The organism is Kluyvera sp. STS39-E, from assembly GCF_040932435.1.
GTDB lineage: Bacteria > Pseudomonadota > Gammaproteobacteria > Enterobacterales > Enterobacteriaceae > Kluyvera.
This window is the reverse complement of sequence record NZ_JBFQGA010000003.1, coordinates 228,625-456,419: the sequence shown is the minus strand read 5'-3', so window position 1 is coordinate 456,419 and position 227,795 is coordinate 228,625. Positions and strand designations below refer to the sequence as shown.

General features: G+C 53.4%; 220 protein-coding genes, 5 tRNA genes, 4 pseudogenes and 1 other annotated feature (2 of these 230 only partly in view). Of the genes and pseudogenes, 117 read left to right on the top strand and 112 right to left on the bottom strand.

Annotated elements, in window-relative coordinates; all coding sequences use genetic code 11:
- Both AB4K05_RS08770 and AB4K05_RS08765 read left to right on the top strand, forming a co-directional pair.
- Positions 1 to 5: pseudogene (locus AB4K05_RS08770) on the top strand (SymE family type I addiction module toxin) (its annotated part extends 265 nt beyond the left edge of the window); the annotation flags it as partial.
- A gap of 152 nt (positions 6 to 157) precedes the next feature.
- Complete coding sequence (locus tag AB4K05_RS08765; protein ID WP_368479591.1) at positions 158 to 817, top strand: DUF1345 domain-containing protein; 660 nt, start codon at positions 158 to 160, stop codon at positions 815 to 817.
- Between the two features lie 50 nt (positions 818 to 867).
- Here the strand turns inward: AB4K05_RS08765 and AB4K05_RS08760 are convergent, their stop codons facing one another.
- Positions 868 to 1,623, bottom strand: a complete 756-nt coding sequence (locus AB4K05_RS08760; RefSeq protein WP_368479590.1) for a DeoR/GlpR family DNA-binding transcription regulator — start codon at positions 1,621 to 1,623, stop codon at positions 868 to 870.
- An 87-nt stretch (positions 1,624 to 1,710) separates the two neighbouring features.
- Between AB4K05_RS08760 and AB4K05_RS08755 the strand changes: the two genes are divergently transcribed.
- Together AB4K05_RS08755 and AB4K05_RS08750 are read left to right on the top strand one after the other, a co-directional pair.
- Positions 1,711 to 2,295 carry a GDP-mannose pyrophosphatase gene (locus AB4K05_RS08755; protein ID WP_368479589.1) on the top strand — a complete coding sequence of 195 codons (585 nt, stop codon included), beginning with the start codon at positions 1,711 to 1,713 and terminating at the stop codon, positions 2,293 to 2,295.
- A 7-nt stretch (positions 2,296 to 2,302) separates the two neighbouring features.
- Positions 2,303 to 2,665 (top strand): DUF4406 domain-containing protein, encoded by a 363-nt coding sequence (locus AB4K05_RS08750; RefSeq protein ID WP_368479730.1) that lies wholly within the window; start codon positions 2,303 to 2,305, stop codon positions 2,663 to 2,665.
- Between the two features lie 49 nt (positions 2,666 to 2,714).
- On the opposite strand, the gene AB4K05_RS08745 is transcribed toward AB4K05_RS08750, so the two are convergent.
- The gene (locus AB4K05_RS08745) at positions 2,715 to 4,325 is read right to left on the bottom strand and encodes a mechanosensitive ion channel family protein (RefSeq protein ID WP_368479588.1); all 1,611 of its coding nucleotides are present in this window, start codon (positions 4,323 to 4,325) and stop codon (positions 2,715 to 2,717) included.
- 470 nt (positions 4,326 to 4,795) lie between these two features.
- Between AB4K05_RS08745 and AB4K05_RS08740 the strand changes: the two genes are divergently transcribed.
- The 3 genes and pseudogenes from AB4K05_RS08740 to AB4K05_RS08730 all read left to right on the top strand — a co-directional run.
- Positions 4,796 to 6,274 carry a DUF1254 domain-containing protein gene (locus AB4K05_RS08740; RefSeq protein WP_368479587.1) on the top strand — a complete coding sequence of 493 codons (1,479 nt, stop codon included), beginning with the start codon at positions 4,796 to 4,798 and terminating at the stop codon, positions 6,272 to 6,274.
- A gap of 12 nt (positions 6,275 to 6,286) precedes the next feature.
- Complete coding sequence (locus tag AB4K05_RS08735; protein WP_368479586.1) at positions 6,287 to 7,750, top strand: DUF1254 domain-containing protein; 1,464 nt, start codon at positions 6,287 to 6,289, stop codon at positions 7,748 to 7,750.
- A gap of 50 nt (positions 7,751 to 7,800) precedes the next feature.
- A pseudogene (locus AB4K05_RS08730) lies at positions 7,801 to 7,935 on the top strand (integrase); the annotation flags it as partial.
- Positions 7,936 to 7,937: 2 nt separating this feature from the next.
- Here the strand turns inward: AB4K05_RS08730 and gcvA are convergent.
- Complete coding sequence (gene gcvA, locus AB4K05_RS08725; RefSeq protein ID WP_368479585.1) at positions 7,938 to 8,840, bottom strand: transcriptional regulator GcvA; 903 nt, start codon at positions 8,838 to 8,840, stop codon at positions 7,938 to 7,940.
- Between the two features lie 109 nt (positions 8,841 to 8,949).
- Here gcvA and AB4K05_RS08720 point away from each other — a divergent pair, with 109 nt between their 5' ends.
- The 6 genes from AB4K05_RS08720 to AB4K05_RS08695 all read left to right on the top strand — a co-directional run bounded on the left by AB4K05_RS08720 (position 8,950) and on the right by AB4K05_RS08695 (position 14,420).
- Positions 8,950 to 9,561, top strand: a complete 612-nt coding sequence (locus AB4K05_RS08720) for a LysE family translocator (RefSeq protein WP_368479584.1) — start codon at positions 8,950 to 8,952, stop codon at positions 9,559 to 9,561.
- A gap of 1 nt (position 9,562) precedes the next feature.
- Positions 9,563 to 10,345, top strand: a complete 783-nt coding sequence (locus AB4K05_RS08715) for a hypothetical protein (RefSeq protein WP_368479583.1) — start codon at positions 9,563 to 9,565, stop codon at positions 10,343 to 10,345.
- A gap of 302 nt (positions 10,346 to 10,647) precedes the next feature.
- A complete protein-coding gene (locus AB4K05_RS08710) occupies positions 10,648 to 11,190 on the top strand; it encodes a GNAT family N-acetyltransferase (RefSeq protein WP_368479729.1) in 543 nt (180 codons plus the stop codon).
- 242 nt (positions 11,191 to 11,432) lie between these two features.
- On the top strand, positions 11,433 to 12,323 hold the full coding sequence (locus tag AB4K05_RS08705) for a LysR substrate-binding domain-containing protein (protein WP_368479582.1): 891 nt from the start codon (positions 11,433 to 11,435) through the stop codon (positions 12,321 to 12,323).
- Positions 12,324 to 12,472: 149 nt separating this feature from the next.
- The gene (locus AB4K05_RS08700) at positions 12,473 to 13,465 is read left to right on the top strand and encodes a zinc-dependent alcohol dehydrogenase family protein (protein ID WP_368479581.1); all 993 of its coding nucleotides are present in this window, start codon (positions 12,473 to 12,475) and stop codon (positions 13,463 to 13,465) included.
- Positions 13,466 to 13,544: 79 nt separating this feature from the next.
- Positions 13,545 to 14,420: an MBL fold metallo-hydrolase gene (locus AB4K05_RS08695; protein WP_368479580.1), complete on the top strand. Its 876-nt coding sequence runs from the start codon at positions 13,545 to 13,547 to the stop codon at positions 14,418 to 14,420.
- 323 nt (positions 14,421 to 14,743) lie between these two features.
- Here AB4K05_RS08695 and AB4K05_RS08690 read toward each other — a convergent pair whose 3' ends face one another.
- Entirely contained in the window at positions 14,744 to 15,493 is a 750-nt protein-coding gene (locus AB4K05_RS08690) for an SDR family NAD(P)-dependent oxidoreductase (RefSeq protein WP_368479579.1), read from the bottom strand.
- Positions 15,494 to 15,642: 149 nt separating this feature from the next.
- Here AB4K05_RS08690 and AB4K05_RS08685 point away from each other — a divergent pair, with 149 nt between their 5' ends.
- Both AB4K05_RS08685 and leuA read left to right on the top strand, forming a co-directional pair.
- Positions 15,643 to 16,557, top strand: a complete 915-nt coding sequence (locus tag AB4K05_RS08685) for a LysR family transcriptional regulator (protein ID WP_368479578.1) — start codon at positions 15,643 to 15,645, stop codon at positions 16,555 to 16,557.
- A 96-nt stretch (positions 16,558 to 16,653) separates the two neighbouring features.
- A complete protein-coding gene (gene leuA, locus AB4K05_RS08680) occupies positions 16,654 to 18,312 on the top strand; it encodes a 2-isopropylmalate synthase (protein ID WP_368479577.1) in 1,659 nt (552 codons plus the stop codon).
- On the opposite strand, the gene AB4K05_RS08675 is transcribed toward leuA, so the two are convergent.
- Positions 18,309 to 19,076, bottom strand: a complete 768-nt coding sequence (locus AB4K05_RS08675; RefSeq protein ID WP_368479576.1) for a helix-turn-helix transcriptional regulator — start codon at positions 19,074 to 19,076, stop codon at positions 18,309 to 18,311. The two genes, leuA and AB4K05_RS08675, sit on opposite strands and share 4 nt — an antisense overlap.
- Positions 19,077 to 19,370: 294 nt before the next feature.
- On the opposite strand from AB4K05_RS08675, the gene tolA reads away from it, so the two are divergent.
- Together tolA and AB4K05_RS08665 are read left to right on the top strand one after the other, a co-directional pair.
- Positions 19,371 to 19,763: a cell envelope integrity protein TolA gene (tolA, locus tag AB4K05_RS08670; protein WP_368479728.1), complete on the top strand. Its 393-nt coding sequence runs from the start codon at positions 19,371 to 19,373 to the stop codon at positions 19,761 to 19,763.
- A 177-nt stretch (positions 19,764 to 19,940) separates the two neighbouring features.
- Positions 19,941 to 20,423, top strand: a complete 483-nt coding sequence (locus tag AB4K05_RS08665) for a glutathione peroxidase (protein ID WP_368479575.1) — start codon at positions 19,941 to 19,943, stop codon at positions 20,421 to 20,423.
- A gap of 203 nt (positions 20,424 to 20,626) precedes the next feature.
- Here AB4K05_RS08665 and AB4K05_RS08660 read toward each other — a convergent pair whose 3' ends face one another.
- Complete coding sequence (locus AB4K05_RS08660) at positions 20,627 to 21,037, bottom strand: ASCH domain-containing protein (protein WP_368479574.1); 411 nt, start codon at positions 21,035 to 21,037, stop codon at positions 20,627 to 20,629.
- A gap of 184 nt (positions 21,038 to 21,221) precedes the next feature.
- Entirely contained in the window at positions 21,222 to 22,721 is a 1,500-nt protein-coding gene (locus AB4K05_RS08655; protein WP_368479573.1) for an aldehyde dehydrogenase family protein, read from the bottom strand.
- Positions 22,722 to 22,954: 233 nt separating this feature from the next.
- Between AB4K05_RS08655 and feaR the strand changes: the two genes are divergently transcribed.
- Complete coding sequence (gene feaR / locus AB4K05_RS08650; RefSeq protein ID WP_368479572.1) at positions 22,955 to 23,863, top strand: transcriptional regulator FeaR; 909 nt, start codon at positions 22,955 to 22,957, stop codon at positions 23,861 to 23,863.
- Positions 23,864 to 23,875: 12 nt separating this feature from the next.
- Here feaR and AB4K05_RS08645 read toward each other — a convergent pair whose 3' ends face one another.
- Both AB4K05_RS08645 and AB4K05_RS08640 read right to left on the bottom strand, forming a co-directional pair.
- Positions 23,876 to 24,097: a YgdI/YgdR family lipoprotein gene (locus tag AB4K05_RS08645; protein ID WP_368479571.1), complete on the bottom strand. Its 222-nt coding sequence runs from the start codon at positions 24,095 to 24,097 to the stop codon at positions 23,876 to 23,878.
- Between the two features lie 199 nt (positions 24,098 to 24,296).
- Positions 24,297 to 25,361 carry a YncE family protein gene (locus tag AB4K05_RS08640; protein ID WP_368479570.1) on the bottom strand — a complete coding sequence of 355 codons (1,065 nt, stop codon included), beginning with the start codon at positions 25,359 to 25,361 and terminating at the stop codon, positions 24,297 to 24,299.
- 255 nt (positions 25,362 to 25,616) lie between these two features.
- Here AB4K05_RS08640 and pqqU point away from each other — a divergent pair, with 255 nt between their 5' ends.
- A complete protein-coding gene (gene pqqU / locus AB4K05_RS08635) occupies positions 25,617 to 27,728 on the top strand; it encodes a TonB-dependent receptor PqqU (protein WP_368479569.1) in 2,112 nt (703 codons plus the stop codon).
- A 95-nt stretch (positions 27,729 to 27,823) separates the two neighbouring features.
- Here the strand turns inward: pqqU and AB4K05_RS08630 are convergent, their stop codons facing one another.
- Positions 27,824 to 28,483 carry a GntR family transcriptional regulator gene (locus AB4K05_RS08630; protein ID WP_368479568.1) on the bottom strand — a complete coding sequence of 220 codons (660 nt, stop codon included), beginning with the start codon at positions 28,481 to 28,483 and terminating at the stop codon, positions 27,824 to 27,826.
- A 204-nt stretch (positions 28,484 to 28,687) separates the two neighbouring features.
- The gene (locus AB4K05_RS08625) at positions 28,688 to 29,260 is read right to left on the bottom strand and encodes a helix-turn-helix domain-containing protein (protein ID WP_368479567.1); all 573 of its coding nucleotides are present in this window, start codon (positions 29,258 to 29,260) and stop codon (positions 28,688 to 28,690) included.
- Between the two features lie 38 nt (positions 29,261 to 29,298).
- Here AB4K05_RS08625 and AB4K05_RS08620 point away from each other — a divergent pair, with 38 nt between their 5' ends.
- Together AB4K05_RS08620 and AB4K05_RS08615 are read left to right on the top strand one after the other, a co-directional pair.
- Positions 29,299 to 29,817 (top strand): N-acetyltransferase family protein, encoded by a 519-nt coding sequence (locus tag AB4K05_RS08620; RefSeq protein ID WP_368479566.1) that lies wholly within the window; start codon positions 29,299 to 29,301, stop codon positions 29,815 to 29,817.
- On the top strand, positions 29,814 to 30,263 hold the full coding sequence (locus tag AB4K05_RS08615; protein WP_368479565.1) for a DMT family transporter: 450 nt from the start codon (positions 29,814 to 29,816) through the stop codon (positions 30,261 to 30,263). The genes AB4K05_RS08620 and AB4K05_RS08615 overlap by 4 nt, the downstream gene beginning before the upstream one ends.
- Positions 30,264 to 30,358: 95 nt before the next feature.
- Here AB4K05_RS08615 and AB4K05_RS08610 read toward each other — a convergent pair whose 3' ends face one another.
- Both AB4K05_RS08610 and AB4K05_RS08605 read right to left on the bottom strand, forming a co-directional pair.
- Positions 30,359 to 30,592 carry a DUF2526 family protein gene (locus AB4K05_RS08610; protein WP_368479564.1) on the bottom strand — a complete coding sequence of 78 codons (234 nt, stop codon included), beginning with the start codon at positions 30,590 to 30,592 and terminating at the stop codon, positions 30,359 to 30,361.
- A gap of 9 nt (positions 30,593 to 30,601) precedes the next feature.
- Positions 30,602 to 32,197, bottom strand: a complete 1,596-nt coding sequence (locus AB4K05_RS08605) for an ABC transporter substrate-binding protein (protein ID WP_368479563.1) — start codon at positions 32,195 to 32,197, stop codon at positions 30,602 to 30,604.
- Between the two features lie 262 nt (positions 32,198 to 32,459).
- Here AB4K05_RS08605 and AB4K05_RS08600 point away from each other — a divergent pair, with 262 nt between their 5' ends.
- From AB4K05_RS08600 to AB4K05_RS08585, 4 genes are all read left to right on the top strand, one after another.
- Positions 32,460 to 33,791 (top strand): SrfA family protein, encoded by a 1,332-nt coding sequence (locus AB4K05_RS08600; RefSeq protein WP_368479562.1) that lies wholly within the window; start codon positions 32,460 to 32,462, stop codon positions 33,789 to 33,791.
- Between the two features lie 3 nt (positions 33,792 to 33,794).
- Complete coding sequence (locus AB4K05_RS08595) at positions 33,795 to 36,776, top strand: virulence factor SrfB (protein ID WP_368479561.1); 2,982 nt, start codon at positions 33,795 to 33,797, stop codon at positions 36,774 to 36,776.
- Positions 36,773 to 38,896: a virulence factor SrfC family protein gene (locus AB4K05_RS08590; protein WP_368479560.1), complete on the top strand. Its 2,124-nt coding sequence runs from the start codon at positions 36,773 to 36,775 to the stop codon at positions 38,894 to 38,896. Before AB4K05_RS08595 ends, AB4K05_RS08590 begins: the two co-directional genes overlap by 4 nt.
- A gap of 131 nt (positions 38,897 to 39,027) precedes the next feature.
- On the top strand, positions 39,028 to 40,461 hold the full coding sequence (locus AB4K05_RS08585) for an aldehyde dehydrogenase (RefSeq protein ID WP_368479559.1): 1,434 nt from the start codon (positions 39,028 to 39,030) through the stop codon (positions 40,459 to 40,461).
- Between the two features lie 12 nt (positions 40,462 to 40,473).
- Here the strand turns inward: AB4K05_RS08585 and AB4K05_RS08580 are convergent, their stop codons facing one another.
- The 7 genes from AB4K05_RS08580 to AB4K05_RS08550 form a co-directional block, all read right to left on the bottom strand.
- Positions 40,474 to 41,706 carry a putative acyl-CoA thioester hydrolase gene (locus AB4K05_RS08580; RefSeq protein WP_368479558.1) on the bottom strand — a complete coding sequence of 411 codons (1,233 nt, stop codon included), beginning with the start codon at positions 41,704 to 41,706 and terminating at the stop codon, positions 40,474 to 40,476.
- 70 nt (positions 41,707 to 41,776) lie between these two features.
- Positions 41,777 to 42,172: a 4-carboxymuconolactone decarboxylase gene (pcaC, locus tag AB4K05_RS08575; RefSeq protein ID WP_368479557.1), complete on the bottom strand. Its 396-nt coding sequence runs from the start codon at positions 42,170 to 42,172 to the stop codon at positions 41,777 to 41,779.
- Entirely contained in the window at positions 42,162 to 42,926 is a 765-nt protein-coding gene (gene pcaD, locus AB4K05_RS08570) for a 3-oxoadipate enol-lactonase (RefSeq protein WP_368479556.1), read from the bottom strand. Before pcaD ends, pcaC begins: the two co-directional genes overlap by 11 nt.
- A complete protein-coding gene (locus AB4K05_RS08565) occupies positions 42,904 to 44,268 on the bottom strand; it encodes a 3-carboxy-cis,cis-muconate cycloisomerase (RefSeq protein WP_368479555.1) in 1,365 nt (454 codons plus the stop codon). Before AB4K05_RS08565 ends, pcaD begins: the two co-directional genes overlap by 23 nt.
- 9 nt (positions 44,269 to 44,277) lie before the next feature.
- Positions 44,278 to 45,480, bottom strand: a complete 1,203-nt coding sequence (pcaF, locus tag AB4K05_RS08560) for a 3-oxoadipyl-CoA thiolase (RefSeq protein ID WP_368479554.1) — start codon at positions 45,478 to 45,480, stop codon at positions 44,278 to 44,280.
- Positions 45,481 to 45,489: 9 nt separating this feature from the next.
- The gene (locus AB4K05_RS08555; protein WP_368479553.1) at positions 45,490 to 46,146 is read right to left on the bottom strand and encodes a 3-oxoacid CoA-transferase subunit B; all 657 of its coding nucleotides are present in this window, start codon (positions 46,144 to 46,146) and stop codon (positions 45,490 to 45,492) included.
- A gap of 10 nt (positions 46,147 to 46,156) precedes the next feature.
- On the bottom strand, positions 46,157 to 46,846 hold the full coding sequence (locus AB4K05_RS08550) for a 3-oxoacid CoA-transferase subunit A (protein WP_368479552.1): 690 nt from the start codon (positions 46,844 to 46,846) through the stop codon (positions 46,157 to 46,159).
- 169 nt (positions 46,847 to 47,015) lie between these two features.
- Between AB4K05_RS08550 and AB4K05_RS08545 the strand changes: the two genes are divergently transcribed.
- On the top strand, positions 47,016 to 47,822 hold the full coding sequence (locus AB4K05_RS08545; protein WP_368479551.1) for an IclR family transcriptional regulator C-terminal domain-containing protein: 807 nt from the start codon (positions 47,016 to 47,018) through the stop codon (positions 47,820 to 47,822).
- Here AB4K05_RS08545 and smrA read toward each other — a convergent pair.
- Positions 47,819 to 48,382 (bottom strand): DNA endonuclease SmrA, encoded by a 564-nt coding sequence (gene smrA, locus AB4K05_RS08540; RefSeq protein ID WP_368479550.1) that lies wholly within the window; start codon positions 48,380 to 48,382, stop codon positions 47,819 to 47,821. The genes AB4K05_RS08545 and smrA overlap by 4 nt on opposite strands.
- A 593-nt stretch (positions 48,383 to 48,975) precedes the next feature.
- Here smrA and ogt point away from each other — a divergent pair.
- The 4 genes from ogt to uspE all read left to right on the top strand — a co-directional run bounded on the left by ogt (position 48,976) and on the right by uspE (position 53,333).
- Positions 48,976 to 49,491, top strand: a complete 516-nt coding sequence (ogt, locus tag AB4K05_RS08535) for a methylated-DNA--[protein]-cysteine S-methyltransferase (protein WP_368479549.1) — start codon at positions 48,976 to 48,978, stop codon at positions 49,489 to 49,491.
- 196 nt (positions 49,492 to 49,687) lie between these two features.
- A complete protein-coding gene (fnr, locus tag AB4K05_RS08530; protein ID WP_122983151.1) occupies positions 49,688 to 50,440 on the top strand; it encodes a fumarate/nitrate reduction transcriptional regulator Fnr in 753 nt (250 codons plus the stop codon).
- Positions 50,441 to 50,680: 240 nt separating this feature from the next.
- Positions 50,681 to 52,201: an EAL domain-containing protein gene (locus AB4K05_RS08525; RefSeq protein WP_368479548.1), complete on the top strand. Its 1,521-nt coding sequence runs from the start codon at positions 50,681 to 50,683 to the stop codon at positions 52,199 to 52,201.
- A 181-nt stretch (positions 52,202 to 52,382) separates the two neighbouring features.
- Positions 52,383 to 53,333 (top strand): universal stress protein UspE, encoded by a 951-nt coding sequence (uspE, locus tag AB4K05_RS08520; RefSeq protein ID WP_368479547.1) that lies wholly within the window; start codon positions 52,383 to 52,385, stop codon positions 53,331 to 53,333.
- A 171-nt stretch (positions 53,334 to 53,504) separates the two neighbouring features.
- Here uspE and AB4K05_RS08515 read toward each other — a convergent pair whose 3' ends face one another.
- The 3 genes from AB4K05_RS08515 to pntA form a co-directional block, all read right to left on the bottom strand.
- Positions 53,505 to 53,693, bottom strand: coding sequence for a YdiH family protein (locus tag AB4K05_RS08515; RefSeq protein ID WP_368479546.1), 189 nt, complete (start codon positions 53,691 to 53,693; stop codon positions 53,505 to 53,507).
- A 135-nt stretch (positions 53,694 to 53,828) separates the two neighbouring features.
- On the bottom strand, positions 53,829 to 55,217 hold the full coding sequence (gene pntB / locus AB4K05_RS08510; protein ID WP_368479545.1) for a Re/Si-specific NAD(P)(+) transhydrogenase subunit beta: 1,389 nt from the start codon (positions 55,215 to 55,217) through the stop codon (positions 53,829 to 53,831).
- Between the two features lie 10 nt (positions 55,218 to 55,227).
- Entirely contained in the window at positions 55,228 to 56,757 is a 1,530-nt protein-coding gene (gene pntA, locus AB4K05_RS08505; RefSeq protein ID WP_368479544.1) for a Re/Si-specific NAD(P)(+) transhydrogenase subunit alpha, read from the bottom strand.
- Between the two features lie 522 nt (positions 56,758 to 57,279).
- On the opposite strand from pntA, the gene ydgH reads away from it, so the two are divergent.
- From ydgH to folM, 3 genes are all read left to right on the top strand, one after another.
- Positions 57,280 to 58,230 carry a DUF1471 family protein YdgH gene (ydgH, locus tag AB4K05_RS08500; RefSeq protein WP_368479543.1) on the top strand — a complete coding sequence of 317 codons (951 nt, stop codon included), beginning with the start codon at positions 57,280 to 57,282 and terminating at the stop codon, positions 58,228 to 58,230.
- Positions 58,231 to 58,492: 262 nt separating this feature from the next.
- A complete protein-coding gene (locus tag AB4K05_RS08495; RefSeq protein ID WP_368479542.1) occupies positions 58,493 to 59,875 on the top strand; it encodes an amino acid permease in 1,383 nt (460 codons plus the stop codon).
- A 39-nt stretch (positions 59,876 to 59,914) separates the two neighbouring features.
- On the top strand, positions 59,915 to 60,637 hold the full coding sequence (gene folM, locus AB4K05_RS08490) for a dihydromonapterin reductase (RefSeq protein WP_368479541.1): 723 nt from the start codon (positions 59,915 to 59,917) through the stop codon (positions 60,635 to 60,637).
- Here the strand turns inward: folM and AB4K05_RS08485 are convergent.
- On the bottom strand, positions 60,634 to 60,969 hold the full coding sequence (locus tag AB4K05_RS08485; RefSeq protein WP_368479540.1) for a GlpM family protein: 336 nt from the start codon (positions 60,967 to 60,969) through the stop codon (positions 60,634 to 60,636). The genes folM and AB4K05_RS08485 overlap by 4 nt on opposite strands.
- Positions 60,970 to 61,145: 176 nt before the next feature.
- Here AB4K05_RS08485 and nikA point away from each other — a divergent pair, with 176 nt between their 5' ends.
- From nikA to rstA, 7 genes are all read left to right on the top strand, one after another.
- Positions 61,146 to 62,732, top strand: coding sequence for a nickel ABC transporter substrate-binding protein (nikA, locus tag AB4K05_RS08480; RefSeq protein ID WP_368479727.1), 1,587 nt, complete (start codon positions 61,146 to 61,148; stop codon positions 62,730 to 62,732).
- Entirely contained in the window at positions 62,732 to 63,676 is a 945-nt protein-coding gene (gene nikB / locus AB4K05_RS08475) for a nickel ABC transporter permease subunit NikB (protein WP_368479539.1), read from the top strand. The genes nikA and nikB overlap by 1 nt, the downstream gene beginning before the upstream one ends.
- Positions 63,673 to 64,506: a nickel ABC transporter permease subunit NikC gene (nikC, locus tag AB4K05_RS08470; RefSeq protein WP_368479538.1), complete on the top strand. Its 834-nt coding sequence runs from the start codon at positions 63,673 to 63,675 to the stop codon at positions 64,504 to 64,506. The genes nikB and nikC overlap by 4 nt, the downstream gene beginning before the upstream one ends.
- Complete coding sequence (gene nikD, locus AB4K05_RS08465) at positions 64,506 to 65,270, top strand: nickel import ATP-binding protein NikD (protein WP_368479537.1); 765 nt, start codon at positions 64,506 to 64,508, stop codon at positions 65,268 to 65,270. Before nikC ends, nikD begins: the two co-directional genes overlap by 1 nt.
- Positions 65,267 to 66,037, top strand: coding sequence for a nickel import ATP-binding protein NikE (gene nikE, locus AB4K05_RS08460; protein ID WP_368479536.1), 771 nt, complete (start codon positions 65,267 to 65,269; stop codon positions 66,035 to 66,037). Before nikD ends, nikE begins: the two co-directional genes overlap by 4 nt.
- Before the next feature lie 4 nt (positions 66,038 to 66,041).
- Positions 66,042 to 66,443 carry a nickel-responsive transcriptional regulator NikR gene (gene nikR, locus AB4K05_RS08455; RefSeq protein ID WP_368479535.1) on the top strand — a complete coding sequence of 134 codons (402 nt, stop codon included), beginning with the start codon at positions 66,042 to 66,044 and terminating at the stop codon, positions 66,441 to 66,443.
- 66 nt (positions 66,444 to 66,509) lie between these two features.
- Positions 66,510 to 67,229, top strand: a complete 720-nt coding sequence (rstA, locus tag AB4K05_RS08450) for a two-component system response regulator RstA (RefSeq protein ID WP_368479534.1) — start codon at positions 66,510 to 66,512, stop codon at positions 67,227 to 67,229.
- A gap of 138 nt (positions 67,230 to 67,367) precedes the next feature.
- Here the strand turns inward: rstA and AB4K05_RS08445 are convergent, their stop codons facing one another.
- From AB4K05_RS08445 to AB4K05_RS08435, 3 genes are all read right to left on the bottom strand, one after another.
- Positions 67,368 to 67,901, bottom strand: a complete 534-nt coding sequence (locus AB4K05_RS08445) for an isochorismatase family protein (protein ID WP_368479533.1) — start codon at positions 67,899 to 67,901, stop codon at positions 67,368 to 67,370.
- Between the two features lie 206 nt (positions 67,902 to 68,107).
- Positions 68,108 to 68,743, bottom strand: a complete 636-nt coding sequence (locus AB4K05_RS08440) for a hypothetical protein (protein WP_368479532.1) — start codon at positions 68,741 to 68,743, stop codon at positions 68,108 to 68,110.
- A 267-nt stretch (positions 68,744 to 69,010) separates the two neighbouring features.
- Positions 69,011 to 69,094, bottom strand: a tRNA-OTHER gene (locus AB4K05_RS08435).
- 435 nt (positions 69,095 to 69,529) lie between these two features.
- On the opposite strand from AB4K05_RS08435, the gene AB4K05_RS08430 reads away from it, so the two are divergent.
- The 3 genes from AB4K05_RS08430 (at position 69,530) to tus (ending at position 72,118) form a co-directional block, all read left to right on the top strand.
- Positions 69,530 to 69,769, top strand: a complete 240-nt coding sequence (locus tag AB4K05_RS08430; protein ID WP_368479531.1) for a tyrosine-type recombinase/integrase — start codon at positions 69,530 to 69,532, stop codon at positions 69,767 to 69,769.
- A gap of 28 nt (positions 69,770 to 69,797) precedes the next feature.
- On the top strand, positions 69,798 to 71,099 hold the full coding sequence (rstB, locus tag AB4K05_RS08425) for a two-component system sensor histidine kinase RstB (protein WP_368479530.1): 1,302 nt from the start codon (positions 69,798 to 69,800) through the stop codon (positions 71,097 to 71,099).
- Positions 71,100 to 71,185: 86 nt separating this feature from the next.
- A complete protein-coding gene (tus, locus tag AB4K05_RS08420) occupies positions 71,186 to 72,118 on the top strand; it encodes a DNA replication terminus site-binding protein (RefSeq protein ID WP_368479529.1) in 933 nt (310 codons plus the stop codon).
- On the opposite strand, the gene fumC is transcribed toward tus, so the two are convergent.
- The gene (fumC, locus tag AB4K05_RS08415; protein WP_368479528.1) at positions 72,115 to 73,518 is read right to left on the bottom strand and encodes a class II fumarate hydratase; all 1,404 of its coding nucleotides are present in this window, start codon (positions 73,516 to 73,518) and stop codon (positions 72,115 to 72,117) included. The genes tus and fumC overlap by 4 nt on opposite strands.
- 101 nt (positions 73,519 to 73,619) lie before the next feature.
- The gene (gene fumA, locus AB4K05_RS08410; RefSeq protein ID WP_368479527.1) at positions 73,620 to 75,266 is read right to left on the bottom strand and encodes a class I fumarate hydratase FumA; all 1,647 of its coding nucleotides are present in this window, start codon (positions 75,264 to 75,266) and stop codon (positions 73,620 to 73,622) included.
- Positions 75,267 to 75,465: 199 nt separating this feature from the next.
- On the opposite strand from fumA, the gene manA reads away from it, so the two are divergent.
- Together manA and AB4K05_RS08400 are read left to right on the top strand one after the other, a co-directional pair.
- Complete coding sequence (gene manA / locus AB4K05_RS08405; RefSeq protein ID WP_368479526.1) at positions 75,466 to 76,644, top strand: mannose-6-phosphate isomerase; 1,179 nt, start codon at positions 75,466 to 75,468, stop codon at positions 76,642 to 76,644.
- Between the two features lie 98 nt (positions 76,645 to 76,742).
- Positions 76,743 to 78,254, top strand: coding sequence for a YdgA family protein (locus tag AB4K05_RS08400; protein WP_368479525.1), 1,512 nt, complete (start codon positions 76,743 to 76,745; stop codon positions 78,252 to 78,254).
- A 37-nt stretch (positions 78,255 to 78,291) separates the two neighbouring features.
- Here the strand turns inward: AB4K05_RS08400 and AB4K05_RS08395 are convergent, their stop codons facing one another.
- Positions 78,292 to 79,323 (bottom strand): Mal regulon transcriptional regulator MalI, encoded by a 1,032-nt coding sequence (locus AB4K05_RS08395; protein WP_368479524.1) that lies wholly within the window; start codon positions 79,321 to 79,323, stop codon positions 78,292 to 78,294.
- Positions 79,324 to 79,498: 175 nt separating this feature from the next.
- On the opposite strand from AB4K05_RS08395, the gene malX reads away from it, so the two are divergent.
- Both malX and AB4K05_RS08385 read left to right on the top strand, forming a co-directional pair.
- Positions 79,499 to 81,091, top strand: coding sequence for a maltose/glucose-specific PTS transporter subunit IIBC (gene malX, locus AB4K05_RS08390; RefSeq protein WP_368479523.1), 1,593 nt, complete (start codon positions 79,499 to 79,501; stop codon positions 81,089 to 81,091).
- Positions 81,092 to 81,155: 64 nt separating this feature from the next.
- Entirely contained in the window at positions 81,156 to 82,328 is a 1,173-nt protein-coding gene (locus tag AB4K05_RS08385; protein ID WP_368479522.1) for a MalY/PatB family protein, read from the top strand.
- 42 nt (positions 82,329 to 82,370) lie between these two features.
- On the opposite strand, the gene AB4K05_RS08380 is transcribed toward AB4K05_RS08385, so the two are convergent.
- Positions 82,371 to 82,754 (bottom strand): VOC family protein, encoded by a 384-nt coding sequence (locus tag AB4K05_RS08380; RefSeq protein ID WP_368479726.1) that lies wholly within the window; start codon positions 82,752 to 82,754, stop codon positions 82,371 to 82,373.
- A 64-nt stretch (positions 82,755 to 82,818) separates the two neighbouring features.
- Positions 82,819 to 83,406 carry a TetR/AcrR family transcriptional regulator gene (locus tag AB4K05_RS08375; RefSeq protein WP_368479521.1) on the bottom strand — a complete coding sequence of 196 codons (588 nt, stop codon included), beginning with the start codon at positions 83,404 to 83,406 and terminating at the stop codon, positions 82,819 to 82,821.
- Positions 83,407 to 83,501: 95 nt separating this feature from the next.
- Between AB4K05_RS08375 and AB4K05_RS08370 the strand changes: the two genes are divergently transcribed.
- Together AB4K05_RS08370 and add are read left to right on the top strand one after the other, a co-directional pair.
- Positions 83,502 to 83,969, top strand: coding sequence for a DUF1348 family protein (locus AB4K05_RS08370; protein WP_368479520.1), 468 nt, complete (start codon positions 83,502 to 83,504; stop codon positions 83,967 to 83,969).
- Between the two features lie 165 nt (positions 83,970 to 84,134).
- Positions 84,135 to 85,136: an adenosine deaminase gene (gene add, locus AB4K05_RS08365; RefSeq protein ID WP_368479519.1), complete on the top strand. Its 1,002-nt coding sequence runs from the start codon at positions 84,135 to 84,137 to the stop codon at positions 85,134 to 85,136.
- 49 nt (positions 85,137 to 85,185) lie between these two features.
- Here the strand turns inward: add and AB4K05_RS08360 are convergent, their stop codons facing one another.
- The gene (locus AB4K05_RS08360; protein ID WP_368479518.1) at positions 85,186 to 86,226 is read right to left on the bottom strand and encodes an oxidoreductase; all 1,041 of its coding nucleotides are present in this window, start codon (positions 86,224 to 86,226) and stop codon (positions 85,186 to 85,188) included.
- A gap of 236 nt (positions 86,227 to 86,462) precedes the next feature.
- Here AB4K05_RS08360 and blr point away from each other — a divergent pair, with 236 nt between their 5' ends.
- From blr to gstA, 13 genes are all read left to right on the top strand, one after another.
- Positions 86,463 to 86,606, top strand: coding sequence for a division septum protein Blr (blr, locus tag AB4K05_RS08355; protein WP_368479517.1), 144 nt, complete (start codon positions 86,463 to 86,465; stop codon positions 86,604 to 86,606).
- Positions 86,607 to 86,723: 117 nt separating this feature from the next.
- On the top strand, positions 86,724 to 88,094 hold the full coding sequence (locus AB4K05_RS08350; protein WP_368479516.1) for a GH1 family beta-glucosidase: 1,371 nt from the start codon (positions 86,724 to 86,726) through the stop codon (positions 88,092 to 88,094).
- 287 nt (positions 88,095 to 88,381) lie between these two features.
- Positions 88,382 to 88,597 carry a transcription modulator YdgT gene (gene ydgT / locus AB4K05_RS08345; protein ID WP_368479515.1) on the top strand — a complete coding sequence of 72 codons (216 nt, stop codon included), beginning with the start codon at positions 88,382 to 88,384 and terminating at the stop codon, positions 88,595 to 88,597.
- Positions 88,598 to 88,679: 82 nt separating this feature from the next.
- Entirely contained in the window at positions 88,680 to 89,120 is a 441-nt protein-coding gene (locus AB4K05_RS08340) for a DUF2569 domain-containing protein (protein ID WP_368479514.1), read from the top strand.
- Positions 89,121 to 89,197: 77 nt separating this feature from the next.
- Positions 89,198 to 89,779 carry an electron transport complex subunit RsxA gene (rsxA, locus tag AB4K05_RS08335; protein WP_368479513.1) on the top strand — a complete coding sequence of 194 codons (582 nt, stop codon included), beginning with the start codon at positions 89,198 to 89,200 and terminating at the stop codon, positions 89,777 to 89,779.
- The gene (rsxB, locus tag AB4K05_RS08330; RefSeq protein WP_368479512.1) at positions 89,779 to 90,354 is read left to right on the top strand and encodes an electron transport complex subunit RsxB; all 576 of its coding nucleotides are present in this window, start codon (positions 89,779 to 89,781) and stop codon (positions 90,352 to 90,354) included. Before rsxA ends, rsxB begins: the two co-directional genes overlap by 1 nt.
- Positions 90,347 to 92,386 (top strand): electron transport complex subunit RsxC, encoded by a 2,040-nt coding sequence (gene rsxC / locus AB4K05_RS08325; protein ID WP_368479511.1) that lies wholly within the window; start codon positions 90,347 to 90,349, stop codon positions 92,384 to 92,386. Before rsxB ends, rsxC begins: the two co-directional genes overlap by 8 nt.
- Positions 92,387 to 93,439: an electron transport complex subunit RsxD gene (rsxD, locus tag AB4K05_RS08320; protein WP_368479510.1), complete on the top strand. Its 1,053-nt coding sequence runs from the start codon at positions 92,387 to 92,389 to the stop codon at positions 93,437 to 93,439.
- 9 nt (positions 93,440 to 93,448) lie between these two features.
- Complete coding sequence (gene rsxG / locus AB4K05_RS08315) at positions 93,449 to 94,069, top strand: electron transport complex subunit RsxG (RefSeq protein WP_368479509.1); 621 nt, start codon at positions 93,449 to 93,451, stop codon at positions 94,067 to 94,069.
- A gap of 3 nt (positions 94,070 to 94,072) precedes the next feature.
- Positions 94,073 to 94,768, top strand: a complete 696-nt coding sequence (locus tag AB4K05_RS08310; protein WP_368479508.1) for an electron transport complex subunit E — start codon at positions 94,073 to 94,075, stop codon at positions 94,766 to 94,768.
- Positions 94,768 to 95,403, top strand: a complete 636-nt coding sequence (gene nth / locus AB4K05_RS08305) for an endonuclease III (RefSeq protein ID WP_368479507.1) — start codon at positions 94,768 to 94,770, stop codon at positions 95,401 to 95,403. The genes AB4K05_RS08310 and nth overlap by 1 nt, the downstream gene beginning before the upstream one ends.
- Positions 95,404 to 95,995: 592 nt before the next feature.
- Entirely contained in the window at positions 95,996 to 97,501 is a 1,506-nt protein-coding gene (gene dtpA / locus AB4K05_RS08300) for a dipeptide/tripeptide permease DtpA (RefSeq protein ID WP_368479506.1), read from the top strand.
- 147 nt (positions 97,502 to 97,648) lie between these two features.
- On the top strand, positions 97,649 to 98,254 hold the full coding sequence (gstA, locus tag AB4K05_RS08295) for a glutathione transferase GstA (protein ID WP_368479505.1): 606 nt from the start codon (positions 97,649 to 97,651) through the stop codon (positions 98,252 to 98,254).
- 110 nt (positions 98,255 to 98,364) lie between these two features.
- Here the strand turns inward: gstA and pdxY are convergent, their stop codons facing one another.
- The 5 genes from pdxY to anmK form a co-directional block, all read right to left on the bottom strand.
- Positions 98,365 to 99,225 (bottom strand): pyridoxal kinase PdxY, encoded by an 861-nt coding sequence (gene pdxY, locus AB4K05_RS08290; RefSeq protein ID WP_368479504.1) that lies wholly within the window; start codon positions 99,223 to 99,225, stop codon positions 98,365 to 98,367.
- 64 nt (positions 99,226 to 99,289) lie between these two features.
- Positions 99,290 to 100,564, bottom strand: a complete 1,275-nt coding sequence (gene tyrS, locus AB4K05_RS08285; RefSeq protein ID WP_368479503.1) for a tyrosine--tRNA ligase — start codon at positions 100,562 to 100,564, stop codon at positions 99,290 to 99,292.
- A gap of 124 nt (positions 100,565 to 100,688) precedes the next feature.
- A complete protein-coding gene (gene pdxH, locus AB4K05_RS08280; protein ID WP_368479502.1) occupies positions 100,689 to 101,345 on the bottom strand; it encodes a pyridoxamine 5'-phosphate oxidase in 657 nt (218 codons plus the stop codon).
- Between the two features lie 57 nt (positions 101,346 to 101,402).
- Positions 101,403 to 101,732, bottom strand: coding sequence for a C-type lysozyme inhibitor (mliC, locus tag AB4K05_RS08275; protein ID WP_368479725.1), 330 nt, complete (start codon positions 101,730 to 101,732; stop codon positions 101,403 to 101,405).
- Between the two features lie 87 nt (positions 101,733 to 101,819).
- The gene (gene anmK, locus AB4K05_RS08270) at positions 101,820 to 102,944 is read right to left on the bottom strand and encodes an anhydro-N-acetylmuramic acid kinase (RefSeq protein WP_368479501.1); all 1,125 of its coding nucleotides are present in this window, start codon (positions 102,942 to 102,944) and stop codon (positions 101,820 to 101,822) included.
- 273 nt (positions 102,945 to 103,217) lie between these two features.
- Here anmK and slyB point away from each other — a divergent pair, with 273 nt between their 5' ends.
- Together slyB and AB4K05_RS08260 are read left to right on the top strand one after the other, a co-directional pair.
- Positions 103,218 to 103,685, top strand: coding sequence for an outer membrane lipoprotein SlyB (slyB, locus tag AB4K05_RS08265; RefSeq protein ID WP_368479500.1), 468 nt, complete (start codon positions 103,218 to 103,220; stop codon positions 103,683 to 103,685).
- A 218-nt stretch (positions 103,686 to 103,903) separates the two neighbouring features.
- Positions 103,904 to 105,262: an MASE4 domain-containing protein gene (locus AB4K05_RS08260; protein ID WP_368479499.1), complete on the top strand. Its 1,359-nt coding sequence runs from the start codon at positions 103,904 to 103,906 to the stop codon at positions 105,260 to 105,262.
- Between the two features lie 53 nt (positions 105,263 to 105,315).
- Here the strand turns inward: AB4K05_RS08260 and slyA are convergent, their stop codons facing one another.
- Entirely contained in the window at positions 105,316 to 105,756 is a 441-nt protein-coding gene (gene slyA, locus AB4K05_RS08255; protein WP_368479498.1) for a transcriptional regulator SlyA, read from the bottom strand.
- Positions 105,757 to 105,951: 195 nt separating this feature from the next.
- Here slyA and AB4K05_RS08250 point away from each other — a divergent pair, with 195 nt between their 5' ends.
- From AB4K05_RS08250 to AB4K05_RS08240, 3 genes are read left to right on the top strand one after another with little or no spacing between them, the layout of a single operon-like run.
- Entirely contained in the window at positions 105,952 to 106,188 is a 237-nt protein-coding gene (locus AB4K05_RS08250; protein WP_368479497.1) for a DUF1656 domain-containing protein, read from the top strand.
- A gap of 9 nt (positions 106,189 to 106,197) precedes the next feature.
- Positions 106,198 to 107,058, top strand: a complete 861-nt coding sequence (locus AB4K05_RS08245; protein WP_368479496.1) for an efflux RND transporter periplasmic adaptor subunit — start codon at positions 106,198 to 106,200, stop codon at positions 107,056 to 107,058.
- The gene (locus AB4K05_RS08240) at positions 107,055 to 109,079 is read left to right on the top strand and encodes an FUSC family protein (protein WP_368479495.1); all 2,025 of its coding nucleotides are present in this window, start codon (positions 107,055 to 107,057) and stop codon (positions 109,077 to 109,079) included. The genes AB4K05_RS08245 and AB4K05_RS08240 overlap by 4 nt, the downstream gene beginning before the upstream one ends.
- Positions 109,080 to 109,120: 41 nt before the next feature.
- Here the strand turns inward: AB4K05_RS08240 and AB4K05_RS08235 are convergent, their stop codons facing one another.
- On the bottom strand, positions 109,121 to 110,017 hold the full coding sequence (locus AB4K05_RS08235; RefSeq protein WP_368479494.1) for an aldo/keto reductase family oxidoreductase: 897 nt from the start codon (positions 110,015 to 110,017) through the stop codon (positions 109,121 to 109,123).
- 49 nt (positions 110,018 to 110,066) lie between these two features.
- Entirely contained in the window at positions 110,067 to 110,306 is a 240-nt protein-coding gene (locus tag AB4K05_RS08230; RefSeq protein WP_368479493.1) for a DUF1289 domain-containing protein, read from the bottom strand.
- 142 nt (positions 110,307 to 110,448) lie between these two features.
- Between AB4K05_RS08230 and AB4K05_RS08225 the strand changes: the two genes are divergently transcribed.
- The 4 genes from AB4K05_RS08225 to rnt all read left to right on the top strand — a co-directional run bounded on the left by AB4K05_RS08225 (position 110,449) and on the right by rnt (position 113,430).
- A complete protein-coding gene (locus tag AB4K05_RS08225; protein ID WP_368479492.1) occupies positions 110,449 to 111,045 on the top strand; it encodes a TetR/AcrR family transcriptional regulator in 597 nt (198 codons plus the stop codon).
- Positions 111,046 to 111,101: 56 nt separating this feature from the next.
- Positions 111,102 to 112,199 carry an alkene reductase gene (locus tag AB4K05_RS08220; RefSeq protein ID WP_368479491.1) on the top strand — a complete coding sequence of 366 codons (1,098 nt, stop codon included), beginning with the start codon at positions 111,102 to 111,104 and terminating at the stop codon, positions 112,197 to 112,199.
- 71 nt (positions 112,200 to 112,270) lie between these two features.
- Positions 112,271 to 112,678, top strand: coding sequence for a lactoylglutathione lyase (gene gloA, locus AB4K05_RS08215; protein WP_368479490.1), 408 nt, complete (start codon positions 112,271 to 112,273; stop codon positions 112,676 to 112,678).
- Positions 112,679 to 112,782: 104 nt separating this feature from the next.
- A complete protein-coding gene (rnt, locus tag AB4K05_RS08210; RefSeq protein WP_368479489.1) occupies positions 112,783 to 113,430 on the top strand; it encodes a ribonuclease T in 648 nt (215 codons plus the stop codon).
- Between the two features lie 71 nt (positions 113,431 to 113,501).
- Here rnt and AB4K05_RS08205 read toward each other — a convergent pair whose 3' ends face one another.
- Entirely contained in the window at positions 113,502 to 113,846 is a 345-nt protein-coding gene (locus AB4K05_RS08205) for a Grx4 family monothiol glutaredoxin (protein ID WP_035896299.1), read from the bottom strand.
- A 340-nt stretch (positions 113,847 to 114,186) separates the two neighbouring features.
- Between AB4K05_RS08205 and AB4K05_RS08200 the strand changes: the two genes are divergently transcribed.
- Positions 114,187 to 115,014, top strand: coding sequence for a C40 family peptidase (locus AB4K05_RS08200; RefSeq protein ID WP_368479488.1), 828 nt, complete (start codon positions 114,187 to 114,189; stop codon positions 115,012 to 115,014).
- 123 nt (positions 115,015 to 115,137) lie between these two features.
- On the top strand, positions 115,138 to 115,719 hold the full coding sequence (sodB, locus tag AB4K05_RS08195; RefSeq protein WP_368479487.1) for a superoxide dismutase [Fe]: 582 nt from the start codon (positions 115,138 to 115,140) through the stop codon (positions 115,717 to 115,719).
- Positions 115,720 to 115,787: 68 nt separating this feature from the next.
- Here sodB and AB4K05_RS08190 read toward each other — a convergent pair whose 3' ends face one another.
- Both AB4K05_RS08190 and AB4K05_RS08185 read right to left on the bottom strand, forming a co-directional pair.
- On the bottom strand, positions 115,788 to 116,954 hold the full coding sequence (locus tag AB4K05_RS08190; RefSeq protein ID WP_368479486.1) for an MFS transporter: 1,167 nt from the start codon (positions 116,952 to 116,954) through the stop codon (positions 115,788 to 115,790).
- A gap of 159 nt (positions 116,955 to 117,113) precedes the next feature.
- Positions 117,114 to 117,203: a YnhF family membrane protein gene (locus AB4K05_RS08185; protein WP_368479485.1), complete on the bottom strand. Its 90-nt coding sequence runs from the start codon at positions 117,201 to 117,203 to the stop codon at positions 117,114 to 117,116.
- A gap of 294 nt (positions 117,204 to 117,497) precedes the next feature.
- Between AB4K05_RS08185 and purR the strand changes: the two genes are divergently transcribed.
- Positions 117,498 to 118,523, top strand: coding sequence for an HTH-type transcriptional repressor PurR (gene purR, locus AB4K05_RS08180; protein WP_368479484.1), 1,026 nt, complete (start codon positions 117,498 to 117,500; stop codon positions 118,521 to 118,523).
- A gap of 17 nt (positions 118,524 to 118,540) precedes the next feature.
- Here purR and punR read toward each other — a convergent pair whose 3' ends face one another.
- The gene (gene punR / locus AB4K05_RS08175; protein ID WP_368479483.1) at positions 118,541 to 119,452 is read right to left on the bottom strand and encodes a DNA-binding transcriptional activator PunR; all 912 of its coding nucleotides are present in this window, start codon (positions 119,450 to 119,452) and stop codon (positions 118,541 to 118,543) included.
- Positions 119,453 to 119,563: 111 nt separating this feature from the next.
- Here punR and punC point away from each other — a divergent pair, with 111 nt between their 5' ends.
- Both punC and cfa read left to right on the top strand, forming a co-directional pair.
- Entirely contained in the window at positions 119,564 to 120,757 is a 1,194-nt protein-coding gene (punC, locus tag AB4K05_RS08170; RefSeq protein WP_368479482.1) for a purine nucleoside transporter PunC, read from the top strand.
- 297 nt (positions 120,758 to 121,054) lie between these two features.
- The gene (gene cfa / locus AB4K05_RS08165) at positions 121,055 to 122,203 is read left to right on the top strand and encodes a cyclopropane fatty acyl phospholipid synthase (RefSeq protein ID WP_368479481.1); all 1,149 of its coding nucleotides are present in this window, start codon (positions 121,055 to 121,057) and stop codon (positions 122,201 to 122,203) included.
- A gap of 47 nt (positions 122,204 to 122,250) precedes the next feature.
- Here cfa and AB4K05_RS08160 read toward each other — a convergent pair whose 3' ends face one another.
- On the bottom strand, positions 122,251 to 122,883 hold the full coding sequence (locus AB4K05_RS08160) for a riboflavin synthase subunit alpha (RefSeq protein WP_368479480.1): 633 nt from the start codon (positions 122,881 to 122,883) through the stop codon (positions 122,251 to 122,253).
- 309 nt (positions 122,884 to 123,192) lie between these two features.
- Here AB4K05_RS08160 and mdtK point away from each other — a divergent pair, with 309 nt between their 5' ends.
- The gene (mdtK, locus tag AB4K05_RS08155; RefSeq protein WP_368479479.1) at positions 123,193 to 124,566 is read left to right on the top strand and encodes an MdtK family multidrug efflux MATE transporter; all 1,374 of its coding nucleotides are present in this window, start codon (positions 123,193 to 123,195) and stop codon (positions 124,564 to 124,566) included.
- A 49-nt stretch (positions 124,567 to 124,615) separates the two neighbouring features.
- Here mdtK and zinT read toward each other — a convergent pair whose 3' ends face one another.
- Positions 124,616 to 125,263 carry a metal-binding protein ZinT gene (gene zinT, locus AB4K05_RS08150; protein WP_368479478.1) on the bottom strand — a complete coding sequence of 216 codons (648 nt, stop codon included), beginning with the start codon at positions 125,261 to 125,263 and terminating at the stop codon, positions 124,616 to 124,618.
- A gap of 278 nt (positions 125,264 to 125,541) precedes the next feature.
- On the opposite strand from zinT, the gene AB4K05_RS08145 reads away from it, so the two are divergent.
- The 3 genes from AB4K05_RS08145 (at position 125,542) to AB4K05_RS08135 (ending at position 125,780) form a co-directional block, all read left to right on the top strand.
- A tRNA-Val gene (locus AB4K05_RS08145) sits at positions 125,542 to 125,618 on the top strand.
- A 4-nt stretch (positions 125,619 to 125,622) separates the two neighbouring features.
- Positions 125,623 to 125,699 (top strand) — tRNA-Val (locus AB4K05_RS08140).
- A gap of 4 nt (positions 125,700 to 125,703) precedes the next feature.
- Positions 125,704 to 125,780: transfer RNA gene (locus AB4K05_RS08135), tRNA-Val, on the top strand.
- Positions 125,781 to 125,836: 56 nt separating this feature from the next.
- On the opposite strand, the gene AB4K05_RS08130 is transcribed toward AB4K05_RS08135, so the two are convergent.
- The 4 genes from AB4K05_RS08130 to AB4K05_RS08115 form a co-directional block, all read right to left on the bottom strand.
- A complete protein-coding gene (locus tag AB4K05_RS08130) occupies positions 125,837 to 126,154 on the bottom strand; it encodes a putative quinol monooxygenase (protein ID WP_368479477.1) in 318 nt (105 codons plus the stop codon).
- Between the two features lie 156 nt (positions 126,155 to 126,310).
- Positions 126,311 to 126,649: a thiosulfate sulfurtransferase PspE gene (gene pspE, locus AB4K05_RS08125; protein WP_368479476.1), complete on the bottom strand. Its 339-nt coding sequence runs from the start codon at positions 126,647 to 126,649 to the stop codon at positions 126,311 to 126,313.
- Positions 126,650 to 126,752: 103 nt separating this feature from the next.
- Complete coding sequence (locus AB4K05_RS08120) at positions 126,753 to 127,160, bottom strand: cupin domain-containing protein (protein WP_368479475.1); 408 nt, start codon at positions 127,158 to 127,160, stop codon at positions 126,753 to 126,755.
- A gap of 301 nt (positions 127,161 to 127,461) precedes the next feature.
- Positions 127,462 to 127,668 (bottom strand): glycogen synthesis protein GlgS, encoded by a 207-nt coding sequence (locus AB4K05_RS08115; RefSeq protein ID WP_368479474.1) that lies wholly within the window; start codon positions 127,666 to 127,668, stop codon positions 127,462 to 127,464.
- A gap of 250 nt (positions 127,669 to 127,918) precedes the next feature.
- Between AB4K05_RS08115 and AB4K05_RS08110 the strand changes: the two genes are divergently transcribed.
- The gene (locus AB4K05_RS08110; protein WP_368479473.1) at positions 127,919 to 128,059 is read left to right on the top strand and encodes a hypothetical protein; all 141 of its coding nucleotides are present in this window, start codon (positions 127,919 to 127,921) and stop codon (positions 128,057 to 128,059) included.
- A gap of 70 nt (positions 128,060 to 128,129) precedes the next feature.
- Here AB4K05_RS08110 and AB4K05_RS08105 read toward each other — a convergent pair whose 3' ends face one another.
- The 6 genes from AB4K05_RS08105 to AB4K05_RS08080 all read right to left on the bottom strand — a co-directional run bounded on the left by AB4K05_RS08105 (position 128,130) and on the right by AB4K05_RS08080 (position 133,870).
- On the bottom strand, positions 128,130 to 129,005 hold the full coding sequence (locus tag AB4K05_RS08105; protein WP_368479472.1) for an NAD(P)-dependent oxidoreductase: 876 nt from the start codon (positions 129,003 to 129,005) through the stop codon (positions 128,130 to 128,132).
- A gap of 113 nt (positions 129,006 to 129,118) precedes the next feature.
- Complete coding sequence (locus tag AB4K05_RS08100; RefSeq protein WP_368479471.1) at positions 129,119 to 130,018, bottom strand: MurR/RpiR family transcriptional regulator; 900 nt, start codon at positions 130,016 to 130,018, stop codon at positions 129,119 to 129,121.
- Entirely contained in the window at positions 130,015 to 130,959 is a 945-nt protein-coding gene (locus AB4K05_RS08095) for an ABC transporter substrate-binding protein (protein WP_368479724.1), read from the bottom strand. The genes AB4K05_RS08100 and AB4K05_RS08095 overlap by 4 nt, the downstream gene beginning before the upstream one ends.
- Positions 130,960 to 130,974: 15 nt before the next feature.
- The gene (locus AB4K05_RS08090; protein WP_368479470.1) at positions 130,975 to 132,027 is read right to left on the bottom strand and encodes a FecCD family ABC transporter permease; all 1,053 of its coding nucleotides are present in this window, start codon (positions 132,025 to 132,027) and stop codon (positions 130,975 to 130,977) included.
- Positions 132,024 to 133,049, bottom strand: coding sequence for a FecCD family ABC transporter permease (locus tag AB4K05_RS08085; protein WP_368479469.1), 1,026 nt, complete (start codon positions 133,047 to 133,049; stop codon positions 132,024 to 132,026). Before AB4K05_RS08085 ends, AB4K05_RS08090 begins: the two co-directional genes overlap by 4 nt.
- A complete protein-coding gene (locus AB4K05_RS08080) occupies positions 133,049 to 133,870 on the bottom strand; it encodes an ABC transporter ATP-binding protein (RefSeq protein WP_368479468.1) in 822 nt (273 codons plus the stop codon). The genes AB4K05_RS08085 and AB4K05_RS08080 overlap by 1 nt, the downstream gene beginning before the upstream one ends.
- A gap of 424 nt (positions 133,871 to 134,294) precedes the next feature.
- Between AB4K05_RS08080 and AB4K05_RS08075 the strand changes: the two genes are divergently transcribed.
- Both AB4K05_RS08075 and AB4K05_RS08070 read left to right on the top strand, forming a co-directional pair.
- Entirely contained in the window at positions 134,295 to 136,463 is a 2,169-nt protein-coding gene (locus AB4K05_RS08075; protein WP_368479467.1) for a TonB-dependent siderophore receptor, read from the top strand.
- A gap of 166 nt (positions 136,464 to 136,629) precedes the next feature.
- On the top strand, positions 136,630 to 137,556 hold the full coding sequence (locus AB4K05_RS08070; RefSeq protein ID WP_368479723.1) for a L,D-transpeptidase family protein: 927 nt from the start codon (positions 136,630 to 136,632) through the stop codon (positions 137,554 to 137,556).
- A gap of 90 nt (positions 137,557 to 137,646) precedes the next feature.
- Here AB4K05_RS08070 and bhsA read toward each other — a convergent pair whose 3' ends face one another.
- On the bottom strand, positions 137,647 to 137,904 hold the full coding sequence (bhsA, locus tag AB4K05_RS08065) for a multiple stress resistance protein BhsA (protein ID WP_318242471.1): 258 nt from the start codon (positions 137,902 to 137,904) through the stop codon (positions 137,647 to 137,649).
- Positions 137,905 to 138,147: 243 nt separating this feature from the next.
- Between bhsA and AB4K05_RS08060 the strand changes: the two genes are divergently transcribed.
- Positions 138,148 to 138,786 (top strand): TetR/AcrR family transcriptional regulator, encoded by a 639-nt coding sequence (locus tag AB4K05_RS08060; protein WP_368479466.1) that lies wholly within the window; start codon positions 138,148 to 138,150, stop codon positions 138,784 to 138,786.
- 54 nt (positions 138,787 to 138,840) lie between these two features.
- Here AB4K05_RS08060 and AB4K05_RS08055 read toward each other — a convergent pair whose 3' ends face one another.
- From AB4K05_RS08055 to AB4K05_RS08005, 11 genes are all read right to left on the bottom strand, one after another.
- Complete coding sequence (locus AB4K05_RS08055; RefSeq protein WP_368479465.1) at positions 138,841 to 139,377, bottom strand: glycine zipper 2TM domain-containing protein; 537 nt, start codon at positions 139,375 to 139,377, stop codon at positions 138,841 to 138,843.
- A gap of 265 nt (positions 139,378 to 139,642) precedes the next feature.
- Complete coding sequence (gene ndh, locus AB4K05_RS08050) at positions 139,643 to 140,947, bottom strand: NADH-quinone dehydrogenase (protein ID WP_368479464.1); 1,305 nt, start codon at positions 140,945 to 140,947, stop codon at positions 139,643 to 139,645.
- A 273-nt stretch (positions 140,948 to 141,220) separates the two neighbouring features.
- Positions 141,221 to 141,763, bottom strand: coding sequence for an alpha/beta hydrolase YcfP (ycfP, locus tag AB4K05_RS08045; RefSeq protein ID WP_368479463.1), 543 nt, complete (start codon positions 141,761 to 141,763; stop codon positions 141,221 to 141,223).
- A gap of 38 nt (positions 141,764 to 141,801) precedes the next feature.
- Positions 141,802 to 142,827, bottom strand: coding sequence for a beta-N-acetylhexosaminidase (gene nagZ / locus AB4K05_RS08040; RefSeq protein WP_368479462.1), 1,026 nt, complete (start codon positions 142,825 to 142,827; stop codon positions 141,802 to 141,804).
- Complete coding sequence (thiK, locus tag AB4K05_RS08035; protein ID WP_368479461.1) at positions 142,815 to 143,651, bottom strand: thiamine kinase; 837 nt, start codon at positions 143,649 to 143,651, stop codon at positions 142,815 to 142,817. The genes nagZ and thiK overlap by 13 nt, the downstream gene beginning before the upstream one ends.
- Positions 143,638 to 144,285, bottom strand: a complete 648-nt coding sequence (gene lpoB / locus AB4K05_RS08030) for a penicillin-binding protein activator LpoB (RefSeq protein ID WP_368479722.1) — start codon at positions 144,283 to 144,285, stop codon at positions 143,638 to 143,640. Before lpoB ends, thiK begins: the two co-directional genes overlap by 14 nt.
- A 22-nt stretch (positions 144,286 to 144,307) precedes the next feature.
- Positions 144,308 to 144,682 carry a YcfL family protein gene (locus AB4K05_RS08025; RefSeq protein ID WP_368479460.1) on the bottom strand — a complete coding sequence of 125 codons (375 nt, stop codon included), beginning with the start codon at positions 144,680 to 144,682 and terminating at the stop codon, positions 144,308 to 144,310.
- 3 nt (positions 144,683 to 144,685) lie between these two features.
- Complete coding sequence (gene hinT / locus AB4K05_RS08020; protein ID WP_368479459.1) at positions 144,686 to 145,042, bottom strand: purine nucleoside phosphoramidase; 357 nt, start codon at positions 145,040 to 145,042, stop codon at positions 144,686 to 144,688.
- A gap of 133 nt (positions 145,043 to 145,175) precedes the next feature.
- Positions 145,176 to 145,499 carry a YdbL family protein gene (locus AB4K05_RS08015; protein ID WP_368479458.1) on the bottom strand — a complete coding sequence of 108 codons (324 nt, stop codon included), beginning with the start codon at positions 145,497 to 145,499 and terminating at the stop codon, positions 145,176 to 145,178.
- A gap of 7 nt (positions 145,500 to 145,506) precedes the next feature.
- A complete protein-coding gene (locus AB4K05_RS08010) occupies positions 145,507 to 145,698 on the bottom strand; it encodes a YnbE family lipoprotein (RefSeq protein WP_368479457.1) in 192 nt (63 codons plus the stop codon).
- A complete protein-coding gene (locus AB4K05_RS08005) occupies positions 145,695 to 148,337 on the bottom strand; it encodes a YdbH family protein (RefSeq protein WP_368479721.1) in 2,643 nt (880 codons plus the stop codon). The genes AB4K05_RS08010 and AB4K05_RS08005 overlap by 4 nt, the downstream gene beginning before the upstream one ends.
- Before the next feature lie 311 nt (positions 148,338 to 148,648).
- Between AB4K05_RS08005 and AB4K05_RS08000 the strand changes: the two genes are divergently transcribed.
- Both AB4K05_RS08000 and hslJ read left to right on the top strand, forming a co-directional pair.
- Entirely contained in the window at positions 148,649 to 149,638 is a 990-nt protein-coding gene (locus AB4K05_RS08000) for a 2-hydroxyacid dehydrogenase (RefSeq protein ID WP_368479456.1), read from the top strand.
- Positions 149,639 to 149,759: 121 nt separating this feature from the next.
- Positions 149,760 to 150,200 carry a heat shock protein HslJ gene (gene hslJ, locus AB4K05_RS07995; protein ID WP_368479455.1) on the top strand — a complete coding sequence of 147 codons (441 nt, stop codon included), beginning with the start codon at positions 149,760 to 149,762 and terminating at the stop codon, positions 150,198 to 150,200.
- A gap of 3 nt (positions 150,201 to 150,203) precedes the next feature.
- Here hslJ and AB4K05_RS07990 read toward each other — a convergent pair whose 3' ends face one another.
- Entirely contained in the window at positions 150,204 to 150,470 is a 267-nt protein-coding gene (locus AB4K05_RS07990; RefSeq protein ID WP_368479454.1) for a DUF333 domain-containing protein, read from the bottom strand.
- A gap of 354 nt (positions 150,471 to 150,824) precedes the next feature.
- Here AB4K05_RS07990 and nifJ point away from each other — a divergent pair, with 354 nt between their 5' ends.
- Entirely contained in the window at positions 150,825 to 154,352 is a 3,528-nt protein-coding gene (nifJ, locus tag AB4K05_RS07985; protein ID WP_368479453.1) for a pyruvate:ferredoxin (flavodoxin) oxidoreductase, read from the top strand.
- Between the two features lie 359 nt (positions 154,353 to 154,711).
- Entirely contained in the window at positions 154,712 to 155,863 is a 1,152-nt protein-coding gene (gene ompC, locus AB4K05_RS07980) for a porin OmpC (protein WP_368479452.1), read from the top strand.
- A 118-nt stretch (positions 155,864 to 155,981) separates the two neighbouring features.
- Here the strand turns inward: ompC and AB4K05_RS07975 are convergent, their stop codons facing one another.
- The 5 genes from AB4K05_RS07975 to AB4K05_RS07955 form a co-directional block, all read right to left on the bottom strand.
- Positions 155,982 to 156,266, bottom strand: a complete 285-nt coding sequence (locus AB4K05_RS07975) for a heavy-metal-associated domain-containing protein (protein WP_368479451.1) — start codon at positions 156,264 to 156,266, stop codon at positions 155,982 to 155,984.
- Positions 156,263 to 156,619: a mercuric transporter MerT family protein gene (locus tag AB4K05_RS07970; RefSeq protein WP_368479450.1), complete on the bottom strand. Its 357-nt coding sequence runs from the start codon at positions 156,617 to 156,619 to the stop codon at positions 156,263 to 156,265. Before AB4K05_RS07970 ends, AB4K05_RS07975 begins: the two co-directional genes overlap by 4 nt.
- A complete protein-coding gene (locus tag AB4K05_RS07965; RefSeq protein ID WP_368479449.1) occupies positions 156,597 to 157,742 on the bottom strand; it encodes a transglutaminase-like domain-containing protein in 1,146 nt (381 codons plus the stop codon). Before AB4K05_RS07965 ends, AB4K05_RS07970 begins: the two co-directional genes overlap by 23 nt.
- A gap of 159 nt (positions 157,743 to 157,901) precedes the next feature.
- Positions 157,902 to 157,976 (bottom strand) — tRNA-Gly (locus AB4K05_RS07960).
- A 14-nt stretch (positions 157,977 to 157,990) separates the two neighbouring features.
- Positions 157,991 to 158,272 carry a YdgH/BhsA/McbA-like domain containing protein gene (locus AB4K05_RS07955; RefSeq protein WP_368479448.1) on the bottom strand — a complete coding sequence of 94 codons (282 nt, stop codon included), beginning with the start codon at positions 158,270 to 158,272 and terminating at the stop codon, positions 157,991 to 157,993.
- A gap of 202 nt (positions 158,273 to 158,474) precedes the next feature.
- On the opposite strand from AB4K05_RS07955, the pseudogene AB4K05_RS07950 reads away from it, so the two are divergent.
- Positions 158,475 to 158,590: pseudogene (locus AB4K05_RS07950) on the top strand (site-specific integrase); the annotation flags it as partial.
- A 120-nt stretch (positions 158,591 to 158,710) separates the two neighbouring features.
- Complete coding sequence (ttcA, locus tag AB4K05_RS07945) at positions 158,711 to 159,646, top strand: tRNA 2-thiocytidine(32) synthetase TtcA (protein ID WP_368479447.1); 936 nt, start codon at positions 158,711 to 158,713, stop codon at positions 159,644 to 159,646.
- Between the two features lie 44 nt (positions 159,647 to 159,690).
- On the opposite strand, the gene dbpA is transcribed toward ttcA, so the two are convergent.
- The 3 genes from dbpA to AB4K05_RS07930 all read right to left on the bottom strand — a co-directional run bounded on the left by dbpA (position 159,691) and on the right by AB4K05_RS07930 (position 163,723).
- Positions 159,691 to 161,064: an ATP-dependent RNA helicase DbpA gene (gene dbpA / locus AB4K05_RS07940; RefSeq protein ID WP_368479446.1), complete on the bottom strand. Its 1,374-nt coding sequence runs from the start codon at positions 161,062 to 161,064 to the stop codon at positions 159,691 to 159,693.
- 337 nt (positions 161,065 to 161,401) lie between these two features.
- A complete protein-coding gene (gene zntB / locus AB4K05_RS07935) occupies positions 161,402 to 162,385 on the bottom strand; it encodes a zinc transporter ZntB (RefSeq protein ID WP_368479445.1) in 984 nt (327 codons plus the stop codon).
- Positions 162,386 to 162,553: 168 nt separating this feature from the next.
- Positions 162,554 to 163,723, bottom strand: a complete 1,170-nt coding sequence (locus AB4K05_RS07930; protein ID WP_368479444.1) for a methyl-accepting chemotaxis protein — start codon at positions 163,721 to 163,723, stop codon at positions 162,554 to 162,556.
- A 375-nt stretch (positions 163,724 to 164,098) separates the two neighbouring features.
- Between AB4K05_RS07930 and AB4K05_RS07925 the strand changes: the two genes are divergently transcribed.
- Both AB4K05_RS07925 and bdcA read left to right on the top strand, forming a co-directional pair.
- Complete coding sequence (locus tag AB4K05_RS07925; protein WP_368479443.1) at positions 164,099 to 166,243, top strand: putative bifunctional diguanylate cyclase/phosphodiesterase; 2,145 nt, start codon at positions 164,099 to 164,101, stop codon at positions 166,241 to 166,243.
- A 104-nt stretch (positions 166,244 to 166,347) separates the two neighbouring features.
- Positions 166,348 to 167,061 (top strand): SDR family oxidoreductase, encoded by a 714-nt coding sequence (gene bdcA / locus AB4K05_RS07920; RefSeq protein WP_368479442.1) that lies wholly within the window; start codon positions 166,348 to 166,350, stop codon positions 167,059 to 167,061.
- A gap of 38 nt (positions 167,062 to 167,099) precedes the next feature.
- Here the strand turns inward: bdcA and amyA are convergent, their stop codons facing one another.
- Both amyA and AB4K05_RS07910 read right to left on the bottom strand, forming a co-directional pair.
- Positions 167,100 to 168,587 (bottom strand): alpha-amylase, encoded by a 1,488-nt coding sequence (amyA, locus tag AB4K05_RS07915; protein ID WP_368479441.1) that lies wholly within the window; start codon positions 168,585 to 168,587, stop codon positions 167,100 to 167,102.
- 139 nt (positions 168,588 to 168,726) lie between these two features.
- Positions 168,727 to 170,343, bottom strand: a complete 1,617-nt coding sequence (locus AB4K05_RS07910) for an ABC transporter substrate-binding protein (RefSeq protein ID WP_368479440.1) — start codon at positions 170,341 to 170,343, stop codon at positions 168,727 to 168,729.
- 191 nt (positions 170,344 to 170,534) lie between these two features.
- On the opposite strand from AB4K05_RS07910, the gene mpaA reads away from it, so the two are divergent.
- Entirely contained in the window at positions 170,535 to 171,254 is a 720-nt protein-coding gene (gene mpaA, locus AB4K05_RS07905) for a murein tripeptide amidase MpaA (RefSeq protein ID WP_368479439.1), read from the top strand.
- Here mpaA and ycjG read toward each other — a convergent pair.
- The gene (gene ycjG / locus AB4K05_RS07900; RefSeq protein WP_368479438.1) at positions 171,245 to 172,210 is read right to left on the bottom strand and encodes an L-Ala-D/L-Glu epimerase; all 966 of its coding nucleotides are present in this window, start codon (positions 172,208 to 172,210) and stop codon (positions 171,245 to 171,247) included. The genes mpaA and ycjG overlap by 10 nt on opposite strands.
- Before the next feature lie 156 nt (positions 172,211 to 172,366).
- On the opposite strand from ycjG, the gene tpx reads away from it, so the two are divergent.
- The gene (gene tpx / locus AB4K05_RS07895; protein ID WP_368479437.1) at positions 172,367 to 172,873 is read left to right on the top strand and encodes a thiol peroxidase; all 507 of its coding nucleotides are present in this window, start codon (positions 172,367 to 172,369) and stop codon (positions 172,871 to 172,873) included.
- A gap of 48 nt (positions 172,874 to 172,921) precedes the next feature.
- Here the strand turns inward: tpx and tyrR are convergent, their stop codons facing one another.
- From tyrR to pspA, 12 genes are all read right to left on the bottom strand, one after another.
- Positions 172,922 to 174,463, bottom strand: coding sequence for a transcriptional regulator TyrR (gene tyrR / locus AB4K05_RS07890; RefSeq protein ID WP_368479436.1), 1,542 nt, complete (start codon positions 174,461 to 174,463; stop codon positions 172,922 to 172,924).
- A 181-nt stretch (positions 174,464 to 174,644) separates the two neighbouring features.
- Entirely contained in the window at positions 174,645 to 175,349 is a 705-nt protein-coding gene (locus AB4K05_RS07885) for an ABC transporter ATP-binding protein (protein WP_368479435.1), read from the bottom strand.
- Positions 175,336 to 176,172: an ABC transporter ATP-binding protein gene (locus AB4K05_RS07880; protein ID WP_368479434.1), complete on the bottom strand. Its 837-nt coding sequence runs from the start codon at positions 176,170 to 176,172 to the stop codon at positions 175,336 to 175,338. Before AB4K05_RS07880 ends, AB4K05_RS07885 begins: the two co-directional genes overlap by 14 nt.
- A complete protein-coding gene (locus tag AB4K05_RS07875; protein ID WP_368479433.1) occupies positions 176,165 to 176,998 on the bottom strand; it encodes an ABC transporter permease in 834 nt (277 codons plus the stop codon). Before AB4K05_RS07875 ends, AB4K05_RS07880 begins: the two co-directional genes overlap by 8 nt.
- On the bottom strand, positions 176,998 to 178,047 hold the full coding sequence (locus AB4K05_RS07870) for an ABC transporter permease (protein WP_368479432.1): 1,050 nt from the start codon (positions 178,045 to 178,047) through the stop codon (positions 176,998 to 177,000). The genes AB4K05_RS07875 and AB4K05_RS07870 overlap by 1 nt, the downstream gene beginning before the upstream one ends.
- 79 nt (positions 178,048 to 178,126) lie before the next feature.
- Positions 178,127 to 179,695, bottom strand: a complete 1,569-nt coding sequence (locus AB4K05_RS07865) for an ABC transporter substrate-binding protein (protein ID WP_368479431.1) — start codon at positions 179,693 to 179,695, stop codon at positions 178,127 to 178,129.
- Positions 179,696 to 180,017: 322 nt separating this feature from the next.
- The gene (locus AB4K05_RS07860) at positions 180,018 to 181,085 is read right to left on the bottom strand and encodes a TIGR01620 family protein (protein ID WP_368479430.1); all 1,068 of its coding nucleotides are present in this window, start codon (positions 181,083 to 181,085) and stop codon (positions 180,018 to 180,020) included.
- Positions 181,082 to 182,479 carry a YcjX family protein gene (locus AB4K05_RS07855; protein WP_368479429.1) on the bottom strand — a complete coding sequence of 466 codons (1,398 nt, stop codon included), beginning with the start codon at positions 182,477 to 182,479 and terminating at the stop codon, positions 181,082 to 181,084. Before AB4K05_RS07855 ends, AB4K05_RS07860 begins: the two co-directional genes overlap by 4 nt.
- A 34-nt stretch (positions 182,480 to 182,513) precedes the next feature.
- Positions 182,514 to 182,732: a phage shock protein PspD gene (gene pspD, locus AB4K05_RS07850; protein ID WP_368479720.1), complete on the bottom strand. Its 219-nt coding sequence runs from the start codon at positions 182,730 to 182,732 to the stop codon at positions 182,514 to 182,516.
- A 14-nt stretch (positions 182,733 to 182,746) separates the two neighbouring features.
- Complete coding sequence (gene pspC / locus AB4K05_RS07845; RefSeq protein ID WP_368479428.1) at positions 182,747 to 183,106, bottom strand: envelope stress response membrane protein PspC; 360 nt, start codon at positions 183,104 to 183,106, stop codon at positions 182,747 to 182,749.
- Positions 183,106 to 183,330 carry an envelope stress response membrane protein PspB gene (gene pspB / locus AB4K05_RS07840; RefSeq protein ID WP_368479427.1) on the bottom strand — a complete coding sequence of 75 codons (225 nt, stop codon included), beginning with the start codon at positions 183,328 to 183,330 and terminating at the stop codon, positions 183,106 to 183,108. The genes pspC and pspB overlap by 1 nt, the downstream gene beginning before the upstream one ends.
- Before the next feature lie 50 nt (positions 183,331 to 183,380).
- Positions 183,381 to 184,049, bottom strand: a complete 669-nt coding sequence (pspA, locus tag AB4K05_RS07835) for a phage shock protein PspA (RefSeq protein ID WP_368479426.1) — start codon at positions 184,047 to 184,049, stop codon at positions 183,381 to 183,383.
- 177 nt (positions 184,050 to 184,226) lie between these two features.
- On the opposite strand from pspA, the gene pspF reads away from it, so the two are divergent.
- The 14 genes and pseudogenes from pspF to AB4K05_RS07765 all read left to right on the top strand — a co-directional run.
- The gene (gene pspF, locus AB4K05_RS07830; RefSeq protein ID WP_368479425.1) at positions 184,227 to 185,195 is read left to right on the top strand and encodes a phage shock protein operon transcriptional activator; all 969 of its coding nucleotides are present in this window, start codon (positions 184,227 to 184,229) and stop codon (positions 185,193 to 185,195) included.
- A 122-nt stretch (positions 185,196 to 185,317) separates the two neighbouring features.
- Positions 185,318 to 186,967, top strand: coding sequence for an ABC transporter substrate-binding protein SapA (gene sapA, locus AB4K05_RS07825; RefSeq protein WP_368479424.1), 1,650 nt, complete (start codon positions 185,318 to 185,320; stop codon positions 186,965 to 186,967).
- Positions 186,964 to 187,929 (top strand): putrescine export ABC transporter permease SapB, encoded by a 966-nt coding sequence (gene sapB, locus AB4K05_RS07820; protein ID WP_368479423.1) that lies wholly within the window; start codon positions 186,964 to 186,966, stop codon positions 187,927 to 187,929. Before sapA ends, sapB begins: the two co-directional genes overlap by 4 nt.
- Positions 187,916 to 188,806 (top strand): putrescine export ABC transporter permease SapC, encoded by an 891-nt coding sequence (gene sapC / locus AB4K05_RS07815; protein WP_368479422.1) that lies wholly within the window; start codon positions 187,916 to 187,918, stop codon positions 188,804 to 188,806. The genes sapB and sapC overlap by 14 nt, the downstream gene beginning before the upstream one ends.
- Positions 188,806 to 189,798, top strand: a complete 993-nt coding sequence (gene sapD / locus AB4K05_RS07810; protein ID WP_368479421.1) for a putrescine export ABC transporter ATP-binding protein SapD — start codon at positions 188,806 to 188,808, stop codon at positions 189,796 to 189,798. The genes sapC and sapD overlap by 1 nt, the downstream gene beginning before the upstream one ends.
- Before the next feature lies 1 nt (position 189,799).
- Positions 189,800 to 190,606 carry a putrescine export ABC transporter ATP-binding protein SapF gene (sapF, locus tag AB4K05_RS07805; protein WP_368479420.1) on the top strand — a complete coding sequence of 269 codons (807 nt, stop codon included), beginning with the start codon at positions 189,800 to 189,802 and terminating at the stop codon, positions 190,604 to 190,606.
- A gap of 57 nt (positions 190,607 to 190,663) precedes the next feature.
- Entirely contained in the window at positions 190,664 to 191,449 is a 786-nt protein-coding gene (gene fabI, locus AB4K05_RS07800; protein WP_368479419.1) for an enoyl-ACP reductase FabI, read from the top strand.
- A 247-nt stretch (positions 191,450 to 191,696) separates the two neighbouring features.
- Complete coding sequence (locus tag AB4K05_RS07795; protein ID WP_368479418.1) at positions 191,697 to 192,854, top strand: CMD domain-containing protein; 1,158 nt, start codon at positions 191,697 to 191,699, stop codon at positions 192,852 to 192,854.
- An 81-nt stretch (positions 192,855 to 192,935) separates the two neighbouring features.
- A complete protein-coding gene (locus AB4K05_RS07790) occupies positions 192,936 to 194,870 on the top strand; it encodes an exoribonuclease II (RefSeq protein WP_368479417.1) in 1,935 nt (644 codons plus the stop codon).
- 151 nt (positions 194,871 to 195,021) lie between these two features.
- A complete protein-coding gene (gene pdeR / locus AB4K05_RS07785) occupies positions 195,022 to 197,007 on the top strand; it encodes a cyclic di-GMP phosphodiesterase (protein ID WP_368479416.1) in 1,986 nt (661 codons plus the stop codon).
- An 81-nt stretch (positions 197,008 to 197,088) separates the two neighbouring features.
- A complete protein-coding gene (locus AB4K05_RS07780) occupies positions 197,089 to 197,271 on the top strand; it encodes a hypothetical protein (protein ID WP_368479415.1) in 183 nt (60 codons plus the stop codon).
- A 72-nt stretch (positions 197,272 to 197,343) separates the two neighbouring features.
- Positions 197,344 to 198,093, top strand: coding sequence for a DNA-binding transcriptional regulator YciT (locus AB4K05_RS07775; protein ID WP_368479414.1), 750 nt, complete (start codon positions 197,344 to 197,346; stop codon positions 198,091 to 198,093).
- 295 nt (positions 198,094 to 198,388) lie between these two features.
- A complete protein-coding gene (gene osmB / locus AB4K05_RS07770) occupies positions 198,389 to 198,607 on the top strand; it encodes an osmotically-inducible lipoprotein OsmB (protein ID WP_368479413.1) in 219 nt (72 codons plus the stop codon).
- A gap of 66 nt (positions 198,608 to 198,673) precedes the next feature.
- A pseudogene (locus AB4K05_RS07765) lies at positions 198,674 to 198,754 on the top strand (hypothetical protein); the annotation flags it as partial.
- Between the two features lie 10 nt (positions 198,755 to 198,764).
- Here the strand turns inward: AB4K05_RS07765 and yciH are convergent.
- The 5 genes from yciH to pgpB all read right to left on the bottom strand — a co-directional run bounded on the left by yciH (position 198,765) and on the right by pgpB (position 202,353).
- Positions 198,765 to 199,091, bottom strand: a complete 327-nt coding sequence (gene yciH / locus AB4K05_RS07760; protein WP_368479412.1) for a stress response translation initiation inhibitor YciH — start codon at positions 199,089 to 199,091, stop codon at positions 198,765 to 198,767.
- Entirely contained in the window at positions 199,091 to 199,825 is a 735-nt protein-coding gene (pyrF, locus tag AB4K05_RS07755; RefSeq protein WP_368479411.1) for an orotidine-5'-phosphate decarboxylase, read from the bottom strand. The genes yciH and pyrF overlap by 1 nt, the downstream gene beginning before the upstream one ends.
- Before the next feature lie 148 nt (positions 199,826 to 199,973).
- Positions 199,974 to 201,143, bottom strand: coding sequence for a lipopolysaccharide assembly protein LapB (gene lapB / locus AB4K05_RS07750; RefSeq protein WP_368479410.1), 1,170 nt, complete (start codon positions 201,141 to 201,143; stop codon positions 199,974 to 199,976).
- A gap of 6 nt (positions 201,144 to 201,149) precedes the next feature.
- Positions 201,150 to 201,458: a LapA family protein gene (locus tag AB4K05_RS07745; protein WP_368479409.1), complete on the bottom strand. Its 309-nt coding sequence runs from the start codon at positions 201,456 to 201,458 to the stop codon at positions 201,150 to 201,152.
- Between the two features lie 163 nt (positions 201,459 to 201,621).
- Positions 201,622 to 202,353 carry a phosphatidylglycerophosphatase B gene (gene pgpB, locus AB4K05_RS07740; RefSeq protein ID WP_368479408.1) on the bottom strand — a complete coding sequence of 244 codons (732 nt, stop codon included), beginning with the start codon at positions 202,351 to 202,353 and terminating at the stop codon, positions 201,622 to 201,624.
- Positions 202,354 to 202,521: 168 nt separating this feature from the next.
- On the opposite strand from pgpB, the gene ribA reads away from it, so the two are divergent.
- A complete protein-coding gene (gene ribA / locus AB4K05_RS07735; RefSeq protein WP_368479407.1) occupies positions 202,522 to 203,112 on the top strand; it encodes a GTP cyclohydrolase II in 591 nt (196 codons plus the stop codon).
- A gap of 41 nt (positions 203,113 to 203,153) precedes the next feature.
- On the opposite strand, the gene acnA is transcribed toward ribA, so the two are convergent.
- The 5 genes from acnA to topA form a co-directional block, all read right to left on the bottom strand.
- On the bottom strand, positions 203,154 to 205,829 hold the full coding sequence (gene acnA / locus AB4K05_RS07730) for an aconitate hydratase AcnA (protein WP_368479406.1): 2,676 nt from the start codon (positions 205,827 to 205,829) through the stop codon (positions 203,154 to 203,156).
- A gap of 206 nt (positions 205,830 to 206,035) precedes the next feature.
- Positions 206,036 to 206,203, bottom strand: a complete 168-nt coding sequence (locus AB4K05_RS07725; RefSeq protein WP_368479405.1) for a hypothetical protein — start codon at positions 206,201 to 206,203, stop codon at positions 206,036 to 206,038.
- Between the two features lie 2 nt (positions 206,204 to 206,205).
- A complete protein-coding gene (locus tag AB4K05_RS07720; protein WP_368479404.1) occupies positions 206,206 to 206,322 on the bottom strand; it encodes a YmiA family putative membrane protein in 117 nt (38 codons plus the stop codon).
- A 336-nt stretch (positions 206,323 to 206,658) separates the two neighbouring features.
- Complete coding sequence (gene cysB / locus AB4K05_RS07715; RefSeq protein ID WP_062774627.1) at positions 206,659 to 207,633, bottom strand: HTH-type transcriptional regulator CysB; 975 nt, start codon at positions 207,631 to 207,633, stop codon at positions 206,659 to 206,661.
- A 180-nt stretch (positions 207,634 to 207,813) separates the two neighbouring features.
- The gene (gene topA / locus AB4K05_RS07710; RefSeq protein ID WP_368479403.1) at positions 207,814 to 210,411 is read right to left on the bottom strand and encodes a type I DNA topoisomerase; all 2,598 of its coding nucleotides are present in this window, start codon (positions 210,409 to 210,411) and stop codon (positions 207,814 to 207,816) included.
- A gap of 394 nt (positions 210,412 to 210,805) precedes the next feature.
- Between topA and AB4K05_RS07705 the strand changes: the two genes are divergently transcribed.
- Positions 210,806 to 211,057 (top strand): YciN family protein, encoded by a 252-nt coding sequence (locus AB4K05_RS07705; RefSeq protein ID WP_368479402.1) that lies wholly within the window; start codon positions 210,806 to 210,808, stop codon positions 211,055 to 211,057.
- A 68-nt stretch (positions 211,058 to 211,125) separates the two neighbouring features.
- On the opposite strand, the gene sohB is transcribed toward AB4K05_RS07705, so the two are convergent.
- Positions 211,126 to 212,172 (bottom strand): protease SohB, encoded by a 1,047-nt coding sequence (gene sohB, locus AB4K05_RS07700; RefSeq protein WP_368479401.1) that lies wholly within the window; start codon positions 212,170 to 212,172, stop codon positions 211,126 to 211,128.
- A gap of 252 nt (positions 212,173 to 212,424) precedes the next feature.
- Here sohB and AB4K05_RS07695 point away from each other — a divergent pair, with 252 nt between their 5' ends.
- The gene (locus AB4K05_RS07695; protein WP_368479400.1) at positions 212,425 to 213,186 is read left to right on the top strand and encodes a YciK family oxidoreductase; all 762 of its coding nucleotides are present in this window, start codon (positions 212,425 to 212,427) and stop codon (positions 213,184 to 213,186) included.
- Entirely contained in the window at positions 213,183 to 213,773 is a 591-nt protein-coding gene (cobO, locus tag AB4K05_RS07690; RefSeq protein ID WP_368479399.1) for a cob(I)yrinic acid a,c-diamide adenosyltransferase, read from the top strand. The genes AB4K05_RS07695 and cobO overlap by 4 nt, the downstream gene beginning before the upstream one ends.
- Here the strand turns inward: cobO and AB4K05_RS07685 are convergent.
- From AB4K05_RS07685 to AB4K05_RS07665, 5 genes are all read right to left on the bottom strand, one after another.
- On the bottom strand, positions 213,745 to 214,719 hold the full coding sequence (locus tag AB4K05_RS07685; RefSeq protein ID WP_368479398.1) for a helix-turn-helix domain-containing protein: 975 nt from the start codon (positions 214,717 to 214,719) through the stop codon (positions 213,745 to 213,747). The two genes, cobO and AB4K05_RS07685, sit on opposite strands and share 29 nt — an antisense overlap.
- A gap of 23 nt (positions 214,720 to 214,742) precedes the next feature.
- The gene (locus AB4K05_RS07680) at positions 214,743 to 217,094 is read right to left on the bottom strand and encodes a glycoside hydrolase family 3 C-terminal domain-containing protein (RefSeq protein WP_368479397.1); all 2,352 of its coding nucleotides are present in this window, start codon (positions 217,092 to 217,094) and stop codon (positions 214,743 to 214,745) included.
- A 17-nt stretch (positions 217,095 to 217,111) separates the two neighbouring features.
- Entirely contained in the window at positions 217,112 to 218,473 is a 1,362-nt protein-coding gene (locus tag AB4K05_RS07675; protein WP_368479396.1) for an MFS transporter, read from the bottom strand.
- Between the two features lie 185 nt (positions 218,474 to 218,658).
- Entirely contained in the window at positions 218,659 to 219,564 is a 906-nt protein-coding gene (rluB, locus tag AB4K05_RS07670; RefSeq protein ID WP_368479395.1) for a 23S rRNA pseudouridine(2605) synthase RluB, read from the bottom strand.
- A 242-nt stretch (positions 219,565 to 219,806) separates the two neighbouring features.
- Positions 219,807 to 220,298: a GNAT family N-acetyltransferase gene (locus AB4K05_RS07665; RefSeq protein WP_368479394.1), complete on the bottom strand. Its 492-nt coding sequence runs from the start codon at positions 220,296 to 220,298 to the stop codon at positions 219,807 to 219,809.
- Between the two features lie 95 nt (positions 220,299 to 220,393).
- On the opposite strand from AB4K05_RS07665, the gene AB4K05_RS07660 reads away from it, so the two are divergent.
- Positions 220,394 to 221,305 carry a LysR family transcriptional regulator gene (locus AB4K05_RS07660; protein ID WP_368479393.1) on the top strand — a complete coding sequence of 304 codons (912 nt, stop codon included), beginning with the start codon at positions 220,394 to 220,396 and terminating at the stop codon, positions 221,303 to 221,305.
- Between the two features lie 33 nt (positions 221,306 to 221,338).
- On the opposite strand, the gene AB4K05_RS07655 is transcribed toward AB4K05_RS07660, so the two are convergent.
- Positions 221,339 to 221,959 (bottom strand): L-threonylcarbamoyladenylate synthase, encoded by a 621-nt coding sequence (locus tag AB4K05_RS07655; protein ID WP_368479392.1) that lies wholly within the window; start codon positions 221,957 to 221,959, stop codon positions 221,339 to 221,341.
- A complete protein-coding gene (gene rnm, locus AB4K05_RS07650; RefSeq protein WP_368479719.1) occupies positions 221,956 to 222,837 on the bottom strand; it encodes an RNase AM in 882 nt (293 codons plus the stop codon). The genes AB4K05_RS07655 and rnm overlap by 4 nt, the downstream gene beginning before the upstream one ends.
- A 166-nt stretch (positions 222,838 to 223,003) precedes the next feature.
- Positions 223,004 to 223,096 (top strand) — a sequence feature (Trp leader region).
- A gap of 36 nt (positions 223,097 to 223,132) precedes the next feature.
- Between rnm and AB4K05_RS07645 the strand changes: the two genes are divergently transcribed.
- The 4 genes in view from AB4K05_RS07645 to trpB are tightly spaced (at most 9 nt apart) and all read left to right on the top strand, a layout consistent with a single transcriptional unit that may run on beyond the window.
- Positions 223,133 to 224,695 carry an anthranilate synthase component 1 gene (locus AB4K05_RS07645; protein WP_368479391.1) on the top strand — a complete coding sequence of 521 codons (1,563 nt, stop codon included), beginning with the start codon at positions 223,133 to 223,135 and terminating at the stop codon, positions 224,693 to 224,695.
- A complete protein-coding gene (trpD, locus tag AB4K05_RS07640; RefSeq protein WP_368479390.1) occupies positions 224,695 to 226,290 on the top strand; it encodes a bifunctional anthranilate synthase glutamate amidotransferase component TrpG/anthranilate phosphoribosyltransferase TrpD in 1,596 nt (531 codons plus the stop codon). The genes AB4K05_RS07645 and trpD overlap by 1 nt, the downstream gene beginning before the upstream one ends.
- A gap of 3 nt (positions 226,291 to 226,293) precedes the next feature.
- On the top strand, positions 226,294 to 227,652 hold the full coding sequence (trpCF, locus tag AB4K05_RS07635) for a bifunctional indole-3-glycerol-phosphate synthase TrpC/phosphoribosylanthranilate isomerase TrpF (RefSeq protein WP_368479389.1): 1,359 nt from the start codon (positions 226,294 to 226,296) through the stop codon (positions 227,650 to 227,652).
- 9 nt (positions 227,653 to 227,661) lie between these two features.
- Positions 227,662 to 227,795 carry the 5' portion of a tryptophan synthase subunit beta gene (gene trpB / locus AB4K05_RS07630; RefSeq protein ID WP_368479388.1) on the top strand. Its footprint extends 1,060 nt past the window's final position, so 134 of the gene's 1,194 nt are visible here — the first part of the coding sequence; the start codon lies at positions 227,662 to 227,664; its stop codon lies off the right edge, out of view.

The following is a 227,795-nucleotide window of genomic DNA, read 5'->3' as shown; positions in this document are numbered from 1 at the left end:
AATAAATAACGAGCGCTATCCGGACGACAAATACGCAAACCGTGCAGTACACGACAGTGGAATGCGTATTTTCTCGCCGAACAACGTCGCGCGCCCCGCAAACCTATTTCTGCCGTCTACAGTTAATCCATCGTCCCTTTGTTAAGTCACGCATCTCATGACTCTTTCTTTCAAAACGTATCTTCACGCACGTCTGCGTTTGCTGATCTCTATGCTGGCCGGGACAGTCTGCTTTTTCGCGCTTCCCGCTGAACTGGGCTATCTGCAACGGTTGCTGATCGGCTGGAATGTACTGGCATGGTTGTATTTGTTCTTTATGTGGTTTCTCATGTTACGCACCAAGGTGGAGGATATCCCGCATATTGCCAGAATGCAGGATGAGAGCGCGGGGTTGGTACTGGGGATGGTGATCTTAGGCTGCCTGGTCAGCATCTTGGCGATCCTACTTGAACTGACCTCACTGAAGCACCTCTCCGGTACTGCGCGTGCGCTACATCTCCTGCTAACCGTTTCTACACTGGCGGTTTCATGGACCTTGCTGCCCACCGCCTTTGCCATGCACTACGCTCACCACCATTACCTGCACCGCAGTAAGAACGTCGCACCGATGATCTTTCCGGAAAAGCCGCAGGAACCCGGTTATTGGGACTTCCTCTATTTTTCCTTCACCATCGCCGTCGCGTCACAAACTGCTGACGTGGCGACCGGCACCACCGACATGCGACAAATTGCATTACTTCAGTCGGTTATTTCCTTTGCTTTCAATCTGGCGATTCTGGGCCTGTCGGTTAACGTCGGAGCGGGGTTACTGAGCTAAACCCAGTCGATTTTTGGCGAACCTGTGCCGCGTTCGGTTTGAACAGAGGATCACGCTTTCATAATGGTGATGCCTTTTTCTTCGATGCCCTTTAGCCAATTATCATCGGTGTCGCTATCAACCACGATGGTGTTGATGAGCCCAACCTCACCGATAACAAACGATGACGCCGCGTTGACCTTTTCCGGAGACACCAACACTACCGTTTCCGCCGCTCTGCCGGAAAATGCACGTTTGATGCACGCTTCTTCATAATCACCCGTGGTTAATCCGGCTTCAGGATGAATACCCGTCACCCCCATGAAGAAAATATCCGCATGAATATTGCTGATGCCCTCAATTGTCGCCGCCCCGACGCTGACAATGGAGTGTTTGTACAGTCGGCCACCAATCAAAATAACGTCAATAGCGGGTTTATCGACCAGTCCCAGCGCAATGCTCGGACTGTGTGTCACCACGGTGATGCGCAGGTCGTCCGGCAGGCAGGCAATAAGCTCTGATGTGGTGGTTCCCCCATCCACAATGACCACCTGGCCTTCAGAAATGAGCTCTGCGCCTTTTCTGGCGACCTTCATTTTAACGTCGGTTTTTAATGACTTACGCTCAGAAAACGTCGCCACAGCAGAAGATGCTGGCAACGCGCCGCCGTGAACCCGTTGCAAATGCCCTTCTGCGGCAAGTTCACGTAAATCCCTGCGAATAGTGTCCTCTGAGACGTCAAAGCGATCGCTCAGATTTTTCGACATCACCTGCCCTTCAAGCTGGAGCTGTTCAAGAATAAGTTGTTTACGTTGATGCGCGAGCATGTGACAGTCCTTTTCTATGCGTGTTTTTTCTTGAATATGCACGTTAATGCTGATTATGATGTCGACTCTACGTATCTAGGAGCCATCATGCAACATAAACGTGCAGAAATACGGATCGTCGATAACAGGACATTATCCGATGATTGGTATTCTTTAAAAAAATACACTTTTGATCTTCAGCGAAGCAACGGTGATTGGCAGCGCCAAAGCCGTGAAGTGTACGATCGCGGCAACGGGGCGACGATCCTGCTCTATAACCGCGATAAGAAAACCGTGATCTTAACTCGTCAATTTCGCTTCCCGGTCTTTATGAATGGCCATGATGGCTATCTCATTGAAACGGCGGCCGGTCTTCTTGACAACATGGCCCCTGAAAAACGGATTAAAGCCGAAGCTGAAGAAGAGACAGGCTTTCGTGTTTCCAGCGTCCAGAAGGTCTTCGAGGCATATATGAGCCCGGGTTCGGTCACCGAGAAGCTCTATTTTTACATCGCCGAATATGATGCTGGCGACAAGGCCGGTTCCGGTGGCGGAATAGAGGCGGAAGGAGAAGATATCGAAGTGCTTGAGTGGCCGCTTGATGCAGCTCTTGCCGCCATTGAAAGTGGTCTTATCGTCGATGGTAAAACCATTATGTTGCTCTATCACGTCGCCCTTAAAGGCATTCTCTGAGGTATCCATTGTGAAACAACTTATTCTCATCGCAGGCCCCTACCGCAGCGGTACGGATGGATTACAAGAACTTATCGACGCGAATCTCGCCCGCTTAGAAAAAGCCGCGTTAGCGGTTTACCAAAGAGGACACATTCCGGTTATTGGCGAATGGCTGGCGCTGCCGCTGGCAAAAGCCGCCGGTTCTGTCGCTATCGACGATGAAATAGGGGAATCGATGATCTACCCCGTCGCCCATCGGCTTATCACAAAATGTGACGCCATTTATCGTGTTGAGGGCGCTTCGAAGGGTGCGGATATGGATATCAAGGTGGCACATGAGCATGGACTCGCCGTTTATTTCCGTCTTGAAGACATCCCATTGGCATGATTTTATTGTGAAATTGCCTGCAAAATTGCAGGCAATTCAAATGTACCTATCATTTCCCATCTGGCGGGGCTGCGGGGACGGCATACCAGTTCTCTTTCGCCACCATCACGCTGCCTTCCGGCTGCATGACGAAGTTTGGCGACATGATCTGAACGTTAAATTCGTTGAAGACATCCTGAATATTGCTGTGCAGTTCGTTGCGCGCCACGGCCAGTGATTGTTCGGGTAACAGCCTGACCTGAAGCTCATAGGCGATATACCAATCCATTAATTGCAGCTGGCGCACAATGGGCGGCTGCGTCAAGTCCACACATCTCGATCGTTTGGCCGCCAGTTCAAGCATGGCATGAACTTGCCGCCAAGGGGTGTCATAGCCGATGGTGACACTGACGGTTAAATTGACGCTGCCATCATTATTTTGTGCGCTGAGATTGGTTATCTTGCCGCTGACCACCACCGCGTTAGGCACGGTGACTACATAGTTTTCGCGGGTGATAATTTTGGTGGCGAGCATGCCAATTTCGGTGACTTTGCCTTCATTGTCCGCCACGCGAATGACATCCCCTTTGCGCAGCGCGCGCGAATAGATAAGCACGAGGCCGCTCATCGCATGGTTCATGACCCCCGCCGAACCCAGCGTTAACATTAAGCCAAAGAAGACGCTGATGCCTTTAAAAGCCAGCGAATTTGCCCCCGGTAAAAACGGGTAAGCGGCGGACAAGGCAAATAACCACACCATCACGGAAATCAATTTGCGAGTAGCGCCGACCGTTTCAGGGTGCAGACCCGGAAACTGCAAGCGCCCCGCTTCAACCTGATTCAGCACCATCTTAAGCAGCTTAAGGATGAAAGCGGTGATCAGGAAAATAATCAATACAATCAGCAAGCCGGGCAACGACGAAACGATCGATAAGGTAATTTCACGAACCACACGCAGCGTCCAGTCACCCAGCGACGTGGCCCAAACTCGCGTCCAAGGAAACAGGCCAAACGCCCAGCTCAGCCATAGGTAAAATGCAAAAATACTGAGAATGATCATCAGCAGAGCGAACAGACGGGCTTCAACGACGCCGACATATCGACGCCAGCTTTGTGGGATGATGCCGCGATGTTCTACTACGCGACGGCGGAAATAACGCCTGACCCACCGCCAGGAACGCCAGGCACCGTAGAAAAAGAGGAATACCACCAGCAAGCCCGCCAGCGTTTTAACACCAGAGAGCACAAGCCAGCCGGTGTTGTACTGATCGCGCAGGGCTGTGCGTTGGGTTTCAAAGCGGGCCAGCACGCGCTGCGCTGCCTGGTCTAGGGTCAGATCATCGCCCTCATCCAGATCCGCCTGTGTGAGCAGCATAACCGGTTTGCCATTCATCACAATAAGTCTGCCCTGTTGGTTATAGCGCGTTACAGGGACTATTTTTAGCGGTTCACTCACATCCGCCTTGGTGAAATTACGTAAGGTATTTCGAATTCGTAAAACCCGTTCTTCCGGCGTCGTGAGACCAAATTTCGCCTGCAGCATAACAATCGGCTGATGGAAAATATAAACCGTGCGCGCTCGTTCTGCGTCAGTGGGTTCTTGGCGGGGTTCTGCGGAGAAAGAATTAAACGAGATAATCGATAACGTCATCATGAAAAGTACGAGCGCAATCCTATTCATACCCACCACCGCGTAATGTGAAATTATCATTATTATTCAAGCAACCCGCGCGTCGACAGCCCTCCGCATTTTCTGAGCATAGACCAGCTGTTCACTTCTGCAATGGAAAGTATGACCATGACGGTTTAATGGATTAGCTAGGCAGGAATTTAATGGTTAATTAAAAACTAAGTTCCGCATGCTGCTCGCCCCGGGTTCTCTCCGCAAAAACTGGTCCGGTTTCTGCTAAACGTAGACATAAACATTTCACATACAGACAAGGTCGGCCCGTCTGGGTCGGGTGTCTACCAGCGCAGGATTCTGTCTATGTTCGTTTCCCTAATTTATTAATAAACAATTCTAAAGGTTACATGTTTGTATCTTTAACTATCCTTAAAAGGCATTCGACATACTCAGTGCCAGCCGAGGATATGCTTCAGGCTTAAGACATATATCGCTGGTCTTTCCGCTTACTCATTCAGGAAAGCCTTATGAAAGATCACGTCATAACATCTGCAGTCTTGCTGGCATTAACTTTCTCCCAGCACGTTTACGCTGCCGATGCCCCCCTTTCACCATTGATGAAACAAATTAATAATGGCAACTGGCTGGCTCAGGATGAAGCTCAGTCGCTCAGCGACGATCTGTATTATCAGGATGCTATCCAAGCGTATATTCAAACGTTACCTCTTTTGAACACCATCGGTCTGCGCGACGGTTCCGAGTCTGCGTTCGGTAAAGGTTATAACGTCCTGCCCATCTGGAAAGAGCGTATGGACAGCCGGGCTGTTGTGCCTACACCAAATGGTGATGTGATTTATTCCATGAGTTATCTGGATCTAAAAGAGACAGGCCCGCTGGTGATTAAAGCCCCGGCGAATGTGATCGGGATGTTTACAGACTTCTTCCAGAAAACAATCACTGACGTGGGCGCCATTGGCCCAGACCGTGCCCGTGGCGGATTATACCTCCTGCTACCACCTGATTATGAAGGTCCGGTTCCACAAGGTTATTATGTTTTTAAATCATCAACCTACAACGTATTTCTTTTCTTCCGAACCATTATGGGTAAAGGGGACGGCAAACCTGATCCAGTTCCGGCGGTAAAAAATGCCGAAACGACACGTATTTATCCGCTCTGGGACGTTGAGAAAGAAGTCAAACCAATGCAGTTCCCGGACGCCAGCGGTAAGCGCGTCAATATGATGTATCCAACGGACGCCAGCTACTGGCAGAAGCTGAAAACCTTTGTGGACTATGAGCCCTTAACAGCAATTCCAGATGAAACGCGCAGTGCACTGTTAAGCATCGGGATCGTAAAAGGCAAGCCGTTCACCCCAACGGCGAAGCAACAGGAGATGCTCAACAAAGCGGTAGCAACGGCGCCGCGGATGATTCTGGCGCGTCGACAGGTTGGGCGCGACGACCAACGTCAGCTGTATTACAAAGACAGACAGTGGGAGACGTCATGGGCAGGCGCAACAGCCGAGTGGATGCAGTACGGCACATTGGATGCTAACCAGCGCGCGGCCTTCTTCCAGATTGCCTACTCCAGCGCGGCAGCGATGGTGATGCACACCACGGGGGCGGGATCGAAATATCCTTTCGCGACTAAAGACAACACCGGGAAATTCCTCGACGGCAGCAACACCTACAAGCTGCACCTGCCGCCGAACCCGCCTGCTGCGCTGTTCTGGGCGGTGACGGCCTATAACATCACCGATGGGACTATGCCGGAAACTGACCAGCTTCTGCCATCGACCAACGGCTACTACAACATTCCTAAAAATGATGACGGCTCTATCGATTTGTGGTTTGGCCCGAGCAAACCGGATGGCGTAGCGGACAGCGCATTTATTAAAACGGTACCCGATCGTAACTTCCTAGTTGCGCTGCGCCTCTACGGCACCGAAGACGGATTCTACGATCAGACCTGGGTTCCAGACGATCTGGTTCAGACCAATAAATAAGAGAGATAAGCGATGGAAAAAAGATACCTTGCGCTGCTGACTGCGCTGACACTTAACGCTGGCGCGTATGCGCAGACGGCACCGCTGACTATCCCGCATCCGACCCAGTTTGACCAGTTAACACAGCCGTCGCCGGATGTGACCATGCCTGAATCTTACGTGAAGGCCATTGCACAGCAGGCCTACATCTGGGGCTGGCCAATGGTGAACCAGTTCAATCGTCGTGAAACCATTACTAAGGCGCCTTATCCCGCGCTGAACGGCGGGATGGTGCCTGTTGCGCCTATGGGCCAACTCAGCATGCTGACGGACTACATCAAACCTGAGGAAACTTTTGTCACCTGTCCAAACCAGGATGTGGCTTATGGTCTGGGCTTCTTTGAGCTGGATAAAGAGCCGATTGTTATACAGGTCCCCGATTTTGGCGAGCGATTCTGGGTCTATGCCATCTATGATGCTCGTACCAATCAGATTGGTAATGTGGGCAAACCCTACGCAACGAAGCCCGGTTTTTATTTACTCGTCGGCCCCCATTGGAAAGGCGAAACACCAAAAGGCTTTAACGGCGTGATTCAGTCTTCAACTGAAATGGCTAACATCATTCCTCGCATTCAGATGAATGATACCCCTGAAGACAGGGTCGCAATTCAGGGCCCTATCAAAGAGGTTATGACTTACCCGCTAAGTCAGTTTGACGGGAAAATGAAATCCTTTGAATACTCGAAAATTCCGGCAATTGGGGATAAGCCGGATGCAAGTGCAGGTGAAACACGTTGGGTAGTGCCGGAGAAATTCTTCGATCAATTCGCGAACGTGCTGGATAAAGTGCCCCCACTCCCTGGTGAAGAAGCCATGTATGCTCAGTATCGTCATCTGGTTGAAGCTGGGAAGAAGAGCCCGGAAATCCGGAAATGGATGGATGAAGCTGCCGTCAATACGGACAAGACCGTTATTGCGGATTTCTTTAAGTGGAAGAATAACGGTGTGCCCGCGGGAAATGGATGGAATCGGTCCAAAAACAACGCCGAATTTGGCGTAGATTATTACAACCGTACCGGCACCTCTAAATCGAACATGTTCGACAACAAACCGGACGAAACCCAGTATTTCTACACCGACAACGATGCCGCCGGAGGACAACTTTCTGGTGATCATGATTACACGGTGACCTTCGCGAAAGGCGAACTTCCTCCTGTTAAAGGCTTTTGGTCACTTACGCTATACAACAGCAAGCATCTTTTTAGCCCAAATGAACTGAACCGTTTTTCATTGGGAACTAAAAATAAAAATCTGAAGTACAACGAGGACGGCTCACTGACTCTTTACGTAAGTAAAACTCGCCCATCAGTTGATAAAGTGAATAACTGGCTCCCGGCACCCGACGGAAACCTGTCACTCTACATCCGTGCCTACTGGGGAGAACAGCCGATTCTGGATGGTACCTGGCAACCACCGAAAATTGAAACGGTCAAATAAACCAACCAAAAGCCCCTTGTTTAAGCATTCACAATGGCTGATTTTCGCTCATGAGGGACAACCATACTCAAATCTCCCACATTGCAGGAGATTTGAGTATAAATACGCCGCCGTGAAACAAAGACCGTATCATCGGCCAAAAAAGACCACTTCAGATATCTCATATCTGGGGGCTCCGGATCAGATTTTATTCTTCCAGTGCGCGCATTTCTTCAGAAAGCCATTCCCTCAATGCCCGGACTTTAGGGGTATCCTGAGAGCCAGTACGATAAACCAAATCGTACCCTCGCTCGGCTTTCAGCTTGTACTGCGGAAACGGAACAACTAGCCTGCCCGCAGCGATATCATCTGCAATCAGAACACTACGCCCCAGCGCCACACCTTCGCCACGGATAGCGGCCTCTGCCACCATGCTGCCGTGACTCCAAGATGGGCCCTGATGGCAGCGAATATTTTTTTCTCCGACCATCGCAAACCAGGCTTCCCAGTTCGCCAGCATCCTGTCTTCATGGAGAAGGACGCAGCCCGAAAGTGCCTTGATGTCTGCCAGACCACTATGTGCACTGAGGTAACCCGGACTACAGACCGGAGTCACTGTTTCTTCGAGGATGCGTTCAGCTGAAGCATTCCGGTAGCGACCGTTGCCGTAGCGAATGGCTGCATCGACCTGGCCGTTGTTGAGGTCGGCATTGATGTCAGTCACGTCCAGATGCACATCAAATTCCGGATAGCGCGCCTTAAGTCGGCTAAGGCGTGGCGCCAACCACTTACTGGCAAATGAAACGCCCGTACTTATTCGCAGACTCATGGCGGGATTTCTGCCGCGTAGCCGCTCAGATTCGCCCGTCAACTCACCTAGGATTCGAGTTATCGCATGGTGAAATTCAGCCCCTTCTTCTGTCAGGATAATCTGACGCGTCAGTCTGAGAAAAAGCCGAACCCCCAGATGCTCTTCGAGCATCTGGATTTGACGGCTTATCGCGCCATGTGTGACGTGCAGTTCTGCTGCCGCTAGCGTCATGCTGGAGAGGCGGCCTGCCGCTTCGAAAGCACGCAGCGTCTGCAAGGGAGGAAGTCGGTCAAATATCATATGCGTGAGAATAATTCACACGTGATGTGAAAACAAATGATTTGTCAGGCCCTCGCATGAAAATCACTATCTAAGCCAATAACTTTCCCTTGTCGCTTCGGAGCACCTCATGCTGTTCACTACCTGGCTTTTGTTTCTTGTCACCTCTGCTAGCATGTCACTGGTCCCCGGGCCTAACTGTCTTTTGGTGCTGACTCATGGCGCGATGCACGGAACTCGTAAGGCTTTGGTGACAATCACCGGCGGTCTGATAGGTTTTGTGCTTCTAATTGGGCTTTGTATGTTTGGTATCGGCGCGCTTTTGCAGGCGTCTGAGAAATGGCTGACTGTGCTCCGCGTGGTTGGCGGCCTGTATCTCGCCTTTCTGGGGTATAAGCTCTGGCGCTCGCCGCCGATGACTAATGACGCTGGCCCACATATCACCAAGGCAAACCCGCAGCAGATGTTCCGCCAGGGATTTTTCTCTGCGGCTACCAACCCGAAGGCGTTACTCTTTTTCACCGCGGTCATTCCGCAGTTCATCGCCCCGGATCGGAGTCTCGTTCTTCAGTTTGTTGCTATTGCGCTGACCTATGCTTTTACCGAGTTCTGGGCAGAGTACGCTTGCGCAATTGCCGCTAACAGAATCCGCCCGTGGCTTGTACGCGCCGGACGACGCTTTAACCGGGTCTGTGGTGGTGTGTTCATGGCGGTCGGCGCGGCGATGCAGATCCGGGGCTAATATGACGCTACTTTTCTTTAAGCTGGTTTTCACGCCGGTTCTGATGCTCCTTTCGACGCTGGCCAGCAGAAAATGGGGGGAGACAGTGGGCGGATTACTTGTCGGCCTGCCGCTGACATCAGGGCCGATCTCCTTATTCCTGGCGCTTGAGCATGGGAAAGAGTTTGCAGCCAGCGCCACCACTGGTTCACTGGCTGCAACCATTGCTCAGGCTTCTTTTGCGGTCGCATACTGTCGACTTGCACGACGTGGCTGGTTGCCAGCGCTATTCGCTGCAACGTCCACCTTTATCTTGGCTGCTGCTCTTCTTCAACTGAGCGGGATTAAGCAGACAGGATTGTTTGTGCTTGCACTTCCGGTGATGATGGCAGCGCTAAAGCTTATGCCTCGTTCACTGGTCATTAAATCATCCCTAGCGCACCCGCGCGGAGATATTCCTTTCAGGATTCTGTTAATCGTCCTGCTGGTTATGGGGGTGACGATGGCAGCGCCCTATCTGGGAGCCGAGGTCAGCGGTGTTATCGCTTCTTTTCCGTTTATGGCCGTCATTCTGGCCGTATTTGCTCACGTGCTGGCAGGCTTTGAAGCCGCTCAGCGGGTTATGCGAGGACTGGTCGGCGGGCTGTTTAGCTTTGCCATCTTCTTCTGGGTGCTCAGTCAGTTTCTCGTCTCATTTAACCTGACCGTAACCTATGCTACCGCTATTTTCGCCGCACTGGTTGTGCAGTTCATCTTGCTACGGAGGATTCGGAGACAGCGTGTGACCATGACTGCCAACACTTAATCCGAACGCCCGCTGTTCGCCCACTGCTAACCTTTAACTCAGTTAGCTCGTCCGCTCCGTGCTAAGAACAGAACCCCCTGTTTAGGCTTGAAATCTAAAAGCTAAGGGTTCATTTAGGGAATGCTGACAGAAGTTTTGCTTTCAGATTATTTTTTTTATTTTGAGCCATTGCCAGCTGTGACGCGCTACTCGTGTCTTTTTTGCAGGAAAAATGCATTGTTGATTTTATGTTAATAGCCTGAGATTCATGCTATTTATCATAATAAATCAGGCAATGTAACTTGATGATTGCAGAGGTAATGATGATTTTGCAGCAGGCACCACAGTTAGAGACAGATCGCTTAATTCTAAAACATTTCACGCTGGAAGATTTCCCGGCACTTCAGGCATGCTGGACCGAGCCAGAAATGGTTAAGATAAATGGTGGAGAAGTGCCCACATCAGAAGCAGTTTGGGCCCGATTGTTGCGTTACATCGGCCACTGGCAAGCGTTAGGCTATGGTTACTGGGCTGTTTTTGAAAAAGCCACCCATCGGTACATTGGCGCGTTTGGATTTCAGGATGCGCATCGCGATACCGTGCCAGCCTTAACATACCCCGAGGCCGGATGGACAATCATCAAGGAAATGCGCGGAAAGGGTTATGCTAATGAAGCATTGGCCGCGATTTTAGGTTGGGCTGACCAGTCATTTCTCTCACCGGTGTGCTGTATTATTGCGGAAGATAACCAGCGCTCAAATTATTTGGCTGAGAGATTTGGTTTTCGGTTCCAGACCCACGTTGAATACCGCAGTAAAAATGTACGCTTGTTAGTCCGTCTAAAACCCACTATTCAGTCGCTTTAAATTGCTAATTTTACTGTTGTCAAAACAGTGAAAACCAAGAATATTCGTGTGTCCTCATTCCAACCAAAGTGTCCGTTTCTCGCAATACAGACCGCGCGGCATTTCAGACGGTCCGCTCCGCGCCAGATGCGGGTATGTTGAAATCCTGAAAGGTCTTAACTGGATGCCCATCGGAATTGTTTACTTTACAATGCCAGCTTAAAACAGCCTAAATAAAGATTGGTGATCACGTGCATTCCAACATGATTGAATACCTTAATATTTTCATACAGGTTGTTGAACAGGGCAGCTTCACTAGAGCCGCTGACATTCTGCAGATTCATCGCCCCACCGTGAGCAAAGCGATACTGCAGATAGAAGATGACCTCGGCGTGAAGCTCATCCATCGTACAACCCGCAAACTGAGTGTTACTGCTGAAGGGGAAGCGTTTTATCATCGAGCCAAGCTCGTACTGGCTGAAGTTAATGACATGATCGCCAGTTTTTCACCGACCCTTCCACCCAAGGGGCGGCTCAGGCTTGATGTTCCGCTGTCGCTGGCACATGCCATACTTATTCCTCATCTCAAACATTTCCAGTCACTGTATCCCGACATTGAAGTCGTGCTGGTTTCATCCGATAAAAAAACCGATTTGATCACAGAAGGCGTGGACTGTCTCGTCCGGCTGGGTGTGCTTCAGGATTCAAGTTTCATCTCCAGACGTCTTGGGGAAATCCGGATGGTCACCTGTGCAGCGCCCTCTTATCTGCAGCAACACGGACGTCCGGAAACACTTGCGGAACTGGAGCACCATCGCGCAATTAACTTCTTTAGCGACCACAGTCGTGACGTGATGGAATGGAAATTTATTGAGGACGGTAATGTCGTTTCACTGCGTCCTGCGGGGAGCATGCTGGTTGATAATTCAGATATTCTGCTTTCCTGTGGCTTGGCTGGTCTGGGCATTATTCAGGCTACCTTTGATGCCCTAGCGCCCCATATCGCGTCCGGGACTCTTGAAGAGATTCTGACGCAGTATCCTCCGGTGTCTAAGCCTGTCTCGGTGATGTATCCGGACCGGCGCTACCTTCCGCCAAAAGTACGGGTCTTTATCGACTGGTTCAGTGAGGTTCTAACCGCTCAGATCCGCTGAAACCGATAGATTGGTAACGGATAATTAATTCTGAAGTTCCCTGTCAGCTATTTTTGGTGCGTTTATAGCAGCGTAGATTGTTCGTAAATGAACCGGGCATGTCTTCGACACTATTCTGAAGACCTGCCGCTAACTGACGAGAGCTGAATATGTCTAAAGTTGTTACCTTCAACCGCACCGGTGGTCCAGAAGTGCTGGAAGTTGTAGATGTCCAGGTGCCTGCGCCGGCAGCCGGTGAAGTTCAAATTCGCGTACATGCGATTGGAATTAACCGTGCCGAAATTATGTACCGCAACGGTCAGTACGTCATTGAACCAGAATTCCCAGCACGCCTGGGTTACGAGGCCTCTGGCGTAGTGCAGGCCGTTGGTGAGAATGTTGAAGGGATTGTCAGAGGCGATCGGGTCAGTGTTATCCCTTCCTTTATGTTTAATGAATACGGCATGTACGGCGAATTGGTCAATGCCCCAGTACACGCTGTGGTAAAGCATCCTGAAAATCTTTCCTTCGAGGAGGCAGCTGCGAGCTGGATGATGTATGTCACCGCATATGGCGCGTTGGTTGAATATGGCAACCTTCAGGCTGGTCAGAATGTTGTGATCCGCGCGGCATCAAGTAGTGTGGGCCTAGCTGCCATTCAGATAGCTAACATGCTAGGCGCTAATCCCATCGCGCTTACGCGTACCGCCGAAAAAAGTGAACTGCTTCTGAAAGCCGGTGCCGCCGCAGTTATCGCTACCGCTGAGCAGGATATGGTGGCGGAAATTAATCATGTGACTGCTGGCAGGGGCGCTCATATTGTTTTTGATCCTGTCGGCGGTCCGGACGTGGCAAAACTGACCCAGGTGATGGCACCGCAAGGCATGTTCTTCCAATATGGTGCGCTCGACAGCCGCGATATGCTTGTACCTGTCTTTGATATTCTCGGCAAGCATCTCACGCTGCGTGGTTATGAGTTGTTTGAAATCACGACGGACCCAGAAAAAATGGCACGCGCAAAATCCTTCGTCACCGAAGGTTTACGTTCCGGCAAACTGAAACCGGTGATTGATAAAACATTCCCGCTTGAAGAGATTGCGGATGCACAGCGCTATATGGAAGCAAATGGCCAGGTTGGCAAAATCGTCGTAGTCATTGAGTAAACCTTAAATCCACTATGGATAAGTTGCATTCACCGAACGTTCTATTTCCCATAATCACTTCATCAAAACGGAGTAACGCATGATTTCACAATGCAACTGGCAGGCACCGGCCATTAATCGCAAAAAAGTGGGTGACATGATGGTGACTATGCTGAGTGATGGTTACCTAGACGTATCATTTGAGCTGCTGTCAGGCATTGATGGCTCCCGGGCCGAGGCATTGCTTCAGAAGCGTGGCGTATCGACATTGCCTCGTATTAATATCAACGTTTACGTGATCCAGACACCTGAGCGAACTATCTTGGTGGACAGCGGTGCTGGTGGCATCAAGGGCTGGGGCGGTCGGCTTCAGGTTGCTCTGGCCGCTGCCGGTATTGACCCTCTAGCTATCGACACCATTTTGCTGACTCACGCTCACCCGGATCATATTGGTGGTCTTGCCGGTCCTCTGCAAACGCCGGTGTTCCGCAATGTTCAACAGCTTTTTGTGCATGAAAAAGAACTCGCTTTCTGGCGTGACGAAACGATTTCAGCCGGCGCGCCTGATGCGTTCAGGCCGTCATTTGAGGTAGCTAAAAACGCTTTTAACGCGTACGACGATAAACTGGTGCCTTTCCGTGAGGAGGCGATCCTGCCGGGGATTCAGGCCATTGAACTATTTGGCCATACGCCGGGTCACAGCGGATATCTGCTGGGCGATGAAAAAGAGTCTTTACTCATCTGGGGCGATATCGTTCATTTTCCGCATATCCAGATTGCCCAACCTGATGTAACCATCGCATTTGACAGCGATCCTACGGCCGCAGCTGCCGTTCGTGGCAGACTGCTTGATCGTGCCGTAAGCGATAACCTGGCTGTTAGCGGAATGCATTTTAACCTGCCAACCGCCGGTAAGGTTGTACGAGATGGAAGCAGCTTTGCATTGAACTATGATCCTTGGTCACCAACTGTATGATCCTGTGCCTTTCTGGTCCGGCGTGGCTACCGGGAAGGCATTTCTTAATTTCCCGCTATTATCTATGATCTTATTAACATTACGCCCTTACAAAAAAATGACTATTGCCGAAAGCGGGCATTGTTTAGAAACATTATTTGGCTAGGGCCTCTAAAAATATCGCTTTCAGTCGTTCAAGCCCTTGATGACGCCTTTCTGGTGGGCAGGCAAAGTTAAACGTCCCCTTCTCTTTTCTTACCGTAGAAAGGGACGTCTTCGTAAACAAAATTTAAAACACCACCGTCGTTATTACATATAAATACGCAGTCATCTTCGGCAGAGAATTAAATCTGAGCCAAGCCGCCGTCTACATAGATTTCCGCAGCGTTAATAAAGCTCGCATCATCAGACGCCAAAAATGCAACAGTCTTACCGATTTCTTCCGGTTCACCCAAACGCCCCAAAGGCACACCTTCAGCCAGCGCATCAAACAGCCCTTGGCGGTGCTCTTCCGGTACAAGTCCTCCCAAACCAGGTGTGCGGACCGGGCCCGGACTCACCACATTGACACGAATGCCACGTTCCTTCAGGTCAAGCGCCCAGGAGCGGGCCAGGCTACGCACGGCGGCTTTACTTGCGCTGTAAACGCTAAAGCTGGCGGTGCCTTTCACCGCAGCGGTGGAGCCCGTGAGAATGACCGAAGCGCCGTTAATCAGTAGCGGAAGCGCCTTCTGAACGGTGAACAGCACGCCGCGCACGTTAGTGCCAAAAATACGGTCAAAATGCTCTTCGGTAATGTCGCCAAGCGGCATCAAGTCACCGCCACCCGCATTTGCGAAAAGTACATCAAGCTTCCCGGATTCGCTCGCGATAGTGGAGAACACCGTATCGAGATCGCTCAGCACGGAGGCATCTGCTCTGATGCCTGTGGCTGAGGGGCCGATCAAGGCCACCGCAGCATCAAGTTCTTCCTGACGGCGACCGGTGATATACACTTTCGCGCCCTGCTCAGCGAGTTCCTGCGCGGAAGCTAGGCCGATACCCGTACTGCCGCCCGTGACTAATGCGATTTTGCCTGCAAGTTTTTTACTCATGGTGAACTCCTTAAAGATACGGTTTGTCTTTTGGGCCATAAATGCCGTGATGGAATTCGGCAGCGGTCGTTGCCGGGTTGAGATAAGCATATCGACGTGCGACAGATTTCAAAATAGAATGATTTGAAACTCATCATTGCAGATTTGAAATGAACAAATTCCCCGATTTCGAAGGGCTCGCGATGTTTGCAAAAGTGGCGGAGGAAGGCTCTTTTGCGGCCGCAGCCAGAGTCATGGGCGTATCCGTCCCCACCGTGTCGCGTGCGGTTGCGCGCCTAGAGCAGCGTTTGGGTGGCCGACTGTTTAACCGGACGTCACGTCAGTTAGCGCTGACGGAATTCGGTCAAAGCATGGCGGCAAAAGCATCAGAGATGTATCGCCAAGCCGAAGAAGTGGAGAGCGAGGCGCAGGAACTCTCGGTGCAACCGCGTGGGCAAGTGCGCTTAGCGGTTCCCATGTCGTTTGGCTTACGTTGGGTAGCGCCCCTGATGCCAGAGATTATCCGACAGTTCCCGGAGCTGAGCGTGGATCTGCATTTGTCAGATGCTTCCGTTGACCTGATTGCCGAAGGTTTTGACGCCGCGTTACGCATAGCTGCGCTGCCGGATTCCTCTCTTGTGGCTCGCAAGCTGTGTGCAGTGACGCAATTTCTGGTGGCCTCACCGGCCTATCTCGCGGAGCACGGTGTGCCACAACATCCGCGCGATCTCAGCTCTCGACGGTGCTTCAGCTATGCCTATCGTGCCCGAAGCCAGGTATGGCGCTTTACTCACGATTCCGGTACGCAGGAAGATATTGTCCCCAGCGGACCACTGCGGGTCACTAACTCTGAGGCGTTACTGCCGCCCTTGCTGGCGGGCCTTGGGATTGCCGAGTTGCCGGAATTTATGGCAGCTGAATATCTGAAAGATGGCCGCTTGGTACATCTGCTGGAGGAGTGGTCGATGACCCAGGGGGGACTCTATTTTGTTACCCCCACCTCGCGCAGCCGTCCGTTGAAGGTCAAAGTGCTGTCGGATTTCTTTGCTAAGCATCTCAGCCAACCGGAATGGCGTTGGCCATAGCTTGGCGGTTTCGCTACATAGGTTGTCATCTTTGCGTCGGTAATCCCTATCCTGATTGAGCAGGATAAAGGCAGACCAACGCAAAGGAGAGACAACATGTTACAACAACCATCGCAAAAATATTCCCCGCATATCCCCATTAATCTGCCTGACCGCCAGTGGCCGAATAAACAGCTGACCCACGCCCCCCGTTGGCTTTCAACCGACCTGCGCGACGGCAATCAGGCGCTGGCAGAGCCGATGGATTCGGCGCGTAAATTACGCTTCTGGGAACTGTTGCTCAAATGCGGCTTTAAGGAGATTGAAGTGGCGTTTCCGGCGGCTTCAGAGACGGATTTTCAGTTTGTTCGTCAACTGATTGAAGACAAGCTGATACCCAAAGATGTCACGATTCAAGTGTTAACGCAGGCGCGTTCTGACCTGATTGAACGGACCTTCGCCTCACTTGATGGGGCGGATAGCGCAACCGTGCACCTGTATAACGCAACCGCCCCGCTGTTTCGGCAACTGGTCTTTCGTCAAAGCAAAGAAGAGATCATCCAACTGGCGGTCAATGCAACGCAAAAGATCCGTGCTCTGTGTGAAGCCAACCCACAGACCCGGTGGAGTTATGAATATTCCCCGGAGACATTTTGTTTTACTGAGCCTGACTTTGCCCTGCAAATTTGTGAGGCGGTAGCTAATGTCTGGGAGCCGTCCCCTGAACGGCCGATGATCATTAATCTGCCAGCGACCGTTGAAGTCAATACGCCGAATGTCTACGCCGATCAGATTGAGTATTTCTGCCGCCATTTTTCACGCCGCAATGCTGTGTGTATCAGCGTGCACCCGCATAACGATCGCGGATGCGGCGTCGCGAGTGCGGAACTGGCGATGCTGGCAGGCGCCGACCGCGTAGAGGGATGTCTGTTTGGTAACGGTGAACGGACCGGGAATGTGTGTCTAGTCACGTTAGCAATGAATCTCTACAGCCAAGGGATTTCCCCAAACCTTGATTTTAGTGATATGAAGCACGTCGTTGAACGGGTCGAACAATGCAACCAATTGCCCGTTCATCCCCGTCATCCTTATGCAGGTAAGCTCGCTTTCACCGCTTTTTCTGGCTCTCACCAGGACGCTATCAAAAAGGGATTCACGGCCCGGCAGCAAGCCACGGACGAGCGTTGGGAAATGCCGTATCTTCCGGTCGATCCAAACGATATTGGCTGTAGCTATGAAGCGGTTATTCGCGTCAACAGCCAGTCAGGGAAAAGTGGAGCCGCATGGATTTTGGAACAAAACCATGGTCTTAAATTGCCGCGTCGCCTGCAGCAGGACTTTAGCCAGCACGTTCAGACTCAGACCGACAGCGGGGGCCACGAAATGACGCTGGCTGATATCTGGCAGTTGTTCCGCACCTTGTACATTCGCCATCAAACTGCCGGATGGCAATTGCTGGAGTATCGCAGCGAAAGCTTGGAAGACGGCAGAAATTCGTTTCGTGCGCGGATTCAGACGCCAGAAGGCATTATTCAGTTAAATGGCACAGGGAACGGGTTGTTGTCTGCTGCTGCCGATGCGCTCAAATCGCACTTCAAACTCACATTCGCGATTGAGGACTATCATGAGCATACCCTTGGCAGACACAACGAGAGCCGTTCTGCGGCCTATATTCTCTGTACATTTGCCGACGGCAAAAGTCGCTGGGGAGTGTGTATCGACAATGATGTTGCGCGGGCATCACTGCAGGCGTTGCTTAATGCATTGCCACTTTAATCGCGTGACTGAAAGTAATCACTGGGGGAAGCCCCGAGGATACGACGGAACATGGCGCTAAATGCGCTGTGGCTTTCATATCCAAGATCCAGTGCCACACGTAAAACCGATTGCCCCTGAGCAAGATAAGTCAGCGCAATCATCAGTTTCGCACGCCGCACCCATTCGCTGAATGAAAGTCCCGTTTGTTTACGGAATTGTCGTAACAACGTTCTCTCACTCATGTTGAGTTGGGCTGCGGCCACTGCGGCAGACCAAGACTTGCCGGGTTCATCCTGAATATGGCGACACAAAGTCTGTAATGCTGGGGTTTGTGGCTCCGGGAGATTAAACGGCAGCACGTTCATCACTCTAATTTCGTCAAGAATGAGCTCGTAGATCCTTTCTTCCCGGGTGCCGGCATGGTAATGCTCAGGCAACGAAAGCGAACTGACGATCAATTCTCGCAGCAAATCCGAAATCTGCACGACCTGACAAACTGCTGGCAAATCCGCCCGGGCAAAAGGGTCGATAAACAACGTTCTGGCAGCCACCTGCCCTATGACTTTCAGGCGATGACGCGTCCCGGCAGGCAACCATACGCCCCGGCTCGGTGGGACAATCCAATATCCCTGCTCTGTTTCTACTCTGACCACGCCGCTGAGCGTATGCAGAAGCTGTGCGCAATCGTGGCTGTGCCAAGGTTCAGTTGCGCCGTGAGAATAATCATGGGCAAATGGAATCAATGGGCGCGTAGAGAAGTTAAACTGAATGCTCGTCGTCATCGTTATCTTTCTGAAAAAAAATGAAAGTAGCATAGAAAACGTCGCGTGCGGAAGTATGGCGACGACCGGGTTTTACGATAATGAAATAGGATTGTGTCAGGGGTTGATATGCTGGCTGTTTCCTAGAAATAAGGTGGCCTAGTTCGTTAACAACAGGGAGTCAGTAAAAGCGTAATAGCGACCTCATCACTACCAGTATAAGCAGTTGAAAATTCACCAGTAATGGCGAAATAATATCTTCGTATTTATGATGAATTTAAAGGAATGAGGTGGCAAGGCGTGACAGCGAATAAAATGGGAATGAAGATTTTTATGCTGGCATTTGTGGCCAGTCTGGCAACGGGGTGCGCACCATTACACCCTTCCGGATGCCATAAAACTACGGCAACGGGGAATTGCGGTTCTGGCAAGTGGGATGATCAAGATGAATGGGGTGCGCAAGCGCGAGCGATCAAATCGGCGATAGAGGCAAAAATTGTCGATCCTCAAAACTGGAAAGGGAAGAAATGTAGGCTGCATATCGAGTTTGCGCAGAATGGCACGGTTTTAAACGTATCAACTAGCGACGGTAATAAAGCCTATTGCGCAGCGGTGAAATCAGCGGCCCAGCAAGCCACATTCCCAGCCTTCACCAATCCGGAGGTATACCGCGATTTTCAAAAATCTCGTTTTGATTTAAGCGGTTAGCCATACCGTGAACATGAGTATGCCCGATTTTCGTTCATAGCAGGCTCTCCTCACAAAGCTCGCCACCGCCTTATGAGGCATTTGGTATGGGCCTCCTGCCCGTTGTCCTTTGCGCCTGAGTTTGCAAATATGTGCCACACTCGGTTTTATCCCGCGAACAAACAACAGAGGCCAAACATGCCCCCGTTTTATCAGCTTACCGCCACCAGCCTGCAAGGCCAGCCTATCGCTATGTCCGATTACTCCGGCAAGCTAGTTCTGGTGGTCAATACCGCCAGCCACTGTGGGTTCACGCCGCAATATGCGGGCCTTGAGGCGCTCTACACGAAATACGCCGCGCAGGGGCTCGTCATTCTGGGTTTCCCCTGTAATCAATTTGGTAAGCAGGAGCCCGGCGATGCGGATGCCATCGCGCAGACCTGTCATATCAACTACGGCGTGAGTTTCCCGATGTTTGCAAAAGTCGAGGTTAACGGCGGCGCCGCGCATCCTCTGTTTCGTTTCCTAAAAGCCGAATTACCCGGCGTGCTGGGTGGGAGAATTAAGTGGAACTTCACTAAGTTCTTGGTGGGGCGTGACGGTAAGCCGTTAAAACGTTTTTCGCCGATGACTACGCCGGAGAAGATGGAAAGCGCCATTATTGCGGCACTGGGTATTTGAGAACCGGTCTGATGGTTTGCGCTGATTGGTAAAATCGATGCCTTAACCCTCACCCCAGCCCTCTTCCTTAAAAAGGGCGAGGGGGCGCAGTGTGCCTCGTTTTAATTTCTGTGAACGAACTTCAAGTAAACAGCATTACCCAATGGGCGATGCGTCGAATGAAACATTTGTTTATCTATCTGTTCGCAGAATATTAGCCCGATTCACAGAACCTCAATCACTTCAAATTCCTCTGCAACCAGCTCCATCTCATCAGAAAAATACCCTTCGCGAAGAAAGAATTTCTGATGTTCTCTGCGCCAATAGCCAAGACTCAAGTCGCCTTCACCCTCCTTTCGCGCAAGCTCAGCGGTCACATCGCAAAAACGCAGCAGCCGCATCGAAATCAACCTAATAACGCAGACCGGTACATCCTGGCCATCAAGGATGATGTTATAGCTGCCAATTAAGGGAGCACCATCTTCTTGCTGGTAAGAGGCTAAAGAGCCACATGAGGCGGTTTTAATTCCTTTAACAACCAAAGCGGCAAGCTCGTTTGCCAGTTCTGGACTGTCACCAAATTGCCAAGCATTGGCTGCAGGATACTTAATTTTTAATTCATCGACTAAGGACATCGAAAAACCTTTTTGAGCGCGTTAAAAGAATAAATTTTATACCTGATTTGCGTGGACATTGCTCTCGCATTGATGAGCGTATCTGCGCCTGATGGCGCTTCGCTTATCAGGCCTACGGGTCTGTGTATGGTGGGATCGGTAGGCCGGGTCAGGCGTAGCCGCCGCCCGGCACTCTCGCGGAACGTTAGTAGCGCACGCACACCGACTTGGTTTCGCACCAATCGTTGAGCCAGTCCGGACCAAAATCACGCCCCGTTCCCGACTGTTTCATGCCACCAAACGGCAGGTTAGCGTCAATTAGCGTATGGCTGTTGACCCACACTGTCCCGGCCTGCAGGCGGTCGGTGTAGTTCAGCGCCTGAGTCAGGTCGCGGGTCCAGACGCTGGCGGTCAGGCCAAAATCGCTGTCGTTTGCCAGCCGCAGCGCTTCTTCACCGTCGGCGACGCGCACCAAGTTCACCACCGGGCCGAAGACCTCTTCACGGGTCAAACGCAGATTTGCGTCAGGGTTAATCACAAGCGTTGGGGGAATATAAAAACCCTGCGCATCCGGGCCAACGTTGCCGCTGATCAGTTCGGCCTTTTGTTGACGCGCTTCGTCAAGATAAGCCGCAACCTTCGCGCAGTGGGCCTTGGAAACCACCGGGTTAATCTGCGTGGTTTCCAGCATACCTGGCCCCACCGACATCGACTTCACCGCCTGCTCAAAACCGCTCACCAGCGTATCAAAAATGGGCGCTTCAATATAAATACGTGAGCTGGCGGCGCACACCTGCCCCTGGTTCAGAAAGCTGCCGGTCATCAGCCCTTCGATAACCCACTGCGGATCGGCATCTTTTAACACGATAGCCGGGTTTTTGCCGCCCAACTCCAGCGTCACGCGGGTCAGGCGGTCGGCAGCAACGCGGGCAATCTGCTTGCCGGTAGCGGTGGAGCCGGTAAAGCTCACCTTGGCTACGTGCGGGTGAGAGGTTAACGCCGCGCCGCACTCAGCGCCGCTGCCGGTGACCACGTTAAAGATGCCTTCCGGAATCCCCGCTTCACTCGCCAACTCCGCCACGCGCAGCAACGTCAGCGGCGTAGTTTCTGATGGTTTAATCACGATAGAACAGCCCGCCGCCAGCGCCGGCATCACTTTCCACATGCCAATCATCAGCGGGAAGTTCCACGGCACAATGCCAGCAACCACGCCCACCGGCTCTTTTTTGGTCCACGCCTGATAGCGTGCGCCCTGCGGGAAAGGGATCGACACATCCAGCGTACGGCCGCTGATTTTGGTGGTCAGCCCGGCGGTGTAACGCATCCAGTTCAGGGTGCAACCCACTTCAAAGGCGCGGGAAATATTGATTGATTTGCCCTGCTCCAGCGTTTCCAGTTGCGCCAGTTCTTCGCCGTGTTGTTCAACCAGATCGGCAAAACGCAGCAGTACACGTTCGCGGTCAGCAGGCGTGCGTCCGGCCCAACTGCGCGAGACAAACGCGCGCCAAGCGGACATCACTGCGCGGTCAACATCACCGGCATTAGCATCGGCGGTGGTGGCAATCGCCTGCCCGGTCGCCGGGTTCCAGACGGTGAGACGTTTTTCACTTTGGGCCGCCTGCTGCGCGCCATCAATATAGAGTCCATGCTGACGGTCTAAAAATTGCTGTACGCTGGCGAGCAGCGCTACCTGTTGTGCGGACATAGCGTCTCCTTATTCTTCACGGATAGTCATTTCAGTCTACGGTGGGATAGGAAAAGCCGCTTTTGTCTCTGTGACAATCGCTGTTGCGGCTGTGACAGACGCCGCAATTCAACAGATTGCGACGGCAGAAATGTGTGGCAGGTAATAGTTCTTTCATATATTCCCCCTTTCGCCCTTGTTTACGGCAACATTAATGCAACAATAACCACACATTTTCATTGCAGAGATGGCATATGGCAGCGGGAGACAGTGGCGAGACGTACCAAAACTGGCTGGCAAAGATTAACCAAGTCTGCGGGCATTTTGCTGCCCGTCCGCTGGAGGGGGATTTTCATGGCGAAATTGATACCAGCTATGCTGGGAGCTTAAAGCTCAGCACCGTCACCTCGCGCAACGTCAATCTCTACCGCACTCGCCAAGAGATTCGCGGTGGCAACGACGCTTGGTTTTACACCGTGTTCCAACTTTCTGGACAGGCTCATATCGAGCAAGAAGAGAGCCAGGTTCGTCTTGAAACCGGTGACATGACGCTGATTGACGCCTCCCGCCCCTGTTCGATTATCTGGCAGCAAACTTCGCGTCAGGTCTCTTTGTTACTGCCGCGCCAGATGCTGGAAAACCAACTGCGCGGCAGCGGTATTCGCGTCGCGACCCGCCTCGACAAATCCTTGCCGATGGTGCAACTCAGCCAGCGACTGTTGCATGAAAGCATGAGCAGCCCAACGCTTTCGGCCAGCGAAAGCGAAGCGGCGCTCGACGCCATCGTTTGTCTGCTGCGCCCGATGCTGCATCAGCAGGAAGTCCAGCCATCGCGTCGAGAGAAGCAATTTTCGCGCATTATGGCGCTGGTTGACGAGGCGATTCAGGAAGAACACCTGCGCCCTGAGTGGTTGGCCGATGAAACGGGGATGTCAGTGAGGAGTTTGTATCGTCTGTTTGCCGATAAGGGCTTAGTTGTGGCGCAGTACATTAAAAACCGGCGTCTGGATCTGTGCGCTCAGGCGTTACAAAGCGCGCGCGATGATGAAAAACTGGCGGGAATTGGTTATCGCTGGGGCTTCAGCGACCACAGCCACTTCTCCACCGCCTTCAAACAGCGGTTCGGCATGTCGCCGGGAGAGTATCGTAAGCGCGGTCGCTGAAACTTAACGAAATCAGTTATCTTTAATCAGTTGCGCGACGTCGCTGCTGTTGATTTCACGAGTGTTACCGTCTTGATCGACGTAGCTTGTCATTCCTGTTTCTTTATCCAACTGCGGTTTGCCTTCGGTGACAATCGTCTGCCCGCTTTTGGTGGTCATCACGTAGTTGCTGGTGCAACCTGCCAGCGCCAGCAGCAGTAAACCCATACCAGAAATATAAAACGACTTTTTCATGTTCTCTCCCATTTCCGTCCACACATCGAGTGTGGTTTACGTGTGTATTGTATGCATGATAGCGGCGGACCGGATAGAGATGGGATGTAACAGAAGATAAATTCAGGCAGTTACGGTGAATAGCCCGGTGGCGCTCCGCTTACCGGGCTTACATCACGCGTAGGCCTGATAAGCGAAGCGCCATCAGGCCAGACGTAAATTACAGCGCGATACGAATCACATCGTCAGGCGCGGTGGCCTCTTTTTGACGGGTAGACTCTTGTTTCACGCTGACATAGAGCGTTTTACCGTCAGCAGACAGCGCCAGGCTGTTCGGGAAGGTTGGCGTCTGGATGGTTTTCGTCACTTTATAGGTTTTCGCGTCGATAACCGTCACGGTGCCGGCTTTACGCTGGGTCACGTAGACTTCATTGCGCGCCGGGTTAAACAGCACCGCCAGCCCTTCTTTGGTGTCGACTTTCGCCAGCACTTTGCCGTCTTTCAGATTGACCGCCAGCACTTCCGGCTGTTTGGCATCGGTAATGAACGCGCGCTGGCCATCTTTATCCAGGCTGATGTTCATGTAGAAATGCTCTTTACCGTCGTCCATCAGTTTCTGGCGGCTAACGATTTTGTTGCTTGCCGTATCGATGGTGATCAGTTCGCCGTCGGCGTTGGTCACATACAGACGCTGTTTATCCGCATCAACGGCCAGGCCTGTACCGAAGCTGCCGGTCCCTTCAATAGTGGTTTTCAGCGCAATTTTGTCACCATCTACCACCCATACGGCGCTATTTTCTTTGCCGATGCCGGTGATATAAACGGTGTTGGTTTTCTCATCAACCGCCAGCTGACGCGGCTGCAGCGGCTTCACGGTTTCGCTACGCTTACGGTTATCCAGCACCAAGCGCCCTTTTACGTCGCCACTTTTCGCATCGATAGCGGTGACAGAGCCGTTGGTGGTGTTGCCAAACCACAGGGTTTGCGTCTGCGCATTGATGGTCGCGCCAAACGGCTTGAGATCATTGTGGATAGCCTGGGTAACTTCCAGCGTCACAGGGTCGAGGCGATAAACCACGCCGCCTTTATCGGTTTTACGGCTCTGTGAGGTGGCCAGCCACAGCGCATTTTCCTGCTGGCTGTAGGCCATTTCATATGCCCCTTTACCGACCGCTTTGCGCAGCATTTCGTCTGCGGCATGCGCGCTAAAGCTCCCCGCAAGCAGTAAAGCACTCAACAGCAGAGAACGGCGCAGGCGCGGTGCGGACAATTGACGTAATGACATGACGACTCCCTTTGATGAACTATTTTTTACGCTTCACATCGCTTCAGGCTTCGCGGCGTCGTTGCACCGCGTTTTATAGATGCGAATAGTAATCATTAATTCATGCAAAGTGGAGCATTTGTTTGTCCACGCAACCAAATAGTTGCTGTTTCATTACCTGCACTTAACGATTTATGCTGCTAAAGTTTTCAATATATTTACAAAAGTATTACCCTATTCAGGTTGTTCCATTTGGTTCATTTTTGCGAGTTTTCCATGAAAATCATTACTGTTCGCACAGCTACGCTGCCCGCGCTGCTGCTGCCGCTTATTTTTACGCCACTGTCCTGGGCCAATGACGAACAAACCTTAATTGTCACCGCCGCGCCGCAGACGCTATCCGAGCTGGATACCCCCGCCGCCGTGAGCGTGGTTGATGGCGAAGAGATGCGCCATGCCACCCCGCGGGTCAACCTTTCAGAATCTCTGGGTGCGGTGCCGGGGTTGCAGATCCAAAACCGGCAGAACTACGCCCAGGATCTCCAGCTCTCCATTCGCGGATTTGGTTCGCGTTCCACTTATGGCGTGCGCGGTATTCGCATGTATGTCGACGGCATTCCGGCAACGATGCCCGATGGTCAGGGGCAAACCTCGAATATTGATATCGGCAGCGTCGACCATATTGATGTGTTGCGCGGCCCCTTCTCCGCGCTTTACGGAAACTCATCCGGCGGCGTGGTGAACGTCACCACCCAGACAGGCCAGCAGCCGACAACGTTAGAAGCCAGTAGTTACTACGGTAGTTTTGGCACTTGGCACTACGGCATGAAGGCCAGCGGTGCAGTGGGCGACGGTACGCATTCTGGCGATGTTGACTATACGGTGTCGACAAATCGATTCATCACCCACGGCTATCGCGACCACAGCGCCGCACGCAAAAATCTGGCAAACGCCAAACTGGGCGTGCGCATTAACGATGCCAGCAAGCTGACCCTGTTGTTCAACAGCGTGGATATTAAAGCCAACGATCCCGGTGGCCTGAGCTACGGCGAAATGCATCAGAACCCGCAGCAGTCACCGCGCGGCGAGCAGTACAACACCCGCAAAAGCGTCAAGCAGACCCAGGCGGGGCTGCGCTATGAGCGTCAGCTTAGCGAGCGCGACGAGCTTAGCGTGATGATGTACGCAGGCGAGCGTCAAACCACGCAGTACCAGTCGATTCCACGCGCGCCGCAGCTTAAACCGACCCATGCAGGCGGTGTTATCGATCTCGACCGTCATTATCAGGGCATCGATACCCGCTGGACCCACAGCGGCGAGCTGCTGGTCCCTGTGACCTTCACCACCGGCCTCGATTACGAGAACATGAGCGAGAAGCGCCGGGGCTACGAAAACTTCGTGATGGACGGCAGCACCCCGGTCTACGGCGAGAAAGGCAATCTGCGCCGCAATGAACGCAATCTCATGTGGAACCTTGATCCGTATCTGCAAACCCAGTGGCAGTTGACCGATAAGCTCAGCCTCGATGCGGGCGTGCGTTACAGTTCAGTATGGTTTGATTCCAACGATCGCTACGTCACCGCGAAGAATGGCGATGACAGCGGCGATGCTAGCTATCACAAGTGGCTACCTGCGGGATCGTTAAAGTATGCGATGACCGAAGCTTGGAACGTCTATCTCTCCGCTGGGCGCGGCTTTGAGACGCCGACGATTAACGAGCTTTCCTATCGCTCCGGCGATCAGAGCGGGTTGAACTTTGGCCTACAGCCTTCAACCAACGAAACGGTGGAAGTCGGCAGTAAAACGCGTATCGGCAATGGGTTGCTTACCGCCGCGCTGTTCCAGACCGACACCGATAATGAGATTGTCGTCGACAGCAGCAGCGGCGGACGCACCAGCTACAAAAACGCCGGCAAAACCCGTCGTCAGGGTATGGAACTGTCGCTCGATCAGCAATTCGCCGAGAACTGGCGCGCGAAGGCGGCTTGGACATGGCTTGACGCCACCTACCGCACGAACGTCTGCGACGACGCCAGCTGTAACGGCAATCGTATCCCCGGCATCGCGCGCAATATGGGCTTCGCGTCATTGGGTTATGCGCCAGAAAGCGGCTGGTACGCGGGGGCCGATGTGCGTTATTTGAGCGATATTATGGCTAACGATGAGAACACCGCACGCGCGCCATCGTGGACGGTCGTGGGCCTAAATACCGGCTATAAGTTCGATATTGGCAACTGGAGTCTGGATCTGTTTGGTCGTGTCGATAACCTGTTTGACCGGGAGTATGTTGGCTCGGTTATCGTCAACGAGTCCAACGGCCGATACTACGAGCCGGCTCCAGGGCGTAACTACGGGGTAGGATTGAACGTCGCTTGGCGGTTTGAATAACGTTGATACATTGCCCGGTGGCGCTGCGCTTACCGGGCCGACATAATCATGCAACCGTGTAGGCCTGATAAGCGCAGCGCCATCAGGCACAAATATTAGTGCTGATACTGCTGCTGCAAGAAGCTCGCGGATTCATCAATTACCTGGCATATCGCCATATGACTGGCCGAAGGTTCCTTTTTTTCCAGCGCGGTCAGTAAAGGTTGGTAAAGGTTTATATGCTGAAACGGTTCGATAGAGTGATTATATAAATAATGGAAGCTAGGCCCGGCGCGAACCCATAATTGTTCAATCATGGTCATTAACGTCGGCATTTCCGCATAAGCGTAAATTTTAAAGCGAAATTGATAATTAGCTTGCAGCATTTTAGTGATATCGCCAGCAGTTTTGGCCTCGTGAAATAACGACGAGAGGTCATTCAACTCACCAATCTTGTCGGCAGTGATTTTACCCGATGCCGTCGCTGTCGCCATTCCTTCGAGATTTTTGCGGATCTGGCTAATTTCACGATATCCTGATTTCGTTAACACCGTAACCATGAAGGCCTGAGCTGGCGCGGCTCGCAGCGCGCCGGAGGAAACCAGCCGAAGCAATGCTTCTCGAACAGGTGTAATACTGATCCCCTGATTAACCGCTATTTCTCGCGTCACCAATCGTTCGCCTGGTTTCAAAGCACCGATGATCAGTGCATTCTTGATATTATTCTCTACTTGTTGCGTCAGACTGATACGTTGCGCTTTTGCAAAATCCAGCATTTTTATTTTAACTCCACATATTATAGGTCCAGAGCCCTATTATAATTAATAGCTGGCGTTTCCTATTTTGCTCAGAAAATACAATATATATTTTAAAATTGCTCCCTGAGTGAAATTATCCAACCATTATTTCTACAGCCACCCTAAAGTGAGGCAGACAAACTGTCGACCTCATGGGGGAATATAAGAGAAATAGTCTAGGCATTACAGCTGTGCATTCAGCCGCACCACCAGATAAACGCAGGTTCTGTCGCTATCGTTGATAAATCGGCAATCGTTCGGCGGCCCAAGCTCCAAGCAATCCCCCGTCTGCATACGATGCGCTATCTCCCCTTCCATAAACAGCAACTCCCCATCCTGAACCCAGAGAAGCTGGCGTGCCAGCGCATATGCTGACGCCGGCATAGGAATATCACTGCCAGCAGGCAGCTCTATTTGCACCAAATCAATCGGCAGTTCGCCGCGCGGGGAAACATGGCGGCGCAGGTAATGGCTTTGCGGATCGTGCCAGACCGGTTGATCGGCAAAACGTAGCAGCTTGCCCTCTTGAATCTCGGCCCGGGCAATCAGCGTCGACATGCTGATGGCAAACGCGCCGGACAGTTTCGCCAGCAGTGCCGCCGTGGGGCTGCTCTCCCCACGTTCGATTTTGTGGATCATCGCCCGCGAAACGCTGGCACGGTCAGCCAAATCGCTCAGCGACCAGCCGCGTGACTCACGCTCAATGCGAATTCTTGCACCGATTCGCTGATTTAGGTTGTCTTCAATAGTATTCATGGCGTAATAATATAGTGAACAAGCTACAGGGTGCAACTATGTCTATTCGTTTTGCTGCAAAAGAAGACTGCGCCGCAATTGCGGCCATTTATAACCATGCGGTGGTTCACACTGCCGCTATCTGGAACGATAAAACCGTTGATACCGATAACCGCATTGCCTGGTTTGAAGCGCGGCAGTATGGTCACTTTCCGGTGCTGGTGAGTGAAGAAAACGGCGTCATCACCGGCTATGCCTCCTACGGTGACTGGCGCAACTTCGACGGTTTTCGCCACACGGTCGAACACTCCGTTTACGTCCATCCTGACCATCAGGGCAAAGGTCTGGGCGGCCTCCTGCTCGGCGCATTGATTAGCGAGGCGAAACGTCGCGGCAAGCACGTGATGGTCGCCGGGATCGAATCGCAAAACCACGCTTCATTGCACCTGCACCAAAAGCACGGTTTTGTGACCACCGGGCAGATGCCGCAGGTGGGCACGAAATTCGGGCGCTGGCTGGATTTGACGTTTATGCAGCTGCAGCTTGACGATCGTCAAGAACCGGATGCCAAAGCATGAACCAATCCCTCACGCTGACGTTCCTGATAGCCGCCGGGATCGGACTGGTTATCCAGAACACGTTGATGGTGCGCATAACTCAGTCCGCCTCCACCATTTTGGTGGCGATGTTGCTTAACTCGCTGGTGGGGATCGTGCTGTTTGTCACCATTTTGCTGATTAAATACGGTCTTTCCGGCGTGAACGAGCTGGTCGCAACGATTAAGTGGTGGACGCTGATCCCCGGCCTTTTGGGATCATTTTTTGTGTTTGCCAGCATCAGCGGTTATCAGTACGTGGGGGCCGCAACGACCATTGCGGTGCTGGTCGCAAGCCAGCTTATCGGCGGTTTGGTGATGGATATTGTCAAAAGCCACGGTATTCCCTGGCGCGCATTAGTCGGCCCCGTTTGCGGTGCAGTGATGTTGATTGTTGGGGCGTGGCTGGTTGCCAGACGGCAGTTCTAGTTGCGAAGAATATGTAAGCCTGATAAGCGCAGCGCCATCAGGCACCGCGCGCAACATTGCCGGATGGCGGCGTTGCCTTATCCGGCCTACCAAGTTTAAAGGATAGTCCCACCTTGGCTGAGCAATTCGCGACGCGCTTCTTCCAGCTCCTGCTGGTTCTTGCCGTGATGGGCAATTGCCACACGCAAACGCTGTTGCTGGGTAAAGCGGTCTTCGCGGCTAAGCTCCGCGTCGTCACTCAACACCGTCAGCAATTCGTTCATATGCGTAATCACGCTTTCGGCAATCGCGGCATCAACGCGTGCGGTAATCTCTTCCAGATGTGACATAGTCGCTCCTTAATTAATTTTCACTTTCGAGAAATCACTGCCCATCAGGCTCACGCTGTAGCCGGTAATATTGCTGCGCGTGGCGTAGAAAGTTTTGCCATTTGCCAAAGCAATCCACGGAGCCTGCTGATAGTAAATTTCCTGCGCTTGGCCATACAGCGCGGCACGTTTCGCCGGATCGCTGACCACCAGCGCTTTTTTGACAAGGCCATCATACTCTTTATTACACCAGCGCGCGGCGTTAGAGCCGGATTTAATGCTGTCGCAGCCGAGCAGCGTGTTGGCAAAGTTATCCGGATCACCGTTATCTGACATCCAGCCGTACAGCGCGCTGTCGTGCTCGCCTTTGCGAATGCCGGTAAGATATTCGCCCCACTCGTAGCTGACGATTTTGGCCTTCACGCCCACTTTTGCCCAATCATTCTGGATCATTTCGGCAATACGCCGCGAATTCGGGTTGTACGGACGTTGCACCGGCATCGACCACAGCGTCACATCCACGCCCTTCTCAAGCCCGGCCTGTTTCAGCAGCGCCTTCGCTTTTTCCGGGTCGTAACCGTAATCCTGCAGATCTTTTTTGTAGCCCATCATATTCGGCGGGATCGGCGATTTCGCCACCGTACCAGAGCCCATAAACACCGCATTGACGATAGCCTGTTTATCGGTGGCATAGTTCAGCGCCTGACGCACCAGCACATTATCAAACGGCTTTTTCGCGGTGTTAAATGCCAGATAGCCGACGTTCAGCGCATCAACCGAATGCAGCGTCAGGTCATGGTTTTTCTTAATCACATCGAACTGCACCGGAGACGGCGCCGGGATAATCTGGCATTCGTTAGTTTGCAGCTTCGCCAGACGCGTTTCAACGTTCGGCGTAATGGAGAAGATCAGATGTTTGGTCGGCACTGCGCCATCCCAGTAGTTCGGGTTAGCTAGGTAGCGAATTTGCGAATCGACCTTGTACTGCTGCAACACATAAGGACCGGTACCGATTGGCCAGTTGTCGACATTTTCCGGCGTGCCTTGTTTGAGCATCGCATCGGCATATTCAGCAGACAGAATCGAGGCGAAGTCCATTCCCCAGTCGGCCAGGAAAGCGGCGTTCGGCTTGTTTAAAACGAACTGCACGTGATAGTCATCGACCTTCTTCACCTCTTTAATCAGCTTATCGAGGCCAACGTCGCTAAAGTACTCATAGTTACCCTGCGAGACGTTGTGGTACGGATGGTCTTTATCCTTTTGTCTCAGGACGGAAAAAATCACGTCATCAGCGTTAAAATCACGAGTCGGTTTGAAGAATTTGTTGCTGTTGAACTTCACGCCCTGACGCAGGGTAAAGGTATAAGTCAGGCCGTCAGGCGAAATCTTCCACTCGGTAGCCAGCGATGGAACCGGGGTATTTTTAACCGGATCAAAGTTGATTAAGCGGTTGTACAGCACCTGCGAACTGGCGACAAAGCTGGGGCCGGAGCTGGCGATTTGCGGGTTAAAGGATTCCGGTGAGGCTTCGGAACAGTAGATGAGCGTGTCGTTGTTTGCCGCGAAGGCGCTTGCCGGTAACAGTGCGCTGAGCGCCAGCGCGAGGAGCGTTTTCCCTGTGGTCATGGTTATATGCCTTTCAATTTTATTATAAGCGAGGACGCCCTAATAACAGCACAGCGCCAGATAACTGGCAAATAACCAATTTGTCTCAGGTTATGCTGAATGACGGCAAATTGGTGGTTTCTTCATCGGCCAACCACAAGATTTAACTTAAGTAAAAACATTCAATGCCGCGAGAATTACCCTATTTACCCCTCTCTTTCACCGTTTGTTGCTTTGTGCATTGCGTAAAGTAATGACGTGAAGAAGTCTATGGGACAGGAACGTGGCAAAAACACTTTTACGCAGTGGAAGTCTTGATGATTTTCAGGCCGTAGGCGGCGGCGGGCAAACCGTATTCCATTCCGCATTGCAAGTGCGGGAAACGCTGCGTTTACGCAAACAATACGCGCTGGCAGATTGCCTAGCCGTACCTCAGCTTAACGACGAAGGCGACCGGGTCGACTGGTATTCCCCTATTGCGGGCGAAGTTATCGGCTGGAAAGCGGCGGATGAAACGCAGCGTAATCGCGCTCTGCACTATTTAGAAGGATTGCAGGAGAGCGCACGCGCGCTCAGCAAGAAGTGCCTGCAATCGGAAAAAACCGCCCAGCAGCTGTTTGGTGCGCTGCTGGAAAAATCTCTTCAGTTTCCCGGCGAGAACCATCTGTTCTTAGTCGATGGCAAACCGGTAATTAGCTTCTGGGGCTTTGTTAACCTTAACGAAGGCGCGCGCGAAGATGCTCTCGACTGCTTGCGCTATGTCGAACCAGAACTGCCGGAAGAGCCGGTGATTACTGAAATCCCCGAAGTTGAAGCGCCGGAAGTCCCGGCGGTGACCTTTAGCGAAGCCGATGCGCCGCTGCTGAGCGCTAACGAGCCACTTCTCGATGCTTACACGCTGCCGGAAGAAGAACCGCTGGCAACGCCGACGCCAGTTGAAACCGTCGTGACACCAGCCGCTACCCCGAAAACACGGCGTTCGCGCTGGGTATGGGGCGTTCCGCTGGCCGCAGCGGTGGCGGCGGTAGCAATTGCCGTACCGCTGATGATCCCCACGACCCAGGCCGAGTCCGAACCGATTACCGAAACCGCAGCGATGTCCGAATCTGCGGTGGTTAAAGCACCCGATATGCCAGTATTGTTGAGCGCCCTGCCGCTGCATCAGGCCATCGTCAAAGCTGAACCGGTGGTCAAGCCGGAAGAGAAACCGCTGACCATCGCCGTTATCCCCAAAGATGCGATGGTGATGGATGCTGACCAAATGCGCATCGGCACCACCCGTTTTCTGAACGGCAACTGGCGGGTACAGATGGATATCAGCGATGCCCACAGCGGCAAAGCGCCAAGCCTGCGCTACCAGATCCAGAATAATAAAGGCACCGCCCGCGTCGTTCGCGAAGGCAATATTGTCTGCAAAGCCGCCATTTTCTCCGGGCTGCATCAAAACGGTGAGCTGATGATAAAGAGCCGGGGCAACGCCCAGTGCAGCGACGGTGCGCGCTATCCGCTGCCGGAGATCAGCTGTAAGCCAGGCAACAGCAACGTTGCCGTCTGTACTGCTCGCTTTGACGCCAAAACGGTTGTGCCGTTGACCTTTAAAAAGACGGGAGCCTAAACCATGCTGGTGACTCTTTGCGATTACAAACAGAGCGTGACGCTGATTGCCAACAGCGGCGTCCAATTCCTCGATTTCGGTCTTAGCCCACAGGAGTCGCTGCAAAACGGCCGCTTCGTACGTAAAACCGCCAACGGCCCGCTGTTGCGTCTGGACTATGACGTGGTGAACCAGCGCCACACGCTCCCGGGGGAACCCGGGCGACCGCCGGAGGTGGTGAAACCGGAATCCACCCTGCCTTTACATCACTCGCTGGCACTGCTCGACGGCGTTTGGCTACCGCTGCCATTTTTACGCTTTAACCCGCCGCGCACCTTCGTGGAAGGCCCGGATAACTGGGCCCGTGTACAGATCCGCAAACTAGCCGAGCCGGATACCGCCGGTCATACCCATCGCGTGACGCTGGCCTTCGACAGTCAGATAAGTGAAGACGCGGTCACCGCGCTGTCGCCGGTCGCCAATGACATTCTTAACGGCACCCGCTTTGCGCTGGCCTGGCGCGACGATGAGCTGGCGGATTTTCTTGACCAGACGTGGATTGACGGCTGGCTGCGTGAAGTCTTCCAGCAGAACGTTGCCGCGCAGGAAACGCGCAGCGAACGCGACCTAACGCAGGCGCTGCGTAGCTTTGAATACCAAGGCCACTGGCTCAACATTCTGGCGCTGCTAGGCGAGCAGTTGACAGTGCCGGAAATCAAATTCGTGACCGCCACCCTCAGCACCCCGGCCATTCCGGTGGATCTGATTTTGGATGTCGGCAATACCCACACCTGCGGCGTGATTATTGAAGATCACGGCGATGCCAACGACGGCCTGCGCCAAACTGCCGAGCTGCAGGTCCGTTCCCTGAGCGAGCCGCAATACCTTAACGAGCCGCTGTTTACCAGCCGGGTCGAGTTCTCGGAATCGCGCTTTGGTAAGCAGCATTTTTCCGTCGAGAGCGGCCGTGAAGATGCCTTTATCTGGCCATCACTGGTGCGCGTCGGCGATGAAGCCCGCAAACTGGCGATGCAACGTTTAGGCACCGAAGGCTATAGCGGCATTTCCAGCCCGCGCCGTTATCTGTGGGATGAAACGCCGACCGTACAGGACTGGCGTTTTAGCCAGATGAACGGTAAAACCCAGCGCGAACCGCTAGCGACCGCCTTCCCGCTGATGAATCTGATGAATGACGAAGGCCAGCCGCTGTTTACCCTGCCCGCCGACGAACGTATGCCGGTGTTTTCTCCGCAGTACAGCCGCAGCACCTTAATGACCCATATGCTCTGCGAACTGCTCTCGCAGGCGCTGGGGCAGATTAACAGCGTCGCCACCCGCCTGCGTTTAGGCTTCCCGGCGTCGCCGCGCCAGTTGCGTACCTTGATCCTCACGCTCCCCTCAGCGATGCCTAAACAGGAGCGCGAAATATTCCGCCGCCGCATGTTTGAAGCCATCGCGCTGGTATGGAAAGCGATGGGCTGGCACCCGCAGGACGATGATTTTGCCAGCGTTCGCCTGCAGGAAAAAAGCATTGTACCCATCCCGAAAATCCATATGGAGTGGGACGAAGCCAGCTGTGGTCAGCTGGTGTGGCTGTATAACGAAGCGATCTCCCACTTCTCGGGCCAAACAGAAGCGCTGTTTGCTTCAATGGCGCGCCCAGATCGCCTGCCGGAAGCGGGCGTAGCCCCAGGACGCGCGCTGCGTATCGCCTCACTGGATTTGGGTGGCGGGACCACCGATATGGCTATCGCCCAGTATCAGTTGGACGACGGTATTGGCGGCAACGTCAAAATCACCCCGCAGTTGCTGTTCCGCGAAGGGTTTAAAATCGCCGGAGACGACGTACTGCTGGATATTATTCAGCGCTGCGTGCTGCCGGCTTTGCAAACACAGCTGCAAAAATCTGGCGTTTCCGATGCTCAGGCGTTAATGGCCACGTTGTTTGGCGATTCTGGACGTTTGGATACGCAGGCGGTGCTGCGCCAGCAAACCACGCTGCAGCTGTTTATGCCGATTGGCCACGCGATCCTCGCCGCCTGGGAACAAAGCGACGTGCAGGACCCGCTGGCCGGACTTCATGCCACCTTTGGCGAACTGCTGACGCAAACGCCGACTCGCAACGTCATGAATTATGTCGGCCAGGCGATTGAGCATGCCCTGCCTGCGGGCAGTGCGGCCTTTGATTTACTCTCGGTGCCGCTGGAGGTCAATTTTGCCCAGTTGCAGCAGGCCATGTTGGCGGGCGAATTTACCCTCGCCGGGCCGCTGCATGCGCTGTGCGAAGCGATTTCCCACTATGCCTGCGATGTGCTGCTGGTGACCGGGCGTCCGGGCTGCTTGCCGGGGGTACAGGCGTTGATCCGCTATCTCCAGCCTGTGCCGGTTAACCGCATGGTCTGGCTGGATAAATATCACGTTCATGAATGGTATCCGTTCAGCCAACAGGGACGTATCGGTAATCCAAAATCCACCGCTGCCGTGGGCGCGATGCTGTGCAGCTTGGCGTTGGATTTACGTTTGCCGCACTTTAACTTTAAGGCCGCCGATATCGGGGCTTACTCCACCGTGCGCTATCTGGGGGTACTGGATAAAACCGTCAACACCCTGCGTGACGAGAATATTTGGTATCACGATCTCGACCTCGATAAGCCCGGCGCTAAGCTTGACGCCCGTCTGCACTTCCCGCTGCGCGGCAACGTGACGCTGGGATTCCGTCAGCTTGCCAATACCCGCTGGCCCGCGACGCCGTTGTATACGCTGTCTATTAATTCGCCGGAGCTGGCGAAAGCCATAGCCGGTGATGGCGTATTGCAAGTGCGCTTGAAGCTGCAAGGCGGCAGCAAACACGAAGCGCCGCAGGCTTTCGTTCTTAGCGATGCTTGGCTACAAGACGGCACGCCGGTTTCGCCAGATGCGCTGACGCTGAAACTGAACACCTTGGCCGACCGCCGTCACAGCGGCAGCCACTACTGGATTGATAGCGGGAGTGTATTCCTCAAATGACCACCTTACAGACCGTGATGGACTGGGTCGCCGTCACCCGACAGACTCACCCCGCGCTGGATGAAGACGCTGACGCGCTGCTGACGCGGTTACTGAGCCTTGATGCCCAACAGCAAACTCATCAGCAGGCCAGCCGCAACCGGGCGAGCATCGCACTGTTCGGCCATTCGCAGGCATCAAAAGCCCACTTGCTGCGCACGCTGTGCGGCAGCGGCGACGGACGCTTGTCGGTACAAACCGGGAGCAAAACTCTCGACTATTTCAGCCATATCAATCCCGGCCACAGCCTGACGCAAATGGCCGTGCGCTTTAGCCGTGATCCATCGACCGCTGACGACGCGTTTCCGCTGCGTCTGATGTTGATGAGTGAGGCCGAGCTGGTGCAGCTGTTTATCACGCATGCTTGCCAGCGCGGCGACGCACGTGTGCCGGACAGCAGCGTTATTGCCGAGCGGCTGCGCGGCTGGCAAAGCCTGCGCCAACCGCAGCCGGTGCCGGGCGTGACGTCGGCGGAAATTGCCGCTATTGCCCGCTTCTGGCGCGAGACCTTGCCCACGGCCTATCAGCAAATTGATGATGGGTTATGGTATCAGTTTGCCCGCCTGCTGCCGTCGCTCGATCTGACCGCCCGCGCCCGTGCCTGGTCTTTGCTGTGGGGTGAACAGCAGGAGCTCACGCAGCAGTGGCTGAAGCTTGCCCATACGCTGCACCAGTTGGGCAATCGCCGGGAAGTCATGGCGCCGCTAAGCCTTCTGGTCGATGCCTTTACCCTGCCAATGGATGCATTTTTAACGCCGGGCGGCGAAAGTGAAGATGCGGTATTGGTGCATCCGCTAAGCGCAGAGGGATATCAAAATGCGGTCAGTATTCCCGCCACCACGCTGGCGCTTCTGACCGTCGAACTGGTGCTAAGTACCGAACACGGCGTGCTGGACAATGTTGATATTATTGACATTCCCGTCCCGGCGGCTCTTCCAGATTCGCCGCTGTGGGCATGCAAATGCCGCTGGTTACTGGATCATTATCGCCAGCACCGCCAGCCGGATATTCTGCTGGTGTGTAACGCCACGGCCCAGCGCTCCACCATTCCTGCGACCGCACGCGCGCTGCTGCGCTGGGTAAGTGAAACGCAGCCTGCACAGGAGAATAAACTGCCGGGGTTGGTGTGGGCCATTACCCCAGAGGATGACCGCTTTGTTCACCAGCGTCATTTCGACGAAGCCGTTCAGCAATTAGTCGGCAAGCCGGGACAGCATTGGGGAACCTTACAGGCGCTGGATCACAGCAGCTTGCAGCGTTTGATTGAGTGGTTATCGCAAGCGACGTTGCCTGAACTGCGCCAGCGCCGCTTTGCTGCCATTCAGAACGGCTATCAACAACAGCTAAATGCGCTGTGCCAGCCGCTGCTTTCTGCCACCCAAGACCACGCAGCCCTCGCACAATCGGCCATTCGCGAGTTGCAAACACATGCCTCGCGGCACGGTGAGCTGCTCGAAAGTTTACTGCCCGATCTGGCGACCTTCGACGCTCTGTGTCAGGTACAACAACAGCGCGAAGAAAAAGTCAGCGGCCTGTTTAACGACGCCGTTGATTTGTTCGCCGCCCCCGAAGCGCCGCAGCAGAGCGCGCTGTCGCATCAGGATCATGGTTCGCAGGCCTACACCCTGTGGTGTCGACATTTGCGCCAGTGGAGCCGCACGCCGCATGCCGTTCTCACCCCCGCCACGCAACGGCAGCTCACGCTGACGCTGATTGGCACAAGTCTGCGCATGAACCTTGCCCAGCGGCTGCGCCAAGTAAGCGCCGAGCAACAGGCCGGTGCCGCCCAACTGCGCGCCACCTTGGGCGATTTTATTAACTGGCTCGGTTACGCCGAGTTACCCGTAGACCAGCGCCCAGCAAGCCGCGTCGCCAAAGACAGCGCGATTTTCACGCAGGTTTGCGCAGACAGCAGCACACGTTTAACCCAGCTTGGCGAGCAACCGGTCCATGCGGCGACCCGTTATGTTTATGACTGGCTGGTGGCGCTTTACGCCCGTAGCACCGAGTCGGGTGAAGCGTTCAACCTGCTGCAACTGAGTCCAGATGCGCAGCGTCAATTGCGCTCCCTGCTCCCGTAACCCTCGGCGGCACAAGGATGTGAACCGCTTTTAGAAATGAAAAAAAAGGGTGCGAAATCCGCATCATGGATGTTTTTACCCTGTGCACCTCTTTACACTCGATTCATTACCCGAGTCGATAAGAGGTTTCCATGACATTCACCTGTACCCTATTTATCAATGGCGAAGCCTGCGCCGCTGCAAACGCGGCGAGCTTCTCGCGCCTGAATCCCGCCAGCGGCGATATTGCCTCGATTTCCCCTGCTGCGACCGTAGCCGACGCCATGCGTACCGCAGATGCCGCCGCTACCGCTTTCCCACTGTGGCGTGATACGCCGCCGGGTGAACGTCGCCGTTTGCTGCTAGCCGCCGCAGAACAGCTCGAAAAGCGCAGCGATCAATTCACAGAAATCATGAATGCCGAAACCGGTGCAACGCCCCACTGGGCCGGATTTAACGTCCATTTGGGTGCCGACATTTTGCGTGAAGCCGCCGCGCTCACCACGCAAATCGACGGTCAGGTGATCCCGTCAAATATTCCCGGTAACCTTGCGTTGGCGACGCGCCAAGGGGCCGGTGTGGTATTGGGCATGGCACCGTGGAACGCACCGGTTATTCTGGCGGTGCGCGCCATTGCCACACCGCTTGCCTGCGGCAATACGGTGATCCTCAAAGGCTCTGAGCTATCTCCGGCAACACAAGGGTTGATTATCGACGCCCTCGCCGCCGCCGGTTTTCCGCAAGGTGTGGTGAATTACCTGACCTGCGCGCCGCAGGATGCGCCGGAACTGGTTGAGGCGCTGATTGCCCATCCGGGCTTGCGGCGCATTAATTTCACCGGTTCAACGCCGGTCGGACGCATTATTGCTCAGACCTGCGCGAAGCATCTCAAACCGGTGGTGCTCGAACTCGGAGGCAAAGCGCCGCTGCTGGTACTGGACGACGCCGATATTGAGCAGGCCGCAGCGGGCGCGACCTTTGGTGCTTTTGCCAATGCGGGGCAAATTTGCATGTCGACCGAGCGAATCATCGTGGATAAGCAAGTTGCCGAGCCGTTTATTGCAGCCTTGGTGAAAAGGGTCAATGCGCTGCCGACTGGGCTGCTAGGGTCGGTGGTTGATGACAAGACCGTGACGCGCTGTAACGCGCTGATTGACGATGCGCTGGCAAAAGGCGCCACGCTGCTCACCGGCGGCAAGACCGATTCTACTTTTATGGCGGCCACCCTACTGGCTGACGTGACACCACAGATGCGGATCTGGAGCGAGGAGTCGTTTGGCCCCGTAAAAGCGGTGATTTTTGCGAACGACGAACAAGATGCGCTACGCATCGCCAACGACAGCGCCTACGGTTTGTCTTCTGCGGTCTACAGCCGGGATACGGCGAGGGCGTGGAATGTGGCGCAAAACCTACAAACGGGAATCTGCCACATTAACGGCCCAACGGTACATGACGAAGCGCAGATGCCGTTTGGCGGCACCGGCGATTCAGGCTATGGTCGATTTGGCGGCCGAGCGGGTATTCATGAGTTTACCGAGCTACGCTGGGTGACCATGCAAACCACGCCACGGACGCTACCGTTTTAAATCGTAGACGGGTTATCGTTCCCACAGGCGGTTGAACTGCACATCGTTCAACTGCCGTGTGCTGCTGATGTTGCCCTTAAACAGTCGGCTGGTTGTAGCGGCCGCGCCCCACGGTGACAAGCTGTCGTAGCCGCTATCGATAGTGCTATTTACAATCAGCACCTGACCATTGGCGGTTTTCCCCGGCAGATAACCCGTTTTCCCCGCCCCCTGATCCCAAGCGCGTCCCAGTTTGGCTTTGAAGCTCCCCTTATAGCCGTCGTCGGTGGTGAAGCGACTGTTTTTGACCAAGAATCCGTAAGGGTTGTCCGGTAAGGTATTGGGGGCAAGTACGTAGGCTTCCGGCGATTGACGGCTGGAAACGGTATGGAAATGTACGCCATCAAACACGACATTCGCCCGCCCGAAGACATAATCAACATCGCCCTCAATGTAGCTATCCTGAACGTAAACGCGGTGAATACGGTCGGTCAGCGCTTCGTTTTTGCGGTTGCTGATGTTGAGATACAGTGTGTCCTGACGCCCCAACAGTCGCACATTTTGCAACTGTATCCGGTCGCCGTCGGTGCGCAACGCGACGCCCTGATGAGTGCCGCCATCAACGGTATCGAGCAGGCTGTTAGCAATGGTTAAATTGACCAGTTGGAGATCGTTACTCTGCGACCAGAAAACGGCGGCGCAATTGGTGCCGATAAGCGCGCTGGTTTTCCCGGCGCACAGCGCGTACTGGTAATAGGCCGGCGAATTTGGTGGATAGTGGTCGGCATAGACGGTCTGGCGATATTGCGCGGGGCTAAACTGCGAGTCCAACGCCAGCTCGATTCGCACTGCCTCCGGCTGTGTTCCCGCACCGAAAAGGGTTATCGGCGGCGCGTCATCAGGAATGTACACCGTGCCCGTGTAAACACCCGGCTCAAGACGAATATAGACTCTTTCGTTGCCATTATGTCGCGAAAGCGCGGCATCAATCGCCTGTTGTACGTGGGTAAACGGTGCCCCCTTTGCTGCGACCCGCCACGGCGTTTCAATATCGGTGAGATTAATCGTTGGCGGCTGCCATGGACCGGTCGGGTGACTGATTAAACCACCCTGCGCGAAGTAATTTTCTGCGGTGTAAGGTGCGGCTTCTTGTGCCGTCAACAGCGGTCTGCTTGCCGTTCCTGTTGGCAAAGGCGAGGCGCAGCCCTGCAGTACCAATGGCATACACAGCAGCGTGGACATTCCTAGGTAAGGTATTTTTGGCATCGGTTCTCCATCACTTTAAAAGATAGAAATAGAGAACCGATAATAATGGAACGGCTTTTTATTTTATAACTTAGCGATCACGCTTCTCAGCGTCCAGCTCATCAAAAACCTGCTGCGCTAGATGCATTGTGGCGTTGGCAGCGGGCAAACCGCAGTACAGCGCCGCGTGCATAATCAGCTCTTTGAGTTCATCGCGGGTGACACCGTTATTAAATGACGCACGCAAATGCATTTTCAGCTCGGCTTCACGGTTTAACGCAATCAGCATCGCAATGGTTATCATACTGCGAGTGTGATGATCGAGCCCCGGACGGGTCCAGGTTTCACCCCATGCATAGCGGGTAATAAAGTCTTGGAACTCCTCGTTCAACGGCGACAGATTTTGCAACGACCGGTCAACGTGAGTATCCCCCAGCACTTTACGGCGAACCGCCATTCCTTGCTGATAGCGGGAATTATCGCTCATGCTCTCTCTCCAAAAACGCCACCAGCGCGGCGGTAAATTCTTCACTGGCTTCCACGTTCGATAAATGTGAAGCCGCCAGTTCCACCTGCAGCGAGCCGTCGATTTGCTGATGCAAATAATCCGCATCGGCGACCGTGGTAACCGGGTCGAATTCACCGGCGATAATCAACATAGGCAGGCGAATGGCCGCCACTTCAGCGCGCAAATCGGCGGCGGCTAACGCGTCACAGCATTCGGCGTAGCCTTCTGCATGGGTGTTCGCCAACTGATGGCATAACTGTTCAACCTCTGCCGGATGATGCTGGCGGAATTCATGGCTAAACCAACGATCTGCCGCACCTGCAGCCACGACGCCCATGCCTTCGTTACGTACGGTGCGAGCCCGGGAGAGCCAGCCCGCCTGTTCACCAATTTTTGCCGCCGTATTCGCGACGGCGATGGCGTGAAAACGTTCTGGAGCAAATCGCGCCAGCCAAAGACCGGTCAAACCGCCCATGGAGATACCGCAGAAAAAGGCCTTCTGGATAGAAAGGTGGTCGAGGAGTTCAATCACGTCACCGGCTAATTGTGACAACGTCACTTTGCCGTGTTTTGTGGTTTGCCCATGCCCATGGATGTCGTACCGCAGAACCCGAAATCGTTGAGACAATTCGGCAACCTGTGCGTCCCACAGCGACAGCGTGGTGCCAAGCGAATTAGAAAGCACCAACACCGGTGCTGATTCAGGCCCATCAAGACGATAATGGATGTTCATTTCCCTGCTCCTGATAGCGCGCCAGAACTTGGCGCACAAAGTGTTCCGAACTGCCGATGGCGTTTGCCGGGTCCAGCAGCGGCGTGAGTTGTGCTGAAGAAAGATGCTGGCTGACCAGCGGATCGTTTTCCAGCAACGGTAGTAACGGGCAATCTAGCGCAATAGCCCGGTGGCAAATGTTCTCAACCACATGGTGTGCATCGGCTTTACCGATAAACGATGCCAGCGCTTGAGTTACTGATTCAGCCATAATCAAACCATGGGTTATATCCAAATTTTCACGCATTTTCTGCGTGTTAACCTGCATACCACGCAGCAGATTCTCACTATTTTCGACAACGCCCCCGGCGAGCATAATCAACTGCGGCAACGTTTCCCATTCCGCCTGCCAGCCGCCGAGCGCGCGTTCGTGTTGCTGAATTTGTCCGGCGTACAGCGTTGCCATCAGGCCCGGCATACGCTCTACCGCAGCCAGAATAGCCGCGCAGCTCACCGGATTACGTTTATGCGGCATCGCTGACGATCCACCGCGGCCTTCGGCAATCGGTTCACTGACCTCTGCGACTTCGGTTTGCATCAATAGCGAGAAATCATTGGCAAACTTACCTAGCGTGGCGCTAAGCCCCGCGTACCAACTCGCCACCTCAATAATGCGGTCACGCTGGCTGTGCCAAGGGGTGTCTGGGAGCTGAAGCTCTAAGATCCCAGCTAGGCGTTGCGCCACTTCCGGGCCCTGCGTTTTAAGAGACGCCAAGGTTCCCGCCGCGCCACCAAACTGCAGCGCCAGCACCCGTGGGCGCATTTCCGTTAATCGTTGCTGCCAGCGCAGCAGTGCGTCCAGCGTTCCGGCGAGCTTTAAGCCAAAGGTAATCGGCAGCGCGTGCTGCATCCACGTGCGCCCAGGCATCAGGGTATGGCGATGTCGCGCCACCTGTTCTGCCAACACCTGCATCACGCGCTGAAGACGGGTTTGGGTTTCATCAAGCGCCCGCCTCAGCTGTAACACCCTGCCCGTGTCGATGGCATCTTGGCTGGTCGCTCCCCAGTGAACGTAGCGAGCAGCCTCTGCGTCTTCACTCTTCACGAGCGATGTAAGCTGTTTGACTAGAGGGATCGCCAGATTACCGGCGTTGGCGGCATCATTGGCTAATGCTGAGAAATCCAGACTTTCGGCCCGACAAGCGGCGACAATCGGGTTCATCGCTGAGCCGGGAATGACCCCGCACCGCGACTGTGCCATCGCCAGCGCAGCTTCAAAATCCAGCATGCCCTGCACGGTTTGTTCATCGCTGAAAAAATCCGTCAGGGCGCGGGTACGCAACAGCGGGGTCAACAAACTCATTCCGGCTCCTTAAACACGTTCAATGACCAGTGCAATCCCCTGGCCTACGCCGATACACATTGTGCATAACGCATAACGTCCACCGGTGCGGCGCAATTGATAGGCGGCTGTCATTGCCAGTCTCCCACCGGATGCGCCGAGCGGATGACCGAGCGCAATGGCCCCGCCGTTGGGGTTCACCTGTGCGGCGTCATCCGGCAGACCTAAATCGCGTAGCACCGCCAGCGCCTGCGCGGCGAAAGCTTCATTCAGTTCAATCACGTCCATTTGCGCCAATGTCAGCCCGGTTTGCGCCAGCACTTTGCGCACCGCCGGTGCCGGGCCAAACCCCATAATGCGCGGTGCGACACCGGCGGTAGCAACGCCCACCACGCGGGCCAGCGGCTGTAAATCATTCTGCCTCATGGCCAGTTCACTCGCCAACAGCAACGCACAGGCCCCGTCATTCACTCCTGACGCATTGCCGGCGGTAACGGTAGCATCCGGGCGAACCACGCCTTTAAGCTTTGCCAGCGCCTCAAGCGAGGAGCTGCGCGGGTGTTCATCTTGGCTAAAACACAGCGCTTCACCTTTGCGCTGCGGAATCCAAACTGGGACGATTTCATCATTAAATAGGCCGTTCTCCTGCGCTTGGGCGGTACGCTGCTGACTACGGAGCGCAAATTCGTCCTGGCATGCTCGCGCAATGGCAAAATCGGTGGCCACGTTTTCAGCCGTTTCGGGCATGGAATCAACGCCATATAACGCTTTCATTTGCGCATTAATAAAGCGCCAACCGATGGTGGTGTCTTCTATCTTCATGTTGCGGCTGAAGGCGCTTTCCGCCTTGCCCATCACAAACGGCGCCCGCGACATGCTTTCGACACCGCCGGCAATCATCAGTTGCGTTTCACCGCTTTTAATTGCCCGCGCCGCAATGCCGATGGCGTCTAAGCTGGAGCCGCACAAACGGTTTACCGTGCTACCCGGCACCGTGTCCGGCAGGCCCGCCAACAGCAGCGCCATACGCGCCACATTACGGTTATCTTCACCCGCCTGGTTTGCGCAGCCATAGATGACATCGTCGATAAGCGCAGGGTCTAAGCCGCGGTTGCGCTCCAGCAGGGCTTTTAGCGGTAATGCGGCCAGATCGTCGGCGCGAATACCGCAGAGCGTACCACCAAAACGACCAAACGGTGTGCGCACTGCGTCGCAGATAAATGCTTGATTCATCATCATTCCTTATGCGGTTTCCGCGACGGTATTATCGGTTAAGGTAACAGGCGTGATGCGCTGCAATTCATCAAAAGAGAGCCCGTTGAATATTTCGCGCACCACCGGGCCTTGGTCGGTGATATCAATAACCGCAAGGTCGGTGTAAATACGACTCACACAGCCAACACCGGTTAACGGGTAAGTACAGCGTTCGACCAATTTGCATTCACCCTCGCGAGTCAGATGATCCATCATGACGAAGACTTGGCGTGCGCCAACCGCTAAATCCATCGCCCCACCCACCGCGGGGATAGAATCTGGCGCGCCGGTACTCCAGTTGGCTAGATCGCCCTGAGCCGAAACCTGATAGGCCCCGAGAACACAAATATCCAAGTGGCCGCCGCGCATCATGGCGAAGGAGTCGCCATGATGAAAATAGCAACCGCCCTGAAGCAGCGTGACGTACTCTTTGCCCGCATTAATGAGCTCCGGATCTTCTTCCCCTTCTGCCGGTTTGGGCCCCATGCCCAGCAAACCGTTTTCGCTGTGCAAGAAGACCTCTTTATCGGCAGGCAGGTAGTTGGCAATGCGGGTTGGCAGGCCAATTCCCAGATTGACATAAGCACCTTCTGGGATATCTTTCGCTACGCGGCGCGCCATATCATCACGTGAGAGTTTTTGCATATCCGGTTCCTTAGGCGCGCAGCGCGTGGTTAGAGAGCGATTCCAGCGAGAAAACGCGCTGTACGAAAATCCCTGGCGTGACGATATTTTCCGGGTCTAGGTCACCTAAGGTGACCAGTTGGCTGACTTCAGCAATTGTCGTTTTTGCCGCTGTCGCCATGATCGGCCCAAAATTGCGCGCCGCTTTGCGGTAGACCAAATTGCCCCAACGGTCGCCTTGATGCGCTTTTATCAGCGCAAAATCCGCTTTAATCGGATATTCCAGTACATAGTGACGACCATCAATTTCCCGGGTCTCTTTGCCATCTGCCAACGGCGTGCCGTAGCCGGTCGGGGTAAAAATCGCACCCAGCCCGGCACCGGCGGCTTGAATGCGTGCGGCAAGGTTTCCCTGTGGGACTAGCTCCAACTCCACCTCACCGCGGCGGTACAGTGAATCAAAAATCTGTGAGTCAACCTGACGCGGGAACGAGCAGATCATTTTGCGCACACGCCCGGCTTTCAGCAGCGCCGCCAGACCAATTTCACCGTTACCGGCGTTGTTATTGATAATGGTCAGGTCGCGAGCGCCCTGCTCAATCAAAGCGTCAATCAACTGCGTCGGCTGCCCGGCGGGCCCAAAACCGCCAATCATTATTGTCGCGCCATCGGTAATACCAGCGACGGCATCCACCAGCGTCGACACACTTTTATCAATCATCAGGTTGCTCCTTGATGTGCGGTTATCGCACTTATATTCGTTGTTCGCACAAAATGTGACCCGCTTAACGATACGGGTCAAGGGCGATAATCGAAATATGGTGCGATAATCGAACATCATGTATGTTTAGTCGCATAATGTGATCGACGGCATAATTGTGGAGAAAGAAATGGAGAAACATCCAGACGATAAATTGACGGGAGATAGCGATCCGTTTAAAGGCGACCCCAACTTTATGGCTTCGCTGGCGCGTGGTTTGGAAGTTATTCAGGCCTTTACGCCGCAGCGGCGAGTGCTGTCGATTTCGCAGATAAGCCAGAAAACCGGGATCCCTCGCGCGGCGGTGCGCCGTTGCCTGTATACGCTCGGTAAACTGGGTTTTGTGTATGCCGAAGACGGCAAGAATTTTCAGCTGCGCCCGCGAATTTTGTCGTTAGGCCACGCATGGCTGGCTTCAACGCCGCTGGCGCGCTCCGCACAGCCGGTGCTGAAGCATTTAAGTGAGATGCTTAATGAGTCGTGTTCCATTGCGACCCTCGATGGTGACGACATTCTGTATATCGCCCGCGCCTCTAGCTCGCGCATTATGACAATCGATCTGGATATCGGCAGCCGTCTTCCGGCTTGGTCAACGTCAATGGGACGCGTACTGCTAAGCCATCTGCCGGAAGAAAAGCTTAACGATATGCTGGCTCGGGTGACCATGATCCGCTACACCCCGCAGACGATTTCGTCAGTCAGCAAGCTGAAAAGCGAGCTAAAAGCGGTACGCCAGCAGGGTTATGCGTTAAACGATCAGGAATTGGAGATGGGGTTACGCTCCCTCGCGGTGCCGCTTTACAACGCACAGGGACAGGTTGAAGCCGCGCTAAACGTTGGCGTTCATGCAGGCCAAGTGTCCGCCACCGAACTGCTTGAGCGCGTACTGCCGGAGCTGCAAAAAGCAGCATCCGAACTGACTTTACTGATGCGCTAACGACTTCGCTTCGCGTGCCGCTCCCAGTTGTCTTGCTTGGCGGCCTCTGATTTGCGCAGTGCCACATAGCAAGCACCGCTGCCGCCATGATGCGGCAGCGCAACGCTGAAAGCCTGTACATCCTCAAATTCAGTGAGCCAGCGTGCTAGATAGCTGCGGATGATATTGGCGTGCGACTCATCTTCTTTAGCTTTGCCGTGGATAATCAGGACATTGCGTAGGCCTTCAAGCTGAGCCTGACGGATAAACGCAAACAGTTGCTGGCGGCAGTTTTCTACCGTTTGATGCATTAGATTCAGGCTCGCCTGTTGACCGTACTTCCCTAAACGGAGCTTATCCAGAACGCCTGTCTGCAGCCCTTCGCGCTTAAATTCAAGCGGCGTATCGCGGGGCACAATATCTAAAAAACCGGTGGTGAGGAAATTGTCCAACTGCAACGTATCTATCTGCTGCCGAGTTCGGGAGTTACGGACGGGTTGCCAGTGAACGTCGTGGCATTTTTTGAGTGGCTGAACATCATCCATGGCGTCCAGAAACAGCGATTTTTCTTCAGGATTCATGTGCACTCCCCCTTGCGACAACTGGCAGATACTATAGCCGCGCGGCGATGCAGGCTCAATCCGTTTATCTTTATCGCTTAAAAAGCCATCACATGAAATGTTTGCATGCGTAATACATTCCTTTTTTGAATATATTAATTGCTGCTTAAATAAAATAAACACCTAATTAAAACTTTCCACTCATTGTGAATACGTGAAATAAATCACCAAGAATTATCTGGAAAATACACCAAGACCCGTTATAAATAGTAATACCCGCTGTGCGGAGCAAAATGTGGGGCTCGTTACGGAATTAACTGTGTGGTTGCTGCGGGGTCTGGCGATGTCGACAGACCCCGATTTTTATTCTACGTGCGTAAAATCTCATTTCTTCCCCATATCATTCATGATGTTACAATTTCACCCATTCTTTTTTATATTTAAAAACATTCTGTATCTTTATTTGTTTTCGGTAATTTCATTGTTGCTGTTTTAATGCAACTATATTCTAACCACTCTTTTAGTGTGGTTATACATTCGAGGTATAGAGCATTAGCCTATTCACATGGTATGGTGTCAAACAAGAATATTTCGCATAAACGGAACACCTCAGTATGCTGATTTTGCTTGAAGATAAAATTGCCACGCCGCTTGGACCTTTGTGGATCCTGTGTGATGAAAATTTTCACCTGCGAGCCGTAGAATGGGAGGAGCATAGCGATCGAATGGAACAACTGCTGGATATCCATTATCGCAGCGAAGGCTATCAGCGCGTGGCGTCAAGTAACCCAGGCGGGTTGAGTCAGCTAATGAACCGCTACTTTGAGGGCGATTTGGCTATTATTGAATCCGTTCCTACCGCCACGGCTGGGACGCCGTTTCAGCGTGAAGTGTGGCAAGCATTACGCTCCATTCCGTGTGGCCAAGTGATGCATTATGGGCAACTGGCTGAGCAGCTTGGCCGTCCAGGTGCCGCCCGCGCAGTCGGGGCCGCTAATGGTTCGAATCCCGTTAGCGTGGTGGTGCCCTGCCACCGCGTGATTGGCCGTAATGGCACCATGACCGGATATGCCGGCGGCGTGCAGCGCAAAGAGTGGCTTTTACGTCATGAAGGCTACCTGCTGCTTTGATTTTCTGTGCCCTTTAGCCCTTTATCGGAAACTTACCATCGCGATCTTATCTAAAATTTTTTGATGTATATCAATTGGATATATTTAGAAAGATGGTATCCCTTTTTAATCTTGGGTGAATAGCGCCGCCGAGACTTACTTGCTCACCAAAAAGATGTTAAAATTGACTAATATCAATTACGGCTTGAGCAAACCTATGATCCCGGAAAAGAGAATTATACGACGCATTCAGTCTGGCGGTTGCGCTATCCATTGTCAGGATTGCAGCATCAGCCAGCTTTGCATCCCGTTCACTCTTAATGAACATGAGCTTGATCAGTTGGATAATATTATCGAGCGTAAAAAGCCCATCCAGAAAGGGCAAACCTTGTTCAAAGCCGGTGATGAGCTGAAGTCTCTGTATGCTATTCGTTCCGGCACCATTAAGAGCTATACCATCACCGAACAAGGTGATGAGCAGATTACCGGCTTCCATCTGGCGGGTGATTTAGTCGGTTTTGATGCCATCGGTACCGGGCATCACCCGAGCTTTGCTCAGGCGCTGGAAACGTCGATGGTCTGTGAGATCCCATTCGAAACGCTGGATGATTTATCCGGGAAGATGCCAAATCTGCGTCAGCAGATGATGCGTCTGATGAGCGGCGAGATCAAAGGCGACCAGGACATGATCCTGCTGCTGTCGAAGAAAAATGCGGAAGAGCGCCTTGCGGCATTCATCTATAACCTGTCTCGTCGCTTTGCCCAACGTGGCTTTTCTCCGCGCGAGTTTCGTCTGACCATGACGCGTGGTGATATCGGTAACTACCTCGGATTGACGGTTGAAACCATCAGTCGTCTGTTAGGCCGCTTCCAGAAAAGCGGTATGCTGGCAGTTAAAGGTAAATATATCACCATTGAAAACAGCGATGCTTTGGCCGTATTGGCGGGTCATTCTCGCAATGTGGCTTAATCGCCTCTCCTGATGCCCAAAAGCCCCGATAACTCGGGGCTTTTTCTTTTCCCCCGTTAAAAAGAAGTTCTTCTCAACGCGCGTTGAGGAAATCCTTCCCCTTTTTATTTCACAGCGATTATTCCGTTTGTTTGCAAATAGATTGCAGGTTAATGGCTTTAGAATTTTAATTTCCCACGCTATAGATCTCAGATATAGTCTTTCCTATAGATAAAACTGATTGATTCCACGGGGACGTTCATGCGCACGGCCATACTGCCAGCGAGTTTTGCGGTCCTGATATTCATTGTCGGCGTTACTATTTTGAATACCCAACTGTGGTATTCGGCGCAAATAAACAGCGAGAATGGCGCGCGCCTGACGATGAAAAATATTGAGGCGATTCTTGACGAAGCCAGTACGGCCACCCACACGGCAATAAACATTGCACTTCAGTCCTGCTCCGCAGAGAACCAATATCGATTAGGCACCGAGGCGGCGTTAAAACCACATCTTAGAACCATCGCAATTGTAAAAGAGGGCAAGGTATGGTGCTCCTCGCTGCCGGGTAATCGGGTGCTGCTGCAACTGGACACCCTACCCGAAACCCCATTACTGCTCTTGACCGCCAACCAAACCACTAATCATCTGCCCGTGCTGATATACCAAGCGGATTCAACGGAGGGCAAAGTTTTCGTTAGCATCAGTGACGCGCACATTCGCGACGCCCTAAACGGCTATACCTTTGATGCACACTATGCTCTGGTGATTGACGACAATATGCTTGGCGTGACGGGAGACATCACTCCGCGCCCGCAAAGTCGCGTGAATATGAGCCTCCTGAGTTCAAACCTCTATCCCTTTAGTATCACCTACCATTTACCTGTTTTTTTCAGTCCGCTGCGGGTTATGCAACAAGGCTCCGGCCTGTTATTTTTCATCTTTATTATCTCCTGCACGGTGGCCTATACGCTGTATAAATATGCCAACAAGTACACCACGCCAGAGGAGAGTCTACGCAAAGCGATTGAGCATGGTGACATCGTTCCTTTTTATCAGCCCATTGTGAATGGGGTAACCGGCAAAATACACGGTGTGGAAATATTGGCACGCTGGAAGCATGAACACATTGGGATCATCTCACCCACCTATTTCATTCCCGTGGCAGAGAAAGTCGGATTAATTATCCCGCTTACAACGTTGTTATTAGACCAGGTGGTGCGACAGATCAACCAGATCGCCAGCAAATTACCTGTCGGTTTCCATATTGGGATTAACATCAGCGCCTCACATGTTAACGCCCCTTCCTTTGTGGCTGATTGCCTGCATTTTCGTGAGCGTGTCCAGCATAATCACCTAAAACTGGTTTTGGAGTTAACCGAACGCGAGCGGCTGCAAATTGATGAACAGCTGATCGATAATCTTAATACCCTGCGCCGCCATGGCTTCTTCATCGCCCTAGATGATTTTGGTACCGGTTATTCTGGCCTGTCCTATCTTCACGAACTGAATATTGATTTTATTAAGATTGACCAAAGTTTTGTTAGCCGCATTGATAGCCATAAAGATTCCACCATGCTGCTGGACTGTGTTTTAGAAATGGTCCAAAAGTTGTCGCTACAGATTGTTGCCGAAGGCGTGGAAACCGCCGGGCAGCGCGAGTATCTCAACCGTAAAAACATCGCCCTTATGCAGGGCTACTATTTCTATAAACCGCTTACTTTTATTGAGCTGGTGATTGCGTTGCTGGCGCAAAACCATAAAGAAATCATCGTGGACTGAGGCGCTGATGCCACAGCTTATCAACGTTTATCTGCGCATTATGACACTTACTGGAATATTGCTCAGGGCTAGGTATTTATCCTGATTTATTGATCTAGCAAAGGTTCCCCCCTGTTTCAATCACCGTATATGAGTTATCTTTTACTTACAAACTGTGGTTACAGCTGTAAGGAGACCCTGTATGGCCAAGTATCAGAACATGCTCGTTGCTATCGATCCTAATCAGGACGATCAGCCCGCGCTGCGACGCGCTGTTTACCTACATCAACGGATTGGTGGTCGCATTAAGGCGTTCTTGCCGATCTATGACTTTTCCTATGAAATGACGACCCTTTTGTCTCCTGACGAGCGCACCGCTATGCGTCAGGGTGTTATTAGCCAGCGTACCGCATGGATCCGCGAGCAGGCGAAATACTATCTGGATGCCGGTGTGCCGCTGGAGATTAAGGTGGTCTGGCATAACCGTCCATTTGAAGCGATTATTCAGGAAGTCATTAGCGGCGGTCATGATTTGCTGCTGAAGATGGCTCACCAGCACGATAAGCTCGAATCCGTTATCTTTACCCCAACGGATTGGCACCTGCTGCGTAAATGCCCGTGTCCGGTGTGGATGGTGAAAGATCAGCCGTGGCCGGATGGCGGTAAAGCGCTGGTTGCCGTGAACCTTGCCAGCGAAGAGACCTACCACAATGCGCTCAACGAAAAGCTGGTCAAAGAGACTCTTGAGCTAGCAGAACAGATTAACCACACCGAAGTCCACCTGATTGGTGCCTATCCGGTTACGCCAATTAACATCGCCATCGAGTTGCCTGATTTTGATCCAAGCGTATACAACGACGCTATTCGTGGCCAGCACCTGTTGGCAATGAAGTCACTGCGCCAAAAATTCAGTATTGATGAGAAATTCACCCACGTTGAAAAAGGATTACCTGAAGAGGTGATTCCGGATTTAGCCGCTCATCTTGACGCCGGTATTGTGGTGTTGGGTACCGTGGGGCGTACTGGGATTTCTGCCGCGTTCCTCGGCAATACCGCAGAACAGGTTATCGATCACCTGCGCTGCGACCTGTTAGCGATTAAGCCAAACGATTATCAAACGCCCGTTGAAATGGACGATGAAGAAGACGATTAGTCCCGAAATTGGCTATCAATGAGGCGAGATTTGAAAAGGCCGGGAAATATTTCCCGGCCTTTATTCATTGCGTGGTGCTTGTATGTTGCCGGATGACGCTACGCGTATCCGCCCTGAGGGTGGGCAGGAAGGATAAGCACAGCGCCGTCGCCAATCTTCTCAAAGAGAGGATTAATGGAGCCCTAGTCGCCAAGCAAAGTCGATTTCTTCTTTCAGTTCAATGGCGGAAAGCGCCATCAGGTCAGCAAACTCCAGTTCAAGTTGCTTAACACGTTTCAGATATTGTGCGGGCGTTAAAGGCGTGGTGTCACGGCGGAGAAATTCGATTGCGAGCTGTGCTGGCGTTAACAAGGTATCCATAGTTTCCTCATAGGTGTGGATGACTTGGCACAGTATAACACCTTTGGCTGCGCATTTTTTGACCAAAAACAATCGCCGGACAAATAAAAAGCCGCCAGCCCCTACGGGCTGGCGGCCTCACGTTCTATAAAAAAATCAGAGCGCTTTTAGAATTGCATCCACGCTTGCCTTCGCATCACCGAACAGCATTTGCGTGTTCTCTTTAAAGAACAGCGGGTTTTGCACCCCGGCGTAACCGGTATTCATTGAGCGTTTGAAGACGATAACGTTCTGCGCCTTCCACACTTCGAGAACCGGCATGCCCGCAATTGGGCTCTTAGGATCGTCCAGCGCCGCCGGGTTAACGGTATCGTTCGCCCCGATAACCAGTACCGTGTCGGTGTCGGAGAAGTCATCGTTGATTTCATCCATCTCCAGCACGATATCGTAAGGCACCTTCGCTTCCGCCAGCAGCACGTTCATGTGGCCCGGCAGACGCCCGGCAACCGGGTGGATACCAAAGCGTACTTTAATACCACGCGCACGCAGCTTCTCGGTAATTTCTGCCACCGGATACTGCGCCTGTGCTACCGCCATCCCATAACCTGGGGTGATGATAACGGAGTGGGAATCCTTCAGCATTTCTGCCGTCTCTTCCGCACTAATTTCGCGGTGTTCGCCCTGCTCTTCATCGCTACCAGCAGAAGAACCATCGGTACCGAAACCACCGGCAATCACGCTAAAGAATGAGCGGTTCATTGCTTTGCACATGATATACGACAGGATGGCACCCGAAGAACCCACCAGCGCACCGGTGACGATCAGCAGGTCGTTGCTCAGCATGAAACCCGCCGCTGCCGCCGCCCAACCGGAGTAGGAGTTCAGCATAGACACCACCACCGGCATATCCGCGCCGCCAATGGAAGCCACCAGATGCCAACCAAACGCCAGCGCGATAACGGTCATGATAAGCAGGCACAGCACCTGAGTACCAACGCTATCGGTACGCACGAACGCGACTAGCAGCAGGAAAGAAACCACCAGCGCCGCCAGGTTCAGCTTATGGCGATTTGGCAGCATCAGCGGCTTGGAAGACATCTTGCCGCACAGCTTGCCGAACGCCACGATAGAACCGGTAAAGGTTACCGCACCAATGAAGATGCCGATGAACACTTCGGTCAGATGAATATTGACCAGAATTTGATCCATGCCGGTTTCGTGCTGCAGGTAGCTGTTAAAGCCTACCAGCACAGCGGCAAGACCCACGAAGCTATGCAGCACAGCAACCAGCTCCGGCATTTCGGTCATTTCAACTTTCTTCGCCAGACGAATACCGATAGCGCCGCCGATAACCATCGCCAGCAGGATCCACGCCATGTTGTGGCTGTCAGGCCCCAGAATGGTCGCGACCAGCGCAATCGCCATCCCAGCAATACCGAAGTAGTTGCCGCGCTGTGAGGTTTCGTGTTTTGACAGCCCCGCGAGGCTACAAATAAACAGAATTGCGGCAACAATGTATGCAGCTGTCACTAATCCACCAGACATTTGTTACCCCTTATCCTTTGCGGAACATTTTCAGCATGCGCTGAGTAACGGTGAAACCACCAAAAATATTAATACTGGCGATCAGTACCGCGATAAAACTCAGGAAGCTCACCCAACCGCCGTGCCCAATTTGCAGTAACGCCCCCACCACGATAATGCCGGAAATGGCATTGGTGACCGACATCAGCGGCGTATGCAGCGCATGTGACACGTTCCATACCACGTAATAACCCACCACGCAGGAGAGCGCAAAGACGGTGAAGTGGCCGAGGAACTCTTTCGGCGCGACGTTTGCCAGCCAGCCGAACAGAATAATCGCCAACGCCATCAGCGCATACTTGCGCCACGGTGAAGCCGGTTTTTCTGCTTCTTTCGGCGCTTCGACCGTTTTAGCCGCCGCCTGCGGTTGTGCAGAAACCTGAATTGGCGGAGCCGGCCAAGTCACTTCACCTTCACGAATGACCGTTACGCCGCGAACCACCACGTCGTCGAAATCAATCGTGACATTGCCGTCTTTTTCTTTGCACAACAATTTGAGCAGGTTAACGAGGTTCGTACCGTACAGCTGGGATGACTGAGTTGGCAGACGCCCGGCAAGATCGGTGTAGCCAATAACCTTCACGCCGTTTGGCGTCACGAAGATCTCATTGGCGACAGTGTATTCGCAGTTGCCACCGTTCTGCGCGGCCAGATCGACAATCACGCTGCCCGGAGTCATGGAGTCAACCATTTCGCGAGTGATAAGTTTCGGCGCAGGTTTCCCCGGAATCAGCGCGGTGGTCACGATGATATCGACCTCTTTCGCTTGGGCGGCGAACAGGGCCATTTCCGCCGCGATAAACGCTTCGGACATCACTTTGGCGTAGCCATCTCCGCTACCAGCTTCTTCTTTGAAGTCGAGTTCGAGGAATTCAGCGCCCATACTTTGTACCTGCTCTTTTACTTCAGGGCGGGTATCAAATGCGCGCACGATCGCGCCAAGGCTGTTTGCCGCACCGATGGCGGCAAGACCGGCAACACCGGCACCGATGACCATCACTTTAGCGGGAGGGACTTTACCTGCGGCGGTGATCTGCCCGGTAAAGAAGCGGCCAAATTCATGGGCAGCTTCAACAATCGCACGGTAACCGGCGATGTTAGCCATTGAGCTGAGCGCATCCAGCGACTGAGCGCGGGAGATACGCGGTACGGAGTCCATCGCCATCACGTTAATATTACGCTCGGCCAGTTTCGCCATCAGGTCGGCATTTTGCGCCGGCCAGATAAAGCTGATGAGCGTGGTGCCCGGGTTGAGATTCGGGATCTCTTCTGCCGTTGGCGCGTTAACCTTGAGGATAACGTCCGATTGCCACACCGCTTCACCGGAGACGATTTCCGCGCCAGCCTGCACAAATGCGCTATCATCAAAACTTGCGAGTTTTCCTGCGCCACTTTCAATGGCCACGCTGAAACCGAGCTTAAGCAGCTGTTCGACCGTCTTCGGCGTCGCTGCTACCCGCGTTTCCTGGGCCCACCTCTCTTTTGGTACACCAATACGCATATCTATTCCCTTCCATCGGTTCTTATATGATGGTTTGCCGTTTTGCCAGTTTGTTGCGGGTAACCCGTGACGAGCTAACAGGCGAACAACCTGAATAAATAAAACAGTAACAAACTGACTATAACCTACTGAAAATACCGATTGTGATCTAGCGCCAAAAATTACTATTTTGCATTAAATGCCAAATAATGAGTTCAGAGGGTTACAAACAGCGATATTTACCCCGATTTGATTAGCGAGCCTCATAATTCGCTTAATCCGCACGGGAAAACATGATTATTCTCGGACGTAATGGAGCGATTAACATTCCATTAACTTAAAAAAGTTATATGGTTGACCGCTTTTTCTGGTCAAGCGCCCGTTTTTTCAACATATCAGGAAAAGTTATCCAAAACCGTCACCGGGTTCGCATCTGAAGTTAAAAATGACGCAGACAATGGAGTCATTTCAATGCCATAATCAGACGTTTTCCGATAACAACATTCCCCGAATTTGGTTTGCGCAAGGCGAAGGATTATTTTTATGAAGCTTAAGAACACCCTCCTCGTGTCCGCCCTGTTGTCTGCCGCGGCGCTGTCCGCCCACGCAGCCACCGAGCTGACTCCGGAGCAAGCGTCCGCACTGAAACCTTATGACCGCGTCGTGATCACCGGTCGTTTTACCGCCATTGGCGACGCGGTGCAGGCCATGTCCCGCAAAGCGGACAAAGAAGGCGCAGCCTCTTTTTACGTTGTCGACACATCTGATTATGGCAACAGCGGCAACTGGCGCGTCACAGCCGATTTCTATAAAGAAAACGCGGCAAAAGCTGACGAGCCGAAAAACCGCGTGATTAACGGTGTGACCGAACTGCCAAAAGACCAAGCGGTTGAACTGGTTCCGTTTGATACCGTGACCGTACAGGGCTTCTATCGCAGCCAGCCGGAAGTGAATGCCGCGATTACCAAAGCCGCAAAAGCAAAAGGCGCAGCCTCTTTCTTCATCGTCCGTCAGGTTGATGCTAACGACGGCGGCAACCAGCGTATTACGGCTTATGTCTACAAAGCCGACGCACAAAAACGCGTCCTGCAAAGCCCAGATGCTATTCCTGCTGATTCCGATGCGGGTCGTAAAGCGCTGGCTGAAGGCGGCGTCGCCGCGAAACAGGTTGAAATTCCAGGGGTGGCAACGACTGCCGCCGTGGGTTCTGGCACCGGCGTAGGTCGTTTCTTCGAAACGCAATCCTCTAAGGGCGGGCGTTACAGTGTCACGCTTCCGGATGGCACTAAAGTTGAAGAGTTGAACAAAATTGCCGCTGCACAGATGGTTCCTTTCGACAGCATTAAGTTCACCGGTAACTACGGCAACATGACCGAAGTGTCCTACCAGGTGGCAAAACGTGCCGCGAAGAAAGATGCGAAGTACTACCACATTACGCGTCAGTGGCAGGAGCGTGGCGGCAACGTCACCATCAGCGCCGACCTGTATAAATAAGTGATATTCACCGCCCTTCGCGCAGATTGCCGGATGGCGGGAAAGCTCCTTATCGGGCCTACACCATAAAGTAGGCTCGATAAGCAAAACGCCATCGAGCAATCCAGACTACACCCCCGTCGTTTTTTTATCGCTTTGCGTCATACCTTATTGCATGTCTGCACCTCTCTACGTAGAATCGCCGCCTCAGCGCAATCCTCCATGTTTATGCGATTTCGCCAAATAAATATTCTCCTTCTTCTCTTTCCACGACAGGATTCACATGGAAAAGAAATTAGGGCTTAGCGCCCTGACCGCTCTGGTTCTCAGCTCAATGCTGGGTGCTGGCGTTTTTAGTCTGCCGCAAAACATGGCACAGGTTGCCAGCCCGGCAGCACTGCTGATTGGCTGGGCCATTACCGGCATCGGGATCTTATTCTTGGCCATTGCTATGCTGGTGCTGACCCGCATTCGCCCTGATTTAGACGGCGGCATCTTTACCTATGCACGTGAAGGTTTTGGCGAGCTAGTCGGTTTCTGCTCGGCCTGGGGCTACTGGCTGTGTGCGGTGATCGCCAACGTTTCCTATCTGGTTATCGTTTTTTCAGCCCTCAGCTTCTTTACCGATACGCCAGAACTGCGGCTGTTCGGTGATGGCAACACCTGGCAGTCGATTGTTGGCGCCTCCATCCTGCTGTGGGTCGTGCATTTCCTCGTCCTGCGCGGCGTTCAGACCGCCGCCAGTATCAACCTAGCCGCGACGCTGGCTAAGCTGGTGCCGTTGGGTCTGTTTATCGTCTTAGCCGCTATGGCCTTTAACAGCGACGTGTTCACACTGGATTTCCACGGTATCGATTTAGGTGTGCCGGTATGGGAACAGGTAAAAAACACTATGCTGATTACCCTGTGGGTATTTATCGGTGTGGAAGGCGCGGTGGTGGTTTCTGCCCGCGCGCGCAACAAGAAAGACGTTGGTCGCGCTACATTGCTGGCGGTGGTTTCCGCACTGAGCGTTTATCTGCTGGTCACGCTGCTGTCGATGGGCGTGGTGGCACGCCCGGAACTGGCGGAAATGCGCAACCCATCGATGGCCGGACTGATGGTTCGCATGATGGGGTCTTGGGGTGAAATCGTCATTGCCGCTGGATTAATTATTTCCGTCTGCGGAGCCTATCTGAGCTGGACCATTATGGCCGCGGAAGTCCCGCTGCTGGCAGCGACGCACAAGGCCTTCCCACGGATTTTTGCCCGCCAGAACGCCAATAATGCGCCTTCAGCTTCACTGTGGTTGACCAACCTCAGCGTACAGGCAAGCCTAGTGCTGATCTGGCTGACGGGTTCCGACTATAATACGCTGCTCACCATTGCGTCAGAGATGATCTTGGTGCCGTATTTCCTCGTCGGGGCATTCTTATTGAAGGTGGCCCGTCGCCCATTACATAAGGTGATTGGTGTCGGAGCCTGTGTTTATGGCTTATGGTTATTGTATGCTTCCGGCCCGATGCATTTGCTGTTGTCGGTGGTGCTGTATGCGCCGGGGCTATTGGTCTTTATTTATGCACGACGCACGCATGACGATAACGTCCTGTTGAAGCGTCGTGAATTGGCCTTAATTGGTCTGCTTCTGGTTGTCGCGGTTCCGGCAACGTGGGTGTTGATGAGGTAACGTGCGCGGCCTCATCGTCAATTTGATAAGGAAAAAACGATGGGAAATATGCAGTCACGTCCAATCCTGATAACCGGTGGAGGTCGTCGTATCGGCCTCGCCCTTGCCCACCATTTTCTCACCCAACTGCAGCCGGTTATCCTGAGCTATCGCACCCACTATCCGGCCATCGATGTCCTGCAAAAAGCCGGCGCAGTCTGCATCCAAGCTGATTTTGCCAGCGATGAAGGGATTTATACCTTCGCGGATAAAGTCAGAGCACAGTGCACCAGTCTGCGCGGTATCATCCACAATGCCAGCGGCTGGCTGGCGGAAAGCCCAACCGCCTCCTTAAGCCATGTGCTCAACGCCATGCTGCAAATCCATGTTCATGCCCCCTATCTGCTTAACCATGCGCTGGAAGACCTCTTACGCGGTCACGGGCATGCGGAGGGCGATATTATTCACTTTACCGATTATGTGGTGGAACGCGGCAGCGATAAGCATATCGCCTACGCTGCCAGCAAAGCCGCGCTGGATAATATGACGCGTTCGTTCGCTCGCAAGCTGGCGCCGGAGGTAAAGGTTAACGCCATCGCACCGGCGCTGGTGCTGTTTAACGAAGATGATGATGAGGAATATCGCCAGAAGGCGTTAAAGAAGTCATTGATGCAAATCGCCGCCGGGGAAAAAGAGATTATCGATCTGGTGGAATACATCCTCGGCAGCTGCTTCGTCACTGGCCGTACCTTCGCGGTTGACGGCGGTCGCCCGCTGGTTTAGTGAAGACGCCCCCACAAGAAGATCAACAGCCAGGCGCTTAGCCCCCAGCAGGCTACAGCGCCCGCCAGCGCCAGCGGAAGGCGCATCATTGCGGTAAAATACCAAAGCGAAAGCAGATAGATAAAGTACGGAATAATCGACCACATGCCGAAGACGATGGTGGCGCGCAGCGCCTCCGTTCCCCGCTCACTGGCAACGATATAGTGCGCAATCAGCGCAAAGGTCGGAAACAGCGGAATCAGCCCCGCAATTGCGTAATTCTTGGTTTTCGCCAGCACGCCAATCAATACCACCACCAGCGCCCCAAGCAGCGCCTTAATTAACAACCCCATTTCATTTTTCACCGCTCAACAACATGTGCAGCCAGCATAGCGGAGAATATTTTGTTTATGAATAAAAAGAATATTTACATCACCACTCCCTATCCATCGTTAAATTGATCCAGCGCAGCCAAAATGTATGACAAATTCTTACAATCGTCATACTCCTTTCGTTGTATATCTCCATCATTAAGGCCAACGTTTTGTCCACTCTTCGCCGCTCGCTCTTCGCGCTGCTTTTTTGCGCCCCTCTTCTTGCTCACGCCGCCACGCCCAATGAAATCAGTCTCGCTTGGCCGGTTAACGTGGGGCCGCTTAACCCCCATCTCTATACGCCAAATCAGATGTTCGCCCAAAGTATGGTTTACGAACCGCTGGTGAAATACCAGGCAGATGGTTCGGTAAAACCTTGGCTTGCGAAAAGCTGGACGCATTCAGAAGATGGCAAGACTTGGGTCTTTACCCTGCGTGATGATGTGACGTTTTCCAATGGTGAAACGTTCGACGCCCCTGCAGCGGCAGAGAACTTCCGCGCGGTACTGGATAACCGCCAACGTCATGCTTGGCTTGAGCTGGTGAATCAGATTGTCGATGTTAAAGCACTCAATCATACTCAGTTGCAAATCACCTTAAAGAGCGCCTACTACCCCTTCTTACAAGAATTAGCCCTACCGCGGCCTTTCCGCTTTATCGCCCCATCGCAGTTTAAAGATAACGAGACCCTGCACGGCATTAAGGCCCCAATCGGCACCGGGCCGTGGGTGCTTAAAGAGTCGAAGCTCAATCAGTACGACGTGCTGGTGCGTAACGCGCATTATTGGGGAGAAAAACCGGCGCTTGAAAAGATAACCGTCAAGGTGATCCCAGACCCGACCACCCGCGCCGTCGCTTTCGAAACCGGTGATATTGACCTTCTGTACGGCAATGAAGGCCTGCTGCCGCTCGATACCTTTGCCCGTTTTAGCCATATTCCGGCCTACCGTACCCAGCTTTCCCAACCGATTGAAACGGTGATGCTGGCGCTGAACTCGGCAAAAGCACCGACCAACGAACAACTGGTGCGTGAAGCCTTAAACCACGCAGTGAATAAAAAATCGCTTATCGACAACGTGCTGTACGGCACTCAGCAGATTGCCGATACGCTGTTTGCGCGCACCGTGCCTTATGCAGATATTCCCCTCAAACCGCGTCAATACAATCCGCAGCAGGCGATAACGCTGCTGGAGAAAGCAGGATGGACCCAGCCCGCTGGCAAAACAATCCGTGAGAAAAACGGTCAGCCGCTGCGCATTGAGCTCGCCTTTATCGGCACCGACGCGCTGAGCAAATCAATGGCCGAAATTATCCAAGCCGATATGCGGCAGATTGGCGTCGACGTCGCGCTGGTCGGCGAGGAAGAAAGCAGTATTTATGCGCGTCAACGCGACGGTCGCTTCGGCATGATTTTCAACCGCACCTGGGGCGCTCCGTACGATCCGCACGCCTTTATGAGTTCGATGCGCGTGCCGTCGCACGCCGATTTCCAAGCGCAGCAAGGTTTAGCCGACAAACCGATAATTGACAAAGAGATAGGCCAGGTGCTGGAAACCCGTGACCTCACCGAGCGTCAGGCGTTGTATCGCGACATTTTGACCCGCTTGCATAACGATGCGGTCTATTTACCTATCAGCTATATCTCGATGATGGTGGTCGCCAAGCCGGAACTGGGGCCGATTCCCTATGCCCCAATAGCCTCTGATATTCCGTTTGAACAAATTACGCCGGTGAAACCCTGATGCTGCGCTACGCACTACGGCGCATTGCGCTGCTTTTCCCGATGGTGTTTGCCGCCTCGGTCATTATTTTCCTGATGCTGCGTTTAGGGACTGGCGATCCGGCGCTCGACTACCTGCGTCTGTCTAACCTGCCGCCAACACCGGAAATGGTGGCCTCGACGCGCATCATGTTGGGGCTGGATCAACCGTTGGCTGTGCAATACGGCACCTGGCTATGGCGGGCACTGCACCTGGATTTCGGTATCTCATTCGCCAGCCAGCGCCCGGTACTCGACGACATGCTGAATTTCCTGCCTGCCACGCTTCTGTTGGCGGGCAGCGCGCTTGTCCTGATCCTGCTGACCTCGGTGCCATTGGGGATATGGGCTGCGCGTCATCGCGACCGCCTGCCTGATTTTGTGGTGCGGGTTATCGCCTTTCTTGGCGTGTCGATGCCCAACTTCTGGCTGGCGTTCCTCTTGGTGATGGTGTTCTCGGTCTATTTGCAGTGGCTTCCCGCGCTGGGTTACGGCGGCTGGCAGCACCTGATTTTGCCTGCGGTGTCGATAGCCTTTATGTCGCTGGCGATTAACGCCCGCCTGCTGCGCGCCAGTATGCTGGAAGTCGCCGGTCAACGTCATGTGACTTGGGCGAGACTGCGCGGCCTGAACGACAAGCAAACCGAACGCCGGCATATCCTACGCAACGCCTCGCTTCCGGTGATCACCGCTATCGGTATGCATATTGGCGAGCTAATCGGCGGAACGATGATCATCGAAAATATCTTTGCCTGGCCGGGCGTCGGGCGCTACGCCGTGTCGGCGATTTTTAACCGCGACTATCCGGTGATTCAGTGCTTTACGCTGATGATGGTGATTGTGTTCGTGGTCTGCAATTTGCTGGTTGACCTGCTAAACGCCGCGCTGGATCCGCGCATTCGTCATCATGAAGGAGCGCACGCATGAATTTTTTCCTCTCCTCGCGCGGGTCGGTTCGCCTGGCTCTGGTCATCATCGCCCTGCTGGCAGTCGTCGCACTTACCGGGCAGTGGTGGCTGCCTTTCGATCCGCAGGCAATTGATTTGCCTTCACGTTTGCAGGCCGCAGACAGTCAACACTGGCTGGGTACCGACCACCTAGGACGCGATATTTTCTCGCGCCTGCTGGCGGCGACCCGCGTATCGCTAGGATCGGTGATTCTCTGCCTGCTGCTGGTGCTGGCTCTGGGCCTTATCATCGGCGGCAGCGCCGGGCTTATCGGCGGTCGCACCGACCAAGTAACAATGCGCATTGCCGATATGTTTATGACCTTTCCAACGTCAATTCTGTCGTTCTTTATGGTCGGCGTTTTGGGGACCGGCCTCACCAACGTCATCATCGCCATCGCCCTGTCGCACTGGGCGTGGTATGCGCGGATGGTGCGCAGCCTAACGATTGCCTTGCGCCAGCGTGAATTTGTCCTCGCCGCGAAGCTTTCCGGTGCCGGAAACCTGCGCGTGTTCGTCGATCATCTGGCCGGTGCGGTTATCCCTTCACTGCTGGTGCTGGCGACGCTGGATATCGGCCACATGATGCTGCACGTAGCCGGAATGTCATTCTTAGGCCTTGGCGTCACCGCGCCGACTGCCGAATGGGGGGTGATGATTAATGACGCGCGCCAGTATATTTGGACTCAGCCGCTGCAAATGTTCTGGCCGGGGCTGGCGCTGTTTATCTGCGTGATGGCCTTTAACCTCGTGGGCGATGCACTGCGCGATCGTCTGGATCCTCATCTGGTCACGGAGGTCGCCCACTGATGCCCCAACATATTGAATTACAAAACATCGAATTACAGGCGGAACGCCCTTTGGTCCACGGCGTCTCGCTGACGATAAAGCGTGGGCGCGTGCTGGCGCTGGTGGGCGGCAGCGGTAGCGGTAAATCGCTGACCTGCGCGGCGGCGCTGGGGATTTTGCCTCCAGGCGTTCGCCAGACGGCCGGAACCGTTCTCGCCGATGGCAGCCCCGTCGCTCCCGCTGACTTACGCGGCCGGAAAATAGCGACCATTATGCAAAACCCGCGCAGCGCCTTTAACCCGTTGCACACCATGGCGACCCATGCGCGGGAAACCTGTCGGGCGCTGGGCAAAGCCGCTGATGATGCCACCCTTATCGACGCACTCCACGCCGTAGGGCTTACAGACGCCGAGCGAGTGCTCAAACTCTATCCATTCGAAATGAGCGGCGGCATGTTGCAGCGCATGATGATTGCGATGGCTTTTCTGTCTGACGCACCGTTTATTGTCGCCGATGAACCGACCACCGATTTGGACGTGGTCGCCCAAGCGCGCATTCTCGATCTGTTGGCTGAAATAATGCAAAAACGCGGGCCGGGGCTGCTGCTGGTCACTCATGATATGGGCGTCGTGGCGCGATTGGCTGACGATGTCGCAGTCATGGACAAGGGTATAATTGTGGAGCAAGGCGATGTCGAGAGCCTATTTCACGCACCAACGCACCGCGTTACCCGCAATCTTGTAGCGGCGCATCTTGCTCTGTACGGCCTGGAGTTGGCGTCATGACATTACTGAACGTATCCGCCCTTTCACATCATTACCGCGCAACTAAGGTGCTCAATGAGGTCTCATTGGCCCTGCAAACCGGCGAAACCGTTGCGCTATTGGGACGCAGCGGTTGTGGCAAAAGTACCCTCGCGCGGCTGCTGGTTGGCCTAGAACGCCCCGCAGAAGGCAGCGTTTGCTGGCGCGGCCAGCCGCTAGAAAAGCTCAATCGAGCACAACAAAAAGCGTTTCGCCGCGATATTCAGATGGTGTTTCAGGATTCCATCAGCGCGGTAAATCCGCGTAAAACCGTCCGTGAAATTTTGCGTGAGCCGATGCGCCATCTGCTGAAGCTCAACAAAGCCGAGCAACTCGCTCGCGCCTCCGCCATGCTTAACGCCGTGGATCTCGACGATAGCGTGCTAGACAAGCGGCCAGCGCAGTTGAGCGGCGGCCAGCTGCAGCGCGTCTGTTTGGCGCGAGCGTTAATGGTAGAGCCGAAACTGCTGATCCTCGACGAAGCCGTTTCGAATCTCGATCTGGTGCTGCAAGCCGGTGTTATCAGCCTGCTCAAAAAGCTACAGCTGCAGTTTGGCACCGCCTGCTTGTTTATCACCCACGACCTACGCTTAGTGGAGCGATTCTGCCAGCGGGTACTGGTGATGGAAGCGGGACAAATCGTTGAAACGCAAAGCGTGGGTGACACGCTCACCTTTACTTCTATTGCCGGGCGCGAGCTGCAAAATGCGGTGCTCCCTGCTTTTCCCCTTCGCCGAAATAGGGCCTAACCCGATGCAACGCGTGACCATAACCCTTGATGATGATTTGCTAACAACGCTTGATAATCTGAGCCAACGCCGCGGTTACCATAATCGTTCTGAGGCAATTCGCGATATCCTGCGTGATACGCTAGCGCAGGAAACCACCCAGCAGCACGGTACGCAAGGCTTTGCGGTACTGTCCTACGTTTACGAACATGAGAAACGCGATCTTGCCAGCCGACTGGTCGCCACGCAGCATCATCATCACGACCTTAGTGTTTCGACGTTGCACGTGCATATCAGCCATGATGATTGCTTGGAAATTAGCGTGTTAAAAGGTGATATGGGCGATATTCAGCATTTCTCCGATGACGTTATCGCCCAGCGCGGCGTGCGTCATGGTCATTTACAGTGTTTGCCGGACGGTGAATGATTTGTACCTGTGATATTTCGGCTTTTTTCTGTATCGTAGCGTTTTCGCCAGCCAATACGTAAAGCAATGAATAAGATCGTTTATGTTGAAGATGATCCCGAAGTCGGGGCATTGATCGCCGCGTACCTCGGCAAGCATGATATGGATGTCATCGTCGAGCCGCGCGGTGATAACGCCGAAGCGACAATTGCTCGGGAAAAGCCCGATCTGGTGCTGCTGGATATCATGCTGCCCGGTAAAGACGGCATGACGCTGTGCCGCGACCTGCGCGGACAGTGGCAGGGTCCAATCGTGCTGCTCACATCGCTGGACAGCGACATGAACCATATCCTGTCACTCGAAATGGGCGCAAATGACTACATTCTCAAAACCACGCCGCCTGCTGTTTTGCTGGCCCGCCTGCGTTTGCATCTGCGTCAAAATACTGCCACCAGCGGCAATATTCCAGCAGCAACCTCAACGCTTACCCCGCACAAGGCGCAGCGTTTTGGCACGCTTTTTATTGACCCGGTCAATCGTCAGGTGCTGCTGAGCGGCGAAAACATTGCGCTGTCTACCGCTGATTTTGAGCTGCTGTGGGAGTTGGCAACCCACGCGGGGCAGATTATGGACCGCGATGCGCTGCTGAAAAACCTGCGTGGCGTAACCTATGACGGGATGGATCGTAGTGTAGATGTCGCTATCTCGCGTTTACGTAAGAAACTGCAAGATAGCGCCACCGAGCCGTACCGTATTAAAACAGTGCGCAATAAAGGCTATCTGTTTGCTCCGCACGCCTGGGAATAATCAAAACCATAACAGCATATTATGCTAGTTATGAAAATATAACCCTCGGAAGACGGCGCACCACGCTTCGTAAAAACAGCGTGATTATGCTGCCAAGGGGCGAACATTTCGCCAACTGGCAGCATTTTCTGTAATTTCTTAAAGGGTTAAATCCGCAGTGTCTATTCCACGCGCAAAGTCAGCTTCCAGTAGGCCTATTGTGGCGGTATAAAGCGCCTTGGCGCCCAAATCGTCGGCGGGCAGCGGGAAGCTCAAAACCGCATCACGAACCACGGTCATCGCCAATCCCAGATCCGAACCTGCGCGAATCGTGGAGTTCACACAAAATCCCGCCACCGCCCCTATCACCACGACCTCGGTGATATTTTCACGTTGTAGCCAGCCGTGAAGATCGGTTGAGCTAAACGCTGACGAGGTGTGTTTCACGAACACCGCTTCTTGCGGCTGTTCGCCAAAGCCTTCAACCGGCAAGAAATTCGCTGATGATATGTGCAGCGGAGAATCCGGCTCAAGGGTTTGATGACGAACATGGAGCACCGGTTTTCCTGCTGCCCGAAACGCATGAAGCACCGAACGCATATTGTCGATGCTATTTGGCGGATAAAAATCCATTCCGTGCGCAATTCTGTCCGTCACAAACCCCTGCATATCGATAACCAATAATGCCTGCATAACGCCCTCGCCTGTACGGTAAAAACTCAATTTACGTGGAGATTGGGGGGGATAACAAGCTGCGAATTTTAATATCTGAATCGGATAAACCGACCCAGTTATCAATGCCGTAAGCTGGGGGTTAAGAATGAGCGCAACCCCAGCTAGGCAATAGGCGTGATTAATGGTGAACGCCTCAGCGACCTAGACGCTGAGGCGTTATAAATCTAATGGCTATGTTGATAACGGACCGGATACATTATTTCCGCTTTTTTATCTGCTTTCATGAAATAGAGCGTCACGCCGAAGAGCCCAACCATAAACGGAATTTCGTACAGTTCTTCCATCAGGTCCGCATAAAGATGGTCACGCACAAACAGCGGCGCCAAAAGACGATGATGTTCTATCGTATCTGAAATTAAAAACGTGCAGACCGTTACCGCCATTAACCCCAACGGCAGCGTATTTTCCCGCAACCGGCGGGCTATTTCTTTGCGTAACGGCTTAGACAGCAGGCTTAACAGCAGCCCACCGATGAGAATAACTGAGACGGCTTTAAAGATGATATGCGGCGCTTCCGGGAAATAGACCCGTCCCCAGCTCGTGCTGCGACCTAGCAACACTAACCACCACATCACTGCCCACAGCCAGAACTGTTTTTCACCCTCAGGCCTTGAGTGCGGTCGGATATACCACAGGGTAAATACCGCGCCGAAGAACAGCCACAGTGCCTGCATATTTTCCACCTGCTCTACCAGCGCCCCATTAAATAGTGGGATATGCCAATCAGCAGCGAATGGAAATAGCACCGACACCGCAATCAGAGCCATCACCGGAAGCGTAACGCGCGTATCTAGTTTCATAACATAATAGCCACATTGAGAATCTGCCTATCATCATAAATTCCCAAGGTGATTAGCCATTAGCTTTGCATGCGATCTTCTTAAGGTTATCTTAATGTTAGCATTAAATGTAAAACACCCGTGTTGTTAACAGATTGATAGATAGGCTTTATGCTGTTTTGCGAAAGTACCAAGGTGACCCAAGGCGATGCGCTTTCAGATGAGCACTGAATCGTCGAAGATGGCTGCCCTACACAACTATCGTTTTGAAACAGTGCTCATTTGAAATGGTCCGCCATCGAGGACTCGAACCCCGTACTCTGACTTTGCAATTTCAAAAGTCATACGCTCTTCCTGATGAGCTAATGGCGGATTGGTAGCCCTTGCTGAACTTAAAGTCTCGCGCTCTAACCAACTGAGCTAAAAGGTAATGATGTGCCGTGATGCCGGGTGCCTCCCGGTGAACAGCGCATTAATCAAACGCCGAACGCTCATAAAAATGAAACACAACTCCTTGAGGGAGGAGCTAATTAATAAACCCCTCCGCATAGGGGGATTCACCACAGCGAGTGAAAGGTTAATGCAGTGCACCTTAACAGAAACTAAACGGGTCGCACCCTCCACAATTGATTAGAATCCGACCAAAACCACCTGTATATGTAAAGATATTCGATGGCAAACAACCGTATATACTCAATACGCAGGGTGGTCAGTTAAGGATGCTGAGGAACAGTAGGCTGGATAAGGCGTTTACGCCGCCATCCGGCAATCGACGCCGGATGGTGCTTCGCTTATCCGGCCTACCATGTGCTAAGACGCCACCGACCGCATCTGACACGCCAAACTTACGCATGTTGGATGTTGTCAGCCGGAGCAAACCCTGCTTTCATAGCAACGCAAATGAACCATGAAAATACGGAAATGGTTTTTACCGTCTATGTGGCCTGGATACACGCGCTCGATGGTTTTCAGATTGAGTTTCTCAATCAGTGGCTTGGCGGTGACACAACCGCCCCCATTTCGCCCCTACGCCACAAAGAAGCGTAGCTAACAAATTGATTTTTAATGGTATTTTATGAAAAAGCTGTTTGTACAGTTTTACCTGCTGCTGTTTGTCTGTTTCCTAGTCATGACCATGCTGGTTGGGTTAGTCTACAAATTCACCGCCGAACGTGCGGGACGTCAGTCTCTGGACGATTTGATGAAAAGCTCGCTGTCCTTGATGCGCAGCGAGCTGCGTGAAATTCCGCCGCGTAACTGGAGTAAAACCCTTAACGAGCTGGACTTAAACCTCTCGTTCGATCTGCGTATTGAGCCACTGAGTAAGTTCAAACTCGCTGAAAGCTCGATGCAGCATCTGCGCGCGGGCGATATTGTCGCCCTCGACGATCAGTACACTTTTATCCAACGTATTCCACGCAGCCATTATGTGTTGGCTGTCGGGCCCATCCCCTACCTCTACTTTATGCATGAGATGCGACTGCTGGACATTGCTCTCATGGCATTCATAGCCATTTCACTGGCCTTCCCGGTATTTATCTGGATGCGCCCCCACTGGCAGGATATGTTGCGGCTAGAAAGCGCGGCGCAGCGCTTTGGCGATGGGCACTTGGGGGAACGTATTCATTTCGACAGCATGTCGAGCTTCGAGCGCCTAGGCGTCGCCTTTAACCAGATGGCCGATAATATCAACGCGCTGATTGCCAGCAAAAAACAGTTAATCGACGGCATCGCCCATGAGCTCCGCACGCCGCTAGTGCGCTTACGCTATCGTCTGGAGATGAGCGAAAATCTGACCGAGGCCGAATCACAGGCGCTAAACCGCGATATCGGCCAATTGGAAGCGCTGATTGAAGAACTGCTGACCTACGCTCGCCTCGACCGTCCGCAAACTGAACTGTCGCTGACCACGCCTGACCTGCCGGGTTGGATTGCGGCGCACGTCGAAGATGTACAGTCGATAAACCCGCAGCGGCAGGTGATTATCGGTGAAATCACCCACGGCGATTTTGGCGCGCTGGATATGCGCCTGATGGAGCGTGTGTTAGACAACCTGATTAATAACGCCATGCGCTATAGCCAATCCACAATCCAGGTCAGCCTTACGCTCAGCGGTAGCCAAGCCTGCCTGCGCGTTGAAGATGATGGCCCAGGCATTGCCGCAAGCGAACGCGAGCGGGTCTTCGAGCCTTTTGTCCGTCTCGATCCCAGCCGCGATCGCGCCACTGGCGGCTGTGGACTGGGCTTGGCCATCGTGCATTCTATTGCCGTGGCGATGGGTGGACACGCCAGCTGCGAGAGCAGTCCACTGGGTGGTGCAAGTTTTAGCCTGCATTGGCCTATTTATCATCACATTTCCCTGCCCGCGGCTAGCTGACCGCGGTTTGCACGGTGCCGCATTCCTGCGTATAGTGAAAACCACAAACAGTATGTTGTAACTAATGGCATTCTCAAAGGATAACTATGGCCAGCTACGACCTCGTTGAACGACTAACCGATACGTTTCGCCAGATTGAACGCAATATTGCCGCGCTGCGCGATGAACTGGCCGATTGTCGCCTACTCACCGCGAGAGTCTTTGAGCTACCTGAGGTGCATAAAACCGCCGAACACGCGCCGATGTCACAGGTGAAGGTGGTACAACATATTGGACAGACGGCGTTTACCCGCGCATTGCAGCACTTCGGCCATCTGTTTATTCAGCAACAGTCGGAAAACCGCAGCAGCAAAGCCGCGGTGCGTTTGCCCGGCGCTATCTGTTTGCAGGCAAGCACTGAACAGCACGAGGCGCTGGATGCCCGCGTGACGTTGATAAATGCACTTAAAGCAGAGCTTGAGAATATTATCACCGTCGATTCAAAGCTGTCGCCGGTCGCTCGTTTTGAGTGGGTGCATCGCTATATCCCAGGGCTCATCACGCTCAACGCCTACCGCTCGCTGACCCTGCTTTCCGATCCGAGCACCATCCGCTTCGGCTGGGCCAACAAACATATTATCAAAAACCTAACCCGTGATGACGTCTTGGCGCAGCTGGAAAAAAGCCTCAAGTCGCCACGCGCCGTGCCGCCCTGGACTCGGGAGCAGTGGCAGCAGAAACTGGAAAGAGAATATCAGGATATTGCGGCCCTACCGCAGGATGCCCGGTTGAAGATTAAACGTCCGGTGAAGGTTCAGCCTATCGCGCGCGTTTGGTATGCGGGGGAACAAAAACAGATCCAGTACGCCTGCCCCGCGCCTCTGATTGCGGTGATATCCGGCAGATGTGGGGTGAGCGTGCCAGATCTCGGCGAACTGCTGAATTATGATGCCGATAACGTTCAGCATCGGCATAAGCCACTGGCACAGCCGCTGCAGTTAATTATCCCGCGGCTGCACCTGTGGTTAGCGACGGATTAGTTACCGCCTATTTGGCTGCCCACCATGTCCTGCGGACGCACCCAGCGGTCAAACTCATCGGCGCTGAGATACCCCAGCGCCAGCGCTGCGTTTTTCAGCGTTAATCCTTCTTTGTGCGCCTTTTTGGCAATTTCTGCCGCTTTATCGTAGCCAATATGCGTATTGAGCGCGGTGACCAGCATCAGCGACTCATTCAGCAGTTTGTCGATACGCTCAAGGTTAGGCTCAATCCCCACCGCACAATGCTCGTTAAAACTCTCCATTCCGTCTGCCAGCAGGCGAATCGATTGCAGCACGTTGTGAATGACCATCGGCCGGAAGACGTTCAGCTCGAAGTTGCCGGAAGCGCCGCCCATGTTCACCGCCACGTCATTGCCCAGCACCTGACAGCACAGCATGGTCATGGCCTCACACTGAGTCGGGTTCACTTTCCCCGGCATGATGGATGAGCCGGGTTCATTTTCCGGAATAGACAGCTCGCCAATACCGCAGCGTGGGCCGGAAGCCAGCCAGCGGACATCGTTAGCGATTTTCATCAGCGATGCCGCGAGCCCTTTTAGCGCGCCGTGGGTATGCACGAGGGCATCGCAGGTCGCCAGCGCTTCAAATTTATTGGGCGCCGTGACAAACGGCTGTTGGGTGATCGTTGCCAGTTCCTGCGCTACACGAACCGCATATTCCGGATGCGTATTCAAACCGGTGCCCACCGCCGTACCGCCCAGCGCCAGCTCGCTTAAGTGCGGCAGGCTCTGTTCTATATGCCGGCGACTGTGCGCTAACATCGCCACCCAGCCGGAGAACTCCTGGCCCAGCGTTAGCGGCGTAGCGTCTTGGAGATGAGTGCGTCCAATTTTGACGATATCGCGAAAGCGCTCCGCCTTTTGCGCAAGCGTGTCTTGCAGCACCGTCAATTGGGGCAATAGATGCTCGCGCACGGCAATCACCGCCGCAACATGCATGGCGGTTGGGAACACATCGTTGGAACTTTGGCTTTTGTTGACGTCATCATTCGGGTGCACTAGCCGCGACATGCCGCGCTCGCCGCCCAGAAGTTCACTGGCGCGGTTGGCCAGCACCTCGTTCATGTTCATGTTGCTCTGTGTGCCCGACCCGGTTTGCCAGATAGCGAGCGGAAATTCATGCGGATGCTGATTGTTTAAAACCTCATCGGCTGCGACGATAATCGCCCCCGCTTTGTCAGCCTGTAATAACGCTAAATCCTGGTTGACCTTAGCCGCCGCCCGCTTGGTGAGTGCGAGGGCGTGAATCAGCGAAAGCGGCATTTTTTCGGTGGAGATCCGAAAATGCTCCAGTGAGCGCTGAGTTTGCGCGCCCCACAGTTTATCGGCTGGCACCTCAATCGGCCCCATAGAATCGCTTTCACGGCGTGACGTTGTCATTACCTTCTCCTTGAATTCAAAGTGATTGTGAAGTGACACTGCTCAAGCAAACCAAGAATATTATGCTACAAATAAAAACCGCCCCGGAGGGCGGTTAAACATTACTTCACGCAGCGGTCGCACTGTGACGACTGAATCTGCTGGAAGAAGTCGTTACCTTTGTCATCCACGAGGATAAACGCCGGGAAGTCTTCCACTTCAATTTTCCAGATGGCTTCCATCCCCAGTTCCGGGTATTCCACGCATTCCAGACTCTTAATGCTGCTTTGCGCCAGCACGGCTGCTGGGCCACCGATGCTGCCAAGATAGAAACCGCCGTGCTTGTGACACGCGTCGGTCACCTGCTGGCTGCGGTTGCCCTTGGCGAGCATGATCATGCTGCCGCCTTCAGACTGCAGCTGATCGACATAGGAGTCCATACGTCCTGCAGTGGTTGGGCCAAGCGATCCGGAGGCATAACCTTCTGGGGTTTTCGCCGGACCAGCGTAATAGATTGGGTGATCTTTAATGTACTGCGGCAACCCTTCACCTTTATCCATGCGCTCTTTGAGCTTCGCGTGAGCAATATCACGGCCCACGATAATGGTGCCGCTCAGAGACAGACGCGTAGAAACTGGGTACTGAGAAAGCTGCTTGAGGATGTCGTTCATTGGGCGGTTCAGGTCAACTTTCACCGCTTCGCCCTCGCCGGCTTTACGCAGCGACTCAGGGATGTATTTACCCGGATTATTTTCCAGCTTCTCAATCCAGATCCCGTGGCGGTTGATCTTGGCCTTGATATTACGGTCAGCGGAGCAGGAAACGCCCATCCCAACCGGGCAAGATGCACCGTGGCGCGGCAGACGAACAACGCGGATATCGTGAGCAAAGTATTTGCCGCCGAACTGCGCGCCCAGCCCCAGGTTTTGCGCCTCTTCCAACAGCTCTTTTTCAAGCTGGACGTCGCGGAATGCCTGTCCGTGCTCGTTACCTTCGGTTGGCAGGCCGTCATAGTATTTGGTTGACGCCAGTTTGACCGTTTTCAAGGTTGCTTCTGCGGAAGTGCCGCCAATAACAAAGGCGATATGGTAAGGAGGGCAAGCCGCCGTACCGAGGGTCCGCATTTTCTCAACCAAATAGCCTTTCAGCTTCGCCGGGGTGATCAGCGCTTTGGTTTCCTGATACAGATAGGTCTTGTTCGCGGAGCCGCCGCCTTTGGCGATACAGAGGAACTTATATTCGTCGCCGTCAACGCTATAGAGGTCAATCTGCGCCGGCAGGTTGGTGCCGGTGTTCACCTCTTTGTACATGTCCAACGGGGCGTTTTGTGAATAACGCAGGTTGTCTTCGATAAATGTATCGTAAACGCCGCGTGCTAGGGCCGCTTCATCACCACCGCCGGTCCATACGCGCTGGCCCTTCTTGCCCATGATGATAGCTGTGCCGGTATCCTGACAGGTCGGCAGGATGCCCTTAGCAGCGATATCCGAGTTACGCAGAAACTGCAGCGCCACATACTTATCATTTTCGCTGGCTTCCGGATCGTTGAGAATATCGGCCACCTGCTGCTGATGCGCGGGACGGAGCATAAAGGAGGCGTCATGGAAGGCGTGTTTGGCGAGTAGCGTCAGCGCTTGCGGGGCAACTTTGAGGACTTCCTGCCCTTCAAACTCAGCGACGGATACGTAGTCGTTGCTCAACAGATAGTATTCGGTTTCGTCCTTTTTTAACGGAAAAGGATCCTGATAGTAAAAAGGTTTATTCGACATTGTGCTCTCACTTACTGCTTTGATGATGTTATGTAAGGGCGGACTTCCCATTTGCCCATGTAAAAGCGAGTTACCCTATCGTACACAATTTTTTAACAAAAACTGAGACTAGTACGACTTTTTATTTCTCCAGCATACGGCACCGCGTTTTTTTGCTTTAATACAGCCAAAAGAATCCACATTGAAACAGGGCTTGATAATGCAAAAACTCATCAACTCAGTGCAAAACTATGGCTGGGGCAGCAAAACTGCGTTAACGGAACTCTACGGAATGGCGAATCCCGACGGCCTGCCAATGGCAGAACTGTGGATGGGCGCGCATCCTAAAAGCAGCTCGCGCGTACTCAATGCCGAGGGCAAAGAACAATCGCTTCGCGACGTGATTGATGCCGATAAAACCGCACTGCTAAGCGCTGCCGTTGCCGAACGTTTCGGCGAACTGCCGTATCTGTTTAAAGTACTTTGCGCCGCACAACCGCTGTCAATTCAGGTGCATCCAAGCAAAAAAGCCGCTGAAGTTGGATTTGCCAAAGAAAACGCCGCCGGTATCCCGCTGGATGCGGCCGAGCGCAACTATAAAGATCCAAACCACAAGCCTGAACTGGTTTTTGCCCTGACTCCATTCTTGGCAATGAATGCTTTTCGTGAGTTTGCCGAAATCGCCACGCTGCTGTCTCCGGTAGCGAATGCCAATCCAGCTATCGGCCAGTTTATCGCTGAACCAACCAGCGAGCGTTTAAGCGCCCTGTTCGCCGGCCTGCTCAATATGCAGGGCGAGGAAAAAGCTCACGCCCTGCGCATCCTTCGCGCCGCGCTGGAAACCCAAACGGGTGCCGCCTGGGATGCCATTCGTCTGATTGCCGAATTTTACCCGGATGACAGCGGTTTGTTCTCTCCGCTGCTGTTAAATGTGGTACAGCTCAACCCAGGCGATGCGATGTTCCTGTTTGCCGAAACGCCACACGCCTACCTGCGCGGTACCGGTCTGGAAGTAATGGCGAATTCAGATAACGTTCTGCGTGCCGGATTAACGCCAAAATACATTGATATCCCGGAACTGGTCGCCAACGTCCAATTCATCGCCAAGCCAGCAAATACGCTGCTTACGCAACCCGTAAAAAGCGGCGATATGCTGGACTTCCCAATCCCGGTTGATGATTTCGCCTTCTCGCTGCACAGACTCAGTGCCGACGCGACGGAACTGGCGCAGGATGGCGCGGCAATTGTTTTCTGCCTAGAAGGCGAAGCGATTGTCCACAAAAATGGTCACACGCTGGCACTCAAGCCAGGTGAATCCGCCTTTGTCGCGGCGAACGAATCACCGGTAGAAGTCAGCGGTAGTGGTCGTTTAGCACGCGTTTATAATAAGTTGAAGTAATTACTGAAGTTTCAGGACAGGCTTGCTACTCTTTTGCATAGCCTTATGACTCAACCAGGCGGCCTCTCCGCCTGGTTTCATTTTTATGGACAAATACGATGAAAAAAACGCTGGTTGCCGCAGGTATCATTGTTGCTTTAGGGGTTGTCTGGACGGGTGGAGCCTGGTACACGGGCAAACAGCTGGAAACGCATCTGGCAGACATGGTCTCTCAGGCCAATACCCAACTTAAACTCACCGCCCCTGAAGCAGGACTCGAGGTGAGCTATCAGGATTATCAGCGCGGCGTATTCAGTAGCCAGCTGAAAATGGTGGTAAAACCGCTGGCTGGGGCCGAGAAGTCTTGGTTAAAAGCGGGCCAAACGATTGTGCTGGATGAAAACGTTAGCCACGGTCCTTTCCCATTAGCATCGCTGAAAAGTTTTAACCTCGCGCCAGCGATGGCGTCCGTCAACACCGTGTTGGTGAATAATGACGTCACTAAGCCTTTGTTTGATATCGCTAAAGGGCAGTCTCCGTTTGATATTAACACCCGTATCAGCTACAACGGCGACACCAAATCTGACATCTCCCTAAAACCGCTGGATTACGAAAAAGAGGCCGAAAAGGTCACCTTTAGCGGCGGCGAGTTTACGCTGTCAGCCGATAACCAGGGCAGCTTGGTATCGTTGACCGGCGAGGCCAAAAGCGGCCAGGTTAATGCGGTTAATGAATACGACCAAAAGGTTCAGTTCACCTTTAATAACCTGAAAACCGACGGTTCTAGCAGCCTGACCTCCTTTGACGAGCGCGTGGGCGACCAGACGCTGAGCCTGGAACGTCTGGCGATCGCCGTTGAAGGCAAAGACCTTGCCGAGATTAATGGCATGCGCATTGCCGGTAAGTCTGATCTGACCGCCGATAAAAAGAAAATCAACAGCCAACTCGACTACTCGCTGGACAGCCTGAAGCTGCAAAATCAGGACTTCGGTAGCGGCCAGCTGTCGTTTAAAGTCGAAGGTATTGACGGTACAGCGATGCATCAATTTAGCCAGCAATATCAAGCACAAACGCAGGCGCTGCTGGCCCAGCCGGATCTGGCGCAAAACCCAGAGCTTTACCAACAAAGAGCCGTTGACGCGCTGTTCAGCTCACTGCCGCTGTTGATGAAAGGTGACCCTGTGGTGACACTGTCACCTCTTAGCTGGAAAAATGCTAAAGGTGAGAGCACATTTAACCTGTCTCTGGCGCTGAAAGACCCGGCACAGGCCACGGGTGAAGCACAAACGCTGGCACAACAGGTTGATCGCGGCGTGAAATCTCTCGATGCCAAGTTGACCATCCCAATGGAGATGGCAACCGAACTGATGACTCAGGTCGCACGTCTGGAAGGATATAAGCAAGAAGATGCGGCTAAGCTGGCGCAACAGCAAATTCAGGGGCTGGCAGCAATGGGCCAAATGTTCCGTCTGACCACCACCCAGGACAACGCAATCAGCAGCAGCCTGCAGTATGCGAATGGTCAGGTCACGCTGAACGGTCAGAAAATGTCGCTGGAAGAACTGGTTGGTATGTTTGGTATGCCGGGTCTGAGCGAACCAGACGAACCGGCGGCGGTTCCGGCACCGTAAGCGGTGAAAATGCAAAGCGCCTCCCTGAGGCGCTTTTTTATTTCCGCGCCACCAGACGCGGCGGCATGATCAAATTCCGAATACTGCCCTGTACGTTATCAATACGCTGCAAGATACGCTCCGCTACGCTTTGCCCCATCTCACGGGCCGGATTCGTCACCCAGGTCAACGGCAGATCGTCCAGTGCGTTCTCCGCCACATCGGCAAACGCCGCCAATGAAACGACCCGCTGTTCAAAATAACTTTCGACGCTGTCTTCGCCACTTTGAATACCGGCACGCATCAGGCCAAACCACGCGCCCATCGCAATCACGCTGTTGTAACATACCACGGCGGTGATGGTCGGATTGTGGCGCAGCAGCCCGGCAATTTCCTCAGCCGCCTGCTTCTGGCTCGATTCACACTCCAACACCCATTCGCTGTGAAACGGCAGGCCATACTTTATCAAGGTGGCACAATAGCCGCCCACCCGCTCTGCGCGCGTCAGCGATGAACTTTTGCCGCCAATCCATGCAATACGCTGATGACCGCGACGAATCAGATGTTCGGTCACCAGTTGTGCTGCCTTCATGTTATCGGGACGAATAATATCGACCTCATCGAGGTAGCTGGCTCGAGAAGCAAAAACCAGCGGAGTCCCGGTTTCTGCCGCTTTTTCCCGTAGCTCCGTGGCCCTGTCGACCGAACCGGCAATCACCACGCCGTCAACGCCCTGCGACACCAGCGTTTCAAAACGCTGCAACATTTGCTCGCCGCGTTTGCCGCCCTGAGTCAGGAACACCATCTTACCCTGTGATTCGAGTGCCGCCGTGAGGCCTGCGGTCAGCTCAGCATAAAACGGTGATGAGAGATCGCCAACAATCAGACCAATAACCCCGGTCTGCCCGCCTCGCAGCGATACCGCTTGGCGGTTACGCACGAATCCCAATTGGTCAATAGCCTGATAGACGCGCTCGCCCGTCGCCGTTGAGATCCGCCCTTTCCCGCTCAACACCAGCGAGACAGTACTGACGGAAACCCCAGCCGCCGACGCGACATCATTTATGGTGACTTTCTTTGCAATCGCCATGGCTTTTGCGCGACTCCTTCTACTAATCGCTAAAACGTTTTATCAATAGGTGTACTTTATAAACTCTATTATCAATTGTTTTTGTGATTTGTTTCTCACTAAAAAATGGTAAAACGTTTTATCTTCCTGTCCCATCATTATCAACAACCCTTTTTCTGGATTAAGGAGTCGTTTTATGGCGACGAAAACCGCACCGAAAGTCACCCTCTGGGAATTTTTCCAGCAGCTTGGCAAAACCTTTATGTTGCCGGTTGCTCTGCTCTCCTTCTGCGGGATCATGCTCGGGATCGGCAGCTCACTCAGCAGCAACGATGTCACCACGCTGCTGCCGTGGCTGAACGCCCCGTTGCTACAGGCTATCTTCGTCTGGATGAGCAAAGTCGGCTCCTTCGCCTTCAGCTTCTTGCCTGTGATGTTCTGTATCGCTATCCCGCTAGGGCTTGCTCGTGATAACAAGGGCGTTGCCGCTTTTTCCGGATTCGTCGGCTACGCGGTGATGAACCTCGCGGTCAATTTCTGGCTGACCGCCAAAGGCATTCTGCCTACCACCGATGCGGCTATTCTCAAAGCGAACAATATTCAGAATATCTTGGGTATTCAGTCCATCGATACCGGGATCCTCGGCGCAGTCATCGCCGGTATCATCGTTTGGATGCTGCATGAGCGCTTTAACACAATCCGTCTTCCAGATGCGCTGGCGTTCTTCGGCGGTACCCGTTTTGTACCGATTGTTACCACCGTTGTACTGGGTCTTGTTGGTCTGGTTATCCCGCTGGTATGGCCTATCTTCGCGATGGGGATTAACGCGCTCGGCCACGTGATTAACAGCGCTGGGGACTTTGGGCCGATGATCTTCGGTACCGGCGAACGTCTGCTGCTGCCTTTCGGCCTGCATCATATCTTGGTGGCACTTATCCGCTTTACCGAAGCCGGCGGCACTATGGACGTCTGCGGTCACAGCGTCAGCGGTGCACTGACCATCTTCCAAGCGCAGTTGAGCTGCCCGACCACCCACGGTTTCTCTGAAAGCGCGACCCGTTTCCTGTCGCAGGGCAAAATGCCAGCATTCCTCGGCGGCCTGCCAGGTGCGGCACTGGCGATGTACCACTGCGCGCGTCCGGAAAACCGTCATAAAATTAAAGGCCTGCTGATTTCCGGCGTAGTGGCCTGCGTTATCGGCGGCACCACTGAACCACTGGAATTCCTGTTCCTGTTCGTGGCACCGGTGCTGTACGTTATCCACGCGCTGTTAACCGGTCTGGGCTTCACCGCGATGGCGGTGCTGGGCGTCACTATCGGCAACACCGACGGTAATATTATCGATTTCGTGGTATTCGGTATTCTGCATGGTCTGTCTACCAAGTGGTATCTGGTACCGGTTGTGGCGGCTATCTGGTTCGCGGTTTACTACGCTATTTTCCGCTTCGCTATCGTGCGCTTTAACATCAAAACGCCGGGTCGTGATATCGACGCCACACCGGCTGCGGACAGCGCGACCGTCGGCACGGTCGGTAAGTCCGGCTATAACGTACCGGCTATTCTGGCAGCCCTCGGCGGGACGGAGAATATTGTCTCCCTCGATAACTGCATCACCCGCCTGCGTCTGTCGGTTAACGACATGAGCAAAGTGGATGAAGCGGTACTAAAAGCCAATCGCGCCATTGGCGTTGTGAAACTCAACCAGCACAACCTGCAGGTGGTTATTGGTCCGCAGGTACAGTCAGTGAAAGATGAAATGTCGGTATTGATGAATACCGTCAGCGCCTAAAGCCTTTGCCCCTGTGATAAACAGGGGCAAAATAGCCCCAACTTCTCTTCGTTAGGATCCTCACATGTTTGACTTCGCAACGGTGATTGACCGACATGGCACCTGGTGCACGCAATGGGATTACGTCGCGGACCGCTTTGGCGATGCCGACCTGCTGCCATTTACTATTTCAGATATGGATTTTGCCACCGCGCCTTGTATTCTCGACGCGCTAAGTAAGCGACTTTCCCACGGCGTATTCGGCTACAGCCGCTGGAAAAACGACGAATTCTTACCCGCGATCGCCCACTGGTACGCCAACCGTTTTCACACGCCAATTGATACCAACAGCATTGTTTATGGGCCTTCCGTGATTTATATGGTTGCCGAAATGATTCGCCAATGGTCCTCGCCCGGTGATGGTATCGTTGTGCATACGCCAGCCTACGACGCGTTCTTTAAAACCATCGAGGGCAACCAGCGCAAAATTGTCGGTGTTCCGTTGGATAAGCAGGAAGGCCAATGGTTTTGCGATATGGCCAAGCTGGAAGCGGCCCTTTCGCAACCGCAAAACAGCGTACTGCTGCTGTGTAGCCCACAAAACCCGACCGGCAAAGTATGGACGCGTGAAGAATTGCAAACCATGGCGGCGCTGTGTGCGAAACACAACGTGCGGGTGATTAGCGATGAGATTCATATGGATATGACCTGGTCTGATCATGCGCATATTCCATGGTGCGACGTGGCGCAAGGGCCATGGGCGCTATTCACTTCCGGCTCAAAGAGTTTCAATATTCCGGCCTTCACCGGTGCCTATGGGCTGATTGCGGACGAACCCACTCGCAACGCCTACCTCAATGCGCTTAAGAGTCGCGATGGTCTTTCGTCGCCGTCTGTTCCCGCTCTGGTCGCGCACATTGCCGCCTACGAGCAGGGAGAAAGCTGGCTGGATGCACTGCGCGACTATTTGCAGGACAATATGCGCTATATCGAAGAGACGCTGAATGCGGCGTTTCCGGCGCTCAAGTGGCAGCGGCCACAGGCTACTTATCTGGCGTGGATAGATTTACGCCCGCTTAACATCGACGACAGGCAACTGCAGGATGTACTGATTAAGCAGCAAAAAGTCGCCATCATGCCGGGCTACACCTACGGTGAAGAAGGTAACGGTTTTATTCGACTCAACGCCGGCTGCCCACGCGTGAAGCTCGAAGAAGGCGTAAAACGGTTGATTGCCGCGATTCAAACTCTGCAATAATCCTCAGACTACGCAACGCCCGTAAGCGTTGCGTAGTCTGCATCACTCACCTATCGGCCATGCCTGATTCTGCAACACCACCCGATAACCGTCACCGTCGATAAACGTTCGCCCATGCACATCCCAGTAAGGGTTAAATGCAGTCACGACGGTGAAACCCGCTGACGTCATGCTCTCGCAAACCTGCTGCCATACGGCAGCGTCTGGGTAATAGAGCACCAACAGATCATCCTCCGTCGGTGACGGCGTCACCGGATGATGGTGACAGAAGGTAAATTCAAGGTGCCAAGACAAGCTTTCACTGCCCACCATCACGCCGCTAAAACCCTGGTGATCGGTGAAATCGGCAATTTTGTGCAAACCCAGCCCCTGGCAATACATCCGGCAGGTTTGTTCAAGATCGGTCACCGGTCTGGCAATACGCATATGGCTCAACAAAGCGTTACTCCTGTGAATTCAAAAGTGAAAACACTGTAGCGTAACGGCAGATTTAGATTTGTCGGATAGCGCCTTTCATCAGCGCCGCCGTCATTACTCGCAGTTGGTCGGTCACCGTCGCCAAATTTCCGCCCATCTGGGCGTGCATAATCGCACCATCCAGCGCCACCACCAGCGTAGATGCCAGCGCCGGTTCTTCAATGTCCCATATTTCCGCTATCACATCGGCGACAGAGACCTTATGTTCGCGTGTTAGACGCTCAACGTCCGCCAGTGCTTCGCCAATTTCAGCGGTGGCATTAAGAAACGCGCAGCCGCGAAATTCAGCGTCTTGCCACCAGCTATTCATGGTCTCTGCTAATGCATCGGCAAGCGGTAGTCCGTTGGACTGATGCTCACGTAACTGCTGACTAAACCAGCCTATCCACCGAGAATGGCGGTATTCCAGATAGGCCAGAATCAGGTCGTTTTTGCTGGGAAAGTGGCGATAGAAAGTCACTTTCGTCACGCAAGCTTTGGCAATGATTTTATCAATGCCCGTCGCCCGGATCCCATGGAGATAAAACAGGTCATGTGCGGTAAGTAGAATTTTATCTCGCGCGCTACCAGCAGCCTGCGGACTGGTTTGTACTTTTCCCATGTGCTTATTTTCACCGTTGACAACGCTCAAATGTAGGATTAGGTTAACGCAAGTAGACAGATCTGTCTACCTGCGTTAACAACGAGGATTTATTCATGAGCATTCGTCCACCGCTGCCCCCGTTTACCCGTGAAAGCGCTATCGAAAAAGTGCGTCTTGCCGAAGATGGCTGGAACAGTCGCAACCCGGAAAAGGTCGCCCTTGCCTATTCAACGGATACCCAATGGCGTAACCGCGCGGAGTTCGTCAACGGCCGCACAGAAGCGCAGAAATTTCTGCAAACCAAATGGCAAAAAGAGCATGAATATCGGCTAATCAAAGAACTGTGGGCTTTTGAAGGTCATCGCATCGCCGTTCGCTATGCCTATGAATGGCATGATGACGCCGGCAACTGGTACCGTTCATACGGCAACGAAAACTGGGAGTTTGCCGATGATGGGCTTATGCAGCGCCGCTATGCGTGTATCAACGATCTGCCCATTAGCGCCACCGAGCGCCTGTTCCACTGGCCACAAGGGCGACGTCCGGATGACCATCCGGGGTTAAGCGATTTAGGGCTGTAAGAGGATAACTGTGGCGGATGCTTCATTCATTGCGTATCCGCCACAGTTATCGTTATGAGCGAAGCCCCGAAGATATTTGCATTAGCGGGCATTTTTCAGCACTTTTAACTGCCATCTAGCCTGTTGTATAATGATTTGCACTTTAACTAAAAAATGAGTGCAATCATGATTGATACTAACCTGCCTTTAACCGACGTCCACCGCCACCTTGACGGCAATATTCGCGCCCAGACCATCCTTGACCTCGGCCGCCAGTTCAATCTCGCGCTCCCTGCAACCACGCTCGATACGCTTATCCCACACGTGCAGGTCACCAGTAATGAACCCGATCTAGTGAGTTTTCTAAGCAAACTGGACTGGGGCGTGAAGGTGCTGGCGTCGCTTGATGCTTGCCGTCGCGTTGCCTATGAAAATATTGAAGATGCGGCCCGCAATGGCCTGCATTACGTTGAACTGCGGTTCTCTCCGCGCTATATGGCCATGACTCACCAGTTACCGGTAGAAGGCGTGGTTGAAGCGGTTATTGCCGGGGTCAATGAAGGCTGCAAAGACTTTAACGTTGAAGCACGTCTGATTGGTATCATGAGTCGTACCTTTGGTGAAGCCGCCTGTGAACAGGAACTTAACGCTTTACTGGCGCACCGCAACGGCATTACTGCGTTGGATCTTGCCGGTGATGAGCTGGGCTTCCCAGGCCACCTGTTCAACAATCATTTTAGCCGCGCACGTGACGCAGGCTGGCGCATTACCGTCCACGCCGGTGAAGCGGCTGGCCCAGAAAGCATCTGGCAGGCGATTCGCGACCTGGGTGCCGAGCGTATCGGCCACGGCGTGAAGGCCGTGCAGGACCCAGCGCTGATGGATTATCTGGCCGAAAAACGGATTGGCATTGAATCTTGCCTGACCTCTAACATCCAAACCAGCACCGTGCCATCGCTGGCTGCGCATCCACTAAAAATCTTCCTAGAACACGGTGTGTTGGCGAGTCTCAACACCGATGACCCGGCGGTACAGGGTATCGATATTCAACATGAATACCGCGTCGCGGCGCCCGCCGCCGGGTTAAGCCCAGAGCAAATTCGTCAAGCGCAGATGAATGGGCTAGAAATGGCCTTCTTGTCAGATGCTGAGAAGCAAGCGCTGAAAGCCCGCGTTCTGCGCGGATAAAAAAAATCCCGGCAGCGCATGTCTGCCGGGATTATTACCTGTACTGTTCTCAGACCAAATTAAGCGCTGCGCGATGTTTCGCCGACTCAATCCCTAGCTCAATAAGTTCCATGATCTGAATCGCTTGGCTGGCCGGAACCGGATTTTCGCCAATGCCGTTTAGCGCATCGCGGATACCGGCGTAGTACGCCGGATAGTTTCCCGGCAGCGTCAGGAAGTTTTCTTCGACGCGAGTTTCACCGTCAACCGTCGTCAAAATACCGTCCCGCATATCATAACCCCAGTCAGCCTGCGGCGGGCGCTCACCGCTCTTCAGTCGGTCTTCCTGCGGATCAAGACCAAATTTGACGTAGCTTGCCTGCGTTCCGTGCACGATATAACGGGCCGTTTCCGCCGCTGCCAGCAGCGTACCGTGCAATACCACGCGTCGCTGCGGGTAGGTCAGCACAGCATGGAAGTAATCCGTGGCCTGTGCGCCTGGACGGATTTGTCCCAAATCGACGTTTAAGCTTTGCGGCAGACCGAACAGATTCACCGTCTGGTCCAAAAGGTGTGAACCTAAATCATACCAGATGCCGCTTCCCAGCCCTGGAAGCTCACGCCAGCGGGCACGAACCTGCGGACGATAGCGGTCAAAATGCGATTCAAAATAGGCTACATCGCCCAGTTTGCCTTCGTTGATGAGCGCTTTCACCGTCAGGAAGTCGCTGTCCCAGCGGCGGTTATGGAATACCGACAGCAGTTTACCCTGCTGTTTGGCCAGCGTATCCAGCTCACGAGCCTGTGACAGTGTCACGGTAAAAGGCTTGTCCACCACCACGTTCTTGCCAGCTTCCAGCGCCGCTTTCGCCAACGGGAAATGGGTGTCGTTCGGCGTTGGGATAACAATCAGGTCAATGTCGGGATCGGCAAATAGCGCATTTGGATCGGCAACGACGTTTACCGCAGGCCAGTCGGCATGAACCTTGCTGGCATCGCTGCTGGAGACAACCGCCAACTCCATACCCGGTGTACCGCTGATGAGCGGCGCGTGAAACGTCTTACTGGCAAAGCCATAACCCACTAGTCCAACACGGATTTGGTCACTCATATTGCAGCCTCATTCATTATTTTAAGCGGTTAAAACCATTTTGTAATCGATTTCTTATTTGACCTTATCTCACCATTCCATACAACAGTTTAATAACAATATCGGCTCACCGGGATGAAATTGGTGAAATAAACGCCACTTGTCGAATCGTTTCGGCTGAAAACTTGCGTTGTGGCAAAAGCTGACTAAGATCTTGCTCCTGCACTATTTTATCAATGGACTGTTAGCTAAATTTCATGACTTCCGTAATGAATCGCATTGTTGAACTTATTGGTTGGGTTATTTTGGGTTTCTCCGTACTTCTTTTGTTTATCGCGCATCACATCGATAACTATCAGTCGCCGGAGCCTGCCGCTACCGCATCGCTACAAAAAAAGTAATACCATTACGCTAAAAAAGTGATTCGGATCTCATCTGTGCAACCGGTTACTGAAACCGGTTGCACACCATCTCTGCGCTCTTTACACTCCCCTTATCACATAGATAAGGAGTGTTATATGTCTGCTTTTCCCCCGAATTTTTTATGGGGTGCTGCTACCGCAGCGTACCAAGTTGAAGGTGCATATAATGAAGACGGCAAAGGCCCGTCAATTTGGGATATCTTCTCTCACCAACCGGGAACAACCTATCAAGGGACCAACGGGGACGTTGCCGTTGATCACTATCATCGCGTAAAAGAAGATGTGCAGCTAATGGCTGAAATGGGCCTGCAGAGCTATCGTTTCTCGATTTCCTGGCCTCGCCTTTTGCCGAATGGACGTGGTGAAGTCAATGAAGCAGGGATTAAATTCTACAGCGATTTAATTGACGACCTGTTGGCGCATAACATTGAGCCAATGATTACGCTTTATCATTGGGACCTGCCTCAGGCACTGCAGGATGAAGGCGGTTGGGAATCTCGTTCCACGGCGGAAGCCTTCGAAGAGTATGCCCGCCTGTGTTACGCCCGCTTTGGTTCGCGGGTTAAAAAATGGTCTACGTTCAATGAAACCATCGTATTCATTGGCCATGGCTATATCACCGGCAGTCACCCGCCGTCGGTGCGCAATCCCGCTCGCGCCATCCAGGCCTGTCACCACGTGTTTGTTGCCAATGCGCTGGCTATCAAAGCCTTCCGTGGCATGCAAATTGACGGCGAGATTGGCTTCGTGAACGTGCTGCAGCCGCACACCCCGCTCACCAACAGCCCAGAAGACAAAGCCGCCAGCGATCTTGCCGATGCCACGCATACCCATTGGTTCTACGATCCGGTGTTAAAAGGCCACTATCCAGCCGAACTGCTGGCGCAAGCGCAGGCGCTGTGGGGCGTCCCTCGCTTTGCACCGGGCGATGATGAGCTACTGCGCAACAACATTTGCGACTTCATCGGCCTTAATTACTATCGCCGTGAAACCGTTTCGGCACAGCCACCGGCTGAAAAAGTCAGCGGCGAACAGGGTGTCGAAGGCCTTTATTACTTCGTACGTAACCCAGAGAGTACCTATACCGAATGGGGCTGGGAAATCTGGCCACAGGGCCTGACCGATGGCATCATGATGGTGAAAGAACGCTACGGCGATATTCCTATCTATATCACCGAAAACGGGCTGGGCGCAGTTGACCCTATCGTTGACGGCGAGGTAGTCGACGATCCGCGTATCGACTTCCTGCGGATGCACATTGATGCGCTTGAAAAGGCGATTGCGCTGGGCGCCGATGTTCGCGGTTATTATCCGTGGTCGTTTATCGATTTACTGAGCTGGCTGAACGGCTATAAAAAACAGTACGGTTTTGTCTACGTCGACCATCAGAAAAACCTCGCGCGTCAGCGTAAGAAAAGTTTCTTCTGGTATCAGGATGTCATCGCCAGCCGCGGTGAAAAGCGTTAATGCTCCCCTTTCGGCCAGAACGTTATCCGGCGTTCTGGTCGTCAAAAAGCCGCTAATTTCGGGGTGAAATCAATAAGCACAATTTCTGTTATTGAAATTCATTCGTATAAAACAAATAATCCACCCTATACCGTTGAGATTTGGCTTAAACGGCCAAACGCACGTTCAAACGGAACCCAATAGTCATATTGGCAATAAATTCTGAAATCCCCGCGTCCTTTTCCCGGCATTAATCCGGCTGAAAAGCGATTTCTGGTGGCATTAACATTATAAATGGATACCTACAAATGACCGTTTTGGATTATTTATTAAAATTCCGCAAAGTCAGTTCACTTGAAACCCTTGAAAAACTTTATGATCACCTTAACTATTCACTCACCAGCAATGAAGAATTGATCAACATGTACCGCGCCGCAGACCACCGTCGCGCCGAGCTGGTATCCGGTGGACGTTTGTACGATGTAGGACAAGTGCCTAAATCCGTTTGGCGTTTCGTGCAATAAGGGTTTTCTCCTCAGCGCCAGTTGCTTATACTCCACGGCCTATATTTTTTCCCACCACTGGCGCTGATTTTCAGGAGACACAATGTCAGATATTTCTGCACAACGTATTAGCGGATGGCTGCTTGGCCCATTGGCTTGGTTAATCATTCAGTTAATCAGCATCAGCGTTACCTTGGTTAAATTCACCTATGTCTTGTTCTCGCCGCAAACTCTGGCGCTGTTAAAAGACCTAGGCGCATCCAACGTCGCGCTGCTGGCGGTGTCATTTATCTCGTTCATTGCCATGTGGTGTTACACCCTATGGCTGACCGTTGCCTTCTTCAAACGCCGTAGCAAGGTGCCAAAGCACTACATTATCTGGTTGATGATCGGCGTAATTTTGGCCGTGAAAGCCTTTGCTTTCTCGCCGATAGCTGACGATCTGGCCGTGCGCCAGCTGTTGCTGCCTCTGCTGGCCGCTGCGCTTATCGTTCCTTATTTCAAGCGCTCGACGCGGGTAAAACGCACCTTTACACGCGCCTAATACCCCCACACTTACCCTGTTGTCGCCGGAGTCGCTTTGTCAGATAATAGGTCGCTTTTTTTGTTACAGGTCAAATGATGGCTGACTATTTATTGCTCTTTATCGGTACAGTTCTGGTAAACAACTTCGTCCTTGTGAAATTCTTAGGGCTGTGCCCTTTTATGGGGGTATCCAAGAAACTGGAAACCGCCATGGGAATGGGGCTTGCGACGACGTTCGTGATGACGCTCGCGTCCATCTGTGCTTGGCTTATCGATACTTGGATCCTTATCCCGCTGGATTTAGTCTACCTGCGTACGCTGGCCTTTATCTTGGTTATCGCCGTGGTGGTGCAGTTCACCGAGATGGTGGTGCGTAAAACCAGCCCAGCGTTGTATCGTCTACTTGGCATTTTCCTGCCACTTATCACCACAAACTGCGCCGTCCTCGGCGTTGCGCTATTGAACATCAATCTGGGGCATAACTTCCTGCAATCGGCGCTGTACGGTTTTTCCGCGGCGGTCGGCTTCTCGCTAGTGATGGTGCTGTTTGCCTCTATTCGCGAGCGCCTAGTCGTCTCCGATGTCCCAGCACCGTTTCGCGGCAACGCCATCGCGTTGATTACCGCAGGTTTAATGTCGTTGGCCTTTATGGGCTTTAGTGGGTTGGTGAAGTTGTAATGATGACCTTTTGGCTTGCTGTCGTCGCAATCAGCCTCTTAGGGCTGATTTTTGGCGTTATCCTCGGCTACGCTTCCCGCCGTTTTGCGGTACAAGACGACCCGGTGGTCGAAAAAATTGATGAATTGTTGCCACAAAGCCAGTGCGGCCAGTGTGGCTATCCCGGCTGCCGCCCGTACGCCGAAGCGGTAAGCAATGGTGAAAAAATCAACTGCTGCGCCCCCGGTGGCGAAGCGGTAATGCTGAAAATTGCCGAGCTGCTGAACGTAGATCCGCAGCCAATCGGCGCAGATGAAGCGGCGTCTGAACCCGCTCGCATGCTCGCCATTATTGATGAAGCCAATTGTATCGGCTGTACCAAATGCATTCAGGCCTGCCCGGTTGACGCTATTGTTGGCGCCACGCGAGCCATGCACACGGTCATGAGCGATCTCTGCACCGGCTGTAACCTGTGCGTGGCCCCGTGCCCGACGCAGTGTATTGAATTACGCCCGGTAGAGACGACCACCGAGAGTTGGAAATGGGATTTGCACACCATCCCGGTACGAAATATTCCTGTGGAACACCATGTTTAAGCTATTCTCCGCGTTTCGAAACGATAAGGTCTGGGACTTTAACGGCGGCATTCATCCGCCGGAAATGAAAACGCAGTCTAACGGGACGCCGCTGCGTCAGATCCCCCTCGCCCAGCGTTTTGTTATTCCGCTAAAACAGCATATTGGCGCCGAAGGTGAACTCAGCGTTCAGCCAGGTGACAGCGTGCTGCGCGGTCAGCCGCTAACGCGCGGCTGGGGAAAAATGCTGCCGGTTCATGCCCCGACCTCAGGTAAGGTCGTCGCTATCGAGCCACACGCCACCGCGCACCCCTCTGCATTGCCAGAAATGAGCGTGATTATTGAGGCCGATGGCGAGGACAAATGGGCGCCCCGTGATGGCTGGAGCGATTATAAAAATCGCAGCCGGGAAGAGCTTATCGAACGTATTCATCAATTTGGTGTTGCGGGTCTTGGCGGCGCAGGTTTTCCGACCGGAACCAAGCTTCGCGGCGGCGGCGACAAAATTGAGACTCTGATTATCAACGCCGCAGAGTGCGAGCCGTACATCACCGCCGATGATCGCCTGATGCAGGATTGCGCGGCGCAAATTGTCGACGGCATTCAAATCCTTGCGCACATTCTGCAACCGCAGCAGGTGCTTATCGGGATTGAAGATAACAAACCGCAGGCTATCTCGATGATGCGCGCGGTGCTGGCGGGCCAGCATAATATTCACCTGCGAGTTATCCCGACCAAATATCCGTCCGGCGGCGCGAAGCAGTTGACGCAGATTCTCACCGGCAAGCAGGTTCCACACGGTGGACGCTCATCGGATATTGGCGTTCTGATGCAAAACGTCGGCACCGCCTATGCGGTCAAACGCGCGATTATCGATGGCGAGCCGCTCACCGAGCGAGTGGTCACGCTGACGGGCGAATCTATCGGGCAACCCGGTAACGTGTGGGCGCGTTTGGGCACGCCGGTACAGCATTTATTGAAACACGCTGATTTTTGTCCCACCAGCGAACAGATGGTTATCATGGGGGGCCCGCTGATGGGCTTTACCCTGCCCTGGCTGGACGTTCCGGTAGTAAAAATCACCAACTGTCTGTTGGCACCATCGCCTGCTGAAATGGGCGAGCCGGAAGAAGAGAAAAGCTGCATTCGCTGTAGCGCCTGCGCTGACGCGTGTCCCGCCGATCTTCTGCCACAGCAGCTTTATTGGTTTAGCAAAGGCCAGCAGCACGACAAGGCCACCGCGCATAATCTTTCCGACTGCATCGAATGCGGCGCCTGCGCCTGGGTCTGCCCAAGCAGTATTCCGCTGGTGCAGTACTTCCGCCAGGAAAAGGCCGAGATCGCAGAGATTCGCCTTGAGGATCAACGCGCCGCCGAGGCGAAAGCTCGTTTTGAGGCCCGTCAACTGCGCCTTGAGCGTGAAAAAATCGCCCGTGAAGAGCGGCATAAAAAGGCCGCGGTGCAACCGGCGGCCAAAGATCAGGATGCTATTCACGCCGCGCTGGCGCGAGTGAAGGAAAAGCAGAAGCAGGCAACCCAGCCAATCGTGATTCAATCTGGTTCGCTGCCGGATAACAGCGCCGTTTCCGCCGCGCGTGAGGCGCGTAAAGCGCAGGCTCGTGCCGCTCAGGCTGAAAAACGGCAAGCCGCCGATGAAGCTATCGACCCGCGTAAAGCCGCTGTAGAAGCCGCCATCGCTCGCGCTAAAGCCCGTAAAGCCGAACCGTCAATGGCAGTGGAATCGCCGGCTGCGTCCGCCGATGAAGCTATCGATCCGCGCAAAGCCGCCGTGGAAGCCGCTATCGCCCGCGCTAAAGCGCGCAAGGCTGCACAGCAGACAGAAGTAGAAGCCGAGCCAGCCGTAAGTGTTGAAGCTATCGACCCGCGCAAAGCCGCCGTGGAAGCCGCGATCGCACGTGCTAAAGCGCGCAAGGCCGCACAGCAAAATATCGATGAACCGGCGGCTAACGACGACTCACGTAAAGCGGCCGTCGCCGCTGCGATTGCCCGTGTTCAAGCTAAGAAAGCCGCTCAGGCCGTTAACGAGGATTAAATGGTTTTCAAAATCGCAAGCTCCCCTTACACCCATAACCATCGCCAAACATCGCGCATTATGATGCTGGTGATCATTGCTACCCTGCCTGGGATTTTGGTGCAGAGCTGGTTTTTTGGTTGGGGAACCTTTATTCAGCTTATTCTGGCGATTTTGACCGCCTGGGCTGCGGAGTCCGCCGTTCTGCGCTTGCGTAAGCATAATATTACCCAGACGCTGGGCGATCACTCTGCGCTGCTGACCGGCCTACTGCTCGCTATCAGTATTCCGCCGTTTGCTCCATGGTGGATGGTGGTCCTCGGCACCGTGTTTGCCATTGTTATCGCCAAGCAACTGTACGGCGGTTTGGGACAAAACCCGTTCAACCCGGCAATGATAGGCTACGTGGTACTGCTTATCTCCTTCCCAGTACAGATGACTTCGTGGTTGCCGCCGCATGAAATTGCCGCCGCCACGCCAAGCTTCATCGATGCGGTGCAGATGATTTTCACCGGCCACACCGCCGCGGGCCAAGATATGTCTGCACTGCGCATGGGTGTCGATGGCATCAGCCAAGCGACTCCGCTGGATACCTTCAAAACGTCACTCCACGCTGGGCAATCCGTTTCGCAAGTGCTCAATAATGCTATCTATCATGGCGCATTAGCCGGCATTGGCTGGCAGTGGGTCAATATTGCCTACTTGGTCGGTGGACTTTTCCTGCTGTGGCAAAAAGCCATCCGCTGGCATATTCCGGTTAGTTTCCTGATAAGCCTCGCTGTCTGCTCCACTCTCGGCTGGCTGCTGCATCCGGAAAGCGTTGCCTCTCCGCAGATGCATCTGCTTTCCGGCGCAACGATGCTGGGGGCGTTCTTTATTTTGACCGATCCGGTCACCGCCTCCACCACCAACCGAGGGCGTCTGATCTTTGGCGCACTGGCAGGTCTTTTGGTGTGGCTTATCCGCAGTTTCGGCGGCTATCCCGATGGCGTGGCATTTGCCGTTCTGCTGGCCAATATCACCGTGCCGTTGATCGATTACTACACTCGCCCACGTACTTACGGACACCGCTGAGGATTCACCATGTTAAAAACCATGCGTAAACACGGTGTCACGCTGGCGCTGTTTGCAGCCGGCTCAACGGGGCTGACCGCGGCGATTAACCAGCTCACCAAGCACACCATCGACGAGCAGGCTGAAAAGCAACAAACCGTGCTGTTCCAGCAGGTCGTGCCGTCTGACAGCTATAATAATGCTTTGCTAAAAAGCTGCTTTGTCGTTGAGGCGCCGGAACTCGGAAAGGGTCATCATAAAGTCTATATCGCGAAAATGGATGATAAGCCCGTCGCAGCCGTGCTCGAAGCAACGGCCCCAGACGGCTATTCCGGCGCAATCCAACTGCTGGTAGGCGCAGATTTTAACGGCACCGTGCTCGGCACCCGCGTGACCGAACACCACGAAACGCCGGGCCTTGGCGATAAAATTGAGCTGCGTCTTTCGAACTGGATAACCTTTTTCTCCGGCAAAAAAATCAGCGGCGCTAGCGACAGCCAGTGGGCGGTGAAAAAAGACGGTGGGCAGTTTGACCAGTTTACCGGAGCGACCATTACGCCTCGGGCCGTCGTTAACGCCGTTAAGCGCGCTGGGCTGTATGCCGAAACGCTGCCAAACCAATTGTCACAACTGCAAGCCTGTGGAGAGTAAACGATGAGCGAGGTTAAAGAGGTTATTGTCCAGGGTCTTTGGAAAAATAACTCCGCGCTGGTTCAGCTATTGGGGATGTGTCCGCTACTGGCGGTGACCTCCACCGCGACCAATGCTCTGGGATTAGGTCTGGCGACAACGCTGGTGCTGACGTTGACCAACTTTGCCATCTCCTGCCTGCGTCGCTGGACGCCGGCAGAAATTCGTATTCCAATCTACGTGATGATTATCGCCTCGGTGGTGAGCGTCGTGCAGATGCTGATTAACGCCTATGCCTATGGCCTTTATCAATCGTTGGGGATCTTTATCCCACTTATCGTGACCAACTGCATCGTGGTGGGTCGTGCCGAAGCATTTGCCGCCAAAAAAGGCCCCGCGCTGTCGGCGCTTGATGGTTTTGCCATCGGTATGGGCGCAACCTGCACCATGTTTGTGCTGGGTTCTCTGCGTGAGCTTTTAGGCAACGGCACGCTGTTTGACGGTGCAGACAGCCTATTGGGCGGCTGGGCGAAATCGCTGCGTATCGAAGTGTTCCACACCGACACGCCGTTCCTGCTGGCAATGTTGCCGCCGGGGGCGTTTATCGGTCTTGGGATGCTGCTAGCCATTAAGTATTTAATCGACGAACGGACTAAACAGCGTCGCGCTCAGGCCATAGCGGCTGATAACGTGGCAGTTGATGCGGCAGAGAAAGCCTAATGAATAAAGCCAAACGCCTTGAGATATTGACCCGTCTGCGGGACAACAACCCGCACCCGACCACCGAACTGAACTTCAGCTCACCGTTTGAGCTGCTGATCGCGGTACTGCTTTCCGCGCAAGCCACCGATGTCAGCGTAAATAAGGCGACGGCAAAGCTGTACCCGGTCGCCAATACGCCCCAAGCAATGCTGGATTTAGGCGTCGATGGCGTGAAGAATTACATCAAGACGATTGGCCTTTTTAACAGTAAGGCCGAGAACGTCATCAAAACCTGCCGCATGCTCCTTGAACTGCACCACGGTGAGGTGCCGGAAGACCGCGCGGCGTTGGAAGCATTGCCTGGCGTAGGGCGTAAAACCGCTAACGTGGTACTGAACACGGCATTCGGTTGGCCGACAATTGCCGTTGATACACACATTTTCCGCGTCTGCAATCGCACAAACTTCGCACCCGGTAAGAACGTGGATCAGGTAGAAGAGAAGCTGCTAAAGGTCGTTCCTGCTGAATTTAAAGTCGATTGCCACCACTGGCTGATACTGCACGGACGTTACACCTGCGTTGCGCGTAAACCGCGTTGTGGCTCGTGCATCATTGAAGATCTGTGTGAATTTAAAGAGAAAATTGAGCTGTAGACCATTTTTAGCGGTGACGCAACCGGCTCACCGCGCCCCTTCCTCACGCTTAAGCCACGTTTAATCCCATATATTTATTCATTATTTGGCATTTATAACGCCTATATACCGTTTTTATGGGTTAAACATGTCATCGCTAACGAAAATTTCTATACAATCGCTGACAAGATCATGCGAGCAACATAATGTTGCATTTATGTTTCTTTACGTACAATGTGCCGCCATCATCACCTCGCATCATTTCAAATCAACAAGACGATCATCCAGCTTTTTTTCAGAATCTAGCCTATATCACTATACTCAAGCCCAATCAGCAGAAGATATGGTTATGATCCGGTTTTTAGCGGCCTTTACTAGAATAATAATCCGTCTATTTTTAATGCATGAAATTTAACGCTGAATAACATTTATAAAAATGGTTAATTATACCAGGCCTTTTATTTGTAACAGAGTATTGCAAAAGCCTTGTTTGAAAGCGCAGGATAGTGAACATTACTTCCCGTTTCCCTCCAGAATAACTATAAGGTGGATGCCAAATGAGCACTCCACCCAGTACACCCCCCAGTGATTGGGATGTAAATAAGAGGTATATGTGTCTACTGCAAACAATAAACCAACTGAAAGCGTGAGTTTGAACGCTTTCAAACAACCTAAAGCGTTTTATCTCATTTTCTCTATCGAGTTATGGGAGCGTTTTGGCTTCTACGGCCTGCAAGGCATTATGGCCGTTTACCTGGTTAAACAGCTGGGTATGTCTGAAGCAGACTCCATCACTCTGTTCTCTTCATTCAGCGCATTAGTTTACGGTCTGGTTGCTATTGGCGGCTGGCTGGGCGACAAAGTGCTGGGTACGAAACGCGTGATTATGCTGGGTGCCGTGGTGCTGGCGATTGGCTATGGGCTGGTTGCTTGGTCCGGTCACGATGCAGGCATCGTTTATATGGGTATGGCGACCATCGCCGTAGGTAATGGCCTGTTCAAAGCTAACCCATCTTCCCTGCTTTCTACCTGCTATTCCAAAGACGACCCGCGTCTGGACGGTGCATTCACCATGTACTATATGTCCGTTAACATCGGTTCGTTCTTCTCTATGCTGGCAACACCATGGCTCGCCGCGAAATACGGCTGGAGCACGGCGTTTGCGCTGAGCGTAGTGGGTATGCTGATTACCGTTGTGAACTTCGCGTTCTGCAAGCGTTGGGTTAAGCAGTACGGTTCTAAACCTGACTTTGAGCCAACTAACTACCGCAACCTGCTGCTGACTATCGTCGGTGTGGTTGTTCTGGTGACTATTGCTACTTGGCTGCTTCACCACCAAGAAATCGCACGTATGGTACTGGGCGTGATTGCACTGGGTATCGTCTTCATCTTCGGTAAAGAAGCCTTTGCAATGCAGGGTGCTGCGCGTCGTAAAATGATTGTTGCCTTCATTCTGATGCTGGAAGCGATTATCTTCTTCGTACTGTACAGCCAGATGCCAACATCTCTGAACTTCTTCGCGATTCGTAACGTTGAACACTCCATTCTGGGTATCGCGTTCGAACCAGAACAGTATCAGGCGCTGAACCCGTTCTGGATCATTATCGGTAGCCCGATTCTGGCCGCTATCTACAACAAAATGGGCGATACCCTGCCAATGCCTACCAAGTTTGCGATTGGTATGGTGCTGTGCTCCGGTGCGTTCCTGATTCTGCCGCTGGGTGCGAAATTCGCCTCTGACGCCGGTATTGTTTCCGTGAACTGGCTGATCATCAGCTATGGCCTGCAGAGCATCGGTGAGCTGATGATTTCTGGTCTGGGTCTGGCGATGGTTGCACAGCTCGTTCCACAGCGTCTGATGGGCTTCATTATGGGTAGCTGGTTCCTGACCACTGCTGGCGCAAATATCATTGGTGGTTACGTTGCTGGCATGATGGCTGTACCAGAAAACGTGACCGATCCGGTTATGTCCCTGGAAGTTTATGGCCGCGTATTCCTGCAAATTGGTGTCGCAACCGCCGTGGTTGCCGTGCTGATGCTGCTGACCGCACCAAAACTGAACCGCATGACGCAGGACGATCCTAAACCTGTTGCGGACGGTAAAGCCGCTTCCGCGTAATGTCATCGGGAAACGAATAATTTTGGGCCGCTAACTTCCGTTAGCGGCTTTTTTTTTATCGTCTCAGGCACTAACATACCTGCATACCCCGCAGCCGCCCTTTTGCTGATGGACCAAAAAAACAAGCAAAGTCTGAAGGAGTTACCCATGAAATTGTTTTACAAACCTGGCGCCTGTTCCCTCGCATCGCATATCACCCTACGGGAAAGTGGCAAGGATTTTTCGCTAATTGGCGTCGATCTGATGCAAAAACGTACGGAAAGTGGCGACGATTTCTGGCAGGTCAATCCGAAGGGCCAGGTTCCGGCGTTGTTGTTGGACGATAACACGCTGCTCACCGAAGGCGTGGCCATCATGCAGTATCTCGCGGATAGCGTCGCTGACCGCCAGTTGCTGGCTCCGGTTGGCAGCATCAACCGTTACAAGACGCTGGAGTGGCTTAACTTCATCGCCACCGAACTGCACAAGGGCTTTACGCCGCTGTTCCGTCCGGATACGCCGGAAGAGTACAAACCGACAGTACGCGCACTGTTAGACAAAAAGCTGGCATATATTGATGAGTCGCTGGCCAACGCGCAGTGGATAAGCGGTTCACGCTTTACCATTGCCGATGCTTATCTGTTTACCGTGCTGCGCTGGGCGTTTGCCGTGAAGCTGGAGATGGCGGGCTATAAGAACATTGCGGAATATATGGCGCGCGTGGCGGCACGTCCGGCAGTCGCTGCTGCTATCGCCGCTGAAGGTCTGAAATAATCCTGTCATTTTGTTTGCCCGGGAGCGTAACGTTTACCGGGCTTTCATGATGCATGATGATGAATCCGTAGGCCGGGTAAGCATAGCGCCTCCCGGCACATCTATTTAGGCTAAAGGCGCGTCGCGCTAAAGTCGTGTACAGGTTTAGCAATTTGGTCCTGTGCAGCAACAACCTGCAGTTCGTATTCACCCATCTCTTTCGTCATCAGCATGATTTCATAAACCGCCGCAGTGACATGTTCCAGCGCTTCTTGCAACGAGGCTCCCTGCAACAGTTTAACCAACAGCAGACCGCTGGTGACATCGCCAACGCCTACCGGATGACGAGAGCCGAAATCAATCAACGGACGGCTGATATGCCACGCCTCATCAGCCGTCACCAGCAGCATTTCGAAACGGTCCTGGCTGTATCCGGCGCGCGCTAAATGTTTCACCAGCACAATTTCCGGCCCCTGCGCAATCAGCTCACGGGCAGACGCTACCGCTTCGTCCACGTTTTTTACGTCATGACCGGAGAGAATTTCCAGTTCAATCAGATTCGGCGCGATGATATCACTGGCGGGCAATGCATAACGTTTATGGAATTCAGCAACGCCAGGGGCGACGATACAGCCCTTTTCCGGATGTCCCATCACCGGGTCGCAGAAATATTTCGCCTGCGGGTTCGCCGCCTTCACCTGACGCACGATCGCCAGAATGTGTTCACCCTGCTCCGCCGATCCCAAATATCCGCTCAGAACGGCGCTACAGCGCGATAGCTGGTTGATATCCGCAATACCTTGCACGATCTCGGTTAGATGCGCTGGCGGCATCACACAACCCGTCCATTTTCCATACTGCGTGTGGTTGGAGAATTGGACTGTGTTTAATGGCCAGACGTTCGCGCCAAGACGACGCATTGGAAACTCGGCTGCGCTGTTGCCCGCATGACCGAAAACAACGTGGGACTGAATGGCGAGGATGTTGTTCATTAGTTCTACTCAGACGACAAAAAAGAAGGGGGCGTAGTTTCCCACGCCCCCCTGTTTCAGAAGATTACTTCCAGCAGATTAAACAGTAGTTTTTCTTACCACGACGTAACAGCGTGTAGCGATTGAACAAAATGTCGCTGTCAGTGAAGAAATACTCTGGATCGGCCTGCTTTTCACCGTTGATGGTGACGGCGTTTGAGGCGATGGTTTTACGTGCCTGACCGCGTGACGGTTGCAGCTCGGAGTCCACAAGCGCCTGCATCAGGTCGGCACCTTTATCCATCTCAACCATCGGCACGCCATCTTGCGCCAGCTGTTCGAAATCAGCTTCGCTCAGTGCGCTGAGGGAGCCGCTAAACAGGCTGTCAGTAATACGCTTAGCGGCGACAAGACCTTCTTCACCATGCACCAAACGCGTTACCATCTCGGCCAGTACATACTGGGCGCGCGGCGCTTTGCCGCTGTTTTTATCTTCTTCTTCTAGCGCATTGATCTCTTCAATGTCCATGAAGGTGAAGAACTTCAGGAAGCGATAAACATCAGCATCCGCGGTGTTGATCCAGAACTGGTAGAATTTGTACGGGCTGGTTTTCTTCGGATCAAGCCATACTGCGCCGCCTTCAGTCTTACCGAATTTGGTACCGTCAGCTTTGGTAATCAGAGGAACGGTTAAACCGAATACCTGATTCTGATGCAGACGACGGGTCAGGTCGATACCAGAGGTGATGTTACCCCACTGGTCGGAACCGCCAATCTGCAGCGCAACGCCGTGCAGCTTATTCAGGCAGGCAAAGTCATAACCCTGCAGCAGGTTGTAGGAAAACTCAGTGAATGAGATGCCCTGATCGTCACGGTTCAGACGCTGCTTAACCGCTTCTTTGTTGATCATCTGATTAACAGAGAAGTGTTTACCAATATCGCGCAGGAAAGTCAGCACGTTCATGCCGCCAAACCAGTCGTAGTTGTTGGCAGCAATCGCCGAATTGTCACCGCAGTCGAAATCGAGGAACGGCGCAACCTGTTTGCGGATTTTAGCAACCCATTCCTGTACGGTATCTTCGGTGTTCAGTTTACGCTCAGCGGCTTTGAAGCTCGGGTCACCAATCAGACCGGTCGCGCCGCCCACCAGCGCAACAGGCTTATGCCCTGCCTGCTGGAAGCGTTTCAGGCATAACAAAGGAACAAGATGCCCCAAATGCAAGCTGTCAGCGGTAGGATCGAAGCCGCAATAGAGCGCGATCGGGCCTTGCGCCAGTCGCTCTGCTAACGCTACCTCGTCCGTTACCTGGGCAACTAGCCCCCGCTCTTGCAGTTGTTTAATCAAGTTACTGCTTGCCATCAAATTCTCCATCTATATCCGACTGCACCTTTGCCGGTACACGACTTTTCGCCAGACGCGAAAGCCATATAGAATAAAGCGCTGGCGCATTCAGCGCTAGCGCTTAAAACAACATTTTCAGGGTTTACGGCGCCAGACGGTCAATTTTCCAAGCGTCGGCCTCACGCTGGTACAAAAAACGATCGTGCAGACGGTGTTCACCGCCTTGCCAGAATTCCATTTGCTCAACGTTGACGCGAAAACCGCCCCAGAAGCTCGGCAACGGGATATCGCCCTGCTGGAATTTTTGTTTCAGTTCGAGAAACTTGCTTTCGAGGATCCCGCGGGCGGAGATACGACTGGACTGTTTCGATACCCACGCGCCAATCTGGCTGTCGCGCGGACGGCTATGGAAGTACTTCATCACTTCAAGAGTCGACAGGCGTTCAGCCTTGCCAATCACCATAACCTGGCGATCCAGCATGTGCCACGGGAACAGCAGGCTGATGCGCGGGTTTTGTTCAAGTTGGTGTGCTTTGCGGCTGCCGAGGTTGGTATAAAACACCAGCCCTTTTTCATCATAATGTTTCAGCAGAACAATACGTTGGTACGGTTGACCGTTCTCATCTACCGTCGCTACCACCATCGCCGTGGGGTCGGCAAGGCGCGCGTCACAAGCCTGTGCGAGCCAGCGTTCAAAAAGCGGAAGAGGTTCAGCGGGAAGATCATGGCGACGAAGGCCGCCACGGGTATACTCACGGCGCAGATGCGCGATTTGCTGCAGATCGTCGTTATCAGACATGGCGTTTGAAATCGTAGTCAGTAGGTGGCGTTATTGTGCGCCGCCCGCCTAAAAATCTCAACGCTTGGGGTTTTGTAACTGACAGTTATTTAACACAACATGATCGCGTTTATAGACCGTTGCCTCATTGCCTTTCGACCAGAACACATAGATACCGTCGGTATAACGTGCGCCAGAGCCAGAAATACCCTGAGTCAGGTTCAGCTGTTGATTATCATAAATAAAGTTAACCTGCTGACGCGGATTATTGAGATGAACGGTCAACGGCTTCTCGTCACACTGATATTCCAGCGTATCGGTCTGCATACGTTCCATAAACTGGTTGTAGGTGCTACAGCCGGCGAGCATTAAAGGGATTGCTGCAATAAGTAGTTTTTTCATTTTAATGGGCCTTACGACATTCCTAGTCAAGGAGTGATATTCTCACTCCCGTTTAAGGTCATTCTACAGGCCCATGGTAAAAGAATATTTCAGTTAACTCTTATTATTCTGAGGGTTTGCGGGGAAAATAGCCCCCAAAACGCTGGCTTCGCTTGCACCAGTCACCGACGGTAAGTTACCGGGCAATCCGGCCACGGTGCGCCAGGCAAGCCAAGCAAACGCCAGCGCTTCCATATCATCACCGCTGATGCCGTACTCGTCGGTGGTAGCCACTTCCGTACCCGCCAGTAAGCCAGCAAGGCGTGCCATCACCAGAGGATTTCGGCTTCCGCCCCCGCACACCAACAGACGATCGCAACCGCCGCTCAGCATCACTTGTTCACTGATTGTCACCGCAGTGAGCTCCGTCAGCGTCGCCTGCACGTCCTGAGGGCGCAGCCCCGGATAACGCGTCAGGAACTGCGTGAGCCAGCCGAAATTGAAATATTCTCGTCCAGTGCTCTTTGGTGCCGGTGCAGCGAAATATGGGTCGCTCAGCATATCCTGCAGTAAAGGAAGGACAACCTTACCTTCATTCGCCCATTCCGCATCTTTATCGTACGGCTTGCCAAGGCTGCGCCAGATCCACGCATCCATCAGCATATTGCCCGGCCCTGTATCAAACCCACGAACCGGCAGACCTGGAAGCAACAAAGAGAGATTGGCAATGCCGCCAATGTTGAGGATCATGCGCCGCTCGCTTTGGTGGGCAAGCAGCGCCTGATGAAACGCAGGCACTAACGGGGCGCCTTGCCCGCCAAGCGCCATATCCCGGCGGCGGAAATCGCCCACCACGCTGACGCCGGTACGCGCAGCAATGATATTATTGTCGCCAATTTGCATCGTGTGCGGCGCATCCCCTTTTGGCTCGTGCCAAACCGTTTGGCCGTGACAGCCAATGGCGACAACGTCCTGCGGGTTAAGACGCTCCTGAGACATCAGAGCGATGATGGCATCGGCAAACAGATTACCCAATCGATTATCCAATTGCCCAAGTTGTGACAGGGTCAACGGCTGGCCTTGGCAGATGGCTAGCACCGCTTCTTTTAACGCGATGGGAATAGGCCATGACAGGCTGGCGAGCTGCGCCACCCTGCTTTCATCAATGGCCGCGAGTACCACATCTACGCCATCAAGACTGGTTCCCGACATCACGCCAATATATCGCCCGGATTTCATACGCCGTCCTTAGTCACTTAAGCAGGATTAACACTCCAGCACAAAGTCACACGTAATGCTATTAACTAATAATTTTTTTTAACAACTTACGCCGCTCGCTATCGGTTATTCCCCGCAGAACCGGTGTTTTGCTTCACGTTTAGCGTTGGTTAAGCATCGGTCGATTATTCTCTTAATAATAAGTGCGGAGTGTATGACCGCTTGAACCAAATACCATATAATTGGTCAGTAGGGATGCTCATGAGAGCAATTCTGTTGAACTGGAGATTCATAATGATGTTACGCGTATTGGCTGTTTCAATGATTGGTTTGTCCTTGGCTGGCTGTGTCAGCAGCAGCGGCCTGTCTGGCGATGTCTATTCCGCCTCTGAAGCGAAACAGGTCCAGAACGTGACCTACGGTACGATTGTCCACACTCGCCCGGTTCAAATCCAGGGTGGTGACGATAGCAACGTTATCGGTGCTATTGGTGGCGCAGTGCTTGGCGGCTTCTTGGGTAATACTATCGGCGGCGGTACCGGACGTTCTTTGGCGACTGCGGCTGGTGCGGTAGCGGGTGGCGTTGCGGGCCAAGGCGTTCAGGGTGCGATGAACAAAACCCAGGGCGTAGAATTGGAAATTCGTAAAGATGATGGTAGTACCATTATGGTGGTGCAGAAACAGGGTGATACCCGCTTCTCTGCAGGCCAGCGCGTCGTGATGGCAAGCAATGGTAGCCAAGTGACTGTCTCCCCGCGTTAATTCTTTTCGGTGTACGTGGTGTTATCACCACGTACACTACTTTTGACAGCTTTTATTATCTTCATTTTTATATTCATCACATGAATATAAAAAAACATTTACCTACTCTATTATTTGAGCACGAACAATATTTCTTTACAGATAATCAAGTAAACTCTATGACATATAGGGCCAGGATGGCCGGGGCCAACAGCGCTTAGTGTAACTAGGATACATATATGCTCATAAAACTTCCTCTGCAGCGTTTTTTGATTTTCCTCACTATCACTCTAATTGGGGCGCTGGTCCTAAACCATTTTTCTAATTCCATGATTCGCCACGTTCCGGCAATGGCGCCCATTCTATTCCCGACGCTAACCATTTTCCTGATGGTTTTTCACACCATGATCGCCGTATTCATGGTGATGAAATATTCATGTGATCATCGCCGGCTTTACTTGATGCCCATAGCATTCGCTTTCGCATCCTCAGCATTGCTGATGTTTGGCACTCTCAAAAGCTATCCTGACTGGTTCTTATGCGGTGGTCTGACGAATATCACTAACTATAACGACGCCCTGATATTCTTCTCTTTTCGCAACATCCTGATGGGCGTTCTTTTCATTTCGGCCGTCATCTTGTATGCATTCAAAACGCATGAGATGCATACCAAAAAAAATCATTTTGTTATCTTAAGTATTATTATTATTTTTTGCGCCATGGCGATGTGGTTAGCTTGGTCATATTCCAGTAACAGTCCATTGTTCAACGTCATCTTCATCAATAATAGTACCTTTAAATATTCTGATGTTTGGAAGAATATTATCAGTTGGTCCTTAATTGGAATATGGTTCCTGACGCTGCTGATAATTGTACTGGTAACACACTTACGTAATATATTCTGGTATAGCGGTGCATTCTTTTGTTCATGCTATATATTTACGCTGTTTGTGCTGATGACAGGGCAGGATTCTGCTGGCTACAGCTGGTATCAGGCGCGACTGTTTGAAACCATATCGACACTGTTCCTTATCTTTGTGCTGTTCTGCGATGTCTTCACGCTGTATCGGCAATCCAATACCAAGTACCTCAATTCATACCAGAACTCTATCCGCGATCCGTTAACGCGGCTGTACAATCGCAGCTACTTCTACGATTCATTTACCGCGTTGCAGCCCACTATCGCCAACGGTCACCCGGTCTCGGTCATTGTTAGCGACCTCGACCACTTTAAGCGTATCAACGATAAGTACGGGCATTTGCAGGGAGACAAGGTGATTCAGTTTGTTTCTAAGGTTCTGCAAGATTCCGTTCGTCAAAACGATATTGCAGCACGTATCGGCGGCGAAGAGTTTGCTTTGCTGCTGGTGAATACGCCTCCTGAAGTCGCACAATCGGTTGCCGAGCGTATCCGCCTAGCAATAAGCGAGCACAATGCCGAGACGAGTAATAATCAATTGCCTGAATCGATAACCATCAGCATGGGCGTGTTTACCGCGACAGATCTCTCGGTGCCTATTGAAGAGTGCGTGCGTCGTGCAGATGAGGCAATGTACCGAGCGAAAGAGGCAGGCCGAAATCGAGTGGTCGTGTGGTAGGAAATCAAAGGTCTTAAATTGAAAAACCCGCGTAATACGCGGGTTTTTTGAGATCAGTCGCGTGACTGTAAATCGATGATGTTCTGCTCAAGCTTACGGATAAGCGCAGTCAGCATGCCTAGCTCCTCAGCTGAAATTCCAGCTAAGATGTCGCCGCGAGTATGACTAATCACCGCTTCCATTTCCTGAATCAGCGGTTCCGCTTTCTCAGTTAACTTAATACGTTTGGCACGACGGTCGCTGGCACAGGTCTGGCGAGAAATAAGTCCCTTCTCTTCCAACTGATCCAACGTCCTTACCAGTGACGGCTGCTCAATGCCGATCGCTTTAGCCAGTTGGATTTGCGACTGTTCTGGTGGCAGCTGATGAATATTATGCAGCGTAACCCAGTGTGTCTGCGTCAGTTCCAGAGGTTTGAGGCGATGGTCAATCAGAGCACGCCATATGCGCACCAACCGTGCCAGATCAGAACCTAATGGCGATTCCAATTTCATCTCCTTATAATTAGCTTGCTAAGTTATTATACTGATTTTAGAATAGTGTGCAGTATTTAAATTAGCAAAACAAATGAAATGCCACGTGCACATTATGTCTATACATGCATTACACTGTTACAAACAATGTATTTATATTTCAAAACAAGTCACTCCACATAGCCATAACACTCTAATTGCAAAGGATTTCTGCTTGTGATGTCGAATATCCATCTGCCGGGACTACCACTACAAGATCTTGTAGTCGGTGCTTCAATATATTTTCCACCATTATTCAAAGCCGTCCTGCTTGGCTTCTTCTTTTGGCTAGTCATCCACCGCATTTTGCGAGACTGGATGTACGCCGGTGATATCTGGCATCCGCTGCTGATGGATCTCTCTTTCTTCGCACTTTCCGTCTGCCTTGCGCTGATGATTTTGGTTTGGTGGTAATGTAATACAATGAAAAAAATAAAATATTTCTCAACCCTGCTCATTACTGCCCTCGCTGTCCTCGCCGCTTGGCTGGTCTGGAACTACTACATGCAGTCACCGTGGACACGAGACGGTAAAATTCGCGCCGAGCAGGTCGACATCACGCCGCAGGTTTCAGGCAGCATTTTGACCCTCAACGTCAAAGATAATCAGTATGTAAAAGCCGGCACCGTTCTGTTTCAGATTGATCCCACGCCGTGGCGAATTGCGGTGATGAACGCCGAGGCAAAGCTTGCAAAAGCACAATCAGAGCTTTCGCGTGCAGGCCATGAAGCGGCTCGTCGCCATGGGCTCTCGGCCAATGTCATCTCTGCGGAAGATTTGGATACTGCAAATATGGCGTTGAAAACTGCTCAAGCCAGTTTTGACGCGGCAAAAGCCGAGCGACAGCACGCGCAATGGCAGTTGAGTCAGACGGAAGTTAAAGCACCCGTTGACGGCTGGGTCACCAATCTGACGACGCGCGTGGGCAATTACGCGGCCATTGGCCATCCGGTTTTCGCGCTGATAGACAGCCATTCTTTCTACGTTGTGGGCTATTTTGAAGAGACCAAACTGCGCCATATCCGTGAAGGGGACCGCGCCGATATTGTTTTGTATAGCGATAACAAAAAGTTACAGGGTCACGTATCAAGCATTGGTCGAGCTATTCACGACCAAAGTATGTCCACCGACGGTACGCTGGTTGCCGATATCAAACCGACCATCCCGTGGGTGCGCCTAGCGCAGCGCGTTCCTGTACGCATTGAATTTAACACGCTTCCTGCCGACACTTTGCTGGTTGCCGGGACCACCTGCACGGTCTCTATCCTCGGTGACAAGCTATGATCCTACCGGCTTTGACATGGCGCTCATTGCCTTGGGTTAAAGCCACACCGCCGCAGTGGCGCTATGCATTACGCAATGCCATTGCGATGTGCCTTGCGCTAAGCGTAGCCTACGCAATTAATCTTGATGAACCCTACTGGGCGATGACGTCCGCCGCCGTCGTGAGTTTCCCTACCGTCGGCGGTGTTATCAGTAAAAGCCTTGGACGCATTGCCGGTAGCCTGCTCGGCGCCGCCGCCGCGCTTCTCATCGCCGGCCATACGCTTACCGACCCTTGGTTGTTTCTCTTTGCCATGTCTGGCTGGTTGGCCTTTTGCACTTGGGCCTGCGCGATGTATACCAATAACGTCGCCTATGCTTTCCAACTGGCAGGCTATACCTGCGCCATCATCGCCTTTCCGATAATTAATGTTGTCGATGCCACCAAACTGTGGGACATCGCGCAAGCGCGCGTTTGCGAGGTGATTGTCGGTATTCTCAGCGGCGGTCTGATGATGATGATCCTGCCCAGCACCTCCGATGGCAGTGCCTTGCTTACTGCACTTAAAAATATGCATACGCGCCTGCTGGAGCACGCCAGTCTGCTGTGGCAGCCGGTTACCACCGAAGCTATCCGTACCGCGCATCAGAACGTCATTAGCCAGATCCTGACCATGAACCTGCTGCGTATCCAAGCCTTCTGGAGCCACTATCGGCTGCGTCGGCAAAATACGCTACTGAACTATCTGCTTCACCAACAGCTGCGCCTAACCAGCGTCATTTCAAGCCTGCGCCGCCTGATGCTAAACTGGCCCGATGCGCCGGAGAATATTCGTCCGGTACTCGAACAATTGCTACAGGCTTTGGCAAAACCTAACTGTGACGCCTATACCGTGGCCCGCATCATCGCGCCACTGGCGCCAAAAGATCCGCAGAACTACCGTCATCACGCCTTTTGGGATCGGCTACGCTATTTTTGCCGACTGTATCTCTCCACCAGTCGCTGGCTGCAACGCTTGCAAAATGCCACCCCCGTTACCGTATTTTCAGTCCCGGCAGCACCGGCGCTGATGCGCCATACCGATCATATCGAGGCGGCGTGGAGCGGCATTCGTACCTTTTTCGCGCTGGTCAGCGTCGGGGCATTAAGCATCAGCACGCTTTGGGAGTCCGGCGCTGCCGCGCTCACGCTTGCCGCGATTTGCTGCGTGCTATATTCCAACGTGCCGTCACCGTTTAGCTCACTCACTCTATTGCTGCGCACGCTCGTGCTGCTGTCCATTTTTAGTTTTGTCGTCAAATTTGGCTTGATGGTGCAAATCAGCGACCTGTGGCAGTTCATGTTGTTCTTATTTCCCCTATTGCTGACTATGCAACTGTTTAAACTGCAGATCCCGAAACAAGCCAGGCTCTGGGGATCACTGATTGTTTTTATGGGCTCATTCATTTCCGTCACCAACCCGCCGGTGTACAACTTTGCCGACTTCCTCAACGACAATCTGGCGAAAATCATCGGTGTGGGCCTTGCCTGGTTGGCTTTTGCCGTATTGACTCCCGGTTCGGATGCGCGCAAGAGTCGTCGTCACATTCGTGCGTTACGGCGTCACTTTGTTGACCAGCTCAGTCACCATCCGGCCAACAGCGAACATACGTTTGAATCGTTGGTTTATCATCATGTTAGCCAGTTAAGCGCCAGCCAAGATGAACCTGCTAGGCGTTGGCTACTGCGCTGGGGAGTGGTGTTGCTCAACTGCTCTCATGTGGTGTGGCAGCTTCGCGCCTGGGAGGCACGTTCTGATCCGCTATCGAAGGTGCGGGACATGTGTATCAGACTACTACGCGATGTGATGAGTGAACGCGGAGTACAACAACGGCCGCTGGCAGTAACGCTCCAAGAGCTACAGCGAATTTGCGACACTCTCGCCCATCACCATCAACCGGCAGCGCGTGAGCTGGCCTCAATTCTGTGGCGACTTTACTGTTCACTTTCGCAGCTTGAAACCGCCCCTACGCCCGGCACGCTGACCGAACAAACGGCTTGAGAGAAGAGATGCAGGCGGGTAAACCGCCTGCATTAAAGCAATTACGGAACGTCGTAACCCAGTGCGGCTTTACGGATACGGAACCATTGTTGGCGGGTCATGTTAAGCGACTGGGCCACAATCGCCGAGCGGACACGTTCAATTTTGCCTGATCCGATAATCGGCAGCGGCTGCGACGGCAGACGCATCACCCACGCATACACCACCTGCTCAATGCTGCTGGCGTTTAGCTCAGTGGCGACCTTTGTCAGCTCATCACGCAGCGGCTGGAACTCATCATCATTAAACAAACGCCCCCCGCCCAAACAGGACCATGCCATCGGACGCACGCGCAGTTGCTGCAACTGATCCAGCGTACCGTCGAGGATGGTGGGTTGGTGGATCGGTGAAATTTCGACCTGGTTTGTCGACAACGTGAACGGCAGACGTGACTGCAACAGCGCAAACTGCGCCGGAGTAAAGTTGGAAACACCGAAGTGACGAACCTTACCGCTCTGATGCAACGCCAAAAATGCCTCGGCAACTTCATCGGCATCCATCAGCGGATCCGGGCGATGGATCAGCAACAGATCCAGCACATCGGTCGCTAGGTTGCGTAAAGACTGCTCGGCGCTATGAATAATATGGTTGCTGTCAGTAATGTAGTGACCCAGCGCGTGCTCCGGTTTAGCCGTCGTGGCGATACCGCATTTGGTCACAATCTCCATACGCTCACGCAGATGTGGGGCCAGCTTCATCGCTTCACCGAAAGCGGCTTCACATTGATACCCACCGTAGATATCCGCGTGGTCAACGGTTGTCACGCCAAGATCCAGATGCTCTTCGATAAAGCTCACCAGTTGGCGTGCGGACATGTTCCATTCCATCAAACGCCAGTAGCCCATAACGAAACGAGAGAATTCCGGGCCCTGCGGCGCCAGTGTAATGCGTTGAACCATAACCACTACCTCAATAAATAATTTGCATCGAGTATACGCACATTTGCGCTTAAAACAGTGAGGGCTGCTGAGGTTCTTCTGTGTCAGGCGTTTTGCCCGCGCGTAATTTGCGCAGCAATCGCTGACGGCACAGTCGCAGAACCTCCTGTTTTTGCGCATCGCTCATCGTTTGCCAGCTAAAACGCTCATCACGGCTACGAAAACAACCGCGACAAAATCCCCGTTCATCGGACTGGCAAATACCCCGGCACGGACTTTGAACCGGGAAAATCTCCAGTTGCTCCGCCACGTTAGCCCCCTTTTACCTCGTGATACTTTCATTGAAGACGTTTAATTGGCCGGGCGCAACTTTTCTCAGCTATCGTCGGCGTCGAGTCTCATTTTCAAAATTTTGGTTGCATTAGACCAATCGGTCTATTACAGTTCGCTCCATGAGCAAATCAATTGAACATGATACCCGTGAACACATTCTGGCTACCGGCGAGCGTCTTTGCATGCACCGTGGTTTTACCGGAATGGGTTTGAGCGAACTATTGAAAACGGCCGAAGTGCCGAAGGGATCGTTTTATCACTATTTCCGTTCAAAAGAGGCGTTTGGCGTAGCGATGCTGGAACGGCATTTTGCCGACTACCATCTGCGCCTAGTACAGCACTTTACCCAAGGTGCGGGTAACTACCGCGACCGGCTGCTGGATTACTACCAGCACACGCTCACTCAATTTTGTCAGCAGGGTTTAATTAGCGGCTGTTTAACCGTAAAGCTCTCCGCTGAAGTGTGCGATCTTTCCGAAGACATGCGCACAGAAATGAACAAAGGTGCCAACCAGATTATGGTTTTGCTGGCACAAGCGCTGGAAAACGGTCGCCGTGAGGGATGCCTGAATTTCATCGGTGAAGCGAATGCCACCGCTCAGGTCCTTTACTCGCTGTGGCTGGGTGCAAATTTGCAGGCCAAAATGGCCCGCAACGCCGCACCGCTTGAAAGCGCGCTGACGCATGTCAGAAATCTGATTTCTGCGCCGGATTAATCACCGGCGTTTTTATTTATCATACAACTAGACGACCGGTCTACTTAGGAGTCATCATGTCGCAAGAAAAACTGTTTACCCCACTGAAAGTGGGTGCGGTTACCGCCCCAAACCGCGTGTTTATGGCCCCGCTGACGCGCCTGCGTAGCATCGTTCCCGGTGATATTCCGACCCCGTTGATGGGCGAGTATTACCGTCAGCGCGCCAGCTCCGGTCTTATCATTTCCGAAGCAACCCAGGTCTCCGCACAGGCGAAAGGCTATCAGGGCGCACCAGGTCTGCACAGCCCAGAACAAGTTGCCGCATGGAAAAAAATCACCGCGGGCGTCCACGCTGAAAATGGCCGCATTGCCGTACAGCTGTGGCATACCGGGCGTATCTCCCATAACAGCCTGCAGCCAAACGGCGAAGCGCCGGTTGAGCCATCGGCCCTTAGTGCAAATACCCGAACTTCACTGCGCGATGAAAATGGTCACGCTATTCGCGTAGATACATCTATGCCTCGTGCGCTGGAAACGGCCGAAATCCCTGGGATCGTTAACGATTTCCGTCAGGCCATCGCCAATGCCCGTGAAGCCGGTTTTGACTTGGTTGAACTGCACTCCGCTCACGGTTATCTGTTGCATCAGTTCCTGTCCCCTTCTTCTAACCATCGTACCGACCAGTACGGCGGCAGCGTAGAAAATCGCGCGCGTCTGGTTCTGGAAGTGGTTGATGCCGGGATTAAAGAATGGGGCGCTGACCGTATCGGTATCCGTGTTTCACCGATTGGTAGCTTCCAAAACGTCGACAACGGCCCGAACGAAGAAGCCGATGCGCTGTATTTGATCGAGGAACTGGGCAAACGCGGTATTGCTTACCTGCATATGTCCGAGCCGGACTGGGCGGGCGGTGAACCGTACAGCGAAGCATTCCGTGCGAAAGTACGCGCACGTTTCCACGGTCCGATTATTGGTGCAGGCGCCTATACGCCAGAAAAAGCGGAAGATCTTATCGAGAAAGGGTTAATCGATGCGGTGGCCTTTGGCCGTGCCTACATTGCTAACCCGGATCTGGTGGCTCGTCTGCAGCACAAGTCCGAGCTGAACCCACAGCGCCCAGAAAGCTTCTATGGCGGCGACGCGGAAGGCTATACCGACTACCCTACGCTGTGATCCTTCATTGATAGCGGCGGCAATCCGCCGCTATACTAGGACATTATTCATAAGTTAGGACGAGGGATATCATGCGTTTACTGCATACCATGCTGCGTGTCGGCGACCTGCAACGCTCCATCGAGTTTTACACCAACGTGCTGGGCATGAAACTGCTACGCACCAGCGAAAACACCGAATACAAATACTCTCTGGCATTCGTCGGCTATGGCGATGAACGTGACGAAGCGGTGATTGAGCTGACCTACAACTGGGGCGTGGACAAATACGATCTCGGTAACGCATACGGTCACATTGCGCTGAGCGTAGACAATGCCGCTGAAGCCTGTGAGCGCATCCGTAACAATGGCGGCAACGTCACACGTGAAGCAGGCCCGGTTAAGGGCGGCACCACGGTTATCGCCTTCGTTGAAGACCCAGACGGCTACAAAATCGAACTCATCGAAGAGAAAGATGCCGGCAAAGGTCTTGGCAACTAACTCCCTCCGGGCACCGCGTGGTGCCCGTTTTTTTCTCCCACGTTTCCAAGCCGCGGCAAAATTTGCCATAATGCGCGCTACTTTTTCTAAGTTAAGAGATTCAGATGTCCGACAATGCACAGCTTAATGGTCTTTGCGACCGTTTTCGTGGGTTCTATCCCGTGGTTATTGATGTTGAAACCGCTGGATTCAATGCCAAAACGGATGCACTGCTCGAAGTAGCGGCAATCACGTTGAAAATGGATGAGCAAGGCTGGTTGATGCCGGACACGACATTACATTTCCACGTTGAGCCGTTCGAAGGTGCCAATCTTGAGCCTGAAGCACTGGCGTTTAACGGCATTGACCCGAACAACCCATTGCGCGGTGCGGTGAGTGAATATGGCGCCCTGCACGCTATTTTTAAGATGGTGCGCAAAGGCATTAAAGACAGCGATTGTAACCGCGCCATTATGGTGGCCCACAACGCCACGTTCGATCATAGCTTTATGATGGCCGCCGCCGAGCGTGCATCGCTAAAGCGCAACCCGTTCCACCCATTTGTCACCTTTGATACCGCAGCGCTCAGCGGACTCGCGCTGGGGCAAACGGTGCTATCAAAAGCCTGTACCGCCGCCGGAATGGATTTCGATGCAACTCAGGCCCACTCTGCCCTCTATGATACAGAGCAGACGGCAATTCTATTCTGCGAAATTGTGAACCGCTGGAAACGTCTGGGCGGCTGGCCGTTGCCAATAGCAGCACAAGAATAGCAGCATAAAAAAAGCGACCTTACGGTCGCTTTTTTTTTGTGTGTGTTCCCACACCTATACATACTAACCGATTATTCTGCTTTCGGTTCTTCAGCGTATTTCGCTGCGGTCTCTTTAATCAGAGGCTGCAGTTCACCGCGCTGGTACATTTCGATGATGATATCGCAGCCGCCTACCAGCTCGCCGTCAACCCACAGCTGTGGGAAGGTTGGCCAGTTTGCATATTTAGGCAGCTCAGCGCGGATGTCCGGGTTCTGCAGGATGTCGACATAAGCGAAGCGCTCGCCGCAGGCAGACAGCGCCTGAACCGCCTGAGCGGAAAAACCGCAGCTTGGCAGTTTCGGGGAACCTTTCATGTACAGCAGGATTGGGTTTTCAGCGATCTGGCGCTGAATTTTTTCAATTGTCTCGCTCATTATCTTGCTTCCTCAAACTTCTTTATACGACAGTAGTTGGCCATTGTAGCGTTTCAGGCCCTGAACAGAAAATAACATTTTGTTCACGCTTTACTATTTTATCGTCTGACGCGTTAAGTTGCTTTATAAATATGTCTTTATCGGCAGCCGCATGAAAAACTTGCTCATTTTTTAGCTTCAAATGTATCAATCGATGTTTTTTTTTGCAGTTGCTAACGAAACAACGTTTTAGACATAAAAACACTATTAACAATTCGTGTTTTTATGGATTAGAATCATTGGGTTTTGTAAATCATACCCAGGCAAGGATGTTTAGCCTGCATACTCAGAGGGTTGTTCAGTGGCGCAGATAAAAAAATGGTCGTTCACGCTCTGTGCATTGCTGTTTACATCGCTATCATTCACGCCGTTGGCGCATGCTTCAGGGCATGCCAAAACGCCCACGGCGCAGAAGTCGCTTCCGGTAAAAGGCAGTGAACGCAAGAAAAAAAGTACGGACAGTAAATCTAACGCGAAGAAAAAAACCACCGCTGTCGTTGCTAAGAAAAAATCCACACCTGTAGCGGCTAAAAAAACAGCCACTGCAACACGTAAAGCCTCCCCATCACGTACCGCCAAAATCAGTAAGAAAGGCAGCGCGCTCAAAACTGCCAGCATCGTGACCACCTGCAAGCCGGCGCGTAAAGGCCATAAAAAATCCTGTACCACCAGCCCGGTCGAGTCTAAACCGACGACGATTGCTCAGGCGCACAAAGTTCGTGTGCAGAAAGCGCAAAAAACGGCGATGAATAAACTGATGGGCCAGCTTGGCAAACCTTATCGCTGGGGCGGCAACTCGCCGCGTACCGGATTCGATTGCAGCGGCTTGGTTTATTACGCTTATAAAGATCTGGTGAACATTCGTATTCCCCGTACGGCAAACGAAATGTACCACCTGCGCGATGCACGTCCGGTAGAACGTCGCGAACTGGAAAGCGGCGATTTGGTCTTCTTCCGCACCCAGGGGCGTGGTACCGCTGACCACGTTGGCGTCTATGTCGGTAACGGCAAGTTTATCCAGTCCCCGCGCACCGGCCGCGATATTCAAATTACCTCACTTAGCGAAGATTACTGGGTACGCCATTACGTCGGTGCCCGCCGCGTTGTCACGCCTAAGACCATTCGTTAAACACTTCCCCCGTTTGTTAACAAACGGGGTAAGCTTATCTTTTATCTCACCTTTTAATTTGCTACTCTATCCACACTCAATACAAGGTTATTGGGTGAATAAACTATAATAAGGAGAGTAGCAATGTCGTTCGAATTACCTGCATTACCGTATGCCAAAGACGCTCTGGCGCCACATATTTCCGTGGAAACGCTCGAGTACCATTATGGTAAACACCACCAGACTTACGTCACCAACCTGAATAACATGATCAAAGGCACCGCGTTTGAAGGTAAAACGCTGGAAGAGATCGTGCGCACTTCTGAAGGCGGCGTTTTCAATAACGCGGCTCAGGTCTGGAACCACACCTTCTACTGGAACTGCTTGGCACCCAATGCCGGCGGCGAACCGACTGGCGCGGTGGCGGAAGCCATCAACAAAGCGTTTGGCAGCTTCGCTGAGTTCAAAGCCCAATTTACCGATGCGGCAGTGAAAAACTTTGGCGCAGGCTGGACTTGGCTTGTGAAAAAAGCGGACGGCTCTCTGGCAATCGTCTCTACGTCTAACGCGGGTACTCCGCTGACGACTGATGCAAAACCACTGCTGACCGTAGATGTGTGGGAACATGCTTACTACATCGACTACCGCAACGCGCGTCCAAACTATCTGGAGCACTTCTGGGCTCTGGTAAACTGGAAATTTGTTGCGGAAAATCTGGCGGCGTAAGCCACTATCGCCGGAGTAATCCGGGGAGACAAAAAAAGCAGAAGGTCACGCCTTCTGCTTTTTCGTTTTTACTCTTGCGCCAGCGCCTCTTCGCCCCGGCGACGTCCACTGAGAAAGACCACCAGCAACGCCAGTCCGGCGACAATCGCCCCCATAACCGGCACGAAGCTATAGCCCAGGCCACCTGAGATGACCGCACCGCCGGCCACAGCGCCCAAGGCATTGCCAAGGTTAAATGCCCCAATATTCACTGATGACGACAGCCCCGGCGCCTCATGCGCAACGCGCATCACCCGCATCTGCAACGGCGGCACCACGGCGAAGGTTGCCGCGCCCCATACCACCATGCTCACCGCCGCTCCCACTTGCGTTTGCGCAAGGAATGGGATCGCCAGCATGATAACCATCAGCAGCAGCAGAAAACCTTTTAACGTCCCGCTCACCGAGCGATCGGCAAATTTGCCGCCCAGATAGTTACCGATAGAGAAGCCGACGCCAATTAAAACCAGCATCAGGGTAATAAAGCCGGACGTGGCATGGGTAATGCTGTGCAGTACCGGTGAAATGTAGGTGTAGAGGGTAAACATCGCCCCTGCCCCCAGCACGGTAGTGAGCAGCGCAGAAAGCACCTGCGGACGAACCAACACCGACAGCTCGCGTTTAACGTCCGGCTTTTCCCCACTACCGCCCTTAGGCAGAGACAAGAACAGACTGACGATAGCCACCACCCCAAGTCCCGCCGTCGCCAAAAACGACATACGCCAACCAATCGTTTCCCCAAGCCAAGTAGCAGCCGGCACACCGCCGATGTTAGCAATCGTCAGCCCCATAAACATGGTCGCCACCGCGCTGGCCTGTTTGTGTTTCGGCACTACGCTTGCCGCAACCACCGACCCTAAGCCGAAAAATGCGCCGTGGTTAAGGCTGGTAATAATGCGCGAAAGCATCAGCGTGGTGTAGTCCGGCGAAATTGCGGACAGCACGTTGCCTAGGGTAAAAATCGTCATCAGGAAGATAAGCGCATTTCGGCGGCCACGATGAGATAACAGTAAGGTCATCAGTGGAGCTCCTACCATAACACCAACAGCGTAGGCGCTGATCAGCATGCCCGCAGCAGGGATGGAGACATCGACACCCTTGGCAATCACCGGCAACAGACCCATCGGCGAGAATTCAGTGGTACCAATACCAAATGCCCCGATAGCTAACGCCAATAAGGGAAAGTTAATTTTCATGCAATGACTCCGTTTTACCGCCGACTGCGCGCGATATGGCAATATAGGGCAAAAGCATGACATTAATCACAGAAAAACAGAAGTGTACAAAACTGCAAAAGATTATTGCGAAATGCGTAACAATCAGCAGGAGGGAGCAGACGCTCCCTCGCAGGGGAATTAATGCAATATAGCGGTGAAGCTTGCTGCCACGATCAGAGCCAGCGCAACAAAAGTCGTGCACAGAGACAGTTTAAGATCGGTACTCATCAATTTTTCTCCTTTTGATTACCACAGTAAAACTGCGTTTAATCATTTTTGCACAGTTAATCATAAAAATCTTCACAGATTTAGCAGGATGTTTGTTTTTGTTCTTCCACTTTGCGCCAGGATAAGTCAAAATTCGACGCTTATTTATAAGCGTACCGGCCATTGACCCCCTCCTGTCGTCCTGTATCGTTTTCCCGGCGAATCACAATCATTAAGATTGTGCCAGGGTGTGTAAAGGCAAACGTTTTCGTTACGATTATATCAGGGGCAGGCTTGGGTCTGGAGTGAGATGGAATGGCAACAATTAAAGATGTAGCGAAGCGCGCAAACGTTTCCACTACAACCGTATCACATGTAATTAACAAAACGCGTTTCGTCGCTGAAGATACGCGCGAAGCCGTGTGGGCGGCAATCAAAGAGCTGCATTACTCACCGAGCGCCGTTGCCCGTAGCCTCAAGGTCAATCACACCAAATCAATTGGTCTGTTGGCCACCAGCAGCGAGGCTGCATATTTTGCTGAAATCATCGAAGCCGTTGAGAAAAACTGCTTTGAGAAAGGCTATACCCTGATTTTGGGCAATGCGTGGAACAATCTGGAAAAGCAACGAGCCTATCTGTCAATGATGGCGCAAAAACGCGTCGATGGCCTATTGGTGATGTGCTCTGAATACCCAGACCCGCTGCTGACTATGCTCGAAGAGTACCGCAACATCCCGATGGTAGTGATGGACTGGGGTGAAGCGAAAGCCGACTTTACCGACTCCGTCATCGACAACGCTTTTGAAGGCGGCTACATGGCAGGTCGTTACCTGATCGAACGTGGCCACCGCGATATTGGCGTGATCCCAGGCCCACTGGAGCGCAACACCGGTGCTGGTCGTCTGGCAGGCTTTATGAAAGCGATGGAAGAAGCGCTGATCAATGTCCCAACCAACTGGATAGTTCAAGGTGACTTTGAGCCGGAATCCGGCTACCGCGCCATGCAGCAGATCTTATCCCAGCATCCGCGCCCTACTGCTATTTTCTGCGGCGGTGATGTGATGGCGATGGGCGCGCTGTGCGCCGCTGATGAAATGGGTCTGCGCGTGCCGCAGGATATTTCACTTATCGGTTACGACAACGTGCGCAACTCCCGCTTCTTTACGCCGTCACTGACGACTATTCACCAGCCTAAAGATTCGCTCGGTGAAACGGCTTTCAATATGTTGATGGACCGTATCGTCAGCAAGCGTGAAGAGTCGCAGTCGATTGAGGTTCATCCGCGCCTTATCGAACGCCGCTCGGTGGCGGACGGCCCATACCGCGACTACCGCCGTTAATGGTCCTTACGGACGCCTTACGCTGGCGTCCGTAACCACTCCTCATTTAGAGTCTCACTGTCCCCCAGGTAATCCAGAAGCCAGCTTAGCGCCGGTGAAGCGTCACTTTGCTGCCACGTCAGGCAACAAGCCGCTTTCGGGAATGGATTCTCCAGCGTCAACGCCACCCACTCTCCGCTATCTAACCATGGCTGTGCCCGATGACCGGGTACCATTGCCGCGCACAATCCGGCTGAAATACAGGTTTCCGATGATTCCCAGTCTGGCACCACCACCCTCTTTTGGTTGTCCAGAAGCCAAGTGGTGCGTTTTGGCAACGAGCGCGACGTATCTTCGCGTACCAACGATGGCCAGTTGCGCAACACATCGTCACTCAGCGGCCCGGCCATCTTTGCCAACGGATGTGAACTGGCAACAACACAGTGCCAGTTCAGCATGCCCATATCGCGGAATGCGAAACGTCCACCTACCGGTATCGCCTGCGTGGCGCCGATGGCTAACTCTACGCGTCCATCCGCCAGCGCATCCCACACGCCATTGAACACTTCTTGGGAAACAATCAGCTCGACATCGTTAAAGTGGCGGTAAAAATCGACAATTAATTGGCGAGTGCGTTCGGGTTTAACAATGTTGTCGACGGCAATCGCCAACTGTCCTCGCCAGCCATTGGCGATTTGCTGACACTGCTGGCGGGTGATCTGCATTTTTTTGATGACAGACCGGCCTTCCTTTAAAAACCAAGCACCAGCCGGTGTTAATTCAACATCCCGATGACGCCTTTCAAACAGCGGTACCGCCAGCCACTCTTCCAACTGGCGCACCGTATAACTGACCGCAGAAGGTACCCGATGCAGCTCCTGCGCCGCTGCGCTAAAGCTACCGTTACGTGCAACCGCATCAACCACTTCCAGAGAATATTCAGACCACATTTTCTGCCTACAAAAAATTTGAATGCATGAGACAAATATTAGCGTTTCACAAGTGCTATTGCACTCTCTACACTCTGCCCGACTGTTTACTAACGATAAAAAGGGCGATTTATGCAACCTGGAAAAGGGTTTTTAATCTGGCTCGCGGGGCTTAGCGTGCTCGGCTTTCTGGCAACCGACATGTACCTGCCAGCCTTTGCTGCCATTCAGGACGATCTGCAAACGCCAGCATCTGCCGTGAGTGCCAGCCTGAGTCTGTTTCTTGCCGGTTTCGCCGTAGCGCAGCTTCTCTGGGGCCCGCTGTCCGATCGGTATGGACGTAAACCCATTCTACTGACCGGGCTTACCATTTTTGCCATCGGCTGCCTGGGCATGCTGTGGGTGCGCGATGGAACCACGCTGCTGGTGCTGCGTTTTGTCCAAGCCGTCGGTGTTTGCGCCGCAGCCGTCACTTGGCAGGCGATGGTGACGGACTACTATCCGGCACATCGTACCAACCGCATTTTTGCCACCATCATGCCGCTGGTCGGCCTTTCTCCGGCTTTAGCACCGCTCTTGGGCAGCTGGTTGTTGGCACACTTTGACTGGCAGGCCATTTTTGCCGCCCTGTTCATCATCACTCTACTGCTGATGTTGCCGACGCTGCGCTTGAAGCCAGCGCATAAAAAGCCGGTTGCCAGCGATGACAAACTGACGTTTATGCGCCTACTGCGCAGTAAAGACTATCGCGGTAACGTGCTGATTTACGCCGCTTGTTCTGCCAGCTTTTTCGCTTGGTTGACCGGTTCACCGTTTATTCTGCATGAAATGGGCTATAGCCCAACCGTCATTGGTCTGAGCTACGTGCCTCAAACTATCGCCTTCTTGGTGGGCGGATACGGTTGCCGTGCGGCGCTGCAAAAATGGCAGGGCTCGCAGCTTCTACCTTGGCTGCTGGTGCTCTTTGGCGTAAGCGTGATTGCTACCTGGGCAGTGGGTTTGGTGCCGAACGCTTCGTTAACCGCGCTTTTGATCCCGTTCTGCGTGATGGCCATTGCTAACGGCGCTATCTACCCGATTGTCGTGGCTCAGGCATTAAAGCCTTTCCCTCAGGCAACCGGCCGCGCCGCGGCTTTGCAAAATACCTTGCAGTTGGGTCTGTGTTTCTTGGCAAGTCTTGCGGTTTCTACGCTGATTGCCACCCCGCTACTGACCACCACCTGCGTGATGCTGGCCACGGTCCTGCTGGCGGCTGTCGGTTACTTTATGCAGCGCTCGGCACGATGCGCAGAATGCTCGTCTAAGCACTCCACTTCCCACGCGTAATCATCACGCGCATCAATGTCACGCAAATCGTTAGGACGCTAAGATTTATTGTTGAATCAATAAACTTAGCGTCCTATACTGGATCGGCATCACATAATTAATATACATTGGACTAATTGATTGGCAGCAGGATGCTTCCCGTTAAACCACGGATAGGATTTCGGTAGGGAATTCTTCCCTTCCTCTGTGCTACGTCGGATAGCAGGTTCACGAACTTTTCGTGACATTTCTCACAAACCAGAAAAAAGCGTCTACGCTGTTTTAAGGTTCTGATCATCAGGTCGGGATGGAGAAGCTATGAGCTCATCGTGTATAGAAGAAGTAAGCGTACCGGATGATGACTGGTATCGTATCGTTAGCGAGCTGTTAAACCGCGCAGGCATTGAGATTAACGGTAATGCTCCTTGCGATATCCAAGTCAAAAATCCGCAACTATTCAAACGCATTTTACAAGAAGGTTCGCTGGGTCTTGGAGAAAGCTATATGGACGGCTGGTGGGAATGCGACCGTCTTGATATCTTTTTCGACCAAGTTCTGCGTGCCGGTTTAGAAAACCAACTCCCCCATCATTTCAAAGATACCCTGCGTATTGCCGGCGCCCGTCTGCTGAATTTACAAAGTCGAAAACGCGCTTGGCAGGTGGGTAAAGAACACTACGATCTCGGCAACGACCTCTTCAACCGCATGCTTGACCCGTATATGCAGTACTCCTGCGGGTACTGGAAAGATGCGCAGGATCTAGAAGAAGCACAGCTTGCCAAACTGGATCTCATTTGCCAAAAACTGCAGCTCAAACCGGGCATGCAGGTGCTGGACATTGGCTGCGGCTGGGGCGGGCTAGCAGCGTATATGGCGAAAAACTATGCCGTCAGCGTGAAAGGCGTCACCATTTCCGCCGAGCAGCAGAAGCTCGCGCAATCGCGCTGTGAAGGGCTGGATGTCGAAATTCTGCTGCAGGATTACCGCGACCTTCATGCTCAGTTTGACCGAATTGTTTCAGTTGGCATGTTTGAGCACGTTGGGCCGAAAAACTACGACACCTATTTCTCCGTTGTCGACCGTAATTTAAAACCTGACGGCCTATTTTTGCTGCACACCATCGGCTCAAAGGTCACGGACAATAATGTCGATCCTTGGATTAATAAATACATCTTTCCGAATGGCTGTTTACCCTCAGTACGCCAGATTGCCCACGCCAGTGAACCCCATTTTGTGATGGAAGACTGGCATAACTTTGGCGCTGATTACGATACGACGCTGATGGCTTGGTATGAACGTTTTATTGCCAGTTGGCCTGAGATCGCGGACAACTATTCTGAACGATTCAAACGCATGTTTAGCTACTATCTGAATGCCTGTGCGGGTGCGTTCCGTGCACGTGATATTCAGCTATGGCAGGTGATGTTCTCTCGCGGGGTTGAGCAGGGTTTACGTGTAGCTCGATAATGCCTTACGACCTGCGTCTCGCTGACGCAGGTCATCTCTTCTGGCGGTTATTCTGCCGCCTGCTGTGCCGCTTCTTTTGCCGCCATAACGCGTTCTACAGTATCTACAACCGCCTGCGTTTGCGGGTCAATTTCAATATTGACTCGGTCGCCCAACCGTTTTTTACCCAGCGTAGTACGCTCCAGCGTTTCCGGGATCAGGTGGACACAAAAACGGGTTGGTGTCACTTCGCCGACCGTCAGGCTGATACCATCAATACCGATAAAGCCTTTATACAGAACATACTTCATCAGCGCCGGGTCCTGAATTTTGAACCAGATTTGCCGATTGTTTTCAGACGTCAGGATTTTCGACACTTCCGCAGTGGTCATAATGTGACCGGACATCAAATGGCCGCCGATTTCATCGCTGAATTTCGCCGCCCGCTCAACGTTCACGAGATCGCCCTCTTTCACATCACCCAGATTGGTGATGCGCAACGTCTCTTTCATCAGGTCAAAGCTAATCTGGTCGCCGTTAATTTCCGTCACCGTGAGGCAACAGCCGTTATGCGCCACAGAAGCGCCGGTTTCGAGATCCGCCAGCATGTGTTTTGGCAGCGCCACCACGTGGGTGCGGAAGTTTGGTTTTTCATCAATGGACACGATTTTTGCCGTGCCCTGCACAATACCAGTGAACATGCAGTTAACTCCTATTAATCATTATCCCGGTATGTCTACCGATTCATCTGCTACGCACAATAGCAGTTGAGAAAACAGGTTGCTACCTTCCGCAAGCTGCCTCTCATTTTTTGACTAGATTAAAAGCAAATCCTCGCTACAATATCGGAGTCATGTTCTAAGGATTACGAGTCGCAGTCATCTCATCCGCGACTCGATAGGCGACGAGCATTTTCCTCTATTTTTTCTTCTTGCTGCCAGTATGGCGGCTTTTCTGTCTCCCGTACCCGCTGTACGGCGAGAATAAATAACAACAATACAGGTGTTAACGTGCAGAAGTACTTTGTCGAAGCGCGTCAGTTATTATCTCTGGCTATCCCGGTTATCCTTGCGCAGGTTGCCCAAACGGCAATGGGATTCGTCGATACCGTTATGGCAGGTGGTTACAGCGCCACTGACATGGCTGCGGTAGCGATCGGTACCTCTATTTGGCTGCCGGCCATTCTCTTTGGTCACGGGTTATTGCTGGCGTTGACGCCGGTTATCGCCCAACTAAACGGTTCAGGCCGTCGTGACCGCATCGCAATGCAGGTGCGTCAGGGATTCTGGCTGGCGGGATTTGTCTCCGTGCTTATCATGGTTGTGCTGTGGAATGCGGGTTACATTATTCGCTCGATGCACAATATTGACCCTGCTCTCGCGGATAAAGCCGTAGGCTATCTGCGCGCGCTGCTATGGGGCGCTCCGGGGTATCTCTTTTTCCAGGTTGCACGTAACCAATGCGAAGGGTTGGCGAAAACCAAGCCGGGCATGGTGATGGGCTTTATTGGCCTGCTGGTGAATATTCCGGTCAACTACATCTTTATTTACGGTCATTTTGGGATGCCTGAGCTGGGCGGCGTGGGCTGCGGCGTGGCAACTGCCGCAGTTTACTGGGTGATGTTCTTGAGCATGTCGTATTACCGACATCATGCAGGCTCAATGCGTGATATTCGCAACACAGAACGGTTTTCCCGCCCCGATCCCGTTATTCTCAAACGCCTGACGACTCTGGGGCTGCCTATTGCGCTGGCGTTGTTCTTTGAAGTGACGCTGTTTGCCGTCGTCGCTCTGTTAGTATCACCGCTGGGAATCGTCGATGTCGCCGGGCACCAGATCGCACTGAACTTTAGTTCACTGATGTTCGTTCTGCCGATGTCACTTGCCGGAGCGGTCACTATCCGAGTCGGTTTCCGCCTTGGTCAAGGTTCGACGGCCGACGCTCAGGTTTCCGCACGTACAGGTTTGTGCGTTGGCCTATGTATGGCGATGTGTACCGCCATTTTCACGACCTTGATGCGTACGCACATTGCCCTGCTGTATAACGACAATCCTGAAGTCGTCACGCTGGCCGCGCAGCTCATGCTGCTGGCGGCGCTGTATCAACTTTCTGATTCAGTGCAGGTTATCGGCAGCGGCATTCTGCGAGGTTATAAAGATACGCGTTCGATCTTCTTTATTACCTTTATCGCTTACTGGGTTCTGGGTTTACCATGCGGCTACGTGCTGGCGCTGACCGATCTGGTGGTGGAGAGAATGGGTCCTGCTGGGTTCTGGTGGGGCTTTATCATTGGCCTGACCGCGGCGGCGGTAATGATGATGCTACGTATGCGCTTCCTGCAACGCCAGCCGGATACGGTCATCCTCCAGCGCGCCTCGCGTTAATACCGGGCTAAGTTGCGTAAGCCCGGCGTCGGGCTTACGCGATAAAACCTTAGTGATGCAGCATCTCATCAACAACCTGCTGTTTGGTCAACTGGTACGGATAGTAGGTCGGCCAGTTGTCCATCTCCTCCAGCAGCGCTTCTTGTGATTGATTCCCCATAAAGATGTGGAAATGCGCGGATTTGCGCGGCGCAATAATATGGTCGCTAAACTGCACATACTTCGGCGCACCGGTGTTTGCCTGCTGGCACTCAAACAGATAGCGAACGCCCTGTTTACCTGAAGCGTAAGTGAGTACCTTATGCCCGCTGTAGCGATACTGACAGGTGCTCACCTTCTCACCCACGTGAAACTCCATCACGCCGTTTTCAATGCCTATCATCGTGACATCGGTCGCGTAGCCTTTCCGATAGTACTCTTTGATTTCCGCAAAGGTTTTACCCGACTGTTTCTCAGCTTTCTGTTTGAATACCGGATCCAGATCGCCGGATAACAGATAACCATTAACCGACTCCCAAATCCCTTCCCAATCGGTAAGCGAACGGTCCTTCACCTCTTTGAGGTCAAAAATCCCTTCTGCTGCTTTTTGTTCCACTTCCGTTAACGGCTTACCGTGGTCGTGGTGCCCATGCGCGAGGGCCTGAGTGCCGAATAACAGCCCCGCTAACGTTACGCCGATTTTAATTGTCTGCTTCACCCGTTTTATTTCCTTCTCCGCTGCAATAGGTGAAAATGTTATAACATAACATTTCATAGTGCAACAACGAGCGTCTGAATGTGTCGCAGATAAATTCCGCACACTAACCGTGAAAAATGTGACGTTAAAATACAAAGAGTTCGGCGCGATTCCCGCTATTGCGGGAAAATACGCCAGAGATGGGCAAAAGTTCTCCAGTCACGTGAAATCAAACATTTTCCGCTTGCCACAACCGATGTCTGCCGCTAATATTCGTCCCCGTTGCCGCAAGCAATAATGCGTTCGTAGCTCAGTTGGTTAGAGCACCACCTTGACATGGTGGGGGTCGTTGGTTCGAGTCCAATCGAACGCACCATTTTGCGTTTATAGCTCAGTTGGTTAGAGCACCACCTTGACATGGTGGGGGTCGTTGGTTCGAGTCCAATTAAACGCACCATTACGCGTTCGTAGCTCAGTTGGTTAGAGCACCACCTTGACATGGTGGGGGTCGTTGGTTCGAGTCCAATCGAACGCACCATATCTTCTCTGATATGGCGCATATTTTCCTATCTAATTTAAAATCCCGTGTTTACGCTAGAGTGCAGTCAAACGTTGAACGTTAAGACTTTGCAACTTGCCATCCAGAATTTCTAGAAAATCATCGTGATATGACATCGCAACATGCTTAACCAAGTCTTGCTCTGATTTCCAGCGCTCAATAAACACAAACGACACCGCCCCTTCATTCGCCAGATTCCGAACATCTGCAATCACACGGCTCTCATGCAAATCGTATTGCAGGCATCCAGCTTCCTGATGCGTGAGCGGCACCATGGTTTGCGCTGCTTTTCGGATGGTCGCGATATGTTCAGGGAAAGGCGTCAACGTGGCAACGATCTTAACTTCGCTCATTGGAAATCCTTGATTTATCGATGATGCCCTGAGACCAAACCCCAGAGCCTGAATCATTCAGGCTAGCAGCGCGCGGGCTTTTGCGCCAACCATAACACGCCCCGACAGAACGTCGGAGCGTGGCGGGAAGAGTGACGTATCCAGCGAGCCAAAAGGCTATTTCACCAGCGTCACTTTTTTCTCAACGTCTTTTAAACCGCCTTCATTCACTGCGTTTTTATAGCCCATGTTCTGCAGCAGTGTTTCGGCTTTGCCCGACTGGTTGCCAGTATTGCAGTACAGATAGAGCGTATCATTTTTATCCTGGGTGACTTCGCCAATCCGCTGAGCCAGTTGTTTTAGCGGAATATTCACCGCGCCCTGTACGTGGGTTTCCTGGTACTGATCCGGGGTACGAACATCGATCCAGTGTTCTGCCGCCCATACCGACGCGGTGGTCATCAGCATCGTGCTTGCAAGGATAGCGTTTTTCAGCAACCGAACGTTTACGAGCATCTTTTTCCTCTCCATTGATTTAGACGCCGCATTATAACCATGACTTTACTCAGGCTTAGTCGACATCGAGCACAAAAGCAGGATTACAAACGTCATCATCCGGTTATGGCAACCGTAGGTAATCTTCATCACTGACGGGTTCAAGCCACTCGTTCGACGCCCCTTGTGCTGGAACTTCTATCGCAATATGGGCAAACCAGCTATCGTGCGCCGCGCCGTGCCAATGCTTCGTTCCCGGAGGAATATTCACCACATCACCGGTTTTCAGCTCGCGAGCCGCCTCGCCCCAGGCCTGATACCAGCCGCGTCCGCCGGTTATCAGCAGGATTTGCCCGCCTTGGTGATGGATATGCCAAAAATTTCGGCAGCCCGGTTCAAATGCCACATTGCCAATCGTCACGCCTTCACGTGATAGCATGGTCAGATAGCTAGTGCCGGTGAAGTATTTAGCATAGGCTTCATTCTTTTCGCCGCGTGGGAACACGCTGTTGCCATCAAATATCTCGTCCATAGTTGCTCCATTAGCTCTGCTCATAGATTCGCGGGGGTTTCATTCGCGCTTTACCACAAAGTGGAAGAATGAAAATTATAGTGAGTTGACATAGGCTTGATTAGACGGGGAAATGAGAACTGACCTATGAACAAATTTCATGAATGAGGAACTGCGCGGTTTGTCCTTAAACGCGCCCTCATGGTGGTCTCACCTATCGTGGCGCCGTGGATATTCCCGAAAAAAGCCGCTCTTGAAAAATAAAAACGGGCACGTTTATGTGCCCGCTCTCAGCAAAATGGGCCGCCCGGCCCGTTGGTCATTAACACACTTCTAGCGCTTGCGCTTTCACTCGCGCAGCCTGCTTTCGATAATGTTCATAGCGTTCCTGAAACCACACGCTCTGCTGCTGGCTCATGTTTCCCGTGACCGCGTGGATATCAACAGGCTGGCCCAACGATTGCATTCGCGCAAAACTGCGGGCCAGAAAATCAAAATTCGCTAATTCCTGTGGAGTCTGTTTCTGCATGGCATATCCCTCCGAACTGGTTTTGTTTTCAAGGTTATATGCTTTCCTGTTTCCAGTATTCGCCTGTTGCCGACTATTTTTTGTACTCTACGTGCGCTTTTACCACGCGTTACTTCACACTTTGGATTTCTATTAGGCATCGACGCGCGCTTTGTGCTGCTATCGCGTCGGATGTGTTTCGCGGCTACATCAAACAACATTTTTGCAATATACTGTGACGAGTGTAGAACAATCTGAATACAGGTGACGAATGGAAATAGATATCGATAATCTGGTCTTTGATGGGCTGGAAGAGGCACAAGAGCGCAATGCAGAACGTCTGGACGAAGCAGACAAGAAGGCAGAAGCGATTATCGCCGACGATGACTGCGGCGACGCCTGCAAAATTTAATCATTAAAACCGGCATACGATGCCGGTTTTTTATTTGGTGAAATGTATTTCCATTTCGGTCACAAATTGGTTAACCCCGGCGAGCGTTATCAAGCCAGGCGAAAACCGCAGCCAAGTCCTGCTCTGCCAAACCGTTATCAGCCGCCTGCGCCCACAGATGGGTGATGTTGTCCATCATCGGCATGGTCCCTTGGGCAGCATTAGCCAGCGCCAGACGCGCATCTTTCAAAGCGTGTTGCAGCTGCATTTGCGGGGTGTAATCATCTTGGCGAATCATCTCTAGTTTCCCCTTCACGTACGGCGCCGCCAGCGGCCCGCCTTCTAGGGTTTCCCAGAGCTGATTTGGCGTAAAACCAAACTGCTTCGCCAACTGCATGCTTTCTGCCACGCCCTGCATCATGGCAATCAGCCACGCGTTTATCACCAGCTTCATTTTCTGACTGCTGCCCGCTTCGCCGTACCACTGCGTGCCGCGCGAGATGGCGTCGAATACCGTCTGCGCCGCCTGTGCGCGAGAGCTATCACCGCTGGCCATCACTAGGATCTGCGCGTTTTCTGCTGGCGCTTTGGTACCGGAAACCGGAGCGTCGAGATACAACATATCCGGACGCAGCGTTTCAAGTAGCGCGATGGCCGCTGCGGTTTCTTGGATTCCAATCGTCCCCATCTGACAGAAGGTCGCCCCCGGTGGGCAAGATGGCGTGATGGCGCGGATAATCGACTCCGTCGCTTCGCCATCGGTCAGCATGGCGATAACAACCTGCGCGTCAACAACCGCCTGCTTCGCATCGTTATGAAGCTGTAGGCCTTGTGCTTTTAGATCCTCACCGCGACCCGGCGTACGGTTCCAGCCATATACCGTAAAGCCTTTCTTCAGCAAATTAGCCGCAAATGCGTGCCCCATTGCGCCCAATCCCAGAACTGCTACCGCTGGCAATGCCTTCATCTCGCTACCTCATTGACTCGTTCGTTTTTGCTAGCCTGATGATTATCCAAACAAAATGCAAACGGATAATCGAGTCAGCTCACGTAAAATTTAAGCGAGATACGCTGCTAAGTTTACCCTTTTCGGCCGCCCGACTTGCCAATGGCCTTATGCAGGTCATTAATACGCTTCATCGAGCGAATTGTGCGTTGAGACGCAGTCGAGGCGACTGACAGGACCAGCATCTCAAGGCATACCATCACGGTGCCGTGCAGCGGTACGCGGCCATTCTCACCTCGCGGTACGTGGATAACGACCTGCGACATTTCGCTAAAACGCGAGTCTGTTGCCTGGGTCAGTAGAATGGTAGGGATCCCCAAACGCGCGGCTTCCCGCAGCGTCGTCAGCCCTTCCCGGTGCGGCGATTTCTGCGCCATCATGATAAGCACGTCGCCGCGCTGCAAGGAGGCAATTTGCTCCGCCAGACTAAAACCGGTGCGGTTTAACACATACGATGGCAGCCCAATACGGCTAAACAGCCGCGCGGTGTATTCGGTTAAGATGCCCGATGCACCAATGCCAAACAACGCCACCTGCCGGGCATCGCTAAGTAAAGCCACCGCCTGAGCAATCGCCGAACGGTTCTCGGCATTCGCCAGCATTTCGCAGGCGCGAAGATGGCCTTCTAGTACAAAATCGATGCTAGAGTTGACATCGCTGGTCAGCGCCCCTACCGTCGAGGCCATTTTTTCCGACGAGGTAATCACCGGTCCAAACCAATGCTGGAGCGTTTGTTTAAGATCGCGCAATCCGGCAAATCCTAGTGCCTGAATGGCCCGCACCACCGTAGCGTCCGAGGTCTGCGTCGCAGCAGCAATTTCCATTGCCGTATGATCCAGCACCGCCTCACGGTTATCGTCAATCCAGTTCACCACCGCCAGCAAGCGAGGCGAAAGTTGCGTTGTGCGGCTACGCAGACGCTCACCAAACAGGTCAACCCGACGTTTTTCTTTACGCGTTGAGACTGGGTTCATTGGCTCTCCTTAGGCATAGGACGACCGGCAATCTGTGATTGCACCTCAGCCACCAGCAGGCTAAGCGCCGCGTAGGAGTTGGAAATCACCTCTTCACGCGGCAGCAGGATATAGTGCCCGCTGTGGCAGGCCTGCACAAAATCACACCATCCAGGCATCACTTTCTCCATATCATTAAGTTCATCCTGCGGTTTGCCGCCGGTATCAGAACGCCAGGTGGCAAAGAGAAAGTCCGCATCGAGCTCGGGCAGTTGTTCGGCGCTGACGTCAATACGCTGACCGTCAGGAATACGCTCAATCAGCGGCGGGAAGCGGAAGCCGGCATCACGCAACACCCGTCCAAGCGAGTGGTAAGAGTGATGGACCGTAACTTTGCCATTATTGGCCTGAATCACCGAAACGCTGATTTTCGCGGTATCAATAGTCTGTTTGAGCTGCTGGATTTGCGCTTGATAACGTCTGTCGAGCACCGCCAGCCGCGCCTGCGTACCGGTCAACTGCGCCAGCTTGCTATAAATGCGCGGCGCGCTGCCAAGCAGATGGTCGATGCTCACCGTCGGGGCGATTTTCGCCAGTTGCTCAATGGGTACGTTGCGGTTGGGCTCGGTAATGATGAGGTCGGGCTTTGCCGCCGCGACCGCTTCGAGATCGATATCCGCGGTGCCGATAAATTTGATATCGCTGTTATCAAAATCAACGCCGGTCAGCTGCGCGCTGGAGCGCAGGAAGTGGCTGCCGTCGGGGCGTGTGCGGCCGTGGCTGGCAACCGGGGGCACACCGAGTTCAATCAGCGGAATGGTAATATCGAGATCGTGCATCGACACAATGCGCTGCGGCTTTATCGGCACCTGCACGACGCGCCCAAGATCGTCAGTGAACGCCTGAGTTTGCGCACTCGCCGCCGCGCTAACCAGCCAGATAAAAGACAACAGGCCACGCATAGTCATACCAACTCCTTACAAAGCGTCGCGCCGACGCCACAGCAATAAAATAAAAAACGGGCAGCCAATCAGCGAAATGATGATCCCTGCCGGGATTTGCAGCGGCGCAAAAGCCAACCGCCCAATGGTGTCGGTCAGCAGCACCAGCAATGCGCCAATTAACGCGCTGCCGCTGAGCAGCGCCACCTGACCGCCACGCAGTAAAAATCGCGCCATATGTGGCGCCATTAGCCCCACAAATCCGAGGCTGCCCACGCAGGAGACGCTAGCTGCTGTTAACAGCACCGGCGCAAAGAAACGCAGTAACGTCAGGCGAGACAAACGCACACCTAGCCCACAGGACATCTGATCACCCAGCATGGCAACGTCCGCTGCACGCGCGGTCAGGTACAGCACCAGTGCGGCGGGAAGCGCCCACATCACGGCCACGCCCAGTAGCGGCCAGGTTGCCGCGTGGAGACTGCCAGCAAGCCAGGTCATGGCCGTCTGAACATCGCGGATATCCGCAGTCGTGACAAACAGCCCCATCGCTGCCGACAGCGCCCAAGAGATGCCGATACCAATCAGAATAAAGCGTGGCCTTGAAAGATCCCGGGCCAGAACAATAACCAGTAGCGCCACCGTCAGACCACCGAGCATACCGACCACGGGACGCCAGGCCAGGCTGAGTGAAGGGAATGCCAGAATCAGCGTCAGCACCACGACGCTTGTGCCCTCTTTCACGCCAATCAGCCCGGGATCGGCAAGGCCATTACGGGTTATCGACTGCATTGCCGCTCCGGCAAGCCCCAACATGCCCCCGCAAAAGATAGCCATCAGCAGTCGTGGCAGTCGGATATCGCGGACGATATAGGTTTGCTGCGCGCTTAGCGCTTCCGGGTAGAAAAGCGCCCGAGCAATGGCACCAGTGGGAATGGGCAGCGTGCCACGCGTCATGCCATAAAGCAGCAACAGCGCTATCAACGCGGCCATCACCGCGGCAATTTTTAAAAGTTTGGGGCGCACTAGCATGCGTAACGGCCCAAACTTGAGCAGCGAGAATCCCGCTTTTGTCACGGCTCGCGTCATTTAAAGAACCTCACGGCAATAACGATAAAGACAGGTGCACCCACTAGGGCCGTCATCACGCCGGTTGCCAACTCCTGTGGAGCCAGCAGCCAACGGGCGAGAATATCCGCTAGCAGTAGCAGCAGCGCACCGGTAGGAATCGCCAGCAGCAGTCCGGTACGAATATCCTGTCCCGCCCAACGACGGATCGCGTGCGGGACCACCAGTCCGATAAAGCCCACGGGACCAGCCACTGACACCGCCGCCCCGCAAAGCAGTGCAATCGCGATAACGCCCAGCACACGGGTGCGTGCCACCGCCACGCCAAGCCCACTGGCCACGCTGTCACCAAAGGCAAGAATATTCAGCCGCGGTGCGATAAACGCCGCCAGCAGCAAGCCGCAAAGTGCCGGGAGACTTGCCATCTGCAGCGTGGTAACCGAGATTCCGGCTAAGTCACCGGCAAGCCAGGTGCGCATCGCCTGCAGCGTTTGTTCGTCGAGGATTAAGATGGAAGCGGTCACCGCCGAAGCAAACGCCGATAGAGCGACTCCGCAGAGGGTGATTTTCATCGCGGTTGCCCCGACGCGCCCGGCGCTCGCCAACAGCATCACGAGTCCAAACAGCAGCGCGGCCCCACATGCCGCCGTCAGCGGACGGTTAATTCCCCATTCGCCAAATGAGACTCCCGCCGCCGAACAGGCAACCACCGCCAGCGTCGCCCCAGCGTTCAGACCAAGAATATGCGGCTCACCCAGCGGATTACGCACCACGGTTTGCAGCAATAACCCGGCAGCCCCCAGCGCCGCGCCGGTCAGCAAAGCCGCAAGCAAGCGTGTTAAGCGCAGGCTGACAATAATGCGGTGCTCAAAATTACGCGGGTCATAATGCCAAAATGCCTCGACCACGACCTTTGGTGCGATAGGTCGCGCCCCAAGGCCAAGATGAATAATCGCCCCCACGCACAATAGGACGCTCACCAGCAACAGTGCCCATAGAGGACGCGCGGTTCTCCGTCGCGGCAACACGCTATGCGTGACCATCAGCAAGGTTCCCGGCGAGAGCAGAACGGCATAAACAGCGGTCTTCCGGTTTGCGGGTTGTCGAGCATCTGCACGTCAACCTCGAACACCTGTTTAATCATTTCAGGTGTGCACGATTGCCCTTCATCAACGATATGGGCAATGCGCCCTTGTTTCATAAAGACCAGCGTGTCGGCGTAATTGACGGCAAAGTTAAGGTCGTGCAGCACGGTAATCACGGTACGTCCGTGTTCGCGCGTTAGTTGCTGGAGGAGTTCAAGAATGTCCACCTGGTAGCGCAAGTCAAGCCAGGTGGTCGGTTCATCAAGCAAAATGGTGGCGGTTTGCTGGGCCAATGCCATCGCTATCCAGCACCGTTGCCGCTGACCACCGGAGAGACTGTCTACCGGCAGATGCGCAAATTCCAGCGTGTTGGTGAGACGTAGCGCCTCTTCCACGGCCTGCTCATCTTCCTCCGACCACTGGCGAATAAGCCCCTGCCACGGATAGCGTCCGCGGGATACCAGCTCAAATACCGTGAGTCCTTCCGGCGTTAACGGCGACTGCGGCAGCAACCCCAGCTGGCGGGCCACCTGCTTCGTTGGCTGCTGGTGAATGTCGCGGCCATCGAGTCGAACGCAACCGCCCAACGGTTTTAGCATCCGCGCCATAGTGTTAAGTAAAGTGGATTTGCCGGAACCGTTAGCACCCGCCAGCACCGTCATTTTGCCGACAGGAACGGTCAGGTTGATGTTATTAACGATGCACTGGTTGCCGTATCCAGCACTCAGGGACTCCAGCACAATCCCGCGTTCTAATGGGGCATCTTGCCGCTGTGGCATGTTTCTCTCTCTCCGGCCGCAACGACGTGGTATCGTTCTGCACTATAAATAAATCTCATTCTCTTTTGATCATGCAGCGTCGTAATGTAGTAGTCAAGCGCACTACATTACCGTTTCATTTCATAGGGTCTTTGCTATGACCTTCGCGTATTTTGGATGCCTTAAAAAAACAAACTCATTTAAATTCAATTAATAACAAAATAATTATTTTTGATGCCACCCCCGTCCTGGTGCGTTTTTGTTGTTGGATAAATTTATTGCCCCGCGCATTTACTACTACATTTGCGCATGATTGAATGATTCTCAATTACACATCCTGAACGTCAGTGGTTGACGTAAACGGATTTTGTTCGCGATTCAGGGCAATGACTTTTATCACTTTTCGCTGCTTCGATTAGGCAGTTTTTTCATGGGAAACAGACAGATGACACAGCTCTCCCCGACGTTCACGGGAAAAACCGGGCGCACACTTTTTTCACTGCTTTTTCTGGGAGCGGTCAGCTCCCCTTCGCTGATGGCGGCCGAAACCAACGCCCGCGGTGATGAGACTAAAAAAGAAGAAGCGATGACGGTTGTTGGCACGTCTCAGGCCGACCAGACCGTCACCGATGGCTATCAGCCAATAAGCAGTGCTACGGCAACGCTCACCAACATGCCATTGCTTGATATTCCGCAGGTAGTGAATACCGTTAGTGATAAAGTCCTTGAAGATCAGCATGCCACATCGCTTGATGAGGCGCTGTATAACGTGGCAAACGTAGTACAAACCAACACGCTTGGCGGCACTCAGGACGCGTTTACCCGCCGTGGTTTCGGTGCTAACCGCGATGGTTCAATCATGACCAACGGCCTGCGCACCGTGCTGCCGCGCAGCTTTAACGCCGCTACATCACGCGTTGAAGTGCTCAAAGGCCCGGCCTCTACCCTGTATGGGATCCTAGACCCAGGTGGGCTGATTAACGTGGTCACTAAACGCCCAGAGCGCACATTCTCGGGCGATATTTCAGCAACCTCAAGCAGCTTTGGCGGTGGTACGGGACAGGTTGATGTCACCGGCCCAATTGAAGGCACTCAATTGGCCTATCGCCTTGTTGGCGAATACCAGAATGAAGATTACTGGCGCAACTTTGGCAAAGAACGTAGCACCTTCATCGCGCCGTCGCTGACCTGGTTTGGCGACGATGCTACGGTCAACGTCTCTTGGTCGCACCGCAGCTATCATACGCCATTCGATCGCGGCACTATTTTTGATTTAGATACCGGACGCGCGGTCAACGTGCCACGTAACGAGCGTTTTGACGAACCGTTTAACATCACCAACGGCGACTCAGATCTGGCGCAGGTGAATGCCGAATACCGTCTCAACGACGAATGGACCGCCCGCTTTGATTACGGTTTTAGCCAAGACAAATACAGCGATAATCAGGCGCGAGTGATGGCCTACGATGCGAAAACCGGCGATCTGACACGCCGGGTCGACGCCACCCAGGGGTCAACGCAACGGATGCACTCCACCCGCGCAGATTTGCAGGGTAACGTGGTCATTGGCGGCTTCTACAACGAAATTCTTGGCGGCATCGCCTATGAGAATTACGATCTGCTGCGCACCGACATGATCCGCTGTAAGAACGTGAAAAAGAGCCTCAATATCTACAATCCGGTGTACGGCACGCTGGATAAATGCACCAGCGTTTCGGCCGCCGACAGCGACCAGCGTATTCAGCAGGAAACCTACGCGACCTATCTGCAAGACGCGCTGTATCTTACTGACAAATGGATTGCCGTCGCGGGTGTGCGCTACCAGTACTATACCCAGTATGCCGGTAAAGGCCGTCCATTTAACGTGAATACCGACAGCCAAGATGAGAAGCTGACGCCGAAGTTTGGCATGGTGTATAAACTGACGCCAAGCGTATCGCTGTTCGGCAACGTCGCGCAGTCGTTTATGCCGCAGTCATCGATCGCGAGCTACATTGGCAACCTACCGCCAGAAGAGTCTACCGCATATGAAGTGGGGGCAAAGTTCGACCTGTTTAGCGGCGTGACGTCGAACATTACCTTCTTCGACATCCATAAACGTAACGTGCTGTATACCGAAACCATTGGCGATGAGACCTATGCCAAAACGGCGGGTAAAGTCCGTTCACAGGGGATTGAAGTGGATGTCGCCGGTGCGCTTACCGATAACCTGAACGTGATTGCCAGCTACGGTTATACCAACGCGAAGGTGATTGACGATCCTGACTATGCAGGTAAACCGCTGCCCAACGTCCCGCGTCATACCGGTTCAGTGTTCCTGACCTATGACTTTAACAACGTCTACGACAGTAACACCCTGACTATCGGCGGCGGTGGACACGCTCTGAGCCGCCGTTCAGGCACCAACGGCGCGGATTACTATCTGCCGGGCTATGCGGTCGCTGACGTGTTCGCTGCGTATAAGATGAAGCTACAGTATCCGGTAACGCTGCAGGTTAACGTGAAAAACCTCTTCGATAAGACTTACTACACCTCGTCTATCGCCAGCAACAACTTGGGCAACCAGATTGGCGACCCACGTGAAGTTCAATTCACGGTAAAAATGGTCTTCTAACTGTCCTGCGGCCCCGTGATGGGGCCGCCTTTACATACTCTTTCAATCGCCCTTCACTTCCCTACAGTTCCCTTACCCATAATAGTCGCTTTAACTTTTAAGCAACACTTTTCGACCTTGAGGGATACGAGTGAAACGACAGACTCTGCATTTATCGCGCTGGTTAATGGGGTTCATCCTCGCCGCCAGCGTTGCGCTGCCTGCCAGCGCCAATACTTGGCCGTTACCGGCCGCGGGCAGTCGGCTAGTCGGCGAAAACCGTTTCCACGTGGTGGAGAACAACGGCGGTTCGCTGGAAGCTATCGCCAAGAAATACAATGTCGGTTTCCTGGCGCTGTTGCAGGCAAACCCCGGCGTTGACCCTTATGTTCCCCGCCCCGGCAGCGTGCTCACCATCCCGCTGCAAACCTTGCTGCCAGACACTCCGCGCGAAGGCATCGTCCTGAATCTGGCGGAGCTGCGTCTTTACTATTATCCGCCGGGTAGCAATACCGTTACCGTTTATCCTATCGGAATTGGTCAGCTTGGCGGCACTACGGTCACGCCGACCATGGTGACGACGGTATCCGATAAACGCGCCAATCCGACCTGGACACCGACGGCAAATATTCGTGCCCGTTATAAAGCGCAAGGCATTGATCTCCCAGCGGTCATGCCCGCCGGGCCGGACAACCCAATGGGCCACCATGCGATTCGTCTGGCGGCTTACGGCGGGGTCTATTTATTGCACGGTACCAACGCTGATTTCGGTATCGGAATGCGCGTAAGCTCTGGCTGTATTCGTCTGCGTGACGGTGATATCAAAGCGCTGTTTGACAAAGTCACGCCAGGAACCAAGGTCACTATCATTAATACGCCAATCAAAGCCTCGGTTGAGCCGAACGGCGTGCATCTGGTCGAAGTCCATCAGCCGCTCTCTGAGCATATTGATGACGATCCGCAGACGCTGCCTATTGTTCTCAATGCCAGCATGAATGCGTTTAGCCAGAAGGCGAATACCGATGGTGAAGTGATGAGGAAAGTGATGGATACCCGCTCCGGGATGCCGGTTGATGTAACCCGTCACCACGATGTCGCACAGCAGAATATGTAACGGAAACACGAAAAGAAAAGGCCCTGAGCGGGTTACGCCAGGGCCTTTTTTATTGCAGTGACATAATAAGCATTATGAGGGTTTTAACGCTTATTTATAGATTACAGCGGTACCGTGGAGGGAGTTCGGACCGCTTACAGAAGTGATGCGGTACGATTTCGCGCCCATTTCATCTGCTTTCTGTGACAGCTGTTGTTCCAGTGATTCAAGGTTCGGGCCAGCGGAAGCGGCGATGTTGCCTACTTTATGCTGGTCTGCTGGAGTGGATTGCACCTGCACTGCCGCGAAGCTAGCAAATGACAGTGAGCTCAGTACGGCTGCGATGGCCAGAGTTTTTACGTTTTTCATGATTATTACCTTTGCAGATGAATTTTGTAGGTCAGACGTTATTACTTAACGATCGATAAGATAATCATAATGAGATCTGCGTCACACGTCAATGCTATTTTTATAATGACCGTTCAATAAATAGGAATTCATATATTTTTCATATGAATATGACAAATTTATTTTTATCGCAGAAGCGCTAGCCCCTGTTGTAGAATATTTTTATAATGAACGTTCACTAAAACCACTAAGGTAAACGGCACGATGACAACTGACACGCAAAGTTGCGCGAAAAAAGGCCGTGGTCGACCTAAAGTATTCGACCGGGAAGCGGCGCTTGATAAAGCGATGACGCTATTCTGGCAGTATGGCTATGAGGCAACATCACTCTCCGATCTGGTGGAAGCGACCGGTGCGAAAGCGCCAACGCTGTACGCCGAGTTCGCTAATAAAGAGGGGTTGTTCCGCGCCGTCCTCGATCACTACATCACCCATTTTGCTTCCAAAAATGAGGCATGCCTGTTTTGTGAAGAGCAGACGGTCGTCGAGGCTTTAAGAAATTACTTCACTGCGGTTGCCACTTGCTTCACCAGCAAAGACACGCCCGCAGGTTGTTTTATGATCAACACCTCTGCGGCGCTGGCGGCTTCGTCGAAAGAGATCGCCAAGACCATTAAGTCCCGGCATGCGGTACAAGAGCAGACGCTCAGCCAGTTCCTGCAATTACGCCAAACTCGCGGAGAAATTCCCGCTGAGAAAAACGTCAAAGAGCTGTCGCTGTTTCTTGGCTGTATTTTACAAGGGATGTCGATAAGCGCCCGTGAAGGGGCCAGTTTTGAAACCTTGATGCAAATCACTGAAACCACCCTGCGTCTGTGGCCGCAGATGATTGCGGTGGAATAAAAAAACGCCCCTCAATCTGACTGATTGAGGGGCGAATAGCACTCTAACGCTTTTTTAGGCTTTATTCAGTACGAGCTGCCCATTGTTATCCAATGGGATCTGGCTTCCCGGGTTTTTATCCATGCGGATTTTCCCCTGCTGGTCGCCGATTTTGTAGGTAACATCAAACCCAAGCGTTTTCTCAGATTTGTCATACACTGTCTTACAACGTTGTTCGGTGGTGGTGTAGGTGTCGTTATTCTGCAATGCGCCCTGCGCCTGATTGCCGGCATAGCCGCCGCCTAAGGCCCCGACCACGGTGGCAACATCTTTGCCTCGCCCGCCGCCAAATTGATGGCCAATGACCCCGCCCGCGACAGCCCCTAACACGGAACCGGTAATACGGTGCTCATCCTGTACTGGACGACGGTGCGTGACCGTCACGTTCCGGCACTCCTGACGCGGATTCTTCACGGTTTCCTTGATGGGTGTAGCGGAAACAACCTGCGCGTACTGTGGACGGCTGTCGAACACATTCATACTCGCCACGGCGGCAACGCCCAGTGCGGCTGCCACACCAATACCAATACCCGCCAACATAGATTTATTCACGGGACTTCCTCCTTTGTTGCTATTGCTTACAATTGTGCAACCGTTCGTTAGCAGAGCCAATCGGACAAAAACTCAAAAGCAGGGTTTTATGTTGGAATATGGGGATTTGGGAGGATTCTGAGGGTAAGTTTGGGGACTGAGCATTGCCGGATGGCGGCGTAAACGCCTTATCCGGCCTACATACAAACGAGATGCGCTGTAGGCCTGATAAGCAAAGCGCCATCAGGCAACCCGGCCAGCATGCTGGCCGGGCATTGCTTAATAATCAGTGCAGTTTGAGACGCGGACGAATGACACGGTTGATACTGCCAACCAGCATCATCAGCCCGGTTTTGCAGTAACCGTGCAGCGCAATCTGGTGCATACGGTACAACGAGATGTAGACCATACGCGCAATGCGCCCTTCAATCATCATCGAACCACGCATCAGGTTACCCATCAGGCTGCCCACGGTGGAGTAATTAGACAGGGAAACCAGTGAGCCATGATCTTTATAGCTGTAAGCTTTAAGCTCTTTGCCTTTCATCTGCGCCAGAATGTTGTTCAGTGCGCAGGTGGCCATCTGGTGCGCAGCCTGAGCGCGCGGTGGCACGAAGCCCCCTTCAGGACGGGCGCAAGAAGCGCAATCGCCAATGGCGTAAATGTCGCTATCGCGGGTCGTTTGCAGCGTTGGCTCAACCACCAGTTGGTTAATACGGTTCGTTTCCAGGCCACCAATGTCTTTCATAAAATCAGGCGCTTTGATACCTGCCGCCCAAACCATCAGATCGGCTTCAATGTATTCACCGTCTTTAGTGTGCAGACCGCCCTGATCGGCGCTGGTTACCATGGTTTGCGTCAATACGCGCACGCCCATTTTGGTCAACTCATTGTGCGCAGCACCGGAAATACGCGGCGGCAGCGCAGGCAGAATACGTTCACCGGCTTCCACCAGAGTCACATTCAGCGCTTCATTGCTGAGCCCTTTGTAGCCGTAGCTGTGCAGTTGTTTCACCGCATTGTGCAGCTCGGCAGACAGCTCAACGCCGGTGGCCCCACCGCCAACGATGGCAATGTTAACCTTACCGTTAGCGCCCAAGTTTGCTGAGTATTTCAGGAACAGATTCAGCATTTCCTGATGGAAACGACGCGCCTGATGCGGGTTATCAAGGAAGATGCAGTGTTCTTTAACACCTGGCGTGTTGAAGTCGTTGGAGGTGCTGCCCAGCGCCATGACCAGCGTGTCATACGCCAGCTTGCGTTCAGGTACCAGCAGTTCGCCCTTCTCATCGCGCAGTTCGGCAATGGTCAGCGTTTTCGCTTCGCGGTTGATGTCCATCACCGAGCCCAGCTGGAACTGGAAATGGTGGTTACGCGCGTGGGCCAGGTAGCTCAGCGCATCGACGCCCTCATCGAGTGAACCGGTTGCCACTTCATGCAACAGCGGTTTCCATAGATGACTATGGTTGCGATCTACCAGCGTGATTTTCGCTTTCTTGCCCCGGCCAAGCTTTCTACCCAGTTGAGTAGCCAGTTCCAGGCCGCCTGCACCACCACCGACAATAACAATCTTCTTGATTGGCGTAGTCATGAGACTCCCCTTAAAATTTATTAACCAATTGTTAATTAAAAGTTATAAATATAGCCTTTAATTAACAACAAGTTACTAACAAGAAACCATTCAGCTGCAATGAGAATAACATGAATGGTGCATTGGTCATACCAAAATTGATATGAATCAAGTTTTATTGCGCGGAAGTTGAACGAATGGATCTTTATGTCTTAAAAAGTAAGGCCTCGAGGTTAAAAATTAACAAAAAAAAGCCCCGACTACGGAGCCGTAGTCGGGGCTTTTCAGGCACTTTCACCCGAGGGTTTTGAAGGCCTTGATCCGCTGCAGATGCGGAGAGATGTTTTTAAACTTGTGGCCCTGCTCTTCATCCCAGATGATTTCATAGAAGTGATGCAGTAGGCCTACCGAACGCTGACTATCCAGCGCATCATCATGACGAGAAAGGATAGCCAGACAACGATCGCGGTTTTTCTCGCGGAAGTTATTCACGCACTTGGTCGCAATGTCCATGTACTCTTCCGGGCGGTCAATTTTTCCGTCCATGTTCTCATCTGGGAACAGATTCGGGTTAAACACCACCTGACGAATATCGCACAGGAAACCAATACGTTCGGCCCAGAAACCGCCAAGGCCCACGCCACAAATAAGTGGACGCTCATCGGCGCAGAGCTGCAGCATCTTGTCGACTTCTTTGAGCAGATGCTGCATATCGTGTTTCGGATGCAGCGTGCTATAGCTAATCAACCGCACGTCCGGGTCGATAAACTGCAACTGAAGAACCTTTTCATGGTTACCAGGGCTATTTGAGTCAAAACCGTGCAAATAGATAATCATCGTATCCTCACCACACCATTACTCCCACACCGGGAGGGTTAATGACCAGCCTTCACTTCCTGCCAGCGTTCGTGGAGTTGCTCCAACTGAGCGCTAACCGTTTTCCAGCGGGCGGAGTCCATCAGTTCTTGACGGCTAAATGAACCTTTATGATACAACTTCGTAACACGCTCAGCGTTGATCGGCGACAGGTTATCCAACACGCTGACCGCCCCTTTACGATTATTGCAGACGAGGATCATATCGCAACCTGCGTCGAGCGAGGCCTGCCCGCGTTGTGCGTAGCTGCCCATAATGGCGGCGCCTTCCATCGACAAATCGTCAGAGAAGATAACCCCGTCAAAGCCCAGCTCACCGCGCAGCACGGTTTTCAGCCAGTACGGCGACCCACTCGCCGGACGCGGGTCTACCGCATCATAAATCACATGGGCTGGCATGATGGCATCTAGGGCATTTTCGGTAATCAACGTTTTGAATACCGCCATATCCTTGCTGCGAATGTCGGCATCGGTTCGCGGGTCGTGCGGCGTCTCTTTGTGGGAGTCTGCCGTTACCGCGCCGTGGCCTGGGAAGTGCTTCCCGGTGGTTTTCATCCCGGCGTCGTGCATGCCGTTAATAAAGTGGCGCGCCATCGCCAGCGCTTTATGTGGGTCCGCATGATACGAACGCTCACCAATCGCCGTACAGATATGGCCGACATCGAGCACCGGCGCGAAGCTAATGTCGATATCCATGGCAATCATTTCGCTGGCCATCAACCAACCGGCATCTGCGGCCATGCGACCGCCCGCCTCTTCACCTAGAACCGCAGCAAACGACTGTGCTGCCGGTAAGCGGGTGAAACCTTCGCGGAAACGCTGTACGCGCCCGCCTTCCTGGTCAACGGCTACCACTAGGTGATTGCGCGAGGCGGCGCGGATCTGGCGTACCAGTTCGCGCAGCTGCTCCGGGTCATGGTAGTTACGCGTAAAGAGAATTAAGCCCCCCACCAGCGGGTGCGCGAGGATCTCACGCTCCTCGGCATCTAACTCATAACCTTCAACATCTAGCATTACTGGGCCCACACGCCCTCCTTATTATTCTGTAGCCGTTGCCAAGCATCGTTGGCCAACGTATAAAATTTTTCGTCGCCGGTCTGATGCCCGCGACACTCAAACCAACCCGCCATCAGCATTAATACCCACGGCCGCCAGCGTCGAACCTGCCGCCAGAGGATTTCCGGCGCAATGTACGCGCGTTCGGCGTAGGCCAACGTAAGCTGATGGCGCTGTCTATTGTCCTCGGTCCACACCGCCGCCAGCTCCAGCGCAACGTCACCGTCACCTGCATATTCCCAGTCGATGAGCCTAAGTCCCTGTGCGGTATGCACGATATTGCCGGCATGAACGTCCATGTGCAGCGGCGAAAGCCGCAGTGCTCGCGGCTCGCCCTCTTTACGCAGACGTTGTAAACAGCGTAACCAGAATGGCGTACGTCGCACCGGGCTACACTGCTGCCAATATTTTTCCAGCAGCGGTAGCAAGGCCAGCTGCCAGCCGAAACGGGGCTGCCGATGCAAATCATACAGGAGAGCGGCGAGAGGACGATGGGCCGGGAGCACGCTTTTGATCTCACCGGCTAAATATTCAACCGCCATCCAGCCGGGTGTATAAAAAACCGGCTTCGGCGCAAGCGTATTGGGTAATCGATGCAGCGCACGAAACTGACGAAGAAAATCGCTTTCGGGCGCATCAGGCGCATGATGCTGGCGGAGAACCAGCCGCTTTTCACCCTGCTTGATGATACAGCTGCTGCCACTCAGCCCCGACGTTTCGGGGCTGGCGAAAATGTGATAGTGCGGGAAGTCGCGTGACAGAACCGCGTCACGCGTGAGCTTATTGTTGTGCAACCGCGCCCTTTCCTGACCAGACGATTTCGCCCGTCTGCACCTGCATCAACTGCATTTGCAGGGTTGGCGCATTGACGTTGCCGGTCGCATTCGAGTAGAGAACGTATTGCGCACTCACGTTACGGGCAATGCCCATCGCCTTGCTGCGGGAACCGAGGCTATCCTGCGGCGATAAACCCAGTTGCTGTTTGGCAACGGCCAACTGCTGTGGGGAAACGAGGGTGAATTTGGTGTTACCCGACAGCGCATTGCGCAATGCGGTGGTCGCTTCACCGGCGTTCAATGAACCGTTGGTACGGTTATTTACGCTATCCACCAGTAAAATGCTGCCCGCGTTTACGCCCGCGGCCTGCAACATTTTGCCCACCAGCGGCTGCGCGGCACCGTTCCAGTCGTAATGACGCACACGAGGCGCTGGCTGAGTTGACGTATCGCCGCCGTGCTCAATCGGACCCGGTTGCGTTGGAACGGTCGGTACGGTTGGCACCGTAGGCACCGGCTGCTGCGGCTCGGTTGGCTGCTGCGGTTGCTGTGGCTGCTGCGGATTGACCGTATCAACAGGCGCCGGTTGTTCACGCACCACACACCCGGCAAGCAACATCGCCAAGGAAGCAATTAATGCATAGCGACCCAATTTACTCATTCCAGTTTACCCCTTACAGATAAAGATAAAGCCGGGCTTTATGCGCCCCTAAACCGTTAGCGGTCCCGTATAACGTGACCGAACCCATTGGAGGAACCGTAATACTGCGCGGAGCCTCAAGCGGGTGCATTTCCAGTCCTCTGGCGTCATACCAGTAATAACGATAATGGACGGTGACTGGTTCTCGCCTTTCATTAAACAGCTTGGCGCTGGCGGTGGCCTGAATATCCGATGTGGTAATTTCAGGCGCTTGTGCGCTGATCCCCGCCGCCAGAACATTCGACTCCATCACCAGCGGCTGCTGTTCGCTAACGGCGATTTCCAGGCGCGAATGACACCCGGCCAGCAACGTGGCGCAAAGCGCAAGACCCAAGCATGCCGATTTCATAGATTAGCCTTTATGCGCCAGCATTGGCCCCAGCGGGCGACCGCCCACCAGATGCATGTGAATATGATAGACCTCCTGCCCACCGTGACGGTTGCAGTTCATAATCAGACGATAGCCGTCGTCAGCGATGCCTTCTTCTTTGGCGATTTTGGCCGCCACGGTAACCATACGACCCAGCGCCAGCTCGTGCTCGGCGCCAACATCGTTGGTGGTGGCAATCAGCGTATTGGGGATAATCAAAATATGGGTCGGTGCCTGCGGCGAGATATCGCGGAACGCGGTCACGAGATCGTCTTGATAAACGATATCCGACGGGATTTCACGACGAATGATTTTGCTGAAAATCGTTTCTTCTGCCATTGCAAATTCCTTTATTATTCTCATATATCGTCGGTAAAATCGTTACCGGCGAACAGGTTACATGCCGAGAGTATGAGCGAGTTGCAGCCCCTCTTTCAACCGGATTAGGTTTTTTCTTACATCGCTGCGATCTTTACTTACGTACCCACTGGCCATTAATGCCCTGAACATATTCGCCGGGCTGAGCTTTATCGATCAATTTCTTACCCGCAAGCCTTGCCACTTCTTGCTGCGGCAAGTTATTGCTTTGCGCAAGTTGTTGATAGCTTTCACCGCGCGCCTGATTGATTTTCTTCACTAACGCTAGCGTATCATTATCCTGTTTTAGCGCTGCCAGATATCCGCCCTGCGTCTCGCCGACGCGCCCCTGCTGGCGAGCATCGGTCAACGTTAATGCCAGCGCGGTGGTACTCAACAGGCTAAGCGCTAAAACGGCGACAATCCTTAATTTTCGCATGATCACCTCAGAACAAGTCACTACGTGATTTCAGCAAATCCTCAACGTCCTTATCGGCCTTGATACGGATTTCATGCTCAATCTTCACATTCATATTGATGGTAATCGGCTCTTTCGGCGCCGCCACTTCAATGCGCGGTACGCAACCCGATAACAGGCTGCTGGTCACCACGGCCACTACGGCGATGGATAATTTCATTGTTGCTCCTTACATTCCGTGCCGCTGCGACACGGCGCACCGGGTAGGGTCGCGTGTTGCTCAAGCCATGACTGAAGTTTGTCGCCAAAGCGCAGGCTTCGCCACAAATCAAAAACATTCTCTTGGTGCGTATAGTTCAACTGCACCGTACTGCGTTTTTCGTCCATGACGCCGGTGCCGGTCACTTCAGCCTGCAACGACAGCATGCCGAGGCTATCAAGATTGATGCGGGTCCATGAACGAGAGATTTCCAAATAGCGCAGCCAGTTGATAGCGGCACCGGCGGCGATGTTGTCATCGGCGACGGCATCAGCCGTGTCTTTATCAAGCCGCAGCGTCATCGGACCCGGGTTGTGCAGCCAACCATCTTTGATAATCCATTGACTGTCGTTCAGCCAAAGCGGCAGCGCACCATCTACCGGGCCGGACATGGCAAATTGCTTCGGGTTCACCGCACTAACCAACTCACTCATTGAGATATGATGAAGCCGCAGCAGCGCCGCGTCATGCTGAGGCATACGTAGCTGTTGCATGGTGACTTTGCCCCCCAGCACATCAACACTGACATTGCTGAGCTGTAACGGCGAATCTTCACTCCACGGCCAGGTCCCTTGGAGGTCAGCCGCCACATTACGGGCGGTAACCTGGTTGACGATTTCCGCAATGCGCAGCGACACCGGGCGACGCGTGCCCAACTGCCAAACGCCGGACTTCAAACGGAATGGCAGCACAAAATCTACGCCGTTGACTTCGTTATCCGGCATCCATGCGCTACCGCTGCGCAGCACGCCGTGACCACCGGCTTCAAAACCTTGATCCGCGGCGGCTGAAAACGCCACCTGAGCGTACAGCGTCCCGTCCCGGAGTTTCATTTTCCAATCCGGCGGCACCAGCGGCTGGAAGACCGTCAGCGACTGTTTTGGCCACCACGCATTGCCACGCAGACGTTCACCATCCCAGCGACCGTTAACCTGAATCGGACCAATCGCCTGGGCTTTAAGATTGCCTTTGAACTGGAAGAAGGTGGGATCGCGACCCTCAACGCTAAAACTGAGCGCAGAAGCCGGCAGCACGCTGCCGCCGGTAAAGCGGGTTTCGTTCGCCTCCAGTGCCAGCGCCCCGGTAAAGGAAGGATGCTGCGCGTTACGGATCCAATGGATAGGTTTTTCCAGCGTCAAGCGCGGCTTATCAATGGTCATGGTGCCGTAATTCAGCTTGTCAAAACCGGTCGATAGCGCGTTGAGAACTATCTCGCTGTCACGCCACTCGCCGGTTCCCGTTACATCCCAGCGGGCCTGCATCGGGGTAAAGTGTCCGTCTCCCCAATAGCGCCACTGCCAGGTGCCTTTATCCGGCATAAAGTTATCGGCCTTACCATCGAGATGCAGAACAAAATCGCCGGTCTGCTGTTCATGGGCGCGAAGGATAGCTTGCAGACGACCATCAATCCCCTGAGTGGAGATTTTCACCCCAGCCAGCGGCCAGCGAACATCATCAATATTTAAGGCATCAATCACCCGACCGCGAGAACGCAACAGCGCGCCGGGCTGGAACGCCAGTACCGGCGTCATCAGCGGGCCACTTAGATGAGCGGGCAGTCGGGCATAGAAAATTAAATCCCCCTGCTTGGCTTCTCCGGTGAGCTGTAGCGGCATGTCGCTGCCGTCCATGCCAAGCCGGCCTGGTCCAACGCTTAATACGGCGTTGCCCTTCCCGGCATCGCCCGCCGTCAACACGTTCATGCGCCCGGTGATAAGCGTTTTCTCAATGCCCTGCTGCCAGTCCTCGAACTTAACGCCCAGTCGACCGCTTAACGGTATCCCCGGCTGATAAGGCCAGCTCCACCGTCCGTCGCTGATAGTGAGCTGTTGTTCACTCAGTTGCCATGGAAAGTCCACCAGCGGCGTGTCCTCACCCCGGGCCATCATCACCAGTTGCCCCTGATTTCCGTCCCAGTTAAGCTCGGCATCCACCAAGGAAGGCACCTGCGGAACCTGGAGTGTCGATTCAAGATGCCCCTTCACAGGCAGACCATCAGGAACCAGCGGCATGGTGAACTCGCCCAACAGCCTCACAGGTTTTTCACCGTCGATTAAATTGGCGTGAAATTCACTGACCGTCAGCGACTGACCATGCAGACGGGCATGCAGCGTGACATGTTCCCCTTCATATTGCAGATCCTGACGCTTTGCGGTGAGCGAAGCGGTGAGCTTGCCCTGCCATTTTTCCCACGGCGAAATACGCAAAGAATCTATCGAAAGCCAAGTATTGGGCAGCATGGATTGCCACTCAGCCAGCGTGCGCGGCGCACCGGGAACCGCGTCGTTTGACGGCAGTTTGGCAAAACAGATGGAATTAAGGCTGACCGCAGCCGCGTGCAACTGCCAGCGGCTGGGATGCGATAGCGAGACATCTTTTAGCGCCGCCAGCTCGCAGTCCCCGGCAAGATAGCGTAGATCGGGAATATGTAACCCTTGGCGCGTGAAGCGTGGGCTGTCGTTAAGGGCGATACGTGTCCCCGCCGGAAGCCAGATGCCCACCAGCGTAGGAACCCAGTACCCTAGCGTCATCATCAACGTCAACGGTAGGAGTATGATTAGCAGGAGTAATGCAATTAAAGCTTTATATTTACCCTTCATGGGTGCAGTAATGTCCAGATTGAGCAGGCAGTCATGCCGGACCAAGTAACGTGCGGTCCAAAGGCGCATATTGTGTCATGTCAGACCAGAGAGTGAAAGCCGCAGTCATGTGATTAAGCGTAGCTGCTATAAAATAAAATGTGAGTAATTTCAGTTGATTCTGATTGATGACGTAGGTTTCACCCCACCGCCTAAAACGCGTATACTGGCAACAGTTTCCTTACGTAACTTTAGCATTCAAAAGATTTTTACATTTTGTATGATTATTTGAAATATGCTAACTTGACTCTAAAATCACTGGAGTAAAGCTTATGAAAATCGCCGTCTACAGCACCAAGCAGTACGACAAAAAGTACCTGCAAAATGTGAATCAGGCATATGGCTTTGAACTTGAGTTTTTCGATTTTTTGTTAACGGAAAAAACCGCCAAAACCGCACATGGCTGCGAGGCAGTGTGTATTTTCGTTAATGACGACGGTAGCCGTCCGGTACTGGAAGAGTTGAAAAAAAATGGCGTGAAATACATCGCGCTGCGCTGTGCAGGATTCAACAACGTCGATCTTGATGCGGCGAAAGAACTCGGCCTGCGCGTTGTACGTGTTCCCGCCTATTCACCGGAGGCGGTCGCCGAGCATGCTATCGGCATGATGATGACATTGAACCGCCGTATTCACCGCGCTTATCAACGTACCCGCGATGCCAACTTCTCGCTGGAGGGGCTGACCGGCTTTACCATGTACGGGAAAACCGCCGGGGTCATTGGTACGGGGAAAATCGGTATTGCCGCGCTGCGGATCCTCAAAGGTTTTGGTATGCGCCTGCTGGCATTTGATCCATACCCAAGTGCCGCAGCCCTGGAACTAGGTGTCGAGTATGTCGATCTGCCAACGCTTTTCGCTGAATCAGACGTTATCACACTGCACTGCCCGCTGACGGATGAGAACTACCATCTGCTGAACACCGGTGCCTTCGAGAAGATGAAAGATGGCGTGATGATTATTAACACCAGCCGTGGCGCACTGATCGATTCACAGGCTGCCATTGAAGCGCTGAAAACGCAGAAAATCGGCGCGCTAGGGATGGACGTGTATGAAAATGAACGCGATCTGTTCTTTGAAGATAAGTCCAACGACGTGATTCAAGATGACGTTTTCCGTCGTCTGTCAGCTTGCCACAACGTGCTGTTCACCGGCCACCAGGCCTTCCTGACCGCCGAGGCGCTGACCAGTATTTCGGAAACCACGCTGGAAAATCTGAGACTCATCGATACCGGCGCAGACTGCCCTAACTGCCTCGTCTAATACGCCCACTGCTCCCTAGTTAACGCTGGGGAGCATTTTCAGATAAGCCCTGCATACATCATTCACAGTACAGTTAAACTTCCAATCCATTCACCAAGTAAATAGATAAGAAGTTTGTGCAATGAAGAAAATCGTTTTTCTGCTGGCGGCAGCGACGCTGCTTGCCGGATGTGTCTATAACAGCAAAGTTTTTACCGGCGGCGATAACCTACAGCATCACCGCTTCGTCCTAGAAAGTGTCAACGGCAAAGCCGTTCAGAGCGAAAACGCACCGCTGGACCTGAGCTTTGGCGAAAAACAGCCGCTGCTGAATAAAATCTTCGTGTCCGGTACTTTGTGTAATCAATTTTCGGCGATGGCCACCCTCACCAATGGCGAACTGACCGCTCCCGACTTAACCATGACGCGCAAACTGTGCCGCAACGCGCAGCTTAATCAGCTCGACGCCACGCTTGCGAAAATGCTTCGCCAAGGCGCGCAGGTAGACTTAACAGAAACACAGCTAACGTTGGCTACCGCTGACCAAACGTTTATCTACAAGCTCGCCGATCTGGTGCACTAACCTTTAGTAGCTACCGCAGCTGCCTACCGCAAGAGACTGCTCACTGCATCGCTTGCCGTTCGGCAGCGCACACATCCCGATGTTTGAGCCATCAAGCTGGCGCGCGGCTGACAGCGTTCCGCCAATCATGGCGCAGTTGGCATCACCTGAGCTCGACATCGATGCTCTCATTCCCGGCGGTACGTGTGCCGCAGTGGCCTGCTGAACAGGTTCATTACTGCACGCGGACAACAACATCGTCGCACACCCGATTAAAAACGCAGCTCGCATCACTTCCCTCCCGAACGCAAAATTAAGAACAAACCTAAGCATCATAGGCATCAGCGCACGGTACGTCGAGAGACGAAACGCGCATTTATGCACCGTAGAAACATTTTCTACCAATTTTATTCAGCCAAAAGCCCCCACATTATTGATGTAGACCTCACCAAGGACACAAAAGCAAAAATGATTCAGCGTGGGGTTTGCTAGACTTTACGTTATGCATGGATGTTTTGTTTGCCTGATAAGGTGTCATCCGCCATCAGGTATAACAGCAACGCCAGACGGCTTAATAACTATAAAATTCCGGTTCCCGGCGTGTTCGTGAACCTAATTTCTGCGCAATGTAAGGTGTCATAATCAATGATCACAATTGACGGTAATGGTGCGGTCGCCTCTGTTGCGTTCCGAACCAGTGAAGTCATCGCCATTTACCCAATTACGCCCAGCTCCACCATGGCCGAACAGGCGGACGCGTGGGCAGGTAATGGCCTGAAAAATGTGTGGGGGGATGTCCCCCGCGTAGTTGAAATGCAGTCGGAAGCCGGCGCCATTGCCGCTGTGCACGGCGCATTACAGACCGGTGCACTATCCACCTCGTTCACCTCATCTCAGGGCCTCCTGTTGATGATCCCAACGCTCTACAAACTGGCCGGTCAATTAACGCCGTTTGTGCTGCATGTCGCCGCGCGTACCGTGGCGACTCACGCGCTGTCTATTTTTGGCGATCATTCCGACGTGATGGCCATTCGCCAGACCGGTTGCGCCATGCTCTGTGCCGCCAGCGTGCAGGAAGCGCAGGACTTTGCGCTGATTTCCCATATCGCCACGCTCAAAAGTCGCGTACCGTTTATTCATTTCTTCGATGGTTTCCGCACCTCGCACGAAATCAACAAAATTGTGCCGTTGGCCGATGACACTATCCGTGATCTGCTGCCGCATGAGGAAATTGCCGCCCACCGTGCCCGCGCGCTGAACCCAGAGCATCCGGTGATCCGTGGGACGTCCGCCAACCCGGACACCTACTTCCAGTCTCGCGAAGCCACCAACCCGTGGTACAACGCGGTTTACGACCACGTTGAACAGGCGATGAATGATTTCGCCGACGCCACCGGCCGTCACTACAAACCGTTTGAATATTACGGTCATCCCCAGGCCGAACGGGTGATTGTTATCATGGGTTCCGCGATTGGTACCTGCGAAGAAGTGGTGGATGAACTGCTGACTCGCGGCGAAAAAGTGGGCGTCCTTAAAGTTCGCCTGTATCGCCCCTTCTCCGCCCAGCATTTGTTACAGGCGTTACCGGATAGCGTACGTAGTGTCGCCGTGCTCGACCGAACCAAAGAGCCAGGCGCACAAGCAGAGCCACTGTATCTCGACGTTATGACCGCACTGGCTGAAGCCTTCAATCAGGGCGAGCGCGAAACGCTGCCCCGGGTCATCGGCGGTCGCTATGGCCTTTCCTCAAAAGAGTTTGGTCCGGACTGCGTACTGGCGATTTTCAACGAGCTTTCGGCCGTGAAACCAAAACCGCGCTTTACCGTTGGCATCTACGATGACGTCACCAACCTCTCCTTGCCGCTGGCGGAAAATACCCTGCCGTCAACCGCCCGGCTGGAAGCCCTGTTCTACGGCCTGGGCAGCGATGGCAGCGTTTCGGCCACCAAAAACAATATCAAGATTATTGGTAACTCCACGCCGTGGTTTGCGCAGGGCTATTTTGTCTACGACTCGAAAAAGGCCGGTGGCCTGACGGTGTCGCACCTGCGCGTAAGCGATAAGCCAATCCGTTCCGCCTATTTAGTGGCACAGGCTGATTTTGTTGGCTGCCACCAGTTGCAATTTATTGATAAATACCAGATGGCCGAGCGCCTGAAACCCGGCGGCATTTTCCTGCTTAACACGCCGTACAGCGCGGATGAGGTTTGGGCGCGTCTGCCGCAGGAAGTCCAGGCGGTGCTGAACCAGAAGCAGGCCCGTTTCTACGTAGTCAACGCGGCGAAAATCGCCCGTGAATGCGGTCTGGCGGCACGAATTAACACCGTGATGCAGATGGCGTTCTTCCATTTGACGCAGATCCTGCCGGGCGACAGCGCCCTGATGGAGCTGCAAAACGCCATTGCCAAAAGCTACAGCAGCAAGGGGCAGGATCTGGTTGAGCGTAACTGGCAGGCGCTGGCGCTGGCGCGTGAGTCGCTGGCGGAAGTACCGCTGCAGCCGGTGAATACCAACAGTCCGAACCGTCCGCCGGTGGTCTCTGATGAAGCCCCTGATTTCGTCAAAACCGTGACCGCCGCAATGCTGGCCGGGCTTGGCGATGCGCTGCCGGTTTCCGCGCTGCCGCCGGATGGCACTTGGCCGGTAGGCACCACCCGCTGGGAAAAACGCAACATTGCCGAAGAGATCCCTATCTGGAAAGAAGATCTCTGTACCCAGTGTAACCACTGCGTCGCCGCCTGCCCGCACTCGGCGATTCGCGCCAAAGTGGTCTCCCCGGAAGCCATGGAAAACGCCCCGGCGTCGCTGCACACGCTGGATGTCAAATCCCGTGATATGCGCGGCCAGAAATATGTGCTGCAGGTCGCCCCGGAAGACTGTACCGGCTGTAACCTGTGCGTTGAAGTATGTCCGGCTAAAGATCGCCAGAACCCGGAAATTAAAGCCATCAATATGATGTCGCGTCTTGAGCACGTTGAAGAAGAGAAAGTGAACTATGACTTCTTCCTCGACCTACCGGAAATTGACCGCAGCAAACTCGAACGCATCGATATTCGTACTTCACAGCTTATCACTCCGCTGTTTGAGTACTCTGGCGCATGCTCCGGCTGCGGTGAAACGCCGTATATCAAACTGCTCACACAACTGTATGGCGACCGTCTGTTGATTGCCAACGCCACCGGCTGTTCGTCTATTTACGGCGGCAACCTGCCTTCAACGCCCTATACCACCGACGCGAATGGTCGCGGCCCGGCGTGGGCTAACTCGCTGTTTGAAGATAATGCCGAATTTGGTTTGGGCTTCCGTTTAACGGTCGATCAGCATCGTCAGCGCGTGATGCGACTGCTGGACGGTTTTGCCGCGCAGATCCCGGCCGAACTTAACGCAGCCCTGCATGCTGAAGCGACACCGGAGGTCCGCCGCGAGCAGGTCAGTGCACTACGTCAGGCACTGGCGGGCATTGAGGGTACCGAAGAGCTGTTGACCGATGCTGATGCGCTGGTCGAGAAATCTATCTGGCTAATTGGCGGCGATGGCTGGGCTTACGATATTGGTTTTGGCGGTCTGGATCACGTGATGAGCCTGACCGAGAACGTCAATATTCTGGTGCTCGATACCCAGTGTTACTCCAATACCGGCGGCCAGGCCTCGAAGGCCACCCCGCTCGGCGCGGTGACCAAATTTGGTGAGCACGGCAAGCGTAAAGCGCGTAAAGATCTGGGCGTTAGCATGATGATGTACGGTCATGTCTACGTGGCACAGATTTCGCTCGGTGCGCAGCTTAACCAGACGGTGAAAGCCATTCAGGAAGCGGAGTCTTATCCGGGGCCGTCGCTCATCATCGCCTACAGCCCATGCGAAGAACACGGCTACGACTTGGCATTGAGTCACGATCAGATGCGCCAGCTTACCGCCACCGGTTTCTGGCCACTGTTCCGCTTCGATCCACGTCGCGCAGATGAAGGTAAAATTCCGCTGGCGCTGGACTCTCGTCCACCGTCTGATGCCTTAGCCGAAACGTTGATGAACGAGCAGCGCTTCCGCCGTCTGAATAGCCAACAACCGGAAGTGGCTGAGCAATTGTGGAAAGATGCTGCCGCCGATCTGCAAAAACGCTATGACTTCCTCGCTCAACTGGCAGGAAAAGCGGAGAAGACTACCTCAGCGGAATAAGTGTTAAATCTCATGCTGTAGGCAGAAAAAAAAGCCCGAATAATTATTCGGGCTTATCATTTACCAATGACAAATTAGATAAGACGACACACGGTAAAAGTAATTCGCTGTGTGGCAAAAAGGCATATAACCGGCGTAGATTACCGCTGAATTTCTTATTTGTATAATTTTTAATTTATATAAAAAGACATAATATATTCATGAAATCTATTGTTATTTCAATGGTATCATCTTCTTTAGATTTTACTTATTCCGTAACAAATGTTATTTATCCTCTAGCTTAATTCTCCTTTAGCATTAACTCACTACCTTCATCCGGTAGTGAGCGAATATAAAAAAATACTAAAGGAATAACTTCAATGAACAGAAAAGTACTGGCCCTCGTCATTCCTGCCCTGCTTGTAGCGGGCGCAACTCACGCTGCTGAAGTTTATAATAAAGATGGCAACAAATTAGACATCTACGGCAAGATAGATGGTCTGCATTATTTCTCCAGCGATTCTAAAAAAGACGGCGATCAAACTTATGCTCGTCTTGGATTCAAAGGCGAAACTCAAATTAACGATATGCTGACCGGTTACGGCCAGTGGGAATACAACATTCAGGCAAACTCCACTGAAGGTGATGGTGCGAATAGCTGGACTCGTTTAGCGTTTGCCGGTCTGAAATTCGGTGATTACGGTTCATTCGACTACGGTCGTAACTACGGCGTACTGTACGATGTAGAAGGTTGGACCGATATGCTGCCAGAATTCGGCGGCGATTCTTACACTAACGCTGACAACTTTATGACAGGCCGTGCTAACGGCGTGGCAACTTACCGTAATACCGACTTCTTCGGTCTGGTTGATGGCCTGAACTTTGCCATGCAGTTCCAGGGTAAAAACGAAGGCCGTAGCAACGAGAACAGCGATATTGGCACCAACAACCGCGGCACCGATAGCGATTCCCGTTTTGATAACGGCGACGGCTACGGTATTTCCACGACCTATAATATCGGTATGGGATTTAGCGCAGGCGCTGCATATACGACTTCCGATCGTACTAACGACCAGCAAGATGGCAGAACTCACGCCAATCATTTGCAATATGCTAGCGGCGATACCGCCGATGCATGGACTGCGGGTCTGAAATATGATGCTAACAACATCTATTTGGCAACGATGTATTCTGAAACCCGCAATATGACGCCATACGGTGATTCCGGGATTGCGAACAAAACGCAGAACTATGAAGTTACCGCGCAATATCAGTTTGATTTCGGTCTGCGTCCGGCAATTTCTTATTTGCAGTCTAAAGGCAAGGACTTGTACAACGTCAATGGCAGTGCTGCAGGCGACAAAGACTTGGTTAAATATATGGATATCGGTGCCACATATTACTTCAACAAAAACATGTCAGCCTACGTTGATTATAAAATCAACCTGCTTGACGGTAATGACAACTTCTACAGTAACAACGGAATTTCAACCGACAACATTACGGCTCTAGGCCTGGTTTACCAGTTCTAACGGCGTAAAAAACCGCAGCAGCGGTGAATATTGCCCGGCGGCGCAAGCTTACCGGGCCTACAATCCTTTTCGTTTGTAGGCCTGATAAGCGAAGCGCCATCAGGCAATGCACCACCGGTTACCGTACTGCACTTTCCCCGTGAATCTCGCCCTTAAACCCCGTTTGCGCGATCGCCGCCAGCAGGCGCTGATTATCAAAATCTTCCGGCACCACGACCTGCGCTTGCCGCGTTTTTAACGAAGCCTTGGCCTTAACCACGCCCTCAGTCGAACGCAGCGCCTTGTTAATCGAAATCACGCACAGCGGGCAGTTCATCTCGCCGACATCAATCGTCACCATTTTATCTGCCGCCCAGCTCAATGGCGTCACCATCAGCAACGCCAGTAACACTGCTTTTTTCATTCCATCCGCTCCAAAATCCACGGCAAAACGTAAGGATAGGTTATCAACACCAGCACCAGCGGCACCGCTATCCAGTACAGCCACACCAGCACCCGGCGGCTAACGACGCTGATACACACTGGTTTTGGCGACAGATAGAGCCGCCAGAAGCCCCGCGCCATTAATCCCACGGCCACCAGCACCATTGGAATTTGCAGCCAAGAAGCCCCCGGGATCCCCACAAGCCCTGCCGCTGAAATGCCAAACAGCAAATACAGCAGCGGTCCAATGCAACACAGAGTCGATGCGCCGGCAGCGATAATTGCCGCCAGCAGCGTCAGTATCCCGCCTTTAATGCTGTTCGATGCTGACATAGTCGTAGCTAAACAGTGCGGGATCGTAGAAATTCAGCGGGTCACCGTCCACTTCTGCGTACGGGTAGCCCAGGTTGTTGATATCTCCCTGCTCGGCTGCCGGAGACAGCGCGAAATCACGACCATGGTTAAAGCCAACCCAGTTCATTTCCCAATTGCCGAACAGGTAGTCATTCACCGCATTCACCGACGGATCGCCGTTCTCTTTTTTCTCGGTCAGCCGCATTTTAGTCACATCAGCCGGGTCCGCCGGCATCCAGCCGAAACCAGCAAGCCAGAACATTGCGCGGCAGTGCTGACCGCCGCTGACTTTGGCAACGCCCTGTGCATCGGCGCTGCCGAAAGCTTTGGTGGAGTACTGATTCAGCTTGCGGCTAGCCCCTAGACGAATGCCGAACATTTCACGGGCCGGAATACCCACCGCGCGACACAGTGCAACAAATACGGAATTGATATCGGTACATTTGCCGCCGAGTTTGCCGGTTTTTAGGATCTCACCCACATCTCCCGTGCCGCAGCCAATGACCGCATCATCACGATGCATATGGGTGCTGACCCAATCATGGATCAGACGCGCTTGTTTCAACGGCGCCTTCTCATCGCCAATAATCTTTTGCGCAGTTTCTTTGACCACGCCGTCAACCGGAATATGCGGCGTCGCATGCAGGAAAGGTTTGATTTCGTCAGGAATAACGATGTCGGCAACAGGCAGTTGCCAGTCAGCAAGACGGTTGTCTTTAAGCACTTCCCAATCGCGGGTTTCGATTTCCATTTCCACCTTAATTTCCAGCGGACCGCTGGAAGAAGGCCAGGTGACAAACAGGATTTTTGCGCCGTAGCGGTTATTGGCATTGAGCGTAGCGCTTTGGTAGTTACCGCTAAAAGAGAGATTTATCAGCTGCTGGAAAGCCGTCTCTTCTGGAATGGGGATCCACAAATTAACCTTACCGGACGAGCCTTCTGGTGCTTTCAGGCTGTAGGTCTGCGTCATCTTGAAGCGGCGGTATTTACCGGGAGATGAAACGGCGGGCTGTGCGACGGTTTCGGTTTTAGCAAAAACGGGACTGACCAAACCCAGCGTAGAAAGTGCAGCCGCACTTTTCAGAAAGTGACGCCTTTCCATTGTGTATCCTTCATCACCAGAAAAAGCTGGCGCTTAACCCCGCACCTGCGGAGGTTGGGCATTATTATGCGACCATGTATAAATCACGACAATGGATAAGAAGGGGTAAAATTGACAATACGAGTGCTTTAGAACGCGTGGGAGGTACTGTAGGGATATTGGTCCGCCGCCGAGGAGTCGAACCTCGTCTCGTCAGCCAGGAAAGCTGGTGCTTAACCGGTAAGCTTGCGGCGGTGCTGGGCTGTTCCTTAGCGGTACACTTCCGCATTGCCAGTCCATAAGCTAGAGTTCGCTGGCGTACTTAGCGCAATCACGCGTAATTTTGCGCCACCTATCGCATTGGCCTTTTTTCGCAGCGCACGAATGGCATCATCAGGGCTGCCGTTGATACCGCTGACGGAAACGCGCCCTAAACTGTCCAGCCCCTGCGTCGTTTCGCTACCAATGACTTCCGGAAGTTCTGCGGCCATCACTGACGAAGAGATAGCAAACGCAAAAATCGCAGGGATAACTTTTGAGAAAATTTTCATCTATTCAGTCTCTCATGTGACGATTCGAGACATGATTATCTATGCTGTCATGATAGTTAGTGTCATGAGGCCTCAAATATGCTTAAAGATTGCGTATCAATTAAGGACCAAAGATGTCGAATTAATTCAGAACCACATCGACGGGCGTCAGGGACAAAAATCTAACGCCCCGATGGGCTCCATCAGCCCCAGATGGCAGGTTGCTGTAAAACGTGCTGGCATTCGTCGCCGTAATCCGTACCATACGCGCATACTTTTGCCTGCTGGTTGCTATCGACCAGAGCGAACCCATCATTAATGGCTAATCGGATGGGGCATTAACGCGCGTATGGCGAGAACGAATAAGCGCCGGAGCAGACCGTCAGGATTGATGTAATACATCTCCTCGGAATGAACCCGCTCCTTAGATGCCCCTTTTGGTTTTAGAGAACGGTAACAATGCAAGAAAATCAGTCTGTTACAAAGAAAGAACAATACAACCTGAACAAATTACAAAAGCGTCTGCGTCGTAACGTGGGCGAAGCCATCGCTGACTTCAATATGATTGAAGACGGCGACCGTATTATGGTGTGTCTCTCCGGCGGTAAAGATAGCTACACCATGCTGGAAATTCTGCGCAATTTGCAAAAGAGCGCGCCTATCAGCTTCAGCCTAGTGGCGGTAAACCTCGACCAGAAGCAGCCTGGATTCCCGGAGCATATCCTGCCGGAATATCTGGAAACGCTGGGCGTTGAGTACAAAATTGTCGAAGAAAATACTTACAGCATCGTGAAGGACAAAATTCCAGAAGGCAAAACCACCTGCTCTCTGTGCTCCCGTCTGCGCCGCGGCATTCTCTACCGTACCGCCACCGAGCTGGGTGCAACCAAAATTGCTCTTGGCCATCACCGTGACGACATTCTGCAGACCCTGTTCCTGAACATGTTCTACGGCGGCAAAATGAAAGGCATGCCGCCGAAGCTAATGAGCGACGATGGCAAACATATCGTTATCCGCCCGCTGGCCTACTGCCGCGAAAAAGATATCGAGCGTTTCTCTGAAGCCAAAGAATTCCCGATTATTCCGTGCAACCTGTGCGGCTCCCAGCCTAACCTGCAACGTCAGGTCATTGGCGATATGCTGCGCGACTGGGATAAGCGTTACCCTGGCCGTATCGAGACCATGTTTAGCGCCATGCAGAACGTGGTTCCATCGCACCTGAGCGATACCACGCTGTTTGACTTTAAGAGCCTGACACACGGTTCAGAAGTTGTTGATGGTGGGGACTTGGCGTTTGACCGGGAAGAAATGCCGCTGCAGCCGGTTGGCTGGCAGCCTGAAGAAGAAGACGGACAGCTAAACGAGCTGCGTCTGGATATTGTGGAAGTGAAGTAACGCGATAGCGTCCCAGTCTGCTGCCTGGGACGCCTTCTAAACGATTATTTCAGCAAACGCGCACGACACGCCTTACCTTTAATTTTGCCTTTCTGTAACAGCTTGAACGCCTGATGGGCAACGCCCGCACGAACCGCCACGTAGACATGTGCCGGATGCACATCAATCTTACCGATATCGGCACCGACCAACCCAACATCACCGGTTAATGCCCCGAGGACGTCACCCGCGCGCATTTTGGCCTTCTTCCCGCCATCAATGCACAGAGTTGCCATTTCTGGCTCCAGCGGCACAATCTTCGCCTTCGTAGGTTCCGGCATCCAGTTCAGCTTGATGTTCAGCATTTCGGCAAGGATGTTCGCGCGCTGTGCCTCTTCCGGCGCACAGAAGCTGACGGCCAGACCGCTGTTTCCCGCACGCGCAGTACGACCGATGCGGTGTACGTGCACTTCCGGGTCCCACGCCAGTTCGTAGTTCACGACCATCGACAGCGATTTAATATCCAAACCGCGCGCCGCGACGTCGGTTGCCACCAGAATACGCGCGCTACCGTTAGCAAAACGCACCAGCGTCTGATCGCGATCGCGCTGTTCGAGGTCGCCATGCAGCGCAATGGTGCTCTGCCCTGCGGCATTCAGTTCTTCGTAAACCGCCTGGCAATCTTTTTTGGTATTACAGAACACCACGCATGATGCTGGCTGGTGCTGACTCAGCAATTGCTGCAGCAGTGCAATCTTGCCGTGGCGCGGCACATCAAAGAACTGCTGTTCTACCGCAGGAAGCGCATCAACAGAGTCAATTTCGATTGTTTCCGGGTCGCGCTGCACGCGTCCGCTGATGGCCGCAATCGCTTCAGGCCAAGTGGCAGAGAAAAGCAGCGTCTGGCGCGAGGCTGGCGCAAAGCGGATAACTTCGTCAATAGCGTCGCTAAAGCCCATATCCAGCATGCGGTCGGCTTCATCCATCACCAGCGTTTGCAGCGCGTCCAAAGACACGGTGCCTTTTTGTAGATGATCAAGCAGACGGCCAGGTGTCGCCACAATGATGTGCGGCGCGTGCTGTAAGGAGTCGCGCTGGGCGCCAAACGGCTGTCCACCGCAAAGAGTTAATACCTTGATATTCGGCAGGAAACGCGCCAGACGACGAATTTCACCAGCGACCTGATCGGCCAGTTCGCGAGTCGGGCACAGCACCAGCGACTGGGTCTGGAACAGGCTGGCATCAACATGCTGCAACAGACCAAGGCCGAAGGCTGCCGTTTTACCGCTGCCGGTTTTTGCCTGCACGCGCACGTCCTTGCCGGCGAGGATCGCCGGTAACGATGCCGCCTGAACTGGGGTCATGGAGAGATAGCCCAGGTCATTCAGGTTGTCTAACTGGGAGGCTGGCAGTGCATTAAGGGTGGCAAAAGCGGTCACAATATTTTCTCGCGAATAATTAGGGGCTGACGTTGGGCAGGCGCGTATCCTCGCAGATCTCGCAGCCCGATGCGACATATTAATCGATGGGTAAGGTTAGGCGGTAGCAAAAAGCGGACAAAAAAAAGCCGACTTTATTAAGCCGGCGTCGTACGAATCAATTGTGCTATGCAGTAATTCAAAAAAAGGAAGTAAGACAATATGGAGCGCAACGCCCATCGCTTGACGTTGCATTCACCTGCAGGAACGATATTGCCCTGATTGGGGTGCTGGTTTATTGACCTCGCTCAAATTAAGTCGCGTTTTGGCCTATAAAGCGCAATAGAAAGACCAATTTTTACAACCAGTTACTGCGATGTAACCACCACGTAACACCACCAATGAGTAAGACCAGCATAATACAAAAGAGGGAGAAGCCCAGATGCGAACCACCGCCCGGGATCCCTCCAAGGTTAACGCCAAACAAGCCGGTCAGAAACGTACTCGGTAAAAAAACCATCGCCATCAGCGACATATTATAAGTACGCCGTGAAAGTGACTCCTGCATCATCTGCGCAATTTCATCGGTCATCACCGCCGTCCGCGCAATGCAGCCATCAATCTCGTCCAAACCACGGCCAAGCCTATCGGCAATATCCTGCATCCGTCGACGATGATCGTCAGTCATCCACGACATACGTTCGCTGGACAGTCGGGCATAAACGTCACGCTGAGGCGCCATATAGCGTCGCATAACAATAAGTTGTTTGCGCAGCAGCGCGAGGAATCCACGCGGCGGCACCTCTTGTTCCATCAGGTTATCTTCCAGATCGATGATTTTATCGTGCAGTTGCTCGATAAATTCGCTTGCGTGGTCAGTCAAGGCATCGCAAATATCCACCAGCCAAGAACCGCAGTCGGTTGGGCCGCTGCCCTCTTGCAGATCGCTGACCACATCATCAAGCGCCAGCACCTTACGCTGGCGGGTAGAAACGATGATGCGTTCATCTATATACAGGCGCATCGCCACCAGTTGATCTGGACGTTCATCGGTACTGCCATTAATGCAGCGCAGCGTAATCAGCGTCCCTTCCCCCAAACGGCTGACTCTTGGCCGCAGACTTTCACCAGCTAGCGCGTCGCGCACCGTCGTCGGCAACAGCGGCGTGTTCGCCAGCCACTGAGCGCTGTCGGGATGGGTGTAGTTTAGATGCAGCCAGCACGGATTATCTTTGCTGACGCACTCCGCGTCGGTTAACGGTTTGACACCGCCCTGCCCATCAAAAAGCCACGCAAAGATGGCATCAGGCACGTTAAGATCAGATCCCTTTATGGCTTCCACATCGCCTCCGGTCGCAACTATTTATCCTGATAGTCTAGCCATCTGCTTTTGTTAAGCAATAAGAGGGTGTGCCATCGCGCTGAAATTGTTCGTAAAAGACCCGATTAAGGCTATGGGAAACATAAAAAAGCCCGACATATTCGCCGGGCTTTGCACAACATAATCACGTTAGAACGATTGCCAGAAATTCCTATCGCTGGTCCCGGCAACCGCCGGTTTGAGCGGTTGCAGACCAGCCTGTACCGCCGGTGCTGGCGTCTCATTACCGATACGGAAGCTTTGCGTGCGCGATTGCAGCTCAATAACCTGGCGTTTGAGTACATCGGATGAACCTGCGAGCTCTTCCACCACGCCAATATTACTTTGGGTCACCGTTTCCAACTCGGTTAACGCCATCGTAATTTGATCGATGCCTTTTTCCTGCTCGGAAGTGGAAACCGCAATTTGCTCCATCAGGTTACTCAATTCACCCGAGCCGGTGACGATCTCCTGCATATTCTTCTCGGCTTCAGCGACAATATTCGCTCCTTGGGTCACGTTCTCACTGGTCACACTAATTAAGGTTTTAATACTTTTCGCCGCCTCTGCGCTGCGATGCGCTAAATTACGCACCTCGCCAGCCACCACCGAAAACCCTTTGCCGTGATCCCCAGCTCTCGCCGCTTCGACTGCCGCATTCAGCGCCAGAATATTCGTCTGGAACGCGATGCCATCAATCATGGCAATAATTTCGGTCATTTGTCGGGCGCAGTCGGTAATAGATTGCATATTGGTTGCCACATTGCCCATCAACGCCCCGCCTTTTCGCGCGCATTGTGTTGCTTCACCTGCACGTTCACTGGCAAGGCGAGTATGTTCGGCGTTATTTTTAGTGCTGGCAGCAATCTCCTCCATACTGGCCGCCGTCTGCATCAACGTGGCCGATTGCTGTTCGGTTTTCACCGACAGCTCGGCGCTGCGGTTCGCCAGTTGATCCGACATGGTCATCGCATTATCAGACGATGAGCGTATCTCCGCGACCAGAGTGGAAATATTGTTAGATAAACTGTTGATGCCTGGAATTAATCGCCCGGCACAGTTGTTACCAAATACCGGAATTCGCACCGATAGATTTCCATCATTAACTTCATCAATACTGCGTTTTACCGCATTAATAGGCGTGACTAGGTATTTTGTCATATACATCCAAAGGAATGCTAATGCCACCACCCATATAATATTAATGGCTAAAAGCAAGAATATATTCTTCGACAATATTAGGCAGATCACATCTGCGACAAAGAAAACAGCCAGCATAAACACCATAATAAACGTTCGGACGCTAATGTTTTTAAACATAACCTTTCCCCAACACTTGCTGTGTAATTTGGTTATATCACTAGAAGTTGTATTTACCAGACCATTTTAACGTTTCGTGCCACTTTAACCGTTAGCTGTGCAAGTTTTGCTTTTATCGGGCATTACTGCTAACTAAAGCGAAACTACAGACGTAAGGCTCCATAATCGTTTTTAACTTTATGGAAGTTAAGAATAATCTATAATTATTAGCAGCATTATTTATTACTAATTCATCAATATTTAGTAATGCTTAATATTCGAATCAGCCGACTTAACGATGTAAAAAGAACGTATCCAGCTTGTTATTTTTCTGGATAAAATTCGGAATTTACTGATAGATTAATTAAAACCCTCTTATGAAAAGGTATGGATTGCATGATGCTGCACGCTTCGTGGGACCCGATACTAGTCGGTATTTCATTTCTGGTGGCATTCATTGCTTCTTTTGTAGCGCTAGATAGTGCGGCAAAAATTGCTGCCTCTAATAAAAAAGTGGCGTTGTTCTGGCGAATCACCGGCGGCGCAACGCTGGGTATTGGCATCTGGTCGATGCATTTTATCGGCATGTTGGCCATGAAAATGCCGATGCCGATGAGCTATCACCTTGAGCTAACGATAATTTCGTTAATGGCCGCGATAATTGCCTCTTCGCTGGCCATTAACATTGCCGTCGCAGGAAATACGCTGTCACTAAAGCGATTGTGTATTGCCACCGCACTACTGAGCAGCGGCGTCGTCACCATGCACTATGTCGGTATGGCGGCGCTGATGTCGCATGAAGATATTATCTGGAACATCCCGTTAATTATCGCCTCGGTGGTCATAGCCATTGTCGCCTCCTGTGTGGCGCTGTGGCTGGCATTTAGCCTGCGTCTGAACAGCAAGGGCGTGCTGTTGACGCGTGTTGGTGCCGCGCTGGCGATGGGAATCGCCATTGCCGCCATGCACTATACCGGCATGAGCGCTGCGACCTTTACCGGACATGGTCACATGATGGCAGACCATTCACTGATGGTCAGCGAAGAAGGATTATCCATCTGGGTATCCGTGACCACGTTGCTGCTGCTCGGACTGATGCTGATGATTTCCATGATCGACTCCCAGGTGCGTACCTCGCGGCTGACGGAAAACCTCCAGCGGCTAAATCAGCAGCTTGAACAACAGGCGCGCTATGATGGTTTGACCGGGCTGGCAAACCGCAGCCAGATTGATATGCGCCTGCTGGCGTGTCTGCACCAGTCGCGGCTTGCAGGCAGCACCTTTGCCCTCGTCTTGATGGATCTCGATCGCTTCAAGCTGATTAACGACGCCTGGGGGCATCACGTCGGCGATAATCTGTTGGTTTCCGTCGCCAACCGAATGAGCGCCTGCCTAAATCCTAAAATGACCCTCGCGCGTATCGGCGGCGATGAGTTTATTCTGCTGGCCCCCAACTGCAATGAAGCCGAAATTACCGATATTTGTACCCGTATGGTCGAAAGCATCCGCCGGCCGTTTTACCACTCCGGGCAGATTTTACAGATTTCCTTAAGCGTGGGGATAAGTCTCTATCCGGGACACGGTGAAACGCCACAGGAGCTGAAGTTGTCCGCAGATACCGCGATGTATCATGTGAAGCATAACGGCCGTAACGGTTGGGTTATGTACCATGAATCCATGCTCGACAGTACGTGGCAAGGCGCGCATTTCCTGCAAGATCTGACCCAGGCGCTGGAGCGCGATCAGTTCGAGCTTTGGTATCAGCCCAAATATCACGTCAAAGAACAGCGCATTTACGGTTTCGAAGCGCTGGTACGCTGGCGTCATCCGAAGAAAGGCATCCTACTACCAGAGGTATTTTTGCCGACATTGCAAAATACTGGGCTGATTGTTCAGGTCGGCAATTGGATTTTGGAGCAAGGCTGCGAACAGCTACGTAAATGGAGCCGCGCCGGGCACGATGACTGGACGTTATCGCTGAATATTTCGCCCGTTCAGTTTGAACAGCAGAACTTTTATGAGCAGGTTTGCGACGCGCTAATGCGCCACCATATCTCGCCGACCCGTTTAACTATTGAGCTTGCCGAAACCACCGCGCTCCACGGTTTCGACCGCAGCGTACAGATATTCAATGATTTTTGCCGCATCGGGATGACTATTTCTATCGATAATTTTGGTATTGGGTATTCCAATATGCTGGCCCTACAGGATTTACCCGCAGGCGAGTTGAAAATCGACAAAAGCTTTACCAAGGATATGCGCGAGAACAGTAAAAATATCAAAATTGTCTCAACCATTATCAATATCGCCCACTCCATGAATATGGCGGTGGTGGCAGAAGGGGTGGAAACGCAGGAGCAACAGCGCATTCTCTCTGGATTGGGCTGTGACGCCCTGCAGGGATTCTGGTTCTCAGACCCGGTACCCGCAGAAGACATTGAATTTATGCTCAGCAACCTACCGCTTAGCGGCGATCCGAACGCTCCGGCGGCAATCCGTCGGGATATCGCCTCCTCTACCGGCAAGAAAAAACAGGCTTGAGCGTCGCGGCTACCCGCAACGGGTAGCCGCAACTATACTTCCTGAGCCGTTCATCTCTCCGGCGCATCGGGTAGTCTCGCGACAATCTCATCAGGAGTGCTCTTATGGCCTTGTTTAAGAACAAATCGGTACTGGTTTTGGGTGGAAGCCGTGGCATTGGCGCCGCAATCGTTCGCCGATTTGCCGCCGATGGCGCGTCGGTGGTATTTAGCTACGCCGGGTCGCTAAATGCGGCACAGGAGCTAGCAAAAGAGACCGGAAGCCGCGCCGTACTGGCCGACAGCGCTGACCGCGACGCAATAATCAAAGTGGTTAGCGACAACGGGCCGCTCGATATTCTGGTGATTAACGCCGGCATTATTCTGTTTGGTGACGCGCGGGAACTGGACAGCGACGAGGTGGATCGCCTATTCCGTATTAACATTCATGCGCCCTACCATGCGGCGGTTGAAGCGGCGAGGAAAATGCCTACCGGTGGGCGAATTATTGTCATTGGCTCCGTCAACGGCGATCGCATGCCTCTGCCAGGGCTTGCCGCCTATGCGGTCAGCAAATCGGCGTTACAGGGGCTGGCGCGTGGTCTAGCACGCGATTTTGGCCCGCAGGGCATCACCGTCAATATCGTGCAGCCCGGCCCAATCGACACCGACGCTAACCCGGAATCCGGCCCGCTTAAGGAGCTGATGCACAGCTTTATGACCATAAAACGGCACGGCAGACCGGAAGAAGTTGCAGCCATGGTCGCCTGGCTTGCTGGCCCCGAAGCGTCTTTCGTGACCGGGGCTATGCACACCATCGACGGCGGGTTTGGTGCCTAGAAAACGAGAGCTGGCGCATCGCTGCGCCAGCTAGGTACTCAGAGTACGTCTTCCATTACCCACACGCTAACGCTGCCACCGTTACAGGTAAAGACCGCGCCACCCTCGGCGCTGGTTTCAACGATCTCTTGCCGATTGTTGAGAAAATCTCGCCAGCGCTTATTGCCATAATTTTCCCCCAGCATCAGCGTTTTTTGCCCTTCATCGCCGTTGGAGAGCACCACCACGCAGCCGGGCATTTCGTCGGTCCCGCTGCGGCTAAAGGCGACACAGTTTGGGTGATCAAACCATAACGTCTGGACGCCGTGCGCAAACCGCTGTCGGGCATCGATAAGCTCATGCAGTTGCTCAATAACCGGCATATCAATGACGTAGTTTTCACCATCGCTGCCGCTATCTTCGTAATGTGCACCAAACAAGTCTGGATAAAAGACCGACGGAACGCCGTTTTCCCGCAGCAGAATCAGGGCGTAGGCCAGCGGTTTAAACCAAGCTTCTACCGGCGCTTCCAGCGCCTGAAGCGGCTGGGTGTCGTGATTGGCAACCAGCGTCACCGCGTGGAACGGGTCGGCCTCAACCAGCGTACCGGTAAAAATCTGGCTCATATCATAGTCGCGGCCCATCCGTGACGCTGCGTGAAAATTAAGCTGCAACGGCGCGTCAAACAGCATCGTTTTGCCTTCAACCTGCGAGATGTACAGCTGCAACTTATCAACTTCGTGCGACCAATATTCCGCGACGATAAACAGTGGGCTGGGCGCAACGTCCTGCACGTGCTCAATCCACTCTTTATAAAACCACGCGGGGATGTGTTTCACCGCATCCAAACGAAAGCCATCGCAATGGGTTTGATCGAGCATCCAGCGCGCCCAGTATTTGAGTTCTTCGGTCACTGCATGGTTGCGAAAATCGATGTTCTCGCCCATCAGGTAGTCAAAGTTCCCCATTTCGTCATCGACCTGATCGTTCCACCCTTCGCCGGTATAGTCGTTCACGATCTTGAAAATGCCGTCTTCATCAGGATTTTCAATATGGTCAATCCCGCTAAAGCATTTGTAATCCCAGATAAACTGCGAATACTTCCCCTCCCGTACCGGGAAGGTGTAACGCGTCCACGCCTCACACTCGATGATCTCCTCATCTATTTGCGTGCGATCTTCCGCATTGACCCGCTGTACGCGGATGCGCTCTTTTTCATCCGCGCCCATCTTGTGGTTGACGACCACATCCATCAACACCGCAATGTCGTGCTGTTTGAGGGCACTAATGGCCTCCAGCAGCTGAGCTTTATCGCCATATTTAGTGGCAACCGAACCTTTTTGCTCAAACTCGCCCAGATCAAAGAGATCGTAGCTGTCATAGCCCACGGAATAGCCGCCTGAGGCGCCCTTGCTGGCCGGCGGCAACCAAATCATATTGATGCCGATTTCATTCAAGTTGGGGGCAAGCGCCGCGACTTCCGGCCACAATTCGCCGCCTGCGGGATAATACCAATGGAAACATTGCAATAAGGTGGGATTACGCATACCTGTTCTCCGTGTTAGGCGACAGGAAAACTATAAGTGGGAAATGCTTCGCGCGCGAGATTGTGACGACAATCACTTTAAATCAGATGAAGCTGGCGCCAAATCGCGCCAGCCTGTTTAACGGGAAAGTGAAGAGCCGTTAGTGCTTAACGAGATACATGGTATGGGTGTAAGCCACATCTTCCGGGTTGGTTATCGGATAACCCTTCAGCCACGGTTTGATTAAGCGGCCGTTGGTGTACTGATAAATCGGCGCTATCGGTGCTTTTTCGGCGAGGATTTTTTCCGCTTCGTTATAGTCAGCGTTGCGCGCAGCTGCGGTATTTTCCTGCGCCGCCTGGCGGATCACCTTGTCATAAGCAGGTTCGTTGAAGCGGGCAATATTACCAGTATTGGTAGAAGTGAGCAGCGACAGGAACGTCGACGGCTCGTTGTAATCACCGACCCACGACGCGCGGATAACGTCAAAATTACCGGTATTGCGGCTGTCGATGTAGGTTTTCCATTCTTGGTTTTGCAGCTTCACATCGACGCCGAGATTTTTCTTCCACATCGACGCCACCGCAATGGCGATTTTCTGGTGGTTTTCCGAAGTGTTATACAACAACGTCAAATTTAACGGGCGATTCGGACCGTAACCCGCTGCCTGCAACAGCATTTTCGCCTGTGCGTTCAGCTCGGCCTGACTGCTCTGTTCCAGCGCCGATGGCTGCGGTTTAAAGCCCGCCGTCACATCTGGCGTTAAGCGCCATGCGGGTTTTTCGCCGGTGCCCAGCACTTTCTCCGCGATGATCCGACGGTCGATAGTCATGCTCAGCGCCAGACGCACGCGGGCATCGGCGGTTGGCCCTTTTTGGGTGTTAAAGGCGTAGTAATAAGTCCCCAACTGCGCCGGCGTGTAAACCTGCCCCGGCAGCTCTTTGAGCAGCTTCTGATACTGATTTTTCGGGAACGATTCGGTGATATCGATATCGCCGGCCAGATAGCGCTTGGTAGCCGCCGACTCTGAGTTAATCGGTACAAAAGTGACTTTCTGAATCACCGTTTTCGCATTATCCCAATACTGCTTGTTTGGGGTGGCGACCAGTTTTTCATTGACCACGCGATCGGCCAGAACGTAGGCCCCATTGCCGACCAGCTTGCCTGGGCGAGTCCAATTTTTATCGCTTTCGACGTTAGCTTTATTCACCGGATAAAGGGAGAAGTTGGCGGTTAAATTCACAAACCACGGCAGCGGTTTATCCAACTGCACGCGCAGGGTATGCGCATCAACGGCGGTTACCCCCAGCGTTTCTGGTTTGGCTTTACCATCGATAATGTCCTGAGCGTTAGTCATCCCGGCTAGAGCCGCAAACCAAGCAAACGGCGAGGTGGTTTTAGGATCGACCAGACGCTGCCAGCTGTAGACGAAATCCTGCGCTGTAACCGGGGTGCCATCAGACCATTTCGCGTCATTGCGCAGGGTGAAGGTCCAGGTTTTCTGGTCATTAGTCTGCCAGCGGGTTGCGACACCAGGGATGATATTCCCCTTCGCATCTTGGTTAACCAAGCCTTCAAACAGGTCACGAATCACCTGAATTTCAGGTAGCCCGACCGCTTTCGCCGGGTCTAGGGATGCGGGTTCATCTTTAATGTGGCGAACCAAATCCTGCTTGCTTGCCAGCGCCGTTCCCGCAGGAACGTCGGCCGCAAATGCGGAGGTGCTCAAGCCTGAAAGCAGTGCGGCAAAGCAGGTCAAGGTGAAAGGATACTTCATGACATCCCCTTTAAAATTGATAAACCCAAGTAACATAATGAAAATATTATTTGTTTCACTTTCCATAAATGCAAATGTCATATCACAGAAAGTTGATTTATGCCGTTAAATACCCTACTGGAAACTATTTGATTCGCGGCGATTTTTGCACAACACTGCTATTAATTGCACTTAGCATCAGGATCTTTACTATGTCAGTTCTTCGCCCTCGCGCGCAGCGCGGAGCGTTCCCACAAGGGACACAGCACTATGGCCGTTCACTGCTGGGCGCGCCGCTTATCTGGTTCCCGGCGACGGTCGCCGGCCCAAACAGCGGGTTAATCATTGCCGGTACTCATGGCGATGAAAACTCTTCGGTCGTCACCCTATCCTGCGCACTGCGCTCGCTGGCCCCCGATCTGCGTCGCCATCATGTGATTCTGGCGGTTAACCCAGACGGCTGTCAGCTTGGGCTGCGGGCCAACGCCAACGGCGTCGATTTAAACCGGAATTTCCCAGCGGCAAACTGGAAGGCGGGTGAAACCGTGTACCGTTGGAACAGCACGGCTGAGCAGCGTGATGTCGTGTTGCTAACCGGTAGCCGTCCCGGCTCTGAACCGGAAAGTCGCGGATTGTGCCAACTTATTCATCAGATAAATCCCGCGTGGGTGGTGTCGTTCCACGATCCGCTGGCCTGTATCGAAGATGCTCGCAACAGCGAGCTTGGCCAGTGGCTGTCAGCGTCGTTTGCTCTTCCGTTAGTCAGCAGCGTGGGCTACGAAACGCCGGGCTCATTTGGCAGCTGGTGCGACGATATTGGTCTGCACTGCATCACCGCTGAATTCCCACCGATTTCATCTGATGAAGCCAGCGAGAACTATCTTGAAGCGATGACGCAGCTCTTGCACTGGCAGCCTGCCAGTCAAAGATGAAGTTCGCCGCAGGTAAACCGTAGTGCGGGCTGTGAGTCGACGGCAAGCCAGGTCGGGCCGTCGAGATCGGCGAACCTGACCTGCGGCGCCAACGGCAGTGCGGCGGTAATCGCCCGCGAGGTGCACAGCATACAGCCCAGCATTAACGCAAACCCCTGCGCTTTGGCTTCGGCGGCAAGCGCTAACGCCTCGGTCAGACCGCCGGTTTTATCCAGCTTGATGTTAACCATCTCGTAGCGACCGCGCAGTACCGAGAGATCCTCTCGGGTATGGCAGCTTTCATCGGCACAGATCGGCAACGGATGGATAAAGTTTTCCAGCGCCTCATCCTCGCCAACCGGCAACGGCTGCTCGAGCATTGCAACATTAAGGTCCGCCAACAGCTGGCAGCGAGCCGCCAGCCCATCGCCGCGCCAGGACTCATTGGCATCAACAATCAGCGTCGCCTGCGGTGCCGCTTCGCGGATGGCCACCATGCGCTCGCAGATAAAATGGTTATCCAGTTTGATTTTTAGCAGCCGCGCCCCGCTCTCAAATAGCGCTCTGGCGCTGGCAGCCATCTGCTCTGGCGTTCCGATAACTACCGTCTGCGCGGTGACCACCGTATCCGGCAACACCACGCCAAGACTAGTGACAACGTCACTTTTAATTAGCTGAGTTTCTAGACTCCACAGCGCGCAGTCTACCGCGTTGCGCGCGGCCCCGGCGGGCAACAATACCGCCAGCTGCTCGCGGGTGATCCCCTTTTCAAGCTGCTCACCGATGGCCAGAATCTGCGCCATCACCGAAGCAAGGCTCTCTCCGTAACGCGGATACGGTGTGCATTCACCGATGCCTTTTATGCCATCTTGCTCAAGCTCCACCACCACAACCTTCGCTTCGCTGCGGCTACCGCGGGCGATAACAAACGGCGAATGTAGCGGCCAAGCTTCTTCAAATACGCGCAGCTTTCTCATTCTCACTCCTTCTTAGTCCTTCATTTCTCTTGCAATCAACGCATCTGCAACGAGAAAGACGATGAGATTATTCAGGCACAAATAGGGTTTGCCGTGTTAACACCTGATGACATACACTAAGGCAGACGTTAACTATATGTAAACAGGAAGATAATCATGTCGCAAACCGTACATTTCCAGGGCAATCCCGTTGCTGTTCAAGGTTCTATCCCACAGGCTGGCGATAAAGCTCAACCTTTTACGCTGGTGGCAAAAGACCTGTCTGACGTCACCCTCGGCCAATTCGCCGGCAAACGTAAAGTCCTTAACATTTTCCCAAGCATCGATACCGGCGTTTGCGCGGCATCCGTGCGTAAATTCAACCAACTGGCTGGTGAACTGGCGAATACCGTCGTTCTGTGCATTTCCGCCGACCTGCCATTTGCCCAGTCTCGCTTCTGCGGCGCAGAAGGCCTGAGCAACGTTGTCACGCTGTCCACCCTGCGTGCGCCAGAATTCCTGCAAACCTACGGTGTAGGTATTGCTGATGGCGGCCTGAAAGGTCTGGCGGCACGTGCCGTTGTGGTCATCGATGAAAATGACAAAGTCGTCTACAGCGAGCTGGTGAACGAAATCACCAACGAACCAGACTACGATGCGGCACTGGCTGCGCTGAAAGCGTAATCAACCCCATCAAAGCAAAACAGCCTCTTTTCAGAGGCTGTTTTTTTATCACTCTTCGCCCTTCTTATTGCTCAGGCCATACTCACGCAGCTTATTCGCAATCGCGGTATGTGAAACCCCCAGACGTTTTGCCAGCTTACGCGTACTTGGGTAGCTGTGATAAAGCTGGGCCAGCACCGAACGTTCAAATCGACGGGTAATATCGTCCAACGATCCTTCCATCGACTCTTCGCCGACCGCCACGCTCGAGATATCGTTATCCGGCAGCAGTACGTCCTGCGGTCGCAACTCAAAACCTTCCAGCTGAGTCAGCGCGCGATACACCGCATTCTTCAACTGACGTACGTTGCCCGGCCAAGAATAGCGGGTCAATACCGTATTGAGGTCGGCGGAAAGCTTAGGCCGCGAAATGCCCTGCTCATCGGCAAAACGCGCCACAAACAGTTCGGTCAACGGCATGATGTCCTGCGGGCGATCGCGCAGCGGCGGCAGGTTCAGGGTCAGTACGTTCAGGCGATAATAGAGATCTTCACGGAACAACCCTTTTTGCACCAGCTCCACCAGGTTTTTCTGCGTCGCACAAATCACCCGGACATCGACATGAACTTCATGATCTTCGCCGACCCGACGGAACGTGCCATCATTGAGAAAACGCAGCAGTTTAGTCTGCATGTGCGGCGACATTTCACCGATTTCGTCCAGCAGCACCGAACCGCCGTTAGCCTGCTCGAAGAAGCCTTTTTTCCCTTCAGACGCATCGCCAAACAGTTCACTTTCCACCGCATCTTCCGGGATGGAACCACAGTTTAGCGCCAGATAGGGTTTCGCCGCGCGCGGGCTAGCTAAGTGGCAGGCATGAGCCAGCAAATCTTTGCCGGTGCCGGTTTCGCCAACAATCAGCAGCGGCGCGGTCAGCAACGCCAGTTTGCGCGCCTGATCGACCACCTGACGCATGCGCGGGCTGACCCCAACAATCTGGCTGAATGCGCTAACGTCCTGAGTAGTCATCGTTTGCAGTTGACGGCCCATTTTTAGCGTTGACCGCAGCATCACCACCGCGCCCCCGAGCACTCGCGTACCGTCTTCACCGTTCAGATACACCGGGGTCGCTTCCAGCAGGAAGTTTTGCCCCTGAATGACCACATGTTCGGCAAGCGGCTCCACCGAGTCGCTTTCTAGCCAGCGCGAGAAGTTAAAACCCGCGATCAGTTGCGTCACGTTATGGCTGCGCAGACGCTCTTGGTTCATGCCAAACAGCTGGCAGCTTGCCGGGTTAGCGCGTTCAATTTTGCTGCGGGTATCCAGTGACAACACCGGCTCCGGCATGGCTTCCAGCAAGGCGCTCAGCGCCAGATGTTCCCGCTCTGATGGCATCCACGGCACGGTACGTACGTCCGTTACCCCTGCAATGCGGCGGATTTCCGCCATCAGGCTGCTGAAGCTGGTGAATTCCAGCTCCGCGAAATTAAGATAGATTCGGCCTACGGGGTCGATATCGATACCGCGCAGGTCAATACCGCGCAGGACCAGAAGATCGAGCAGTTCACGAGTCAGACCGAGACGGTCTTCACAAAAGACTTCAAGACGCATGGGAGTTTTCACCCTTAAAAGCCAAAGACGTATGAATAATAAGACAGTTCTTCTCTGGCGGGAAGATGACTGTCAACAATTATTGACAGTATGGCGGAAAAATCACGTCTTTGCCGTAAAGTTATACGCTCATCATCAAAAAAGGGGCCTAATGGCCCCTTTATGAGTGCGAATGCCCGGCTTACCCCATCCGATGCTCGCCGCGTTCAAGCGCCTGTCGGTCGAAAAAGCGCTGTATCACGCCGCCTGCCATAAACGCCGCGCGGTCGGACATATGTGCAATCACGTCCGCATCGTGGCTGACAAGCAGATAGGTCATCCCGTTTTCCTGCTTCAGGCGATTGAGCAAGTTGAGGATTTCCGCCTGCACCGACATATCTAGCGCCGAGGTCGGCTCATCCAACAGCAGGATCTTCGGGCGTAGCAGCAGCGCGCGAGCAATAGCAACGCGTTGACGCTGGCCGCCGGAGAGCTGATGAGGATATCGACGCGCGGCGTCGGCAGGCAGGCCAACCTGCGAAAGCGCCGTCTCAACCCGCGTTTCAATATCGCTCTCGCCGTGAATTTTCAGCGGCTCCGCCAGCGTGCGCCAAAGCGTGTGGTTTGGGTGCAGCGAGGCATAAGGGTCTTGAAAAACCATTTGGACGTTACGCCGTAACGCACCTTGAAAACGTGCACCCGGCGCGATGTTTTGCCCAAACAGCGCTACCTGTCCACGCCACTCGCGCTGCAGCCCAGCGATAACCCGGAGAATGGTTGATTTCCCGCAGCCCGACTCACCAATCAGGCTGAAGGTTTCTCCGTTCTCGACGTGAAAACTGGCGGCAGATACCGCCGTTTTGTTCGCAAAATTGACCTGTAACGCGTCGAGATTAACGATGGTCATCTGTCGCCTCCTCAAAGCTCTGGCTACGATCAAGGGTTGGCAGCATCTGTCCGTAGGTCTGCGCATTCGGGCGGCAGGTCCACAGCGTGCGCGTATAGGGATGGCTTGCCTGGGATAAATCGCGGGCGGCCATCTCATCAACACGGTTGCCTTGATACATCACCAGCACGCGGTCACAGTGCTGTGCCACCAGCGGCAAATCGTGGCTGATAAGCAACATCGCCATATTTCGCTGCTCGCACTGTGCCACCAGCAATTCTAAGATCTGATTACGCAAACGCGCATCCAGCGCTGAAGTTGGCTCGTCGGCAATAAGCACCTGCGGATCGTTAATCAGCGCAATCGCAATCATCACCCGCTGGCCCATGCCGCCGGAGAGTTCGCCCGGGTAGCGCTGTAAGACCTGTATATCTAACCCCATCGCCAGTACCGCCGAGGCAATTTTTTCCTGCCGTTCACGGCGGTTTAACCGCTGATGCAGCGTCAACGCCTCTTCCAACTGGGCGTAGACCGTTTTTACCGGGTTAAGCGCATAGCGCGGATCTTGCAGCACCATCGCAATATCGTTACCTCGCAGCGCACGCCAGCCGCGCGCATTGAGGGTCAGCACATCGCGGCCCAGCACGTTAAGCCTATCGGCGCTGACGATACCCGGTTGGCGCACCAGTCCCATCAGCGCACGGGCGGTCATGGATTTGCCAGAACCCGACTCTCCCACCAGCGCGAGCCGTTCGTTGCCCAGCGTGAAACTCATATTGTTCACTACCCGTGCCCCTGGGTAATCAATATTCAGCCCGCTTACATTCAGGCGTTGCTCAGTCATGTTGCGGCTCCAGAACGTCACGTAAACCATCACCCAGTAGATTGAATGCCAAGCTGGCAATCAGGATGGCAGCACCTGGCAGCGCGGCAATCCACCACTGGTCAAATATCACCTGCACCCCATCGGCAATCATGGCCCCCCATTCCGCCATTGGCGGACGCGCGCCGAGTCCGAGAAACCCCAGCCCGGCGGCAGCCAGAATAATACCCGCCAGATCCAGCGCCAGCCGCACAATGGCAGACGGCAGGCACAGCGGCAGAATATGGCCCACCAGCAACCGCAGCCCGCGGATCCCCATCATCTCGGCGGCGGCCAGATAATCACTGTGCCGCAGACGTTGGATCTCACTGCGCGCCTGACGGGCGTACGCCGGCCAGGTGGTCAGCGCCAGCGCCAGCGCACCGTTAACCAAGCCTGGGCCAAGCATGGCAACAAAGGCAAACGCCAGAATCAGCCGAGGCATCGACATCACCACATCGGTGAAGCGCATTAAAATACGCTCAAGCCAGCCGCCGTAGTAACCGGAAAGAATGCCCACCAGCAGCCCTACCGGCAGGGTAATCGCCGTCACCAGCGCCACCAGTCCTAATGCCGGGCGGGTGCCGTAAATCAGCCGGGAAAGCAAGTCGCGACCGTAGCTATCGGTGCCCAGCCAGTGCTGCGCATTCGGCATTTGCAGACGCATGGCGGCGTCCTGCCAGTTGGGATCGTTTGGCGCAAGCCATGGTGCGAGTAGCGCCGTTAAAACCAGTAAACCAATAATCAGCAGGCCAAAACAGGCTGCGGGCGAACGCAGTAATCGACGTAAAAATAAGGACGCTGGCATCAGCTCACCCTCGGATCGGTCAGCCGCACCAGCACATCGGTGAGGTTATTAATCAACACGAAGCAAACGCCAATCAGCAGCGTTCCTCCCATAATCGCCGCCGTATCACCGGCAAACAGCGCGGTCGTCAGATAGCGACCGATACCCGGCCACGAGAACACCGTCTCCGTCAGCACCGCGCCTTCGAGCATCGAGGTATAGGCCAAGGCAATCACCGTCAGCAATGTCCCGCGAATATTTGGCAGCACGTGGCGCAGCAGGATGCTCATCTCGCCGGCCCCTTTTGCGCGTGCCAGCAGGATGTACTCTTTGTTCATCTCGCTCATGCAGGCCGAGCGCGTCAGGCGCGTGATGCTGGCCATCGAATAGTAGGCCAGCAGTAGCACCGGCAGCACTAAGTGGCTGAAGGCGTTGCGAAACGCCGCTGTATCACCGGAAAGCCAAGTATCAATCAGCGCAAAGCCGGTTTTCGCTTCAATGGTGAATTGGTAAATATCATCCAGACGACCGGGGCCTGGGCTCCACTGGAGCTTGGCGTAGAACAGCGCCAGCATCAGCAGCCCGAGCCAGAAAATTGGCACCGAGTTGCCCAATAACGTGAAGGTGCGAACGGCAAAATCCCATGGGGAACCGGCGTAGCGCGCGCAGAATACGCCAGCAATCACGCCGAACGCGGCGCCAACAATCAGCGCCAATGTCGCCAGTTCGAGCGTCGCGGGAAAAGCGGCGAGCAGATCGTGCAGCACCGGCTGTCCGGTGGCGCTAGCGGTTCCCATATCACCATGAGCCAGATTGACCAAGTAGTGCCAGAACTGGACGGGCAGCGAACGATCGAGGCCCAACTGATGGCGCACCTGATCGTAGGTTGATTGGCTGGCATGATCGCCGACAATTTGCAGAACCCTGTCGACGGGAGAAAGTGCTGAGAGTGCAAAGGTGACCAGTAGCAAGCCCAAAAGGGTGAGCGCCAGCGTGAGCAGCCCTTGTAAGAGCGCAGACACAAAACGTCGGGTTTGCTGGGCGGTTGGATTCGGTGAAACGGCGGGCATGTGCATTCCGTATATCAACAATAAAACGAGCAGCAGCGACCCGAAAGCTTCCAGCTCCGGGTCGCTGCTGCCATAGGGATTACTTGGTGACGCGGTCGTACCAGACCATATCGGCGTTAAGCCCCTGCTGATAGCCCTTCACGTTATCGCGAATAACAATCTGCGTTTTGCCCTGATCGATAAACACGTAAGGCGAGCTGCGCTGCAGTTCTTCCTGCATTTTCTTGTACAGGTCGAGACGCTTGCTCGTATCCGGCTCGGCAACCGCCGCCAGCGTGGTCTTGTTCAGCTGCGGAATTGCCCAACCGTTCAGACCCGCTACGGTGCTCGATTTGCCATCGTTAAAGGCAAACGCGCTGGCGTTGGAGTGGGTATCGAAGTAGTCCGGGATCCACAATCGAATCGCCGCCTGGTGCTGTTTTGCCCGCACGCGGGCGTAAACCTGGCTACCTGCGGCAGGAAGTAATTCGACCTTCACGCCGCCCTGAGCAAAACTTGCCTGCATGGATTGCGCAATGGTAATAAACGGCGGTTTGTTTTCCACATCGAGGGTAAAGTGCGCGTCTTTAATCCCCGCCTTCGCCAGAATTTCTTTGGCTTTTGCCGGATCAAATTTAAACGGTGTATTGTCTAGCGCGCCGGGGAAGCCAACCGGCAGGAAGCTTTGATGAACGAAGTACTGCCCTTTCAGCAGATCTTTGGTGATGCCGTTATAATCCACCAGCCAGCGGGCCGCTTCCCAGAGCGCTGGGTTTGCCAGCAGCGGGTTCGCGCTATTGGCGGTATTGAACGCCACGTAGTTTTGTTCGGCAGAGGGAATACTCAGCACCTGCAGGCCCGGTTTGCCCTGCAGGGCGTCAATTTGATCGGCACCGAGATCGCGCGCTACGTCAGCATCGCCCTGCTGAATGAGCAAACGGCGAGAGGCCGGATCGGGCACGTTCTTAATGATCACGCTTTTCAGTTTCGGTGCGCCGGTTGGGGAACTTTCGTTGGCTTCAAGGACGATAGCCTGGTGTGGCTGATAGACGCGCATCTTGAACGCACCGCTGCCCGCCGAGTGCATTTTCAACCACTCGTTACCAAAGTCGCCGCCTTTGACGTTTGCCGCCACCAGTTTCTCATCAACGATAGAAGCAATCGGCGTGGAGAGAATGTTGAGCGCAACCGCCGGACTTACATCGGCAGTCCAGCTTAACTGCAGCGTATGGTCGTCGATTTTCTTCAGCTGGCTGGCGATGTTATCCGGCTGCCAGCCAAGAACATTCAGGATAAATGCAGGTGATTTATTAAGCGTTACCGCACGGGTGTAGGAGAAAATCACATCTTCCGGGCGCAGCGCGTTGCCGGAGGCAAACTTGGCATCGCTTTTAAGTTTGATGGTCAGCGTTTTCGCGGCCGCATCGGCCTGCCAGCTTTCTGCCAAAATAGGCGTAATTTTTGCGGGATCGTTACGATCAGGCTGGACCAGACGCTGATAAAGACTTGGCACCGTCTGGATGCTTGAGAGCTCATTGGCCTCCGCTGGGTCAAGGCTAACAATATCGTCAAGGCCTTGCGCCACCACCAGCGTGGTCGGTGGCGTGGCAGCATAAGCGGAGGCTGACAGCGCGGTCAGCACAAATAAAGGCAGCAGCTTTCTGGTCATCGGACTTCCTGAGAGTTGTCATGCATACCCGTCATACTTCAAGTTACAGGTGCGTTGGCTACGTTCGTTCACCCGAATCACTTACTCAAGTAAGCTCATCGGGATTCACTCACTTGCCGCATGATTCGGCCTGATGGCCTCACCCCTTACGGGGCCAGCGCAAGCGCTGTTCAAAACGCCACTGCCGTTTTGTCCTGCAACTCGAATTATTTTGGGTATGGGCGTTGAAGTTAGCGACTAACTTAGCGCTGCATGTCACTTTCAGTAAAGTTAAGTATAGATATACGTTATGCCAATTTGGCATAACGTTATTTATTTCGATTCAGCTTTCACGCGACGATGCGGCTTTTCCCTTCTGTAACGTCGCTTTCAATTGGCCAATCAATTCGCGGCGGAAATCGCCAAGGCGCGGTTTGTCATTATCCAACCACGGCAGCGGGCGGCACAGTTCCATCGCTTTAATCCCCAAACGCGCGGTCAATAAACCGGCGCCAATGCCCTGGGCTGCGCGCGTTGAAAGACGCGCGGCGAGATCCTGCGACATCCAGTCCATCCCCACTTCGCGCACCAATTCGCTGGCACCGGCAAAGGCGATGTTAATCAACACGAGGCGGAAAAGGCGCAGTCGGCTGTAATAGCCCAGTTCGATGCCGTAGAGATTGGCGATGCGGTTAATCAAGCGCAGGTTGCGCCAGGCAATAAACGCCATATCCACCAGCGCCAGCGGGCTGACGGCAATCATCAGCGTGGATTCCGCCGCCGAACGGCTGATTTCACGCCGCGCCTGCGCGTCCAATACCGGCTGCACCAGATGCGCATAGAGGCTGACGACCTCTCTGTCGCTTTGGGTTTCGTGAATCGCGGCGTACCAACGTTGTAGCGCCGGATGAGATTGATCCAATCCGGCCTGACGCGCCAATCCTTCGCAGAAGGCGCGAGCCTTACCGACGCTATGGCTGTGCATCAAGGTGCGCGCTTCGTCACGTTCATGAGCGCGCTGGCGCAAACGCCATAATCTGCGCCATTCTGTCGCAACCGAACCGACGCCAGCACCAATAATCAGCGCCCCCGCTACGCAGCCGCCCAGCGACACCCAATCCTGCGTCTGCCAAGCGTTAGCCGTCCACTGCACGCCCTGCGCGACAACGCTGATACCAAACAGGCCAAGACCCGCGCCGACCATTTTGCGCCATAGGCTGCGCTTTGGCCGCAGCGCCGCCTCAATGCTCGCTTCGGCCTGACCTTCGCTGTCGGCCTCATCATCAAGGATAACCGGCGCAAACTTCTCCGCCGTTTCGCCGTCAAACGCCTGCGAGGATTTAAACTGTTCGTTTTTCTCTTCCGTTAGCGGGCCAGCAAAATCTATCCGTGGTTTAAATGAATCGCTCATCGCAGTTTATCTCCAATCAAAAACTCCAGCGCAGCGTCCAGACGAATGTGCGGCAGCGGCTGGTCTACATCCATTGTCTGTGGACGAAAATTCTCAAACTGGAAGCCCTGTTTATCCCAGAACGCCTGCCCGGGTAAACGGGCCGGAACTTCGCCTGGATACACGGTTAACGGTTCGCCGTCACTCAGGCGATGCCCCCGCAGTGCCGGAATTTTTTCGCCGTTAACGTCGATCAATCCGCTTTGCGTCGCCTGCACCGAAGCCAGACCTAAGCAGTCCATGGTGATGCCTTCAAAGGCCGCGTTCTGCCATGCATCCTGAATAAGCTGTTGCAGCAGCGACACCATATTGCCGTGCTGATCGACGGTCACGTGATCCGCTTTGGTGGCGGCAAATAGCAGCTTATCAATCACCGGTGAGAAAAGACGGCGGAACAAGGTGCGCTGCCCGTAGTGGAAGCTGTGCATCAGCTGCGTCAGCGCCAAACGCATATCGTTAAAGGCCTGCGGCCCACTGTTAAGCGGCTGTAAGCAATCAACCAGCACAATCTGGCGGTCGAAGCGCAGAAAGTGATCTTTATAGAATCCTTTGACCACTTTTTCGCAATAGTAGTTAAAGCGCTCGCGCAACATTCCGGCATTGGTATTTTTAGCCGCCTGCGCCAGTTTTGCTTCACCGATGCCGTCAACGTCAGGCCACGGGAAGAACTGCAGGGCGGGAGCACCGGCCAATTCCCCCGGCAGCACAAAGCGGCCCGGCTGGATAAAATGCAGCCCCTGCTGTTTGCACTGATGAAGGTAGTCAGTCCAAGCTTGAGCAATCTCGGCCAGCCGGTTCTCATCGGCTGCAGCCAGCGGGTCTAGCCCTTCACACAGCTGACGCCACTTCGCCGACCATTCGGCACGCTGACCGTTCAATAGCCCGGTCATCTGCCGCGACCAGCTTAAATAATCTTGAGTCAGCATCGGCAGATCGAGTAACCATTCGCCGGGGTAATCAACGATTTCCAGATACAGCGTGGAAGTCTCTTTAAAATGACGCAGCAGCGAATCGTGGGACTTATAGCGCAACGCGAGGCGAATTTCGCTGACACCGCGCGTGGGGGTTGGCCACGTTGGCGGCTGGCCGTAAAGCTGAGCCAGCCCTTCATCGTAGGTAAACCGGGGAACGCCGAGATCGCGCTGAGGAATGCGTTTCACGCCGAGCAAACGCTCGTCCCGGACCGCGCCGAGGAGCGGCAGACGTGCGCCGGTGTGGATATTCAGCAGTTGATTGACCATACCGGTGATAAACGCGGTTTTGCCGCTGCGGCTAAGGCCGGTGACGGCAATACGAAGATGCCGGTCAACGCTTCGGTTGACCAGCGCATTGAATTCAGTTTTGAGTCGCTTCATTGCTTAATACACGCTCCTGTCGACGCCAATACTGCTATTTTGCCACGGGGAAATACCGTTTGGCGAGGCGCGACAATAACGGTTCCAGCGCCACCGCCAGCAACATTTTTAATGGCCGACGGGCGACGGACTTCACCGCCCAGCCGGCGACACCTGCTGGCCCGTAGCGAAGTGCGGTCAGCAGCGCGAGCTTACCGACGATTTTTAAACCGGGCTTCACTTTCTGACCTGCCCGCTGCCATTTATTGTTCATCATTAACCTCTGACTTAGAGCTGACGGAACCGACTGCGCAAACTAAAGGTGTCGGATGTGACGTAACGTTCCATCTCGCGCAGACGCTGTTCACCGGCGGCAAGCTCCATATCCACCGCATCGAGCAAATCGCGGCTCGTGGGCTGGTGCTCGCCATAGTTTGCCCCTTCCGGCATCGGATCGAGGGCAAAGGTCAAAATAATGTAGGCGACAACAACAAAGAAGAAGAGTCCAAACAGCATCGCCAGTACGGTAATAATACGTACCAGTTTAACCGGAACGTCGAGGTACTGAGCGATACCGGCACAGACCCCTTTGACCATGCCCTGCTGCGGAATGCGCCAGAGCTTTTTACTAAAATCCAGTGCGGCCATTAATTATCCCTCCAGTTCGGATGCTCGGCATCAAGAATGGCTTCCAGCGCCTGAATACGCTCGCGCATCCGCTTGGCGTCATCGGTAAGCTGCATCAGCCGCTGCTGTTCACCCTGCGAAAGTTCGCCGGAGCGAGAACGGTTGCTGTAGTGCAGCCACAGCCAAATCGGCAGGACAAACAGCACGAACAGCGTCAGGGGGATGCCGAGGAAAAGCGCGCTCATAGATACTCCTTATAATTATGAGCAGCGGTACGTCTGTACCGCTGGAATTATTATTCGTTATCCTGCTTCATTTTGGCTTTCAGCGCGGCCAACTGCTCGCTGATTTCATCGTCCGCTTTCAGCTCGGCGAACTGGCTTTCCAGCGATGGCTGCTTACCAAAACGGTGGCTCTCGGCTTCGGCTTCCATATGGTCAATACGGCGCTCAAAGGATTCGAAACGGGCCATCGCTTCATCCAGTTTACCGCTGTCGAGCTGACGGCGCACATCGCGGGAGGAACTCGCCGCCTGATGGCGTAATGCCAAAGACTGCTGACGGGCGCGGGTTTCGCTGAGTTTATTTTCCAGCTCGCCAATCTCTTTTTTCATCCGCGTCAGAGTTTCATCCACCAGCGTCACTTCATGTTCCAGCGTGGCGATAACGTCAGTGAGTTTTTGTTTTTCGATAAGCGCAGCACGCGCCAGATCCTCTTTATCCTTACGCAGCGCCAGTTCGGCTTTTTCCTGCCATTCATGCTGCTGCGCCAGCGCTTTTTCCACCCGGCGGCTTAACTCTTTCTTTTCTGCCAGCGCGCGGGCGGAGGTGGAGCGGACTTCAACCAGCGTGTCTTCCATCTCTTGAATCATCAAGCGCACCAGCTTTTGCGGGTCTTCCGCTTTTTCCAGCAGCGAGTTGATGTTGGCATTCACGATGTCGGCAAAACGAGAAAAAATACCCATAATTCAATCCTCATAGTTCTGTATAGCTTTGTGTTTTGGGCTAAGCCCTGCGTAGAGACTATTACAACTTCCGTGCCAACTTTTTATCTTGTTGATTATAAACGAAGTGATTGAAATTTACGCGCCAAGCGCCTACAGTGAAATGGCGAATTACACTAACATGTGGCGAATTTCATCATGGCAGAATACAAAGATAATCTTCTCGGCGAAGCCAACCGCTTTCTCGAGGTGCTGGAGCAGGTCTCGCGTCTTGCGCCGCTGAATAAGCCGGTGCTGATTATCGGCGAACGGGGCACCGGGAAAGAGCTTATCGCCAACCGCCTGCACTATCTCTCTTCGTGCTGGCAGGGGCCGTTTATCTCGCTCAACTGCGCGGCGCTCAATGAAAATCTGCTGGACTCCGAGCTGTTCGGCCATGAAGCCGGCGCGTTTACCGGCGCGCAGAAACGCCATCCTGGACGCTTTGAACGCGCCGATGGTGGCACGCTGTTCCTTGATGAACTGGCTACCGCGCCGATGCTGGTGCAGGAAAAGCTGTTGCGGGTTATCGAGTACGGCGAGCTGGAGCGTGTGGGAGGAAGCCAGCCGCTGCAGGTCAACGTGCGTCTGGTGTGCGCCACTAACGCCGATTTACCGCAGTTAGTCGATGAAGGCCATTTTCGCGCCGACCTGCTCGACCGACTGGCTTTCGACGTCGTGCTGCTTCCCTCGCTGCGCGAGCGGCGCAGCGACATTATGCTGATGGCCGACCATTTTGCTATTCAGATGTGTCGGGAACTCAAACTGCCCCTGTTCCCGGGCTTTACCGAACGCGCCCGCGCTACGCTGCTGGATTACCGCTGGCCGGGTAATATTCGCGAGCTGAAAAACGTGGTAGAGCGTTCGGTTTATCGCCACGGCAGCAGTGACATTCCGCTTGATGAGATTGTGATTGACCCGTTCCAACGCCAGACGGTTCAACAGGCCACGCCAACGTCCTCCAGCCCGACGCTGCCGCTTGATCTTCGCCAGTTCCAACTTGCACAGGAAAAAGAACTGTTGCAGCAAAGTCTACAACAGGCCCGATTCAATCAAAAACAGGCCGCCGAACTCCTTGGGCTGACCTATCACCAGCTGCGGGCGCTGTTGAAAAAACACGCGCTATAGGCTGCTTTGCCGCCAACAATGCCTCAGGATGATGACTTTTAGCGCAGTTGTATTCAGACATTTGTACCTAGCAGGCTTAAGTGCGATACACTTTGCAGATCAATCGAAAAAATAACGAAACTATGCGCCTGAATTTGTCATCATTCTTGGCGGCACTGGGGTTACTTTGCGGCCAAGCCATTGCGGCACCGCAACCGCTGGCCCCACCCCGTGCCGACATTCGCGACAGCGGCTTCGTCTACTGTGTCAGTGGACAGGTTAATACGTTCAACCCGCAAAAAGCCGGCAGTGGGCTGATTGTCGATACCCTCGCGGCCCAGCTTTATGACCGTCTGCTGGACGTTGACCCGTATACCTATCGTCTGGTGCCGGAGCTGGCGGAAAGCTGGGAAGTGCTCGATAACGGCGCGACCTACCGCTTCCATCTGCGCAACGATGTGCAGTTCCAAACGACCCGCTGGTTTACCCCAACTCGCGCACTCAACGCTGACGACGTGGTATTCACCTTCGAGCGTATTTTTGATCGCAATAACCCGTGGCATAGCGTCAACGGCAGCGCCTTCCCCTATTTCGACAGCCTACAGTTTGCCGATAGCGTGAAGAGCGTACGCAAACTGGATAGCCGCACGGTTGAATTTCGCCTGACCCGCCCGGATGCCTCTTTCCTATGGCACCTGGCCACCCACTATGCTTCCGTGATGTCGGCGGAGTATGCGGCGAAACTCACCAAGCAGGATCATCAAGAGTTACTCGACCGTCAGCCGGTGGGGACCGGGCCGTTCCAGCTCGATGAATATCAAGCCGGGCAGTATATTCGCTTGCAGCGCCACCCGAAATTCTGGCGCGGTACGCCGCTGATGCCACAGGTGGTGGTCGATCTCGGTTCCGGCGGCACCGGTCGCTTATCAAAATTACTTACCGGTGAATGTGATGTGCTGGCATGGCCTGCCGCCAGTCAGCTCACCATTTTGCGCGACGACCCACGCCTGCGTCTGACGCTGCGCCCGGGGATGAACATTGCCTATCTAGCGTTTAATACCGACAAGCCGCCGCTGAATAATCCTGAGGTGCGCCATGCGCTGTCGCTGGCGATTAATAACCAGCGCCTGATGCAGTCGATTTATTACGGTACCGCCGAAACTGCGGCTTCTATTTTGCCGCGGGCCTCCTGGGCTTACGATAACGAAGCTAAAATTACCGAATACAATCCGCAGGAAGGACGCCGACGGCTACAGGCGTTGGGGATTGATAAACTGACACTGCAGCTGTGGGTGCCAACCAGCTCCCAGGCCTGGAACCCAAGTCCGCTGAAAACCGCCGAGCTGATTCAGGCTGACATGGCGCAAATTGGCGTGAAAGTGGTGATTGTGCCGGTTGAAGGCCGCTTCCAGGAAGCCCGACTGATGGATATGAACCATGACCTGACGCTGTCAGGCTGGGCCACGGACAGTAACGATCCGGACAGTTTCTTCCGTCCGCTGTTGAGCTGCGCGGCCATCAACTCACAAACGAACTTTGCGCATTGGTGTAATCGTGAGTTTGATAGCGTTTTGAGAAAGGCGCTGGACTCACAGCAGTTGGCCTCACGTATAGACGCCTACGATGAAGCTCAGCAAATTCTGGCGCGCGAGCTGCCTATTTTGCCGCTGGCCTCTTCCCTGCGCCTGCAGGCCTACCGTTACGATATGAAAGGGCTGGTGTTGAGTCCGTTTGGTAACGCCTCGTTCGCCGGTGTGTCGCGGGAAAAAGAAGAGAAGGTGCAGAAACCATGATCATTTTTACCCTTCGTCGCCTGCTACTGCTCATGGTCACGCTGTTTTTTCTGACCGTGGTCGGTTTTTGCCTGAGCTATTTTACTCCGCACGCCCCGTTGCAGGGTGCATCGTTGTGGAACGCTTGGGGATTCTGGTTCAATAGCGTGATGCACTGGGACTTCGGCGTCTCCAGCATTAACGGCCAGCCCATCTCAGAACAGCTGCGCGAAGTGTTCCCAGCGACGATGGAGTTGTGCATCCTAGCCTTCGGTTTTGCGCTGCTGGTCGGCATTCCCGTGGGGATGCTGGCGGGGATCACCCGCAACAAATGGCAGGATAAAGTGATTAGCTTCTTCGCCCTGCTCGGTTTCTCCATTCCCGTTTTCTGGCTGGCGCTGCTGCTGACGCTGTTCTTCTCGTTGACCTTAGGCTGGCTGCCGGTTTCCGGGCGCTTTGACCTGCTCTACGAAGTGAAAAACGTGACCGGCTTTGCGCTGATTGATGCTTGGCTGTCTGACTCGCCGTGGCGACAGGAGATGATCGCCAGCGCCCTGCGGCATATGGTGCTGCCGGTGCTGACGCTGGCGGTGGCCCCCACAACCGAAGTGGTGCGCCTCATGCGTATCAGCACCATTGCCATCTATGATACTAACTACGTGAAAGCCGCCGCCACGCGTGGGGTTTCGCGTCTGACCATTTTGCGTCGCCATGTGTTGCACAACGCGCTGCCACCGGTGATCCCGCGTTTGGGCCTGCAATTTTCCACCATGCTGACGCTGGCAATGATTACCGAAATGGTCTTCAGCTGGCCGGGCCTTGGGCGCTGGATGATTAACGCCATTCGCCAGCAGGACTACGCCGCTATCTCGGCGGGAGTGATGGTGATTGGCGCATTGGTGATCATCATCAACGTGATCTCCGATATTCTGGGTGCTATGGCTAACCCGCTGAAACATAAGGAATGGTATGCCCTACGATAGCGTCTATCTGGAGAAGCGTCCGCCCGGTGCGCTGCGCACCGTGTGGCGCAAATTCTACGGTGATACCACGGCAATGGTGGGCTTTTACGGCTGCATCGCCCTTATTTTGGTCTGCGTGTTCGGCGGCTGGTTCGCCCCGTACGGTATCGATCAGCAGTTCCTCGGCTATCAACTGTTACCGCCATCGTGGTCACGTTATGGTGAGGTATCCTTCTTCCTCGGTACGGATGATTTAGGCCGCGATGTCCTTAGTCGTTTGCTGAGCGGCGCGGCCCCCACGGTGGGCGGCGCCTTTGTGGTGACGCTGGCCGCGACTGCGTTTGGCCTGTTGCTTGGCGCATTTGCCGGGTCAACTCACGGCCTGCGTTCAGCGATACTCAACCATATCCTCGATACCTTGCTGTCTATTCCTTCGTTGCTGCTGGCAATTATCGTGGTGGCGTTTTCCGGGCCGCATCTGTCTCACGCCATGTTTGCCGTCTGGCTGGCCCTGCTGCCGCGCATGGTGCGCTCCATCTACAGCATGGTGCACGATGAGCTAGAGCGTGATTACGTTATCGCCGCCCGCCTTGACGGTGCAACGACGCTGAATATTCTATGGTTCGCCATTCTGCCCAATATCGCCGCTGGACTGGTGACTGAGATAACCCGCGCCCTGTCGATGGCTATCCTCGACATCGCAGCGCTAGGTTTTCTTGATCTCGGCGCGCAGTTGCCATCCCCCGAATGGGGCGCGATGCTGGGCGATGCGCTGGAGCTGATTTACGTTGCACCGTGGACGGTCATGCTGCCAGGTGCGGCGATTATGATAAGCGTGCTGCTGGTTAACCTGCTGGGTGACGGCATCCGCCGTGCCATCATTGCGGGGGTGGAATAATGCCATTACTTGATATTCGAAATCTCACCATTGAGCTTAAAACCAACGAAGGCTGGGTAAAGGCCGTCGATCGCGTCAGTATGACGCTGGCTGAAGGTGAGATCCGTGGTCTGGTTGGTGAGTCTGGCTCCGGAAAAAGCCTCATTGCCAAAGCCATTTGCGGCGTTAATAAGGACAACTGGCGCGTTACCGCCGACCGTATGCGCTTTGATGATATCGACCTGCTGCGCCTATCCACCCGCGAACGCCGTCGGCTGGTCGGCCACAACGTGTCGATGATTTTCCAAGAACCGCAGTCGTGTCTTGACCCGTCGGAACGGGTCGGCAAACAGCTCATGCAAAACATTCCTAGTTGGACCTATAAAGGCCGTTGGTGGCAGCGTCTGGGCTGGCGGAAACGTCGCGCAATTGAACTGCTGCACCGCGTGGGAATAAAAGATCATAAAGATGCGATGCGCAGCTTCCCTTACGAGTTGACAGAAGGTGAATGCCAGAAGGTGATGATTGCCATCGCGCTGGCGAACCAGCCGCGTTTGCTGATTGCCGACGAGCCGACCAACGCCATGGAGCCAACGACGCAGGCGCAGATTTTTCGTCTGCTCACCGGGCTAAACCAGAACAACAACACCACCATTCTGCTTATCTCTCACGACCTGCAGATGCTGACCCACTGGGCGGATAAAATTAACGTCATGTACTGCGGTCAGACGGTGGAAAGCGCGCTGAGTGAAGAATTGGTCACTATCCCGCATCATCCGTATACCCAAGCGCTCATTCGGGCCATTCCCGATTTTGGCCGTTCGATGCCGCATAAAAGCCGCCTAAACACGCTTTCTGGCGCGATCCCGCTGCTGGAACAGCTGCCGATGGGGTGCCGTCTGGGACCGCGTTGTCCGTACGCCCAGCGTAAATGTATTGAAACCCCGCGTCTGATGGGTGCGAAGAACCACCTATTCGCCTGTCATTTCCCGCTCAATATGGAGAAAGAGTGACATGGTCGAAACATTGCTTGAAGTGCGTAATCTGAGTAAGACTTTTCGCTACCGCACCGGCTGGTTCCATCGCCAAACGCTGCAGGCGGTGAAGCCTCTGAGCTTTACCCTGCGCGAAAAGCAGACGTTGGCGATTATCGGCGAGAACGGTTCGGGGAAATCGACGCTGGCAAAAATGCTGGCGGGAATGGTTGAGCCGACCACCGGCGAACTGCTGATTGATGATCATCCGCTGGAGTTTGGCGACTATTCCTTCCGCAGCCAGCGCATTCGCATGATTTTCCAAGACCCAAGCACCTCGCTGAATCCACGTCAGCGTATCTCGCAGATCCTCGATTTCCCTCTGCGTCTGAACACCGACCTAGAGCCGGAAGCACGGCGTAAGCAGATCATCGAAACATTGCGCCTGGTGGGCCTGCTGCCGGATCACGTTAGCTACTATCCGCATATGCTGGCGCCGGGGCAAAAACAGCGTTTGGGGCTGGCGCGCGCGCTGATCCTGCGGCCAAAAGTCATTATCTGCGATGAAGCGCTGGCGTCACTGGATATGTCGATGCGTTCGCAGCTCGTTAACCTGATGCTGGAATTACAAGAGAAACAAGGTATCTCTTATATCTACGTTACCCAGCATTTGGGGATGATGAAGCATATCAGCGATCAGGTTTTGGTGATGCATCAGGGGGAAGTCGTCGAGCGCGGTAGTACCGCTGATGTGCTGGCCTCCCCGCTGCATGATTTAACCAAACGTTTGATTGCCGGTCACTTTGGCGAAGCGCTTACCGCCGACGCTTGGCGTAAAGACCGCTAGCAAAATCGCGGTGATTCTAATAGGCCGCTATCACCATGAAGATGAGGATTAATCGCTATGGGTTTTCTTTCCGGTAAGCGCATTCTGATTACTGGCGTCGCCAGCAAGCTATCCATCGCCTACGGTATCGCGCAGGCGATGCACCGCGAAGGTGCTGAACTGGCGTTCACTTATCAGAACGACAAACTGAAAGGACGCGTCGAAGAATTTGCCGCGGCTCTCGGCTCCAACATCGTGCTGCCATGCGATGTGGCTGAAGATGAGAGCATCGACTCCCTGTTCACCGAACTGGCAAAAGTCTGGCCGAAATTTGACGGTTTCGTTCACTCCATCGGTTTCGCGCCCGCTGACCAGTTAGACGGCGACTACGTGAATGCGGTCACCCGCGAAGGTTTTAAAATCGCTCACGACATCAGCGCCTACAGCTTCGTGGCGATGGCAAAAGCGTGCCGTAGCATGCTGAACCCAGACTCTGCCCTGCTGACCCTCTCCTACCTTGGCGCAGAGCGTGCTATTCCTAATTACAACGTGATGGGTCTGGCCAAAGCGTCTTTGGAAGCGAACGTCCGCTACATGGCTAACGCAATGGGCCCTGAAGGTGTCCGCGTTAACGCCATTTCTGCGGGGCCAATCCGTACTCTGGCGGCTTCCGGTATCAAAGATTTCCGTAAAATGCTGGCCCATTGCGAAGCAGTGACCCCAATCCGTCGCACCGTGACCATTGAAGACGTGGGTAATTCCGCAGCCTTCTTGTGTTCCAACCTGTCCGCCGGAATCACCGGGGAAGTGGTACACGTCGACGGTGGTTTCAACATTGCCGCTATGAACGAACTGGAACTGTAGGCCGGATAACGCAACGCCGCCATCCGGCAATGTGCTCTGCATTGCCGGACGGCGCTACGATTATCAGACCTACATTCCCCGATGACTATTCACCTCTTATCGCCCCTCTGTTATTCCAGTCAGTTATTAATTAGCACCGAACAATATTTTCCCCCTCGTCACGCATGCGCCAGGATAATTACCCATAACGATCCGGCAGCAGCATTCCCAAGCGGCTGGCTCGCCACTTTTATCTCAAGGAACACCCATGGAGCCACGCCACGTTTCCGGCAAAGACCACTGGTATCACGAAACTCAGTCGAGGACTCAACACAGCGATGTGATGCCGCTGGTTCCCGAAGCCGCGCACGTTGACGACCGATTTTTACTCGATCTGGCGCTTCCCGATGCCTTGTTTAACGCCAGCCAGCGGTGGCTCAGCGCAGCCCGCCTGCTGGCCGAAACGTTGTTTCCTAACGTCGTCACCACCAACCGGCTGCGTACTTTTAGCGCTTACGACCGTTTAAGCACCGCATTAACCGTGGCACAAGTCTCCGGCGTGCAGCGTCTGTGCAATCACTATGCGGCGCGTTTGGCACCGCTGCCTGGCCCGGACTCTTCGCGTGAAAGCAACCACCGTCTCGCGCAGATAACCCAATATGCCCGCCAGTTAGCAAGCTCTCCGTCGATTATCACGCCGCGCGCACGCCAGCAGTTAGATGCGGTGGGGCTCACGCAACACGATGTTATTTTGATTAACCAGGTCGTCGGTTTTGTCGGCTTTCAGGCGCGGGTGATTGCACTGTTTCAGGCTTATATGGGATTTCCGGTGCGCTGGATCCCAGGAATGCCGGTGCAAGAAGATGCCGATCCGGGACTGTTTCACGATGACTGTGCGCCGTGGCATACCGATTTGGCTAGCATAGAAGTCCATCAGGCCAATACACCGCAGGGTGAAGCATTGGCCCGTTGGCGGCATGTACCAGAGTTAGCCGCGCTTGCACCGGTGCTGGCGCAGGAAGAGATCGTACTTAATCGTCTGGGTGAACTCACTGATGCCTTGTCGTTTGCCCACCCATTGCTGCCACTGTCGTCACTCATCCCGGCACGAATTAACGGCAGCGCAAGCTGTTTCCATTACTACAGCTCGCAGTGGCAAGGCGCCAGCGGCCTGCCTGAGGCGATACGCAACGGCGAGCGTGCCATCCAAGCATGGTGTCACTATTATCCGTGCGAGCAAGCCGTAGCGCAGGCAACGCAGTTGCTCACCCGCGCCCCGGACCGCTTTAGCGCCGCCCAACTTAACCCACTCTTTGAACAAGGTCTCTCTATTCCGGATGCGATTACGCTGCTTGCCTGGAGCGCCTTAACAGGCTGGATGAACCGGCTGCGCATTGCGCTTGGCTGCGAGCAACAACTTACGTAAAAGGGTGAAACACCGCTTGCTGCGACCCATCGATTCGCGTAAAAATGTCAGCCGCTCTTTTGGCCACGAAAATAGAACATTATGCTTCAGGATAACCCGCTGCTTGCGCAGCTAAAACAGCAACTTCATTCCCAGACGCCGCGCGCGGAAGGGGTCGTAAAAGCCACGGACAAAGGTTTCGGTTTCCTCGAGGTTGACGCGCAAAAAAGCTACTTTATTTCACCGCCGCAGATGAAAAAAGTGATGCACGGCGACCGCATTATTGCCGTCATTCACGCTGATAAAGGTAAAGAGAGCGCCGAACCAGAAGAACTGGTTGAACCGTTCCTGACCCGCTTTGTGGGTAAAGTTCATCGTAAAGATGACCGCCTGTCGATCGTACCCGATCACCCGCTGTTAAAAGATGCCATACCTTGCCGAGCCGATCGCGATGTGGATCATGATTTCAAAGAGGGTGACTGGGCCGTTGCACAAATGCGCCGTCATCCGCTGAAGGGCGACCGCACTTTCTACGCCGAACTGACCAAGTTCATCACCTATGGCGATGACCACTTTGTGCCGTGGTGGGTAACTCTCGCCCGTCATAATCTAGAAAAAGAAGCACCAGACGGCGTCGCCACCGAGATGCTGGACGAAGGGCTTGAACGCCGCGACCTGACGGCGCTGGACTTCGTTACCATCGATAGCGCCAGCACCGAAGATATGGACGATGCGCTGTACGTTGAAGAAGGCTCTGATGGCAAGCTGCTGCTGACCGTCGCTATCGCCGACCCAACCGCTTGGATTGCTGAAGGCAGCAAACTTGATGACGCGGCGAAAATCCGTGCCTTCACCAACTACCTGCCAGGCTTCAATATTCCTATGCTGCCGCGTGAGCTGTCTGATGACCTTTGCTCTTTGCGCGCAAACGTCGTGCGTCCCGTTCTCGCCTGCCGCATGACGCTCGCCGCCGATGGCACCATCGAAGACAATATCGAATTCTTTGCCGCCAACATCGAGTCAAAAGCCAAGCTCGCCTATGACGACGTTTCCGGCTGGCTGGAAAACAGCGGCAGTTGGCAGCCACAAAATGACGCCATTGCACGCCAGATAACCCTGCTCTCCCGCGTTTGCCAGGCTCGCAGCGAATGGCGTAAAACCCACGCGCTGGTGTTTAAAGATCGCCCTGACTATCGTTTCGTGTTGGGTGAAAAGGGCGAAGTGCTGGATATCGTTGCTGAGCCTCGCCGCATTGCTAATCGCATTGTCGAAGAGTCGATGATTGCCGCTAACATCTGCGCGGCCCGCGTGCTGCGCGAGAAGCTTGGTTTTGGTATCTATAACGTCCACACGGGCTTTGCTCCTGATAATACCGAAGCGCTGGCCGCACTGCTGAAAACCCACGACGTCCACGTTGATCCGGTTGAGGTATTGAGCCTGGAAGGTTTCTGCAAACTGCGTCGCGAGCTGGATGCTCAGCCAACGGGCTTCCTCGATAGCCGTATTCGTCGCTTCCAGTCGTTTGCCGAAATCAGCATCGAACCTGGCCCGCACTTCGGTTTAGGTCTCGACGCCTACGCCACCTGGACTTCACCAATTCGTAAATACGGCGACATGGTTAACCATCGTCTGCTGAAAGCGATTATTAAAGGTGAAACCATCGCACGTCCACAGGATGAGATTACCGTGCAGATGGCTGAACGCCGTCGCCTGAACCGCATGGCCGAACGCGATGTGGCTGACTGGCTGTACGCTCGTTACCTCAATCCGCAGGCTGGCACCGAGACGCGCTTTGCGGCTGAAATTATCGACGTCAGCCGCGGCGGTATGCGCGTACGTCTGGTTGATAACGGTGCAGTCGCCTTTATCCCAGCACCGTTCCTGCATGCGGTACGTGACGAAATGGTCTGCAGCCAGGAAAGCGGTACCGTTCAGATCAAAGGCGAAGTGGCCTATAAAGTCACCGACGTTATTGATGTCACCATCGCGGAAGTCCGTATGGAGACTCGCAGCGTTATCGCCAGACCGGCGGCTTAATCTGCATTAAACGGCTCCTCAGGGGGCCGTTTTTTTACCTCCAGCACATCTACTCGCTTTTTTCCCTGCGAAATTCCAAAAAACGTTCACACTGAATACTTGGGCATGGGTATCCGGGCGCACTTGAACGTGGGTGTAGATAGGAGAAAAAATGACTAAGTCTTTGGCACAGAATCTTCTCGACCCCAATTCTGGTGATACCAGCCTCTATTGGCGACTGGCACGCGATAATCCCACCCTACACCTCAGCATCGATCCCGGCTCCAGCGCTGAGTTGACCGTCTCGTTGAGTGAAGAACATACCCGACGAATTCAGGCCATGACCGTCACCACTTCAAGCGTCGCAGTAAATATCCAGCTCAATGGCTACGACGTCCCCGTGCATCTGATTGGCCGTAAGGTCAGCGGTACCGAATGGGCCGGAACGGCCTCTTCCTGGTTTGATACCTCTTCCGTCGCCCGCGACCTATTGCAGGGATTGCTGTTCGCCGAGCAGGTGGTCTCAGAGGCTAATGCGGTGATTGTTATCCTCGACCGCGACGGCAAGATCCAGCGTTTCAACCGGCTATGTGAAGAGTACTCCGGTCTTAAAGAACAAGACGTCATCGGCAAAACCGCATTCGAACTGTTTATGACGGAAGCCGAAGCTGCCGCAGCTAGGGAGAACGTTAACCAGTTTTTTAGCCATTGCGGTCCCTATGAAGTGGAGCGTTGGATAAAAACGCGCAAGGGGCCGCGACTGTTTTTGTTTCGTAACCGCTTTGTGCACAGCGGCAGCGGCAAAAACGAGATCTTCCTTATTTGTTCAGGAACTGACATTACCGAAGAGCGCCGCGCCCAGGAACGCCTGCGCGTGCTGGCGAACACCGATACCATCACCGGCTTGCCGAACCGTCACGCGATAAACGAGCTTATCGGCGAGGCGCTTGATAAGCGCGGCCCTGAAGAACAAATTGGGCTGGTTTACTTCGATTTGGATAACTTTAAAAAGGTCAATGACGCTTACGGCCACGTTTTCGGCGATCAACTGCTACAGTCGGTTGCGCTGTCGATTTTAAGCTGCCTTGAGGAGCGTCAGACGCTAGCAAGGCTTGGCGGCGACGAGTTTATCGTGCTGGCGACCGACACCTCGCAGAGCGCGCTGGAGGCGATGGCTTCACGGGTGCTCACTCGTCTACGCGATCCATTACGTATTGGCTTAATTGAGGTCTACACCTGCTGTTCTCTGGGGATCTCCATCGCCCCACAGCACGGGCTGGATCGCGAGAGCTTAATTCGCAATGCCGATACCGCTATGTACACCGCAAAGGAGAATGGACGTGGTCGTTTTAGCGTCTTTTCACCCGAAATGAATCAGCGCGTCTTTGAGTATTTATGGCTTGATACCAATTTACGCAAAGCGCTGCAAAGCGATCAACTGCTCATTCACTATCAGCCCAAGGTAGCGCTGGATGGTCAGGTCTACAGTCTGGAAGCGCTGGTACGCTGGAATTCACCGGAGCGCGGATTAATTCCACCGATGGACTTTATCTCCTATGCTGAAGAGTCCGGCCTGATTGTGCCGCTGGGGCGCTGGGTGATGCTGGATGCCATCCGCCAAGTCGCGCTGTGGCGCGATAAGGGAATTAATCTGCGGGTTGCGGTCAATGTTTCTGCACGACAACTGGTCGACCAGTCGATTTTTAGCGATCTTAAGCAGGCGCTGAAAGCGCAAAATTTTGACCAGTGCCCCATCGACATTGAGCTGACAGAAACCTGCCTAATCAATAACGCCGAACAGGCGCTGGAGGTGATTGGGCAGTTTCATTCACTGGGGGCGCAAATTCATCTCGATGATTTCGGCACCGGCTATTCGTCGTTGTCCCAACTGGCCCGTTTTCCTATCGATACGCTGAAGCTTGACCACAGTTTTGTCCAGCATGTTCACTGTCAATCCGTTTCACAGTCGCTGGTGCTGGCGATCATTGCCGTTGCCAGAGCGCTCAATTTGCGCATTATTGCCGAAGGGGTTGAGAACCCTGACGATGATATCTTTTTAACCCAAAATGGCGTCGACGAGCGACAAGGGTACCTTTTCGCCCGTCCCATGCCTGCCGCCGAACTGGAGAAGTGGCTCAAGGCGCGCTACGGGTTATAAGGTAAGCTATTTTTTCACTTCTCTTTTGGCGGTAAATTTTGCATCATTGATTTCAATCGAATTTATCAACAGGATCCCACTATGACTGAGCTCGATGCGCGTCAGCTAGCCCAACGAATTGATACCGTACTTGATATTCTGGTTGGCGGCGATACCCATTCTGCTATCAATAATCTGGAAATATTAAAAGCAGAATTATTGGCGCACGCTGCAGACGAACGCGACAACCGATCAGGTCAGCCAAAATCCCCGTGGGAAATCTGACACCATTCGCCCTGCGACCGACGATGAACTTGATAACCATCGCTATCGCACAGAGACATTGATGCATTGATTATGAATTCCCGACAGCAAACCATTTTACAGCTGGTCATCGATAAGGGCCGGATGAGCGTCACCGACTTGGCGAAAATGACCGGTGTTTCAGAGGTGACCATCCGTCAGGATCTGAACCTGCTGGAAAAGCAGAGCTATCTGCGCCGCACCCACGGTTTCGCCGTCCCGCTCGATAGCGAAGACGTTGAAACCCGTATGATGAATAATTTTTCCCTTAAGCGTGAACTGGCAGTATTTGCCGCATCGCTGGTGCGGCCGGGTGAAACGGTATTTATCGAAAACGGCAGTAGCAATGCCCTGCTAGCACGCGAGCTGGCTACCCAGCCGAATATTACGATTATTACCGTCAGCAGCTATATCGCCCATCTGCTAAAAGAGACGCCGGGGGAAGTGATCCTGCTTGGTGGTATTTATCAGAAAAAAAGCGAAAGTATGGTGGGTCCCCTTACCCGCCAATATATTCAGCAGGTGCATTTCAGCAAAGCATTTATCGGCATCGACGGCTGGCAGCCTGAGACGGGCTTTACCGGGCGCGACATGATGCGTGCGGATATCGTCAACGCGGTGCTGGAAAAAGGCAGTGAAGCGATTGTTCTCACCGACAGTTCGAAATTTGGGGCGATTCATCCTTACCCACTGGGGCCAATGAACCAGTTTAATCGCGTCATTACCGATGACCATCTGTCCACGGAAAAACAGCTACAGCTTGAGCAGTCCGGCCTGACCGTGAATATCGTCAAACGCCCGTAACGCTTGCCACCCGATGCTCGCCAGCATCGGGTTTTCTTGCCTCAATCCCGCCAATAACCCGCCTCGCTATGAGACTTTTCCGACCCCGCAATTAAGAGTTTTTACCTGTCAGCTACATCACAAAACCGTAAAATTAATGTTAGCGATATAACAGGAAGTAACTATCACTTGCGTAACTTTCAGCAATCCGTTTACAACCTGCGCAACAAGTTTCACGGTCAATGCTCTGAGTAATTTTGGCAGTTGCTATAATAAAAGGGCTTCTTCCGTGAATAGAATATTCAGGAGAAATAAAATGATTTCAATTAACAAAAAAATGACTGCTGCTGTGTTGGCCGTAACGCTGGTCATGTCGCTGAGCGCATGTTCGAATTGGTCCAAACGTGACCGTAACACCGCGCTGGGTGCTGGTGCAGGCGCTATCGGTGGTGCCGTACTAACTGACGGTAGCGCGCTCGGTACGCTGGGTGGCGCGGCGGTAGGTGGGATTATCGGCCACCAGGTCGGCAAATAATCCGCACAGAAATTATCAGGGCTCCGAGGAAAATCGGGGCCCTTTTTATTTGTCGGTTCGGTAGATGTGCCTGATGGCGCTGCGCTTATCAGGCCTACTCGCGCTCGGACACGTAGGCCGGATAAGGCGTTTACGCCGCCATCCGGCAATGCGCGCCTTAACCGCCGGCCAGCTTCACCTTCATCCCTTTGGCTTCGAGCAGTGTTTTTAACAGGTCGCGCTTATCGCCCTGGATCTCAATCACACCGTCCTTCAGTGCACCGCCGCAGCCGCATTTCTTTTTCAGCTCAGCCGCCAGCTTTACCAGCGCATCATCGTCAAGATCGATACCGGTGATCAGACACACGCCCTTCCCTTTACGCCCGCTGGTCTGGCGCGAAATTCGCACCACGCCGTCACCTTTTGGACCTGCAGTTACCGCTTTGGGCTCATCAATACGCCCGCTTTCGGTTGAGTAAACCAAACGGCTATTGCTGTCGTTCATTACGCCCCCAAGTTCAACGATGCGTTAATGTCACGCAGGGTCTGCGCGGGATCGGCGGACTGCGTCACCGGGCGTCCGATAACCATGTAGTCAACGCCCGACGTTTTCGCCTGCTCTGGGGTCATAATGCGACGCTGATCGCCCGCATCGCTGCCCGCAGGACGGATCCCCGGAGTAATCAGTTTAAACGCCTGACCTAATTCCTGCTTGAAGCGCACCGCTTCCTGAGCCGAGCATACGACGCCATCCAAACCGCAGTTTTTCGTAAGCATAGCCAGTTTCGCCGCATAGTCAGCCGGTGATAGCGCAATGCCTAAATCCAGCAAGTCGCTGGATTCCATGCTGGTCAACACCGTCACCGCAATCAGTAACGGCGCATCTTTGCCAAAAGGTGCCAGCGCTTCACGCGCAGCGGTCATCATTCTTGCTCCGCCGGAAGCGTGGACGTTGACCATCCAAACCCCGAGATCCGCCGCCGCTGCTACCGCATGCGCCGTGGTATTTGGGATATCGTGGAATTTCAGATCCAGGAAGATATCAAAACCGCGCTGCTGTAAATCACGCACCAGCTGTGGGCCGAACAGCGTAAACATCTCTTTGCCAACTTTCAGGCGGCAGTCGCGTGGATCGATACGGTCAACAAAGGCCAGCGCCTTATCGCGATTATCATAGTCGAGAGCAACAACAACAGGAGAGGATGTAACGACACGGGAAGAAGATGAAGCAACGGACATGACTGGACCTTCTTATTGATGGGCACGCGGGGTGCGGAAAAGGTAAACGGGCAGCATTCTACCTGCACGACCCAGCACGCACAATGCCGGCGTCCCGCGCTGGGGGGGAAATTAGAGTATCTTGTCTCAAAGCAGGCTTTTTTTGACGTTACTGGCCGTCTAGCCCACGAATAGGTTTAATCGTCGACCATGCCCGACAGGACGGGCAGTGCCAATACAGCGTGTAGGCGGTAAAACCACACTTCTGACAACGATAGCGGGGTTTACTGCGTACCTGTTCACCAACCATGTCACGCAGCACCATTAAACTCTCTTTGGCGCGCCCTTCTTCCGCCTCGTTGAGGTGGTAATCCATCAATTTATGGAAGACACGCATCGTCGGGTGACGCTGCAGCTGACGTGTAACATAGGTCTGAGCCACTTCACTGCCTTTACCCTGCTCAACCACCTGAGCCAGCATCAGTTCAGCAGTCGCTCCGGTATTTTCTTCCACGCAACGCTGTAAGAAATGTTCCCACTCGCTGTTTTTACCCAATTGGTGATAGCAGGTTTGCAGCATCTCCAGGGTTTCACTGACCAGCTCTTTATCCTGTTCGATGACTCGCAGCAGGCTATCCATCGCTTTGGTGTAATCGCCCTTCGCTATCCACGCACGCCCCATCATGATGGAAACACGCGCGCTTGACGGATCGGCCGATGCGCCACGCTTGAGCAACGAAATGGCTTTGTCCAGTTCGTCATTGCCCATCTGTTGCAGCGCCAGCTCGCACCAGAAATGGGCAATTTCGCCGCGGTGTTTGTCTTTGCCAAGCTTGACCAAACGTTCAGCGGTATCAATCGCTTTTTGCCAATCGCTGGTCGACTGATAGATTTGCAGCAGCTGCTGCAAAGCGCTTATGCGGAAGTCGGTTTCATCAACCAACTGATTGAACATGTCCTCGGCGCGATCGTACATCCCTGCCGCCATGTAATCGCGGCCAAGCTGTTGGACTGCCAGCAGGCGCTGGTCATAGGTCAGAGAGGCGCTTTCCATCAGGGTTTGGTGGATGCGGATAGCACGGTCAACCTCGCCGCGAGAGCGGAACAGGTTGCCCAGTGTCAGGTGCGCTTCGACGGTGCCGGTGTCCTCTTTGAGCATATCGAGGAACAGGTCAACCGCTTTATCCTGCTGGTTGCTTAAAAGAAAGTTAACCCCTGCCACGTAGTCACGCGACAGGCGGTTCGCTTCGTCCTGTTTGGACTGTTGTGCACTTCTGCGCCCCATATACCAACCATACGCGGCGGCGACGGGTAAAAGCAGAAACAACAACTCCAGCATAGCTAATTATTCCTTCGCCATCGGGGTCGCCGGGGTTTCCGGTGTGACCGTATCTGGCGCAATCTGCTGCTCCAGTCTTTTAATCTTACGTTCGGCCCGCATCAGTGAGACGCGCACGCGTAACCAGAACAGGCCACAGACCAACCAGCCAATAGCAAACCCCACGGCAAACAGCACCGCCAGCAAGGTCGAAATTCGAAATTCACCCTGCGCCAGCAAATAGTTGAAGGTCACAAGCTGATCGTTTTGCGCCCCCAGCGTCACGGAGATGACGAAGATCGCTAACACTAATAAGAAAATGAGTAGGTATTTCACATTACTTCCCGTTATGCGGCTTCTGCAGTGTATACACAGCACCCAGCCTTATAAAATAACATCTTCACCGCGACGACGAAATGGAAAACCGTGCCGTAGGACAAGGATCTGAGGGTAACTGCGATGAAAATCAACCCTTTCCTCTTTTCCCGCCGTCGCGCCCTCAATTATATGTCTCTTTTTCCGGCAATCCGGCGAAACGTTGGGCCAACCAGCACGCCAGCGTCGCCAATAGCCATGACATGACCGTTGCCACCATTAAATCCAACGGCCAGTGCATGCCTAACAGCAGACGGCTTGCCATCACACCGATTGCCCATGCCATTGCCAACGCCAGTCCCAGCGCATGGCGTCGTGACCATAGCAATCCCACCAGCAGCAATGCCCACGTGGCAGCAAACATTGTGTGGCCCGATGGGAAGGCATATCCGGTTTCCTTTTGCCAATGATGACGTAAAAAACCCGGGATTTCATTTTGTTGCGCCAACTGTTCTTTCACCAGCGCACTGCGCTCTTTACGCTTTAAAGTGTAGAACTGCGCTACCGGAATTTGCTGTGTTTTTTCAAGCCACAGTACAAACGGCCTCGGTTCCTGCACCCGTTCCTTAACCAGCGATTTCGCCCCTTGTCCCAACAGCACCGTAGCACTGAGAATGGTAATCAAAATCACTGTTCCACGAATATTTGGCTTGAGTCGCCATAAAACCACAGCACATAGCACCAGATGGGTGATGATTCCCCACGGTTGCGTTACGGTTTCGGTAATTGCGTATAGCGTATGCAGGCCCCATCCGCTCGGTGCGGGAAGCCACTGCCATCCGGTCAACCAGACGGCAAACGGCATAAGTAATAGTATGGCGGCGGCGAGTGTCGTGCGTCCGGCAATAGCGCGCATTTCTGTTCCTTTTTCCATCAATGTCACAACGTTAGCGAAAAATAACATGTCAAAATTGTGCGCTTTAACGGCGGTTGCCCGCGCACCATTAGGTGAAGTAAAGCACGTTGTGGCAAAATAAGGCAAAAGAGAAGGCGTCGCTGGCGCTGAGATAATCTGGAGAATCACATGCAGCTTAAACGTGTGGCAGAAGCCAAACTGCCAACCCCTTGGGGCGATTTCCTGATGGTGGGTTTTGAAGAACTGGCAACCGGGCACGATCACGTAGCGCTGGTTTTTGGTGATATTACTGGGCAAACACCCGTGCTGTCGCGGGTTCATTCTGAGTGTCTGACCGGCGATGCGCTGTTTAGTCTGCGCTGTGATTGTGGTTTCCAACTTGAAGCTGCGCTGTCGCACATTGCGGAAGAAGGCCGCGGTATCCTGCTGTACCACCGTCAGGAAGGTCGTAATATCGGCCTGCTGAATAAAATTCGCGCCTATGCGCTGCAGGATCAGGGCTACGATACCGTCGAAGCCAACCACCAACTGGGCTTTGCCGCCGACGAACGTGACTTCACCCTGTGTGCTGATATGTTCAAGCTGCTGGGCGTGGACGCCGTGCGTCTGCTGACCAACAACCCGAAAAAGGTCGAAATCCTCAGCGAAGCGGGGATCAACATTGTTGAACGCGTGCCTTTGATCGTGGGGCGTAATCCCAAAAATGCCCACTATCTTGATACCAAAGCGGAAAAGATGGGGCATCTGCTCAAGCAATAACCGTTGATTTTGGGGCCGATTATCTATCGGCCCCATTGTTTTTAAGCCAGCATATTTCGAATGACGTAGTGCAGTATGCCGTCGTTTTGGTAGTAGGTAAGCTCTGTCGCAGTATCAATGCGGCAACGACAGGCCAGCGTCTGCTGCTGACCATCCGGACGCGTCAGTAATACCGAAATTGTCGCTCCCGGCTGCAATTGATTAAGTCCCGTAATATCTATCCGTTCCTCCCCGGTGAGATTCAGCGTTTTGCGCGTTTCACCCGGCGCAAACTCCAGCGGCAAAATCCCCATACCAATCAGGTTCGAGCGGTGGATACGTTCAAAGGATTCGGCGATAACCACCCGTACACCGAGTAAACGCGGTCCTTTCGCTGCCCAGTCGCGGCTGGAACCAGAACCGTATTCCTTACCGGCAATCACCGCCAGCGGCGTCCCCTGCTCCTGATACCGCATAGCCGCGTCATAAATCGACATCACGTCATTTCCCGGCAACAGACGCGTCATTCCCCCCTCTACGCCGGGGACCATTTCGTTACGAATACGAATGTTGGCAAACGTCCCGCGCATCATCACCAAGTGGTTACCGCGACGAGAACCGTAGGAGTTGAAGTCACGGTTGGCAACACCGTTTTCCTGAAGGTAACGTCCGGCGGGGCTATCCGCTTTGATACTGCCCGCCGGTGAGATATGGTCGGTAGTGACCGAATCGCCCAGCATCGCCAGCACCCTAGCGCCGTGAATATCCTGCACCGGATCGGGGGTGACGCCCATTTCGTCAAAGAACGGCGACAGACGAATATAGGTCGAATCCTCCTGCCAGCCATAGGTATCCGAAGCCGGTACGCTAATCGACTTCCACTCCGGTGTACCGGCAAACACTTCGGCATATTCCTTATGGAACATTTCCGTAGAAACCTGCTGTACCGCTTGCGCGATCTCTTCGCTGCTCGGCCAGATATCTTTCAGGAAAACCGGCGCACCTTGAGCGTCGACACCCAACGGTTCGTGGATTAGGTTGAGCTTCATATTGCCCGCCAACGCATACGCAACCACCAGCGGCGGTGAAGCCAGCCAGTTAGTTTTCACCAGCGGATGAATACGGCCCTCAAAGTTACGGTTGCCGGAAAGCACCGCCCCGACCGTCAGATCACCTTGTTTGATGGCAGCTTCAATCGGTTCGAGCAGCGGACCGGAGTTACCGATACAGGTTGTGCAACCATATCCCACAAGGTTAAAGCCGAGATTATCAAGGTACGGCGTGAGTCCAGCATGTGCCAGATAGTCGGATACCACCTTAGAACCTGGGGCCAGTGACGCCTTGACCCACGGTTTTGGCAGCAGGCCGCGCTTCACAGCATTTTTGGCCAGCAGCCCGGCGGCCATCAGCACGTTAGGATTCGAGGTATTGGTACATGACGTGATGGCGGCAATCACCACGGCCCCTTCAGGCAGCGCATGGGTCTGGCCGTTTAGCGTAAAATCGACCGACGGTTTAACTGCATCAGCAACATTGACCTCAAGCTCGGTGGCGGCATTAAATGCCTGCGGCACGTTGCCAAGCGCCACGCGATCCTGTGGCCGTTTCGGGCCAGCAAGGCTGGCCTCAACATCGGCCATATCCAAGGCTAAGCTATCGGTGAATACTGGTTCATCCCCTAGATTGCGCCACATCCCCTGCGCTTTCGCGTAGGCCTCCACCAAGGCAACTTGTTCATCACTGCGTCCGCTAAGGCGCATGTAGGAAAGCGTGACATCATCAAGCGGGAAGAAGCCACAGGTTGCGCCATATTCCGGCGCCATATTGGCGATGGTTGCCCTATCGGCTAACGGTAATGAATCCAGACCATCACCGTAAAATTCAACAAATTTGCCCACCACGCCCAGCTTGCGTAGCATCTGTGTGACCGTCAGCACTAGGTCGGTAGCGGTGATCCCTTCGCGGAGTTTGCCGGTCAGTTTGAAACCGACCACATCCGGAATCAGCATTGAAACGGGCTGGCCTAACATTGCCGCCTCAGCCTCAATCCCGCCTACGCCCCAACCCAATACGCCGAGGCCGTTAATCATGGTGGTATGCGAGTCGGTACCGACCAGCGTGTCAGGATAGGCAACCCACTCATCGCCCTGTTGTTCGCTCCAGACCGCTTTACCGAGATATTCCAAGTTAACCTGATGACAAATCCCGGTGCCCGGCGGCACCACGCGGAACTGGCTAAACGCCTGCTGGCCCCAGCGTAAGAAGGTATAGCGTTCATGGTTACGCGACATCTCCAGACGGACGTTTTCGTCAAAGGCGTCATCATCGCCAAAGCGGTCTACGGTCACCGAGTGGTCAATCACCAGATCGACCGGCGAGAGCGGGTTAACCTTTCGGGTATCGCCCCCCAAACGCTTCACCGCCTCACGCATGGCGGCAAGATCGACCACTGCCGGTACGCCGGTGAAATCCTGCATCAGGACACGGGCCGGACGATAGGCTATTTCCCGGTCAGCGTGGGCGCTTTTCAACCAGCCGGCTAATGCCTGAATGTCGTCGGCGGTGACCGAATCGCCATCCTGCCAGCGAAGCAGGTTTTCGAGCAGAACTTTAAGGGATTTAGGCAGGCGGGAGAGATTTCCCAAGGTATTGGCGGCCAGCGCCAGACTGTAGTAATGGTAAGTTTTATTATCGACCTGGAGCGTATCCTTGCAGGTCTCTCGTAGTGTTAACGACATAGCTCCTCCTTAAATAGCGGGTAGTGCGACTCTCCTTAGGGGATATATAAAAGATAACACACCCAGCGGATATCACCGGGAAAAGGCTCAGATTGATAAATACGATCAACGGGTTAATAGAACTAGCAACCGTATGGAATTAGTAGCAGAGAAAGGAATTATTACGTAGAGGTACGGGAGATGAAAGGCGAATAATAACCCTGAGCTTATTGCTTTTTATTCTCATTTTGATTGAACAAATCAATAAAATCCTTTTGTTCAGGCGTCAATTTCCACTCATCAGGAACATCGACTTTATTATTTTTTTCGGCGGGCGGTTTCTTTGCCGCAGGGGCATGCGGTTTCACAGGTTTGACACGTTCGGACGTCAGCATACTCAGCCCCAGAATTTCCAGACCAAGAAGGCAATAGCGACCCAAAACAGCGCGGAACCCAGGAAAACACTCAACCATGCTTTGCGTTTCACGCCAGAGCCTTTATTTTCTACTGCCATGACGCCTCTCTCACAATCGATATTACTTATCATTTTCACACCAATTAATTGTTACAACTTATCATCACTGAGATAAATCCTAAGTAAATTTTAAGCAAAAATCCAGTGATTTTACGAATCCTGTGAAGAGATTTATTTATTCTTTTGACGCCAAATAGATATTTGAGCAGATAAGTTTGCCTAACGTTAAATTTATTTCTACTTTTGCGGCAATGTTGCCAATAGAAACAATTCTTAATCAATAATTCCGTACAAATGAAGGGATTAATGGCGGGAGATACGGCAGGAAATAACAGATTTTCCGCCTCCGTTGTCAGAGGCGGATATGCGCTAGGATTATTTTTCTGGCAGCTTAATATCGTTAAACATCGCTTCAATGTCTTCGTTGGAACGCAGTGCTACTGCCGTATCAACCACATCGCGGGTTAAATGTGGGGCAAAACGCTGAATGAAATCATACATGTAACTGCGCAGGAAGGTGCTGCGGCGGAAACCAATTTTGGTGGTGCTGTGGCTGAAGATACCTTCCGCATCCAGCTTCACCAGATCCGGATCGGATACCGGATCGACCGCCATGCTGGCAATAACCCCGACCCCTAGCCCCAAACGCACGTAGGTTTTAATCACGTCTGCATCAGTCGCGGTAAAGACAATGCGCGGAGTGAGGCCTGCGCGATTAAACGCGGTATCGAGTTCTGAGCGGCCGGTGAAACCAAAGGTATAAGTGACCAGCGGGTACTGCGCCAGTTCCTCAATCGTCACCGAGGTTTTTGATGCTAGCGGATGCTCCGGCGTCACCACGATAGAGCGGTTCCAGTGGTAGCACGGCAGCATCACCAGGTCGTCATACAGATGCAGCGCTTCCGTGGCAATGGCAAAGTCGGCGTTCCCCTTCGATACCGCTTCCGCAATTTGCGTAGGCGAGCCCTGATGCATATGCAAAGAGACGCGCGGATAGCGTTCTATAAACCCCTTGATGACACCCGGCAGCGCGTAGCGTGCCTGAGTGTGGGTTGTCGCCACGTACAGGGAGCCTTTATCCGGCCATGTGTGTTCGCCAGCCACCGACTTAATGGCGTCGACTTTTGATAGCACCTCGCGGGCAATACGAATGATTTCTTGGCCTGCTGGCGTCACCTGCGTCAGGTGTTTACCGCTACGGGCAAAAATCTGGATACCCAGCTCATCCTCCAGCATCCTGACCTGCTTACTGATGCCGGGCTGCGAGGTGTATAACCCTTCAGCGGTTGAGGAAACATTGAGGTTATGGTTAACCACCTCAACGATATAGCGAAGCTGCTGTAATTTCATGCGCTTGTATCCAATCTGCACTCGGGGAAGGGTTATAAAGACGATTTATGCATAAGAAATGCATTTTCTATAACCACTATATCATTAATAGCAAGTGTGTATAGATGGAAACAAAAAATAATAATGAGGTTATAAAAAAGGGCCGCAATGCGGCCCTTTGTCAACGTTATGCTGCCAACTTTACTTTTTGGCTTCAACCCATTTACCGTCAACGAAGAACGCTGACCAGCCTGTTGCTTTCCCATCTTTCTCAGAGGAAGCATACTGCTGTTTGGTTTTACGGCTAAAGCGAATCATCGTCTTGTTGCCCGCAGGGTCCTGCTGTGGCGCATCGGCCAAGTAACGCAGTTTCTCCGGCAGACGGTCGCGGAAGCGGAACAGCTCTTCCACCAGCGGCGCACGCGTTTCACGCGATTTCGGGAAGGTGTTAGCAGCAAGGAAGACCCCAGCGGCACCATCACGCAGCACGAAATAAGCGTCTGACTTCTCGCAAGGCAACTCCGGTAATGGCACCGGATCTTCTTTCGGCGGCGCAACTTCACCGCTACGCAGAATCTTACGCGTGTTTTTACATTCGTCGTTGGTACAAGCCATGTACTTGCCAAAACGTCCCATTCTCAGGTGCATTTCGGAGCCACATTTTTCACACTCAACAATCGGGCCGTCATAGCCCTTAATGCGGAATTCGCCCTCTTCGATTTCGTAGCCATCGCAGGTCGGGTTATTACCACAGACATGCAGTTTACGCTTCGGATCGATAAGATAGCTGTCCATCGCCGTGCCGCATTTCTGGCAGCGACGTTTGGCACGCAGCGCGTTGGTTTCCGCGTCGTCACCTTCCAGCACATTCAGAACTTCGTTTTCCGGCACCAGGTTAATGGTGGTTTTGCAGCGTTCTTTTGGCGACAGTGCATAACCGGAGCAGCCGAGGAACACGCCGGTACTGGCGGTACGAATACCCATTTTGCGGCCGCAGGTCGGACAGTCGATGCTGGTCAGCACCATCTCGTTCGGCTGCATGCCGCCCTCTTCCGGCGGTTTCTCCGCAGTTTCTAGCTGCTTGGTGAAATCACCAAAGAACAGGTCCAGAACCTGCTTCCATTCAGCCTCGTGGTTAGCCACGCGGTCGAGATGGTCTTCCATCTGCGCGGTGAAATCGTAGTTCATCAACTCGCGGAAGTTCGCTTCCAGACGATCGGTGACAATTTCACCCATTTTTTCCGCGTAGAAACGGCGGTTTTCAGTGCGCACATAGCCACGGTCTTGAATGGTCGAGATGATTGACGCATAGGTCGAAGGACGACCGATTCCGCGTTTTTCCAGCTCTTTAACCAAAGAGGCTTCGCTAAAGCGCGCTGGCGGCTTGGTGAAGTGCTGTGCTGGCATCAATTCAACCAGGGTCAAACTATCGCCCTGTTGAACGACTGGCAGCACACGGTCTTCATCGCCTTTACGCAGCGCAGGCATCACTTTCGTCCAACCGTCAAAGCGCAGGGTACGCCCACGCGCTTTGAGTTTGAATTCACCCGCTTTCACGGTAAGCGTAGTGGAATCATATTGTGCAGGCGTCATCTGACAGGCGACAAACTGGCGCCAGATCAGCTGATACAGTTTCTGCGCATCGGCTTCCATGTCTTTGAGCGTTTCAGCAACAACGTTCACGTCAGAAGGACGAATCGCTTCGTGCGCTTCCTGCGAGTTCTCTTTGCTGGTGTACTGATTGGCGTTTTCCGGCAGATATTTTTTACCGAAATTGTCGCCAATGTAGTCGCGAACCATGCTGACCGCATCCTGACTCAGGTTAGTAGAGTCGGTACGCATATAGGTGATGTAACCCGCTTCGTACAGACGCTGTGCCATCATCATGGTTTTCTTCACCCCGAAGCCCAGACGCGTACTGGCCGCCTGCTGCAGAGTGGAGGTAATAAATGGTGCACCCGGTTTGCTGCTGGTCGGCTTGTCTTCACGTTCTAGGACGCTGTAACCCGCTTTTTCAAGCAGGCTAACCGCCGCCATCGTTTCATCACGGTTTACCGGACGGAACGGTTTATCGGCTTTATGGGTGACCTGCAACGCCAGCGTATCGCCACTAGGCGTGGTCGTGGTCGCGTCCACTTCCCAGAACTCTTCCGGAACGAACGCTTTAATTTCACGCTCACGTTCAACGACCAGACGCACCGCGACGGATTGAACACGACCGGCGGATAATCCACGGGCGATCTTCTTCCACAAAAGCGGAGAGACCATGTAACCCACCACGCGGTCCATAAAACGGCGCGCCTGTTGGGCGTTAACACGGTCAATATTCAGTTCACCAGGCTTTTCAAAAGCCTGACGAATCGCATTTTTTGTAATTTCGTTAAACACCACGCGGCTATAGCGTGATTCATCTCCACCGATAACTTCCCGCAGGTGCCATGCAATGGCTTCCCCTTCGCGGTCAAGGTCAGTTGCGAGATAAATGTGGTCGGCTTTTTCCGCCAACTGTTTGAGTTCCGAAACAACCTTTTCCTTACCCGGCAGCACTTCGTAATGTGCAGCCCAGTCATGCCATGGGTCAACGCCCATGCGATTAACCAGCGCGCCTCGTTCATCCTTTTTAGGCTTTTTGGCCGTTTTGGTGGAGGTAGAGTCAGCGCTCTTTTTGGCGGCTGAGCCACTGGTCGGCAAATCGCGGATGTGACCGACGCTGGACTTAACCACGTAGTCATTACCCAGATACTTATTGATCGTTTTGGCTTTTGCCGGGGACTCAACGATAACGAGAGCTTTACCCATAATCACCTTACCTAATTTGATTCTTCCAGGAATACATCGCACATGTTCCACATTCCACTGGCGACAAGCCTTGTATGTTGCGGCAACGCCAAAGGATATCAACCCTTTACTGACCCGTATTTGATACAAGAAGCCAGGTGGCTGAGTTTACAGACTTTTTTTAGTCAGACATTGTAGCACGAAGAATATTTGGTCGAATGTCAAGCAAATCTGTTGCCAGATCGCCGAAAACGTCACACTGTACCTGATAAAATTCGTTACGCAACTTTATTAGCATGCAATCACCCATCATGCCAACTCTGAGGTAAAATCTATCTCCCTAGTAAACGTCGGGAAAATTTGCCCGAAATCAACACCCGGCGTAAACTAGCGCAGCAAATTTGAGGAGTTGAATATGTCAGATACTAGCCAACCAATCGATCGTCAGACACTGCTTATTGAAGCAAACAGACTCATTCGTGAGCATGAAGATACTTTAGCGGGAATTGAAGCCACTGGCGTAGAACAGCGCAACGGCGTGCTGGTATTCAGCGGTGAATATTACCTTGATGAACAGGGACTGCCGACGCCTAAGAGCACGGCTGTTTTTAATATGTTCAAGTATCTTGCCCACCAGCTGTCTGAGAAATATCACCTGGTTGACTGACCGTCAGGCTCGCCCTCGGTCCGCTTGAAGTGGCCCGGTAACCGTCAGGTTTACCGGGCCTTCTTATATTACAGCAGCGGTTTTTGCCCGCGCTGCCACCAGCGCATCATCAGCTTATCGGCGCTTTCCGCCGCACTGCCGGTAAAACGGTCCATCATTTTCTTACGCTGCATAAAACGCACGTTAATGACGTCGCGGCCTTCCATCAGCCCCAGAAGCAGCTCGTCGCTGGTGCCCACTTCATCCACCAGCCCTTTTTCTTGCGCCTGAGAGCCATACCAGTGTTCACCGGTGGCAACCTGGTCGATATCCAGCGATGGACGCATCTCTTTAACGAAATCTTTAAACAGGTGATGCGTTTCATTCAGCTCTTCGCGAAACTTCTGCCGCCCTTCTTCGGTATTCTCCCCCAACATCGTCAGGGTACGTTTGTACTGCCCGGCGGTATGCAGTTCGATATCGATGTCTTTATTTTTCAGGAAACGGTTCAGGTTCGGGATCTGAGCAACCACCCCGATTGACCCAAGAATAGCAAACGGCGCGGCGACAATTTTATTCGCCACACAGGCCATCATGTAACCGCCGCTGGCCGCCACTTTATCGACTGCAACCGTCAGTGGGATCTGCTTATCGCGGATACGCTGCAGCTGAGAGGCTGCCAAGCCATAGCCGTGCACCACGCCGCCGGGGCTTTCCAGACGCACCACCACCTGATCTTGCGGGGTTGCCACCGTCAGCACGGCGGTGATCTCTTCACGCAGTGAGGAGACCTCGTGGGCGTCCATGCTGCCTTTAAAATCAATAACCCATACGCGCGGCTTGTGGCTGGTGTCCATTTCGCCCTGCTTGGCTTTGGTTTTTGCCGCTTTCGCTTCCAGCTTCAGCTTTTTCTTTTGCGCTTTGTGCCAGATTTTTTGCTGCGGCCCGTCGAGCAAAGCGACCGCTAAATCTTCCTGCATCTCTTTGTGCTGTTCGCTGAGGTTAGTGATCCTCAGCTCGCCGCGCTGGCGCTTACGCTGAGTCAAATTAATAATGAGCACCGCAATGACGGCAATGGCGACGACAACCGTGACGATTTTCGCCAGAAACAGACCATATTGAAAAAGTAATTCCACACATCCACCTTGTACAAAAATCACAGAATCTGCCGCTAAGTGTACAACACCGCGTCCAGCACGTCTCGACAGCAGTATTAACCCTCGAGCCGAGTTCCAGATTACTTTTTTGCTGATGAAATCATTGCAAATTGTTAATTAGCCGTTGTCTCTCCTGCTCGCTGATTGAAATGGCGCGCATATTCAGGCATAAAGCCCAAAAGCCATGAAAAGTACATAAAATATGGCGTTCAGAAGCCATAAGGAGTCACCGTGCACTATCAGCCCCAGCTCGACTTGTTGCAAAACCGTATCATTCTGGTGACCGGTGCCAGTGATGGTATTGGTCAAGAAGCCGCTGTGACCTACGCGCGCCACGGCGCCAGCGTCATTTTGCTTGGCCGCAGCGAGGAAAAACTGCGCGCCGTGGCCGAAGAAATTCACCAAATGGGCGCAATACCCGCCCGCTGGTACACGCTAGACCTCCTCACCTGCACGCCGCAGGACTGTCAGAAACTGGCCCAACAAATCAGCCTCCATTATCCGCGCCTTGACGGCGTGCTGCATAACGCCGGGCTTTTGGGCGACGTTGTGCCGATGGAGGAACAGGATCCTGACGTCTGGCAACAGGTAATGCAGGTGAACGTCAACGGCACCTTTATGCTCACCCAGGCCCTATTGCCTCTGTTGCTGCAATCCGAATCCGGTTCGCTGGTGTTTACCTCGTCAAGCGTTGGCCGTGAGGGCCGAGCAAACTGGGGAGCCTATGCGGTGTCCAAGTTTGCCACCGAAGGCATGATGCAAGTGCTGGCAGAAGAGTATAAAAATCGCCATTTACGGGTTAACTGCATCAATCCAGGTGGAACACGCACCAAAATGCGTGCCAGCGCGTTCCCTACAGAAGATGCATTAAAGCTGAAAACCCCCGCTGATATTATGCCGCTTTATCTCTGGCTAATGGGCGACGACAGCCGCCGTAAAACCGGTATGACTTTTGATGCCCAGCCCGGGCGTAAACCAGGAATTGCCCAATGAGTGATGAACGTTACCGTGAGCGCCAGCAGCGCGTGAAAGAGCGCGTTGCAGCCCGCGTCGCCGCAGCCCAAGACACCCGTGGAATTGTGATTGTTTTTACCGGTAATGGTAAAGGCAAAACCACCGCCGCTTTTGGCACCGCGACGCGAGCCGTAGGCCATGGACATAACGTCGGCGTTATCCAGTTTATTAAGGGAACCTGGCCTAACGGCGAGCGTAATCTGCTGGAGCCACTTGGCGTCGAATTTCAGGTGATGGCGACCGGTTTTACTTGGGATACCCAGAACCGAGAAAGCGATACCGAGGCCTGTCTGGCGGTTTGGGAGCACGCTAAACGTATGTTGGCCGACGAGACGCTGGATATGGTACTGCTCGACGAGCTGACCTATATGGTGGCCTACGATTATTTGCCGCTTGAGGAAGTCCTAACGGCGTTAAAAAAACGCCCGCAACATCAGACGGTGATCATCACCGGCCGCGGCTGCCATCGGGATATTCTCGAATACGCCGATACGGTCAGCGAGCTGCGTCCGGTAAAACACGCGTTTGAAGCCGGTATTAAGGCACAGATTGGGATTGATTATTAAACGCTAAACGCGCGAGCAACTGGTGATTGAGTGGCAGGCACAGACAGTCCTCCCCCAGCGCCAGTTCGCTTTCAACCACGTTCTGTCGGGAAATATAACGTTTGCGGTACTCAGTCGGCGTCAACCCACAGTACTTATTGAAGGCAGCTATTAGGTATTTGTGCTCCTGAAATCCGCAGCTGTGGCTAATATCGGTAATCGGCGTCCGAGTGTCGCGAAGTAAGGTGCGCGCTTTATTAAGCCGTACCAGCGTCAGGTACTCTTTAAAGTTATGCCGACTCACCTTTTTAAATAACCGTGAGAACCACGAGTAGCTCATCCCCGCATGGCGTGCGACGTCGCCGAGCGTCAGCGGCTGGTCGAAGTGTTGATTGATATAGTCGATGCCTTCTTTAATCATCGCCTCTTCACGCAGCGAGTTTTCCTCCCGTAGCGTCGGTTCTCCGGCCGAGACCAGCGCATCCAGCAGCATATAAATCGCCGCAATCCGCTGAAACGGCGCTCGATTGTCGATAAGTAGCGCCAGTAAATTCATCAGCCGTTGCGCAACGTGGCCCTCACTATCGGTACTTTGCCGCGCATGCGTGCGCCATTGCAGGGACGGCGCGGGATGCAGCTCATCAAATAACCCCGGCGAAAACTGAACCGTCAACAGTTGACTCCCGCTTTCCTCTGCGTTCAGCGAATGAACCTCTTCAGCGTTGATATAGAGCATCTCCCCGCACGCTAGGTCAATGCTCTGCTGGCCTACAACCATTGAAAAACGCCCGCTCAGCACCGTGATAAGCTCTGGCGCAGGATGCCAGTGAGGCTCGCAGTAGCGAACCTCTGCGGCAAACACGTTCAGCTTCTCCGCGTCAAAGGCAATCAGCTCGTAGCCGCTGTTTACCGTATGCGGCCCGCTCTGCATCGCCTGACGTGGGTGAGTCACGGAAAATGGAAACACGTGCGTTCTCCTGTGGTTAACCTTTATTGCCGCCCGGACAGCACCGCATTGAGTTCATCGCGGTCAATGTCCAACGCCAGAAACTCGGTAAGCGCAATGAACAAGCCACAGAACATATCTGGGGCAAGACGCGTCAATTTCTCGCGAATGGTGTCCGGTGCCAAAGGGCTTTTCGCCGCAATGAGCGCGATGACGCGAGAGAAAGCCTCCGGCTGCTGAATCAGCTGCTGTAGCGAGTTATCATCGCGCAGCGGCACGTACCGCACGGGGCAATCAACCATGATTTCAGCGTGCAGCGGCAGACAGCGCGAGGAGCTGCCGATATGAATCTGCCACTTGCCCGGCGTCACCACCCAATCGGCCAGCCCTGGATGATAGCAGGCCAGTTCGGCGGTCGACAGTTGTAGGCTGACCTGACGCGTTTCGCCCGCAGCGAGCGTGACTTTGGTGAACGCTTTCAGCGCCTGCACTTCGCGGATCAATTCACCGTTTGGCGCACTCACATACAGCTGGACCACCTCTTTACCCTCGCGCTGCCCGCTGTTAGTCAGATCAAAGGTGAACGTTAGCGAGTCGTTGTCGCCAACTCGGGTGGCCGATGACTGCAGATTCGCGTAGCTAAATTGGCTATAGCTTAGGCCAAAACCGAATGGGAACAGCGGCTCCAAACGGCGTTTGTCATAATAGCGATAGCCGACGAATAGCCCTTCACCATAATGATGACGCAAATTCTCACCGGGATAGTTCAGCCAAGCAGGGGTTTCTTCCAGCGTGTTAGGCACCGTGACCGTTAATTTGCCACAAGGGTTGCGCACGCCAAAGAGGATCTCCGCCACCGCCCGGCCCATCCCTTGTCCGGCAAAGAAGGTCTCCAGCAGCGCTTTGCATTCTCCCAACCATGGCATTACTACCGCATCGCTATTCGCCAGCACCACCACCACATTCGGCTGGACTGCAGCCACTTCACGGATAAGCCGTTCATGCACCGCGAGGATATTGAGGTCCTGGCGGTCGCCATTCTCGCCGTCTTCCCCCACAGCGGTGCTGACAAAGATAACCGCCACATCCGCGTCCTGTGCCACCGCCCGCGCTTCCAACAACGCCTGCTCGTCGCAATTAAGATCGTCCGGCGTGCCTTCCGCCCAGGTTACGCTGAAATCATTACCGGCGAGATCAAATATCTCGTCCAGCGGACGGTCAAGCAAATAAGGCACCGTTGTGGCACAGCCCGACCCTTGAATAACCGGTTCCTGAGCCGGTTTGCCCAACACGGCAATACGGCGCGTTTTTTCCGGGTTTAGCGGCAACAGGTTACCTTCATTTTTTAGCAGCACGATGGATTCTGCCGCCAAGTGCTGAGAGAGCGCATGGTGCGCGGGGAAATCCGCCTGTGTTTGCGGGCGACGATGACGCTGCACTTTATCCAGTAGCGTCAGCATTCGGTGGCAGGCTTGGTCGACGACCTCCGGCGAAACGTCTCCGGCCTCAATGGCGGCCAGCAGCGTCTGCTTGTCGCGTCGGGTTTCCGGCATAGCGAGGTCGTTACCCGCCAGCAGCGAGGCCGGACGATCTTTAATGCCGTACCAGTCAGACATCACCAGCCCGTCATAGCCCCATTCGTCGCGCAGGATCTGCGTGAGTAAGAACGGGTCCTGCGACGTTTGTACGCCGTTCAATCGGTTATACGAAGACATCACCGTCCACGGCTGGGATTTCTTAATCGCACGCTCAAAGCCGGACAAATAGATTTCACGCAGCGCTCGTTCTTCAATAATGGAGTCCATTTCGGTACGCCGATACTCGGAGTTGTTCGCCGCAAAGTGCTTCAGGCTGGCGCCGACGCCCTCATCCTGCAATCCGTTGATAAGCGCTGCGGCAATATCACCGCTGACAACCGGATCTTCGGCATAGTATTCATAGCCACGGCCGGCCAGCGGCGTACGGCGAATATTGATCCCAGGCCCCAACAAAATACCGACGCCCATATGCTGGCACTCTCGCCCCAGCGCCTGCCCCATCTGATAAACCAAATCGATATCCCAACTACAGGCGAGGCTTGAACCGTTGGGGAAACAGGTTGCCGGCAGCGAAGCGCTAAACAATGCCTCGGAACCCCCTTTTTCCGCCGGTTCCTCAGCGTTTGCCCGGTCAGCCGTTTGGGTAATAACCGAAATGAAGTCATCCATACTCCATTTTTCGCGACCATCAATTTGCGCGCTGCTGTAGCGTACGCCGTAGGTTCCGTCGGTCATGACGATATCGTCAATGCCGTGTTGTGGAAGTTTCGCCGTGCGCCATAAACCGCTGCCGGTGAGTAAGGTCACTTTCTCTTCCGCGCTCATCGCGGCAATAAGGCTGCTAAAATCACGATTCATATCTCGACTCCTTGAGTTTAAAGCGCACGCTGTTTACGCAGGCTGATTTTCTGCACAATGTCACGGTAGGTTTTTTCGTCCAGCGAATAGGCGGCGATAAAGATAGCGCCGATGACAAACATCGCGCCTGGGAACAAGGTCATCAGAATATTGATCCCGCCTAATGCACTGGCGCTAATATCGCCCGCATCGTAGTGATAGTAATCCAGCATCCATCCCGCGCAGCCGCCGCCAATGGCCATGGCTAGTTTGGTGATAAAGTTAAAGAAACCGTAAATAGCACCTTCAGAACGTACCCCGTGATGCCATTCGGCATATTCTACGGTGTCGGCAATCATCGACCACATGGCGACGAATCCCATCCCTAGGGTAATACTGAAGAGGCAAACCCCGCTCATTATCAGCCAGATATTATTGCCGGCCACAAAATACTGCATTAATACACCCAGTACACCAATTAACAGCGCCACTAGCACCATTTTTTTCTTGCCCATTACAGCGATGAATTTTTCGGAGACAACGGTACCGAAAATATAGGCTGCAGATTGGATCATAAAGAAGGACGCGGTGAAACCTTCATCGCCAATAATGTATTTAATAAAGTAAATGGCGATCGCCATCCATACGGTATAGGCAATATAGAAAAATACGGTAAATAACGACAGGTTAATCAGCGGTGCGTTACCCATTACCGCACGAAGCATTTCACGCAGCGTCGGTGCTGGCGTATCCTCCTGCGCCCCCACCCGTTCGCGCGTCATACCAAAACAAGCGAGGAACAAGAAAGTCGCTAACATAGCAAAGCAGGAGACGGCAAAAACGTAACCTAACTGTTTATCATTAAACGGTGAAATCAGTAAATCTGCGCTGGTCGACACGATGAGATAGCCGACGATAGCCAGTACAAAACGGTAGACCGACAGCGAGGAGCGCGAGGCTTCATGCTGGGTAAGGCGGTTGGTTAACGCTGAATATGGCGTATTCACTGCAGTATAGGCAAGGCAGTAAACGGTGTAGGAAATCAGGGCAAAATAGAATTTCATCTCGCCGCCGAAAGGCACAAAGCACAGGACCGTCAAAAAGCCTAGCGGAATGGAACCATACAGCAACCACGGCCGCAGTTTTCCGTAGCGACTGTGGGTTTTATCAATGGCAAAGCCTATCAGGATATTAAAAATAGCATCAATTACCCGGGCGATAACAAATATCAAACTCGCTTGAACGGCGCTAATGCCATAAATATTGGTATAGAAGAACAGCAGAAATAAAGAAACAAAACCAAAAGACAAGTTGGAGGCTAAATCACCTAGCCCATAACCTATTTTTTCTTTAACACCGATAACCACATAGCTTGCCGAGAGTTTTTTTGTTGTATCCATTTCGGGCTACCTTTTTCGTAATCTGTGGCAACAGTATATGGCGTTGGTTAATTTATCACTTTGCGTTATTTGTCCAAGAAATTCCTGTTTTTTGTCTTTATCGCAAAATGTGAAAGACATCACAGGAGAATAGAGAGGATATTCAAAATTCAGGTTCCGGCGGGGGCCCGCCGGAACCTACGTCATTACGCTTTACCGCTGTTGCGGGTGCTGGAACGACGGTTGTTGTTGTTACCGGTGCTGGTGCCGGTGGTGCTGTGGCGTTTCACAGCACGACGGATCTGGTTCGCCTTCATGCGGCGACGGTCTTTTTCCACCGCCACTTTTGACGTGGTTTCCGCAGGCATTTCAACCAACTTACGCAGGTAGTTGGTCTGCGCCAAATCCAGCTCCGTATAGCCGCCGCGCGGCAGACCTTTTGGCAGCTGAATGTCGCCGTAGCGAACGCGAATCAGACGGCTAACCTGCACGCCAACCGCTTCCCACAGACGACGGACTTCACGGTTACGACCCTCGGTCAGTGTCACGTTGTACCACTGGTTAATACCTTCACCGCCGCTGAACTTGATGGTTTTGAAGGCTGCTGGGCCATCTTCAAGCTGTACGCCGCGAGAGAGCTGACGCACTTTATTGTCGTCCACTTCACCGAATACGCGCACCGCGTATTCACGTTCAACTTCACGGCTTGGGTGCATCAGACGGTTTGCTAGCTCACCGTCGGTGGTGAACAGCAGCAGACCACAGGTGTTCACGTCCAGACGACCGACAGCAATCCAACGCGCGCCGCGCAGTTTTGGCAGACGATCAAAGACGGTTGGACGCCCTTCCGGGTCGTTACGGGTACACAGCTCGCCTTCCGGCTTGTAGTACGCCAGCACGCGACAGATTTGTTCTACGGATTCTTTTACTGAGATCAGATGTCCGTCGATACGAATTTTGAGGCCAGGGATCACTTCAACACGATCGCCCAGCTTGGCGATTTTGCCATCGACGCTCACGCGGCCCGCTTCGATAATCGTTTCAATTTCACGACGGGAGCCGTGGCCAGCACGCGCCAGCACTTTTTGCAGTTTTTCGCTTTTATCGCTCATTGAGCTTCCTTCAGGTGTCGCCTTCACAGGCGTCTTACAGACTTTATTAGCAGCGCGGGAATAGGCACCGGACTGCATAAGCAGGCAAATAGCGGCGTTTCAAAACAACGCAGGCCATCCACCCAGAATTGTGACCGCACATAGTACACGAATTTTAGGAGAAAAGGGCAGCTTGTTCCTGCCCTTTTCTCCTCGTAGTACCGTCGCGCTAAAAGGAAGTTGTCAAAAAGCAGGTATAGCCATTAAAGCGTTTGCATCATTTCAAACCACTCTTCACCGCCGTGGGTTGAATCAGAGCGCTTAATAAACTGATAACCAAAACGCTTGTACAATGGTTGATACTGCGCTTTACACATCAGATAAATGGCGGTTTTGCCCTGCTCGCGCATGTGTTCGATAAACGCTTGCATCATCGGGGTCGACAATCCTTTTCCCTGATGCGCCGGATGCAGCACGACTGACATAATGACCGCGTTTGGCGCCGCCGGATCATGACCTATCAGTTCTTTAAAGTCTTCATCCGACATCACCACCTCCCACGCACAGCCTGCGTTGATAAAGCCGATGATTTCGCCGTCTTGTTCCATACATAAAAACCCCTGCGGGTAGCGGGCGATACGCAGGGCGATTTTTTCCTGGGTTGCTGCTTCATCAGCCGGATAAGCCGCGGATTCAATTTCATAACAGCGGTCAGTATCAGACGGCGTGGCCTGACGGAAAGTAACGTGTTGCACAGTGCCTCCAAAGGGCATTATCAGTTGATGGTCGCTATTTTAACGCCATCATGATATGAAGTTACTGCATTCTCTTCACAGACAAAATGAATATCATGCATCACAACCTTCGTCTTCTCGACCTTAATTTGCTGTTAGTGTTCGATGCACTGTACCGCCACCGTAGCGTAACAGGTGCGGCAGATGAATTAGCGATGAGCCCATCGGCATTGAGTCACGCATTGGCGCGCCTGCGTAGCTCGCTGAACGATCCGCTGTTTATTCGTCAGGGCAGCCAAATGCAGCCGACGCCGAAAGCCAACTCGCTGTATCCTGTGGTCTCCAGCACATTAGGCGCGCTCAACGGTGAGCTAAGTCAGATTGCGCGTTTCGATCCGGCAACCAGCAGCCAGACATTGACCTTCGCTGCCACCGACTATACCGCCGCCGTTTTCTTCCCGGAATTTATCGCCCGGTTGCAGACGCTAGCGCCGGAGATCCGCACTAGAATTGTTTACTCTCGTGAATACGACGCGCTGGAAGAGATTCTGACCGGACGGGTGAATTTTGCCGTTGGCTTTGAAGAAGGCAGCGTACAGCCGCGACCTGGGCTGGCGTCACTTGAACTGTTTACCGACGATTATGTGGTCGCGATGCGTAAAGATCATCCGCTGGCGGATAAACCACTGACAACAGAAACGTATTTGCAGCTTGGTCACGTGGTAGTCAGCCCGTGGAACGAGCATCATCGCCCTATCGACAGCTACCTCGCAGCCCAGCAGATCCGCCGAAAGACGGTCGTGGAGCTGCCAAGCGTCATGTCAGCGCCGTTTATTGTCGGCCAGACCGACCTCGCCATTACCCTGCCTCGCCGCGGTGTGCATCAGTTGTTCGACACGCATCAACTTGCCGTACACGCCCCGCCTTTCCCTATTCCGCCGTACACGCTGAAGGTCTACTACCGTGCCATCGGTGGACAGGACCCAGCGCAGCAATGGATGCTGGAACAAATCCGCGCGTTGAGATAAAAAAAGCCCGGCAAAACTGCCGGGCCGGGGATTTTATAAGAAAGGTTTCACGTCACCCACGCCTTCGCGGATAACGACCGGTGAGTCTTCGGTAAGATCAACCACCGTAGTTGGCTGCTGGCCGAGATAGCCGCCGTGGATTATCAGATCCACCTGCTTCTCTAGGCGGTCTTTAATCTCTTCCGGATCGGACTCGGTAAATTCACTGCCCGGCAGCATCAGCGAGGTTGAGAGCATCGGCTCACCCAACGTCTCCAGTAGCGCTTGGGCAATCGGGTTAGACGGCACGCGCATGCCGATCGTTTTGCGCTTTTCCTGCAGCAGGCGACGCGGCACGTCTTTGGTTCCCTTCAAAATGAAGGTGTAATTGCCCGGCGTATTGTTTTTGATTAAACGAAACGCCACGTTATCCACGTAAGAATAGGTGGACAGCTCGGACAGATCGCGACACATCAACGTAAAGTTGTGGCCATCTGGCAGATGACGGATACGGCAAATTCGCTCCATCGCCCCTTTATCTTCGATTTTACAGCCCAGCGCATAGCCGGAATCGGTTGGATAGACGATGACGCCGCCCTTACGCACGATTTCGACCGCCTGGTTAATCAGACGCGCCTGTGGGTTATCCGGATGGATATAAAAAAACTGACTCATGCTTCCCTCTCAATTGAATTCTGCGGCTGCTCCCAGCGCTGCCAAACTCCCTCGACGCCTGCGGGTAACCACAGTTTACGGCCCAGTTCAATCCACGGGCAGGGCTGATGAAAATCAGAACCCTGAGATGCCAGTAAATTGTAATCGCGGGCATAGGTGGCAAGCTGAGTACGCTCGTGAGGCGCCTGCTGGCACTGGGAGACTTCCATCGCGTCGCCGCCGTGTTCACTAAAGTGTGCCAGCAATCTTTTCAGCCACTTGGCGGACAAATCGTACCGCCCCGGGTGAGCAACGACCGCTACCCCACCCGAATGATGAATGACATCAATAGCTTCCTTTATTGTACACCACTGCGGAGGAACGTAACCGGTTTTCCCCCGTGCGAGATATTTTTTAAACACATCAGCAATATTCGATGCCTTGCCCTGTTCAACGAGAAAACGGGCAAAATGACCACGGGTCACCGCACCGCCATCAGCCATTTTAAGCGCTGCTTCCCAAGCGCCAGGGATATGGGCTTTTTCCAACCGCTCGGCAATCATCTGCCCGCGCTGCTGGCGGCGCGCAATCTGCGCGCTTAACAACGCGGTAAGCGCCGGGCTTTCAATATCAATATTCAGCCCAACGATATGAATCTCGTGGTTCTCCCACTGCGTTGAAATCTCAACGCCCGTAATAAGCTGCAGCGCCAAGCCTGCTCGCGCAATTTCTGCCTGCGCTCGGGGGATCGCATCGACGGTATCGTGATCGGTAATCGCCAGCGTCCCTACCCGCATTTCACCCGCTCGGTGCACCAGTTCTTCCGGTGTCAGGCGGCCATCTGAGGCGGTCGTGTGGCTGTGAAGGTCGTAAATCACTGCATAATTGGTGTCGCTCAAAACCGCTCCCGTTTTACTGCTCATCATGTTTCGCGCCCTATCATAGCGGTATAACGTCGATTTCTAAAATCAGGGGTTGACTTTGCTTTCTCGAACTAGTTAACTAGTACGCAAGTTCACTTAGTCAAGGTATCTGAAAATGAAACGTAAAATGATTGCTCTGCACGGCGGTTGGTGGCGTACTTCCCAGTAGGGCGGAGTCATCACGTCTGCGATAAGCAAACAGATACCCAGCCCGCCAATGAGCGGGCTTTTTATTAAGCAAAAAAGATTAAGAAATCAGGCGAGAATAACGATGCAAACACAAAAACCCCTGCTCGAGCTTCTGACCAGTGACGCAATTTACCGTGAGAACCCAACCGCGCTGTTTCACCAGTTGTGCGGTGCGCGCCCGGCAACGCTGCTGCTTGAGTCAGCGGATATCGATAGCAAGAACGATTTAAAAAGCCTGCTGCTGGTTGATAGCGCGCTGCGCATCACCGCATTGGGCGACACGGTCACTATTCAAGCGCTATCTGATAACGGCGCTTCCCTGCTACCGCTGCTTGACGCCGCGCTGCCTTCCGGCGTGGAAAATGAACGCCAGCCAAACTGCCGCATCCTGCATTTCCCGGCGGTCAGCAATCTGCTCGATGAAGATGCGCGTCTGTGCTCTTTGTCGGTATTCGACGCCTTTCGTCTGATGCAAGAACTGGTTGTAGTGCCGCAAGACGAACGCGAAGCCATGTTCTTCGGCGGGCTGTTCGCCTACGACCTGGTCGCAGGTTTTGAAGATTTACCGCAGCTTGAAAGCGATAACGCCTGCCCGGATTACTGCTTCTACCTGGCAGAAACCCTGCTGGTTATCGATCACCAGACCAAAAATACACGCATTCAGGCCAGCCTGTTTACCCCTTCTGAGGCGGAAAAAGATCGTCTGCTGCAGCGCATTGCCGATGTTCGTCAGCAGTTGAACGAGCCGCCAATGGCGCTGCCGGTACGCGAAATCAAAGAGATGCGCTGCGAATGTAATCAGAGCGATGAAGAGTACGGCGATGTGGTGCGCAAAATGCAAAAAGCGATTCGCGCCGGAGAAATTTTCCAAGTGGTGCCATCGCGCCGTTTCTCCCTGCCCTGCCCATCACCGCTGGCGGCTTATGATGTGCTGAAAAAGAGTAATCCAAGCCCCTACATGTTCTTTATGCAGGACAACGATTTCACCCTGTTTGGCGCATCACCAGAGAGTTCACTGAAGTACGATGCCACCAATCGCCAGATTGAAATCTATCCGATTGCCGGTACCCGTCCGCGCGGTCGTCGTGCTGACGGCACTTTGGACCGCGATCTGGACAGCCGCATTGAGCTTGAGATGCGCACCGACCATAAAGAGCTTTCCGAACATTTAATGCTGGTCGATTTGGCTCGTAATGACCTTGCGCGAATCTGCACCGCTGGCAGTCGCTATGTTGCCGACCTGACTAAAGTGGATCGCTACTCCTTCGTGATGCATTTGGTTTCCCGCGTGGTCGGCGAACTGCGTAAAGATCTCGATGTTCTGCACGCCTACCGCGCCTGCATGAACATGGGGACCCTCAGCGGAGCGCCGAAAGTGCGCGCCATGCAGCTTATCGCCGCGGCGGAAGGCAAGCGTCGCGGTAGCTACGGCGGTGCGGTGGGTTATTTCACCGCCCACGGCGACCTAGATACCTGCATCGTTATCCGCTCAGCGTTTGTCGAAAACGGCATTGCCACCGTGCAGGCCGGCGCCGGCGTGGTGCTGGATTCCGTTCCGCAATCTGAAGCCGATGAAACCCGTAATAAAGCTCGTGCCGTTCTGCGCGCCATCGCCACTGCCCATCATGCACAGGAGATTTTCTGATGGCTGACATTCTGCTGCTCGATAATATCGACTCTTTTACCTACAACCTGGCAGATCAGCTGCGCGCTAGTGGACACAATGTGGTGATTTACCGTAACCACGTACCGGCACAGACCTTAATTGAACGCCTGGCAACAATGGATAATCCGGTGCTGATGCTGTCTCCTGGCCCTGGCGCGCCCTCTGAAGCGGGCTGTATGCCTGAACTACTGACCCGTATGCGCGGCAAACTGCCGATTATCGGCATCTGTCTGGGTCATCAGGCGATTGTTGAAGCCTACGGCGGTTACGTGGGTCAGGCGGGCGAAATCCTGCATGGTAAAGCCTCCAGCATTGAGCACGACGGCCAAGCGATGTTCGACGGTTTGAGCAATCCGCTGCCGGTCGCGCGTTATCACTCGCTGGTTGGCAGCAATATTCCGGCCGGTTTAACCATCAATGCTAACTTCAACGGCATGGTGATGGCGGTTCGTCACGATGCGGATCGCGTCTGCGGCTTCCAGTTCCATCCGGAGTCCATTCTCACCACCCAAGGTGCGCGCTTGCTCGAACAAACGCTGGCATGGGCGCTGCAGAAACTCGAGCAGAGCAACACCCTGCAGCCAATTTTGGAAAAACTGTATCAGGCGCAAATCCTGACTCAACAAGAAAGCCACCAGCTATTCTCCGCCGTGGTGCGCGGTGAAGTGAAACCAGAGCAGCTCGCTGCCGCGCTGGTTAGCATGAAAATTCGCGGCGAAAGCCCGAACGAAATTGCCGGTGCCGCAACCGCGCTGTTGGAAAACGCCGCGCCGTTCCCGCGCCCTGACTATCCGTTTGCCGATATCGTCGGCACCGGTGGCGACGGCAGTAACAGCATCAACATCTCCACTGCCAGCGCCTTCGTGGCCGCGGCCTGTGGACTGAAAGTGGCTAAGCACGGCAACCGTAGCGTATCCAGTAAGTCAGGCTCTTCCGACCTGCTGGCGGCGTTCGGCATCAACCTCGATATGAACGCCGACAAATCCCGTCAGGCGCTCGATGAACTGGGCGTATGTTTCCTGTTCGCGCCGAAGTATCACACCGGTTTCCGCCACGCGATGCCAGTTCGCCAACAGCTGAAAACACGCACCTTGTTCAACGTGCTGGGGCCGTTGATTAACCCGGCGCACCCGCCGCTGGCGTTGATTGGCGTGTACAGCCCGGAATTGGTGCTGCCGATTGCCGAAACGCTGCGCGTACTCGGTTACGAACGTGCGGCAGTGGTGCACAGCGGCGGCATGGATGAAGTGTCTTTGCACGCACCAACGGTCGTTGCCGAACTGCACAACGGTGAAATTAAAAGCTATCAGCTGACTGCGGAAGACTTCGGTCTCAAGCCTTATCACCAGGCCGAGCTTGCCGGCGGCACGCCGGAAGAAAACCGTGACATTCTGACGCGCTTATTACAAGGTAAAGGTGAGACCGCGCACGAGTCAGCCGTGGCGGTGAACGTCGCCATGTTAATGCGTCTTTACGGTCACGAAGACCTGAAGGCCAACGTCCAGCAGGTACTTGATGTTCTGCACAGTGGTGCAGCCTACGACCGCGTTACCGCACTAGCGGCAAGAGGATAAGAAATGCAGACCGTATTAGCGAAAATCGTGGCCGACAAAGCGATTTGGGTCGAAGCCCGTAAGCAGCAACAACCGTTAGACTCGTTCCAAAACGACGTGCAGCCCAGCCAGCGCGACTTTTATGGCGCACTGCGCGGCACCCGCACCGCCTTTATTCTGGAGTGCAAAAAAGCCTCTCCATCGAAAGGGGTGATCCGTGACGATTTCGACCCGGCGCGTATTGCCAACGTGTATAAACACTACGCCTCGGCCATTTCAGTTCTGACGGACGAAAAATACTTCCAGGGCAGCTTTGATTTCCTGCCCATCGTCAGCCAGATAGCGCCACAGCCTATCTTGTGCAAAGACTTTATTATTGATGCATACCAGATTTATCTGGCGCGCTTCTACCAGGCTGACGCCTGCCTACTGATGCTGTCGGTGCTTGATGACGAACAGTATCGCCAGCTTGCGGCCGTGGCGCACAGCCTGAATATGGGCGTGCTGACCGAAGTCAGTAACGAAGAAGAACTCGAGCGCGCCATCGCGCTTAAGGCGAAAGTGGTCGGTATCAACAACCGCGACCTGCGCGATCTCTCCATCGACCTTAACCGCACTCGCCAACTGGCGCCGCGTCTGGGGAGCGATGTCACGGTGATCAGCGAGTCCGGCATTAATACTCACGCCCAGGTGCGTGAACTGAGCCACTTTGCCAATGGTTTCCTGATTGGTTCGGCGATGATGTCCCATGACGACCTTAATGCTGCCGTCCGTCGTGTGCTGTTAGGCGAGAACAAAGTTTGTGGGCTCACCCGTGCGCAGGATGCACAGGCCGCTTTTGAAGCCGGTGCGATTTATGGCGGTCTCATTTTCGTCCCTACCTCGCCGCGGGCGGTGAACGTTTCGCAAGCGCGTGAGGTGATTGACGCCGCGCCGCTTAGCTACGTTGGCGTATTCCGCAACGCACCGGTTGCTGAGGTTATCGAACGCGCCACCACGCTGCAGCTTAGCGCCATTCAACTGCACGGCGACGAAGACCAAGCCTATATCAACGACCTGCGTGCAGAACTGCCCGCCAGCGTTCAAATCTGGAAAGCGCTGAGCGTCAGCGACGTCCTGCCACCGCGCAACCTGAGCCACGTCGACAAATATGTGTTAGACAACGGTCAGGGCGGTTCTGGGCAGCGTTTTGACTGGTCATTATTACAAGGTCAGGATCTTAGCAACGTGATTCTGGCCGGTGGGTTAAATGCAGATAACTGCGTAGAAGCCGTCAAAAGCGGCTGCGTCGGACTGGATTTCAATTCGGGCGTAGAGTTACAACCGGGCATAAAAGATGCCAGCAAACTGGCCTCGGCATTTCAAACGCTGCGCGCATATTAAGGAGCAATAATGAGCACTTTACTGAACCCCTATTTTGGTGAATTTGGCGGAATGTACGTTCCACAAATCCTAATGCCTGCCCTGCGCCAGCTTGAAGAAGCTTTCGTCAGTGCGCAAAAGGATCCTGACTTCCAAGCCGAGTT

Bases quoted from the DNA above. Each gene is read 5' to 3' on its own strand.
- AB4K05_RS08765 (WP_368479591.1), top strand. From the start codon at position 158: ATGACTCTTTCTTTCAAAACGTATCTTCACGCACGTCTGCGTTTGCTG.
- AB4K05_RS08760 (WP_368479590.1), bottom strand. From the start codon at position 1,623: ATGCTCGCGCATCAACGTAAACAACTTATTCTTGAACAGCTCCAGCTT.
- AB4K05_RS08755 (WP_368479589.1), top strand. From the start codon at position 1,711: ATGCAACATAAACGTGCAGAAATACGGATCGTCGATAACAGGACATTA.
- AB4K05_RS08745 (WP_368479588.1), bottom strand. From the start codon at position 4,325: ATGAATAGGATTGCGCTCGTACTTTTCATGATGACGTTATCGATTATC.
- AB4K05_RS08740 (WP_368479587.1), top strand. From the start codon at position 4,796: ATGAAAGATCACGTCATAACATCTGCAGTCTTGCTGGCATTAACTTTC.
- AB4K05_RS08735 (WP_368479586.1), top strand. From the start codon at position 6,287: ATGGAAAAAAGATACCTTGCGCTGCTGACTGCGCTGACACTTAACGCT.
- gcvA (WP_368479585.1), bottom strand. From the start codon at position 8,840: ATGATATTTGACCGACTTCCTCCCTTGCAGACGCTGCGTGCTTTCGAA.
- AB4K05_RS08720 (WP_368479584.1), top strand. From the start codon at position 8,950: ATGCTGTTCACTACCTGGCTTTTGTTTCTTGTCACCTCTGCTAGCATG.
- AB4K05_RS08715 (WP_368479583.1), top strand. From the start codon at position 9,563: ATGACGCTACTTTTCTTTAAGCTGGTTTTCACGCCGGTTCTGATGCTC.
- AB4K05_RS08710 (WP_368479729.1), top strand. From the start codon at position 10,648: ATGATTTTGCAGCAGGCACCACAGTTAGAGACAGATCGCTTAATTCTA.
- AB4K05_RS08705 (WP_368479582.1), top strand. From the start codon at position 11,433: ATGATTGAATACCTTAATATTTTCATACAGGTTGTTGAACAGGGCAGC.
- AB4K05_RS08700 (WP_368479581.1), top strand. From the start codon at position 12,473: ATGTCTAAAGTTGTTACCTTCAACCGCACCGGTGGTCCAGAAGTGCTG.
- AB4K05_RS08695 (WP_368479580.1), top strand. From the start codon at position 13,545: ATGATTTCACAATGCAACTGGCAGGCACCGGCCATTAATCGCAAAAAA.
- AB4K05_RS08690 (WP_368479579.1), bottom strand. From the start codon at position 15,493: ATGAGTAAAAAACTTGCAGGCAAAATCGCATTAGTCACGGGCGGCAGT.
- AB4K05_RS08685 (WP_368479578.1), top strand. From the start codon at position 15,643: ATGAACAAATTCCCCGATTTCGAAGGGCTCGCGATGTTTGCAAAAGTG.
- leuA (WP_368479577.1), top strand. From the start codon at position 16,654: ATGTTACAACAACCATCGCAAAAATATTCCCCGCATATCCCCATTAAT.
- AB4K05_RS08675 (WP_368479576.1), bottom strand. From the start codon at position 19,076: ATGACGACGAGCATTCAGTTTAACTTCTCTACGCGCCCATTGATTCCA.
- tolA (WP_368479728.1), top strand. From the start codon at position 19,371: ATGGGAATGAAGATTTTTATGCTGGCATTTGTGGCCAGTCTGGCAACG.
- AB4K05_RS08665 (WP_368479575.1), top strand. From the start codon at position 19,941: ATGCCCCCGTTTTATCAGCTTACCGCCACCAGCCTGCAAGGCCAGCCT.
- AB4K05_RS08660 (WP_368479574.1), bottom strand. From the start codon at position 21,037: ATGTCCTTAGTCGATGAATTAAAAATTAAGTATCCTGCAGCCAATGCT.
- AB4K05_RS08655 (WP_368479573.1), bottom strand. From the start codon at position 22,721: ATGTCCGCACAACAGGTAGCGCTGCTCGCCAGCGTACAGCAATTTTTA.
- feaR (WP_368479572.1), top strand. From the start codon at position 22,955: ATGGCAGCGGGAGACAGTGGCGAGACGTACCAAAACTGGCTGGCAAAG.
- AB4K05_RS08645 (WP_368479571.1), bottom strand. From the start codon at position 24,097: ATGAAAAAGTCGTTTTATATTTCTGGTATGGGTTTACTGCTGCTGGCG.
- AB4K05_RS08640 (WP_368479570.1), bottom strand. From the start codon at position 25,361: ATGTCATTACGTCAATTGTCCGCACCGCGCCTGCGCCGTTCTCTGCTG.
- pqqU (WP_368479569.1), top strand. From the start codon at position 25,617: ATGAAAATCATTACTGTTCGCACAGCTACGCTGCCCGCGCTGCTGCTG.
- AB4K05_RS08630 (WP_368479568.1), bottom strand. From the start codon at position 28,483: ATGCTGGATTTTGCAAAAGCGCAACGTATCAGTCTGACGCAACAAGTA.
- AB4K05_RS08625 (WP_368479567.1), bottom strand. From the start codon at position 29,260: ATGAATACTATTGAAGACAACCTAAATCAGCGAATCGGTGCAAGAATT.
- AB4K05_RS08620 (WP_368479566.1), top strand. From the start codon at position 29,299: ATGTCTATTCGTTTTGCTGCAAAAGAAGACTGCGCCGCAATTGCGGCC.
- AB4K05_RS08615 (WP_368479565.1), top strand. From the start codon at position 29,814: ATGAACCAATCCCTCACGCTGACGTTCCTGATAGCCGCCGGGATCGGA.
- AB4K05_RS08610 (WP_368479564.1), bottom strand. From the start codon at position 30,592: ATGTCACATCTGGAAGAGATTACCGCACGCGTTGATGCCGCGATTGCC.
- AB4K05_RS08605 (WP_368479563.1), bottom strand. From the start codon at position 32,197: ATGACCACAGGGAAAACGCTCCTCGCGCTGGCGCTCAGCGCACTGTTA.
- AB4K05_RS08595 (WP_368479561.1), top strand. From the start codon at position 33,795: ATGCTGGTGACTCTTTGCGATTACAAACAGAGCGTGACGCTGATTGCC.
- AB4K05_RS08590 (WP_368479560.1), top strand. From the start codon at position 36,773: ATGACCACCTTACAGACCGTGATGGACTGGGTCGCCGTCACCCGACAG.
- AB4K05_RS08585 (WP_368479559.1), top strand. From the start codon at position 39,028: ATGACATTCACCTGTACCCTATTTATCAATGGCGAAGCCTGCGCCGCT.
- AB4K05_RS08580 (WP_368479558.1), bottom strand. From the start codon at position 41,706: ATGCCAAAAATACCTTACCTAGGAATGTCCACGCTGCTGTGTATGCCA.
- pcaC (WP_368479557.1), bottom strand. From the start codon at position 42,172: ATGAGCGATAATTCCCGCTATCAGCAAGGAATGGCGGTTCGCCGTAAA.
- pcaD (WP_368479556.1), bottom strand. From the start codon at position 42,926: ATGAACATCCATTATCGTCTTGATGGGCCTGAATCAGCACCGGTGTTG.
- AB4K05_RS08565 (WP_368479555.1), bottom strand. From the start codon at position 44,268: ATGAGTTTGTTGACCCCGCTGTTGCGTACCCGCGCCCTGACGGATTTT.
- pcaF (WP_368479554.1), bottom strand. From the start codon at position 45,480: ATGAATCAAGCATTTATCTGCGACGCAGTGCGCACACCGTTTGGTCGT.
- AB4K05_RS08555 (WP_368479553.1), bottom strand. From the start codon at position 46,146: ATGCAAAAACTCTCACGTGATGATATGGCGCGCCGCGTAGCGAAAGAT.
- AB4K05_RS08550 (WP_368479552.1), bottom strand. From the start codon at position 46,846: ATGATTGATAAAAGTGTGTCGACGCTGGTGGATGCCGTCGCTGGTATT.
- AB4K05_RS08545 (WP_368479551.1), top strand. From the start codon at position 47,016: ATGGAGAAACATCCAGACGATAAATTGACGGGAGATAGCGATCCGTTT.
- smrA (WP_368479550.1), bottom strand. From the start codon at position 48,382: ATGAATCCTGAAGAAAAATCGCTGTTTCTGGACGCCATGGATGATGTT.
- ogt (WP_368479549.1), top strand. From the start codon at position 48,976: ATGCTGATTTTGCTTGAAGATAAAATTGCCACGCCGCTTGGACCTTTG.
- fnr (WP_122983151.1), top strand. From the start codon at position 49,688: ATGATCCCGGAAAAGAGAATTATACGACGCATTCAGTCTGGCGGTTGC.
- AB4K05_RS08525 (WP_368479548.1), top strand. From the start codon at position 50,681: ATGCGCACGGCCATACTGCCAGCGAGTTTTGCGGTCCTGATATTCATT.
- uspE (WP_368479547.1), top strand. From the start codon at position 52,383: ATGGCCAAGTATCAGAACATGCTCGTTGCTATCGATCCTAATCAGGAC.
- AB4K05_RS08515 (WP_368479546.1), bottom strand. From the start codon at position 53,693: ATGGATACCTTGTTAACGCCAGCACAGCTCGCAATCGAATTTCTCCGC.
- pntB (WP_368479545.1), bottom strand. From the start codon at position 55,217: ATGTCTGGTGGATTAGTGACAGCTGCATACATTGTTGCCGCAATTCTG.
- pntA (WP_368479544.1), bottom strand. From the start codon at position 56,757: ATGCGTATTGGTGTACCAAAAGAGAGGTGGGCCCAGGAAACGCGGGTA.
- ydgH (WP_368479543.1), top strand. From the start codon at position 57,280: ATGAAGCTTAAGAACACCCTCCTCGTGTCCGCCCTGTTGTCTGCCGCG.
- AB4K05_RS08495 (WP_368479542.1), top strand. From the start codon at position 58,493: ATGGAAAAGAAATTAGGGCTTAGCGCCCTGACCGCTCTGGTTCTCAGC.
- folM (WP_368479541.1), top strand. From the start codon at position 59,915: ATGGGAAATATGCAGTCACGTCCAATCCTGATAACCGGTGGAGGTCGT.
- AB4K05_RS08485 (WP_368479540.1), bottom strand. From the start codon at position 60,969: ATGGGGTTGTTAATTAAGGCGCTGCTTGGGGCGCTGGTGGTGGTATTG.
- nikB (WP_368479539.1), top strand. From the start codon at position 62,732: ATGCTGCGCTACGCACTACGGCGCATTGCGCTGCTTTTCCCGATGGTG.
- nikC (WP_368479538.1), top strand. From the start codon at position 63,673: ATGAATTTTTTCCTCTCCTCGCGCGGGTCGGTTCGCCTGGCTCTGGTC.
- nikD (WP_368479537.1), top strand. From the start codon at position 64,506: ATGCCCCAACATATTGAATTACAAAACATCGAATTACAGGCGGAACGC.
- nikE (WP_368479536.1), top strand. From the start codon at position 65,267: ATGACATTACTGAACGTATCCGCCCTTTCACATCATTACCGCGCAACT.
- nikR (WP_368479535.1), top strand. From the start codon at position 66,042: ATGCAACGCGTGACCATAACCCTTGATGATGATTTGCTAACAACGCTT.
- rstA (WP_368479534.1), top strand. From the start codon at position 66,510: ATGAATAAGATCGTTTATGTTGAAGATGATCCCGAAGTCGGGGCATTG.
- AB4K05_RS08445 (WP_368479533.1), bottom strand. From the start codon at position 67,901: ATGCAGGCATTATTGGTTATCGATATGCAGGGGTTTGTGACGGACAGA.
- AB4K05_RS08440 (WP_368479532.1), bottom strand. From the start codon at position 68,743: ATGAAACTAGATACGCGCGTTACGCTTCCGGTGATGGCTCTGATTGCG.
- rstB (WP_368479530.1), top strand. From the start codon at position 69,798: ATGAAAAAGCTGTTTGTACAGTTTTACCTGCTGCTGTTTGTCTGTTTC.
- tus (WP_368479529.1), top strand. From the start codon at position 71,186: ATGGCCAGCTACGACCTCGTTGAACGACTAACCGATACGTTTCGCCAG.
- fumC (WP_368479528.1), bottom strand. From the start codon at position 73,518: ATGACAACGTCACGCCGTGAAAGCGATTCTATGGGGCCGATTGAGGTG.
- fumA (WP_368479527.1), bottom strand. From the start codon at position 75,266: ATGTCGAATAAACCTTTTTACTATCAGGATCCTTTTCCGTTAAAAAAG.
- manA (WP_368479526.1), top strand. From the start codon at position 75,466: ATGCAAAAACTCATCAACTCAGTGCAAAACTATGGCTGGGGCAGCAAA.
- AB4K05_RS08400 (WP_368479525.1), top strand. From the start codon at position 76,743: ATGAAAAAAACGCTGGTTGCCGCAGGTATCATTGTTGCTTTAGGGGTT.
- AB4K05_RS08395 (WP_368479524.1), bottom strand. From the start codon at position 79,323: ATGGCGATTGCAAAGAAAGTCACCATAAATGATGTCGCGTCGGCGGCT.
- malX (WP_368479523.1), top strand. From the start codon at position 79,499: ATGGCGACGAAAACCGCACCGAAAGTCACCCTCTGGGAATTTTTCCAG.
- AB4K05_RS08385 (WP_368479522.1), top strand. From the start codon at position 81,156: ATGTTTGACTTCGCAACGGTGATTGACCGACATGGCACCTGGTGCACG.
- AB4K05_RS08380 (WP_368479726.1), bottom strand. From the start codon at position 82,754: ATGCGTATTGCCAGACCGGTGACCGATCTTGAACAAACCTGCCGGATG.
- AB4K05_RS08375 (WP_368479521.1), bottom strand. From the start codon at position 83,406: ATGGGAAAAGTACAAACCAGTCCGCAGGCTGCTGGTAGCGCGCGAGAT.
- AB4K05_RS08370 (WP_368479520.1), top strand. From the start codon at position 83,502: ATGAGCATTCGTCCACCGCTGCCCCCGTTTACCCGTGAAAGCGCTATC.
- add (WP_368479519.1), top strand. From the start codon at position 84,135: ATGATTGATACTAACCTGCCTTTAACCGACGTCCACCGCCACCTTGAC.
- AB4K05_RS08360 (WP_368479518.1), bottom strand. From the start codon at position 86,226: ATGAGTGACCAAATCCGTGTTGGACTAGTGGGTTATGGCTTTGCCAGT.
- blr (WP_368479517.1), top strand. From the start codon at position 86,463: ATGACTTCCGTAATGAATCGCATTGTTGAACTTATTGGTTGGGTTATT.
- AB4K05_RS08350 (WP_368479516.1), top strand. From the start codon at position 86,724: ATGTCTGCTTTTCCCCCGAATTTTTTATGGGGTGCTGCTACCGCAGCG.
- ydgT (WP_368479515.1), top strand. From the start codon at position 88,382: ATGACCGTTTTGGATTATTTATTAAAATTCCGCAAAGTCAGTTCACTT.
- AB4K05_RS08340 (WP_368479514.1), top strand. From the start codon at position 88,680: ATGTCAGATATTTCTGCACAACGTATTAGCGGATGGCTGCTTGGCCCA.
- rsxA (WP_368479513.1), top strand. From the start codon at position 89,198: ATGGCTGACTATTTATTGCTCTTTATCGGTACAGTTCTGGTAAACAAC.
- rsxB (WP_368479512.1), top strand. From the start codon at position 89,779: ATGATGACCTTTTGGCTTGCTGTCGTCGCAATCAGCCTCTTAGGGCTG.
- rsxC (WP_368479511.1), top strand. From the start codon at position 90,347: ATGTTTAAGCTATTCTCCGCGTTTCGAAACGATAAGGTCTGGGACTTT.
- rsxD (WP_368479510.1), top strand. From the start codon at position 92,387: ATGGTTTTCAAAATCGCAAGCTCCCCTTACACCCATAACCATCGCCAA.
- rsxG (WP_368479509.1), top strand. From the start codon at position 93,449: ATGTTAAAAACCATGCGTAAACACGGTGTCACGCTGGCGCTGTTTGCA.
- AB4K05_RS08310 (WP_368479508.1), top strand. From the start codon at position 94,073: ATGAGCGAGGTTAAAGAGGTTATTGTCCAGGGTCTTTGGAAAAATAAC.
- nth (WP_368479507.1), top strand. From the start codon at position 94,768: ATGAATAAAGCCAAACGCCTTGAGATATTGACCCGTCTGCGGGACAAC.
- gstA (WP_368479505.1), top strand. From the start codon at position 97,649: ATGAAATTGTTTTACAAACCTGGCGCCTGTTCCCTCGCATCGCATATC.
- pdxY (WP_368479504.1), bottom strand. From the start codon at position 99,225: ATGAACAACATCCTCGCCATTCAGTCCCACGTTGTTTTCGGTCATGCG.
- tyrS (WP_368479503.1), bottom strand. From the start codon at position 100,564: ATGGCAAGCAGTAACTTGATTAAACAACTGCAAGAGCGGGGGCTAGTT.
- pdxH (WP_368479502.1), bottom strand. From the start codon at position 101,345: ATGTCTGATAACGACGATCTGCAGCAAATCGCGCATCTGCGCCGTGAG.
- anmK (WP_368479501.1), bottom strand. From the start codon at position 102,944: ATGAAATCCGGGCGATATATTGGCGTGATGTCGGGAACCAGTCTTGAT.
- slyB (WP_368479500.1), top strand. From the start codon at position 103,218: ATGATGTTACGCGTATTGGCTGTTTCAATGATTGGTTTGTCCTTGGCT.
- AB4K05_RS08260 (WP_368479499.1), top strand. From the start codon at position 103,904: ATGCTCATAAAACTTCCTCTGCAGCGTTTTTTGATTTTCCTCACTATC.
- slyA (WP_368479498.1), bottom strand. From the start codon at position 105,756: ATGAAATTGGAATCGCCATTAGGTTCTGATCTGGCACGGTTGGTGCGC.
- AB4K05_RS08245 (WP_368479496.1), top strand. From the start codon at position 106,198: ATGAAAAAAATAAAATATTTCTCAACCCTGCTCATTACTGCCCTCGCT.
- AB4K05_RS08240 (WP_368479495.1), top strand. From the start codon at position 107,055: ATGATCCTACCGGCTTTGACATGGCGCTCATTGCCTTGGGTTAAAGCC.
- AB4K05_RS08235 (WP_368479494.1), bottom strand. From the start codon at position 110,017: ATGGTTCAACGCATTACACTGGCGCCGCAGGGCCCGGAATTCTCTCGT.
- AB4K05_RS08225 (WP_368479492.1), top strand. From the start codon at position 110,449: ATGAGCAAATCAATTGAACATGATACCCGTGAACACATTCTGGCTACC.
- AB4K05_RS08220 (WP_368479491.1), top strand. From the start codon at position 111,102: ATGTCGCAAGAAAAACTGTTTACCCCACTGAAAGTGGGTGCGGTTACC.
- gloA (WP_368479490.1), top strand. From the start codon at position 112,271: ATGCGTTTACTGCATACCATGCTGCGTGTCGGCGACCTGCAACGCTCC.
- rnt (WP_368479489.1), top strand. From the start codon at position 112,783: ATGTCCGACAATGCACAGCTTAATGGTCTTTGCGACCGTTTTCGTGGG.
- AB4K05_RS08205 (WP_035896299.1), bottom strand. From the start codon at position 113,846: ATGAGCGAGACAATTGAAAAAATTCAGCGCCAGATCGCTGAAAACCCA.
- sodB (WP_368479487.1), top strand. From the start codon at position 115,138: ATGTCGTTCGAATTACCTGCATTACCGTATGCCAAAGACGCTCTGGCG.
- AB4K05_RS08190 (WP_368479486.1), bottom strand. From the start codon at position 116,954: ATGAAAATTAACTTTCCCTTATTGGCGTTAGCTATCGGGGCATTTGGT.
- AB4K05_RS08185 (WP_368479485.1), bottom strand. From the start codon at position 117,203: ATGAGTACCGATCTTAAACTGTCTCTGTGCACGACTTTTGTTGCGCTG.
- purR (WP_368479484.1), top strand. From the start codon at position 117,498: ATGGCAACAATTAAAGATGTAGCGAAGCGCGCAAACGTTTCCACTACA.
- punR (WP_368479483.1), bottom strand. From the start codon at position 119,452: ATGTGGTCTGAATATTCTCTGGAAGTGGTTGATGCGGTTGCACGTAAC.
- punC (WP_368479482.1), top strand. From the start codon at position 119,564: ATGCAACCTGGAAAAGGGTTTTTAATCTGGCTCGCGGGGCTTAGCGTG.
- cfa (WP_368479481.1), top strand. From the start codon at position 121,055: ATGAGCTCATCGTGTATAGAAGAAGTAAGCGTACCGGATGATGACTGG.
- AB4K05_RS08160 (WP_368479480.1), bottom strand. From the start codon at position 122,883: ATGTTCACTGGTATTGTGCAGGGCACGGCAAAAATCGTGTCCATTGAT.
- AB4K05_RS08130 (WP_368479477.1), bottom strand. From the start codon at position 126,154: ATGAGCGAAGTTAAGATCGTTGCCACGTTGACGCCTTTCCCTGAACAT.
- pspE (WP_368479476.1), bottom strand. From the start codon at position 126,649: ATGCTCGTAAACGTTCGGTTGCTGAAAAACGCTATCCTTGCAAGCACG.
- AB4K05_RS08120 (WP_368479475.1), bottom strand. From the start codon at position 127,160: ATGGACGAGATATTTGATGGCAACAGCGTGTTCCCACGCGGCGAAAAG.
- AB4K05_RS08115 (WP_368479474.1), bottom strand. From the start codon at position 127,668: ATGCAGAAACAGACTCCACAGGAATTAGCGAATTTTGATTTTCTGGCC.
- AB4K05_RS08110 (WP_368479473.1), top strand. From the start codon at position 127,919: ATGGAAATAGATATCGATAATCTGGTCTTTGATGGGCTGGAAGAGGCA.
- AB4K05_RS08105 (WP_368479472.1), bottom strand. From the start codon at position 129,005: ATGAAGGCATTGCCAGCGGTAGCAGTTCTGGGATTGGGCGCAATGGGG.
- AB4K05_RS08100 (WP_368479471.1), bottom strand. From the start codon at position 130,018: ATGAACCCAGTCTCAACGCGTAAAGAAAAACGTCGGGTTGACCTGTTT.
- AB4K05_RS08095 (WP_368479724.1), bottom strand. From the start codon at position 130,959: ATGCGTGGCCTGTTGTCTTTTATCTGGCTGGTTAGCGCGGCGGCGAGT.
- AB4K05_RS08090 (WP_368479470.1), bottom strand. From the start codon at position 132,027: ATGACGCGAGCCGTGACAAAAGCGGGATTCTCGCTGCTCAAGTTTGGG.
- AB4K05_RS08085 (WP_368479469.1), bottom strand. From the start codon at position 133,049: ATGGTCACGCATAGCGTGTTGCCGCGACGGAGAACCGCGCGTCCTCTA.
- AB4K05_RS08080 (WP_368479468.1), bottom strand. From the start codon at position 133,870: ATGCCACAGCGGCAAGATGCCCCATTAGAACGCGGGATTGTGCTGGAG.
- AB4K05_RS08075 (WP_368479467.1), top strand. From the start codon at position 134,295: ATGACACAGCTCTCCCCGACGTTCACGGGAAAAACCGGGCGCACACTT.
- AB4K05_RS08070 (WP_368479723.1), top strand. From the start codon at position 136,630: ATGGGGTTCATCCTCGCCGCCAGCGTTGCGCTGCCTGCCAGCGCCAAT.
- bhsA (WP_318242471.1), bottom strand. From the start codon at position 137,904: ATGAAAAACGTAAAAACTCTGGCCATCGCAGCCGTACTGAGCTCACTG.
- AB4K05_RS08060 (WP_368479466.1), top strand. From the start codon at position 138,148: ATGACAACTGACACGCAAAGTTGCGCGAAAAAAGGCCGTGGTCGACCT.
- ndh (WP_368479464.1), bottom strand. From the start codon at position 140,947: ATGACTACGCCAATCAAGAAGATTGTTATTGTCGGTGGTGGTGCAGGC.
- ycfP (WP_368479463.1), bottom strand. From the start codon at position 141,763: ATGATTATCTATTTGCACGGTTTTGACTCAAATAGCCCTGGTAACCAT.
- AB4K05_RS08025 (WP_368479460.1), bottom strand. From the start codon at position 144,682: ATGAAATCGGCATGCTTGGGTCTTGCGCTTTGCGCCACGTTGCTGGCC.
- hinT (WP_368479459.1), bottom strand. From the start codon at position 145,042: ATGGCAGAAGAAACGATTTTCAGCAAAATCATTCGTCGTGAAATCCCG.
- AB4K05_RS08015 (WP_368479458.1), bottom strand. From the start codon at position 145,499: ATGCGAAAATTAAGGATTGTCGCCGTTTTAGCGCTTAGCCTGTTGAGT.
- AB4K05_RS08010 (WP_368479457.1), bottom strand. From the start codon at position 145,698: ATGAAATTATCCATCGCCGTAGTGGCCGTGGTGACCAGCAGCCTGTTA.
- AB4K05_RS08005 (WP_368479721.1), bottom strand. From the start codon at position 148,337: ATGAAGGGTAAATATAAAGCTTTAATTGCATTACTCCTGCTAATCATA.
- AB4K05_RS08000 (WP_368479456.1), top strand. From the start codon at position 148,649: ATGAAAATCGCCGTCTACAGCACCAAGCAGTACGACAAAAAGTACCTG.
- hslJ (WP_368479455.1), top strand. From the start codon at position 149,760: ATGAAGAAAATCGTTTTTCTGCTGGCGGCAGCGACGCTGCTTGCCGGA.
- AB4K05_RS07990 (WP_368479454.1), bottom strand. From the start codon at position 150,470: ATGCGAGCTGCGTTTTTAATCGGGTGTGCGACGATGTTGTTGTCCGCG.
- nifJ (WP_368479453.1), top strand. From the start codon at position 150,825: ATGATCACAATTGACGGTAATGGTGCGGTCGCCTCTGTTGCGTTCCGA.
- ompC (WP_368479452.1), top strand. From the start codon at position 154,712: ATGAACAGAAAAGTACTGGCCCTCGTCATTCCTGCCCTGCTTGTAGCG.
- AB4K05_RS07975 (WP_368479451.1), bottom strand. From the start codon at position 156,266: ATGAAAAAAGCAGTGTTACTGGCGTTGCTGATGGTGACGCCATTGAGC.
- AB4K05_RS07970 (WP_368479450.1), bottom strand. From the start codon at position 156,619: ATGTCAGCATCGAACAGCATTAAAGGCGGGATACTGACGCTGCTGGCG.
- AB4K05_RS07965 (WP_368479449.1), bottom strand. From the start codon at position 157,742: ATGGAAAGGCGTCACTTTCTGAAAAGTGCGGCTGCACTTTCTACGCTG.
- AB4K05_RS07955 (WP_368479448.1), bottom strand. From the start codon at position 158,272: ATGAAAATTTTCTCAAAAGTTATCCCTGCGATTTTTGCGTTTGCTATC.
- ttcA (WP_368479447.1), top strand. From the start codon at position 158,711: ATGCAAGAAAATCAGTCTGTTACAAAGAAAGAACAATACAACCTGAAC.
- AB4K05_RS07930 (WP_368479444.1), bottom strand. From the start codon at position 163,723: ATGTTTAAAAACATTAGCGTCCGAACGTTTATTATGGTGTTTATGCTG.
- AB4K05_RS07925 (WP_368479443.1), top strand. From the start codon at position 164,099: ATGATGCTGCACGCTTCGTGGGACCCGATACTAGTCGGTATTTCATTT.
- bdcA (WP_368479442.1), top strand. From the start codon at position 166,348: ATGGCCTTGTTTAAGAACAAATCGGTACTGGTTTTGGGTGGAAGCCGT.
- amyA (WP_368479441.1), bottom strand. From the start codon at position 168,587: ATGCGTAATCCCACCTTATTGCAATGTTTCCATTGGTATTATCCCGCA.
- AB4K05_RS07910 (WP_368479440.1), bottom strand. From the start codon at position 170,343: ATGAAGTATCCTTTCACCTTGACCTGCTTTGCCGCACTGCTTTCAGGC.
- mpaA (WP_368479439.1), top strand. From the start codon at position 170,535: ATGTCAGTTCTTCGCCCTCGCGCGCAGCGCGGAGCGTTCCCACAAGGG.
- ycjG (WP_368479438.1), bottom strand. From the start codon at position 172,210: ATGAGAAAGCTGCGCGTATTTGAAGAAGCTTGGCCGCTACATTCGCCG.
- tpx (WP_368479437.1), top strand. From the start codon at position 172,367: ATGTCGCAAACCGTACATTTCCAGGGCAATCCCGTTGCTGTTCAAGGT.
- tyrR (WP_368479436.1), bottom strand. From the start codon at position 174,463: ATGCGTCTTGAAGTCTTTTGTGAAGACCGTCTCGGTCTGACTCGTGAA.
- AB4K05_RS07885 (WP_368479435.1), bottom strand. From the start codon at position 175,349: ATGACCATCGTTAATCTCGACGCGTTACAGGTCAATTTTGCGAACAAA.
- AB4K05_RS07880 (WP_368479434.1), bottom strand. From the start codon at position 176,172: ATGACTGAGCAACGCCTGAATGTAAGCGGGCTGAATATTGATTACCCA.
- AB4K05_RS07875 (WP_368479433.1), bottom strand. From the start codon at position 176,998: ATGCCAGCGTCCTTATTTTTACGTCGATTACTGCGTTCGCCCGCAGCC.
- AB4K05_RS07870 (WP_368479432.1), bottom strand. From the start codon at position 178,047: ATGCCCGCCGTTTCACCGAATCCAACCGCCCAGCAAACCCGACGTTTT.
- AB4K05_RS07865 (WP_368479431.1), bottom strand. From the start codon at position 179,695: ATGACCAGAAAGCTGCTGCCTTTATTTGTGCTGACCGCGCTGTCAGCC.
- AB4K05_RS07860 (WP_368479430.1), bottom strand. From the start codon at position 181,085: ATGAGCGATTCATTTAAACCACGGATAGATTTTGCTGGCCCGCTAACG.
- AB4K05_RS07855 (WP_368479429.1), bottom strand. From the start codon at position 182,479: ATGAAGCGACTCAAAACTGAATTCAATGCGCTGGTCAACCGAAGCGTT.
- pspD (WP_368479720.1), bottom strand. From the start codon at position 182,732: ATGAACAATAAATGGCAGCGGGCAGGTCAGAAAGTGAAGCCCGGTTTA.
- pspC (WP_368479428.1), bottom strand. From the start codon at position 183,106: ATGGCCGCACTGGATTTTAGTAAAAAGCTCTGGCGCATTCCGCAGCAG.
- pspB (WP_368479427.1), bottom strand. From the start codon at position 183,330: ATGAGCGCGCTTTTCCTCGGCATCCCCCTGACGCTGTTCGTGCTGTTT.
- pspA (WP_368479426.1), bottom strand. From the start codon at position 184,049: ATGGGTATTTTTTCTCGTTTTGCCGACATCGTGAATGCCAACATCAAC.
- pspF (WP_368479425.1), top strand. From the start codon at position 184,227: ATGGCAGAATACAAAGATAATCTTCTCGGCGAAGCCAACCGCTTTCTC.
- sapA (WP_368479424.1), top strand. From the start codon at position 185,318: ATGCGCCTGAATTTGTCATCATTCTTGGCGGCACTGGGGTTACTTTGC.
- sapB (WP_368479423.1), top strand. From the start codon at position 186,964: ATGATCATTTTTACCCTTCGTCGCCTGCTACTGCTCATGGTCACGCTG.
- sapC (WP_368479422.1), top strand. From the start codon at position 187,916: ATGCCCTACGATAGCGTCTATCTGGAGAAGCGTCCGCCCGGTGCGCTG.
- sapD (WP_368479421.1), top strand. From the start codon at position 188,806: ATGCCATTACTTGATATTCGAAATCTCACCATTGAGCTTAAAACCAAC.
- sapF (WP_368479420.1), top strand. From the start codon at position 189,800: ATGGTCGAAACATTGCTTGAAGTGCGTAATCTGAGTAAGACTTTTCGC.
- fabI (WP_368479419.1), top strand. From the start codon at position 190,664: ATGGGTTTTCTTTCCGGTAAGCGCATTCTGATTACTGGCGTCGCCAGC.
- AB4K05_RS07795 (WP_368479418.1), top strand. From the start codon at position 191,697: ATGGAGCCACGCCACGTTTCCGGCAAAGACCACTGGTATCACGAAACT.
- AB4K05_RS07790 (WP_368479417.1), top strand. From the start codon at position 192,936: ATGCTTCAGGATAACCCGCTGCTTGCGCAGCTAAAACAGCAACTTCAT.
- pdeR (WP_368479416.1), top strand. From the start codon at position 195,022: ATGACTAAGTCTTTGGCACAGAATCTTCTCGACCCCAATTCTGGTGAT.
- AB4K05_RS07780 (WP_368479415.1), top strand. From the start codon at position 197,089: ATGACTGAGCTCGATGCGCGTCAGCTAGCCCAACGAATTGATACCGTA.
- AB4K05_RS07775 (WP_368479414.1), top strand. From the start codon at position 197,344: ATGAATTCCCGACAGCAAACCATTTTACAGCTGGTCATCGATAAGGGC.
- osmB (WP_368479413.1), top strand. From the start codon at position 198,389: ATGATTTCAATTAACAAAAAAATGACTGCTGCTGTGTTGGCCGTAACG.
- yciH (WP_368479412.1), bottom strand. From the start codon at position 199,091: ATGAACGACAGCAATAGCCGTTTGGTTTACTCAACCGAAAGCGGGCGT.
- pyrF (WP_368479411.1), bottom strand. From the start codon at position 199,825: ATGTCCGTTGCTTCATCTTCTTCCCGTGTCGTTACATCCTCTCCTGTT.
- lapB (WP_368479410.1), bottom strand. From the start codon at position 201,143: ATGCTGGAGTTGTTGTTTCTGCTTTTACCCGTCGCCGCCGCGTATGGT.
- pgpB (WP_368479408.1), bottom strand. From the start codon at position 202,353: ATGCGCGCTATTGCCGGACGCACGACACTCGCCGCCGCCATACTATTA.
- ribA (WP_368479407.1), top strand. From the start codon at position 202,522: ATGCAGCTTAAACGTGTGGCAGAAGCCAAACTGCCAACCCCTTGGGGC.
- acnA (WP_368479406.1), bottom strand. From the start codon at position 205,829: ATGTCGTTAACACTACGAGAGACCTGCAAGGATACGCTCCAGGTCGAT.
- AB4K05_RS07725 (WP_368479405.1), bottom strand. From the start codon at position 206,203: ATGCTGACGTCCGAACGTGTCAAACCTGTGAAACCGCATGCCCCTGCG.
- AB4K05_RS07720 (WP_368479404.1), bottom strand. From the start codon at position 206,322: ATGGCAGTAGAAAATAAAGGCTCTGGCGTGAAACGCAAAGCATGGTTG.
- cysB (WP_062774627.1), bottom strand. From the start codon at position 207,633: ATGAAATTACAGCAGCTTCGCTATATCGTTGAGGTGGTTAACCATAAC.
- topA (WP_368479403.1), bottom strand. From the start codon at position 210,411: ATGGGTAAAGCTCTCGTTATCGTTGAGTCCCCGGCAAAAGCCAAAACG.
- AB4K05_RS07705 (WP_368479402.1), top strand. From the start codon at position 210,806: ATGTCAGATACTAGCCAACCAATCGATCGTCAGACACTGCTTATTGAA.
- cobO (WP_368479399.1), top strand. From the start codon at position 213,183: ATGAGTGATGAACGTTACCGTGAGCGCCAGCAGCGCGTGAAAGAGCGC.
- AB4K05_RS07680 (WP_368479397.1), bottom strand. From the start codon at position 217,094: ATGAATCGTGATTTTAGCAGCCTTATTGCCGCGATGAGCGCGGAAGAG.
- AB4K05_RS07675 (WP_368479396.1), bottom strand. From the start codon at position 218,473: ATGGATACAACAAAAAAACTCTCGGCAAGCTATGTGGTTATCGGTGTT.
- rluB (WP_368479395.1), bottom strand. From the start codon at position 219,564: ATGAGCGATAAAAGCGAAAAACTGCAAAAAGTGCTGGCGCGTGCTGGC.
- AB4K05_RS07660 (WP_368479393.1), top strand. From the start codon at position 220,394: ATGCATCACAACCTTCGTCTTCTCGACCTTAATTTGCTGTTAGTGTTC.
- AB4K05_RS07655 (WP_368479392.1), bottom strand. From the start codon at position 221,959: ATGAGTCAGTTTTTTTATATCCATCCGGATAACCCACAGGCGCGTCTG.
- AB4K05_RS07645 (WP_368479391.1), top strand. From the start codon at position 223,133: ATGCAAACACAAAAACCCCTGCTCGAGCTTCTGACCAGTGACGCAATT.
- trpD (WP_368479390.1), top strand. From the start codon at position 224,695: ATGGCTGACATTCTGCTGCTCGATAATATCGACTCTTTTACCTACAAC.
- trpCF (WP_368479389.1), top strand. From the start codon at position 226,294: ATGCAGACCGTATTAGCGAAAATCGTGGCCGACAAAGCGATTTGGGTC.